We start from the raw sequence: 227719 nt of genomic DNA, 5'->3' as shown, positions 1-227719 counted from the left end.
TTGCCTCCTGAACAGCAATGCCTGCGGAATCGTCGTCGTGTAGATCCGGGCGATCCTGATTGAATGTTAGTCGAATCTGGCTGACTGCATGCATGGAAAGAAAGGTTCGTTTAGTTGGCGAATACAGTGATGGGGGCGCTTGTGGGCGATTTCAACCACGACCACCCGGCCACCTTGACTATCGGCAAAACGGTGTTACAACCAATAGAGCCCATCGTGGGTTAAAAAGGTCCGTGGAATCTATCCTTACTTCAAGATTAGCCTGCGGATGGACTGGATGATACTCCAGTGATGGAGTGCGTTGCAGAGGGAAATGGGTTATGTCGGTCGTCAAGATGAATGGCAAGGTGAAATGGTTCAACAATGCCAAGGGCTACGGTTTCATTATCGCGGCCGGCAGGGATGATGAAGACCTTTTCGCCCATTACTCGGCCATCAACATGGAAGGCTATAAAACCCTGAAGGCCGGACAGCCTGTGACGTTCGACGTCATCCAGGGACCCAAGGGCCTGCACGCGGTCAACATCAGGGTTGTCACCGTCGAAGAAACGCCCGCCCCTGTCCAGGTCAGGGTCACCGAGACCCATTGACCGGCCGCCGCACCGGACAAATGAAAATGCCCGACTCGATCACTCGAGCCGGGCATTCGCGCTGAGCGCCGATCCGCTTACATGTGCGAGATCAGGGCATCACCGAAGCCCGAAGACGACACCAGCTTGGCGCCCTCCATCAGACGTTCGAAGTCATAGGTCACGGTCTTGGCCGAAATCGCGCCGTTGGTGCCCTTGATGATCAGGTCGGCCGCTTCGGTCCAACCCATGTGACGCAGCATCATTTCCGCCGACAGGATCAGCGAGCCAGGGTTGACCTGGTCCTTGCCGGCATACTTGGGCGCGGTACCGTGGGTGGCTTCGAACATTGCCACGGTGTCGGACAGGTTGGCGCCTGGCGCAATACCGATACCACCCACTTCCGCCGCCAGGGCGTCGGACAGGTAGTCACCGTTCAGGTTCAGGGTGGCGATCACGTCATATTCGGCCGGACGCAACAGGATCTGCTGCAACATCGCATCGGCGATGGCGTCCTTGACGACGACATTCTTGCCGGTCTTCGGGTTCTTGAACTGCATCCACGGCCCGCCGTCGAGCAGGGTCGCGCCGAACTCCTCGGCCGCCACTTCGTAGGCCCATTCCTTGAAGGCACCTTCGGTGAACTTCATGATGTTGCCTTTATGCACGATGGTCAGCGAATCGCGGTCATTGTCGACAACATATTGCAAGGCCTTGCGAGCCAGGCGCTGGGTGCCTTGCTTGGAAACCGGCTTGATGCCGATGCCGCAGTCCTCGTCGAAACGGATCTTGGTCACACCCATTTCTTCTTTCAGGAACTTGATGACCTTGGTGGCTTCAGCCGAACCGGCCTTCCACTCAATGCCAGCGTAGATGTCCTCGGAGTTCTCGCGAAAGATGGTCATGTCCACGTCGCCAGGCTTCTTGACCGGGCTTGGCACGCCTTCGAACCAGCGCACCGGACGCAGGCACACGTACAGGTCGAGCTGCTGGCGCAGGGCCACGTTCAGCGAACGGATACCACCGCCCACCGGCGTGGTCAGCGGACCCTTGATGGAAACCACGTAATCCTTGACCGCGTCCAGGGTTTCCTGGGGCAGCCAGGTGTCCTGGTCGTAGACCTGAGTCGCTTTCTCACCGGCATAGACTTCCATCCAGGAAATCTTGCGCTTGCCGCCATAGGCCTTCTGAACCGCAGCGTCCACAACCTTGATCATGACCGGACTGATATCGACGCCAATGCCGTCGCCTTCGATGAAGGGGATGATCGGGTTGTCGGGAACATTAAGAGAATGGTCTGCATTGACGGTAATTTTGTCACCGACGGCTGGAACCTGAATCTTTTGATACCCCATGCTGAACTCCGTTGCTTGGATTGAACATCTGGCTGCGTTCGAGCGTACCCCACTTGAATCGGCGCGCAAACCCTACGTTAGGCTCATCCGGGGTAAAGCGTTGCAGTTCGCGGTGTACAACCCTGAAAACCAAGGGAAAAGCGCCAAACATGAGCATAGCCTGCTCCTTGGGTACTGCGACGTTTAGACCAATGGACGTGTACGGAAGTCTATGAACCATCGGCAGATTGCCAGCTACCTATGTATAATGCCGCCGCTGACCACAGGGTCACACTGGCTGAGCGCTCTATCACAGGTCTTTCCGCCAGTTTAAAAGCCGGACCGTTACCGCGGCCCAACCGCTTGACGCTCGACTGATGCACCCAACATCACCGCGAAGAAACCTCGACATTCGGTTCACGGATGACTTTGAACGAACGCGCTTACCCGGCGCCCCTCGAGTTTCTGCGCATGCTTTAGCAAAGAAGAGAGTTAATCCGAATATGCCCACCCGCTCGAAGATCATCTATACCTTCACCGACGAAGCGCCCGCCCTCGCCACCTACTCGCTGCTGCCGATCGTCGAAGCCTTTACCGCTTCGGCCGATATCGCCGTGGAAACCCGCGATATCTCCCTCGCAGGGCGCATCCTGGCCAGCTTCCCCGAGCAACTGGGTGACAAAGCCGTAGCCGACCACCTCGCCGAACTGGGCGACCTGGCCGTTACGCCCGAAGCCAACATCATCAAGCTGCCGAACATCAGCGCCTCGGTACCGCAACTGCAGGCCGCGATCAAGGAATTGCAGGCCCAGGGCTACGCACTGCCGGACTACCCGGAAACCGTGACCAGCGACGCCGAGAAAGACGCTCGCGCCCGCTACGACAAGATCAAGGGCAGCGCCGTGAACCCGGTCCTGCGCGAAGGCAACTCCGACCGTCGCGCGCCGCTGTCGGTCAAGAACTACGCCCGCAAGCACCCGCACAAGATGGGCGCCTGGGCAGCCGACTCCAAATCCCATGTAGCCCACATGAGCACCGGTGATTTCTACGGCAGCGAAAAAGCCGCCCTGATCGACGCCGCCGGCAGCGTGAAAATCGAGCTGATCGCCCAGGATGGCACTGCCACTGTCCTGAAGGAAAAAACCACCGTACAAGCCGGTGAGATCCTCGACTGCGCCGTGATGAGCAAAAACGCCCTGCGCGACTTCATCGCCGCTGAAATCGAAGACGCCAAGCAAAAAGGCGTCCTGCTGTCGGTTCACCTCAAGGCCACCATGATGAAGGTCTCCGACCCGATCATGTTCGGCCAGATCGTTGCCGAGTTCTATAAAGACGCCCTGGCCAAGCACGCACAGGTGCTGGAGCAGATCGGCTTCAACCTGAACAACGGCATCGGCGACCTGTACGCCCGCATCAAGGCCCTGCCGGCCGAGCAGCAGGCGCAGATCGAAGCCGACATCCAGGCGGTCTACGCAGCGCGCCCATCCCTGGCGATGGTCAACTCCGACAAAGGCATCACCAACCTGCACGTGCCGAGCGACGTCATCGTCGACGCCTCGATGCCGGCCATGATCCGTGACTCCGGCAAGATGTGGGGCACCGACGGCCAACTGCACGACACCAAGGCCGTGATCCCGGATCGCTGCTACGCCACCATCTACCAGGCGGTGATCGAAGACTGCAAGCAACACGGCGCCTTCGACCCAACCACCATGGGCAGCGTGCCGAACGTTGGCCTGATGGCCAAGAAAGCCGAAGAGTACGGCTCCCACGACAAGACCTTCCAGATCAAGGTCGACGGCGTGGTCCGTGTTTCGGACAGCAACGGTCGCACCCTGCTGGAGCAGAGCGTCGAAGCTGGCGACATCTTCCGCATGTGCCAGACCAAAGACGCGCCGATCCAGGACTGGGTCAAACTGGCCGTCAACCGCGCCCGCGCCAGCAGCACCCCGGCGATCTTCTGGCTGGACCCGATGCGCGCCCATGACGGCGTCGTGATCGAGAAAGTCCAGACCTACCTGAAGGACTACGACACTGCCGGCCTGGACATCCGCATCATGTCGCCGGTCGACGCGATGAAGTTCACCCTGGCCCGCACCCGCGAAGGCAAGGACACCATCTCGGTGACCGGCAACGTACTGCGCGACTACCTGACCGACCTGTTCCCGATCATGGAACTGGGCACCAGCGCCAAGATGCTGTCGATCGTGCCGCTGATGAACGGCGGTGGCCTGTTCGAAACCGGCGCTGGCGGCTCGGCCCCCAAGCACGTGCAGCAGTTGCTGGAAGAAAACTTCCTGCGCTGGGATTCCCTGGGCGAGTTCCTGGCCCTGGCTGCGTCCCTCGAGCACCTGGGCGTGACTTACAACAACCCTAAAGCACTGGTGCTGGCCAAGACCCTGGACCAGGCTACCGGTGAGTTCCTGGACCGCAACAAGTCGCCTTCGCGCAAGGTCGGCGGCATCGACAACCGCGGCAGCCACTTCTACCTGACCCTGTTCTGGGCCCAGGCACTGGCCGCTCAAGACGACGACGCAGCCCTCAAGGCTCAGTTCGCTTCCCTGGCCAAGACATTGACCGACAACGAAGAAAAAATCGTTGCCGAACTCAATGCCGTGCAAGGCAAGCCCGTGGACATCGGCGGTTACTACTTCGCCAATCCGGAGCTGACCAGCAAGGCCATGCGCCCGAGCAACACCTTCAACGCGGCGATTGCTGCGCTGGTGTAAGGTTGTAGGCAGTACCACAAACCCCGGCCTAGTGCCGGGGTTTGTGTTTCTGGCATTTAGAACCCACCCCTGTGGGAGCGAGCTTGCTCGCGATTGCAATTCATCATTCAATTCAAATATTGACTGACCCACCGCTATCGCGAGCAAGCTCGCTCCCACAATAAGATCGGGGTACGGTCGGAGAGATAGGCCGGCTGTTAGGCCGCCTCGCGAGCAAGCTTTGCTCCCACAGATCTGACAGGTGTATGACCAGGAGAACCAGGCCGGCTGTTAGGCCGCCTCGCGAGCAAGCTTTGCTCCCACAGATCTGACAGGTGTATGACCAGGAGAACCAGGCCGGCCGTTAGGCCGCCTCGCGAGCAAGCTTTGCTCCCACAGATCTGACAGGTGTATGACCAGGAGAACCAGGCCGGCCGTTAGGCCGCCTCGCTTTTGATCTTGATCTGGGGCGCCCCGTTAACCACGATGGCCGAACGCAGGCATTGTGGAGTGGGCATCCCGGCATGGATGCCGGGATAGCCGCGCTGGGCCATGGATGGCCCTTCGCGGCGGCCCACGGAGCAATGCCGGAGAGAGGGCATGCCGAGCCTAAGCGAGGCACCGAGTGGTGGGGCAAGAGCGTTTTGCTTACTTTTGCGCTTTTCAAAAGTAAGCCGCCGTCAGGGCGGAACCCTAAGCGGCCGTTACTACAAAAACGGATATGTACTCGATCCCCCCCAATCTGAGCAATAAAGGAACCTTATGAACTGGCAACCCCACATCACCGTCGCCACCATCGTCGAAAACAACGGCCGCTTCTTGATGGTGGAAGAATCCAAGGCCGGACGCGCAGTGCTCAACCAGCCCGCCGGCCACCTTGACCCGAACGAAACCCTGATCGAAGCCGCCGTGCGCGAAACCCTGGAAGAAACCGGCTGGGACGTCGAACCCACGGCCGTGGTGGGTATTTACCTGTACACCGCCCCCAGCAACGGTGTGACCTACCAGCGCGTCTGTTTCGCCGCCAAGGCCTTGAAACACCACCCCGAGTATCAACTGGACGACGGCATCCTCGGCGCCAAATGGCTGACCCGCGACGAACTGCTCGAACAGCGCGAGCACTGGCGCAGCGAGCTGATCATCCGCTGCATCGACGATTATCTGGCCGGCCATTGCCACAGTCTGACGCTGATCCGTCCTTCTCTTTAGCCTTGTGCGCCCGGGCCTGATAGAATCGCGTCCTTTTTCAAGACACTCATTGAACTCCTATGCGTGATCCAGCTCCTTCTGACACATCCAAGAAGCGCGTCATTGTCGGCATGTCCGGCGGCGTGGACTCTTCCGTTTCCGCCCTTCTGCTGATCGAGCAGGGTTATGAGGTGGAAGGCCTGTTCATGAAGAACTGGGAAGAAGACGACGGCACCGAATACTGCACCGCCATGGACGACCTGGCGGACGCCCAGGCCGTGTGCGACAAGATCGGCATCAAGCTGCACACCGCCAACTTCGCCGCCGAGTACTGGGACAACGTGTTCGAGCACTTCCTGGCCGAGTACAAGGCCGGCCGCACGCCGAACCCGGACATCCTCTGCAACCGCGAAATCAAGTTCAAGGCGTTCCTCGACTACGCCATGATGCTCGGTGCCGACCTGATCGCCACCGGCCACTACGTGCGCCGCCGCGACATCGACGGCCGCACCGAACTGCTCAAGGGCCTGGACCCGAACAAGGACCAGAGCTACTTCCTGCACGCCGTCGGCGGCGAGCAGATCGCCAAGACCCTGTTCCCGGTAGGCGAACTGGAAAAGCCCGAAGTGCGCGCGATCGCCGAAAAACACCAGCTCGCCACGGCCAAGAAAAAAGACTCCACCGGGATCTGCTTTATCGGTGAGCGCCGTTTCAGCGACTTCCTCAAGCAATACCTGCCGGCCCAGCCGGGCGAGATCAAGACGACCGAAGGCGAAGTCATCGGCCGTCACCATGGCCTGATGTACCATACCATCGGCCAGCGCCAGGGCCTGGGCATCGGCGGCCTGAAAGACGCCGGCGAAGAGCCGTGGTACGTGCTGGTCAAGGACCTGGAGCACAACGAGCTGATCGTCGGCCAGGGCAACGACCACCCATGGTTGTTTTCCCGCGCCCTGCTCGCCTCCGATATCTATTGGGTCAACCCGATCGACCTCGGCGAACCACGCCGCCTGACGGCCAAGGTTCGCTACCGCCAGAGCGACCAGCCCTGCACCCTGGAAAAAACCGCCACGGGCTACCGTGCCACCTTCGATGACCCGCAGCGGGCGGTCACCCCCGGCCAGTCCGTGGTGTTCTATGACGGCGAAATCTGCCTGGGCGGCGGTGTGATCGAAGTCGCAGAGCCCTGGAGCAGCAAGGCATGACCCCCATCCAGGAACAACTGACGGCATTGGGCGGCGTATTCCTCGCCGCCGTGCTGGTGGACAGGATCGCCAAGACCGGCCAGGCCACCGAAGCGGGCGTGGCCTGCATGCTCGGCAGCCTGCTGGTTCGCGACCCCAAGGACACCCTGGAAGTCTACGGCGGCGACGACTTGAACCTGCGCGAAGGCTATCGTGCGCTGATTGGCGCCCTGGAGCGCGATCCCAGCGCCCTGCAACGCGAACCGCTGCGCTATGCCCTGTCGATGCTGGGCCTTGAGCGTCAGCTGGCCAAGCGCGACGACCTGCTGGAAACCATCGGCAAACGCTTGCCGCAGATCCAGTCCCAGGTGGAGCACTTCGGCCCGTCCCACGAAAACGTCGTCGCGGCCTGCGGCGCGCTGTACCAGGACACCCTGAGCACCTTGCGCCAGCGCATCCAGGTGCATGGCGACATGCGCAACCTGCAGCAACCGAGCAATGCCTCGAAGATCCGCGCCCTGTTGCTGGCCGGTATTCGTTCGGCACGGCTGTGGCGGCAGTTGGGCGGCCATCGCTGGCAACTGGTGATCAGCCGGCGCAAATTGCTTAAAGAGCTTTACCCGTTGATGCGCAACGAATAAGTCGCCTCAACCCGTTTTTTTAGTTCGTTACGCGTAATACGCCGGTCAGTTGGCGACGGACCGGCGATTGTTTTCATGTATGATACGCGCCCCATTTCGTTGCCCGACTGTCCGAGAACACCCCATGCAGCTCTCTTCGCTCACTGCGGTTTCCCCTGTTGACGGCCGCTACGCCGGCAAAACCCAGGCCCTGCGCCCGATTTTCAGCGAGTACGGCCTGATCCGTGCCCGCGTCCTGGTTGAAGTGCGCTGGCTCCAGCGCCTGGCCGCCCACCCTGCCATCAGCGAAGTCCCGGCGTTTTCCGCCGAAGCCAACGCGGTGTTGAACGCCCTCGCAGAAAATTTTGTGCTGGAGCACGCCGAGCGCGTCAAAGAGATCGAGCGCACCACCAACCACGACGTCAAGGCCATCGAATACCTGCTCAAGGAGCAGGCGGCCAAGCTGCCGGAACTGGCCAATGTCAGCGAGTTCATCCACTTCGCCTGCACCAGCGAGGACATCAACAACCTGTCCCACGCCCTGATGCTGCGCGAAGGCCGTGATGAGGTGATGCTGCCACTGATGCGCCAGACCGCCCAGGCCATCCGCGAGCTGGCGATCCGCTTCGCCGACGTGCCGATGCTGTCGCGCACCCACGGTCAACCGGCTTCGCCGACCACCCTGGGCAAGGAACTGGCGAACGTGGTCTACCGCCTGGAGCGCCAGATCGCCCAGGTGGCCGCCGTGCCGCTGCTGGGCAAGATCAACGGCGCCGTGGGCAACTACAACGCCCACCTGTCGGCCTACCCGGACATCGACTGGGAAGCCAACGCCCGCGCCTTCATCGAAGACGAGCTGGGCCTGAGCTTCAACCCCTACACCACCCAGATCGAACCGCATGACTACATCGCCGAACTGTTCGATGCGATCGCGCGCTTCAACACCATCCTGATCGACTTCGACCGTGACATCTGGGGCTATATTTCCCTGGGTTACTTCAAGCAGCGCACCATCGCTGGCGAAATCGGTTCCTCGACCATGCCGCACAAGGTCAACCCGATCGACTTCGAAAACTCTGAAGGCAACCTGGGCATCGCCAACGCGCTGTTCCAGCACCTGGCGAGCAAACTGCCGATCTCCCGCTGGCAGCGCGACCTGACCGACTCCACCGTGCTGCGCAACCTGGGCGTGGGTTTTGCCCATAGCGTCATTGCCTACGAAGCCAGCCTCAAGGGCATCAGCAAGCTGGAACTGAACGAGCAGAAGATCGCCGCCGACCTGGACGCCTGCTGGGAAGTCCTGGCCGAACCGATCCAGACCGTGATGCGTCGCTACAACATCGAAAACCCGTATGAAAAGCTGAAAGAACTGACCCGTGGCAAGGGCATCAGCCCTCAAGCGTTGCAGACTTTCATCGATGGCCTGGACATGCCTGCCGACGCCAAGGCTGAGCTGAAAAAGCTCACGCCGGCCAGTTACATCGGCAACGCAGCAGCACAAGCCAAGCGCATCTGATCCACGGCTTTACCTTTGAGACGCCCGGCCGCGCCGGGCGTTTTTATTCGCGTCTGAAAAGTATATTTTTTCAATAGGTTACACATGAATCCTGATATTCCTCTGCAACTCCTGGGCGGCATCACGGCACGGGAGTTCCTGCGCGACTACTGGCAGAAAAAACCCCTGCTGATCCGTCAGGCGATTCCTGACTTCCAAAGCCCGATCGATGCCGACGAACTGGCCGGCCTGGCCCTGGAAGAAGAAGTCGAGTCGCGCCTGGTGATCGAGCATGGCGAGCGTCCCTGGGAATTGCGTCGCGGCCCGTTTGCCGAAGACGAATTCAGCAAGCTGCCAGAGCGCGAGTGGACCCTGCTGGTACAGGCGGTCGATCAGTTCGTACCGGAAGTCAGCGAGCTGCTGGAGAACTTCCGCTTCCTGCCGAGCTGGCGCATCGACGACGTGATGATCAGCTTCGCCGCACCCGGTGGCAGCGTGGGTCCGCATTTCGATAACTATGACGTGTTCCTGCTGCAGGGCCACGGCCAGCGCAACTGGAAAATCGGCCAGATGTGCGACTCCGAAAGCCCGCTGCTGCAGCACGCCGACCTGCGCATCCTCGCTGAATTCGAAGCCACCGATGAGTGGACCCTGGAACCGGGCGACATGCTCTACCTGCCGCCGCGCCTGGCGCACTGCGGCGTGGCCGTGGACGACTGCATGACCTACTCGGTGGGTTTCCGTGCGCCGAGCGCCGCTGAAGTCCTGACCCACTTCACCGACTTCCTCAGCCAGTTCCTGCCGGACGAAGAACGCTACACCGACGCCGACGCACGCCCTGTAGCCGATCCGCACCAGATCCAGCAGGACGCCCTCGACCGCCTCAAGGGCTTGCTGGCCGAGCACATGAGCGACGAGCGCCTGCTGCTGACCTGGTTTGGCCAGTTCATGACCGAGCCGCGCTACCCGGAACTGGTGGTGGGCCCGGAACTGGAAGAAGACGACCTGCTGGCCAGCCTGGAACAAGGTGCCGTGATCATTCGCAACCCGAGCGCGCGCCTGGCCTGGTCGGAAGTCGATGACGACCTGCTGCTGTTCGCCAGCGGCCAGAGCCGTTACCTGCCGGGCAAGCTGCGCGAGCTGCTGAAAATGATCTGCGCCGCCGACGCCCTGCACATCGAGAACCTCGGTCCGTGGCTGGCCGACGAAGACGGTCGCGGCCTGGTCTGCGAGCTGGTCAAGCAAGGCAGCCTGGGGTTCGCTGATGAATAAAATTCACGTTCGTGTCGCAGACTGGCAAAAGGATAACGCCGAGATCCGGCGCATTCGTGAGACCGTGTTCATTGCCGAGCAGTCCGTTCCACCTGAGCTGGAATGGGATGCCGACGACCAGAGCGCGGTGCATTTTCTGGCGTTTGAAGGCGACTTTCCCATCGGCACCGCCCGCCTGCTGACCGACGGCCATATCGGCCGCGTCTCGGTCCTCAAGGACTGGCGTGGCCTGAAGGTGGGCGATGCGCTGATGCACGCCGTGATCGCCGAAGCCGAGAAGCGTGGGCTCCAGCAGCAGATGCTCAGCGCCCAGGTGCACGCCACGCCGTTCTATGAGCGGCTGGGGTTTGCAGTGGTCAGCGAGGAGTTCCTGGAAGCCGGGATTCCGCATGTGGACATGGTGCGGCGCTCGGCCTGAAACCTGTGGCGAGGGAGCTTGCTCCCTCGCCACAAATGAATCATGCAACCTCGAAACGCCCCGCCATCTACCGATGCCGGGGCGTTTTGCCGTCTAACATTCAACTTGCGCCACCCGGGGCCGACAAACTGGCAATATCAGGCCTTTGTCTCATGGAGAAATGGACATGCTTCTACGCACCCTGCTGACCCTCTTGCTGCTTGGTAGCAGCCTGTCAGCCGTGGCCGATACGCAAATCGTGCCGCTGAACTACCGCACCAGCGCCGACCTGCTGCCGGTGGCACAGAACTTCATCGGCAAGGACGGCCAGGTCAGCGCCTACGGCAACCAACTGATCGTCAACGCCGAGCCCGGCAAGATCGAAGAACTCCGGCAGTTCCTGGCCCAATTGGACACTGCGCCCAAGCGCCTGCTGATTACGGTCGACACCAACGAAAACAACCTGCAGGGCGACCAGGGTTACTCGATCAACGGCGCCGCGCCCAGCCAGACCCGCATCATCAACCGCAGCACCGCCAGCCGTGACGGCGGCGTGCAGCAGGTGCAAGCCAGCGAAGGCCAGCCGGCGCTGATCCAGGTCGGCCAGAGCGTGCCCTTCACCAGCAGCCAGACCGACAACTACGGCCGCCTGCAAAGCCAGACCGAATACCGCAACGTCACCCAGGGTTTTTATGTCACGGCGAGCGTCACCGGCGAGACCGTTCATCTCAGCATCAGTACCAACCGTGACCGCATGAGCCAGGAACGTCCCGATGTAGTGAACGTTCAGAGTACCGACACAACCGTCAGCGGTCGCCTGGGCGAATGGATCACCCTGGCCGGCGTGAATCGCCAGACTCAAGCCGACAAGCAGGGCCTGACCCGCAGCTACTCTACCCAGGGCCGCGACGACATGATTTTGCGGGTCAAGGTCGATACCCTGAACTGAAGCACCAAAAACTGACTGATGAGTCGTATTAGACCAAAGATGTAGTGCCATAAAAAAAGCACTACAAAACGTTTGACGAGGCAAAAAACCGAAGGCATGATGGCCTCGCTCCCGCTAATCAGGGGCCCTGGCAAGGGCCTTCGGGTCGACGCTTGCAACTACCCTGCGAGCCGATTCGTGTCTGTACCGCCCACAAGGTGTGTTTGACGAGGTTGCGACTGGAACGAAGTTGTCCCGAGGGACGGAAGCGTAACTAGGTAACCCGGCATCACTCTGAGTTCGTATGGAGGCCCACGACGCCCGAATGCGCCCGCAGTTCGCCCCTACCTGCTCACTTTCCCCTCGAGCCCATCGTTCATCCCGTCGCCTCCCCGCCTGAACCGACTTGTACGCCAACCCCTGGTCGGCAGGAGCAGGAATTTTCCACCAAGACCTATGCGACGAGGTTTATCTCCATGGCACTGACACGCGAACAGCAAATTGCAGCCCTTGAAAAAGATTGGGCTGAAAACCCGCGCTGGAAAGGCGTGAAGCGCAATTATTCCGCTGCTGACGTCGTCCGTCTGCGTGGCTCGGTTCAACCTGAGCACACCCTTGCGAAAATGGGCGCCGACAAGCTCTGGAACCTGGTCACCCAGGGCGCCAAGCCAGCCTTCCGTCCCGAGAAAGATTTCGTCAACTGCATGGGCGCCCTGACCGGCGGCCAGGCTGTGCAGCAAGTCAAGGCCGGCATCCAGGCGATCTACCTGTCGGGCTGGCAAGTGGCCGCGGACAACAACTCCGCCGAGTCGATGTACCCCGACCAGTCGCTGTACCCGGTGGATTCGGTTCCAACGGTGGTCAAGCGCATCAACAACTCGTTCCGTCGCGCCGACCAGATCCAGTGGAAAGCCGGCAAGAACCCGGGCGACGAAGGCTACATCGACTACTTCGCGCCGATCGTGGCTGACGCTGAAGCCGGTTTCGGTGGCGTCCTGAACGCCTACGAGCTGATGAAAAGCATGATCGAAGCAGGCGCCGCCGGCGTTCACTTCGAAGACCAACTGGCTTCGGTGAAGAAATGCGGCCACATGGGCGGCAAGGTACTGGTTCCAACCCAGGAAGCTGTGCAGAAGCTGACCGCTGCCCGCCTGGCCGCCGACGTTGCCGGTGTACCAACCATCATCCTGGCCCGTACCGACGCCAACGCCGCTGACCTGCTGACCTCCGACTGCGACCCGTACGACCAACCGTTCGTAACCGGTACCCGCACCCAGGAAGGCTTCTACAAGGTGCGTGCCGGTCTCGACCAAGCCATCGCCCGTGGGCTGGCCTACGCACCGTACGCCGACCTGATCTGGTGCGAAACCGCCAAGCCGGACCTGGACGAGGCGCGTCGCTTCGCCGAAGCGATCAAGAAGGAATACCCAGACCAGATCCTGTCGTACAACTGCTCGCCCTCCTTCAACTGGAAGAAAAACCTGGACGACGCGACCATCGCCAAGTTCCAGCGCGAACTGTCCGCCATGGGCTACAAGCACCAGTTCATCACCCTGGCCGGCATTCACAACATGTGGCACAGCATGTTCAACCTGGCGCACGACTACGCCCGCAACGACATGACCGCCTACGTGAAGCTGCAAGAGCAAGAGTTCGCTGACGCCGCCAAGGGCTACACCTTCGTCGCTCACCAGCAGGAAGTGGGCACCGGCTACTTCGACGACATGACCACCGTGATCCAGGGCGGCACTTCGTCGGTGACCGCACTGACCGGTTCCACCGAAGAAGAACAGTTCCACTGATACACGCCGTAAACGGCCCTTGCGGACCGAGTAAAAGCTAACCGCAAAGCCGATGATCTGAAGCCCCGACTGGTTCGGGGCTTTTTTTTGCCGGTTTTTCCCGCTCCGTTTTTCACACCTTGAAGTGACTGACCAACTGCTGCAACTGGTTACCCAGGCGCGCCAGTTCGATGCTGGAGGCTGCGGTTTCTTCACTGGCTGAGGCGGTCTGCTCGGATACATCGCGCACGCTCAGGATACTACGGCTGATTTCCTCGGCCACCGAGCTCTGTTGCACCGCGGCGGCGGCAATCTGCTGGTTCATGGCCTGAATGCCGGAAACCGCCTGGGTGATGTTGCCCAGGGAGGTGCCGGCTTTGCCTGCCAATTCCACGCTGCTGTCGGTCAGTTCGCGGCTGTTTCGCATGATGCTCGATACCTGGCGCGTGCCGTTCTGCAAGCCCGCCACCAGGCTTTCAATCTCTTCGGTGGAATGCTGGGTACGCTGGGCCAATCCGCGCACTTCATCGGCGACCACGGCAAAACCGCGCCCGGCGTCACCCGCGCGAGCGGCCTCGATGGCGGCGTTAAGGGCCAGCAAGTTGGTCTGCTCAGCCACCGCCCTGATCACGTCCATGATCTTGCCGATGCGCCCGCTTTCCTGTTCCAGCTCGTTCATGGCTTCGACTGAACGCCCGACCTCGCCGGCCAGGCGCTCAATCTGAACGATGGCTTGCGCGACCACCTGGTCGCCAATACGAGCTTGTGCATCGGCCTCTGATGCAGCTGCGCGAGCTTGTTCGGCATTACGCGCGACTTCATGCACGGTGACCGACATTTCGTGCATGGCGGTAGCCACCTGATCGGTCTCGGTCTTCTGACTGTTGACCCCGGCACTGGTCTGCTCGGTGACAGCCGAGAGCTCTTCGGCGGCACTGGCGATTTGGGTAACGCCATCGCGGATGCCACCGATCAGGTCGCGCAAGGTGCTGCCCATGCGCTCAATACCCTGCTGCAAGACACCCAGCTCATCACGACGGGTCACGATCACGTGCTGCGTGAGATCACCTGCTGCAATGCGATCGACCACAGCCAATGTGTCCTGCAACGGCCGTGTAATCTGGCGGGTGATGATCAGGGCGGCAAAAATCCCCAACAACATCGCCAAGGCCGTACAACTCAGCTGCAGGATGCGCGCCTGGGCGCTGTCTTCGTCACGGGAGACCAGTTGGCTGGCATACATTTCGTCAGACAGACGAGTGATGGTTTCACCCAGATCGATAGTGTCCTGCACGGCCTTGCCAATGGCCTGATTGCTGGCAGTGAAATCCTGCACCGAACGGCGGTAAGCAATCAGCGCGGTTTCCAGCTGCTTGATGGTGTCGGCATAGGTCGGACCGAAAGCGCCGTTGAGGGTTTCGATGCCCTTGAGCGCATTTTCCAGCTGGCGGGCGGCGGCGAGCTCGGTGGCGCTGTTGGGGTTGCCGGTATAGCCACGCACTTCATAACGCACCAGTGCCAAGTCCTCTTTTGCCTTGAGGATGACCCTGTACAGCTCGAAACGGCGCTCATCCGAGGCAGGCATTGCTTCTACGTCATTGATGACTTTGGCAATCAGCGCGGCACCCTTGACCGCATTGACGCCCATCTCCTTGCGCATGGCCGCGTCATTGCGATAAGCCTCGCGCATCGTATTCAGTGCCACTTGATACTGCGTGCTGGCCTGCTCGATCAGCGCAAGTTTTTTCAGGTTTTCAGGTTTTCTCAACTCGTTTGCGAGGCTTTTCTGCTTGGCGACAAACTGGTCCAGCGACGCCTGGATCAATGCACCCTTTTGTTCATCTCCCCGGTCCAGCTGGTATTGCAAGCGTGCCCTGCGCAGGTGATCAAGACGGTTGCCGAGTTCGGTGATGCTGGTCATTCGATCAGTACGCTCGATCATTTTCCCCAGGCTGAACCAGCCGGTCGCGGCGAGGATAGCGGTCAGAAGCAGCACAACGGCAAAGCCCAAAGCCAGCTTGAGCATAACGCTCATATTCGCGATCCAAGAGTTCATGGCATTCCTTGTGGTCATCAGCCGCGAACGATGAAACCTGGCGCGGCTATCTAAGAAGGGACGTTAGCCTAATCAAGTATTGATATAGATGATTAGATGAATGAAGCACAAAGATAGCCATTTGACATCATTCATTCAAGGAAAGTCGAGGATGCATCGATTGGACGGGGGCTGGCGAGCAAAAATTGGCACGAGACCGGGCCTAAAGCACCACAGCGGTGTCGCTTAAACGTGCAAACCCCATGGCCACAGGTTCTGCATTGGCTCAACTGATCGACATTGATCTGACGAACCTGGTTTTTTCACCCGTTTTTTTTGAAGCAACCTACGCTGTAAGAGCAAGCCTGCATCTGTGGGAGTCAGGCTTGCCCGCGATGAACGATTACGCTGTCTGCCTCGGGACCGCGTTGCCGGCATCGCGAGCAAGCTTGGCTCCCACAGGAGCAGTCCCCGACACAGATCCAACCTTCACCGCCCCCTCCGTCACAAAACTTCAGCGCACGGGTAGAAAAATTGATCGAACGCAGTATTGGGCAGTCCGAAAAGGAGTAAAACGTTCGGCGCTGACAATTGCAGTAGCGGCGATGTAAGACAGTCTTTCAGGCACAACACAAAGTGCACCGTAGAAAGGCCGCTACAAATAATAATAATTATCATTTGGAAGTCATTATCATTGTTGCATTCCGCACAAAATATTATTGATGAATAACCGGCCAACGCCCACCAGGCCTGGGCCGCAGGGTCTTGGAGGCACGCTATGTCCTTATTCCAATAAATAATTTCGCTATAGGAATTTTACTTGCCCGGTGTTTAGCCATAAAATCACCGCGATTGATTGCTGCGACATATCGTCACTGCGTTATTTCATTCAAGCTCAGAGACCTTTGCTCTCTGTTAAGGATTTCCAGCATGTCCGAAGCGACAGGACTCATGGCCCACAATTGGGGCTTTGCCATTTTCCTTCTGGGCGTTGTTGGCCTGTGTGCTTTCATGCTCGGTGTGTCGAGCCTGCTTGGGTCAAAAGCCTGGGGCCGCAGCAAAAATGAACCGTTCGAGTCCGGCATGCTACCTACCGGTGGCGCCCGCTTGCGGCTCTCAGCCAAATTCTATCTGGTCGCGATGCTCTTCGTGATCTTCGATATCGAAGCCCTCTTTCTCTTTGCATGGTCTGTGTCCGTCCGCGAAAGCGGCTGGACCGGATTCGTCGAAGCTCTCGTTTTCATAGCAATTCTGTTGGCAGGTCTTGTCTACCTTTACCGAGTGGGGGCGCTTGATTGGGCTCCGGAAGCTCGGCGCAAGCGGCAAGCGAAGCTGAAACAATGAGGCTTTGGCAATGCAATACAATCTCACCAGGATCGACCCCGATGCTCCTAACGAGCAGTATCCGATTGGCGAACGGGAAACCGTTGCCGATCCGTTAGAAGATCAAGTCCACAAAAACATCTTCATGGGCAAGCTCGAAGACGTGCTGAACAGCACGGTCAACTGGGGTCGCAAGAACTCCCTGTGGCCGTACAACTTCGGCCTTTCGTGCTGCTACGTGGAAATGACCACCGCCTTCACGGCGCCCCACGACATCGCGCGCTTTGGCGCCGAGGTGATCCGGGCATCGCCACGCCAGGCGGATTTCATGGTTATCGCCGGTACCTGCTTCATCAAGATGGCGCCGATCATCCAGCGTCTCTACGAGCAAATGCTCGAACCTAAGTGGGTTATCTCCATGGGTTCGTGCGCCAACTCCGGTGGCATGTACGACATCTACTCCGTCGTTCAAGGGGTGGACAAGTTCCTGCCCGTGGACGTCTACGTGCCCGGCTGCCCGCCTCGCCCTGAAGCTTTCCTGCAAGGCCTGATGCTGTTGCAGGAGTCGATTGGCCAGGAGCGTCGCCCACTGTCCTGGGTCGTTGGCGATCAAGGCGTCTATCGCGCCGACATGCCATCGCAAAAGGAACAGCGCCGCGAACAGCGTATCGCAGTCACCAACCTGCGCAGCCCCGACGAAGTCTGATCCAGCTCTGCTCTGCATAAGAAACGAGAACCTGGCTTCATTCTTTACGTTGACCGAAAGCGATAAATAACCATGACTACAGGCAGTGCTCTGTACATCCCGCCTTACAAGGCAGACGACCAGGATGTGGTCGTCGAACTGAACAACCGTTTTGGCCCCGAGGCGTTCACCGCCCAGCCGACCCGCACCGGCATGCCGGTGCTTTGGGTTGCCCGCGCCAAACTCGTCGAAGTCCTGACCTTCCTGCGCAACCTGCCCAAGCCGTACGTCATGCTCTATGACCTGCACGGCGTGGACGAGCGCCTGCGCACCAAGCGTCAAGGGCTGCCCGACGGCGTCGATTTCACCGTGTTCTATCACCTGATGTCGATCGAGCGTAATAGTGACGTAATGATCAAGGTCGCCTTGTCCGAGAGCGACCTTAGCGTGCCGACCGTGACCGGCATCTGGCCGAACGCCAACTGGTACGAGCGTGAAGTGTGGGACATGTTCGGGATCGACTTCCCCGGCCACCCGCACCTGACCCGCATCATGATGCCGCCGACCTGGGAAGGTCACCCGCTGCGCAAGGACTTCCCGGCCCGTGCCACCGAGTTCGACCCGTTCAGCCTGTCCCTGGCCAAGCAACAGCTCGAGGAAGAAGCCGCGCGCTTCAAGCCTGAAGACTGGGGCATGAAGCGTTCGGGCGCCAACGAGGACTACATGTTCCTCAACCTCGGCCCGAACCACCCTTCGGCCCACGGTGCGTTCCGCATCATCCTGCAGCTGGACGGCGAAGAGATCGTCGACTGCGTGCCTGACATCGGCTACCACCACCGTGGCGCCGAGAAAATGGCCGAGCGCCAGTCCTGGCACAGCTTCATCCCGTACACCGACCGCATCGACTACCTCGGCGGCGTGATGAACAACCTGCCGTACGTGCTGTCGGTCGAGAAACTGGCCGGGATCAAGGTACCGGAGAAGGTCGACGTCATCCGCATCATGATGGCCGAGTTCTTCCGTATCACCAGCCACCTGCTGTTCCTGGGGACCTATATCCAGGACGTGGGGGCCATGACCCCGGTGTTCTTCACCTTCACCGACCGCCAGAAGGCCTACACGGTGATCGAAGCCATCACCGGTTTCCGCCTGCACCCGGCCTGGTACCGCATCGGTGGTGTTGCCCACGACCTGCCACGCGGCTGGGAAAAGCTGGTCAAGGACTTCGTCGAGTGGATGCCCAAGCGCCTGGACGAATACACCAAGGCTGCCCTGCAGAACAGCATCCTCAAGGGTCGTACCATCGGGGTCGCCGCCTACAACACCAAAGAGGCCCTGGAATGGGGCGTCACCGGTGCCGGCCTGCGTTCCACCGGTTGCGACTTCGACCTGCGCAAGGCGCGCCCCTACTCCGGCTACGAAAACTTCGAATTCGAAGTACCGCTGGCGGCCAATGGCGATGCCTACGACCGCTGCATGGTTCGCGTCGAGGAAATGCGCCAGAGCATCAAGATCATCGACCAATGCATGCGCAACATGCCGGAAGGCCCGTACAAGGCGGATCACCCGCTGACCACGCCGCCGCCAAAAGAGCGCACGCTGCAACACATCGAGACCCTGATCACGCACTTCCTGCAGGTTTCGTGGGGCCCGGTCATGCCGGCCAACGAGTCCTTCCAGATGATCGAAGCGACCAAGGGCATCAACAGTTATTACCTGACGAGCGACGGCGGCACCATGAGCTACCGCACCCGGATTCGCACCCCAAGCTACCCGCACCTGCAGCAGATCCCTTCAGTGATCAAAGGCAGCATGGTCGCGGACTTGATCGCGTACCTGGGTAGTATCGATTTCGTTATGGCCGACGTGGACCGCTAAGCATGAACAGCACGCTTATCCAGACAGACCGTTTCGCCCTGAGCGAAACCGAGCGCTCGGCCATCGAGCACGAGCTGCATCACTACGAAGACCCGCGCGCGGCGTCGATCGAAGCCCTGAAGATCGTCCAGAAGGAACGTGGCTGGGTGCCTGACGGCGCGCTCTACGCCATCGGCGAGATCCTCGGCATCCCGGCCAGCGACGTCGAAGGCGTGGCCACCTTCTATAGCCAGATTTTCCGCCAGCCAGTAGGCCGTCACATCATTCGTGTCTGCGACAGCATGGTCTGCTACATCGGTGGCCACGAATCGGTGGTCGGCGAGATCCAGAACAAGCTGGGCATCGGTCTGGGCCAGACCACCGCCGACGGTCGTTTCACCCTGCTGCCAGTGTGCTGCCTGGGTAACTGCGACAAGGCGCCAGCGCTGATGATCGACGACGACACCTTCGGTGACGTCCAGCCTGACGGCGTCGCCAAACTGCTGGAGGGCTACGTATGACCCTGACTTCCTTCGGGCCCGCCAACCGCATCCAGCGTTCGGCCGAAACCCATCCCCTGACCTGGCGCCTGCGTGACGACGGCGAAGCCGTATGGCTGGACGAGTACCAGGCCAAGAATGGCTACGCCGCTGCGCGCAAGGCGTTCAGCGACATGGCCCAGGACGACATCGTCCAGACCGTGAAAGACTCCGGCCTCAAGGGCCGTGGCGGCGCGGGCTTCCCCACGGGTGTGAAGTGGGGCCTGATGCCCAAGGACGAATCCATCAACATCCGCTACCTGCTGTGCAACGCGGACGAAATGGAGCCCAACACCTGGAAAGACCGCATGCTGATGGAGCAACTGCCCCATCTGCTGATCGAAGGCATGCTGATCAGCGCCCGCGCGCTGAAAACCTACCGTGGCTATATCTTCCTGCGTGGCGAATACACCACCGCCGCCAAGCACCTGAACCGTGCCGTGGAAGAAGCCAAGGCCGCCGGCCTCTTGGGCAAGAACATCCTGGGCTCGGGCTTTGATTTCGAGCTGTTCGTCCACACCGGTGCCGGACGCTACATCTGCGGTGAAGAAACCGCACTGATCAACTCCCTGGAAGGCCGTCGCGCCAACCCACGTTCCAAGCCGCCCTTCCCTGCCGCTGTAGGCGTGTGGGGCAAGCCGACCTGCGTGAACAACGTCGAGACCCTGTGCAACGTGCCGGCGATCATCGCCGACGGCGTGGACTGGTACAAATCCCTGGCCCGTGACGGCAGCGAAGACATGGGCACCAAGCTCATGGGCTTCTCCGGCAAGGTCAAGAACCCTGGCCTGTGGGAACTGCCATTCGGCGTCACCGGTCGTGAGCTGTTCGAAGACTACGCTGGCGGCATGCGCGACGGCTACAAGCTCAAGTGCTGGCAGCCTGGCGGCGCCGGTACCGGGTTCCTGTTGCCGGAACACCTGGACGCCCAAATGTACGCCGGCGGCATCGCCAAGGTCGGCACCCGCATGGGTACCGGCCTGGCCATGGCGGTGGACGACAGCGTGAACATGGTGTCGCTGCTGCGCAACATGGAAGAGTTCTTCTCCCGTGAGTCGTGCGGTTTCTGCACCCCTTGCCGCGATGGCCTGCCATGGAGCGTCAAGCTGCTGCGGGCCCTTGAAAACGGCGAAGGCCAGGCCGGCGACATCGAGACCCTGCTGGGTCTGGTGGGTTTCCTCGGCCCAGGCAAGACCTTCTGTGCTCACGCACCGGGTGCCGTGGAGCCGTTGGGCAGCGCGATCAAATACTTCCGTCCAGAGTTCGAAGCCGGCATCGCGCCCACCAGCGCCGTCGTCCCGCCTCTGGCAAAGCCGATCGTAGTCGGCGCGTAAACGCTTAAAAAGGCGAAGGGTCCGTGCCCTTCGTCTTCTCGTGTGATGACGCCGTAAACGGCTGTGTTGATTCACGCGAATAACAAGATTCCATTAGCCACGCCCGCTGACACCGGGCCAACGAAGAACTTTGAACCATGGCCACTATCCACGTAGACGGCAAAGAGCTCGAAGTCGATGGCGCAGACAACCTGTTACAGGCATGTCTGTCGCTGGGCCTCGACATTCCTTATTTCTGCTGGCACCCCGCCCTTGGCAGCGTTGGCGCTTGTCGCCAGTGCGCGGTCAAGCAGTACACCGACGAAAACGACAAGCGTGGTCGGATCGTCATGTCCTGCATGACCCCTGCCACCGACGGCAGCTGGATCTCCATCGACGACGAAGAAGCGAAAGTGTTTCGCGCCAGCGTCGTCGAATGGCTGATGACCAACCACCCTCACGACTGCCCGGTCTGTGAGGAAGGCGGCCATTGCCACCTGCAAGACATGACGGTGATGACCGGCCACAACGAGCGCCGTTATCGCTTCACCAAGCGTACCCACCAGAACCAGGACCTCGGCCCGTTCATCTCTCACGAGATGAACCGCTGCATCGCCTGCTACCGCTGCGTGCGTTTCTACAAGGACTACGCCGGCGGCACCGACCTGGGCGTGTTCGGCGCCCACGACAACGTGTACTTCGGTCGCGTTGAAGACGGCACCCTGGAAAGCGAATTCTCCGGCAACCTCACCGAGGTCTGCCCGACCGGTGTGTTCACCGACAAGACCCACTCCGAGCGCTACAACCGCAAGTGGGACATGCAGTTCTCGCCGAGCATCTGCCATGGCTGCTCCAGCGGTTGCAACATCTCCCCGGGCGAGCGCTACGGTGAACTGCGTCGCATCGAAAACCGCTTCAACGGTTCGGTGAACCAGTACTTCCTGTGTGACCGTGGTCGTTTCGGCTATGGCTACGTCAACCGCAAGGATCGTCCACGCCAGCCGCTGCTGGCAAACGGCGCCAAGCTGAGCCTGGACCAAGCGCTGGACAAGGCCGCCGAGCTGCTGCGCGGTCGCAACATCGTCGGCATCGGTTCGCCACGGGCCAGCCTGGAAAGCAACTACGCGCTGCGTGAACTGGTCGGCGCCGAGCACTTCTACAGTGGCATCGAAGCCGGTGAGCTGGAACGCATCCGCCTGGTGCTGCAAGTGCTCAAGGACAGCCCGCTGCCCGTGCCGAACATGCGCGACATCGAAGACCACGACGCGGTGTTCGTCCTCGGTGAAGACCTGACCCAGACCGCCGCCCGCATGGCCTTGGCCCTGCGCCAGTCGGTCAAGGGCAAGGCCGAAGACATGGCCGACGCCATGCGCGTCCAGCCTTGGCTCGACGCTGCCGTGAAGAACATCGGCCAGCACGCGCTGAACCCACTGTTCATCGCCAGCCTCGCTGAAACCAAGCTCGACGACGTGGCCGAAGAGTGCGTCCACGCCGCCCCTGACGACCTGGCCCGCATCGGTTTCGCCGTGGCCCACGCCCTGGACGCCAGCGCCCCGGCCGTCGACGGCCTGGACAGCGAAGCGGCCGCTCTGGCCCAACGCATCGCCGACGCCCTGCTGGCGGCCAAGCGCCCACTGATCATCGCCGGCACCTCGTTGGGTTCCAAGGCGCTGATCGAAGCCGCGGCCAACATCGCCAAGGCCTTGAAGCTGCGCGAGAAGAACGGTTCCATCAGCCTGATCGTGCCGGAAGCCAACAGCCTTGGCCTGGCCATGCTCGGTGGTGAATCGGTGGACGCCGCCCTGCAAGCGGTGATCGACGGCAGCGCCGACGCCATCGTGGTGCTGGAAAACGACCTGTACACCCGCACTGACAAGGCCAAGGTCGATGCCGCGCTGAACGCCGCGAAAGTGCTGATCGTCGCTGACCATCAGAAAACCGCCACCACCGACCGCGCCCACCTGGTGCTGCCGGCGGCGAGCTTCGCCGAAGGCGACGGTACGCTGGTCAGCCAGGAAGGTCGCGCCCAGCGCTTCTTCCAGGTCTTCGACCCGCAATACCTGGACGCCAGCATCCTGGTTCACGAAGGCTGGCGCTGGCTGCACGCCCTGCGCGCCACCCTGCTGGACCAGCCGATCGACTGGACACAACTGGACCACGTTACCGCCGCCGTCGCTTCGAGCAGCCCGCAACTGGCCGCCATCGTCGACGCCGCACCGTCCGCCTCGTTCCGCATCAAAGGCCTGAAGCTGGCGCGCGAACCGCTGCGCTACTCCGGCCGCACCGCCATGCGCGCCGACATCAGCGTTCACGAACCACGCACCTCCCAGGACAACGACACTGCGTTCTCGTTCTCCATGGAAGGCTACTCGGGCTCGACCGAACCGCGCTCCCAGGTGCCATTCGCCTGGTCGCCGGGCTGGAACTCGCCGCAAGCCTGGAACAAGTTCCAGGACGAAGTCGGTGGTCACCTGCGTGCAGGCGACCCGGGCACCCGCCTGATCGAAAGCCAGGGCGATCACCTGAGCTGGTTCGCCAGCGTGCCGCGCGCCTTCAATCCGGCACCGGGCACCTGGCAGGTCGTGCCGTTCCATCACCTGTTCGGCAGCGAAGAGAACTCTTCCAAGGCCGCACCGGTGCAGGAACGCATTCCGGCCGCCTACGTGTCGCTGGCCAAGTCCGAAGCCGACCGCCTGGGCGTCAACGACGGTGCCCTGCTGAGCCTGAACGTGGCCGGCCAGACCTTGCGTCTGCCGCTGCGCATCAATGAAGAACTGGGCGCCGGCCTGGTGGCCCTGCCGGCTGGCCTGGCAGGCATCCCGCCAGCTATTTTCGGCAAAACCGTCGACGGTCTGCAGGAGGCAGCGCAATGAGCTGGTTCACCCCTGAAGTGATCGCTGTGATCCTGACGGTCCTCAAGGCCATCGTGATCCTGCTGGCCGTGGTGGTCGCAGGCGCACTGTTGAGCTTCGTCGAACGTCGCCTGCTGGGCTGGTGGCAGGACCGCTACGGTCCGAACCGCGTCGGCCCATTCGGCATGTTCCAGATCGCCGCCGACATGATCAAGATGTTCTTCAAGGAAGACTGGACGCCGCCGTTTGCCGACAAGGTGATCTTCACCCTGGCACCGGTGGTCGCCATGAGCGCCTTGCTGATCGCCTTCGCGATCATCCCGATCACCCCGACCTGGGGTGTGGCGGACCTGAACATCGGCCTGCTGTTCTTCTTCGCCATGGCCGGCCTGTCGGTGTATGCGGTGCTGTTCGCCGGCTGGTCGAGCAACAACAAGTTCGCCCTGCTGGGCAGCCTGCGGGCCTCGGCCCAGACCGTGTCCTACGAAGTGTTCATGGGCCTGTCGCTCATGGGCATCGTGATCCAGGCCGGCTCGTTCAACATGCGCGACATCGTCGAGTACCAGGCCCAGAACCTGTGGTTCATCATTCCGCAGTTCTTCGGTTTCTGTACCTTCTTCATCGCTGGCGTGGCCGTGACTCACCGTCACCCCTTCGACCAGCCGGAAGCGGAGCAGGAACTGGCCGACGGTTACCACATTGAATATGCCGGCATGAAATGGGGCATGTTCTTCGTCGGTGAATACATCGGGATCATCCTGATCTCGGCGCTGCTGGTAACGCTGTTCTTCGGTGGCTGGCACGGTCCGTTCGACATCCTGCCGCAACTGTCCTTCGTCTGGTTCGCCCTGAAGACCGCGTTCTTCATCATGCTGTTCGTCCTGCTGCGCGCCTCGATCCCGCGCCCACGCTACGACCAGGTGATGGACTTCAGCTGGAAATTCTGCCTGCCGCTGACCCTGATCAACATGCTGGTGACCGCTGCGATCGTTTTGATGAACGCGCCTGCGGCCGCGGTTCAGTGAGGATTTGACCCATGTTCAAATATATTGGCGACATCGTTAAGGGTACCGGTACCCAACTGCGAAGCCTGGTCATGATCTTCGGCCATGGCTTTCGCAAGCGCGACACCCTGCAATACCCGGAAGAGCCGGTCTACCTGGCACCACGCTATCGTGGCCGCATCGTCCTGACCCGCGACCCCGACGGCGAAGAGCGCTGCGTGGCCTGCAACCTGTGCGCCGTGGCGTGCCCGGTGGGTTGCATCTCGCTGCAGAAAGCTGAAACCGAAGACGGTCGCTGGTACCCGGACTTCTTCCGTATCAACTTCTCGCGCTGCATTTTCTGTGGCCTCTGCGAGGAAGCCTGCCCGACCACCGCGATCCAGCTCACGCCGGATTTCGAAATGGCCGAGTTCAAACGTCAGGACCTGGTGTACGAGAAAGAAGATCTGCTGATTTCCGGTCCCGGTAAAAACCCTGATTACAACTTCTATCGTGTTGCAGGTATGGCCATTGCCGGTAAGCCAAAAGGCGCCGCGCAGAACGAAGCCGAACCGATCAACGTGAAGAGCTTGCTGCCTTAAGGAAGAAAGATGGAATTCGCTTTCTATTTCGCATCGGGTATCGCGGTGGTGTCCACGCTTCGTGTGGTCACCAACACCAACCCCGTGCACGCCCTGCTCTACCTGATCATTTCGCTGATCGCCGTGGCCATGACCTTCTTCGCCCTCGGTGCACCGTTCGCCGGTGCCCTGGAAGTGATCGCCTACGCCGGCGCCATCATGGTGCTGTTCGTGTTCGTGGTGATGATGCTCAACCTCGGCCCGGCCGCGGTCCAGCAGGAACGCTCCTGGCTCAAGCCCGGCATCTGGGCGGGACCGGTAATCCTGTCCGCCCTGCTGCTGGGTGAACTGCTGTATGTGCTGTTCGCTCACCAGAGCGGCCAGGCCATCGGCCACACCACCGTAGACGCCAAGGCCGTGGGCATCAGCCTGTTCGGTCCGTACCTGCTGGTGGTCGAACTCGCCTCGATGCTGCTGCTTGCCGCAGCCGTCACGGCGTTCCATTTGGGCCGTAACGAGGCGAAGGAGTAATCACATGCCTGCTATCCCTCTCGAGCATGGTCTGGCGGTTGCCGGCATCCTGTTCTGCCTCGGTCTGGTTGGCCTGATGGTCCGCCGCAACATTCTGTTCGTGCTGATGAGCCTGGAGGTCATGATGAATGCCTCCGCCCTGGCTTTCATCGTCGCGGGCGCTCGCTGGGCGCAGCCGGATGGACAGATCATGTTCATCCTGGTGATCAGCCTGGCAGCCGCCGAGGCCAGTATCGGCCTGGCGATCCTGTTGCAGCTGTATCGCCGCTTCCACACTCTCGATATCGACGCTGCCAGCGAGATGCGCGGATGAACCTAATCTTTCTGACTTTCGTATTCCCCCTCATTGGTTTCCTGCTGCTGTCGTTCTCCCGTGGACGCTGGTCGGAAAACCTTTCGGCGCTGGTTGGCGTGGGTTCCATCGGCCTGTCTGCCATCGTCACGGCCTACGTGATCTGGCAGTTCAACGTCGCCCCGCCCGAAGGCGGTGTGTATGTGCAGGTGCTGTGGCGCTGGATGGCGGTGGAAGGCTTCACGCCGAACTTCGCCCTCTACCTGGACGGCCTGTCCATCACCATGCTCGGCGTGGTGGTCGGCGTGGGTTTCCTGATCCACCTGTTCGCCTCCTGGTACATGCGCGGTGAAGCCGGTTACTCGCGCTTCTTCGCCTACACCAACCTGTTCATCGCCAGCATGCTGTTCCTGGTGCTCGGCGATAACCTGTTGTTCCTGTACTTCGGCTGGGAAGGCGTGGGCCTGTGCTCGTACCTGTTGATCGGTTTCTACTACAGCGACCGCAACAACGGGAATGCCGCACTCAAGGCGTTCATCGTCACCCGGATCGGCGACGTGTTCATGGCCATCGGCCTGTTCATCCTGTTCCAGCAACTGGGCACGCTGAATATCCAGGAACTGCTGGTCAAGGCGCCCGAGCACTTCAAGGTCGGTGACTTCTGGATCGTCCTGGCGACCCTGATGCTGCTGGGCGGCGCCGTTGGTAAATCCGCGCAACTGCCGCTGCAAACCTGGTTGGCGGACGCGATGGCCGGCCCTACCCCGGTCTCGGCACTGATCCACGCCGCGACCATGGTGACCGCTGGCGTCTACCTGATCGCCCGTACCCACGGCCTGTTCGCCCTGGCGCCGGACATCCTGCACCTGGTGGGCATCGTCGGCGGCGTGACCCTGGTACTGGCCGGTTTTGCCGCGCTGGTACAAACCGACATCAAGCGCATCCTCGCCTACTCGACCATGAGCCAGATCGGCTACATGTTCCTGGCCCTGGGCGTTGGTGCCTGGGAAGGCGCGATCTTCCACCTGATGACCCACGCCTTCTTCAAGGCGCTGCTGTTCCTTGCTTCCGGTGCGGTGATCGTTGCCTGCCACCACGAGCAGAACATCTTCAAGATGGGCGGCCTGTGGAAGAAACTGCCGTTGGCCTACGCCAGCTTCATCGTTGGCGGCGCGGCCCTGGCGGCCCTGCCACTGGTCACCGCCGGCTTCTACTCCAAGGACGAGATCCTCTGGGAAGCGTTCGCCAGCGGTAACCAGGCACTGCTCTATGCCGGCCTGGTGGGTGCGTTCATGACCTCCCTGTACACCTTCCGCCTGATCTTCATCGCGTTCCATGGTGAAGCCAAGACCCAAGCCCATGCCGGCCATGGCATTGCTCACTGGCTGCCACTGTCGGTGCTGATCGTGCTGTCGACCTTCGTCGGCGCCATGATCACCCCACCGCTGGCCGATGTGCTGCCGCAAAGCGTCGGCCATGCCGGCGGCGAAGCCAAGCACAGCCTGGAAATCGCCTCGGGCGCCATCGCCCTGGCAGGTATCCTGCTGGCCGCCCTGCTGTTCCTGGGCAAGCGTCGTTTCGTCACGGCGATCGCCAACAGCGGTATCGGGCGATTCCTTTCGGCCTGGTGGTTCGCCGCCTGGGGCTTCGACTGGATCTACGACAAACTGTTCGTCAAGCCATACCTTGCGATCAGCCACATTCTGCGCAAAGACCCGCTCGACCAGACCATTGGCCTGATCCCGCGCATGGCCAAGGGCGGCCACACTGCCCTGAGCCGTACCGAGACCGGTCAACTGCGTTGGTATGCGGCTTCCATGGCGGCTGGCGCCGTGCTGGTTATCGGCGCCATCGTGCTGGTAGCGGTCTGATATGAACCTTGCGAACTTGCGAAAGGAAACGAGCCCGTCATGATTCTGCCCTGGCTAATCCTGATCCCCTTCATCGGCGGCCTGCTGTGCTGGATCGCGGAGCGCTCCAGCTCCACGCTCCCGCGCTGGATTGCGCTGCTGACCATGTCCCTGGAACTCGCGCTCGGCCTCTGGCTGTGGGCGACCGGCGACTATTCATTTGCTCCGGCTCCTGGCGCCGATCCAACCTGGGCGCTTGAATTCAAGCATGCCTGGATCGCGCGCTTCGGCATCAGCGTGCACCTGGCCCTCGACGGCCTGTCGCTGCTGATGATCCTGCTGACCGGCCTGCTGGGTATCCTCTCGGTACTCTGCTCCTGGAAAGAGATCCAGCGTCACGTGGGTTTCTTCCACCTGAACCTGATGTGGATCCTGGGCGGCGTCATCGGCGTGTTCCTGGCGCTGGACCTGTTCATGTTCTTCTTCTTCTGGGAAATGATGCTGGTGCCGATGTACTTCCTCATCGCGCTCTGGGGTCACAGTTCTTCGGACGGCAAGAAAACCCGGATCTACGCGGCGACCAAGTTCTTCATCTTCACCCAGGCTTCCGGCCTGATCATGTTGGTGGCGATCCTTGGCCTGGTGCTGGTCAACTTCAACAACACCGGTGTGATTACCTTCAACTACGCCGACCTGTTGAAAGTGCAGATGTCCAAGACCACCGAGTACGTGCTGATGCTCGGCTTCTTCATCGCCTTCGCGGTGAAGCTGCCAGTGGTGCCGTTCCACTCCTGGCTGCCGGACGCCCACGCCCAGGCGCCGACCGCAGGTTCCGTGGACCTGGCGGGTATCTTGCTCAAGACGGCGGCCTACGGCCTGCTGCGCTTTGCCCTGCCGCTGTTCCCCAATGCGTCGGCCGAGTTCGCGCCGATCGCCATGACCCTGGGCCTGATCGGGATTTTCTACGGTGCGTTCCTGGCGTTCGCCCAGACCGACATCAAGCGCCTGATCGCGTTCTCCAGCGTTTCGCACATGGGCTTCGTGCTGATCGGGATCTACTCCGGCAGCCAGCTCGCCCTGCAAGGCGCGGTGATCCAGATGTTGGCTCACGGCCTGTCGGCGGCGGCGCTGTTTATCCTCAGCGGCCAGTTGTACGAGCGCCTGCACACCCGGGACATGCGTGAGATGGGCGGCATCTGGTCGCGCATCGCCTACCTGCCGGCCATCAGCCTGTTCTTCGCAGCCGCTTCTCTGGGCCTGCCAGGCACTGGCAACTTCGTCGGCGAGTTCCTGATCCTGATCGGCACGTTCGCCAGCGCTCCGTGGATCACCGCCATCGCCACCTCCGGCCTGGTGTTCGGTTCGGTCTACTCGCTGATCATGATCCACCGTGCCTACTTCGGCCCGACCAAGTCGGACGAAGTGCTGCGCGGCATGGACGGTCGCGAACTGATCATGGTGCTCGGCCTTGCGGTGCTGCTGGTTTACCTCGGCGTTTCCCCGCAACCGTTCCTCGACACCTCTGCCGCCACGATGCATGGCGTGCAGCAGTGGCTCGGCACCGCCTTCTCTCAACTCGCTTCGGCCCGGTAAGAGCGCTATGGAATTCACGATTCAACACTTTATCGCGCTTGCGCCGCTGTTGATCACCAGCGCCACGATCATCGTGGTGATGCTGGCGATCGCCTGGCGCCGCAATCACTCACAGACCTTCCTGCTGTCGGTGGCGGGGCTGAACCTGGCCCTGCTGTCGATCTTGCCGGCCCTGAAAGTCGCGCCCCTGGCGGTCACCCCGCTGATTCAGATCGACAGCTTCGCCTGCCTGTACATGGCGTTGATCCTGGTCGCCACCCTGGCCTGTGTCACCCTCGCCCACGCCTACCTCGGCGATGGCGGTTCGGGTTACCCGGGCAACCGCGAAGAGCTGTACCTGCTGATCCTGATGGCCGCCGCCGGTGGCCTGGTCCTGGTCAGCGCGCAGCACCTGGCCAGCCTGTTCATCGGCCTGGAACTGCTGTCGGTACCGGTCTATGGCCTGGTGGCCTACGCCTTCTTCAACAAGCGCTCCCTGGAAGCCGGCATCAAGTACATGGTGCTGTCGGCGGCCGGTTCCGCGTTCCTGTTGTTCGGCATGGCCCTGCTCTACGCCGAAGCCGGCACCCTGAGCTTCGTCGGCATCGGCCAGGCCCTGGCCGCCACCGGCCTGCCTAGCCCGATCGCGCAACTGGGCCTGGGCATGATGCTGATCGGCCTGGCGTTCAAGCTGTCGCTGGTACCGTTCCACCTCTGGACCCCGGACGTCTACGAAGGCGCCCCGGCGCCAGTGGCGGCGTTCCTGGCCACCGCTTCGAAAGTGGCGGTGTTCGCGGTCATGGTGCGTCTGTTCCAGATCTCGCCAGTGGCCAGCAGCGGTGTGCTGAGCAACGTACTGACCATCATCGCCATCGCGTCGATCCTGTTCGGTAACCTGCTGGCACTGACCCAGAGCAACCTCAAGCGTCTGCTGGGTTACTCGTCCATCGCCCACTTCGGCTACCTGCTGATCGCCCTGATCGCCAGCAAGGGCCTGGCCGTGGAAGCCATCGGCGTGTACCTGGTCACCTACGTGATCACCAGCCTCGGCGCCTTCGGTGTGATCACCCTGATGTCCTCGCCGTACAACGGCCGCGACGCCGACGCCCTGTACGAATACCGCGGCCTGTTCTGGCGCCGTCCGTACCTGACCGCCGTGCTGACCGTGATGATGCTGTCCCTGGCCGGCATCCCGCTGACCGCCGGCTTCATCGGCAAGTTCTACATCATCGCCACCGGCGTCGAGGCTCACCAATGGTGGCTGGTCGGCTCCCTGGTGCTGGGCAGTGCCATCGGCGTGTTCTACTACCTGCGCGTCATGGTCACCTTGTACCTGATGGAACCGAACCTGCGTCGCCACGACGCCGAGTTGCACTGGGAACAGAAGGCAGGCGGCGTGATGCTGCTGGCCATCGCCGTACTGGCGTTCTTCCTCGGTGTGTACCCGCAGCCGTTGCTGACCCTGGTTCAGCAGGCTGGCTTGACGGGCTGATCGTGTAGCGGTAGATCGTAGAAAACAGAAACGGCACCTTTGGGTGCCGTTTTTTTTTAGGCCAGTGCCATGGACGTTAGCCTTGGACACTATTTATTCAGTTACCCGATATAGCTCATGACTCAGGCCCGCCACGGTGCAAGCGCCCCTTCGAAAAGTGAAAAGGCTCCATGCAGGAAACGGTTGAAGCGAGCGGCATCACGCCGCAGCCCTGCCTGCTGACCACCAATCAGGCACAGATGGGCCACCTGACCAATCACTTCTGCTTGCCCTGGCATATGGACCAGGCGGCGGCACGTCCGTATCGCGAAATCCAGTCGTCTTGTGTCAACACGCTGCTGAAACTCGCCTACCAACGGATCGTGCAACGACCAGGCTCGGATGGAAACTTCCCGCCCAGGTTGTTTCTCAGCGGCAATACTCAAATAGCGTTTCAGGATTTCGCCCGCGCTACTGCCCTGCCCCGCATAAGCGAGCATGCGCTCCGTGTAGTCTTCTTCCCAAGCGGCCAGCAAGGTGCGGACAAAATCCTCGCGATTGCGAAAATGGTGATAGAACGATCCGCGGGTCACATTCAATCGGCGCGATAGACTCTCGGCCGAAACACCGGTATGCCCTATTTGGTCGAGGGCCTCAAAACCAGCCGCGATCCAATGGTTACGAGTCAGTTTTCTCAACGGTCATTTCGCTCCCTATTTAGCGCCATACAGACTGTGTATGGCGCGTAACCGATCGGTACGCTGCGAACACCAGCAGAGATGGCCGTTGCGTTTTGCACGCCAGCACTTTTCATGGAGCTCGCCTTGAAGAAAATCGTTCTGGTTGCTTTCGACCAATTCACTGATATCGACCTATTCCTGATGTGGGACATCTTAGGCCGCAACACTGAGGACTGGCACGTCCGAATATTGGGTTCCAGCGCTATCGTGCGGTCGGCGCACGGCCTGCCTGTTTCGGTGAACGGTCCGCTTTGCGAGGCCAACAGTGCCGACGCGGTATTGTTCGTCAGCGGCAAGGAAGGAATACCCGCTGCACTTGCCGCCCCGGATTTCCTGCCGTCGTTCGAACTTGACTCCAGACGCCAGCGAATCGGCTCCATATGCGCCGGAGCTTTCATTCTCGAACGGCTTGGGCTGCTCAACGGCCCAGCCACTACCCACCCGGATGCGCGATCGAGCTTGCAAGCTCTGGGACTTGAACCCATGGACCAGCCTCTTGTATGCCAGGGGAACGTTGCAACCGCTGGTGGATGCCTTTCGGCGCTCTATCTGGTGGGATGGTTGGTTGAATCCTGGTTCGATGCCGACAAGCGCCGTGCGACGTTGCTCCCTGTTCTGCCGGCTGGGCAGCAAGCGCTCTATGATGCCTTGATCGGGCTCAGTATCCGACAAGGAGAAGTTGGCGCCTTCCAACAAAAAACGCGACATGGCATGTCGTCGAATTGGTAGTTAGAACTCAGGAGAGATCCCCGATGCCCCGAGAATTTGAGCTCATTATGTCCGTGCCAGTCCCCTCAGGGTCCGGCATCACCCACCTTTACAAGTCGATGAACCTGGCGGACGCTTTTGCGATTCGGCTTCCTGCGGGCACATCCGGCAATCCAGATTTGCTGGCTCGATTCATCTTTTCCCACCAGCCATCCTGGATCGGATGGCTCCTGAAAGTCCGGGACACTGTCGTTGCCTGTTTTGGCCTCAAGACAGCCAGACATTTGGCAACCCTTGCTGATCGGGTAGGCGTCTTCAAGGTCTACAGCACGAATCAGACTGAAATCGTGTTGGGAGAAGACGACAAGCACCTCGACTTCCGGATATCGATCCTGTGTTCTGGAGAGGCAGAGCCAGAAGACAGTCGCCAGTTGGTTCTTTCAACCGTGGTCCAGTGCCACAACCGTCTAGGCCGGGCCTACATCTTCGTTATCGCCCCATTCCACCGCTTGGTTGTCAAGGCCAGCCTCCTGCGTGCAGCACGCGTCGGTTGGCCTCTGGCTACCTGCCCCTGAGGCTGGGAGCGCTGTATGGCCCACGCTACATCCACTTCCCAAGCAGGGCTATCCTCAACCCGCCAACCTGCGATCCCTGAAGGAGGAACAACGTTGAGTGTCGATATCGAGTGCGTCGTCGTAGGCGCTGGGGTCGTCGGGCTTGCCGTGGCGCGAGAGATGGCCCGAGCCGGGCATGAAGTGCTGCTGATCGAAGCCGCCGAAGCCATCGGCATGGGCATCAGCTCGCGCAATTCCGAAGTCATCCATGCGGGCATCTATTACCCACCGGGCAGTCTCAAGGCGCAGTTGTGCGTCGAAGGCCGACACCAGCTGTACACCTTTTGTGAAAGCCACGGCGTCGCCACCCGCCGGCTCGGCAAGTTGATCGTTGCCACGGATCAGGCGCAGGTGGCCGGACTCGAAACATTGCTTGAGCGTGGCTTGATGAACGGCGTGGACGACCTGCGCCTGCTCGACCAAGAACAGGCGCAGGCATTGGAACCGGCCCTGGCCTGTGTCGCCGCGCTGTATTCGCCTTCCACCGGTATCGTCGATTCCCACGCTCTGATGCTGGCCTTGCTGGGTGACGCCGAAGCGGCCGGGGCGAACATTGCTTTCCACACGCCTTTACTGGGTGCTCGCGTCATCACTGGGGGGTTCATGCTGGAATTGGGCGGCACGGCGCAAATGACCTTGTCCTGTCGCCTGCTGATCAACGCCGCCGGCCTCCAGGCACCTGCCCTCGCCCGCCGCATCGAAGGCCTGGAGATGCAATCGGTGCCCGAGGACTTTTTGTGCAAGGGCAACTACTTCAGCCTCGCCGGGCGAGCACCGTTCCGGCACTTGGTCTATCCCGCCCCGGAAGCCGCCGGCCTGGGCATCCACATGACGCTGGACCTGGCCGGCCAGGCGCGCTTCGGCCCGGACACAGAATGGGTCGAGTGCGAGGACTACCGAGTGGATCCGGCCCGGGCCGAAGCGTTTTACCCGGCGATCCGCAATTATTGGCCGGGCCTGCCGGACCAGAGCCTGCAACCGGCCTACAGCGGCATTCGCCCGAAGATCTGCGCGCCCGGCGAACCGGCCCGCGACTTTGTCATCAGCAGCGAGGCCGAACACCGGGTGCCAGGGTTGATCAACCTGCTCGGGATCGAATCGCCCGGGCTGACGTCCTGCCTGGCAATCGCCAGCCGGGTCCGACAACGGATCGAAAATGTCTAGCCACCAGCGCAAAGTGCAACGCGTTTTGCCCCCCGCTCATGCAGCTTGCACGACGCCGGAAATTCTTTGCGTTTCAACTTATTGTTTTTAAAGGGTTTTAAATCGATCTTCGGCTGGCACAGCTGATGCAATTCAGCTCTTACGCGGCGTAGGCGTCTCCAAGCCTGCCCGCTTCCGTGTATTGCCGAGGAGCTACCCATGAATGCCATCGATCTGTTGAAAGCCGACCACGAACGCGTCAAAGCCATCCTGACTCAACTGAGCGAGTCGACTGAACGCGCCGTGAAAAAACGTACCGACCTGTTGGCGAAACTGGAAATGGAAATTTCCATCCATACCCGCCTGGAAGAAGAAATTCTTTATCCGGCTTTCAAGCAGGCCGGTGGCAAGGACGAGGCCGAAATGTATTACGAGGCCAAGGAAGAACACCGTACCGTCGACTCCCTGGTGCTGCCAGACCTGAAAGCCACCGATCCAACCCAGCCGGAATTCGCCGGTCGGGTGAAAGTGGTCAAGGAACTGCTTGAGCACCACATCGAGGAAGAAGAAAAGGAAATGTTCCCGCACGCGAAAAAACTGCTGGGCAAGGCAAAACTCGATGCCTTGGGTGCAGACATGGAAACCATGAAAGCGCAGTACAAAAAAGAACTGAGCAGCGCCAACCTCGCCGCCTGATCAAAGCACCGTAGATGCTTCAGCCGTCATGTGACGGCTGAATGCGCTGCGGTGCTTTATTGCATTTGTTCACGCAAGAATTCCACCAACGCCTGAACCGGGCGTGCACTTTGCCGATGCTGGGGATACACCGCAGATAGCGCCAGCGGTTCGGTCTCGAAACCTTCCAGGACCTTGATCAGCCGCCCATCCTTCAAGGCGTCGCCGAGGATGAAAGCGGGCAGATAGGTGATGCCCATGCCGGCGATGGCCGCGTCCCTGAGCAAATCCCCGTTATTGGCGCGCATGCGTCCCGTGACCTCCAGGGTCAGCGGTTTGCCGGCCCCCACGAAACGCCACTGCACCTGACGACTGTGACCATAGGGCAGGCAGTCGTGATTGCGCAGGTCTTCAGGCCGCGCGGGTGTGCCTTTTTGCGCCAGGTAGGTCGGGCTGGCGCAGTACACCCGCTCGATAGTCGCGATGCGCCGGGCAATCAGCGTCGAATCCTCCAGCACGCCGATGCGCAGCGCCAGGTCATAGCCCTCTCCCAGCAGATCCACCGAGCGGTCGCTCAGGTCCACCTCGACGCTGACACCCGGATAGCGCTGCAGAAACAGCGGCAGCAGGCTGCCCAGGTGCGCCACGGCGAAGGACAGCGGTGCGCTGAGGCGAATGGTGCCGCGGGGTTCGCTGGTCTGGCCGCTGATGCCCTGCTCCACCTGTTCGACTTCATTGAGCAGGCGCAGCGCCGCTTCGTAATAGCGCTGGCCCAGGGGCGTGACGTCCAGCCGCCGGGTCGAGCGATTGAGCAGGCGTACGCCCAGGCGTTGTTCCAGTTCCATCAGCTTGCGGCTGACGAACTGCTTGGACAGCCCCAGTTTTTCCGCCGCAGCGGTGAAACTGCCCGACTCCATGACCTGGGCAAAGATGCGCATTTCTTCGAAGGGGTTCATTGTCATTCCTGGGGTGGACAGTCAGGGGGATTGGCTGGGCATTGTGGTCTTGGTGAGTCAGATTGCCTAGCTGTTGAATGTGCCACCGCTATCGCGAGCAAGCTTTGCTCCCACAGGTTTTCCCACAGATCCAATTGTGAGAGCAAAGCTTGCTCGCGATAGCGGTGGCACAACTTGCGAGGCGCTGATGCCAGACACAAAAACGCCCGCACAAGGCGGGCGTCGTTCAGCATGGACTGCTTACTTGGCCGTCAGCGCCGAGTAGCTGTTCATCAGGTTGCGGTAGTTCGGAATGCGCTGGGACAGCAGGTTGCCCAGGCCTTCGATGTCGTTGCGCCAGTCGCGGTGCAGCTCACAGGCCACCGAGAACCAGTTCATCATCTGCGCGCCGGCAGCGGTCATGCGTACCCAGGCGGCCTGTTGCACGGTTTCGTTGAACGTACCCGAGGCGTCGGTCACCACGAACACGTCAAAACCTTCAGCCAGCGCCGACAAAGTCGGGAACGCCACGCAGACATCGGTGACCACGCCAGCGATGATCAGTTGCTTGCGGCCGGTGGCCTTGATCGCCTTGACGAAATCTTCGTTGTCCCAGGCATTGATCTGGCCTGGACGCGGGATGTACGGCGCGTCCGGGAACATTTCCTTGAGCTCCGGCACGATCGGACCGTTAGGGCCTTTTTCGAAGCTGGTGGTCAGGATGGTCGGCAGTTCGAAGAACTTCGCCAGGTCGGCCAAGGCCAGCACGTTGTTCTTGAACTCGTTGGGCGAGAAGTCCTGGACCAGGGAAATCAGGCCGGTCTGGTGATCGACCAGCAGGACGACCGCGTCGTCTTTGTTCAGACGGTTGTAGGCGGGAACGTTGCTCATGGGATGACTCCTTTGGGATGGATGTATTGAAAAACAATGTGGGAGCGAGCCTGCTCGCGATGACGGTGTGTCAGCTTGCGGCGATGTCGGATGTGCCGACGCCTTCGCGAGCAGGCTCGCTCCCACAGGGGAGAATCGGTGTGTTAGTCAAAAAGCAAAGCAGGAACAGCCAAACGCGCCCCAGAAGCCTTGGAAATCGCTGACCGGGACGTTCGACAACCTCGCCCGTTCATGGCTGTGGGAATGCACCGTGCACGGACCGCTGCACTGGTGGACCTGGGCCTGCAACGGCGACGTCGGGCGCCAGTGCCCTGGGACCTTGACCACCGGCGACCAGTCCGGCAGCACCGGGACGCTGGCCGGCCCGAGTTTTTCGAAGTCGCCGGCGGCATACACCACCTTGCCGTCGACCACGGTCAGCACCGACTCGATCCACTTGATGGCTTCTTCCTCGACGCTGAAGAAGTCCGCGCTCAGGGCCGCCAGGTCTGCCAATTGGCCGACCTTGATCTGGCCTTTCTTGCCCTGCTCCGATGAGAACCAGGCGCTGCCGTGGGTGAACAGCTCCAACGCGGTCAGGCGCGGCAGGCCCTCTTCGTGCAACGAAAGGCCGCCGACCGTGCGCCCGCTGACCATCCAGTACAACGAGGTCCACGGGTTGTAGCTGGAGACGCGGGTGGCGTCGGTGCCAGCGCCCACCGGCACGCCTTCGGCGAGCATGCGCTTGATCGGCGGCGTGGCTTCGGCGGCCTTGGCGCCGTAGCGGTCGACGAAATATTCACCCTGGAAGGCCATGCGATCCTGGATCGCAATCCCGCCGCCCAACGCCCGTACGCGCTCGATGTTCTTCGGCGTGATGGTCTCGGCATGGTCGAAGAACCAGGGCAGGCCGTTGAACGGAATGTCGCGGTTCACCTTCTCGAACACATCGAGCATGCGGCTGATGGATTCGTCGTAGGTGGCATGCAGGCGGAATGGCCAGCGCTGCTCCACCAGGTGCCGGACCACCGGCTCCAGGTCCTGCTCCATGCCCGGCGGCAGGTCCGGGCGCGGCTCGAGGAAGTCCTCGAAATCCGCCGCCGAGAACACCAGCATTTCCCCGGCGCCGTTGTGCCGCAGGAAGTCATCGCCCTGGTGCAACTTGACGCTGCCGGTCCAGTTCTTGAAGTCGCTGAGTTCTTCCTTGGGCTTCTGGGTGAACAGGTTGTAGGCGATGCGCACCGTCAACTGCTGCTCGCGGGCCAACTGCTCGATCACCGCATAGTCGTCCGGGTAGTTCTGGAAGCCGCCGCCAGCATCGATGGCACTGGTCAGGCCCAGACGATTGAGTTCACGCATGAACTGGCGAGTGGAGTTGACCTGGTACTCCAACGGCAGCTTCGGCCCTTTCGCCAGCGTCGAATAAAGGATCATTGCGTTAGGCCGCGCCACCAGCATGCCGGTGGGCTCGCCCTTGCTGTCACGCACGATCTCGCCACCCGGCGGGTTCGGCGTGTCACGGGTGTAGCCGGCCACCCGCAGCGCGGCACGGTTGAGCAAGGCACGGTCATACAGGTGCAATACGAACACTGGCGTATCGGGAGCAGCCTGGTTGAGCTCTTCCAGGGTCGGCATGCGTTTTTCGGCGAACTGGAATTCGTTCCAGCCGCCCACCACACGCACCCATTGTGGCGTCGGCGTGCGGTCGGCCTGGTCCTTGAGCATGCGCAAGGCATCGGCCAGGGATGGCACGCCCTCCCAGCGCAGCTCCAGGTTGTAGTTCAGGCCGCCGCGGATCAGGTGCAAGTGCGAGTCGTTGAGCCCGGGAATGACGGTGCGGCCCTTGAGGTCGATGACCTGGGTGCCGCTGCCACGCAAGGCCATGGCCTCGGCGTCGGTGCCGACCGCGACAAAGCGCCCCTGGCTGATGGCAACCGCACTGGCGCGGGGCTTTTCACGGTCGACGGTATGGAACTGGCCATTGAACAGAATCAGATCGGCGTTCATCGGATTTCCTTCTGGATGAGTAGAGGCAAGGGACAGCCGCGGCCAGAAAGCCGCCGCAGCGCTGAGCAAGGACCCGGCGGCGAGCAATTGGCGGCGCAGCGGATCGGTTGGGTCGTCCTTATTGGCCATGGCCGGGCTCCAGGTGCACGTGGGCTTTCGAGGCCTCAAGCCACGGTGCGAACAGACGGGTCGCCAGCGGCATGCACACGTACACCACAGAGAGCACGATGGTCAGGGTGATCAGGAACGTGGCGACCACGTAGTTGGAAAGAAAACTGTTGAGTTGCAGCAACGGCCCCCAGATCAGCGGTACCAGCAAGGTATGCGGCAGGATCACCAGCAGCGTCACCACGGCCTGCTTCCAGCGCGGCGGCGGTGTAGCCGCATCGGCCAGCGGGGTGAACCAGAACTCCTTGTGCGACCCGACTTCGGTCTGGTCACCGTCGGCCAGCAACGGCATGGCCTCCTCCACCAGTTCGCGGCGCTCGGGCGAGTCCAGCCAGCGCTGCATGGCCTCGGTGGAGCAGAAACGCAGCACGCAGGTGAACAGCGCCAGCCCGCCCTGCTTGCCCCGCACCACATCCACCCCCAAATGACCCGGCCACTGGCCGGCCACGCGCACCGTGCGACGCAACCAGGCCTCGTAGGCAGCCTCCTGGCCAACCTTGATCCGGTGCTTGACCACCAAGGTCACGATTTCATCGAAGCCGGGCCTGGCCGGGCTCGCGGTGGATTCAACGGTTTGAGACTCAGACATGGCGAAGCACTCCAACAAAACGCGTATTGATTGCCAGGCGTCCGGGCCCGGCGATAAACACACTGGTAAATACGATCAACAGCAACCAGCCGAACTGGCCTTCTTCCAGGCTCCATTGCGGGTGCACCACCAGCAGCGCCACCGCCAGCAGAAACAGGATCGGCAGGCACGCCAGGCGCACCAGAACACCGGCCATGATCAGCAGCGGACACAGCACCTCGGCGAAAATCGCCAGGATCAGGGTCGGCGCCGCGCCAAGGTGAAACGGGTCTTCGATACGGGTCAGCTCGACGCTGTAGTGCAACAGCTTCGGCAGCCCATGGACCCACAGCAGAAACAATCCGCCGCTCAAGCGCAGGAACAACAAGCCCAGATCCTGCAGCGGGCGCTCATCAGTCATGTTCATCGGTGGGCTCCGTCCGCAGTGATCGAGGCCGCCGCTGGCAGCGGTTGGGACATGTGACTGGCAATGCGCGAACGCAGCCAGCGCTCGGCCGGGTCGTTGTCATGCACGCCGCTCCAGACCATCGACAGTTCAGCGGCATTGATCTCGAACGGCGGGTCCTCGGCGCGCAGTGCGCAGCCTTCCACCAGCGCGCAGGCCGCATAGTCGGGCACGGTGGCGATCAGCTCGGTGCCGGCCAGCAAGGCCCGCAGCCCACTGAACTGCGGCACCGCCAGCACCACTTTGCGGGTCCGGCCGATGCGGGCCAGGTCCAGGTCGATGTTGCCGCTCAGGTCGCCCGAGAACGAGACCATGGCGTGGGGCCGCGAACAGTATTCATCCAGGGTCAAGGGCCCCGGGCGCTTGTCGCCACGCAAGACCTTGCAAGGAATGTCCCGCAGTTTCTTGCGCTTGGCATTGGCCGGCAGATCGGTGGTGTAGCTGACGCCGACGCTGATTTCACCGCTGGCCAGCAGCGACGACATCAGCAGGAAGTTGGCTCGGCGCACCACCACGATGATCCCCGGCGCTTCTTCGCGCAGCTGGCTCAGCAGCGGTGGAAACAGGCCGAATTCGGCATCGTCGGACAGACCGATGCGAAACACGTCGCAACTGGTGGACGGATCGAACGCCTTGGCCCGGCTGACCGCGCCAGAGATAGTGTCCATGGCCGGTTGCAGCTCTTGCAGGATCGCCAGGGCCCGCGGCGTCGGCTCCATGCCGCGACCGTGGCGGATCAGCAACGGATCATCGAACAGATCCCGCAGCCGCCCCAGCGCCGCGCTCACCGCCGGCTGGCCCATGAACAGCTTTTCGGCGACACGGGTCAGGTTTTTCTCGAACATCAGCGCCTCGAAGATCACCAGCAGGTTCATGTCGAGACGGCGTAAATCATTGCGGTTCATGGGTGTTGTTCCTGTTGAATGCCAATCCTGTGGGAGCAAGCTCGCTCCCACAGGTGTGTGGCTTGATCAACCCTGGATGAACGCCAGCAGGTCCGCGTTCAGGCGGTCCTTGTGAGTGTCGGTCAGGCCGTGGGGCGCGCCGGGGTAGATCAGCAGCTGCGAGTTCTTGAGCAACTTGGCGGCGGCGATGCCAGCCGTTTCGATGGGGACCACCTGATCGTCATCGCCATGGACCACCAGGGTCGGCACGTCGATGTTGCGCAGGTCTTCGGAAAGATCGGTCTCCGAGAACGCCTTGATGCAGTCATAGGTATTCTTGTGGCCGGCGAGCATGCCCTGCATCCAGAACCAGTCGATCATGCCTTGGGAGACTTTGGCGCCCGGACGGTTGGCACCGAAAAACGCGCTGGCCACATCCTTGTATAGCTGAGAACGGTCGGCCAGGGAGGCCTGGCGGAAACCGTCGAACACTTCCACAGGCAGGCCGCCGGGGTTGGCCGGGGTCTTGAGCATCAGCGGCGTCACCGCCGAAATCAGGCCGAGCTTGGCGACACGGGCAGCACCATGGCGGCCGATGTAGCGCGCCACTTCGCCACCGCCAGTGGAGAAGCCGAGCAACACCGCGTCCTTCAAATCCAGCCGCTCGATCAGCTCGGCCAGGTCATCGGCGTAGGTGTCCATGTCGTTGCCGTCCCAGGGCTGGCTGGAGCGCCCGTGCCCACGGCGGTCATGGGCGATTACCCGGTAGCCGTTGGACGCCAGGAACATCATCTGCGCCTCCCAACTGTCCGAGTTCAACGGCCAGCCGTGGCTGAAGACCACCGGTTGACCGCTGCCCCAGTCCTTGTAGTAAATCTCGGTGCCGTCGCGGGTGATGAAGGTGCTCATGACGTGACTCCTTGAGGTGGGTGGATCGCTTTATGGTCCGGCCATGGGGGGCACCTGCGTGAGTTAAACGTTGTTAATTTTTTCGGAACCGGCGTGTTAAAAGCCCGCTCCCTCGCCACAGGGTCCGGCGGCTGGAAGGCAGGGAGTAGAGCCTGCGCCGTTGCGCTTGAAGCCAAACCTGAGGAATATGCTCGGGTAAAGCCCAGGCACCGGGACCAGAACATTGAGAGCAACATGAGCCAATACCTCAGCCTGCCCGTCGAACAGACGGTGCATTTCGGCCCTTACCGAGCCCATCCTCGCCAACGCCTGGTGCTCGAGGGTGGGCAACCGTTGCGCCTGGGACGGCGGGCCGTGGAAATTCTGCTGGTGTTGCTCGAGCACGCCGGCGAGGTGGTGAGCAAGCAGCAACTGATCGCCCGGGTCTGGCCCAGGAGCGTGGTGGAAGACACCAACCTGCGCGTGCACGTCGCGGCACTGCGCAAGGCCCTCGGGGATGGCCAGGCCGGGCAGCGCTACATCGTCACCGTGGTGCAGCGCGGCTACAGTTTTGTCGCGCCGCTGTCATTCGAGCCGTTCGACCAATGGGCGCACATCCCTCATCCGTCCTTGACGCGCAACCTGCCTCTGCAACGCACGCGCATGATCGGGCGCCAGGCCCTGGTGGAAAACCTGGTGGCCCAGCTACCGAGAAAACGCTTCATTACCCTGGTCGGTACCGGCGGCATCGGCAAGACCACCGTTGCCCTGCGGGTCGCTGAACGGCTGATCGGCCAGTACCGTGACGGCACGCATCTGCTGGACCTGGCATCGCTCAACGACGCGGCCATGATCGCCCCCAACCTGTGCGCCTTGCTCGACCTGCCACTGCAGGACGGTGATCCGCTGGACGCCATCGCCCGGCAGCTCAAGGAGCGGCATCTGCTGCTGGTGATCGACAACTGCGAGCACCTGATCGACGCCATCGCCCTGCTCAGCGAAACCCTGCTGCGCGGCGCACCCCACCTGCACATCCTGGCCACCAGCCGCGAAGGCCTGCGCGCCGAAGGCGAACACGTGCAGCGCCTGGACGCCCTGGCGTTCCCGCCCCGGGAAATGCCCATCGAGGGCTACCCCGCCCTGGAATACCCGGCGCTGCAACTGTTTGCCGAACGGGCGATGGCCAGCCGTGACGACTTCGAACTGAGCGACCGCGAGGTGCCGTTGGTGGTCGACATCTGCCAACGGCTGGACGGCATTCCCCTGGCCATCGAGCTGGCTGCCGCGCAAATCGGCCGTTTCACCCTGGAGGAGCTTCACCGGCAACTGCAAGACAGCGTCGCCCTGCTTCACAACGACACCGACGCCGCACCGCGCCAGCAAACACTGCGCGCCACGCTGGACTGGAGCTTCGCGTTGCTCACGGCCTGCGAACAGACCTGCCTGCGGCGGTTGGCGGTGTTCATGGGCAGTTTCAACCTGGCCTCGGCCGCCGCGGTGATCGTCGGCAAGCATGTCGCGCCCGAACAGGTGCTGGTGTCGGTCAGCCAGTTGGTCGCCAAATCGTTGCTCAATGTAGAGATCGGCGATGAAGAGGTGCGCTATCGCCTGCTGGACACCACCCGCCGCTATGCCTTGGAACAACTGGCCGAAGCCGGGGAGCTGGCGGTCAGCCAGGAGCGCCACGCCGAACGCTGCCTGGCGCTCATGGGACAAGCGGAAAACGATTGGGAAAACACCCCCACCCGACTGTGGATCGCCCGCTATGCCGACTATCGCGACGACATCCGCGCGGCGCTCGACCGAGGCTTGGGCCCGCAGGGTTCACACGCCGTAGCGATCCGCCTGACCGCCCGTACCCTGCCCCTCTGGCAGGAACTGTCGCTGCTCAAGGAACACGGCCTCTACGTCAACAAAGCACTGCAATTGTTGCGGGCCAGCCCCGCGCCATGCCCGCGCTTGACCCTGGCCCTGGAGCTGGCCCATGCCAGTTTCAACTACCACACCGAGGGCGGCACGCCGGCCACTGTTCGAGCCTTCGCCACGGCCCGGCAACTGGCCCGGCAATGCCAGGACCTGGCCAGCGAGCTGCGGGCCGTGTCCGGGCAAATGACCGTCGACCTCAGTTGCGGTGACTACCAACAGGCCTTGGCACACAGCCGGGATTTCGACCGGTTGGGCTTGCAGGGCGACCCGACCCTGTCCTTGAGCACCCAACGCCTGCGGGTGCTGGCGTTGCATTTCACCGGCGACCAGCGCGCGGCGCGGCGCGAAGCCGAACAGGTGATCCAGCGCCTGGCCCAGAGCGGTCACCTCAGCCGCTTCAGCCACGGCTTCGGCGTGCAATACGACCAGAGCGTGGCCGCGCTGACGGTTCTGGCGCGCATCCTCTGGCTGCAAGGTTTTGCCGAGAAAGCCCAGCGTACCGCCAACCTGGCGCTGCAGATCGCCGTGCAGATCAACCACGGTATTTCGATCTGCTACACCTTGGCGCTGGCCGGTTGCGTGATCGCCCACTACACCGGCGATCATTCGACTGCCCGGGAAAGACTCGACTTGTTGAAGCAGCAGGCCAAGAAACATTCGGTGATGCTGTTCCATGACTGGGCTTGCCATTACGACCACGCATTCGACGATCAGCCCCTGGCAACACGCCCGACAAACGGGTTGATCCAGGACATCGCCGTCACCCTGCGCAGCGACTTCGTCAGCCCGGCGCAAATCGAACGGGCCCGCAGCGGTGCCGCGGGCTGGTGTTCGGCAGAGATCCTGCGGGCCGGTGCCGAGACCTTGCTGGCACGCAATGAACCGTCCCAGGAAGAAGCCGCCGAGGCGCAACTGCTGGCCGCTCTGGCCGTGGCACGTCGTCACCAGGCCCTGGCCTGGGAACTGCGCAGCGCCACGTCCCTGGCCCGTTTGTGGCAGCGCCAAGGGCAGGCGCATGCCGCGCAGGCACTGCTCGGCCCCGTCTATCGACGCTTCACCGAAGGTTTCGAGACCCCCGACCTATTGGACGCCAGCGTGCTGCTCCAGGCGCTGACTTGACGGTTGGGGCCTTGAACGCCGGACTCCCCAGGCACCTTGCAGCACGTAACGCCGATGAAACACAGGCCACTGACCACTGCGCCGCAGTTTGTCCATGGCATAGGCGCGAGTGGTGTGGAGCAGATGGAAGCGCCCCCCTTCGGCAAGCGGTTCGACCATCAGCAGTGACACGCTCACCAGCCGCGACAGCAGCGAGGGTAATTGCCCGACACTCAGTTCAGCACAACTGATCACGGCCAGCGCCGCCTTGAGCGTAAACGGCCCCTCGAACACCGCCAGGCGCCGGAATGCGGTTTGTTCGTCAGCGCTCAAACGCTCGAAACTCGAGTCCAACACCGCCTCCAGGCTGCGGTGCCGGGCCACCGCCGTACGCCGCCCATGGCTCAAGAGTGATAAACCGTGATCCAGTTGTTCCAGGACGCCAGCCACTCCCAAGGCATCGACCTGGGCCGCCGCCAGTTCCAACGCCAGCGGCAATCCGTCCAGGCGCTGGCAGATCTGTGCAAGCGTCGGCCAGTCGCGGCCACCCGGCTTGAAACCCTCCTGCCGGGCACCAACCCGTTCCATCAGCAACTGCACCGCCGGGCATGCCTCGATCTGGTGCTCCGGTTCCAGGGGCGACGCCACGGCCAGGCCCGGCAGTGACACAATCCTTTCATCCGGCAAGTCCAAGGGTTCGCGACTGCTGAGCAGCAGCGACACCCCAGGCGCCGCAGCCACTGCCTGGACCAGCTCCCTACAAGCGTCGAGCAGATGCTCGCAACCGTCGAGCACCAGCAACATCCGACAGGGTTCGAGGCAGCGGGCCAAAGCACCCCGCTCCACGCCCAGCACGCCGGCCACTTGCGCCACCACTTGCGAAGGATCGCCGACGGCCGCCAGGTCAACGAACCAGGCACCGTCCTCAAAGTGTTCGAGCAGCAGCTCCGCCACCCGCAACACCACGGTGGTCTTGCCGACCCCGCCGGGGCCGGTCACGGTGGTCACGGATTGACGGGGCACTTGCGCCAGCAATCGTCCCAGGACTTTGTCGCGACCCACCACCGGGCTCAAGCGTGCGGGCAGATTGTGCCGCTCGGTTTGGGGGCTGAAAGGCGACTCAACGCGCTCTTGCGCCACCAGGGGCAGCGCAAGGCAATAGCCTTGTCGAGGATGATTGAGGATATAGCGAGCGCCGCCTCGCCCATCACCGAAGGCCCGCCGCAGCGCCGCGATGTGCACCCGCAGGTTGATGGCCTCCACGACGCTGTCTGGCCAGACGTGAGCGATGAGTGTTTGCTTGCTGACGTAGTGGCCGGCGTGCTCCACCAGCACCTGCAGGACGTCCAAGGCACGGCCGCCCAGCGCAAGGGGCTGACCGTCACGGGTCACCAGCCGCTGCTGCCGGTAGAAGGCGAACGGACCGAAGCCCACCGCCGGCTCGCTATCGGGTTTGACGTAACTGTTCATGGGCGATCCAGCGCCGGATAACCGGTGCGGGCGTCAGCGTGCGGATCACCGAACACGTCTGCCCAGGCTCCTGCGCATCCTTTCCAAAGGGTTCGCCGTTATCTTGGCAGGCGCAGGCCTCAGGACAATGCTGGCACAGGGAGCGCCACGGACATCACGGTGCCCTGGACGGACACCGATGGCTCAACTGAACTGCTGGCGATACTGCACCGGGGTCAGGCCGAGCTTTTCACCGAACAAAAAGCGCATGTGCCGCACGCTGCCGAAGCCACTGCGAAACGCCACGGTCTTGAGCGGCAGGTCGGTGGTTTCCAGCAATTGACGCGCCCGGTCGATGCGCGCGCCCTGCAGGAACTCCATGGGTGTCATCTTCACCTCACGGGCGAAGACCCGGGCGAAATGCCGCGCGCTCATGGCGGCCAACGCGGCCATGCGCTCGATGGTGAAGGGTTCATCCAGATGTTCCATCACATGATTCTGCACGCGGGTAATGGCCGATTCCTGCGTCGACACCGCCGCCACCGAGGGGCTGAATTGCGCCTGTCCACCCTGGCGTTTCATCACCACCAACAACACCTTGGCCACGTCCAACGCAACTTTGCGACCGTGGTCCTGAGCGACGATGGACAGGGCCAGGTCGATCCCGGCGGTGACGCCGCCGGAGGTGATCAGGCGCCGGTCCTGCAGGAAAATCTTGTCGGTTTCCACCAGCGCCTTGGGGAAACGTTGTATCAGGCGGTCGGTGTAATGCCAGTGGGTGGTGACGTGATAATCGTCGAGCAAGCCCGCCTCACCGAGCACAAAGGCCCCGGTGCAGATGGAGCCGTAGCGCGTAGCCCGTTGTGCCGCGGCCCGCAACCAGATGTGCAGCCCCGGATGCTGGTCGTTATAGGCCCCCGGCCCGCCCGGCACCAGCAACACGTCATAAGCCGCCCATGCCTGGTCGATATGGATATCGGCCTGGACCATCACGCCGTTGGACGCCCGCAATGCCCCGCGCTCGGTTCCCAGGGTCAGCAATTGATAACGCAGGTCCCCTGCGAGGTAGCGATTGGCGATGGAAAACACCTCCATAGGCCCGGCCATGTCGAGCAGCAAAAAATCCGGGAACAGCACCATTGCAACGGTTTTCATCGGGGATACGCCAAAAAATCCAGAACTTGTAGATGTCCCATGTGGGAGCGAGCCTGCTCGCGATAGCGGACAATCAGTCAACACAAGCGCAAGCTGGACCGACGCTATCGCGAGCAGGCTCGCTCCCACAGGTTTTATAGCTTCAAAGTCTCAGCATTATGTCGAAGCGAAGCATCTGCCGGTAGGGTTGTCTATTGTCCACCCAAAACGGACAGTCTTTCGTTTTTCACCTGCTTATTGAACATATGGATAACCATTAACCTTCTTCTGAACCCGGCGAACGGCCCAGCCGTCGCCCACAGACATCAGGAGAATTGATCATGCTGACCCTTCGCAAAGCTTCGGATCGCGGCATTGCCCGCCACGGCTGGCTGACCTCGTTCCACACCTTCTCGTTCGCCAACTACCGTGACCTCAACGAACAGGGCTTCTCCGACCTGCTAGTCATCAACGATGACCGGGTCGCCGCCGCCAAGGGTTTCGGCCAGCATCCCCACCGGGACATGGAGATCTTTTCCTATGTGCTCGAAGGGGCGCTGGAACACAAGGACACCCTGGGCACCGGCTCGGTCATTCGCCCAGGTGACGTGCAGTTGATGAGCGCCGGCAGCGGCGTGGCCCACAGCGAGTACAACCATAGCGCGGACGAGCTGGTGCACTTCCTGCAGATCTGGATCGTGCCCAACGTCAGCGGTGCCACACCACGCTACCAACAGGAGCATTTCAGCAGCGAGCAGAAACGCGGTCGCCTGCAATTGATCATCTCCCCCGACGGCGCCGACGGCTCGCTCCAAGTGCACCAGAATGCACGGGTCTACGCCGGGTTGTTCGATGGCCAGGAAAGCGCCACCTTGACCCTGGCCCCGGATCGCTATGCCTACATGCACGTGGCACGAGGCGCTGTCGAGCTCAACGGCATACCGTTACAGGAAGGTGATGGCGTGCGGGTGCGCGAGGAGCAGGTCCTGACCTTCAGTAACGGCCAGGATGCCGAAGTGCTGGTGTTCGATCTGCGGCCGCAGGAACTGCCACAGATGCCGTGAAGCAACCGTGCCCCCTTGTGGGAGTGAGCCAGCCCCCACAAGGGTTATCTTGCGCAATAAGCGAAGAAAGATTCGAAAGTCCTGAATCCATGATCAATGACGTATTTCAGGCGAAAAACATCTAAAAAAAATCAGCCAACCTGAATAATTCAGGCTTTGATATGGAGGGTGGCGTATTTGGAGAGATTCACTGGGCCGCCTCAAATGCGTTCCTCTGTTGCCACGAGCCAGGTCGATCTATAAAGTTCCCGAAACGATCTCGTTTCTGACCAATGGTCGTCGGATACTAACCAACGCAAATTGACTCAATGCACGCGCCAAGGCAAAATGATTTCACTTTGCCACTAATTCTCCTGACTTGCTTATTCACGGAAGAAAGCATGAAAATCGTTATATCCCTCGCGTTACTCTCTATTGCGTGCAGTGCGGCCGCGGACGTCCAGAACATCAAGTACCTCTACGATGATTCGGATGCGGTGTACTCCATCGTTTCGTTTGTCGACAGCGGTACCGCCATCCAGGCCACCGTTCAACGATCGGGCGCTTACTTCACCAACTATACAAAGCTTGAACTTGACTGCGCCAACCGCAATGTTCGGCACATGGGGATGTACAACAGTCTTTCAGGGGTGGAAAAAGCTCAGTTCGACCAGATGCAAGGACGAATCATCGACGGCTCGATAGCCGACGAAGTTGGAAAAGTGCTGTGCAAGGACACCACCTTGACCGCTTCGCAAGTCGCGCCACAAACTGAAGACCTGCCCACCGAAACACAAACAGACGATAACACCTGACTTATATTCGTCGCGCAGGAACTGTGTGGGAGTAAAGCTTGCCCCCATATAGTTCCCGCGCTAAAGCGCGGCAACGCCCTCTCCCCACCCTAACAACTCATCTCTGATTTGCCAGCGTCTTCATCGCACGGTTTGTTTGCGCTCCGATTTCGAGCGATAGCTACCAGGTGGCACACCAAAAAAATCCCGGAAACGACGCTGGAAGTGCGGGGAGCTGACGAAGCCCGTCGCGACGGCGATTTCGGTCACGGATCGATTGGTTTGCTGGATGAGCTGGCGGGCACGCGTCAAGCGCAGTTCCAGGTAATAGCGTGTGGGAGTCGCACCGAGAAAACTGCAGAACCGCCGCTCCAACTGCCGCTTGGAAATCTTGACGCACGCCGCCAGCTCATCGATGGTCAACGGCTCTTCTACGTTTTGCCACATCAGTTCCAGAGCCAGCTTGAGGCTTTCCGGCAGTGTCGGGTCGGTCTCGACGAAAACCGGCGGCAAGTCCGTCGCATCATCGCCAGACTCATCACAGCGAAGAATTTCCTCGATGGCGCCCACGAGCGCCGCCCCGCCCGTCTGGCGAATCAATTGGAGCATCATGCGCAGCGAACTGTTGGCGCCCGCGCAACTGACCCGCTCCCGATCAACCACATAGGCCCGGCTGGACACCTTCACGTGGGGAAACACCTCCGCCATCATGGCGCGGCTTTCCGGGTGGACAGCGCATTCGAAACCATCCAGCAGATTGGCATCGGCAACGAAGAAGGCACCGTTCCACAACCCGCCCAGGATCGCCCCGGACGCCGCATGGGCGCGCAGCTTGCGGCGCAGCAAGGGATGGCCTTGCAACTTCACGCGAAAGCCCCCGGCGACGATCAGCACGTCCTGGTTTTCCGGCATCTGCGCCAGTTCGATGTCGGTCGAGATGACAATGCCCAGGTCGCTCGTGACTTGCCCGCCTGAAACCCCCACCGTCAGCACCTCGTAGAGGGGCATGTCGCTCATCAGGTTGGCGGTCACCAGCGCATCCACCGCACCGGTGAAAGACATCATCGAGAAGTTGTCCATCAATACAAACGCGACGCGGATCGGCGCCTGGCTGGCGGGCGCCGCGCCGAGCGGTCGATAAGCCATGTTCTTGTTTTTGAGTACGCTCTCGAATGCGCTTGGCATAGGGCCTCGTTAATACATTAAAGACGATGAGGATTGCTGCACGAGGGTGCCTTGAACCCCAGGGCGAAGGCGCAGGGCAAACCACGTTATCTTCCAGACTAGTGACGCCGGCTGCAATCGCGCCTGCGCCGTCTACCGATCATCCCGCGCCAAAATGGCAAGCCTCAAGTGCCTACGACTTTGGTCGATACACTGGCAGTAGGCATGGGTGCTTTTCCCTTAAGAGACTCGCAACGCCAACCACTGCTGTTTCCGCCATCCAAACACTTAAAATATCCCGCGGGAGAAGTCATGAATATCAAACAGAAGCTGACATGGGCGTTCGCGGCCATCGCCTGCCTTCCGGTTATCCTGGTGGCGGTGCTGGTCGTGCTGAACCTGCGCGACGCCGCAAAAGCCAACTTTCTAGACAGCAGTGGCCGTGAAATCCGCCAGATCGACAACGGCATGAAGCAGTTCTTCGATGGCATCAGCCAGAACGTCGAACTCTTTGCCAGGGATCCGCGGGTCATCGCCGCCAAGGGCTTGAAAAACTATTCCAGCGCCGACGCCGCACAAGCCCCCTTCCCTGAGATCAATCAACAGCTTCTGGAGATCTTCGAAAGATTCGCCAAGAGCCATCCGACCACCGCCTATCTTTCCGTGGGCATGGATGACGGCGGTTACGCGAGCTGGCCGGACGATCCCAAAATGGCCAAGTACGATCCGCGCGTGCGTCCATGGTACAAGGCCGCCATGGCCGCACCGGGCACAACTGTGCGCACAGACGCCTATTACTGGGCGCCGGACGATGTGTCGCTGATCGGCACCGTACAAACTGTCGCTGACTCCAGCGGTAAATTGGTGGGTGTTGTTTGCCTGGACGTGTCGCTCAAACAGCTCACCGAACTGGTCAAGAACATCAAGCTGGGTGAAAGCGGCTACCTGATGCTGGTCGAAGCCAACGGCAACGTCCTGGTGGATGCTGCCGATGCCAAGCATAACTTCAAGCCGTTGGCCGACTTGGGCCCCAACTATGCCGAGCTGGCCAAAAGCAGCGATGGCGTGACCCAGATCGAGATCGACGGCGTGCCCTACATGGCCAACGTGGTCAGCTCCAAAGGGTTGGGCTGGCGCTTCATCGGCCTGATCAAGCGCGATGAAGTGATGGCCGAGGCTTCGAGCCTGACTTGGCTGATCGCCGCCATTGCTGCCGTACTGGCTGTGGTATTCGCTTTGGTAGGCGCCAGTTTCGCCAGCGTGATCGTGCGGCCGATTCGCGGTGTTGCCAACGGCCTGCAGGAAATCGCCGAAGGTGAAGGTGACCTCACCCGCAAACTCATCGTGCAAGGCAAGGACGAAACGGCCACCCTGGCGGGCTGGTTCAACCAGTTCCTGGGCATGATCGCGCAACTGATGCAGCGCATCGGCAGCGCCTCTTCCGACCTGCAAACCGCCGCAGCCGATACCAGCCACGTGGCCCAGAACATGAACGACGCTGCCGGGCGCCAGCGCCAGGCCGTGGAGCTGGTGAGCACCGCGTTCAACGAAATGGTTGCCACCGCCAACGAAGTGGCCCGCTCTTGCAGCCAGGCCGCCTCCAGTGCGGACGAAGGCTATCGCGATGTACACGATGGCCAGCATCACATCGGCGAAGCCACCGGCAGCGTGCTGAAACTGAGCGACGACCTGCAAAAGTCGACCCAGACCATGCAGGCGCTGGAACAGGACAGCAAGAACATCAACACCATCCTCGACACCATCCGCTCGATCGCTGAACAGACCAACCTGTTGGCCCTGAACGCCGCCATCGAAGCTGCACGGGCCGGCGATCAAGGTCGCGGGTTCGCCGTGGTGGCCGACGAAGTCCGGGCGCTGGCACGGCGTACCGCCGACTCCACCGGTGAGATCGACAGCCTGCTGGGCAACCTCGCACGGCGCACCCAGGAAGTGACCCAACAGATGCAAAGCAGCCTGCAGGTGTCGCAAACCAGCGTGGAGCGCATCCAACAGGCCCGCGACAGCTTCGACAAGATCCGCCACTCGGTGGACTCGATTCGCGACCAGAATACGCAGATCGCCACAGCGGCAGAGGAGCAGCACCAGGTGGCCGAAGACATCAACCGGCACATCGCGCAGATCCATGCCGATGCCCAGTTGGTCGAGGAATTCGCCCACTCGGCGCAGACCGGCTCGGGGCGTCTGACGGATATTTCCGGACAACTCAAGGGTTTGGTGGGGCGCTTCAAGTTCTAAGCGGTAGTGCCTGGGAGAGCCAGGGATGGCTCTCTGCTTATGACGACTGGACGGTAGGGAAAATCGCTGGCAAGGCGCTTGACCTACCCTTTCGCCTTGACTGCATACAGGCCACCGATCACCACCAGGCTAGCCCCTACCACTGTCCATAGGTCCGGCAATTCGCCGAACACGAACAGGCCGATGAACGTGGCGAATACCAGCAGCGTGTAATTGAAAGGCTGGAGCGTGGCCGCCGTCGCATACCTGAGCGCCTGGATGAGTAAAAGCTGGGCCACTACACCTGTGGTAGCAAGCACTCCCATCAAGACCCACTGCATCGGGCTCGGAACAACCCATCCGGGAAGGCCGGGTACGGTGACGGCCATTGCGCCGAAAAAACCCATGTAGAGCATGTTCGTAGCAAACGAATCGTCGCGGCTAATCCGCCGCGTCAACACATTGAACACAGCGAACCCCAGCGCGGACATCAAGGGAATCAGCGCTGCGAGTTCGAAGACACCGCCGCCGGGGCGAAGAATGACCAAGGTGCCCAGGAAACCTATCGCAGCGGCAATCCATCGACGCACGCCGACGAACTCCCCCAGCAATGCTCCCGCCAAGGCCAGCGTCATCAGCGGGAAAACCGCATACAAGGCATGCATCTCAGCCAAGCCAAGATAACGCAGGCCAAATCCAAACAAAGCGATTTCACCCACCCCAACCAGGGCACGAGTTATCTGGAGAAAGGGATGCTGGCTTCGACATGCGGTTCGCAAACTTCCCTGATAAACGCTATAGCCAACAGCAAACGCAAGGAATACCCAATAGCGCACCATGACGAGCTGGGCGACCGGGAGATCCCTTACCAGCACTTTGGTGACGCCATCCTGGCTGGCAAAGATCAGCATGGACAAAAGACACAAGGCGATGCCTAGCTGAGGCCGCGGCGCATCATAATCACGCACCATGCACACCGCCCTTGGCCGATGCCATCAGGGCGGTATCGTCACGCAGGCCTTTATTTGCGTGCTGTCGTGCGATGCTATGGCGCAACGTATCCCTCTCCAGCGTCTCGACCGCTACAAAGGCTTCAACGCCGGCCCCAGCTTCCACCTTTTCAATGAGATTCAAAATCGCCTTCTTCATGAACCAATGTGAGGTGCGATCCAACTTGGCCGCCGCCGATTTCAGCCTGGCACGCGTTTCCCCATCCAATTTGATACCCATTGTTGTTACCGACATAACTCAGCCTCTGAATGAAACAAGCCCCATAAAGCAAGCAGTGGAACGCACGTCGATCTCATTGCATGAATACAAGAAGGCGGATTGAAGACAACGCCCCCCGCACCAGGACTCCACCACCCAACATCCTCCCGATACCAGTCACCCGGCGAAAGAACGAGGTAGAACTCGGCAGGCGGGTGTTGGTGATAGGGGTAGCTGGTCTTGGGCATCATCAGCGCCAACCCCAAGGTCAAGGTGGAACATTCAAATAGCGCTCCAGGGCCGGCGATCATCCCGTGGCGATGGCGCTCCACAAAAGCGCTGTCCTGGTCGGCCCGGGCTTGGCGGTTTATCCAGGGAAGATGGGGCAAGAGCGTGCTCAGCGCAGCCAGTATCGATATCAGGTCATCATCGGTCCTGGGCGCAGCGTCAAGCGCCTCGGATAAGTGACGCTCCAAACACCGGGGCAGCACATTTGAAGTCTGCGCAGTCTTGCTGATATTCCATTGGGCCGTGCTCAGAGACGCGACATGTGCTGGCGCCTCATTGCAACCGCTGCCCGACAGGACGCTCTGGAGCGAACGCCTGAGCGACTTCCCACTACGGATAATGTCCTGGTCCCACGATGGATCTTCAGTGCTGTTCATCATCGTTTTCGATCCCATTTCCCGAGCAACTTATCGAACTGGCTTACAGACGGCTCAGCTGTTCCAACAGGTCAACGGGAACACTGATCCCATCATTCTGTGCGGTGCGCGTTAAGTGTTGCCGTTCCCATCCCGGCCTGTGGACGCCCATCTGCGTCAGGCGGGTCAGTTGGCTGGACAGTCGCTGTTCAAACCCGCTTGAAAAGAAGGCCGGCGCCAGGAGCAGGATCAACAGGCCACAGCCAGGCGTCTGGTTTCCCTGGTTAAACGCCGGCGCATCCAACGACCAGTTGGCACCCGTGAGCCCCGCCGCCAGGACCTCGACCATGAGCATCAGATTGGCCCCACGATTTCCGCCAAAAGGCAGCAGCGCACCGCTCAACGCCGCCAAGGCATTACGTGTGCCGTTGCCCTGTTGGTCCACCGCCCAACCGTCAGGGATGTCGCTGCCCGTCGAAGCGGCGTGGGCGATATTCACGAATGCCGCGGCACTGCACGCCTGGTCGAACATCAGCGGGATGCCGTCGGCTGAGGGCGCGGAAAATGAAAGCGGATTGGTCGAGTAGGTCTTGCCCTTGGCACCAGGAACGGCGACCAGGGCCGGCCCGTTTGCGACCGCCAATGCAATCAGCCCGGCCTGGGCAAACCGCAACGTGTAGTCACCCAGTTCACCGCTGGTGAAACTGTTGCACTGGCTCAGCGTTGCCATACCATTGGCGTGCGCGGCATGGCACAGCGAATCGAAACAGCGATCGACACCCAGTTGGGCAATTCCGCCTTGGGCATCGGACTTGAAGATAATCGCGCCAGCGCGGGAGATGCGTGGTTCGGCACGTGGATTGATTCGTCCGGAAGAAAAGCCCGGCAAGTAATCGGCGAGGTGGCGAAACCCCACGGCCTGGTTACCGCGCGCTTGCGCAGCCACGGTGGCGTGAGCCAATGAGAGGGCAACCGCGGGTGAGCAGCCCTTCGATTCACAGAGATGCTTCACCCAGTCGACCGCCTCATCCAGGGTAAAGCGACGATAGGCTGTGGTTTTCAAGGGTATCGCCTGAATGTTCGTTCGATGCATCCGATGCCCTTCACGCAGGACATCGGACTGCAACTCAACTATTGAATAGCAGCAGCCATCACTGGGACGGTGTGACGGAGGCGGTCTGACTGCCGAACATCGCCTCGAAGCGAGGCTTGTTGGCGGCGTAGTACTCTGCAACGACCTTGTCTGCCGAACTGTCACGGGCGGTGGACATCAACTTCTCAAGGTCAGCCTTGGGGATCTTGAAGTTGGCGAAGAACCGGGCGACATCAGGATGCTCGGCGCTGAAGCCTTTGCGGGCAACCGCATGGATTTGCTCAGCACCACCGAAAATCTGCTTCGGATCATCCAGGTAGCGCAGCGGCCACTTGGCGAACATCCAGTGGGGACTCCAGGCGTTGATCAACGACCATTTGTCACGCTTGATGTTGCGATCCAGCTCGCTCAGCATTCCAGACTCTGAAGAGGCGACCATCTTGTAACCATCGAGCTTATATTCCTTGATGGCCTTTTCCGTCAGCTTGTACTGACCATTGCCCACTTCCGACGTCAGGATCTTGCCGCCCAGTTTTTCCCGTACTTCAGGCTTGTTGAGGTCTTCGACACTGGCGATCTCGCTGGTCGGAATGGACGTTGGCACGGCCATGCCGATCCGACCTTCATACAGCACGCCGAGGTCTTCGAGCTTGTCCTGGTATTTGTCGTAGAACGCCTTGTGAGTGCTCGGCAGCCAGACCATCGGAATCAGGTCGATATTGCCGTTAGCCAGGGCCTGGAACTGAATGCCGATATCGGCGAGTACCAATTTGACCGGTTGCTTCAAGTGGTCACGCAATGCCGTATCTGCCAGCTTTACAGCGATTTCCGTATCCGACCAATTCACCCATCCAATACGGATAGGCGTGGGTTCCTCGGCGTGAGCCGTCAGGCTACCGGCGGCCATCGCCAGGCCTGCAAGCCAGCCGATACAAGTTTTACTGGATAACGTAATCATGGTGCATCTCCGCGTACTGTATTAATAGTTATTGGCAGGGCAGCAGAAGAATTAACTTCCCTCATAAAAGCAGAGTGCCATTACACCCTCAAGGGATTTTATGTTATGCATGGATAAGTTTTAGTTATACGAAAAGTCTTCATGTATTCAGGTCGTTCGGCCCTCCTCCGCCACTTGGCGGAGCTTATGAATGTAATCACTCACAATGCTTTTTCGAGCGCCGGCAAGGCCTCGAACAAATCCGCCACCAACATGTAATCCGCCACCTGGGCAATCGGCGCCTCGGCGTCCTGGTTGATCGCAACAATGACCTTCGAGCCACTCATGCCCGCCAAATGTTGAATGGCGCCGCTGATACCCGCAGCGATGTATAGCTCTGGCGCGACGATTTTCCCCGTCTGCCCGACCTGCAAATCATTGGGGGCAAAACCCGAATCCACCGCGGCACGCGAGGCCCCTACGGCACCACCGAGCTTGTCGGCCACACGCTCGATCAAGGCGAAATGTTCCTTGGATTGCATGCCGCGGCCACCGGAAACAACGACGCGGGCACTCGACAAATCGGGCCTTTCACTGGCCGTCAGTTGTTCGCTCACGAAACGCACGTTGCTTGCGCTTTGCCCGCCCTCCACCGCCACCACTTCGCAACGATGTTCATGGGACAAGGCCTGGGTGAACGCCGAGGCACGAACGGTCAGCAACTTGATCGGGTCAAGGGACTGCACCGTGGCGATGGCATTGCCGGCATAAATGGGACGCTGGAAGGTGTCCGCCGAAACGATGTGGGTGACGTCGGAGAGCATGCCGACATCCAGGCTGGCCGCGACCCGCGGCAACACATTGCGGCCCATGCTGCTGGCGTCGGCAACGACGTGCGTATACCCCTCGGCCACCAGTGAAGTGATCAGCGGTTGGGCATTTTCAGCCAGGGCGTTTTCGAACATCGCACCCTGTGCGAGCAGCACCCGGCCCAGGCCCTGGGTCAGTGCTGCCTGTTGCGCCACTGCCGACGCGTCCGTCCCGCCCATCACCAGCAAATCCGTCTCGGCACCCAGCGCCATGGCGGCGGTCACGGCACTCCACGTACCCGCCGTCAGCTCACCTGCACTGTGCTCGGCGATCACCAATGTGCGCATCAAATCACCCCCGCAACGTTTTTCAGTTTATCCACCAGCTCGGCCACCGAACCGACGTTGATGCCCGCTTTGCGCACCGCAGGCGGGACAACCCCTAACAATCGAGCGTGTTCCTTCACGCTCGCGCCCAAGGTGTCAGCAGCAATGATTTCAAGCGGTTTTTTCTTGGCTTTCATGATGTTCGGCAACGAGGCGTAGCGCGGTTGGTTCAGGCGCAAATCACAGGTCACCACGGCCGGCATGGCGAGGGCGAGCACCTGGCTGCCACCGTCGACCTCACGCTCGACCACCCATTGCCCGTCGACGTGATTGATTGCCGAGGCGTAAGTGGCCTGACCGCTGCCAATCAGCTGCGCGACCATTTGCCCGACCTGGTTGTTCTCCTGGTCGATCGCCTGTTTGCCGAACAGGATCAGTTGCGGCTTTTCCTGATCGATCACTTTGCTCAGGTACTTGGCGACGTTGAGCGGCTCGAGCAGCTCACTCGTCTCGACCAGCAGCGCCCGGTCCGCGCCGAGTGCCAATGCCGTGCGCAGTTGCTCCTGGGCGGCCGAAGTGCCCACCGAGACCACCACCACTTCGGATACCAGCCCCTTCTCCTTGAGGCGAATCGCCTCTTCCACCGCGATTTCGCAGAACGGATTCAAGGCCATCTTCACGCCATTGAGCTCGACGGCTGAACCGTCGGCTTTCACCCGGACTTTCACATTCGGATCGATGGCGCGTTTTACCGCAACGAGCACTTTCATAGTTCTTTGCATAGCCCCCTTGCACTCTGGATCGATGCGGGATGACCGACCGGATACGCCGGATCCCCCCTGTTTCGACTGGATGGTAATCCTGGTTTTTCCACCACGCAAGAAAAATGTACACCTGTGTCTCAATCGTTGACACACATGAACATTCGACATACCGTTATGTCAAACCAAGCCTGATGTTCTGTTCCCGGAGCGCAACACCATGTCCAGCGATCCTCTGCTGCAGCCCTATAAGATCAAACACCTGACCCTCAAAAACCGGATCATGACCACCTCCCATGAGCCCGCTTATCCTGTCGACGGCATGCCGAAGGATCTGTACCGCGCCTACCACGTTGAACGTGCCAAGGCTGGTGTGGCGCTGACCATGACGGCGGGCTCCGCCGCCGTTTCCCGGGACAGCCCGCCGGTGTTCAACAACGTGCTGGCGTACAAGGATGAAGTGGTCAAATGGATGAAGGACCTGACCGACGAATGCCACGAACACGGCGCGGCGGTGATGATCCAGCTGACCCACCTGGGACGGCGCACACGCTGGGACAAGGCCGACTGGCTCCCGGTCGTCTCGCCTTCCCATCGTCGCGAAGCGTCCCACCGGGCCTTCCCGAAAAAGATGGAAGAATGGGACATCGACCGGATCATCAAGGATTACGTGGACGCCGCCGAGCGCATGAAGGCCGCCGGTCTCGATGGGTTGGAATTGCAGGCCTACGGGCACCTCATGGATCAGTTCTGGTCGCCACTGACCAACGATCTCGACGGGCCCTACGGTGGTTCGCTGGAAAACCGGATGCGCTTCACTTTTGATGTGTTACGCGGCATTCGCCAGCGTTGTGGCGAGGATTTCCTGCTCGGGGTGCGCTACACCGGCGATGAAGACCTGCCCGGCGGCTTCGGTGCCAGCGATGGCCTGCAGATCTCCCACATGCTCAAGGACAGTGGGCTGGTGGACTTCCTCAACGTCGTTCGCGGACACATCGATACCGATGCCGGCCTCACCGACGTGATTCCGATCCAGGGCATGCGCAACTCGCCGCACCTGGATTTCGCCGGCGAGATTCGTTCGGCCACCGGCTTCCCGACGTTCCATGCTGCCAAGATCCCGGACGTCGCCACGGCGCGACACGCCATCGCCTCCGGCAAGGTGGACATGATCGGCATGACACGCGCGCACATGACCGACCCGCACATCGTGCGCAAGATCATCGAAAAGCGCGAAGAAGAAATCCGTCCCTGCGTCGGCGCCAACTATTGCCTGGACCGCATCTATCAGGGCGGGGCTGCGTATTGCATCCACAACGCCGCCACTGGCCGCGAAACCAGCATGCCCCACGAAATCCCCAAGGCGGCTGTCAAGCGCAAGGTGGTGGTGATCGGCACCGGCCCGGCGGGCCTGGAGGCGGCACGGGTGGCCGGCGAACGTGGCCACGACGTCACGGTGTTCGAAGTGGCGGATCAGCCCGGTGGGCAGATCCGCCTGACTGCCCAGAGCGAGCGTCGCCGCGAAATGATCAGCATCATCGACTGGCGCATGGCGCAATGCGAACGGCTGGGCGTGAAGTTCCATTTCAACACCTGGGCCGAAGCCGAGACCGTCATGGCCGAGGCGCCGGACGTGGTGATCGTCGCCACCGGCGGTTTGCCCCATACCGAGGTGCTCAAGCTCGGCAATGAACTGGTGGTGTCGACCTGGGACATCATTTCCGGCGACGTCAAGCCCGGCCAGAACGTGCTGATCTTCGACGACGCCGGCGACCATGCGGCGTTGCAGGCGGCCGAGGTCATCGCCAACAGCGGTGCAAAACTGGAGATCGTCACGCCGGACCGGTCGTTTGCGCCGGAGGTGATGGCGATGAACCTGGTGCCTTACATGCGCAGCCTGCAAGACCTGAACGTCACCTACACGGTCACCTATCGGGTCGACTCCGTGGAGAAGCGCGACGGTCAGTTGGTGGCCAACTTCGGCAGCGATTACGGCCAGGTGCACAAGCAGCGCGTGGTCGATCAGGTGGTGGTCAACCACGGCACCCTGCCCCTGGACGATTTGTACTTCGAACTGCGCTCGCATTCGAGTAATAACGGCGCGGTGGAACAACACGATCTGATCGCCGGCAAAACCCAGAATATCGTGACCAACCCGCAGGGCCGTTTCCAGTTGTTCCGGATCGGCGACGCGGTGTCGGCGCGCAATACCCACGCGGCCATCTACGATGCGCTGCGACTGGTCAAGGACATCTGAAGTCATGCCCCTGATCCTGGATCAGGGGCCATTTTTCCTATTCGACACGAGGCTCTTCCATGTCAGCACAGACCTTGAAATCAAGGGCTGCGGTCGCATTCGCGCCCAATGAACCGTTGCGGTTGGTCACCATCGATGTGGCGCCGCCCAAGGCCGGTGAAGTCCGGGTTCGCATCATCGCCACTGGCGTTTGCCATACCGACGCTTTCACCCTTTCGGGCAGCGATCCCGAAGGCATTTTCCCCACGGTGCTGGGGCATGAAGGTGGTGGTGTCGTCGAGTCCATCGGCGAAGGCGTGACGTCGCTGCAAGTCGGCGACCATGTGATCCCGCTCTACACCGCTGAATGTCGGCAGTGCAAATTCTGCCTATCCGGCAAGACCAACCTCTGCCAGGCCGTCAGGGCCACCCAGGGCAAAGGCTTGATGCCCGATGGCACCTCGCGTTTTTCCTATGAAGGCCAACCGCTGTTCCATTACATGGGCTGCTCGACTTTTTCCGAATACACGGTGCTGCCGGAAATTTCCCTGGCGAAGATTTCAAAAGACGCGCCGCTGGATCAGGTTTGCCTGCTCGGCTGCGGGGTGACCACGGGGATTGGCGCGGTACTCAACACGGCAAAAGTCGAAGCCGGTGCCAGCGTGGCGATCTTCGGGTTGGGCGGTATCGGCCTGGCCGCGATCATCGGTGCAAAGATGGCCAATGCCGGACGCATCCTGGCCATCGATATCAACCCAGCCAAGCGCGACGTTGCCCTGTCATTGGGCGCAACGGACTTCATCAACCCCAAGGACGATGACCGCCCCATCCAGGACGTCATCGTCGAACTCACCGACGGTGGCGTGGATTACTCCTTCGAATGCGTCGGCAATGTGCAACTGATGCGCGCGGCGCTGGAGTGCTGCCACAAGGGTTGGGGCGAGTCGATCATCATCGGTGTGGCCGGTGCCGGCCAGGAAATCAGCACCCGCCCGTTCCAGCTTGTCACCGGTCGCGTATGGCGCGGCAGCGCCTTCGGCGGCGTGAAGGGCCGCACCGAGCTTCCCAGTTATGTAGAGAAGGCCAGCCGCGGGGAAATCCCGCTGGAAACCTTCATCACCCACAACATGCCCCTGGACAAGATCAACGACGCCTTCGAGTTGATGCACAGCGGGCAAAGCATTCGCACCGTCATTCATTTCTGAGCGCCGGTCGATCGTCCAACTACCCATAGAAAGGAAACCAAGATGTCTGTTTTTACCCATGTCACCGTCGGCACCAACAACCTGGCAAAAGCACGTGCGTTTTATGATGCCACCTTGAAAGAGATCGGCCTCAAGCGTGTTGCCGATCTCAACGAGGCCGGTTCCATCTGGGGCGTCGATAAGCCTTCATTCTTTGTACTCAACCCGGCCAATGGCAGTCCGGCGACCATTGGTAACGGTGTTACGGTGAGCTTCGAGGCACCGAACCGTGCTGCGGTTCTGGCGTTCCATACGGCTGCATTGGCGAACGGTGGCGTATGTGAAGGCCTGCCAGGCCCGCGTGGCTGGGCGGACAATGCCTATGCGGCTTATGCTCGGGATCTGGATGGGAACAAGCTGGCGGTGTATTGCTTCAAGGCTGAATAGGATTTGAGGTTGGCTTGAGGAAAACGGCGCCTTTCGTTTTTTGGAGGAGTGCCGTTTTTTATCTGGGGGTGGGGTTGCTCGCGAAAGCGGTGTCACAGTCAATGAATATGTTGGATGTGCTGGCCTCTTCGCGAGCAAGCCCGCTCCCACAAAGGGTTTGTGTTGGGCATGTATGTTGTGTCCGCTGAAGATCGAATGTGGGAGCGAGCCTGCTCGCGATGCGGTGGTGGCCGTTACCCGACCCCGATCGTTTTATCAGGCTTGAAGCCCCGTGCGGGCCACCGCGGCACCTGCTTGCAGCGCCCTTCCAATCTGCTCTTCGAAATACCCCTGGGTCATCGCCTGCAAGGCGGCGGCCGTTACACCGCGGTAGGCCACCAAGGCGTCGATCATCTGCTGGGCATCACGGTTGGCCAGCAGCTGGCTGCTGTGGACCACGACGTTTTTCGCGGCAAGCTGCGCGATATCACCAGGTATACCGGCCAGCATCGCCTGATTGGCCAGCGCCGTCATCAACAAGGCCGGAAAGGCCGGGCCGGTGCCTGAGAGTGCAGAGAGGTAATCGATGAAGTCTTCTTCCTGGACTTCAGCAGCGGTGCCCACACACTCAAACAAGCGCTGCACCAGGATTTTCGTCGTCGCCTCTACCCCGCCCGAACAATACCAGGGCGTAAAGGACTGCTCGATTTCCACCGCCGCATTGGGCATCGCCCGTACGACTGCCGACGCCATGGTCTGTGTAGCAATTGCCTGTGCCGTGATGCCGGCCATCAAGGAGATCACGGTTTTGCCCGTCGCATTGATGTTCAAGCTGGCGAACTGCTCGGGGCGAACCGCGATGATCACGACGACGCTGCGATCCACCAGGTCCTGGTTGTTCGTGACCAGACTGGCACCTTGTTGGACCAACGGGTGGTTTCCCGAACGATTGGAGATGATCAGGTTTCCCGCCGGCACCAGTCCCTTTGCCAGGACGGCCTTGGCAATCGCGCCGCCCAACCAGCCGGTTCCGCCAATGATCCCCACGGTCTCATTGGTCATCGCCGTTGCCTTCGAAAGTGTCCGTCAACGGAACAAAGACCCCGGGCTCTTTTTCGGCATAGCCGAACTTCCCATAGAAACGATCCAGCTCACGCTGCTTGGGGACTTTGCCGGTGAAGATGCTCACGTAATGAGGGATGCGCTGGAAACGCACGGTGATCAGCTCACTCGTATTCATGGTGATATAGCCGATTTGAGTCAGATAAATCGTTCGGGCCCGGGTATCAGCTCCCTGGCTGTCATAACCAAAGCGCTTGAACATGTTCGCCAGGGCGTTCATTCGCTGCTCGTCTACCGCAGCGACCTCCTGGGCCACTTCAGCGGACTGCAGCGCCCAGCTGCGCACGGCAAACTCGAACTGCGAGTCGAACAATTGTGGGTTGAGCCAGCACTCGAACACATTCAGGATCGCCTCGGAGATGCTTTCGGCATAGCTTTCACATTGCCGGATCAAGCCCCCCGTATTGGTCTCTCGCCAACGCGACAGCAACGCCGCCAGCAGTTGCTCGCGATCCTCGAAGAACCAGTAGAAGCTGGTGCGTGACAAGCCCAGGCGCTTGGCCAGCGGCATGACTCGAACAGCATCGATGCCCGATTCCTTCAGGGCCTCGTAGGCCGCTTCCAGCCAGCCCTCCGGCGAGCCCCGCCAGCCTGCGTCCTGGGCCTTGCCGCGTGCCTTCCCTACCTGGGGCATCTTTGCTTACCTTCTTTAAAATAATGCGTAACGTGAATGTACTCGGATGACCGTCGAATGTACACCTGAGTACATTTGATTGACTTTTTCGCCCGAGAAGTGGTGAACAATTAATGATCAAAACTCATGAGACACTGACATAAAATGGTTTGTCAGCAAAAGGCACTTGGATAACTATCTTCCACAGGCAACGGACTCCAAACCAAAACAACAACGAGCCGCCATCATGAATCTTGCAGTGCACACCTCTGAAGGACACTCGACACCCGGCCAAAGAATGCCGGGGCGACTGGCTTTGATACACGCGTCTTCCGTTACTCATCCCCTGCCCAAACTTCGATAACTGCTCACGCGACGCCTCGCGCAGTCGTTTTGTGTTGCCTGGAACCTGGCACACGGAGCTGCGCCCGGGCGGTTGCTGGCGTGCTGTTTCTTTCCATCAGCCGGATTAGTGATATGTGGATTACACAAGAAAAGCTTCCACTGGGTGAACATATCGCCCGGTATGTCGAATGGTTGACACAACATGGTGCTGGAGTTTTCGACGCCATATCGCTGTCGCTGTCGGGCGTCATCTCCGCGTTTACCAGCGCACTCCTCTGGTTCAACCCCTTGGCGTTGATCGCTGTATTTGCGCTGCTTGCCTATTACATCCAACGCAAGGCCAGTCTCACCCTCTTTGTCACCCTCTCCTTCCTGCTGATATTCAATCTCGGTTACTGGCAGGAGACCATGGAGACCCTCGCCCAAGTGACCTTCGCCACACTTGTCTGCGTGGTCATCGGTGTACCGTTGGGCATCGTTGCAGCCCATCGACCATGGTTCTATGCAGCCTTGCGGCCGGTGCTCGACCTGATGCAGACCGTGCCCACCTTCGTGTACCTGATCCCGACCCTGACACTTTTCGGCCTGGGGGTAGTCCCAGGCCTGATTTCCACGGTGGTGTTCGCGATTGCCGCGCCTATCCGCCTGACCTACCTGGGCATCCGCGACGTACCGGACGAACTGATGGACGCTGGCAAAGCCTTCGGCTGCTCCCGTCGCCAGCTCCTGTCGCGCATTGAACTGCCCCATGCGATGCCGAGCATCGCGGCCGGCATCACCCAGTGCATCATGCTGTCGTTGTCGATGGTGGTGATCGCCGCACTGGTGGGCGCCGATGGCCTGGGCAAACCCGTGGTCAACGCACTTAATACCGCCGATATCTCGATGGGTTTTGAAGCCGGCCTGGCGATCGTGCTGCTGGCCATCATCCTCGACCGAATCTGCAAACAACGTGAAGCCGTGAAAAGAGGTGACGCATGAGCATCATCCGTTTTGAAGACGTTGACGTCATCTTCTCTGCCCGTCCGAAGCCCGCCCTGGATCTACTCGACAAAGGTTTTTCCCGCCCGGAGATTCTTCAGAAAACCGGTTTGATCGTTGGCGTGGAGAAAGCCAACCTGGAGATCAACAAAGGCGAGATCTGTGTGCTCATGGGCCTGTCCGGCTCCGGTAAATCCAGCCTGTTGCGCTGCATCAATGGTTTGAACACCGTCAGCCGCGGCAAGCTGTTCGTCGAACATGAAGGCCGGCAGATCGACATCGCCTCCTGTACCCCCGCCGAACTGAAGATGATGCGCACCCAGCGCATCGCCATGGTGTTCCAGAAGTTCGCCCTGATGCCCTGGTTGACCGTGCGCGAGAACATCAGCTTCGGCCTGGAAATGCAGGGCCGTCCTGAGAGAGAACTCCGCAAGCTGGTGGATGAGAAGCTGGAGCTGGTGGGCCTGACCCAATGGCGCAACAAGAAGCCCGACGAGTTGTCCGGTGGCATGCAGCAACGGGTCGGCCTGGCCCGCGCCCTGGCGATGGACGCCGACATCCTGCTGATGGACGAACCCTTCTCCGCCCTCGACCCGTTGATCCGCCAAGGCCTGCAAGATGAGTTGCTCGATCTGCAGCGCAAGCTGCACAAGACCATCGTATTCGTCAGCCATGACCTGGACGAAGCCCTGAAGCTGGGCACGCGCATCGCCATCATGAAAGACGGCAAAATCATCCAGTACAGCAAACCCGAGGAGATCGTGCTGAACCCGGCTGACGACTACGTGCGTAACTTCGTCGCCCACACCAACCCGTTGAATGTGCTGTGTGCGAAAAGTTTGATGACCCCGCTGGACCAGTGCATTTTCGTCCGCGACGAATATTGCCTGGATACAGCTCAAAACCTGTGGATGGTGGTGAACCCGCAGGGTCATTTGACCAGCCTTCGAAAAGGCGCTACGACAGCGCACGTCCAACCATGGAATCCGCCCCAGCCAATCGAGACCCTGGCTCGACAGCCCACTTGCGTACCGTCGACGACTACCATGCGCGACGCCCTGCAGATTCGCTATGAAACGGGCCATCCACTGATCGTGCAGAACGAGGCCGGTACTGTCCTGGGCATATTGGGCGACGGTGAACTGTATCGGGCACTGCTGGGACATAACCTGTCACAGCCCGCGCCTTCTGAACCCGCAAGAGAATCTTCGGTGGCTTGATTCACCAGGCAACGACGTCGGAACGCACCTATGCAACCCAGCGATATCGATAAAAAGGTCAAGGGCTATCGGCGGTTGATACCGTCGATGACGGCGTTGCTGGAATTCGAAGCCGTGGCGCGATTGGCCAGTTTCACCCTGGCCGCCCAAGAGCTGGGCGTGACCCAGGCGGCCGTCAGCAAACAAATCCGGTTGTTGGAAGATACCCTGGGGACCAAGCTGTTCCATCGGCTTCATCGGGCGATCAAGCTGACTCACGAAGGCTATATCCTGCATCTGGTCGTCGCTGAGTCCATTCATCGCATGGCCAGTGTCTTCGACAAAATTGCCGAGGGCATTGGTGAGCAGGAGATCACCATCGCCTGCACGGAGGCGTTCTCTCACTTGAGAATACTCCCCAGATTGATCGCTCTGCGCACCCTGCAACCGAAGTTGAAATTGCGCCTGATGACGCAGCAGGTCTCGCCAAGTTCTTATCGGGATGACGTCGACCTGGCCATCCGTTTCGGTAATGGAAAATGGGAGGATGGCAGCTCGGTCTTCCTGTTCGATGAAGAAGTGTTTCCCGTTTGCTCGCCGGCCTGGCTCGCCGCCAACCCGGCACCTTCATCCATTACCGATTTTCTGGACACGGCGCTGATTGACTCAGATTCCACCCTTGAAGGCTGGATGACCTGGAACCGTTGGTGCCGGGAACTGGGCGATATGCGCCCCAAGCTCAATTATTCATTTCGCTGCAGTTCCTACAACGATGCGATCCAGGCGGCCATTCAAGGCCACGGCATTGCACTGGGATGGAGTCGGCTGATCGCGCACCGTCTCAACAGTGGCGAACTGATCAGAATCACGCCCTACGTGGTCAAGCCAAAAGACGCTTATTACCTGGTGATTCCGAGCGGTCGAAAACTTGAGCCCATTACCCAGGCACTGGTCGATTGGTTGCGCGATGACAGTTATCTAACTCACTGATAATCAACAAGTTAAAGTCAACTTTCAGGCATAACGCAAAGTTATGCGAGCGTGAAAATAAAGCGCGTTGACGGTCTTATTCCACCTTTCCAAACTGTACTCGCCGCCTGATCAATTTGAATGTGAGCGAGACCTATAATGACAATCAATGCCGTGAAGACCCATCGTGAACTCCTGGCCGACCGCACGCCCGGCCATGGCATGCCAGGCGGTTTGTTTGGTCGCCAGGATATTTTTGAAACCGATGTCGAGGTCTTCTTCACCAAACATTGGATTCTGGTGGGCGTCACCAGCGATGTCCCCGAACCCGGTGATGTCTCGACCCTTGATATTGGCAAATCCTCCATCCTCCTGGTACGCGACGATGACGAGCACGTGCAAGCGTTTCGCAATGTCTGCCGTCACCGCGGGGCTCGCCTGAAACAGGCCGGCAAGTCGACGGTGGGCATGCTGGTCTGCCCCTACCACCAGTGGAGCTACGACCTGGATGGCAGCCTGAAACATGCGGCACACATGGGCAAGGACTTCGACCCTAAATGCAAAAGCCTGATCCCTGTGCACACCCGGGTCATCGGCACCCATGTCTTCGTCTGCCTCGGCGACGAACCACCAGAAGACATCCTGTACCTTGACCAGGTCATGACGCCGCGTTTCGCCCAATACGACATCGCCCACTCAAAGATCGCCTACGAATCGGAAATCATCGAGAACGGCAATTGGAAACTAGTGATCGAGAATAACCGCGAGTGTTATCACTGCGCCGCCACCCACCCGGAATTGACCGCTTCTTTCCTGCCCGAAGATTTCGGTTTCTGCACCGATGGGCTGGGCGAGGATTCACTTCAGGCACTGGCCGAATATCACCGCCGCAATGCCGACACCAAGGCCAACTGGGAGCGCGAAGGCTATATCTGCGATGCCGTCGAACACCTGGGTGAAGACGCCGTGACCCAATTCCGCTCGCAGCGACTGGCCATTGCCGGCAACGGCGAATCCCAGACCCTGGACACCCGCGTGGCGTGCACCCGGCTGTTTGGCGACCTCACCCGCCGCGACTTGGGCGACGTGCATCTTTGGACGCACAACTCCTGGACCCATGTCATGAGCGATCACGCCGTAGTCTCCTACATCATCCCGCTGGCACCCGATAAAACCCTGGTGCGCACCAAATGGCTGGTTCATGCCGATGCCGTCGAAGGCGTCGACTACCAGGTGGATAAGCTGACCGAAGTCTGGGCGGCGACCAACCTGCAAGACGCCAGCCTCGTCGGCATCACCCACAGCGGCACCCAGGATCCCGCCTACACGCCCGGGCCGTTCTCGGCCTTTACCGAAACCTATGTCGACCAGTTCTCGCGCTGGTACGCGGCGCGTCTGGCCGCCCACGGCGTGTGAGGAATGAACATGACGACTTACGAAAACCTGACGTGTCCTGGAAACACCAGCGCGGTCCAGCGCTTTACCGATCCGACCACCTGGGGCACGTTCGGCTCGCAATGGCACAGCGGGGAACAGAAAACCCTGCAATGCTGCGCTGTGCGCCAGGAAACCCATGACGTAAAAACCTTCATTTTTCGTTGTGCGGACTTCAGCGCACTGAGTTTCGAACCCGGTCAATTCATCACGATCTCACCGGTCATTGGCGGGCAGACCCTCTTCCGCTGCTACACCCTGTCGTCCTCCCCGACCCGGCCCTTTGCGTTTTCCATTACCGTCAAACGTGTGCCGGGGGGCGCGGTATCGAACTGGCTGCATGACCACCTCAAGCCCGGCGACAGCCTGAAGGCGTCCGGTCCGGCGGGCAGCTTTACACCGGTCGGCCATCCTGCGACCAAGTTGTTGTACCTGTCGGCCGGCTCGGGTGTAACGCCCCTGATGTCGATGACCCGGGCCGCCTGCGACATGGCCGGCAACCTCGACATTGTCTTCGTACACAGCGCGCGTACTCCTGCCGATATCATCTTCCACGCAGAATTGACGCGCATGCAGGCCGCCATGCCGGGACTGCGGGTCATCAGTGTGTGCGAAGGACTTGGCGACACCGCTCAATGGCAGCAACCGATAGGCCGGCTCGATTTGCCGTTGCTGAGCCAGCAAGTGCCGGACTACAAGGAACGGGAAATCTTTACCTGTGGTCCCCAGGGCTACATGGAAGCGGTCAAGTCGCTGCTCAGGGAAGCGGCGTTCGATTTCGCCCACTATCATCAGGAAAGCTTCGACATCAGCGCACTGAACGAGGAACCGTTGCTCGAGCAAGCCCCTTCCCTCGATCAGCAGGAGGTGTTCACGGTAACCTTGTCGCGCTCGGGGAAGACGTTCAGCATGCCGGGCAATCAGACCGTGCTGAGCGCCGCAAAAAAGGCCGGGGCAATCGTGCCCTCCTCCTGCAGCCAGGGCGTTTGCGGCACCTGCAAGACCGCCCTGCTACAGGGTACGGTCGAGATGAATCACAACGGCGGTATCCGGCAACGGGAAATCGACAAAGGCCTGCGTTTGCTGTGCTGCAGCAAGCCCACTTCTGACCTGGTCCTTGATCTTTAGCCTTGCATCGCGAATAAGGTAGTCACTGCACACTGGCTTCTGCACAATCTCCGTGCGCTTACCCTAATAAGACAGTGGCCCAGCCTGATGAAACTGCAACCCTTGCCGCCCCTCAACAGCCTGGTGGCATTCGAGGCCGCCGCCCGCCACTTGAGCTTCACCGTGGCGGCACGCGAACTGAACGTCACCCAAGGCGCAATCAGCCGCCAGGTGCGCTTGCTCGAAGACTACCTGGGCACGGCGCTGTTCACCCGCACGACCCGCGAAATCAACCTCACCGCCACCGGCAGCCAGTATTACGAAAGCGTGCGCGATACGCTGCAACAGATCGCCCAGGCCACGGCGGGAATACGCCATTGGCAAGGCGCGCAGCAGGTCACTGTCGTCACCAGTACGGCGATGGCCTCATTGTGGCTGCTGCCGCTCGTGTCGGAGTTCCAGCGCCAGAATGAAGAGATTGACCTGCGCATCATCGCGACGGATCAAGTCAGTGATTTTTCCCGGCTGGACTGTGACCTGGCGCTGTATTACTGCAGCACACCGCCGAAAAACATGAAAGTCACGCCGTTATTCAACGAAGAGATTTTCCCGGTATGCAGCCCTGCCTATCTGGCGCAGCATCCAGGGATCGAGACGCTGAAGCAGTTGGGCGGATGCACCTGGTTATGGCTGGAAGACCAGCACCGCGACTGGATTGGCTGGAAGGATTGGTTCCAACGCCTTGGTTACCAGGCGCCAGAACCTCGACGGCGCATCAATATCAACAGCTACTCCATGTTGATCCAGTCGGCGCTGGCTGGCCAGGGGATTGCCTTGGCCTGGTCGGGCCTGCTCAGCAATCACTTGCAAACCGGCAACCTGGTGCGGCCGACGCAAGCCATCCTGCGCACCGATGCGCAGTTCTGCCTGCTGGAACCTCAAGGCCGGGCCCCAAACAGACAAAGCGTCAACCTCTTCCGCCAGTGGCTGATGGCGCATCTGGCGGAGACAGTCGACGTTTGATGGGCCTGGCGACCTAGCCGATTTTCACATTCATGGTGATGCGCGCCGTGAAGACCTTCACCCCAGCCTCGTCGAAGATCTCGACCGGGACAATCTTGTCGCCCGAAGTCTGCCAGTCGATTTCGCTACCGTCGGCAATCGCATGGATGGAGGTCTTGGCCTTGGCCAAGTACTCGACGGTCATGCCTTTGGGAATCCAGCGCGCGCCGCTGGGGATGGACACCTCGGTCATCATCCCACCCGCCAGTTCTGCCGCGTTGCACAACGCGATCGCGTGAACGGACGCCAGGTGATTGGTGATTTCCTTGCGAAACGGCACCTTCACTTCACCGCGACCGGGGGTCAACACAGAAATTTCCGGGTTGATGGTGCCGAAATACGGTGCCATCTGGCAGGCCATATTGCTGAAAGCGGACGGGCCAACGCTTTGGTACATGCTGAGAGTCTGGCTCATGGGGGATCTCTGGTCAGGTGGATTGAAGTCACGGACAGAACATCATTCCTTTACAGAATATTGCTCTGTTACAGAACAATATTCTGTAAATGTCCGCCCTGTCAATCGCTCGTGCCTGGCCGTCGTTTCAATTACCATGGCCCCTTTTTGCCTGGGCCGAAAAATGGAACCTGTCGATCTCCTCGAGCGTTGCTACCCAGGGCGCCGTGCCGAGTCCAAGCGGCACATTCTCCGATGTGCCCTGGCGCTGTTTAACCAACAGGGCATAGAAGCAACCACCATCGACATCATCCGGGCCGAAAGCCAGATGAGCGTGGGAGCGATCTATCACCATTTCGATAACAAGGAAGGCTTGGTCGCGGCGTTGTACATGACCGCCCTGGATGACCAGGCACGGCTCAGGGACAGCTACCTCGGCGCTGTCACGTCAACCAGGGAATGGGTCCACGCCTTGGTGTTCAGCTACGTGGATTGGGTGGTCAGCCAACCCGATTGGGCGCGGTTCCAGTACCAGGCTCGCTTTGCGGTCGCACGCAGCAGCTTCAACGAGCGGCTCGCCGAGGCGAATGTCGCCAGGAACGCCGCGCTCAAGCAATGGTTCAGCGACCCTGCCCACCAGCAGGATTTGCAGGACCTGCCTTTTGAACTGATCCCGTCACTGATCATCGGTTCAGCGGAGAGCTATTGCCGCGCCTGGCTCTCGGCCCGAGTCAAACGCAGCCCTGAACTCTACCGGCAGCAACTGGCCGAGGCCGCCTGGCGCGCCGTTGGCGCTGGCGGCTGAGCAGTTCGCTCGCGTTTCTCCGGGTTCATGGCGCTCCCAGTCAACTCTGGCCGTTGCGCTCAAGCATCACCCAACACCGGGACTTAAAGTCGAAGTGCCAGGGGACATTCCCCCGCTCACAATTCCAAGAATAGAGCCACTTCAATGAGCCTGACCAAATCCCTGCCAGCGTGCCTGGCACTCAGCTTCGCGTCATTTGCCGCCCATGCAGCCGACGGCCCTCCTCCACCTTCCGTAAGCCAACCCAGCGGTATCAACCTGGGCGGCACCAGCTTCTACGACGGGTTTGCGGGGCCACCCGGGCTGACTCACCAGACCTACCTGAAGTTCAGCACCGCCAGCAGCATCAGGACCAACGGCGGCAAGAAAAACGGCGCCTTCGATGACCCGAAGATCAACGTCATCACGATGATCAATCAGCTGAGCTACTACTCCCCCGACACCTTCGCGGGAGGGGCGCACCTGGGGTGGAGCCTGCTGGTCCCCGTCGTCTCCCTGGACGGCGACTTCGGTGACAACGGTGCCAAGCTCAAGGACAACGCTACCGGCCTGGGCGATGTCACGGTCGGGCCACAGGTCCAGTTCGATCCGATCGTCGACGCCAGCGGCCGGCCGGTTTTCGTGCAGCGCATGGCCTTCGACACCATCCTGCCAACGGGCAAGTACGACAAAGACAAAGACCTGAACCCTGGCTCCAACCACTTCTCCCTGAACCCCTACTGGGCAGCGACCTGGATGCCGGCACCCCGTTGGGAAGTGAGCTGGAGACTGAACTATCTGTACAACTTCAAGAACGACGATCCGGCGAGCAGTTCGCAGCAGTTCTTTGAAGGGCAAGCGGTGCGCGACACCCAGTCAGGACAGTCGGCATGGGCCAACTTCACCGCCTCGTACGAAGTGTTTCCGAAGGTCTCGGTGGGCATCAACGGCTACTACTTCCGGCAGATCTCGGATGACAAGGTCAACGGCAACACCCTGACCGACTCCCGGGAAAAGGTGCTGGGCTTTGGCCCGGGTCTGTTCTGGAAAATCACCGAAGACAAAGCCTTCTGGCTCAACACCTATAAAGAAACCGGCGTCGAGAACCGCTCCCGAGCGGATTACCAGGTGCAGGTTCGCTACGTCCACAAGTTCTGATTGACGTGTAGGCCGGCTCACGCATGAGCGGGCTCTTTACCTGAGGTGATGCTTCATGAACGCACTCGACTCCATCGACAGCAAAAAATCACTGGGCGCCATCTGCCTGATGATGGTCATTTCCCTGGGGACTCTACAGATCCAGCCGATCCTGGGCGGTGCCTTGATCGACCAACTCGGCCTGCCGCTCAATGCAATCGGCGCTCTTTTCGCCGCTGAACTCATGGCGATGGCCATCGCTTGCGGGGTCTGCGCCCTGTTCATGGCGAACGTCGACCGCCGTCGCTTCGCCCTGGTGGCCTTGTTGATCCTGGCATTGGGTAACCTGGCCAGCACACAACTGCACAGCCAGGCCGGACTGGTCATTTCCAGGATGATCTGCGGCGCCAGCGGCGGCGCGGTCATGGCGGTTGTCTATGCCACCGCAGCGCTGCGCACGTCCAAGGACGCGACTTTCGCGATCATCAACATCGGCAACCTGCTGTGGGGCATGCTGCTGGTGACCTCCATGCCGCTGGTCCTTCAAGCATTTGGCGTGAATGGCGCGTTTTCCCTGTTGGCGATCACCAGCGTGCTCGCGGCGCTGGGTTGCTGGAGAGTGCCCAAGCGCTACCCGGACGCCCATCGCGCGGCCAATGGCTCGATCCAGCCATTTGGTCTCACTGCCGTGCTGTTGATCCTGCTGTTTGCCCTGCTGTTCTTCGGCCACTCCGCCCTGTGGGTGTACCAGGAACGCATCGGCAAGAGCATCGGCCTGGAGCCCCAGCAGATTGGCGGAATCCTCGGCGGCAGCATCCTTGCCGGTGCCCTAGGCGCCGGGCTGGCCGGGCTGATCGGACGGCGCCTGGGCCTGCTGTTTCCACAACTGTTGAGCTTCGGCACGGCATTGCTGGCGACTTTGATCATGGTCTATGGCACCAGCCCCGTTGCCTTTATCACCACGGCCTGCCTGATCCATATGGTCTGGTTTTTCAGCCTGCCCTACCTGCTTTCCATGGCGGCGGAACTGGACCCTTCCGGCCGACTGGCAGGCCTGGGTAACGCTGCGATTTTCATCGGCCAGGGACTCGGCCCGTTTGGCGCCGCACTGGTCGTGGGCGAGGGACACTTGCGCGCGGTCGGATGGCTGGCCGCCTCAGCCTATCTGCTAGCCTTGGTGATCTCGTGCCTGGTCGTTGCACGCTTTCGCCGCGGCGTGAAACCTTCCGGGCCGGCGATGTCCCCGCAATCGGCCTGAACATGAACGAACCCGCACATTGACGAGATTGCCCGATGAGTATTCCATTCCCTCAAACCCCTGAATTTTCCGGCGCTCTCTATACGCCCAGCCGCGTGGAAGCAGAGGTGTTCGATCTTGAGATCGAAGGCATCCTGCCCGCTTCGATCTGTGGGACTTTTTATCAGGTGGCGCCAGACCCGCAGTACCCTCCCATGCTGGGTAACGACATTTTCTTCAACGGCGACGGCATGGTTAGCCGCTTCAACTTTGCCAATGGCAAAGTCTCGATGCGACGCCGCTACGTGAAGACCGATCGCCTGCTGGCCCAGCGCCGTGAAGGGCGTTCGCTCAACGGCGTCTATCGAAACGTCTACACCAATGACCCCCTCGCGGCGAAAAACAACACCACCGCCAACACCACCGTCATCCCCCACAACGGCGTCCTGTTGGCGCTCAAGGAAGATGCTCTGCCTTGGGCGATGGATCTCGAAACCCTGGAGACCCTCGGCGAATGGAGCTTTGATGGGCAGATCAAAGCTGCGACGTTCACCGCCCACCCCAAACTCGATCCGGTGACAGGCAACCTGCTGGCCTGCAGTTATGAGGCCAAAGGCGACGGCACGCCCGACCTGGCCTATTTCGAAATCTCGCCGGACGGAAAGCTGCTGCACGAGATCTGGTTCCAGGCGCCTTATGCGGCCATGGTGCACGATTTCGCGGTGACCGAACGCTACGTCGTGTTCCCGTTGATTCCGTTGACGGTTGACGTCGATCGCATGAAAAACGGCGGGCCGCATTTCCAGTGGCAACCCGACCTGCCCCAGCTGTTCGCCATCGTGCCGCGCAACGGGCGTGGGCAAGATGTGCGTTGGTTCAAGGGGCCCAAGGACGGTTTCCAGGGGCATACGCTCAATGCGTTCGATGAGGACGACAAGGTGTATGTGGACATGCCGGTCACCGGCGGGAATATCTTCTACTTCTTCCCCCAGGCCGACGGCTACGTACCACCGCCTGAAACCCTGGCCGCCAGCCTGATGCGCTGGACCTTCGACCTGAATGGCGCGCAGGAGGACGTTCAACCGCAGCCACTGACGGAATATCCCTGCGAGTTCCCACGGTGTGATGATCGCTACATCGGTCGAAAGTACCAGCATGGTTTCCTGCTCGCCTTCGATCCTGAGCGCCCCTACAACCCGGCGAATGGGCCAATCCCCTTCCAGTTTTTCAACCTGCTGGCGCACCTGGACCTGCAGACAGGCCGCACCGACGCCTGGTTTCCCGGCGACAGCGGATGCTTCCAGGAACCCATCTTCATACCGCGCTCGGCGGATGCAGAGGAAGCCGATGGCTACGTCGTAGCCCTGCTCAACCTCATCGCAGAGGGACGCAGTGAGCTGGTTGTGCTGGACACCCGTGACATGGCCAGCGGGCCCATTGCCCGCATCAGGATTCCCTTCCGGATGCGCATGTCGCTGCATGGCTGCTGGGCACCAATCGATTGATTGGCATCGGGTCCTGATGCCCGTCAATTAAGCACAATCCCTGTGGGAGCGAGCTTGCTCGCGATGGCGGCGGTTCAGTTACATGAGTATTGAACTGGCTGGCCTCATCGCGAGCAAGCTCGCTCCCACAGGTTTAGAGCCCTTTTCGCACCTCCCCTTGCCCCCCAGGTCCGCCAAAGGGATAGTCGCGCCAAAAAATACATAAATTCCATATTTTAGGATTTTTGTACAAATCCTACTTTACAGGATTTTATAGCAAGACTAGATTAACCCTCATTGCACCCTTCCTCTCTCCAGGAGCCTCCATGAAACTCGCAAGTTTTATTGTCCAAGGCCGTAGCAGCTACGGTGTGGTCGAAGGTGATCAAATCATCGACCTGGAATCGCTCAAGCCAACCCTTGGCAGCGATCTCAAACAGGCCATCGGTCATAACCGCCTGAACGAACTGAGCACTGCGCGCCTGGCAAGCCTGCCGCGTATCCCCTTGGCTGACGTGACCTTCCTGCCGGTGATCCCGAACCCGGGCAAAGTGCTGTGCATCGGCATCAACTACGCCACTCACGTGCGCGAAACCGGTCGGGAAATGCCGACCTATCCGATGATCTTTACCCGCTTCGCCGACAGCCAGACCGCCCACCTGCAACCCATCGTTCGCCCGACCGCGTCCCACAAGCTTGATTTCGAGGGCGAGCTGGCGGTGGTGATCGGTAAAGCGGCCCGCCACGTCAAACCTGCCGACGCGCTGGACTACGTCGCCGGTTATGCCTGCTACAACGACGGCAGTGTCCGCGACTGGCAGAAGCACACCATTCAGTTCGTCCCAGGCAAGAACTTCCCGAACACCGGTGGTTTCGGCCCCTGGCTGGTGACCGGCGACGAGATCGGCGACCCGCAGGACCTGGAATTGACCACCCGGCTGAACGGCGAAGTGATGCAGCACACCCGCACCAGCGACATGATTTTCGATGTGCGCCAGCTGATCGAGTACTGCTCCACCTTCACCGAACTGGCCCCCGGTGACGTGATTGTCACCGGCACCACTGGCGGCGTCGGAGCGTTCCGCGAGCCGCCGGTGTGGATGAAACCGGGCGACGAAGTCGAGATCGAGATCGCTCGAATCGGCACCCTGCGCAACAGCATCGTGGACGAGCAATAAGCATGGAAAACCTACACACCCCTGACGCCCTGCCCGAGCAGGATGGCGACAGCAAAGGCTCGAGCCTGGAGCGCATGCTGCGGGTACTCGACCTGTTCACCGAACAGAGCCCGATCTGGGCGGTGGACGACATGGGCGGCGCCTTGGGTTTTACCCGTTCGACGATCTACCGCTACGTGCGCGAATTGGCCGAGGCCAACCTGTTGTTCCAGGTCGAAGCCGGGCGTTATGCCCTGGGCGCGCGGATCATTACCTGGGATCGCCAGCTGCGCCTGAGCGACCCCCTCGTACGCGCCGCACAATCGCTTGAGCCCAGCTTCCCGCAGTGGAGCGAACATCAGGTGTGGCTGATCTGCCGGCTGTTCAAGGACCAGGTCGTGTGCATTCACCAGCACGGAGACCTGTTCAGTGAGGTCAGCTACTCCCGTGGCTCGCCCAGGCCTTTGTTCCTGGGGGCGACGTCCAAGGCGATCCTCGCCAACATGACCTCGCGCCAACACAGCCAACTGTTTCTCGACCACCCCGATGAAGTGCGCGCCAGTCAACTTGGCCAGACCTGGGAGGCATTTCGTCGCTCGCTGCAGCAACTGCGTCGCCAAGGCTATGTGGCCAGCGCAGGTGAAGTCGACGCGGGCGTCTATGGCCTGGCCGCGCCGATCTTCGATGGCGATGGCAAGGTCGTCGGCAGCATCAGTTGCGTGCGCCCGGTGCGAGAACGCGACAGTGCCCAGGAGGAGACACAAGGGCAGCAGATCCTTGCCCTGGCGCAGGAACTGTCGCAACGCATGGGTGCGCTCGCCAACCGCGCCAAGCCACTGGGCTGAGCCATCCGGAAGGGAATAACAATGACAACCCTCAAACGCATCAATACCCAGGTCCTGGTCATCGGTGCCGGTCCTACCGGGCTGACCCTGGCCAACCTGCTCGGCCAAGCCGATGTGGACACGCTGATCATCGATCGCAAGCCGGGCACCGTGACCGAGCCGCGCGCGGTTTCAATCGATGACGAATCCTTGCGCACCATGCAGGCCATCGGGCTCGATGCCGCCGTGCTGCGTGATGTCGTGCCCGGCTACGGCGTGCATTACTTCACCCGGCCCGGCGGTCGCTGCTTCGGCAAGGTCGAGCCGACCGGCAAGCTGTATGGCTTCCCCAAGCGCAACGCCTTTCGCCAACCGCTGTTTGAAAACACCCTCAGGACAGGTCTCGAACGCTTTGCCAGCCTGACGGCTCGGTTCAGCCACGAGCTGGTGGAATTCACCCAGGACCCACACGGCGTGTGCGCGCTGGTGCGTGACGCTGATGGGCAACTGATGGAAGTCCACGCGGCTTACCTGGTGGCCTGCGACGGCGGCCGTAGCCCGGTGCGCAAGCAACTCGGGATCGAGATGGTCGGCTCGAGCTTCTCCTCGCGCTGGCTGGTGGTCGATACCGACCAGGACGACGACCCCTTCTGGCAGACCCGCGTGTATTGCGACGCCAGACGCCCGGTGGTGGAAGTACCCGGCCCTCACCGTACGCGCCGATTCGAGTTCCTGCTCAAGCCCGATGAAACGGACGAACAGGTGCTCGACGAAACCTGCCTGCAAGCATTGCTGCGCCCGTTCAAGGGAGACGCGCCGGTTTCCATCGTGCGCAAGACGGTCTACACCTTCCACGCCCGGGTCGCCGAGCGGTGGCAGGTGCAGCGGGTGTTTCTCGCCGGCGACGCCGCGCACCTGACCCCGCCCTATGCCGGGCAAGGCATGAACAGCGGCGTGCGCGATGCCCACAACCTGGGCTGGAAGCTGGTCGGCGTGCTGAAGGGAAAAATGGCGGAAAGCGCACTGCTGTCCTACGAAAGCGAGCGTCGTGATCATGCATGGGCCTTGATCAAGTTGGCCTTGAACCTCGGCGTGGTCATGGCACCGGCCACCGTCCTGCGCGCTCGCCTGATCAGTGGTGCATTCGCCTTGATCGGCCTGTTGCCGCCGTTGCGCGATTATTTCCTGCAAATGCGCTTCAAGCCCAAACCCCGCTTCACCCGGGGCCTGGTGCTGACCGAGGGGCAAGCAGGCACGTTGTCCTGCGGACAGATGTTCCCGCAACCGATACTCACCGACGCCCACGGCCAGGAACGCCTGCTCGATGACGCCATCGGCGCCGGCTTCGCCTTGATTCAATACGGCGACCCGACCCGCCAGCGTATCGATGAACTCAAGCATGGCCTCTGGAGCCACCTTGAAGCCAGACGCATCCTGATCCTGCCCGCGTCTGTCCAGGCGATGCCGTCGATCCCCGGCTGCACGGTGCTCCAGGACCGTGAAGACCAGCTCAAAACCCTGCTGGGCGATTCGCACCCGTTCCTGCTGCTGCGTCCGGATCGCTATATCGCCGCGATTTTCGACAAGGCTACCGAAACCCGGGCCGCCGAATCGTTGCAGTCGCTGTTCGGCATCGCCGTGGCCCACAGCAGCGCAATCGAGCCGAGCATCGCGCCCGTCTTTCATTAAACCTTCAAGCACAGAGGTGGTTATGCAAACACTCCAGACTTCCACACCTGCACGCCTGTGCTACCTGCACCTGGCGAGCAAGGACGCGCAACGGCAAATCGATTTCTATCGACGGATGCTGGACATGGACAGCCAGGCGCAAGCCGATGGCAGCTGGATGCTCAGCGGCCCGCAACGCGCCATGCTCGTGTCTCCCGCCGACCACAGCGGCCTGCTCGCGGCGGCGTTCGACCTGGGCAGTCTGCCTCGACTGCAATCACTGCGGGTTCGCCTGCTCGGCAACGGCTGCGTCATCGAAGAGGTCGACTCGCCGCTGCTCGAAACGGGGGCTTTCCTGATCCGTGATCCCCAGGGCCGGCAAACGATATTTGGCGTCGCTCACCCCGCTCTCCAGGCCTCCGGCCAAGGCATGCCCGGCCGCTTGCAACATGTGGTGTTCCAGACCACAGAGCTGGAAGCCATGATCGATTTCTACGTCAACACGGTGGGCTTCACTGTTTCGGACAATGTCGTGGATGAGCAGACCGGCCAACTGATGACGTGCTTCCTGCGCTCGGACGACGAGCACCACACCTTGGCATTTTTCCGCGGTTCGAAAAACGAGTGGGACCACCACTGTTACGAAACCAACGAATGGAATGACATCCGCGACTGGGGCGATCGTTTCGCCAAGGAGCGCATCACCATTTTCTTCGGGCCCGGCCGACATGGGCCGGGCAACAACCTGTTCTTCATGGTGGTCGATGCCGATCGCAACCGCCTGGAGTTCTCGGCTGAGCTCGAAGTCACCGATGCCAGCCGCCAGCCCGGTGTCTGGGCACAGGAGGAATACACACTCAATTCCTGGGGCCGCGCCTGGATCAGGAGCTGAGCAATTTTCCCCATCGGCGTTTGCACCCTTGATTTCTAAACGAGGCGACCACCTGCCTCCAAAGGTAAAAGACCATGACGACTCAACCGCTCGTGCCCTACGCCATCAACGGCGACCAATACATCAACGGCACCTGGCGTGCAGGGCGCTCCGCACGCCGCCTGGACGACCGCAACCCTTTCAACGACGAACAGCTGCTGGAGATGCCCCTGGCCTCGATTGCCGATCTCGACGACGCCTATCAGGCAGCGCAGCAGGCGCAGGCAGCGTGGGCACAGCTGCACCCCACCCAGCGCGGCGCACAACTTGAAAAGCTCGCCCAGGTCATCCAGAACCGCCGCGAAGAAATCATCGACTGGCTGATCCACGAGTCCGGCAGCACCCGGATCAAGGCGAGCATGGAATGGCAATTCACGCTGAACCTGGTGCGCGAATGCACGACGATGCCGATGCAGGTAGAAGGTCGGATCCTGACCAGCTACAAGCCCGGCGAACAGAGTTTTGTCTTCCGTGAGCCCTTGGGTGTGGTGGGCGTGATCAGCCCATGGAATTTCCCGCTGTACCTGAGCATGCGCTCGGTGGTGCCGGCACTCGCCCTGGGCAACACGATTGTGCTCAAGCCCGCCAGCGACACAGCGGTGACCGGCGGCCTGCTGATCGCCCACCTGTTCGAAGAAGCCGGCTTCCCCGAGGGTTCGCTCAACGTCGTGGTCGGCGCAGGCTCGGAAATCGGCGATGCCTTCGTCGAGCACCCGGTGCCGAGCCTGATTTCCTTCACCGGTTCGACGGATGTGGGGCGCAATGTCGGCCGTATTGCCACCGGAGGCAAACACATCAAGCGCGTGGCCCTGGAACTGGGCGGCAACGCGCCGCTGGTGGTGCTGGATGACGCCGATATCGAAATTGCGGCACACGCCGCGGTGGTCGGGCGTTTCCTGCACCAGGGCCAGATCTGCATGAGCGTCAACCGGGTGATCGTCGACCGCTCGCTGTATGCCGATTTCGCAGCGCTGGTGGTGGAGCGCGTGCGCAACCTCAAGATTGGTGATCCGACCAAGGCCGACACGGTGATCGGGCCAGTGGTCAATCAGAGCCAGCTCGATGGCCTGCTGCGTAAGCTCGACGGCGCCCGGAGTGCTGGCCTCAAGCAGCTTTGCGGCGGCCCGGCATCCGGGCTGGTGCTACCTGCCCATGTGTTCGGTGAAGTGGGAGCCGATCAGGAACTAGCCCGCGATGAGACGTTCGGCCCCCTGCTGCCGCTGCTGGTCGCAGAAAACGAAACCCATGCATTGGCGTTGGCGAACGCCAGCGAGTATGGCCTGTCCAGCGCCGTGTTCACCCGGGACATGGCCCGTGGCTTGAACTTCGCCCGTGGCATTGTGGCGGGCATGACCCATATCAACGACATCACCGTCGATGACCAGCCCAATGCCCCGTTCGGTGGTGAAAAGAATTCCGGCCTCGGTCGCTTCAACGGTCACTATGCCCTGGATGAGTTTACCCGTGCCCATTGGGTGACCTGGCAGCCCGGAGGCCATCACTACCCGTTCTGAGTCTTTGGCACCCTTGATCAGGCCCGGATCGGGCAAATCGACCCCTTTGCCCGATCCGTCAGAAAACAATAATAAATAGAGGCGAAAAATGAACCATTTAGCCTGCGTGTCCACCGATCAGGTTGTTCGCTCCGACCGCCTGATGAAATGGAAAGAGTTCATGAGCGATCACCTGGGGCGTACGCCGGACTATATAAAACGGCTGGAATCGACGTTCATCGACCCGTTGCATGAGAGCAACTTCCAGGGTCGGCTGGAGTACGGGGACCTGGGCCAGTTGCGTTTCTGTCGAATGACCGCCAGCGCCCATCGATATTCGCGCCACCTGAGCAAGGCGGTCGACGCCCTCGATACGCCGCGCATGTTGATCATGCAGGTGGCTGGTGTCAGTCATTTCGAGCAGGGCCAGCAAAGCAGCGTACTGGCCCCTGACGAAATGCTCCTGGTCGACTGCGGCAAACCTTTCAATGTGACCAGCACGCAAGGTTGCGAACACTTCATCCTGCTGTTCCAGGGTGCATCCGGGCAACTGGCGCAAACCGGCGACATGCACCTTAACGGTCGCAATGGACTGGGGCGGATGCTCATGCACCTGATCAGCGATGCCTACAATCAATATCCCTTGCTGAACAACCATTCGGCCGGGCTGATCGGTGACAGCATCACCGGGCTGCTGGATAACGCGCTGAAGAACAAACAGGAAGAAAAGCAACTCGAACACGACTTCCGCTTCTTCAAGCAGAACCGCCTCAAGGCGTACATCGAGCGCCACCTGGCCGACCGCGACCTGACCATCGAACGCATCGCCAACGCCGAACAGTGCTCGGTCCGCAGCCTGCACCGCGCCTTCCAGGATGAACTGGGGTGCAGTGTCAGCGAATACATCTGGCAGCGGCGCCTGTCACGTTGCGCCGAAGACCTGCGCAACCGGGAACATGCCCACCGCTCGCTCACCGAGATCGCCTACGCCTGGGGCTATGGCAGCAGTTCCCACTTCAGCCGGCATTTCAAATCGACGTTCGGCATGTCACCCAGACTGTTCCGCGACACCGCGAGTGACAGCCGGGAAAAATCGACAGCGGCTTGAGCCTGTTTCCAATTCCTATGGTTCACCATTGCCCTGTGGGAGCTGGATTCGGTGCTCACCACAAATCTTCTGTGGGAGCTGAGCTTGCTCCCACGGGGTGCTCCGGGGAGGCATGGGGCCGATGCTCACCACAGACCCCCTGTGGGAGCAAAGCTTGCTCGCGATGGCGGTGGGTCAGTCTGCCGTGATGTTGGATGTGCTGACGCTATCGCGAGCAAGCTTTGCTCCCACAGGGGCGGGTTCCTTAATTCCAGCCGCCGCCCATCACCTTGTACAACGTCACGCGGTTGCTCTGCTCGGTCAGGCGCAGGGTGATCAGGTCCTGTTGCGCGCTGTACAGGGAACGCTGGGCGTCGAGGGCTTCGAGATAGCTTTGCGAACCGCCACGGTATAACGCGTCGGAGAGTTCGAAGCTCTTGCGACTGGCGTCGGTCAACGCCTGTTGGGCCTCGATACGGCGATCCAGCGTGCTGCGCTCCGCCAGGGCATCGGCCACTTCCTTGAAGGCGCTCTGCAGTGTTTGCTGATAGGTCTGCACCTGAATCTCGCGCTCGGTCTTGGCCGAGTCCAGCGTCGCGCGGTTACTGCCGGCATCGAAGATCGGCAGGCTGATGCTCGGGGCAAATGTCCAGGCGCCACTGCCGGACTTGAACAGGCCGGACAGGGCCGAGCTTGAGGAGCCGGCATTGGCCGTCAGGCTGATGCTGGGAAAGAACGCCGCACGGGCGGCGCCGATGTCGATATTGGCCGACTTGAGCGTATGCTCGGCGGCCAGCACATCGGGGCGTCGTTGCAACAGGCTGGAAGGCAGCTCTGCCGGCACCTGCACCAGCGCCGCGGCCGATTCCAGGTACGCGCCCGGCAACAACTCTTCGGGAATGTCGCTGCCCACCAGCAAGCGCAGTGCGTTGCGATCCTGCAGGATCTGGCTTTCATACGCCGCCGCGTCGACCCGCGCCGACTCCACGGTGGTTTGCGCCTGGGCCACGGACAGACCGGAGGAGCCGCCCAAGGCGTGGCTGCGTTGGGTCAGTTCGTAGGTCGCCTGCTGGCTGCGCAAGGTTTCCTGGGCCAGGTGCAGGCGCTCGTTGTCGGCCGCCAGGGTCAGCCAGGCCGTGGCCACTTCGGCCACCAGGCTGATCTGCGTGCTGCGTCGGGTTTCGGTCAGGGCCAGATAGTCTTCCAGGGCTTCGTCCTGGAGGTTCTGCACCCGTCCAAACAGGTCCACTTCATAACTGCTCAAACCCAGTTGCGCACTGTAGTCATGGGTGGTGGCCGCCGAGCCCGTGTTGGACAACGAGCCGGGCGTGCGACTGTGAGTGCCACTGACACTGGCATCGATCGAAGGCAAGGACTCGGCGCGCTGGATACGGTATTGCGCCTGGGCCTTTTCAACGTTCAGGACCGCCAGGCGCAGGTCGCGGTTGTTGCTCAGCGCCAGGGACTGCAAGCGCGCCAGGCGGCTGTCGGTGAAGAAGCTTTGCCACTCGATGTCGGCGCTCACCTGGCCCTTGGGCGTGCTAGCGGCCGGCAGCCATTGCTCGGCGACTGGCGCCTCAGGGCGTTCATACTGCGGCGCCAGATTCATGCAGCCACCGAGCAGCGTGAGGATGGCCAGCAATGGCCAGCGGAACTTGATCATGCGTCACCTGACTGGGCGGATGGAACAGAGGTCGAAGCCGTGGAAACGCGACCGAAACGCCGGCGAATCTGCACGAAAAACAAAGGAACGAAGAAGATCCCCAACACCGTGGCGGACAACATGCCGCCCAGCACACCGGTACCAATGGCCTGACGTCCGGCGGAACCGGCACCGCTACTCAGGGCCAGGGGCAATACGCCGAACATGAAGGCCAGGGACGTCATGAGAATCGGCCGCAGGCGTTGGCGCACAGCGATCAATGTCGCCTCGCGCAAGCTGTTGCCCTGCTCTTGCAGGTGCTTGGCGAACTCGACGATCAGAATGGCGTTCTTGGCGGCCAATCCCACGGTGGTCAAAAGCCCGACCTGAAAGTACACGTCGTTGCTCAAGCCACTGACACGCGTGGCCAGCACCGCGCCCACCACCCCCAGCGGCACCACCAGCATCACCGAAAAAGGCACCGACCAACTCTCATAGAGCGCAGCGAGGCAGAGGAATACGAACAGCACCGAAATCCCGTACAGCAACGGTGCCTGCGAACCGGAAAGGCGCAACTGATAGGACTGCCCGGTCCACTCGTAGCCGATGCCCTCCGGCAATTGCTTGACCAGCGCTTCCACCGCATCCATGGCGTCCCCGGAACTGACGCCGGGCGCCGGATCGCCAACCACCTCCAGCGAGGCGTTGCCGTTGTAGCGCTCCAGCAACGGCGAGCCGTAGCTCCAGGAACTGCTGGCGAACGAGGAAAACGGCACCATTTCATCGTTGCTGTTGCGTACGAACCAGTGCTCCAGGTCAGCCGCCTGCATCCGCGCCGCAGCTTCACCCTGGACGTAGACCTTCTTCACCCGCCCCTGGTTGAGGAAGTCATTGACGTAAGTGCCGCCCAACGCCGTGGACAACGTGGTGTTGATGTCGCTGGTGCTCAGGCCCAAGGCCCCGGCCTTGCGATCATCGATGCTGACCTTGAGCTGCGGTGCGTCGTCCAGGCCATTGCTGCGTACCCCGAGCAAGCGAGGGTCCTGGTTGGCCAGCTCGATGAGTTTTTCCCGCGCCGCCACCAGCGCATCATGCCCCAGGCCGGCAAGGTCCTTGAGTTGCAGGTCGAAGCCGGACGTCTGTCCCAGGCCGCGCACGGCCGGCGGTTGCATGACGAACACATTGGCATCGCCGATGCTCGACAGCGCCATGGTCGCGCGCTGGGCGAAGGACGCCGCACCCTGCCCTGCGCCCGTGCGCTCGCTCCAGTCCTTGAGCCGGATAAAAGCACGGGCGCTGTTCTGGCTGTTGCCGTTCATGCCCAGGCCGGAAATGCTGATCAGCGCTTCGACTTCCGGCTGTTCGAGGAGGTAGCTTTCGAACTGCTTGACCACCGCTTGGGTGCGGCTGTCCGTGGCCCCGACTGGCAACTGCACCTGGGCCATGAGAATGCCCTGGTCTTCGTCAGGCAGGAACGAAGTCGGCAGGCTGAAATAACCGGCGGCCATCACCAGCAGCACCAGCCCATACACCAGCCAGCCGACGCGCCCGCGCTGCAAAATGCCCCCCACCTGGCGTTTATAGGCCTCGGCAGCCCGCTCGAACGTGCGGTTGAACCAACCGAAGAATCCGCGTTGAGCGCCATGGCCCTGACCATCGGACGGCTTGAGCAGGGTCGCGCACAATGCCGGCGTCAGCGTCATGGCGACGAGTACCGAGAGCACCATGGCCGAGACGATGGTGACCGAAAACTGCCGGTAGATAACGCCTGTGGAGCCGCCAAAAAACGCCATGGGAATGAACACCGCACTGAGCACCAGGGCGATGCCGACCAGGGCGCTGGTGATTTCATCCATCGACTGGCGCGTGGCGTCCAGGGCCGACAGCCCCTGCTCGCCCATTACCCGCTCGACGTTCTCCACCACCACAATCGCGTCGTCCACCAACAGGCCGATGGCCAGGACCATGGCGAACATGGTCAGGGTGTTGATCGAATAACCGAACAGCGCCAGCACGCCGAATGTACCCAGCAGCACCACCGGCACCGTGATCGCGGGGATCAACGTGGCCCGCAAGTTCTGCAGGAAAAGGAACATGATCAGCACCACCAGGACAATCGCCTCGCCCAGTGACTTGACCACTTCTTCGATGGACAGGCTGACAAAGGGCGTGGTGTCGTAGGCAATCACGTTCTTGAGTTGCATCTCCGTCGGATAGAACGGTTCCAGCTCCTTGAGCTTGGCCTTCACCGCCTCGCCGACGTTCAGGGCATTGGCCCCGGCGGCGAGCTGGACGCCCATGGCGGCAGCGGGTTTGCCGTTGAGGGCAGAACTGACGTCGTAGCTTTCACTACCCAATTCAACCCGCGCCACATCCCCAAGCAGCACCACCGCACCGTCGCTGGTAGACTTGACCACCACATTGCGAAACTCCTCGACGGTTTGCAGCTTGCTGCGGGCGCTGATGGTGGCGTTCAACTGCTGCCCCTTCACCGCCGGCATGGCGCCGAGTTGACCGGCAGAAACCTCGGTGTTCTGCGCCTCCAGGGCCGTGCTGACATCCGAAGGCATCAGCGCGTATTTTTCCAGCAGGGCCGGGTCCAGCCAGATGCGCATGGCATAGCCGGAGCCCAATGTCTGCACATCGCCGACACCGTCGATGCGGCTGATGGAATCGAGCAAGGTGCTGGAAATGTAATCCCCGATCTGCGTGCCGGTGACGCTCGGATTGTCGGAGGCCAAGGCGGCAATCATCAGGAAGTCCGAACCGCCCTTGGTCACGGTCAGCCCCTCGCTTTGCACCGACTGCGGCAGCCTCGACTCGGCCTGTTGCAGCTTGTTCTGCACTTGCATCTGGGCCACGTCCGGGTTGGTGCCGGCGGTGAAGGTCAGGCTGATGCTGGCGCTGCCATCCGAGCTGCTGGAGGCCGACATGTAGGTCAGGTTGTCCAGGCCCTTCATTTGCTGTTCGATGACCTGGGTCACCGAGTCTTCCACGGTCTTGGCCGAGGCGCCGGTGTAGGTCGCGGAAATGCGCACCGTCGGCGGCGCGATGTCCGGGTACTGTTCCAAGGGCAACTGGCTGATGGACAAGGCGCCAGCGAGCATGATGACGATGGCGATGACCCAGGCGAAAATCGGCCGGTCGATAAAGAAACGCGCCATGTTCAGCCCTCCTGCGCAATGGCAACAGGTGTCGCTTTCTGCGTACGGCTGCGGGTGCCGGCGTTCTGTGCCACGACGCTTTCACCGACCCGGACCTTTTGCCCGCCCTCGACAATCACCTGGTCTCCCGCGTTCAGCCCCGCCGTGACCCACCATTGGTTATCCACGGCGCGGTCGATGGTCAACATGCGCTGCTCGACCTTGCCATTGACCACCACCAGCACCGAAGTCGCACCGCTGGCACTGCGGGTCACCGCCTTCTGTGGAATCAGGATGGCCTTGTCATCCCGCGCCTGCTCCAGCACCGCTCTCACGTACATGCCCGGCAGCAACAGTCGGTCCGGGTTGGCGATTTGCGCCCGCAGGGTCACCGTGCCCGTGCCCTCATTGACGCTGACCCCACTGAACTTCAAGCGACCTTCATGGGCATAGGTGCTGCCGTCATCGAGCTTGAGGCTGATCCGCGCTTCACCTTCGCCATTGCTCTGCAGCACACCGCTGGCCAGGTCGCGCTTGAGCCGCAACAGTTCGGTGGTCGACTGAGTGACGTCTACATACATCGGGTCCAACTGCTGCACGGTGGTCAGTGCGCTGTCCTGGTTGGCCACCACCAGCGCGCCGGGCGTGACCGTCGAGGTTTCGATGCGCCCACTGACGGGGGAACTGATTCGGGTATACGCCAGGTTGATGCGTGCGGTGTCAACATCGGCCTGGGCCACTTGCACTTCCGCTTCGGCGGTCAGCAGGCTGGCCTGGGCATCCTCGTTGTCCTGCTGGCTGATGGCATCGATCTTTACCAACTGGGCGTCACGCTTGGCCGTGGCCTGGGCCGACTTCAAGGTGGCGCGTGCCTTGGCGAGGTTCGCCTGGGCCTCAGCCAATGCGGCCTTGTAAGAGGAAGCATCCAGTTGATACAGCGCCTGTCCGGCCTTGACCTCGGCCCCTTCGACAAACAACCGCTGCTGGACGATACCGCCAACCTGCGGGCGTATCTCGGCGATCATGAACGCCTGGGTGCGTCCGGCCAGCTCAGTGGTCAGCGCCTGGCTTTGCGGCTGCACGGTGATCACCGAGACCTTGGGCGGTTCGGGCGTGGGTGCCGATTCGCCGGAGCAACCGCCCAACATGAACAAAACGATCAAGCACACCAGGATGGCGGCGGTCACCAGGGATTTGGCGAATAATTTGGTCGACATAAATGCCTCTGCAGGACGGATGGTTCAAGCCAGGCGCCATACTGCGAGGCAAATGTGCAGGAAAATTGAAGATTGCCCGCCACCCTTGAATCTTCATCGCACCAGGGCCTAAATGGTCGGGCCATTCATCGAACTGCCCGAGCCCATGAAACTGAGTATCTCCACCAAGCTGTTTATTGCCGTCATGGCCAGCGTGCTGTTTGTCATCCTGAGCATGGGGGTGGCCAACGGCTGGAGCTTTGGCAACGGTTTTCTCGACTACCTCAACGAACAGGCACTGTTGCGCATGAAGCCGGTGCTACCCCGCCTGGCCAGTGCCTACGAACGCGAAGGCAACTGGGAGTTCCTGCGCAACCAGCCGGATCGCTGGTTCGAACTCCTGCGTCCGGAGCCGGGGGAAAACACCACCTACCCGGAACGGCCGCCCATGTCGATGTCCGACCTGACCGGGGCTGTGTTTCGCATCGCCCTCCTCGACCAACAAAAGCAATTGGTCATGGGCTATTCGGCGATTGCCGACGACGCGCTGATGCGCCCGATCGAGGTCGCCGGCAAAACCGTCGGCTGGCTGGCAGTGACGCCGTTCCAGAACGTGACCGAAGCTGGCGGTGAACGCTTTCGTCAGTATTTGGTGCGCACCAGCCTGGCCGTGGGCGTGCTCTCGTTGCTGTTGGCGATGCTGATTGCCTGGTGGATCGCCCGTACCCTGCTTGACCCGGTCAAGCGGGTGGCCGCCGCCACGCACCGCTTGGCCGCTGGGGAATACAGCAACCGCGTGTCGGTGGCCTCCAATGACGAAGTCGGTCAGTTGGCCCGAGACTTCAACCAACTGGCGTATACCCTGGAACGCAACGAAAAAATGCGCCGGGAATTCATGGCCGATGTGTCCCACGAACTGCGCACCCCGTTGTCGGTATTGCGCGGCGAGCTGGAAGCCATCGAAGACGGCGTGCGCACCCTCGACCCTTCCTCGATGAAATCGCTGCAAGGCGAAGTCAGCATGCTCAGCAAACTGGTGGATGATCTCTACGAACTGTCCCTGGCCGATGTCGGCGCGCTGACCTACCGCAAGAGCGAATGCGACCTCAACGACTTGCTGGACGGTTGCGTGGCGATGTTCCAGGAGCGCTGCAATGCCCGGCATCTGCGTTTGGAGCTGGAACTGCCGACAACACCGCTGCAGGTCGAAGCCGACCCCAAGCGTTTGCAACAACTGTTCAGCAATCTGTTGGAAAACGCGGTGCGCTATACCGATGAAGGCGGTGTGCTGCGCATTCGTGCCGCCAGCGAGGACGACGTCGTGCGCATCGACTTTCTCGACTCCGGCCCCGGGGTCGATGCGGATCAACTGCCGCGACTGTTCGAGCGCTTTTACCGCGGCGAAACCTCACGCAATCGCGCCAGTGGCGGCGCCGGCCTGGGACTGGCCATCTGTCACAGCATCGCCCTGGCCCATGGCGGCAGCCTCAGCGCCGATCACTCGCCGCTGGGCGGCCTTTGGCTGACCCTGCGCCTGCCACGGAATGCCTGAACATGACCCCTGACAGCCCAATCCTTATTGTCGAAGACGAACCCAAACTGGCTGCTTTGATGCGCGACTACCTGATTGCCGCCGGCTACGCGACCCAATGCCTGGACAATGGCCTTCAAGTGGTGCCGGCGGTACGGGCCAGCGAGCCACGGTTGATCCTGCTCGACCTCATGCTGCCGGGGCGCGACGGCCTGCAAGTCTGCCAGGAGCTGCGCAGCTTCAGTGCCGTGCCAATCATCATGATCACTGCCCGCGTGGAGGAAGTGGATCGCCTGCTCGGGTTGGACCTGGGGGCCGACGACTACATCTGCAAGCCCTTCAGCCCGCGTGAAGTGGTGGCCAGGGTCAAGGCGATCCTGCGGCGCAGCCCGCAACTACTCGTCACCGCGCCAGCCCGCCTGCTGATTGATGAAGACCGCTACCAGGCGTCACTCGATGGCGTCGCCCTGGACCTGACGCCCTTGGAACTGCGCCTGCTCAGCACGCTGGCCCAGTCCCCCGGGCGGGTGTTTTCCCGGGATCAGTTGCTCGACCGGATCTATTCCGATCATCGGGTGGTTACCGATCGTACGGTTGACAGCCATATCCGTAATCTGCGGCGCAAGCTTGAGCAGGCCTGCCCGGCGGAGAACCCTATCGAGTCGTTGTATGGGGTGGGTTATCGGTTTCAGCTTGCCGACGTTTGAAGCGTGGCTAAAACGGTGCGTCATGGTGAAAGGGAGGATGGGTACATATCCGTTTTTTCGGTAACGGCGGCTTAGGGTTCCGCCGAATAGATAATGGTTTGCGCACTACCCCCCGCAGCAGGCCGGCGAGTGAAATAGGTGTCGCCTTCGTCTGTCTGGATCTCGTAGTCGGCCTTGCTGGCGACCCGGCTCGCTGCATCGGTGTGCTTGATGATTTTCAGCACCCGCTGGAACTTCACGCCTTGCGTGCCGTTCTGGGCGGGGCCGGTGAGTACATTGACTTTCTGGAACCAACCTTCCTGCTTTTTGTTCGACACCAAGGTGCCGCTCAGTGCTTCAAAACGCTCAAGACGGGTAAATCCCCAGAGTGTCTGTTCCTCGACCACCTTGCCCGGGGTGGCGGAACCGGTGAAGACGAACAGGTTAAGGCTCGGATTGTCTTCGCAGAAGAAGTCATAAGGCACCAGACCGTCGACCATTCTCTTGCCGGGAACGAAACCCTTCTTATGAACCAGAAACATGAGCACCTCCACGCTGAAACACCAGCAAACGCTGAGTAAGTTTGAGCGCAAAGTCTACTGAGGCGGGGCGTACAGGGCCGTCAAGCCAATGTAATATCATGTAAAGATCACGCCCTACGAGGCAAGCTGATTTCCACGGTCAGCCCACCGGACGGCTCGTTGTGCGCCAGGATGGAGCCGCCGTGTATTTCCACGGCCCTTGAGGCAATGGCCAGGCCCAGGCCGAAGCCGGCACTGGCTTCGTTCAAGCCACGTTCGAACGGGTTGAAGATGCTCTGTAGCCGCGAATGTTCAACACCCGGGCCCTGATCGCGGATCTGCACCGTCAGGCCGTCTGCGGCGCCATTGACCTCGGCCACGACCATCACCGTGGTGTTTGGCCGGGTATGGCGCACCGCGTTTCGAATGACGTTCTCGAAACACCGATACAACAGCTCACCGCTGACCCGACTGACAAACGCCGGGCATGCCTGCAAGGTGACCTGGCAGCCTTTCATTTGTGCTTCGAATCGGGCGTCCTCGACGATCACCGACAGCAACTCGACGACATCGATTGGCTCGCGCTCGATACTCTCCGGTCGCCCCTGCAGGCGTGCCAGGGTCAACAGCGCTTCGATCAGCGTGTCCATGCGCACCGACTCACGGTCGATGCGTTCCACCATTTCCAGGCGAGCCGGATCTTGCTGCAGCAGCCCGATGGCCGCTTGCATGCGGGTCAGCGGTGAGCGCAGTTCGTGGGAGATGTCGTGCAACAAGTGTTGCTGGGCGTCTACCAACAGCTTCAACTGGTTGGCCATTCGATCGCAGTCTTCGGCCAGATCGACGATTTCATCACGTCGCGCGCCCATGATCGGCTTGACCCGGGTCTCGAAGCGCCCCTGGGCCACGTCACTCATGGCGCGCCGAAGATAGGCCAGCGGCCATGCCAGGTAGAACGCCATGTAGCCGCTGAACAGCGCACTCATGACCGTGCCAATGATCAACGGCGTCCAGTGGCTGGGCCCTCTGTCGCCTTTCTTGCCCAGGGGATGGGTTGACTTGAGCGACAGCACGATGCCGTCCTTGCCGATGATCGATCGCTCGTAGGCCGGTTGCCGCACCGGCGTGCCGGCCAACAGCTGACCGGCGCTGTCATAGACGCCAACGGCCTGGTCATCCGGGTGTTCCCACACCGCCAGCAGTTGCCGGCCCGACTCGATGCCAAACTGTCGCAATAGCTGCTCTTCCGTGGCAAGGATCGTTTCCAGATGAGGATCACCAGGCCTGGAACTGCCCATGACGAAGAGACCCAACCCCACCAGAAACGTCAAGCTGGTGGCGAGCCAGAACGCCAGGAACAGTTTCCAGAACAGTCGGCTAGGCTTCATCATTCGGCGATCAACAGGTAACCGAGGCCCCGCACGCTCTGGATCCAGGCCTTGGCATCGGGGCGCGGTCCCAGCTTGTGGCGAATGCTGCTGATGTGCACATCGATGCGCCGGTCATAGCGAGTCAAGGGGCAGCCCAGGGCATTGAGCGACAGGTTCTGTTTACTCACCACCTGCCCGGCACAGCGGGCCAGTTCCTCGAGCAAACTGAACTCGGTGCTGGTCACCCCCAGTTCGCGCCCCTGCCAGAGCGCCTGGCGCTTGCCGGGCCACAGGACCAGCGGCCCGGTCCTGATTACTTCACTGGTGGACTGATCCACTGGCTGCACCCGGCGCATGATCGCCCGCAAACGCGCCACCAGCTCCCCCGGCGAACTGGGCTTGGGCACATAGTCATCGGCGCCCAGCTCCAGGCCGGTGATCTTGTCGATGTTGTCGCCACGAGCCGTCAGCAACACCACCGGCACCTGGCTCCTGGCCCGAATGCGCCTGAGCACCTCGATACCCGACAATCGCGGCAGCATCACGTCCAGCACCACGATGCTGTAGCGACCGGACAGCGCTTGCACTTCGCCCTCCTCCCCCGTGTGCACGGCAGTCGCCTCAAAGCCTTCGCGCTCCAGGTATTGGCTGAGCATTCCCGTCAGTTCCTGGTCATCGTCGACTAGCAATACAGAGATCATGGGGCGCTCTTGAGTAGGTGTCGGCCCATTATCGCCCGTGCGCCGCGCACCGTCATCGCCGCAGGCCAACCTTTACCTAACTTGACATTGGGTTAACCGCACCAAACGCAGCGAACTTTTATGCTTGCTCGCCACCAGCCCGCTCGCTCCCGCGGTGACTCGTCTTGCGGTGAGATATCCGCGTCCACCTACACCACCTGTCGATGTGTCCTGGATAAGATCTTGATGAATTTTTCGCGCCTGCTCTGCTCGGCTGCACTGCTGCTCAATGTCACACTTGCCCACGCCCAAGGCTTCAAGATTTCCGATATTCGTATCAACGGCCTCCAGCGCGTTTCCGCAGGCAGTGTCTTCGGTGCCTTGCCATTGAACGTCGGTGATAACGCGGATGAGCGGCGCCTGGTGGAGTCCACGCGTGCGCTGTTCAAGACCGGTTTTTTCCAGGATATCCAACTGGGACACGACGGTGATGTGCTGGTCATTACCGTTGTCGAGCGTCCCTCTATCGCCAGTATCGAGATCGAAGGCAACAAGGCGATCTCCACTGAAGACCTGATGAAAGGCCTCAAGCAATCCGGCCTGGCCGAAGGCGAGATCTTCCAGCGCGCCACCCTCGAAGGTGTACGTAACGAGCTGCAACGCCAGTACGTTGCCCAGGGCCGCTACTCGGCCACCGTCGACACCGAAGTGGTGCCGCAGCCGCGCAACCGCGTCGGCCTGAAGGTCAACATCAACGAAGGCACCGTGGCAGCCATCCAGCACATCAACGTGGTGGGCAACACGGTTTTCCCTGATGAAGACCTGATCGACCTGTTCGAGCTCAAGACCACCAACTGGCTGTCGTTCTTCAAGAACGACGACAAGTACGCCCGTGAAAAACTCTCCGGTGACCTGGAGCGCCTGCGTTCCTACTACCTGGACCGCGGCTACATCAACATGGACATCGCCTCGACCCAGGTGTCCATCACCCCGGACAAGAAGCACGTCTACATCACCGTCAACGTCAACGAAGGCGAGAAGTACACCGTTCGTGACGTCAAGCTCAGCGGCGACCTGAAAGTGCCTGAAGACCAGGTCAAGTCGCTGCTGCTGGTGCAGAAGGGCCAGGTGTTCTCGCGCAAGCTGATGACCACCACGTCCGAGCTGATCACCCGTCGCCTGGGTAACGAGGGCTACACCTTCGCCAACGTCAACGGCGTGCCACAGCCGCATGATGAAGACCACACCGTCGACATCACCTTCGCCGTGGACCCGGGCAAGCGTGCCTACGTCAACCGCATCAACTTCCGTGGCAACACCAAGTCCGAAGACGAAGTGCTGCGCCGTGAAATGCGCCAGATGGAAGGTGGCTGGGCCTCGACCTACCTGATCGACCAGTCCAAGACCCGCCTGGAGCGCCTGGGCTTCTTCAAGGAAGTCAACGTCGAGACCCCGGCCGTACCGGGCGTCGATGACCAGGTCGATGTGAACTACAGCGTCGAAGAGCAGGCTTCCGGCTCGATCAGCGCCAGCGTCGGTTTCTCGCAAAGCGCCGGCCTGATCCTGGGCGGCTCGATCACCCAGAACAACTTTCTCGGCACCGGCAACTACGCCAGCCTGGGCCTGACCCGCTCGTCCTACCAAAGCAAGTACAACATCGGTTTTACCGACCCCTACTTCACGCCGGACGGCGTGAGCCTGGGTTACAACGCGTTCTATAACGCCACCGACTACAACGAATACTACGATGACGATAATTCGTACTATTCCATCAACAGCTACGGCGCCGGCACCTCCCTCGGCTACCCGATCAATGAAACCTCACGATTGAATTTCGGCGTGACGGTGCAACATGACAGCATCGAACCGGGGACCTACAGCGCCGATGAGATCTACGATTTCATCGAGCGTGAAGGCAAGGACTTCACCAACTTCAAGGCCAACCTCGGCTGGTCGGAATCGACCCTGAACAAGGGCGTGCTGGCCACCCGTGGGCATTCGCAAAGCCTGAACCTGATGGCGACGGTGCCCGGCAGCGACCTGAGCTTCTACAAGATCGACTACACCGGGCAGACGTTCCTGCCGGTCAGCGACGCGACCTCGCTGCGCTTGCACACCAAGCTCGGCTACGGCAACAGCTACGGTTCGACCGACGGCCTGCCGTTCTATGAAAACTACACCGCCGGTGGCGAAGGCTCGGTGCGTGGTTTTGAAAGCGGCACTCTCGGCCCGCGCAACACACCGGCCACCGGCACCTATGCCAGTGCCGGCCAAGCGTACTACTCCGACCGGGACACCGAGTCACTGGGCGGCAACATACTCATCACCGGCGGCGTGGAATACCTGTTCCCACTGCCCTTCATCAAAGACAACAAATCACTGCGCACCTCGGTGTTCTGGGACGTGGGCAGCGTCTATTCCGACAAGTGCTATCTGAGCACCACCCAGGGATGCGACGGGGTCGATCTCAGCCAGATGGCCAGCTCGGTGGGGGTCGGGGTGACCTGGTATAGCCCGCTGGGCCCATTGAGCGCCAACGTGGCCTTTCCGGTCCGAACGCCGGATAACGCTGATACGCAGGTGTTTCAGTTTTCCTTGGGACAAACGTTCTGAAAGCGCTGGCCGGAACTGGTCGTAGGGCACGGATCTGCTATCTTGGATACAGACCTGAGTAGTTGCGATCCCATACGTATCCAGGTTTGAGCAATGGAGTGATGAAGTTGGAAGCAGTGGAACTGCTCGTTATTGATGAATGGGGCACATCATCTCTACGTGGCGAGTGTGATGTGATCATCGTCAATTACAATGCCGGTGAACTTTTGTTGGCGTGTGTAAGGTCGGCGTTTGCCGCCGGCGCTTCCAGCGTGATCGTGGTGGACAACGATTCCCACGACGATAGCCTGATGCTGGTGGAGCGAACCCACGCTGTCGGCGACTCGCTTCAAATCGTACGCAATGCCGCCAACCTCGGCTTCGCCGTGGCGTGCAACCAAGGTGCCCGCCTGTCAGCGGCTCCCAATTTATTTTTCTTGAACCCGGACACCGTACTGGCCGCCGATGCCATAGACCGCTTGCTGCTGGCGCTGCATAGCGCACCGGAGATCGGCATGGTCGGAGGGTTCCTGTGCAACCCGGACGGCAGCGAGCAAGCCGGTGGGCGCCGGGTATTTCCAACGCCCAGACGCGCCTTCATGCGGGCTTTCGGACTTTCGCGGCTCTCAGCACTTTTCCCATCACTGTTGTCCGACTTTTTATTGCACAAGGAGCCGCTACCCGGCACCCCCATTGTCGTTGAGGCCATTTCCGGGGCTTGCATGCTGGTCAAGCGCGAAGCGATCGAGAGTGTCGGGTTATGGGACGAAGACTATTTCCTTCATTGCGAGGACCTGGACTGGTGCATGCGCTTCCATCAGGCCGGCTGGCGCGTGCTGTTCGTGCCAGATGCCCAGGTGATGCATGTATTCGGTGGCTGCAGTCGCCAGCGTCCCTATTTCGTCGAATGGCACAAACACCTGGGGATCCTGCGTTTCTATCGCAAGTTTTTCCGCCGCAAATACCCTGCCGCGCTATGGGTCAGCGTGGTGATCGGGGTCTGGTTTCGATTCAGCCTGATGGTCCTTCGTCACGCGGCTACCCGGTTTAAACATGCATGGAACCTACGATAAGAGACCCCAATTGCGGATAGGAATATTGGGCGGCTCCAGCCTCTTGGGCGAGCACGCCCTGCCATTGCTGGCACAAACCGGTCTCCCGACAAGCGCCTTCACTCGAAGCCTGCCCACGGTGTCCTGCCCCGGTGTGACGTGGCGAAATGCTGACGACTGGCACGGACTGACGCTGGACACCTTCCTGTCATTCGCCCCTGTCTGGGTGTTACCCGACTATCTGGAACGCCTGGCCAGCACCCACGTCAAACGCGTTGTCGTGCTGTCCTCCACAAGCCGTTTTGCCAAGCAAACATCGCCCGATGCTCGGGAACGGGACGTGGCGCAACGCTTGATACGCGCAGAAGAACAGCTCGAGCAGTGGGCGATCGAACGGCAAGTCGAATGGGTGATCCTGCGGCCGACCATGATCTATGGCTTTGGTCGCGACAAGAACATCTCGCAAATAGCACGTTTCATTCAACGCTTCGGATTTTTCCCGCTTATCGGGGGCGGAACCGGACTGCGCCAGCCGGTGCATGCTGGTGACGTGATCCAGGCGTGCCTGTCCGCCATGAGCACGCCTGGCCTGCCCAGTGGCGGCTATAACCTCTCAGGGGGGGAAGTCTTGCCGTATCACACGATGGTGAGGCGAATATTCCAGGCCATGGGGCGTCCGGAGCGAACGCTGCCCCTCCCTGCCCAGGTATTAAGCCGGGGCGTTTCGATCATGCGGTGTCTGCCGCGCTATCGACATCTTTCAAGTGCGCTGGTGGCGCGGATGAACGAGGACTTGGTGTTTGACCATTCGCCCGCCAGTGATTGGCTTGGTTTTGCTCCCAGGGCGTTTCATCTGATGGGTGAGGATTTGCCTGGTCGATAGGTGGGATGGTTTGGGTCTGGATTGCTTAGGGAAAAATGTGCTTCTCTGGGGCGGGGTGTATATCCGTTGCTGCGGTAACGGCGGCTTAGGGTTCCGCCCTTACGGCGGGTCACTTTTGGAAAAGCGCCAAAAGTAACCAAAAACGCTTTGCCCCACCACTCGGTGCCTCGCCTAGGCTCGGCATGCCTGAACGAAGGCATCGCTCCGTGGGCCGCCGCGAAGGGCCATCCATGGCCCAGCGCGGCTAACCCGGCATCCATGCTGGGTTGCCCACTGCGCAATACCTTCGTTCAGCCAGCGTGGTTAACGGGGCGCCCGAGATCAACGTCCACGCCGAGGCGGCCTAGTAGCCGACCTGGCTCTCCCGGTCGTACACCCATCAGAACTGTGGGAGCAAAGCTTGCTCGCGACGGCGGAGTCACCGTCGACGAGGATGTTGAAGGTCATGGCCTTGTCGCGATCTAGCCCTTGTCCCCTGTCTCCACGCCAGGCTCGTCGCGATGAACGTGGGCTTGCCAAGCGCCCCATTTGCTTTCGAAGTACGCCTGGTTTTTGTCCCAGAGGGCCTGGTACTCACCACTGGCGATCAGCTTCCTGAACGAAGCCTGCCCGTAATGATGGATAAACGCGTCTTCGGCGCAGACCGTCCGGTAGCCAGCCGCCTGCACGCGACGGCTGTAGTCGTCGTCCTCGAACATTCCGATACCGAATGCTTCATCCAGATACCCCACCTCTTCGAGAATGCCTCGGCGAAAGGCGACACAAAACATGGCGAGCATCGAGATATCGAACGACTGCCCCTTGTGGGCTTTGGTATAGCAGTCTGAAAAATCCTGCATCTGTTGAATGTCGGTGTAGGAAACTTCGATTTTCGCTTCGTTTCCTACCGCATTCGTGACCGGTCCGACCAAGCCGATACTAGGGTCTCTCAAATGCCGGACCAGCGGATCCAGCCAGCCGTCTGGCACTACCGTGTCGTTATTGAACAACAGCAGTATGTCACCGTCGGCTTCTCGCAAGCCCTGGTTATTGGCCGCAGCGAAGCCTCGGTTGTCCGGGTTGAGGATGACCTTCGCGGTCGGCACTTCCTGGCGCAGGCGCTCGAGATAATCGCCCGTACCATCCTCCGAGCCGTTGTCGACGACAATGAGCTGGTAATTGGGCCAGGTGGTATTGCGCAGAATGCTGTTTACACATTGAATCGTCAGATTGAGGTTGTTGTACGTCACGAGCACGATGGAGACTTTTTCATACAGCCCGACGATAGCCAGTTGCATGCTATCGAATCGATCTTTCCAATCATTGGCCCGGGCAAGTTCTACGCGTCGTTTGTACAGGGCCAGGTCGCGCTCGGCCAAGGCACCCTCGATCTGCTCGATGAACTCATCGACTCCGGTTGCGAAGTACAACAGGTCTTTGTAAATGCTCATCTCCGCCAAAGGCGTGGAAATCACCGGCTTGCCTGCACTGATGTACTCGTAGAACTTCACCGGATCGACCGCGTGCGTCACGTTGTAGAGCCTGAAAGGAATCAGGCAGGCATCGAAATGATCCAGGTAAAGCGGCATTTGCGAGTAAGGCTTCCTGCCCAACAACTGGACATTGGGCTTGTGCTCAAGACCCGCCAGATCGTCGACAAAAATATCCCCCACCAGAATGAAGTTCCACTCTGGCCGCCTGTCCGCCAACGCCGCCAGCAAGGGATAATCGAGCCATTGCGCCAGGGCACCGTAGTAACCAATGACAGGCCCGGCAAGCCCGCTCAGCACATCATTGGTAAAGCAGTGCTGCCGAAAAAAAGCGAAATCCACCGCGTTTCGCACCAGCACGCAGCGTGGGTTATGGGCGCACCACTTGTGGTAAAGCAACGCGGCGGAAACGGTCACCAGGTCGGCCTGGACAATCAGGGTCTTTTCCTCGCTCAACAGCTGTTCGCCGATGTTCGGGAAACCATCCCAGTCATCCATGCAGTCATAGAGAATGCGCCAGCCATGCATGGTTCGCAGGCTGAGTGCCACGGGGCTCCAGTAAGCAATATGCACCACCGAGAGGGCGGTTCTGATCTGCATATCGGCGACCAGTGCGGCCATGGCGAGCAGCAAAGCCTGATGATTCTCAGGCGTCACCACTTTTTCGTAATACGCCTCTTGCACATCACGCTGCAGCGCCACTTCAAAAATATTGGGCGCCACTGAGGTCAACCGATAGAGCTGTCCCTGTTCCGGCACGCTGGAAGGGACGATATAAAACACCCGGTAACCATTGCTCGCAAACTGGTTCATCAACTGCTGCGGTCGCTGGAAGCGTGCAGCCCACTCAATGTTGGCGAAGCAGAGAATATCCAGGCGCCCTTTCGTGGTGAAATCCGGGGCGACGTCAGGGTTCGGCAACGGCTGTGGTGCGGCCGGATAGACGATTGCAGCGGCCGTCTCGGGGAATTCCTGCGTGGCGCTAAAACCATAACGCATCAACCGGAAAAGCGAGCGCAGTGGTCGGGTGAAACGCCACGAACGGGTGTTTTGCAGGAAGTCGACTTTTGCCAAGGCAATATCGCGCTCATTGATGGCCGCATCTCTTTGAGCCAAGGCGGCGTCGCGGTCGATCAAGGTGCTGTCGAGCTTAAGCACGTGGGTATCCATGCAGTGGAGTGCTGTCGCCCGGCGGCCACATGGAACTGAGGGACCCCGGTCGGTAGAACGTCGCCGTCAGGCTGCGGCGGGAGGAATGGCAGCCGCTTACCACGGGCGTGACAGCATGCCAGGAGTTATCCGAACGCACCAGGATCGCCGAATTGCCCACCAGGGGCTCGATCTCGGCCGCCACGGCAGTGGGATCGTTGCGGTGCAGGATGTTCAGGCACCCGCCGTCGTTGCGGTCCCAGGACTCATTGAAATACAGGATATGGGTGACCAGTTTATCGGGCAGGTCCGGATGCGCCCCCAGGCTCGCGCCAGGACCGTAATGAAAAACGTTGACCTCCATCGGCACGCTGCGCAGATCAATCCCGGCCAGCTCCGACATGGCCTCTCGATAGCCGGCCGAGCCAAGATCCTGCGCCAGCCTCAACCACGCCTCGCTCAGTTCTTCGGGGAAAGCGATGGTATGGGTGCCCATGTCTACCAGGGCGCGGGCCTCATAGTCATAGTTTTTTTCACCACCATAACCACTCACCGTCTTGAAGTGATCATGAGGGAAGGTCGCCGCCAACGCAGCGGCATCCTCGGCCGAATACAGACTGTCAATTTCAGCCCATGAGAACGGGTGAGACTTTAGCGCCGCTGGCGTGAGACGAGAGAGATCTAGCATTGTCTGTTCTTGTTCGCTGTCAGGTTTCTGATACCACGGGCGATGGAACGCAGTGGTGCGGTCATTCGGAATGAATTGGAATTCTGCAACTCAAGCATCCTGGCGTCACTGAGGGCCAGTTGCTGACTGAGCTGGGCAATCCGTTGCTGCTGGGCAAGCGTCTCTACTGCCGGCTCCGGCGCCGGCTCGATGACCTCAGGCTCCGGCACGGCGGGGCTTACCGGACATTCAGCCGGCAATGGATCACGCCCCTCGGCCGCGGCTTCGAGCAGGTTGGGTAGATGCTGTAGAAAAGCGCCCAACACCGGCTGGGACGAGGTTTTGCCCTGGCGGATGATCGCCGCGACCCGGTCCCAGTGCTCGACCAACCGATCCGCCGCCGCACGCGCCGCAGGCGATGGCCGGGTCTTGCCCACGCGCGCGAGGAACCATTGTGGATCGACCGTCGCCGCGTCCGGCAACGCATGGAGTGAATCGAACTCCGCCAGCGCCGTGTACTTGCCCGTGGTCAGATCCGCCGAGCAGAACACCGGGACGCCAAACGCCAGAGCGGTGATTGCCAGGTGATAGCTATGGCCGATCACCGCTTGGGCCTGGCTGAGAATTTCCGCCATCAGCAACGGCTCTGGCCAGAACGACAAGGTGATGGCCTGGGGCAGGCGCGCCGCAATGACCGACGGATCGTCACCCAGGACAGGGCCAATCGGCACCACCAGGAACTGATAGCCCTGGAACGCCTCGGCGTGGTCTTCGAACAGTTTTACAAAAGATTCCACCACATGAATGGCGTGGATCACGATGTAGGGCCCGGTCAGCCCGGCCTGCTCGCGCAGGCGAACGAACTCGGCGCCAGGCTGCTGCTCATCGATCAGGCGGGGCAAGCCGAACGCGGTGTCGGGCAGCACTTCGATCTCGGCCTGCTGGGTGAGCGCGCCGAGGGCATCGCGCGACAGCGCATCACGGACTCGCACGTACTGGCTCTGCTCAAGAGCCATCGTCAACAACGGCCTGGCCCAGTCGGGAATACTGTTGCAATGCATCCCGGGGGCATTCCACATGACCGGAACCCCGTGCTGCTGCGCGATGAGTGCAGGGGTCAGCCAATAACCGGTAGGGTGATGGATATTGGCGGTTGTCGGACCATAGCCGTGGGCAACGACTTTATCGAAGCGGATCAGGAAGCCACCGCCGATCAAAACACCATCCAGGCTGGCCGCTACATGAGGCAACTGCGTCAACGACGTCACCGCATAGGGCCATTCAGATCGGGTTTTCCCGTGATAGGAAAACCGATGCAGGTTGACTGAACCCAAGCGCCGGGCCAGCTCCGCCTCGGCAATGATCGGAAACAGCAGGTCACCGTAGTTTTCTACATCAAAGGTTCCGAAAATAGCGACCTGCCACGTGCGCTCGTCCAGGTGTTGCGTCAAAACCTTCTCTCCTTGAGCCCCGCAGGCCTTGGCAAGCGCCTCGACTGGTCGAGGGTCGATCCTCTGCAAGCCCAGGTCAACCATGCCCAGGAAATTCTTGTGGTTCGGCAACATGTCGAACGCCAAGGGCGCCACCTGTTTCTCGATCAGTTGCGAGGTATCTTCCGTCGCGCCATGCAACAGCTTGAGCGTGACATGATAGCGCCCCTCGGCGAGGTTGGCCGGGAAGCGCACCGTGATCGCTGTGCGCCGCCAGCCATTCTCGGCCGGGCCTGGTTGCAGTGCGAAGTTGCCCCCGCCGATCACCAGCAGCCTGGCTTCCTGGATGGTGAAGCTGATGTTGGGTTGCGTGATCGACTCATGGAGCAACGCCTCGACGCGGATCTCGATGTCGTCGCCATACAGGTAACTGGAGGAGAGCTGCCGGGTGTTGGTGAAGCAGGCAGCGCTGATGTGCCCCTCTTCGGTCCCAAAGGCCATCCCCTCCTGCCCGCCCATGAATGACTTGCGCGTAACCGGTATGACCCCGCCACTGGCCCAGCGGCGTTGCTCGTCGCGCATGTCGAGCAAATGCAGCTCGGCCATTTCATCGGGCGAGCCGCTGGCAACGACCCGGCCTGCGCGCAGATAGATGACCCGGTGGCAAAAGCGCTTGACCATGCTCATGTCATGGGAGACGAACAGCAGCGTCGTGCCGTTGGCAGCCAGTTCTTCCAGCCGATTCAAGCATTTGAATTGAAACGAGGCATCGCCGACGGACAGGGCTTCATCGACGATCAGGATCTCGGGCTCGACACAGACCGAAACCGCGAAGGCCAACCGTACCAGCATCCCGCTGGAATAGATTTTGGTGGGCTGGTCGATAAAGTCGCCGATATTGGCAAAGGCGAGGATGTCATCGAAGCGGGTGTCGATTTCCGAGCGACTCAAGCCCAGCACCGCCGCATTCACATAGACGTTTTCCCGGCCAGTGAACTCCGGATTGAAACCGGACCCCAGCTCAAGCAACGCCGCAATCCGGCCATGCCCCTGGACACTGCCCCGGGTTGGCATCAACGTTCCGCAGATCAGTTGCAACAGGGTGGATTTGCCACTGCCATTACGGCCGATGATACCGACAGTCTCCCCCCTTGCGATAGTCAGGGAAACATCGTCCAGGGCCCAGAACTCGCGATAGAACCGCTTCCTGCCACGTACCAGCATCTGCAACAGACGGTCCTTGGGCGCATCGTAGATCTGATAACACTTGCTCAGGTTTTCGGCGCAGATGGCCACTTCAAACGACATCGGCAAAACCCTTCCATGAATCACGGCCATTATTGCGGCGTTACTGAATCAGTCCTTCGCTGGATGCTGCGGATGAGTTAAGCACAGATGGGATAAAAAACTGCGAATGAATCTACACTTGGCCTACCCTCCATGAGGATGCGACTCAAGAAGCATCCGCTATTGTCCTAAGGATCAAGCACCGATGCAGTCGTTCAGCACGTCCCCTGCCGCCATGGTCAAGAGTGTCCTGATCAATCGAATATTGATCTACGTGTTGATCCGCAGAGAAGTCATCGGTCGCTACAAAGGCTCGATGCTCGGTATTTTATGGTCGTTCTTCACACCGGTTTTCATGCTGGTGGTCTACACGTTCGTGTTCAGCGTTGTCTTCAAGGCCCGCTGGTCTGGCGGCGGAGAATCCAAGAGCGAATTCGCCCTGGTGCTGTTCGCTGGCCTGCTGGTGTTCAACCTGTTTTCCGAATGCGTGAACCGTGCGCCGGGCCTGGTGCTGGCCAATACCAACTACGTCAAGAAGATTGTGTTCCCACTGGAAACCCTGCCCCTGGTGTCCCTCGGCGCAGCGCTGTTTCACATGGGTGTCAGCGTCCTGGCCTGGCTGGTCTTCTATATCGTCCTGTTCGGTACCCCTCCGGTAACCGCTCTTCTGCTACCGGTGGTGCTGTTCCCATTGGTGTTGCTGACGCTGGGGATCTCCTGGTTTCTCGCCTCGATAAGCGTCTACCTGCGCGATATAGGCCAGTTCATCGGCATTATCATCACGGCGATGCTGTTCCTCTCACCGATTTTCTATCCACTTTCGATACTGCCCCAAAGCTACCAGGCCGCCCTGCAGGCAAACCCCCTGACGCTGCCGGTGGAAATGGTTCGCGATGTCATGTTCTGGGGCAAGGCGCCACAATGGGAGCACCTGGCCGCTTATTCGGCGATCTCCGTGCTGATTGCCTGCGCAGGGTTCGCCTGGTTCCAGAGGACACGCAAAGGCTTTGCCGACGTCATATGACGCTTGGTTGCGTGGCGCCCCATCCAGCAACCGCTATGATGATTCATGGCACGGCTGGAGCCTGGGCCTGTCTGATGATTGAAGCCAACATCGATCCTGCAAGACCGAGTTTGCGTTGCCGTATTGACCAAAGGACCAGAAAACCGCATGGACCAGATCAACCGTCTTGTTGATTGCATTGACAAATTGACTCGCTCAACACAATCCAGATCCATCGAAGCCTTGCAACTGGTCAAGGAAATCGAGAATCGAGATCGGCTTATCAAACAACTGAACCTTGATTCAAAAGCGCTTCGCACTCGCGTGTCCCTTCAAGAAGGTGAGACCGGGCGACTGCGCGAGCAACTGCGGGCGGCTGAAAAGCGCCTCAAAGAGGTCGAGACACTACTCCAGACAAAAGAAAGCGAAGCTGTCGCGCTGTCCGATTGGGCGGTGGATTTGCGCGCCCAACTGGCGGCAAAGCAGGCTGAGCTGTTCAAGCTTTCGGACTGGGGCAACGCCATCGAACGCGCTCCGCTGCGTTATTCGATACGCAAGCAGTTGTACAAGCTATCGCGCCGGGTCTACGCCTGGCTGCCACTCACCGCCCAGCAGAAAAGCAAGCTGGCGCACCGGATTCGAAGCTGGTTGAAGCGCCGCAAGGCAACGCCGGGCGAATCAGCGGCGCCAGCAAGCCTCACCCCGTTGCAACACCTGCCACCGCCCGTAAACCTTGAAGTACCGTCTTGCCCCGGGCAACCCATGATCCTGATGTTCGGCGTGATTGACTGGCACTTCCGCATCCAGCGCCCGCAAAACCTGGCCAAGGAGTTGGCCCGGGCGGGACAAACGACATTTTATATCTCGAACCATTTTATCGACGATGAGGCCCCCGGCTTCGAAGTGGAACCCTTGGAGGGCTCCAACCGGCTGTTCCAGATCCGGTTCAAGGTGCTCGGCGCACCGGCCATTTATCATGCCCCACCGTCAGCTGCCGCGATCCGCCAGTTGTGCCAAGGCCTGGCCATGCTCCTGCAATGGGCGAACGTCGATGTCGTGGATTGCATCGTCCAGCACGCCTACTGGTTCCCGCTGGCAAGGCGTGTCCCCAACTCCACGCTGGTCTATGACTGCATGGATCACCATGAAGGCTTTGGCAACGTTGCCCAGGAGTTGCTCGACCTTGAAATCGCCCTGATGCGCAGGGCGGATTTGCTGGTGGCGACATCCGACTGGATCGAACAACACGGCAAGCGGGAAAACCGCAACGTCGAGGTGATCCGCAACGCCTGCGAGTTCAGCTTCTTCAGCCAACGTCCCGACAAAATCTATCGGGACCCCGCCAACAGAAAAATCATTGGCTACTACGGCGTCATTGCCGAATGGTTCGACCTGGACCTGATCAAGCAAGTCGCCCAGGCATTCCCAAAGCACCTGATACTGTTGATCGGCAGCGATACCGTCCAGGCGAAAAAATACTTCAAGGCCTGCCCGAATGTGGTCCTGGAAGGCGAAGTCCCGTACGCCTCCCTGCCTTATTATCTCTATGCCATGGACGTTTGCCTGCTGCCGTTCAAGGTCATGCCTTTGACCCTCGCCACCAATCCGGTCAAGGTCTATGAATACCTGAGCGCGGGAAAACCGGTGGTCTCGGTGAAACTGCCGGAGTTGAGCCAGTTCGGCAAGCTGGTCTGGGCGGTTGAGGAGCCGACCGAGTTCATCTCGGCCATACGCGATGCGCTGGACGCAGTGCCAGAAGCCAGCGCCACGCCAAAGGCGCGCCAATCGTTCGCCCGGGGCCAGACCTGGCAGCATCGGGCCGCCAGCTTGCGCAAGGCCATCGCAACATTGCCCCAGCCCAAAGTCAGCGTCGTGGTGTTGACCTACAACAACCTCGAACTGACCAAGGCCTGCCTCGACAGCCTGTTGACTCAGAGCCAATACCCGAACCTTGAAATAATCGTTGTCGATAACCACTCCAGCGACCAGACCCCGGCCTACCTCACCGCCTGGGCCAAGGGGCATCCAGACCGGATCGTCATCCTCAACCCGGACAACAAGGGATTTGCCGCCGGTAACAACCTGGGCCTAGCGGCAGCCAGTGGCGACTATCTGGTGGTCCTGAACAACGACACGGTCGTCACCGCCGGTTGGATCAAAGGCTTGATCCGTCATCTGCAGGACAACAAGGAAATCGGCATCATCGGCCCGATCACCAACAACATCGGCAATGAGGCCAAAGTCAGCACCGGCTATGACCGGTTAGAAGACATGCCCGCCGAAGCCGCGCAAATGACCCGCGCGCGCATGGGTGAGTGGTTCGAGATCAACACCCTGGCCTTTTTCTGCGTGATGTTCCCGCGTTCGACCTACGAGCAGATCGGTGGCCTGTGCGAAGAGTATGGCCTGGGGTTCTTCGAGGATGACGATTACTGCCGTCGCGTGCAGCGGCGTGGCATGCGCGCGGCCTGTGCCGAGGACGTCTTCGTTCACCACCACCTGTCCGCCTCGTTCGACACCTTGGGTGCCAAGAAAAAACAGGCACTTTTCGAAAAGAACCGGGCGATCTACGAAAGCAAGTGGGGATCCTGGGTCCCGCACACCTACCGAGACGTATAAGCACCCTTTTGCATGGCACCGAGGTGCTGAACAGCCGAGACGATATTTTGCCCAGATTCAGCCTGAAATACGCAGTGGTGTTGTTGGTTTTACTGGCGAGTGCGGTGGTCGGCGTATACGGTTTTTCGACGCTTGAACTGGCGTCCATGAACAGCGGCACCCGAACGATATTGCTGTCACTGGCAGGCCTGGCCGCCCTCACCGTCTTCACTCGCAAGCCACCGATCATTCTTTGCCTGGGTCTGCTGGCGTGCCTGTCCATTGTCTGCGCACAGATTTGGCCGGTGATGGTCGTCGCGGTGTTCGCACTGTCTTCGACCGTGCTCGGCAGGTGGCTGCTCAGGCAGGACGCCTTGGACGACTGGAGCGTCCACCTGCTGGTGGGAGCCGGTACGTTCGGCACACTGACAGGCCTGGCGGCCTACTTGCCAATCAACTACCCCTGGCTGTATGGCGCGCTGCTGTTGTTGCCGCTTGTATTGGGTCACAGGCACGTCACGTCGATAGGCCGTGAACTGTTGCGGCAAATCCGGGCCAGCCGCTCAGCGCAAACACCCCTCCAGACGGGGTTCGACGTACTGATCTGCAGCTTCGCCTGCCTCTACGTGTTGGTCGCCTTCATGCCGGAGGTCGGGCATGACGCGTTGGCCATGCACCTCTTCGTCCCGTCACACCTGGCCCAACAGCATCAATGGAAGTTCGATGCAAACACCTATGTGTGGGCGGTCATGCCCATGCTGGCCGACTGGATCTACAGCATTGTCTATATGCTGGCCGGTGAAACCGCCTCGCGCCTGAGCAACAGCGCATTCACCTTGCTGCTGGCCTGGCAGATCCGCAACATGACCCTCTGGGCCGGTGGCTCTGCCACAAGCGCCCGCTGGGCCAGCCTGATCTTTCTGTCAACGCCCCTCGCCTTCGCTGAAAGCAGCAGCCTGCATATCGAATCGGCGTGGACCGCCTTCATGATGGCCGGGACGCTGGCGATCCTGAAGGTCTCAAGCTTCACGCCGGAGCCCAGGGAGCGCCTGTCGCAATTGCTCCTGGCGGGCCTCCTGCTGGGCTTCGCCATGGCGACCAAGGCCGTGACCTTGAGCGTCCTGCCGGTCCTGCTGGTGATCCTCTTGCTGCACTACAAGGCCTGGGCTGTCCCAGGAATCGTCAAGACACTCCTGCTGGGCAGTGCCGGCCTGATACTGGCCGGTGCTACCCCTTACGTCTCTGCCGGGTACTTGACCGGCAACCCCGTGTTCCCGTTTTTCAATGCCATTTTCCATTCGCCGCTCTGGCCGGACATCAACTTCGAACCACCGGCCATTTTCGGTACCGGGGTAACCTGGGACACCCTCTATCGAATGGTCTTCAAGTCGCCGCAGTTCATCGAGGGGCGGGTTGGCGCGGCGGGCTTTCAATGGCTGCTGCTGCCCACGGCGGCCGTCGCCGTGCTGTTGAGCGGCAACAAGAAAGCCCTGTGCATCCTCCTGGTCGGCGCCGGCGCAATGTTCATGACGTTCCACTCAACAGCCTACCTGCGTTATGTGTTCCCCTCCTTCGCGCTGTTCTCAGTGATCCTGGCCCTGCCCTTTTCCGACGCCAGGATCTTCCCGCGCAGCCTCGCCATCGTGGCCGGTGCCGTGTTGATCCTGACCAATACCCGTTTCATCCAGGCCGCGACTTACTATGGCGAAATCAAACCTTCTGCACTGTTGAGCACGGCAGGTCGGGATGCCTATCTATTGGAACGCCTGCCCATCCGAAAAATGGTCGACACCGTCAATGCCTTGAATACCGGGCATCAGCCCGTAGCGGTCTTTGCGTCGCCCTTGATGGCGGGTTTGCATGGCGATGCTCTTTACGCGTCGTGGTACAACCTGAAATGGAAAAGCGAGTTCGACGCGGCGGCCTCGCCATCAGAACTTGCCCAGCGCTTGCGCCGGCGCCAGGTGAGCTGGCTGGTGATCGACCTCAAGTCCCTTCCCCAGGCACCACTCGATCGGCTGCTCACGGTGTCCACGTCGTATGCCAGACTGGGTGACATGGAACTGCGCAAGCTCAATGACACGCACTACGAGCACCTGCTCAACCCAGAGCTGTCCAGCCTTGAGGGCTGGAGCCTGACGTCACCCTCGACCTACGACGCCGCGCGCAAGATCCTGACCGTCAGTGTCAAGACACCGGCAACCCAGCGTGTCGACGTGACGCCGGGGCTGACGTACATCAACAGCGTGTCGGCACGCTGCGCAACGACAGCCACGGCCGGAAGAATCCAGGCCAATTGGATGGACGAACAAGGCGACTTCATTACCACCAGCATCGAGACGTTTGACTGCACCACGCAATGGGAGACCCATGAGATGAACGTCGTAGCCCCTGCCAATGCCACATCCGTGATCATTTACGCATCCGGGCATACCGACACTCCCCTGGAGTTCAAGTCACTTTCATTCAGGCAATAGTTGGCGATATCGATGAACTCAAAAACAGCGCTTTTCACGGACGAGCAACGCGTCGCCGTCGTCATCCCCAGCTATCGGGTCACCGCTCATATAGGCGCCGTCATAGCGGCCATAGGGCCGGAGGTCTGGCGCATCTACGTGATCGACGATGCCTGCCCGGACGGTTCAGGCGGGCATGTCCTGGCCTCCTGTAACGACCCTCGGGTCAAGGTGCTGCCCCATGACGTCAACAAAGGCGTGGGCGGTGCGGTCATGACCGGTTATCGAGCCGCCCTCGACGACGGCGCGAGTATCATCGTCAAAGTCGACGGGGACGGTCAGATGGACCCGACCCTGATCCCGCTGTTCATCGAGCCGATCCTGGCGGGAGAAGCCGACTACACCAAGGGCAATCGGTTTTTCGATCTGGAAGAAGTCCAATCGATGCCGCGCATTCGCCTTTTCGGCAACGCCGTGTTGTCGCTGATGGCCAAACTGTCGACGGGTTACTGGGATCTGTTCGACCCCACCAACGGCTACACGGCGATTCACCGTGACGTCGCCAGGCTGTTACCCCTGGACAAGGTCAGCCAACGCTACTTTTTCGAGACCGACATTCTGTTCCGCCTGAACACCGTGCGCGCCGTCGTGGTGGATATTCCGATGGAAGCCCGATACGGCGACGAGGTCAGTCACCTCAAGATCTCGAAAATCGTCGGTGAATTCCTGTTCAAACACCTGCGCAATTTCACCAAGCGCGTGCTCTACAACTATTATCTGCGCGACATGTCCCTGGCTTCGATCGAGCTGCCGATCGGGATTCTCATGTTCTTGTTCGGCATCTTTTTCGGCAGTTATCACTGGTATGAATCGGCGCAGAATGGCATCGCGACGCCAGCCGGAACCGTGATGCTCAGCGCACTGCCCATGCTCATGGGGTTGCAACTGATCATGGCGTTCCTCGGTTATGACATCGCCTCCGTACCCAGCAGGCCACGGCAATCCAGGCGTGGTAGAGCCACCTCATTGCGGGAAGAAAACTCATTAAAGCGCTGAGAGAGATTTTATCGGACCCGTCGCTCAAGACATTGGATGTCGATGGCAGCGAACGCCTGGAACTTCACGGCAAAGTGCTTGAACGCAAGCGAATGCTTCGGGAAGTATTCGTGGAGTTCCACCACGCGTTTCATCGCCTGGCAGACCGCTATTTCAAGGTCGAAGGTCTTGAGGTGGAGTTGGGGGCAGGCATCGCGCCCATGCGCAATTCGTACCCTGAAGTATTGGCGACGGACATTGTCGCCACCGAGCAACTGGACATGGCGCTCAATGCCGAGGCAATGAGCCTGGACGATCATTCAGCCAGAGTATTTTACGGCCAGAACTGTTTTCACCACTTCCCTCATCCCGATCGTTTCTTCACGGAGCTGGAAAGAACCCTCAAGGTCGGCGGCGGCGCCATATTGATCGAACCCTTCCACGGCCCCTTTGCCGCTTTTCTCTATAAGCGCCTGTTCAAGTCCGAAGGCTTCGATATGCACTTCCCGTCTTGGGAAACCCCGTCGACCGGGCCCATGAACGGCGCCAACCAGGCCCTCAGCTACATCGTCTTCGTTCGCGACAGGCAGGCGTTCGAGCGCAAGCACCCGGGCCTGGAAATCGTCCACCAGGAAATCTGCGGCAATTATCTGCGCTACCTGATTTCCGGTGGCTTGAACTTTCGCCAGTTGCTGCCCGACGCGCTGATCCCTGTGCTCAAGGTCGTTGAAAAACTGCTGTATCCGTTGAGACGGGTATTGGCGCTGCACCACATCGTGGTCATCCGGAGGAAGTCTTGACCTTTATCCGGTACGGCGCCATCCAACTCGTGGCTTATGCGTTGGACATGGGAACCTTTTTGCTGTTGATGGCCTTGTTCAACGATCAACCCGTCCTGGCCAACATCGCCGGTAAAGGCGTCGCCGGTGTGTTCGCGTTCTTTTTGCATAGGCACTTCACGTTCCAGTCGACCGGGGGCAGCAGCAAGGTTCAAGCGGTGCGCTATTTCTCATTGCTTGCCATCAATATTCCGCTCGCTTCAGCGCTGTTCAGCGTGGGGCTGTATTTCGTCAACAGCCCTGCCCCGGTGAAATTCGTCTCCGACGTGGTCTGTGTGGCCCTGACCTACTGGATCAGCAAACTGTTCGTGTTCCATTCCGCTGCGCGCCCGCCTGTTTCCGCTGACCGCGGCGAAGGCGCATGACGATGAAGCTACTGATTACCGGCGCGACAGGCTACATCGGACAACGCTTGTCTGTCCTCGCGGCGGCAAGCGGACACGAGGTCGTGTGCGCCACGCGCCAGCCGTGTCCCGCCACCTATACTTGGCTCCCTTATGACCTGCGGGGCCCGGCGCCCGAGTTCCCGGCGGGCACCCAGGTGTTGATCCATTTGGCGGCCGACACATCGACAAGCGCTGACGCCGACGCGGACGACGAAATAAAGGCGGCCCATGCACTGATCCGTTGCGCCCAACAAGGCTCGGCCAGGTTCATCTTCATCTCCAGTCAAACCGCCGAGGCCACGGCCCCTGGCGTTTATGGCCGGACAAAATGGCGTATCGAACAGCACGTGCTGGCCGCCGGGGGCAGCGTGATCCGTCCCGGCCAAGTGTATGGTGGCCCCGAACGCGGGCTCTTTGGCCTGTTGTCAGGGCTGGTGCGCCGAAGCCCGTTTATTCCGATCCTGATGCCGGCGCCTGGCGTACAACCTATTCATGTCGACGACCTGGCAGCCTCGATACTGGCGGTCGTCGAGCGGGATGACCTTCACGCCGAAATCCTCAATCTGGGCGCCGTACAGCCGATTGCCTTTGGCCGCTTCCTGATGTCGATTGCCGCGCACCGGGTGCGTGCCGCTCGCCTGCCTGTCCCTCTGCCGGTGGCATTGCTCAGGCTATTGCGCCTGTCACTCGGACAATCCTTGAGCGCCAAACTGGGCCTTGAACGGATTTTTTCCCTCATCCACCTGCCGCCCATGGACAGCGAACGTTCCTTGCAGAAACTCGGCATCCGGTTGCGCCCCCTTGCCCACGGCATGCATCGCTCCGGCCATGGGCAACGTCGTGGGCTTCTGCAAGAAGCCACGGTGCTCTTGCACTACCTGCTCAAACGCCCGCCGCAAAAAAGCCTGGTCAGTCGCTACGCCAGGGCGTTGGAACGTGCGGGCAAAACCCGATCCATCATTCATTCACGCTTGCTGATGCGCTGGCCGATATTCCTGGCGCTCCTGGACAATCCCGGTGTCCTGCACAAGCCCGACGGCCAGGAACTGGCCTGGCGCCTGCAGATTGCACTCGGTATTGCCGAAGCCAGCCCTCAGGGGGCGCAGGTGTTTCTCGGCACCCAACAGCCGCGCAGCCTGATCGCCACGCTGGTTGCGCTGGGACTCACCTCGGTCAAAGCGCTGGCGTGGAAGATAGCGGCGCTGTTGGGCCGCCCCTTTGCCCGCCAGTTGTTGCTTGGAAGTGAAGCCCACCGTGAAGCCTGAATTTGATGTGATCATTGTCGGCAGCGGCCCGGCCGGGACTTCGGCGGCCTATCCGCTGGTCAAGGCGGGCCTGAACGTCCTGATGGTCGACGCCCAGGCCAATACAGGCTCAGCGCCGCCGCCGACGCGTCCATTTCTCAGCGCCAGGGCAAACGATGAGCATCAGTGGAAATGGATGATCGGCGAACACTTCCACGCCTTGAACCAACTGGACGCGGTATCGCCCAAGCTGAAGACGCCGACCCACGCCCATGTCTTCGAAGGGTTCAGCGCCCGCAATCGCATCGAGACCGACAACTTTATCGGCATCGGTTCACTGGCCACCGGAGGCCTGTCCAATGCCTGGGGTTGCGGCGTGGCAACGCTCGGGGCCAGCGACTTTGCCGGGCTGCCCATCGATTGTTCCGAGATGCAGGCATCCTATGAAACGGTATCTCGCCGGATCGGTATCAGTGGCCGGATCGACGACGACCTCTCAAGCTACTTCGGCCTCGATGAGTGGTCGCAACCGCCCCTGCCGTTGGACACACTGCACCAGCGTCTGCTCGATCAGTACACCCGGCGCCGCTCGGCGTTTCCCGAACTGGGGTTTCGCCTTGGCCGCTCCAGGGTCGCCGTATTGAGCCAGCCGCTGGACGAGCGCAAGGCTTGCGACCTGTCTGGAAACTGCTTGTGGGGCTGTCAGAACCAGGCCTTGTACAGCGCCTCGCAAGAGCTGCAAAAACTCAAGCAATACCCTGGGTTCCAGCACGTCCAGGACTTCCTCGTGGAGGATCTGCAGAAACTGGACGGTGCATGGGCGATCACCGACCATCGCTCCGCCCGGCGCTTCTGCGGTACGCGCCTGCTGCTGGCGGCGGGCACCCTGGCCACGACCCGGCTCGCCCTCAAGAGCTTGAACCATTCGGCCCCGATACCGCTGCTGTCATCACCGACGGCCGCCTTCCTGCTGTGGCTGCCAAAAATGCTCGGAACCCCAAGGGTGTCGACATTTGGCCTGGGCCAGCTATCGTTCGCCTTGACGCTGACGGCCAGTACCACGGCTTTCGGTTCGACGTTCAGTACCACAGGCTTGCCGATGACCGAGTTTGTCAGCCGGATCCCCATGAGCAAACGCTACAGCATCGAACTGCTGAAAAACCTGCTAAGCGCTTGCCTCGTCGGGAACATCTTCCTTCCCGGGCACCTGTCCAATAACACCGCGGTCCTGCGCCCCGACGGCTCGTTGCGCATCAACGGCCAAGCACATCCCGAGCTCCCCGGGCTCATGAAAACTGCCGAGGCAACGCTGCGCCGGATCTATTGGAAAATGGGCGCACTGTTGATGCCCATGAGCTTCACCGTCGGCAAGCCGGGGGCGGATATCCATTATGCGGGAACCCTGCCCATGCACTCGACGCCCAGGATCGGGCAGACCGATTGCATTGGCGAAGTCGCGGGCCTTGGCGGCGTGCATATTGTCGACGGCGCCTGCCTGCCCAGCCTTACCGAGAAATCCCACACGCTGACCCTCATGGCCAACGCGGACCGGATAGCACGCTCACTCGTAACAACGATAGGAAATCAAAAGGCATGACCCGCAAGGTACTCTGCATCGTCGGTACGCGTCCGGAGGCCATCAAAATGGCCCCCGTGATCAAGGCGCTCCAGGCCCAAGACAATATCGTTTGTCGGGTGCTCGCCACCGCCCAGCACCGAGACCTGCTGGATCAGGTGCTTGAGGGCTTCGCAATCACCGCCGACCTGGACCTGGACATCATGCGCCCCAACCAGTCATTGGCGGCGCTGACCTCACGCTTGCTGCTTGGACTCGACGGCGTACTGCAAGCCGAGAAACCGGATGTCGTGCTGGCTCAAGGCGACACGACCACGGTCATGAGTGCTGCACTGGCGTGTTTCTACCTGCGGATTCCCTTTGGCCATGTCGAAGCGGGCCTGCGTACCGGGGACCTCGGCAATCCGTTCCCCGAAGAAGCCAACCGGGTGATCGCCGGCAAGCTGACCCGCTGGCATTTCGCGCCCACCCAGCAGGCCGTGGACAACTTGCTGCGTGAGGGTGTCGCCACCAGCAATATCACCCTGACCGGCAATACCGTAATCGATGCCTTGCTGATGACGGCCGCACAAGACTCCACTTTGGCTATCCCACTGGATGCCAGCAAACGCCTGGTGCTGGTGAGCGCCCATCGCCGGGAAAACTTCGGCGAACCGTTCCAGAATATCTGCCAGGCACTCAAGCACCTGGCCGAACGGAATCCGGACATCCAGATCCTCTATCCCGTCCATCCCAACCCGAACGTCAAGGATGTCGCGCACCAACTGCTCGGGCGGACCCCGAACATCATCCTCTGCGCACCGCTGGATTACGCGCCGTTTATCGCGGCAATGAAGCGCTCGTACCTGATCATCAGTGACTCCGGGGGCGTGCAGGAAGAGGCCCCGGCCCTGGGCAAACCGGTGCTGGTCCTTCGAGAGGAAACCGAACGCCCGGAGGCGGTCGACCTCGGCGTGGTCAAGCTGGTCGGCACCAACCGGGACACCATCGTCGAAGCAGCACAGCGGCTGCTCGATGATCCGCAGGCTTATCAGGCCATGGCACGCGGGGTGTCCCCCTATGGCGATGGCAAGGCCGCCGCGCGCATCGTCGACGTTTTAAGGCAGCACTTGCAGCCATGCGCATGATCTACCTGTCCCCGTTGCCATGGGCCAGCTTCAGCCAGCGCCCCCATCACTTCGTCAACTGGTATCACAACCAGACCGGCGCGCCAGTACTCTGGATCGATCCGTACCCGACGCGTTTACCCACGCTGAACGATTTCAAGCGCAAGCCGCCTGTTGCCGACCAGCAAAGCGTCACCGTTCCGCCCTGGTTGCAGGTCTGCAAACCCCGGAGCTTACCCATCGAGCCTATTCCGGGCTCGGCCATGCTCCTCAAGCGACTGTGGTGCAACCTGTTCAAAGAGGCCGCGGCATTTTCCGCAGAAGGGCCGCCCCTGATCTGTGTCGGAAAACCTTCCGAATTGGCCCTGCAACTGCTCGCCCTCATCCCTGCAAGCCATGCCGTCTACGATGCCATGGATGATTTCCCGGCCTTTTATCAGGGCCTGTCACGCAGGTCCATGGAACGTCGCCAGGCACAGCTCATTCGACGGGTATCCAAAGTACTGGCGTCCTCCAACCCCCTTCGCGACAAACTCCTGGGCACAACCGACCAGGTGGAACTGGCCCTCAATGCCTGTGACATGCACGCACTGGCGCCGGTCGAAAGCCTGGACTTCGGTGCCAAGCAACAGGTACTCGGCTACGTTGGCACGCTGGGGCGTTGGTTCGATTGGGAGCTGGTCATCGCGCTGGCGCAGGCCAATCCTGGAAACCGCATACGGCTGATCGGCCCCCTCTTCACACCGCCGCCTTGCGTATTGCCCGCCAACATCGAGCTGCTCGCCGAATGCTCCCACGCCAGTGCAATCGCCGCCATGGCAACGTTTTCGGTGGGCTTGATCCCGTTCAAGCTCAACCGCCTGACCGCCTCGGTCGACCCGATCAAATACTACGAATACCGCGCCCTCGGCCTGCCCGTCATCTCCACTCGCTTCGGTGAAATGGCCCTGCGCGACCGGGAACCGGGCGTCTGGATCGTGGATCAAGGCACCGATCTGGGTAAAACCGCCATGGAAGCACTCGCCAGCCAAAGCGACCGCTCGACTGTTCAACAATTTCGTCAGGCGCACCTTTGGGCTCAGCGTTTTTCTGCGATCAATCTCAAAAACGGCAAATAACGGCCGATACCCAGGATAAGACCCCGCGACTGGGGCGCAGGACAGAACGGTAGGTCAGTCATGACAGAGATTTATTTGCTGATAGCGCACGGCACGGACCAGGGCGAAGCTTACGTTCTGGGCTGGTTCGACGACCGGAGCAAAGCCCGGGAAGTGGCCGAGCAGAAAGAATGGGAAGCGTACCGCGCCAGCCTGAAGGAGAAACATCCTTGGTCCAGCCACAAACCGCTGGCGCCGGACCAGACGGACTATCGCCGCTACTGGATCAAGACCATTTCCAAATTCGAGCATGTGCCAGTGCCCAGATCCTTTGCGGTTCATTGATCACCACGCATGAATATTCAACGAAACGAGCGATATCGGTAGCGGTCTAGACGATTAAGCCCATCCGATGAGAGCGTTTTTATGTTGAAATTCCTTGGCGGTACCGTAGGCATCATTTTCCTGATTGGCCTGATCGTGGTGATTGCGCTGTTCAAGTTCATTTTCTGAGTGTGGCAGCGGCGATCATTGCCTTGGCGTTCCACCTCCCTGGAGAGCAGTTCGCAATAACATGACAATCACAGGGACGGATAAGGCTGACTGGGAGCCGCTGCAACTTGAATGGCATCAAGGTTTCGCCTTCGTCGACGGTGTGCTGCTGGGCGACGGGCAAGTGCCTGATGTGTACATCATGCTCAACCCCGAAGGTGCATACCCCAGCGCGATAGCACAATCTGCCAGTGCTGGGCGTTATCCGCCCTCGCCCTTGCTGGCCGATCAGCCGGTTTGGCGACATCGACGCAACCATTGGGTCTTGCGCGACGCCCTGCGTGATTACTACCTGCTTCCAGCCTACCGGGAGCGCCACGGCTACCACGCGCTGCAGGCCCTGCCGTTTCGCTTCGACAACGGCCTGGAAAGCCTCGGCCACCAGTACTGGCGCGACGCAACCGGCGCCTATTGGTTTGGCGACTACGCGATCAGCCGAATCCCCGAGGCACGACCCGACAGCCTGGCCCTGTTGCCAGCGTCGCCAGCCTCGGTGACGTCAGCCTCTGCCCTGTTCAGCGACGGAGTGAATATCTTTCTGCAAGGGCTATTTATCGCCAGCGCCACGGCGCGGGTGCGCTATTGCAACCACCCTTCCTATCGAGTGATCGACGATCAGGTCTACAAGGGCTTCAAGCCCCTGCATCAGAAGGACGGCACGCCGCTGCCGATCGCAAACCCCGACGACTTCCAGATGCTCGCCCATCGCTGGGGCACCGATGGGCAATCGATCATCGTGCAAGCGCAGCAAGGGTCGAGCATTTCATATGAATACTTCTACCGCATCGACAATGCCGACCTGGCGACCTTCACCGTGCTTAACGAACGCTGCGCCAAAGACCGACACCGCGCCTATTACCTGACCGGCAAGAGCATTCGCTACGTTGGCGATTTCCACCTGCTCAAATGCTGGCAGCCAGTGTTTGATGAGTGCGGCAGCGTGGTCAGCGCCAGCGAACGCGAGCATGATTATTTTGCCGTGGACGACACATTCGTCTACGCCGCCGGAACCCGCTTGCGTGATGCCCATGGTCCGAGTTTTCGCCACTTGGGGTTCGACTATTACCGTGATCATCAGCACGTCTACAGACGCCAGAAACGCCTTGATGTCGACGTGGAAAGCTTCGTAGTGACCCAGCTCTATCGTAATGACCAGGATTACGCGCCCGTGCTGGTCGGTGACAAGCACGGCCCGCTGGGTTCTGGCGGCATCATCGATGCGGCCATGCAAGAGGCATGGGCTCCTTACTTCGAAGCCCATCCGCAGTTGAAGGACTATTGGTGGCACCGCCTACAGGCCCTGCCTGAAGAATCGCAAACACCTGCAGAAACCCTGCCCTTGCGTGCCATCGGCCAGGGTTTCGAGCTGGGCCGCCAGGTGTATTTCCGTGGACGCGTGATCAACGGGCTGGACGCGGCAAGTTTCAAACTGCTGGACACGCACCTGTGCGGCGATGCCCAGGGTTTGTATCTGATCCCGTTTCATAACGCCGAATCCGAGGTACCTGAACGATTTTCCCAGGAGCCCGCGGAGCATTTCCGCTCACTGGGTGCGCCCTACCTGACTGACGGTAAGACCGTGTTCTGTCACCGGATTTTTTACCACGTCCCGGAACCGATTCGTAAGGCGCAAGCGGTCACGTTCGAATCCTGCGGTCATGGTTGGGCCAAGGATCGGGATGCGGTGTATTACTACGGCGAGGCGAAAAAGCGGCTACATCCCTCGGACACCCGCATTCTCGGCACCTATGCCATCAGCCCTAGCCTGATTCTCTCGGAGGGCAAGCCGCTGGATGTGGCATTCGACCCTGATGAAGTCCGCGTGCCCCATCCCGACTTCCTGCAACTGGGCACGCGCAAGTTGTTCTGCCACCGACGCCCGCTGAGCGCCAAGCGGATCGACCTGACGACCCTCCAATTCCTGAATGACCGCTACGCCCGTGACCAACATCGAATCTATCACTACGACGGTTATGCAACCCTGACCGAAGTCGACGAAGCGCATTATCGGGAATCGCTCGGCCAGCCGGCGGCGAACGCCTAGAACTCCGTCACGACCGTCACCCCTGCCGTGTCAAACCGATCCATGTTCATGAGCGCATCAATTGATTGTTCGAGGCTGATGGTCTTGCCCACCAGTTTTTCAGGCGCCAGCTTGCCAGACGTGATCATCTCCATCATCGCGCCGTAACGGTGAGCCTGCATGCCATGGCTGCCACAGATCTCCAGCTCGTAGGCAATGACCTTGCTCATGGGGATTGCCGGCGTGCTCTGGTCCGCCAGCATCAAACCGACCTGGACGTGCCTGCCGCGCCGTCTCAGATTATTGATGGAGTTGAAGCAGGTCGTTGGATGGCCCAGGGCATCCAGCGAAACATGAGCGCCGCCCTTCGTAATCTCGAGTACCGCCTCGGTCACATCCGCCACGCGGCTTGCGTTGACCGTCGCAACGGCACCAAGCGACTGGGCAAGCTTGAGCTTGTCGTCGCAGATATCGATGGCGATGACGTTCGCCCCGATAGCGTTGGCGATCATTACCGCGGACAACCCCACACCGCCACAGCCATGAACCGCCACCCATTGGCCCGCCGAGACCTTGCCTTGATCGACAACCGCGCGGAACGAGGTGACGAACCGACAGCCCAGGCTCGCCGCCGTGGCGAAATCCATGTTTTCAGGCAGCGCGACCAGATTCAAATCCGCCTTGTGAATCCCCACGTACTCGGCGAAAGAACCCCAATGGGTGAAGCCCGGCTGAAACTGGCTGTGGCACACCTGCTGGTTGCCGCTATTGCATTCCGGGCACGCCCCACAGCCACCGACAAAAGGCACGGTGACGCGATCGCCCACCTTCCACCGAGTGACATCCCGACCCACCTCCGCCACGATCCCTGCCAATTCGTGACCGGGCACGTGGGGCAGCCGGATGTCAGGATCATGACCTTTCCAGCCATGCCAGTCGCTTCGACAGACGCCCGTGCCAAGGACCTGAACCACCACACCGTGACGCTCGGCGGTCGGGTCTTCGACAGTCATCAAACGCGGGGGTTGGGAAAAGGCTTCGTAAACTACGGCTTTCATGAGGATCCCTCTACTTTAGAAAAGCGCTATGCCTGAATCCGGGTTCGCGGACGGGCCTGGCCGCGAACCAACGCCAACAGTAACCACAAATCCCCGACGCGTAAAAATCCCTGTCTCTTAGAGGTTGCAGCTGTACTGGTATTCGAAGGGGAAGAATACGGTATCGACCACCAATGAAAACGGCGCGTCGATAAGCAAGAATGGGATCAGCTTCCCCTTGGACGTGCCCACCAGCCACCAGTCAAACCGCAGGCCGATATAGGGGCATCGGTGTTTGTCGTAATCCATCCGCATCGCGGTGGCCATGCAGCCGCTCAAGCTGGCGATCAGAATCAGCAGAATCACTTTTTGTAGCACGTAATGTCCTTATTACTTCTTTGCGAAGAGCTGGATAGACGCTTTCGCTAAAAGCGAGTCACCCTTCATATCAAGATGGCCTTAAACCCAGCGCAAAGAAGGATCCTTTGAGGTCAGCCGTCGACGTCCAAGCTTCCACCGAGTGACATCCCTCCCCACCTCCGCCACTATCCTTGCCAATTCGTGACCGGGCACATGGGGCAACTGAATGTCAGGATCATGACCTTTCCAGCCATGCCAGTCGCTTCGGCATGCGCCCATGCCAAGGACCTGAACAACCACGCCGGATGGCTTTCTGCCACTTATCTCAGCGTCCACGCTTTCAATCGGACGGTGTATTCACTACATTGAACGTAACTTTGCTCCTTCGACACGGACTGTCATGACTACCCTATCCCCGATCAGCCCTGCCATTCCCATCCAGATCCCGACTCGCTCTGCCGTCGCGGCATCGCCTGCAACAGTGATAGAGAGCGCTGATGTCTTGCCGGCTCGACCAGCGGCAATCGTCAGCCTGGGCAACCCCGTGGCCGATATCGAATCACAGACCTATTCCCGACTCGGGCAACTGCCCGGCCAGGAGACTGTTCGTGTTTGGGAAAAGGCAGGTCAGGACGCTGTCACTAACGTCATGGGAATCAACCCCAAATCGCTGTCGATCGCCAACCGCTTCCACGGCCTGGGTGCAGCCTTGGTAGAGCAGTTCGCCAAGAGCGGTTCGAGCATTTCCCAGTCAGTGCTCCATACCACCGCGGACAAGGCTCACAACGCCGCCGAGATAAAATCCGAACAGACGCTGCTGCACAATAAAGCCGATAACCTGATCAGCCTCAGCATCAAGACCGCCAGCGGCAAGACGGTCACCTTCAGCCTGACCAGCCAGGACGATGGACTTGGCGTTCAAGCCACGGTAGACGGTGGCCCGCTGAGCGAGGACGAACTCAAGGCGATTGGCGTTCTGGGCAGTGCCTTCCAGGCCGCTGTCGACGGGTTGACCGCCGTGCCTCCCAAGCTCGACCTGGGCAAGCTGACGCAGTTCGACTCCAGCGTATTGGCATCCATTGATCTGAACGCCAAGCTCAAGGGCGTGGACGGTGAGGACCTGATCCTTGCCTACCGCGCCGACAGCCAGAGCCGCACCACGCAAATGAGTGGTCCGGATGGCGAATTGAACCTGAGCGTGGATCTGAAGAACAGCGCAATCCTGGGCGATGCCAAGCAACAGGCCAACGCCCTGAACAGCTACCTCGCCCAGCTTGAGCGAGTACAGGAGCGTGGCAACGCCAAGGCTGCCCTGATGGAGATGTTCAAGGACGCCTTCAGCGCCATGAACAGCCACTATCCACAGGGCGCTACCCCGTCACAGCCACTGACCCGTAACGCGACGGACAAAGGCCTGCTGACTGGGCTCGCAGACTTCGAGGCGTCCATCAAACAAACCAACAACGCGTCCAACCCGATGCGCCTGTCTGAAGTCGATAGCTTTGCTTATACCCTGTCGCAAAAAACTGTCGTTGCAGGTTCCATAATGAGCAATCGCAGCGTCGATCAAGTCCAGCAATCGAGTCTAGCGGCCAGTTACCACAAGAGCCTGAAGGGCGGGAAAGCCCCCGTGCTAGGCACAACTACCGACTCGCAGAACTATCTCTACGTAGAAGTGAATGACAAGGCCAGCAGCTCGGCCAGCCTCGCCTACAAGGACGGCCGACTGACCAGGGCCTCTGTCACGCAAAACGCCAGCCAGGGCACACGGACACAGCAGTACGTCCTGGGCAAAATGGTTGAAGAGACAGTGGTGCCGAAGGAAGCTTCAACCAGCCGCAGTCACTTGGTATTGCTGGAATACGCCGCCAAGCAAAGCAAGAAGTCCCAGGATGCGCAGGAACAATCCATGTTGAAGGAAGCGCTTGCTACCCTGCACAACTCGGTGCTGCTGCAGGAAAACCCTTCGGCACTGGTGCGTTGAAAGCAAAGACAGTCGACTCGGCCTGCAGGATGAAAGTGGATACTGACGGTTTTCCTGGCGATGATTTGCTTTGCGCTGGGCCGCGCCGTGCAGTGGTCTAGCGAATCACGTAAAGTTTTTCAGCATGCAACTGATCTACGTCAAGCCCGTTCAGCGCACAACAAATACCTTGGAGCCTGGCTTTTAATGGTCATGTTCCAGGGTTTGCCATGGACCTTTTGCTTAAGCTAATCAATGGTGGAGCTGGCAGTCTGGCTTCCTACTTGGCAGCCCACGTCCTACTTTGTCTGTTGCCAGCGTTTTTCATTGCCGGGGCCATGGCAGCACTTATTCCCAAAGCCAGCATCACTCACTGGCTGGGTCGGCATGCACCTGTCTATGTTTCCTACCCTGCAGCGGCACTGGCCGGGTCACTGATTGCCGTCTGCTCATGCACCATTGTTCCTTTGTTCGCGGGCGTTTACCGCAAAGGCGCGGGTATCGGCCCGGCGATCACCTTTCTGTTTTTTGCCCCGGCAGGAAATATCATGGCCCTCGCCTATACCGGCAACATTCTGGGAGCAGAGTTTGCAATTGCCCGTTTGATTCTCTGCCTGATCTTCGGCATCGGTATTGGCTTGATAATGGCGACTCTATTCTGGAAAGACGACCTGACCCACGATGCACAGGCAGATGCCCTGTTCGCAGAGAAGGCCAGCATTTCCGGACCTGCCCTGGGCATTCTCCTATCTCTGGTGGCCCTGCTGATAGCGGGCACCTTGAGACTGTGGCCCCTGACCGCAGGCCTGATCAGTATCAAAGTCCCGCTTTTCTGGGCCCAGGCGTGGCAGGACACCCTGTTTGACTGGGTTCCATATGACGCCAGCAAAGGAGAAGAAGGCGTGAGCTTGCAAGGGTCTGTACTCATCGCCCTGCTCCTGATGATTGCCGCCACGGCCAAGCGTGGTCTGGATAACATCACCGAAGGTGCCAACAGCTGGACATGGGTTGCACTGGGCCTGACCGCCAGTACTTTGCTGATCGCCTCGATGCGCCTGACGCCAGAACCTGGCATGTTGGTTTTCATCTTCACGGGTCGACTATTCGGTGTCGCACTGGCCCTATTGTCTGTTTGGTACTTTGCCCGAAAACTGCCAGCCGAAGACTGGCAAGGCTGGCTGTGGGAAGCCTGGCGCTTCGTCAAGCAGATATTTATTGTGCTGGTGGTGGGTGTATTCATCGTCGGCATGGTTCGCCAGGTTATTCAACCCGAGTGGATTGAAAGTCTTGCAGGCAGCAACTCAGTGCTCGCCAATGCCATAGCAGTAGGGTTCGGCGTGTTCATGTACTTCCCCACCTTGGTAGAAGTGCCCGTCGCCCGCATGTTCCTCGATCTTGGTATGCATCCTGGCCCGCTCCTGGCCTATCTGATGGCAGATCCTGAACTTAGCTTGCAGAGCATGCTCATGGTGGTGGCTGTGATTGGTCGCAAGAAGACCGCCGCCTACGTTGGGTTAGTCGCGTCGTTCAGCATCGTGGCAGGCCTGCTCTACGGTGCCTGGGTCGATGGCACCGGCTGGCGCACCCTTGCTGCAGGGGTGGCGGTCGCGCTGGCCATAACCGCTGCAATCTGCCAGTTGATCCGTTCTCAGCGTCAACAAACAGCAAGCTGACATTCACATCAGGGAGCTTCCAATGCTGAACATCAAAATCCTCGGTTCAGGATGCGCCAACTGCAAGAAACTGGAGGCCGTAGCCCGTCAAGCTGCGCAGAATCTTAATATCCAGGCCGAATTCGAAAAGATCACTGACATGGGCAAGATGATGACTTATGACATCCTCTCCACGCCGGCTCTGGTGATCAACGAGAAGGTTGTCAGCAGCGGGAAATTTCCGACGGTTGCGGATATTCAGGGCTGGATTTCGACGGCGGGCGCTGCCAATTCCTCCACATGCACGTAGCCCGATAAGGTTCATGCCGTCCTGCCTGGCAGCTTCATATCGCCTCGGCATGCCTGGGTAAAGCGATGGAAATCAAGGCGGCCAGCAACACGAATGCGCTTGATATCCAAAGGCATGCGCCCAATCCAAACACCTGGTAAATCCAGCCAGAGAGCACGGTGCCGATCAAGCGCCCCATGGCGTTCGACATGTAATAAAACCCCACATCCAGCGACACGCCGTCTTCCTTGGCGTAGGACACGATCAGGTAGCTGTGCAGCGACGAATTCACGGCGAACAAAGCACCGAAAACCATCAGTCCACCCAACAGCACCATTTGTTGCGACAGCCCGGTGTCCAGACCGAGCGCAATGGCCGCGGGCAGACCCGCCAGTGCAAGTGCCCACAGAAACGCCGCACGACCATCCGGCACGTGACCTCGTTTCTTTCCAGTGATGTTGGGCGCGAACGACTGGACGATGCCGTAGCCAATCACCCAGGCCGCCAGGAAGCCGCCAACCTTCCAGAAGTCCCAGCCAAACACGCTGCTCAGGTACACCGGCAAGGCCACCACGAACCAGACATCGCGGGCGCCGAACAGGAACATCCGCGCCGCAGAAAGGATGTTGATCGCCCGGCTCTTGGACAGGATGTCACGAAACTTGGGCTTGGCTTTGGCCTTGCCCAGGTCCTTCTTCAACAGGATCAGGCTACTGATCCAAATCAACGCCAGACCCCCCGCCATGGTCAGCAACGCGCCTTTGAAACCGACCCATGCCAGCAAAGCTGCGCCAAGAAAGAAGCCGACACCCTTGAGTGCGTTCTTCGAACCGGTGAGGATCGCCACCCACTTGTAGAGCTTGCCCTGTTGCCCATCGGGAACCAGAAGTTTGATGGAGCTTTTGGCGCTCATCTTGTTCAGGTCTTTGGCAATTCCCGAAAGTGCCTGAGCAGCCATCACCCATGGGATGCTCAGCCAGGCTACCGGCACCGTCAGCATTAGCAGCGCCGCGACCTGGAGCCCCAGCCCGATGTTCATGGTTCGGTTCAGGCCAAGCCGAGCGCCAAGATAACCACCCACCAGGTTGGTAATCACACCAAAGAGTTCATAGAACAGAAACAACGCCGCGATTTGCAGCGGGCTGTAGCCCAAGGCGTGAAAGTGCAGCACCACCAACATGCGCAAAGCGCCGTCGGTGAGGGTGAAGGCCCAGTAGTTGCCCGTCACGAGCAGGTACTGCCGCACTTGCGGAGCGAGGGCGAACAACGCTTTCATAGCCGCTCCTCAGACTGCCAGACCGACCATTTTGGCCAGTTCGACTGTGCGATTGGCATAGCCCCACTCGTTGTCATACCAGGCGTAAAGTTTGACCTGGGTGCCGTTGATGACCATGGTCGACAGCGCATCGATGATCGATGAACGCGGGTCGGTACGGTAGTCGATGGATACCAGCGGGCGTTCCTCGAAACCGAGTATGTCTTTGAGCTCATTCTCGGCAGCGTCCTTGAGCAACTGATTGACCTCTTCGACGGTGGTGGCCCGTTCGACTTCAAAGACACAATCAGTCAGCGACGCATTGGCCAGCGGCACACGTACGGCGTGGCCATTCAGGCGCCCACGCAGCTCCGGGAAGATTTCGGCAATGGCGGTGGCCGAGCCGGTACTGGTTGGAATCAGGCTCATGCCGCAGGCCCGCGCACGACGCAGATCCTTGTGTGGCTGATCGAGAATGCTCTGGGTGTTGGTCAGGTCGTGAATGGTGGTGATCGAACCGTGACGAATACCCAGCTTTTCGTGGATGACTTTCACGACTGGGGCCAGGCAATTAGTAGTGCAAGAGGCAGCGGTGACGATACGGTGCTGCGCCGGGTCGAACAGGTGCTGGTTGACGCCCATGACGACGTTCAACGCGCCTTTTTCCTTCACCGGCGCGCACACCACCACACGCTTGACCCCCTGGTCCAGGTAAGCCTGCAGCACCGCGACGGTTTTCATCTTGCCGCTGGCTTCAATCACCAGATCGCAGCCCGACCAATCTGTGTCGGCAATCGCCTTGTTGGCCGTGACTTTGATCCGCTTATTGTCGATGACGACACTATCGCCTTCGGCGCGGGCTTCGTTGTTCCAACGGCCATGCACCGAATCGAAGTTGATCAAGTGTGCATGAGTCGCCGCGTCACCCGCTGGATCGTTGATCTGCACGAACTCGAACTCAGGCCAACTCCAGGCAGCCCGCAGAGCGAGGCGACCGATACGACCAAATCCATTGATGCCAACTTTGATAGTCATGTTGTTGTGCTCTGTTGTCAGTGGGCGTTCGACTGGTTGTCGAACTAGCCGATACAGGAGGGAGGGCTCCTGTTACTCATGATCATTGTTCCTGAGGCTACAGCGTGCCAATCAGCGTAATGAGGCGGTCTGCCTTTCACAGCACACGGCTGCACGCTCAGGGCGGTCACCCATTTCATCAAGGCGTTTGGCATCAGGGCTTAACCAGAACTTGTTGCTTTCCAGCGTAGTGGTCAGCACTTGATGAACCCAATCGGGGAGATTCGGGTGCAGTCGGTAATACACCCATTGGCCTTGCCGACGGTCCGAAAGCAGGCCGCAAGTGCGCAACTGCGCCAGGTGCCTGGAGATTTTTGGCTGACTCTCGTTCAACGCGCAGGTCAGCTCGCAAACACAAAGCTCTCCTTCACTAGTGATGAGCAGCATGGTGCGCACGCGGGTGTCATCTGCCAGACATTTGAAAACAGTGGTCGGTGTCAGATGGTCAGCCATATCGATTCTCAGCGGACAGAACACGGGCTTTGCTGGTCATTGTGAAGCCTCGATTAATATACGGTTTTTCGAATATATGGTTTTACGAATAATAGATAAACCCCTCCCTTCGGAAAAACTCGAAAGTTGCCCGCTAAACAGGCACATCGCGAACAAATCGCATCAAGCTGGGCATGATGTAGGCCGCATCCTGGCCGACACCTCTAAGTGTCGCTGAAGCAAAATTCCGTTGTTTCGGCAGACCGACGAAATACAGCCCAGGCAGATGCTTCGCCTGCCCGTTACGATGAGCCCAATATTCATTGCCTGCGCATTCCAACCCGCTCAAAAACTCCAGGTTCGGGCGAAATCCTGTAGCAAACACCAAACTATCCACCTCAGTGTGCTGCCCATCAGCCCAGATCACGCCGGTTGGTGTTATCGCCTCGAACATCGGCTTGCGCTCGAAAAGCTTTTGCTCAAGGGCTCGACGATAGATCCCGTCATCGAGCACCGGCGTACTTTGATCGCTCAACCAACGAGTCTTTTCCAACCCTGACCACTTCAGCCACGCATGAAAATCCAGGCCGAGTATCTTCTGCGGAAAAAACCGAATCGGCTCCCTGCTCGCCAGCACGACTTTGCCCACATGAGCCAGTTCATAAGCGATTTGAACAGCCGAGTTTGCAGCACCGACCACAACCACTCGCTGCCCACCAAAGCCATCGGCATTTCGATATTGCGCGCTGTGCAAACTGCGCCCGAGAAAACCCTGAAGCCCTTGAATATCTGGAATGAAAGGCTGATTGAATCCACCCGTGCAGACGATCAGCGCCTTGGAACAAAAATCTTCCCCATCGTCCGTTTGAAGCCGAAACAGCCCGTGCTCTCTGCGTACATGCTGTACGCGGGTGGACTGACGAACTGGCAAGTTGAATGCCTTTGCATAGTCCTCCAGATAGCGCACGACATCATCACGAAGTGGGTAATGATCAGGTTCCGCCGGGAAGCGCATGCCCGGCAATGACGAGTAAGCCGCTGGAGAAAAAAGCTTCAGGCTGTCGTAGTAATTGCGCCAATTCCCTCCCGCAGATCGCTCGGCATCCAGAATCAAGAACCTGAGGTTGTGCTGCTGCAAATACCAACCAGAGGCTAATCCTGCCTGGCCAGCGCCAATTACGATGACATCCATGACTTCATTTATTACATTCATATATGCACACTCATGCACACTAAAAGACAAAAAAATCAGGACGTACCTGGGCAACAGAACGGGGCCAGGCTTTTCATATGCTCAAGAATGGCTTCGAGGCGTGCCACCACCGCCGGACCGTCCACCTCGTAGAACATCTGCCTGCTGACCTTGGTGCCGCGGACAATACCTGCCTCTAACAGCACTTGCAGATGTCGGGAAACAACTGAACGCTCCTGGGGCAATCCTTGCGCAATCTCGCCGATATCGGCGCGCCCCAGTTGCATCACACGCTTGAGCACAGCGACACGCGAAGGCTCACAAAGTGCCTTGAAGAAAGCGCCATCGAGAGACTCGATGGCAGCGTCAATTGCGCGGGTTCGGTGAAGGATTCGATCAGTCATGCAACCGACTATATGTGCATGCTTATGCACGCGTCAACACTCTGCAATGAGACGGTCCCCAAGCATTGCACTTTCTGGAAGGCCTATAGCCTAGGGAGTGAGATGTCCGTACCCGGCCGCACGGGTGAAGTCGGCCAAATGCCAAATATCACCGTTCGCCCCCCAAGTGCCATCGACAACTTCCTGGATCTGTATTGAGGTCAGCAACTGGCGCTGATCCTCCGTTGCCAGGCTCGACTGTATTGCGCAATGCAATTCACGTACGTAGCGCTGGCGCATCGGTGCATCAAGAACGCCGGCAGGCACCTTGACGATGACAATGCATGGAACGGCCCTGGCATGAGGAGCAACGCCTCCACACAGCCATTCATCGGCCTGAATTTCCTCAATGAGCACCCAGCACAAAGCACGCTGCTGAGGGGTATCGCCCATGTGTTCATTAAGTATTGCCACGTCGCTCACGCTTCGAAGCAACTGTTGGCGCTGTGGCTGATTGAAAGCTCCCGTAGGCACCTTGATCAAGATGTTTGGCATGGCAAAACCTCACTGTTAATTGGAAGCGCCATTGGGCCAGTTATCTCTCCATTCCATAAGTGACCGATTCGCCTTCTTTCGGGCATAATCGGACAATGTACGATTTCACTGTTCTAGTCTTTCCCGAGTCGTTCGCCTCAAGCGTGGCGGCCACCCTGGACATCCTCGGCACCGCCGCGACACTTGCGCAGCGCCAAGGCCTCGCCGTGCCACGCTGGCGAGTTTGCGGGCCGCAGCCAGGGCTGATTACGCTAGGGCAAGGCATGCAACTGTTGGTCGACGAACTGACGACAGACGTCGAGGACAACTCCTGCTGGGTCATTCCGGGCCTTGGCATCAGCGACTTCGACGCGCTGCTGCAGCGTCTTGAAGAAGACTGGGTACTTCAGGCACTGCCAGCGCTGAGGGTACATGTGAATGAAGGCAAGGAGATTGCCGCCTCGTGCTCGGCTGTCTTTCTCCTGCATGCCGCAGGATTACTGGACGGTCGAAAGGTAACGACCTCCTGGTGGCTCGCCCCTTGGCTGTCGAGCATTGCGCCTGACTGCATTGTCGACCCCAACGTCATGGTGCTTTGCGATCCCCCCTTGACGACCGCTGGCGCAGCCTTCGCGCAAACTGACCTGATGCTGCACCTGCTGCGCAGGCGCCTGTCCCCGACGCTCGCCGACTATGTGGGCAAGGCTCTTCTACTCGACGGCCGACAGTTGCAATCCCCATTCATCAACCCAGCGATCATGGCCCGGGGTAATACACTGGTCGCCAACCTCACCGCCTATATAGAAGCCTGTCTGCCCCATCCTCCCAGCGTTCCGAGCCTTGCGGCGTACGTGGGCATGTCTGAGCGAACGCTGTCCCGGCACCTTCGAAAAGCAACCGGCCTTTCAACCCAATATTTGATCCAGCGTGTGCAGCTGAACAGGGCCCGCGTGCTACTGGAAACCAGCAGACACTCCGTTGAATCCATCGCCGAGCAGGTGGGATACCAGGATGCCACGGCCCTGCGGCGACTTATGCGCCGCCTGTTGAACGCATCCCCAAGACAACTGCGCCAGTAAGATCCAGTTTTAACTTTCAAAAGCGAAAATCGCAGACATGAAAAAACCCGACGCTGTAAAAGCCAACACACTGAGTGATGCGCATCGTCACCCAGCGTAGTGCGACAGCGATTCCCGAGGCTATAGCATCAGACCGCAATCCGGTGCCGTCTCTTACGACAATGGAACAACCGTGAGCCTGTTTGATTCGACCGTCGCAGTCATCTGCATTGCCTGCGGATAAGCCAGCAGACACTCAGCGATGGCAGGCTCCAGCTCGACCCGCACTCGCCTTGTCAGGGCCCGAGCACCAAAGCGTGGGTCATGCTTTCGGCATAGCCAGTCGCTTGCCGCAACGTCCAGGACCAGCGTACGTCGATGCTGACCGAGCCGTTGGTTGAGTTTGTTCAGTTCGATCTGCAACAACGCTTCCAGCCATTGGCTTTCGATGCGTTGGAAAACCAGGATGCGATCAATACGGTTTAGAAATTCCGGTTCGAACCAGGCGTGCAACGCTAGCTCCAACATAGCCTGCTCACCTTGTGGGACGATGCCGAGCCAGCGCCGCCAACCGCGTGAAAAACGTTCCCTGTAGGTGGTCGCTTGCCGGGCTCCAATGTTGCTGGTCATGAAGATCAGGCTATTGCGAAAATCCAGCGTTCGGCTACCGCCCGCCAAGGTCAGCTGGCCGTTCTCAAGAATGCCCAACAAGCTGCGCACCACTTCCTTGCTGGCCTTTTCCAGTTCATCGAACAGCACGATGCCTGGGCGACTGTAGGTGCCTTGAATCAATTCGCTATTGAACAGACTGACGCCCTCTTTACTCCCCACATAACCAGGTGGCGCTCCGGTGAGCGCCGCCGAGTAATGCTCCTGGGCCAAGGTGTGCATGTCGATGCGACAAAAAGCATCGGCGCGACCGTGTATGGCCAGTGCCAGCAGACGGACGATTTCGGTCTTGCCGACACCGGTCGGCCCCATGAACAGGCTCACCGTCAACGGCCTCTCACGTTCACCAATATCGACCTTAACCACGTTCAGCAACGCCTCGACCGCGCTCATGGCTTGTTCTTGGCCGACAATTCGACTGCGCAACAACGCCATGACTTGGGCGGGATTGAAGGCGAAGCGTGAGGTCAACAAATCTGCTGCTGGTGATGCGCTGGTCAGGCTGGGCTGTGGGTGGTTTGGGTCGATGCGATCGTTCACGAAAGGCATGGTTTAGCCTGCGTGTTTTTCTTTACCGTCGTGGGGAATCTCTCCCACCGGGCAATGAGCCACGCCGACGGTGCTACGGGTCAGTTTTTCGACGTTTTCCCGGGCTTTCTGCGCGTCCAGTACCCAGGTGCGGTAAAAGTCGAACGGGCAGTCAGCCACTCCCTTGTCGCCATCCCCGGAGTTGTAGACCCCGGTGTAACCGCGATGCAGCAGCTTGAACAAATGATTCTGTGATTGGTCGTTCGCTCGCGCATCGCGGATTTGCGAAACGGATAATTGTGCGTACTGAATGCCCATTTCCTCTTCACCGCATTCGCCCAGGGTGCGACCGTCGAAGCCAATGATCGCCGAGTGACCAAAGTAGGAATAAACCCCATCGAAGCCTGCCGCATTAGCCACTGCCACATAGCAATTATTGGCCCAGGCCATGCTTTTGGACATCATCACCTGCTGCTCTTTGGCCGGGTACATATAGCCCTGGCAACGGACGATCAACTCCGCTCCTTTCATTGCACAGTCGCGCCAGATCTCCGGGTAGTTGCCGTCATCACAAATGATCAAGCTGATTTGCAGGCCCTTGGGACCCTCGCAGACATAGGTCCGGTCACCCGGATACCAGCCTTCAATGGGGCACCAGGGAATGCACTTGCGGTACTTCTGGACGATTTCGCCCTGGTTATTGATCAACACCAACGTGTTGTACGGGGCTTTGTGGGGATGTTCCTCATGCCGCTCACCGGTCAGTGAAAACACCCCCCACGTGTCAGCCGCACGGCACGCGGCGGAAAAGATCGCCGTCTCTTCGCCTGGAATGCTGGCGGCAGTCGCCATCATCTCATCGTGGTCGTACATGATGCCCATGGTGCTGTATTCAGGAAACACCACCAGGTCCATGCCGGGGAGACCGCTTTTCATACCGGTGATGATGTCGGCAATCTTGCGGGCGTTTTCAATGACCTCGGCTTTTGTATGCAGCCGCGGCATTTTGTAATTGACGACCGCGACACCCACGGTGTCCGGGCTGCTGGAAATATCACCATGACGCATGAAATTTACCTCTGTTAATGGCTGATCATCCAAGGTCTGGAGCCGGTTTTACTCTTGAGCCCCTGTGGATTCTCTTTGGTCGGGGCCAGCGGTTTGCTCGGTGCGCAACAACTGCACCCACTGGGATGACGACGGTTCTGCTGGTACTCGCCAAGCGTCTGCGGCACGTGGGCACTTCGCTCGTTGGTCGCCATGGCCTGGCGTTGACTGCTCGACAACGTCGTCAGTGCCGGCGCAGACAACAGCAACCGCCCTCCTGGGCCCGCACAAGACGGGCACTGGCACGACTCGTGCCGTTGGGCCATGGGCCGCAACATTGTGAAAGAGCCACAGGTTTGGCATTCGTACTCATAAGTCGGCATGGCACTCTCCAGACATTGATCGAGCTCGGGCGTGTCTCACAGGTCCGGGGCAATCGGCAGATCGATACTGCCGTCGAGGTGTTTGATGGGGCCGTTGGCGTTGGGGTTGATGTCGAACTCGAAGATTTCGGTGGGTAACCAGAGGGTCGCGCAGGCGTTGGGGATGTCGACCACGCCGCTGATATGCCCTTGCACCGGCGCAGAGCCCAACAGTGCATAGCCTTGGGCGGGCGAATAACCAAACTTGGTCAAGTAGTTGATCGCATTCAGACAGGCCTGGCGATACGCGATATTGACGTCCAGGTAGTGCTGTTTTCCGGCTTCATCCACCGAGATACCTTCAAAGATCAGGTAGTTCTGGTAGGTCGGGATAATCGGGCTGGGTTTGAACACCGGGTTCTTGATCCCGTACTTGGCCATGCCGCCCTTGATCAGCTCGACTTTCATATGCACCCAGCCGGCCATCTCGATAGCACCGCAAAAGGTGATCTCGCCGTCGCCCTGACTGAAGTGCAGATCCCCCACCGACAACCCGGCGCCTTTGACGTACACCGGGAAGAAAATCTTCGAGCCCCGGGACAGGTCCTTGATATCGCAGTTACCGCCATGTTCGCGCGGTGGCACGGTGCGTGCGCCGGTGGCCGCAGCATCATCCCGGGCCTGGCCCTTGAGCTTGCCCATGTGCGCGGTGGCGGCCAGCGGCGCGTTGGCCAAGGGCGGCACGCGGGTCGGGTGGGTGTCGATCAGCTCCTGCTCGCGGCGGTTCCAGTCGCCGAGCATTACCGGGTCGGGCAGGCAACCGATCAATCCGGGGTGGATCAGGCCGGCAAAGTTGACCCCGGGAATGTGCCGCGAGCTGGTGAACATGCCTTTGAAATCCCAGATGGCTTTCTGTGCGCTGGGAAAGTGATCCGTGAGGAATCCGCCACCGTTCTGCCGCGAGAAGAAACCGTTGAAACCCCACATCGATTCGGCCTTGGCGCCGATGTCCAGCAGGTCGACCACCAGCAGATCCCCCGGCTCGGCGCCATGCACGCCCACCGGACCGGACAGGTAGTGCACGGTGGACAGGTCGACGTCACGCACATCCGAGGCGTCGTCGTTGTTCTTGATCGCGCCGGCGGTCCAGTCATAGGTCTCGAGAATAAAATCATCCCCCGGCTTGACCCAGCAGGCCATGGGAATGTCCGGATGCCAGCGGTTGTGGATCTGTTCGTTCTCGGTGGCGGGCTGGTTGAGGTCGACTTTGATCAAGGTATCGGTCATGGCGAAGCTCCTGAACATTAGGGATGTACCGCGTTGGAACCAGTCTCGAATGGCGGCACGAATCGGCCAATACGTTGGATGACGTACCCCTTTGAGCTGGCTTTCCAGCTGCTACAAAAGGGGGCCTATAAACCATCGCGCCGCCCGATCGCGCCTACACGGAGAGGTAGCGACTGATGGTGGCTTCGTCGACCTTGTCGCGGGTCTCCTCAATCACGAAGCGACCCTTCTCGATCACCAGGAAGCGGTCGGCGATTTCCAGGGTGAATGACAGCACCTGCTCGGAGACCACAATGGTCAGGTCGCGCAGGTGGCGGATCTCTTTCAAAGTGCGGGCGATGTCCTTGATAATCGACGGCTGGATGCCCTCAGTGGGTTCATCGAGCAACAACACCTTGGGATTGGTCGCCAGCGCCCGGGCAATGGCCAGTTGCTGCTGTTGCCCGCCTGAAAGGTTGCCACCCTTGCGCGAGCGCATGTCGTGGAGTACCGGAAACAACGCATAAAGGTCTTCGGGCACCTGGCCCCGGGCCGATGCCGGCAGGCCGGTCTGAATGTTTTCCAACACCGTCATGCTGGGGAAAATCATCCGTCCCTGAGGTACATAGGCGATGCCGTGCTCCACCCGCTCGTGGGTTTCCAGGTTCGAGACTTCCTGGCCATCGACGCAGACCTGCCCCCGCCACTGCGGAAGGATGCCCATCAAGCTCTTGAACAGCGTGGTCTTGCCCATACCGTTGCGTCCCATCACGGCGACGATTTCGCGTTTGGCCACGGCCAGGTCGAGGTCGTGGAGGATCTGGCTCTGGCCGTAACCACAGGACAGCTTGTCTACGTTGAACATGCCTGCTTCCTCAATGGCCTAAATAGACTTCGATGACTTTCGGGTTGTTCTGCACCGACTCCATGCTGCCCTCGGCCAGGACCTTGCCCTGATGCAGCACCGTGACCTTATGGGCGATGCTCTTGACGAATTCCATGTCGTGTTCGATCACCAGCACCGAGCGTCCCTGGCTGATGCGCTTGAGCAGTTCCGCAGTCTGTACGCGCTCGTTGACGCTCATCCCTGCGACCGGTTCATCGAGCATCAACAGGTCAGGGTTCTGCATCAGCAGCATGCCGATCTCCAGCCACTGCTTCTGGCCGTGGGACAGCAGGTCGGCCTGTTGCTGCAACAGCTCGCCGAGAAAGATCTCCCGCGCCACCTCTTCAACCCGGGCAATCACTGCGGCACTGCGTTTGAAAAACAACGCGCCAAACACCTTGCGCCCCGCCGGGTAGGACATCTCCAGGTTCTCGAACACCGTGAGGTTTTCGTAGATCGACGGGTTCTGGAATTTGCGCCCGACGCCGGCACGGACGATGTTGTACTCGCGCATCTTGGTCAGTTCCTTTCCATCGAACTGGATGCTGCCGCTGGTGGCGCGGGTCTTGCCACAGATCAGGTCGAGTACCGTGGTCTTGCCTGCGCCGTTGGGCCCGATCACCACCCGCACTTCATTGCGGTCGATGTACAGGTTGAGGTTGTCCACGGCCTTGAAACCGTCGAAGGACACCGTCAGCCCCTCGATAACCAGCACCGGCTTGTTCATTTGAAAACCCACGGCGGTCATGGCTGCGTCTCCAGCGAAGGACGTTCAGGAGCCGGGGTCGGCGGCGCAGTGCGCGACGTCTCCGGCAGGGGCGCGGCAACGGCGGCTTGCTGCGGGGTACGCCGTAATAAACGGCCAAGGGTCTGGCGGCCATGGCTGTCCCAGAGTCCGGCCAAGCCATTGGGAAAGTACATGACCACGGCAATGAACAGCCCGCCCATCAGGTACAGCCATAGCTCGGGGAAGGACTCGGAGAAATAGGTCTTGCCGTAGTTCACCAGCAAGGCCCCATACACCGCGCCGAGCAGCGACATGCGCCCGCCGACGGCGGCAAAGATCACCATCTCGATGGACGGCACGATGCCGACGAACGAAGGCGACATGAAGCCCACCTGCAAGGCGAACATGGCGCCGCCAATGGCCGAGAAGGCAGCGGCGATGCAGAACACGAAAATCTTGAAACTGGCCACGTCATAACCGGAGAAGCGCACCCGCTCCTCTTTGTCGCGCATCGCCATCAGCAGCCGCCCGAGCTTCGACGCGAGGACGAAACGGCCGATGAAAATGCAGCCGAACAGCAAAGCCGCGTTAATGAAGTACAAAAGCAACTTGGCGCTGTCGCTGCGCAGGTCCCAGCCGAGCAGCGTCTTGAGATCGGTGATGCCATTGACCCCGCCGGTCAGACCCTGCTGGCCGACGATCAGCACCGTGAGAATCAGCGCGATGGCCTGGCTGACGATGGAGAAATAAACATCCCCCACCCGCCGCTTGAACAGCGCCATGCCAATGATGAAGGCCAGCACTACCGGAACCAGGATCACCGCCAACAGGGTGAAGCTGAAGCTGTGGAACGGCACCCAGAGCCACGGCAGTTCGGTGATCTGGTTCCAATCCATGAAATCCGGAATGCCCGGCGTCGACTGGATTTTGGTGCTCTGCGGGTCGGAGGCTTCGAGCTTGAGGAACATCGCCATGCAGTAGCCGCCGACGCCGAAGAACACCCCCTGCCCGAGGCTGAGAATGCCGCCATAGCCCCAACACAACACCAGGCCGACAGCGACGAAGGCATAGGTCAGGTACTTGCCCACCATGTTCAGGCGAAAGGCATCCAGGGTCAGCGGGAAGACCACGAAAATCAGCAGCGCCAACAGGCCCACGCCCAACAGGTTCTGCTTGCCCGCCAGCATCTTGTCTAAAAGCTTCATTGGCTCGCCTCTACTTGCGCACTTTGATGGAGAACAACCCTTGAGGGCGCAACATCAGGATCAGGATGACCCCGGACAGGGTCAGTACCTTGGCCATCGAACCACTGAGGAAAAACTCCGAGATCGATTGGGTCTGGGCAATGACGAACGCCGACGCAATAGTGCCGAACAGGCTTTGTGCGCCGCCGAAGACCACCACCAGGAAGGTGTCGACTATGTACTGCGAGCCCGCGGTGGGCCCGGTTGAGCCAATGGTGGTAAAGGCCGCGCCGGCCACCCCCGCGACACCGCAACCGAGGGCAAAGGTCATGCGATCGACCTTGCGCGTATTGATGCCCACGGCACGGCTCATCAACCGGTTCTGTACCGTAGCCCGTACTTGCAGACCCCAGCGCGAGCGGTAGAGCAAGAGAAAAATGGCCCCGGTGAGCAGCAGGGTCAGGGCCATCATGAACAAACCGTTGCGCGGAATCTCGATGGACTCGGTGAAGTTGAACGAGCCCATCAGCCACTCCGGCGGCGTGGCGCTGACTTCACGGGCGCCGAACACCGAACGGAAGGTCTGTTGCATCACCAGGGACAGCCCCCACGTCGCCAGCAGCGTGTCCAGCGGACGTTTGTAGAGCCGACTGATCATCGCCCACTCCACCAGCCAGCCAATGGCCCCGGCCACCAGAAACGACAGGGCGATGGCGATGAAAAAGTAATAGGGTTGAAACCACGGGGTGAAATGGCTGGTCAGGCTCGAACAGACATAGGTGGTGTAGGCGCCGATCGTGAGGAACTCGCCGTGGGCCATGTTGATGACCCCCATCTGGCCGAAAATGATCGCCAGCCCCAATGCCATCAACAGCAGCACGCAGAACACGGACAAGCCGTTGAACCCCTGCATCGCCGCGATGGCACCAAATTCCGATAGCCATTCCATGATGATGGACTCCTGCTTGGAGGGAGGATGTGGAAACCGTTGGGGCCCCATCACCAGCCAGCCATCTCCTACACAACGCCCGTAGGAGCTGGCTTGCCAGGGATGACGCCAGCCCTTACTGGTAGCCTTTAGGGAAAGGATTCGGTTCGATCAGATCAGACTCGTACACCACTTTGAACTGGCCATCGGGCTGTACTTCACCGATGCGGGTCTTGCTCCACAGGTGATGGTTTTCATGCACTTTGACGTAGCCTTCAGGCGCGGTTTTCAGCTCGATGCCCGGCGAGGCTGCAACCACTTTGTCGACATCGAAACTGCCGGCTTTTTCCACCGCAGCCTTCCACAACCATGGGCCCAGATACGCGGCCTGGGTCACGTCACCGATCACCGAATCTTTGCCGTACTTGGCCTTGAAGGCGTCGACGAAGGCCTTGTTGTTGGGGTTGTCCAGGCTCTGGAAGTACTTCATCGAGGCATAGAAACCGGCCATGTTCTCGCCGCCGATGCCCAGCAATTCATCTTCGGTGACCGAGAGCGTGAGCAAGGTCTGCTTGGCCGAATTGACGCCCGCCGCATTGAGTTGTTTGTAGAAAGCCACGTTGGAGCCACCCACCACGGCGGCGAACACCACGTCGGGTTTCTTCAGCTTGACCTTGTTGATCAGCGAACCGAACTGGGTGTTGCCCAAGGGGTAGTAGTCTTCGCCGACCACGGTACCGTGCAGCACGTTTTCAATGTGCTTGCGGGCGATCTTCATCGAGGTGCGTGGCCAGATGTAATCCGACCCCACCAGGTAGAAGGTCTTGGCGCCCTTGGTCTTGGCGATCCAGTCGAGGCTGGCGAGGATCTGCTGGGTGGCTTCCTGGCCCGTGTAGATCACGTTCTTCGACTGCTCCAGCCCCTCGTAGAAAGTCGGGTAGTACAGCAGACCGTTTTCCTTCTCGAAGATCGGCAGCACAGCCTTGCGCGAGGCCGAGGTCCAGCAGCCGAACACCGTGGCCACCTTGTCGTTGACCAGGAGCTTCTTGGCCTTCTCGGCGAAGGTCGGCCAGTCGGAGGCGCCGTCTTCCTGGATCACCTTGATCTGCCGACCGAGGATGCCGCCTGAAGCGTTGATCTGCTCGATGGCCAAGCGTTCGGCCTGGATCGAACCGGTCTCGGAAATCGCCATGGTGCCGGTGGCCGAGTGCAACTGGCCGACCGTGACTTCAGTGGCGGTCACCGCCAGGCCGGTGCTGTTGGCCTCGTCCGCCCATACACCCTGGCTGAACACACTGGCAGCCAGTAACGACAGGGCCGCCGCCCCTAGCGCCAAGCGGCGCGGCAACAGGCCTTTAGTCCGGATCAATGGTGGTTGCATGCTGCTACTCCTCTGCGGTGACGCTGGTGGTACGCCCTATGGCGGCCAGCAACGGTGGTGGTATCAGCATGGAGGGGCGTCTCGACGACGGGTATACGCAGCCTGACGTAAGCGCATACGTCATTTGACGTAGGGAAAAATGCACCAAGGCGGCGCAGGCTATTGCTCCAGGTCCCGACCGACCGGCACTGCGCGGACGCGCGCGCAGGCACCAGCTGGCGCGGCAAGACGCCGTGGTGCAGGGCATGAAAATTGCTCGGCTATCCGCCACGGGCACACCCGCCAGGCACGGAGCGCCTTGACCCCAGGAGTCTTTCACCGTGCTTCCACCTGGCACCCAGCGCATCGCCAAGATCCGTCGCGACTACAACAGCTGGGTCGCCGACGAAACCATGGAAGACTACGCCCTGCGTTACACACCAAAGTCCTTTCGCAAGTGGTCGGAACTGCGCATCGCCAACACCGCCCTGGGTGCGGTGTCGTTCCTGGCCCTGGAGGCGATTGGCGGGGTGCTGGCCCTGAGCTACGGCTTCACCAACACCTTCTGGGCGATCCTCGCCGTGAGCCTGATCATCTTCCTCACCGGCCTGCCCGTCAGCTACTACGCAGCCCGCTACGGCGTCGATATGGATCTGTTGACCCGCGGTGCCGGCTTCGGCTACATCGGCTCGACCATCACCTCGCTGATCTACGCCAGCTTCACCTTTCTGTTCTTCGCCTTGGAAGCAGCGATCATGGCCCTGGCCTTGGAGCTGTACTTCCATATCCCATTGGCCTTTGCCTATGTGATCTGCTCTGTGCTGGTGATCCCCCTGGTGGCCTATGGGGTGACCCTGATCAGCCGCCTGCAACTCTGGACCCAACCGTTGTGGCTGGCGCTGCTGGTGCTGCCCTACCTGTTTGTACTGCTGAAAAACCCCGAGGCCTTCAGCGACTGGACCAGTTTTCAGGGCCGTGATACCGGCGGCGGCGATTTCAATCTGCTGGCGTTTTGCGCGGCCTGTACCGTGGCCCTGTCCCTGGTGACGCAGATCGGCGAACAGGTCGACTACCTGCGCTTCCTGCCGGAAAAAACCGCGGCCAACCGCAAGCGCTGGTGGGCCGCCCTACTCTGCGCCGGCCCCGGCTGGATCCTGCCCGGCGCCCTGAAAATGTTCGCTGGCGCCTTCCTGGCGTTTCTCGCCCTGCAACACGAGATCCCCATCGAGCGCGCTACGGAACCGACCCAGATGTACCTGGTGGCCTTCGGTTATGTGTTCGCCTCGCCGGAATGGGCCCTGGCGGCCATGGTGCTGTTCGTCTTCGTCTCGCAGATGAAGATCAACCTGACCAACGCCTACGCCGGCTCCCTGGCCTGGTCGAACTTTTTCGCCCGGGTCACCCACAGTCACCCCGGCCGCGTAGTTTGGCTGGTGTTCAATGTGGCGATTGCCCTGATGCTGATGGAACTGGGGGTATTCGACGTCATCGACCAGGTGCTCGGTCTCTACGCCAACATCGCCATCGCCTGGATCGGCTCGGTGGTCGCCGACCTGGTGATCAACAAACCCTTGGGGTTGTCACCGAAACACATCGAGTTCAAGCGCGCTCACCTCTACGACATCAACCCGGTGGGCGTCGGCTCCATGCTGATTGCCTCGCTGCTGTCGGTCCTCGCCCACTTCGGTCTATTTGGTGCGCTGGCCCAGGCCGCCCCGCCCTTCGTCGCCCTCGGCACCTCGCTGGTCATGACCCCGCTGCTGGCCTGGGCCACCCGCAGCCGCTATTACATCGCCCGCACCAGCGATCCGCTACTGCTGCAACCGGTGGCACCGAGCACGCAGATCACCTGCGGCCTGTGCAGCAACCCGTTCGAAACCGCCGACATGGCTTTCTGTCCGGCCTACAGCACGCCCATCTGCTCACTTTGCTGTTCGCTGGACGCGCGTTGCGGCGATCGCTGCAAACCCCACGGGCGTCTGTCGGCGCAGTTCGAAGCGCTGTTGCATTGGTTGCTGCCCAATGCAACGGTGCCACGCCTGCACACCCGGCTAGTGCATTACTTGGGCCTGCTGCTCGCACTGATCCTGATGCTCAGCGGCGCTCTGGCGCTGATCTATGGCCAGGCCTCCCAGGGGCTGCCCCACTCGCCGCAAGCCCAGGCGACGCTGTACCAGGCATTTTTCAAGGCCTTCCTGACGCTCTCGGTACTGGCGGCCATTCTCGCCTGGTGGGTGGTTCTGACGCGGGAAAGCCGCCACGTGGCCCAGGAAGAATCGGACCGCCAGACCCAGTTGCTGATGCAGGAAATCGAAGCCCACCGCTTGACCGACCAGGCCCTGCAAGATGCCAAGGAGGCTTCCGAGGCGGCCAACGCGGCCAAGAGTCGCTACGTCACCGGACTGTCCCACGAACTGCGTACGCCGCTGAACAGCATCCTCGGTTTTACCCAGATCCTGCAGCGCGACGCGGCCATGCCGGAGCAGCATCAGGATGCCCTGGCGACCATCCTGCGCAGCGGCTCGCACTTGCTGTCGCTGATCGACGGCCTGCTCGATGTGGCCAAGATCGAGGCCGGCAAACTGCGCCTGGAAGCGACGGAAATCCCCTTCCCGGAACTGATCCACGATCTGGAGCTGATGTTTACCCCACAAGCCCGGGACAAAGGGTTGCGCTTTCGCCTGGAGCTGATCGGCAAGATGCCGGCGGTGGTGCGAGGCGACGAAAAGCGCGTCCGGCAGATCCTCATCAACCTGTTGGGCAATGCGGTCAACTTCACCGACAGCGGCGAGGTCTGCCTGCGGGTCAGTTACATGCGCGAGACGGCAACCTTCGACATCATCGACACGGGTATCGGCATCGACCCCGAGCACATCGAGCGAATCTTCCAGCCTTTCGAACGCGGTGATCTGATGCGCCAGGACAAGGGCGTTGGCCTGGGCCTGACCATTACTCGCATGCTCACCTCGTTGATGGGCGGCGAGTTGCAGGTCAAGAGTCAGCAGGACAAGGGCACCTGTTTCCAGGTGCGCCTGTTTCTCTCGCAAGTACGGGTGCCGCAGGCGGTGATCCATGTCGAACACGACATCATCGGCTACCAGGGGCCGCGGCGTCTGGTGCTGGTAGTGGACGACCATGTGGACCATCGCAAGGTCCTCAGCGGCATGCTCACGCCCCTGGGCTTTGAAGTGGTCCAGGCCAGCAACGGCCAGGAAGCGATTCGCCAGGTCGCCCTGCTGGGGCCGGACCTGATCCTCATGGACCTGTCTATGCCGACGATGGATGGTTGGGAAACCAGCCGGCTGATCCGCCGCAATGCGTTGTCCACGGCACCGATCATCGTGATATCGGCCAATGCCTTTAACGACGAGCGCGAGCGCAGCCTGGCCAGTGCCTGCAACGACTACCTTGCCAAGCCGGTACACACCCCGGAGCTGCTCGAACGGATCCAGAAGCAGCTCGACCTGCACTGGCTGCGCCGCGAAAAACCAGCCCCTGCGACATTCCCCGAACCGGGGATATTGCCCTCACAGCCTGACCTCATCGCCCTCGGCGAACTCAGCGCCATCGGCTACGTACGCGGTCTGCACGAAAAACTCGACGCCATCCAGGCCGAGACGCCAGCCACCGCCCCTTTCATCAGTTCGCTACGCAAGCTGCTGAAAAACTTTCGCCTGGACGAAATCAACCGCGCCCTCAAGGAGGCAGAAGATGAATGCACTGACCACAGTCGCTGAACCCGGTGTCGTGCTGATTGTGGACGACACCCCGGACAACCTCGCCATGCTCTCCGACGCCCTCAACGATGCCGGCTACATGGTGCTGGTGGCCCTCGACGGGCTCAGCGCCCTGAACCGCATCGAACGTCGGCGTCCGGACCTGATCCTGCTGGATGCGATGATGCCGGGCCTGGACGGCTTCGAGACCTGCCGGCGGATCAAGGAGCACCCGGCCAACGCCGATATTCCGGTGCTGTTCATGACCGCGCTGACGGAAAGCAGGCATGTGGTCCAGGGCTTTGAAGTGGGTGGAAGCGACTACGTGACCAAGCCGATCCAGACCGACGAAGTGCTGGCCAGGGTCGCCGCGCACCTGCGCACCTCGCGCATCCTGCTGTCGGCCCGAGCGGCGTCACAGCCAGCCGCGCCGAGCCTGGACGACGAGCCGGCGCACAGGGTGCTGTCGGCACGCTTTCAGCTCACTGGTCGGGAAGTCGAGGTTCTGCGCTGGGTGGCCTGCGGCAAGACCAACCGCGACATTGGCACCATTCTCGATCTGAGCCCACGCACCGTGAACAAACATCTGGAACATGTGTATGTGAAGTTAGGTGTAGAGACGCGCACAGCAGCGACCTCCGTGGCGTTGTCGGCCATGACCGATTCTCGCAATAGTGCTTCAAGGTAAGCCGCGATAAACAGATGTATTGTTGGATGAGCACTAGGGCCGTTTCGTCCATGACAGAACCTGGTGGATGAAGCAGGAACGTTGGAAACGGCTTTGGATTTTCAGCCCAGCCACCCAGGCATTGGCGACGTGGCTGACATCACCCGGATTGAGCATGCACCGGATGTTAGGCACCGTACGAAAAGTAATGTCGTAAACACCGCACAGCACAAGCTAACGAGACCATCGCGGCATAACTTTTCGCGATCCAGAATATCCGAGGGAGTAAATGTGGGAGCATTTTTCAGATATAAAAAAGGGTCGCGAGATAAAATCTCGCAACCCTTTGAATTATATGGTCGGAACGGAGTGATTCGAACACTCGCCTTCTAGCACCCCATCCCCTACAGGCAGCTTTGCAGTGCGGCCAACCGTTTATTGGCGATCCAGTTGCCAACCACCACGTAATACTTCACCACGTATCCTGAGCTTTTTGGCTGGATATCAACAAAGTACTGGCAGCCCTCGGTGAATACGGCGTATCCGGTGTCGCGACCTGACTGCAGAGTCGCACCAGGTGTGCCGCCGAAGATCGACTGGTTCTGCCATTCGTACTGGACACATTTAGCCAGCGCTGTATCAGCTTTCTTTGAAGTCAGCACCCTGTGCGGTTTTTCCTGGCAAGCCTCGTTCATGGTTGGTGCCATGCACCCAGCCAGCAAAGCAACAGCTACCGCCGCCATCAAAATCCGCATGCCATCCTTCCGTGTTTATGGCGGAATTTAGCATCTCTAATTTCTAGCTCAAACCGACATCTGGCCGATCACCAGTTTTATTTATCAGTCCGGTCGAGTCTCATCCACCAATTTTTTCCCCCTGCCATAAAGATTCAGAGAGCGGTGCAGATAAGAGGTGCTCCATAATAAGGAAATTAAACATGCTCCCTCCTACCAGAAACACCCTTTCGCTGCTCACTATGCTGGTGGCTACCTCCACTACGGCCCAGCAGCAGGCCAACGAGCAGTTCCCGCACATCCCAGTAATGAGCCATCAAACAATGACCTACAACGGAAAGGTCATTTACGAAGCGGACGTAGATCAGAACGACCCAAATCCCAGGCCGTTTGCTCTCCAAGTGAGGGTCGATTCCTATTCTGGTAATTGCACCAGCATCGTGGGCCATGTTTCGGCTGCAGCATCAAATGATAAAGGCGCGAAAGGAAGTGCATCATCTGAATACATCGGTTGCGTAGTGACAGAACTCTCCCCTGACGGCCAGGCGACAGCCGATATCGTTTATGACTTCCAGAATCAGGAACGCAACATACACAAGTCCGGCCACGTTAAAGCGAATTTGCAGATAGGCAGAGAATACGAAACCGTAAACAACGGCTCGAGCGTCACTCTTCTTATGCGTACCTACTGAGTGCGTGAGCCGACCTGAGCAAAACCAGTATCCCTGGGATCGCTGTAAACGACTTTACAGCTGCCTCTGCCAATGGGTTTTGGGCAGCCAACCACGCATTTTTCAAACCTGGGCAGGCATCCAGCGTGGATGGAATGCCAGTAACGCCCCGCCTCGCTCCGCAGTAGCCTTTTGCCTTTCGCCATCATCAAGGAAGAGCTGCATGCGACCAAGGGCGGTTATCGACGATAACGTAGTGAGAATCAAATTTCTCAATGGAAACGGCACGCTTTCAGATTCTCCTGAAGAGTTGGAAAAAGTTCCGGTGATCGAGGTGCTCATGGAGCAAGCCGGACCAGATGGAAACATTATCCAGGCCGGCCGCACGATGGCTCTGGTAGACACTGGCGCAGACCACTTTGCAATGGATCGAAGCTTTGCGGAGAGATGCGGCTTCATTCCGGCTGGCACTACGTCTCCGTCAGGGGTAGGCGGATTTGTCGAAAATGCAAATTACTATGATCTCACCTGGCGAGTTACAACGAATGGAGGAGAGAAAATCTTTAGGTCAAGATTTGTGGCGGTGCCGCTCAAAGAGACCGGGCGTGAGTATCAAGCTATCTTCGGAATGACCTTCGTCCACAAGGGCAGACTTTTGATGGATTCGAAAACAAGCGAATACATCTTCGAGTTCAACTGAACCTACGAGCGACTGCGATCTCCATCACCGAATTTTATCAATTCGAATAGCCAATACACCTGATGAGTGCTCAATGATGACGCACGGGGCTTCGCACTTATAAGATCGAGTCCCTCTGCGCTCCAAGCATCAGCCACCCGATGGCCACTCGCACGAATGCCCAGAGGTCAGCGGTTTTGATGGCTCGGGTGATTGTTGCAATGAGCGATCCGCCGAAATGTGCCCAGGAGGAACCCGACTCCGGCAACGCTGCGAGGCTCGACCACTCCGAAGTAGGAGCTGACCAGGCCTGTCCGGTAAAGGGCGCAGACTGCACCCGAGAAATGAAGATGGCCCAGGCCTTTCGGTCTACCAGGCCGTCTCTTTGCCAGAAGCTGGCGGCAATCGCGCCAATCACTCCGGCCAGTGCCCAGTCAAACTTGTCGAGCAGGCGGTTTAGCAACTCCATGCGCTCGACTCCGATTATTCATATGCCTAGATATTAAAGTGCCAGTAAAAAGTAATTTTACGGTGTAGGATTCACCCTGAAATTACACTCAAGGAGCAATAAAATGAGTTTCGAAGAAGATGTAAAAACCATCAAGGATGCACTCGGTTCTGCACAGCAAATAAATACGCAAACGCTCCTGCATAGTGCGACTTCGCCAAGGGGAGCCAATGGAAATAACCTTTAACTAATCCAACCCAAAACCCTTGACATACGTACGAAAGTTTTCTATCGCCACTTCATTCCTTTCATAACCATAATCGCCATCTTGGAGCCTCTCTTGGGGAGTCTTATTCCCGAAATAGTCCTCAAACCAAGCGTAATATTTAATCCTAATAACGCCAGGATCAAACTTACTATCGAGGGTTTTCCACCACTTCAGGCAAGGTGGACATGGAGGAAGCTCGGTAAAACACTCTATCAGTTTTATTCCACGTACACGCAACTCAGTACCAACATGATCCGGGGAGTTCTGAGCGCCGTTAATCATTATTTGCGTTAAGCCCTGATTTAAAAATCTAGCAGTAATCATTCTCTCAAAGCCAACACGCTCCCCATGTAAACCCGGGGAGCCGGCAGGAGTGCTAGCACTCCTAAATACACCTCCAACCTGGAGGTCATTCATATCGAACATTCTAATTGAGGCAAAGCACTTGCCTAAGTTTTTATCTGCAGATCCATGGCGGTGCAACTTGGCATCAGCGGCCATAACATCATCGCCGTCTACATCAACAGGATCAAATTCGATAGCCATTCTGAAGTCCTCAATATCCCTGAGAAAAACTACGCCCGCCCTGAACCACGCTTCGTCAGTGTAGACGTTCGCTGGGGCAATCAAACACTGGAGGTCGCCATGAGCGATTCCGAGAAACCTCGTCGCGTGAAAGCCAAGATCACCCGCCTTGTGATTGAGATCGTAATCGTCGATCTCGACCGAAACGGGAATCTTGCTGAGTACGTGGAAAGCGTTGAGGAGATCGAGCACGTCGATGTAATAAACCTGCACAACATCCACAGCGTTATCAGCCACCACGACTGACCCGCTACCCTGGAGGCAACAATGAACGCAGCACTGAAGATTTGTCAGGCCATGCACGACGAGCAGTTGCCTGCGATGGTGAGCGAGAGCCCTCGGGAGGTTGCGCGGACTGAGTGGCTGTACAACGCGGTCGAGCAGCTTGTTCGGTTCGGCTCAATTGTTTCCTTTCAGCGCCGCTCCCGACAGCCGCAAGTGGTAACGCAGCAGCGATTCGCAGTCTTGCTGACTGCGAGGTTAATTCATCGGCGCTTGGCTGGCTGATTATCTCCGCGAGCAATGGCTACCTCGACAAGAACGCCGTAGCCAAACTCCTCGGTCCAAGCGACCACCCCCCTCGGCAAGCCCGGCGAAATCGCACAGGCCCTACTTGAGCCCTTGGCAGATAACGCCCTGATCGCCCAGGCAGAGGGCAAGGAACTGTGAGCCCATACGTTGAGATCGATAAAGCGCTGTTTGCGCTTGAAGACCCGGATAAGCCCGCCCTCGATGAGGTCCTAGCCGAGGGTTTGATCGTGCGCCACTTCACCTCGGGCACCATCAATGCTGAAGAATTTCATTGGTATAGCGCACACCTCCTGGATGTCAGCCGGCGGCGTAAGGAGGCTGCATGAGTACTGCACCGGTTAAATCACTGATCGACGAACAGCTCGAAGACATCAGCGCTCATAACCTCCGAGAAGCTTATGGGCTTGCCGAGCGAAGAGGATTCCTCGGAGCCCCAGTTGAGCAGTACGTTGAGCCGTTCTAAGGCGGTCACGTTTTGCAGGTGCTGCGGTATCGAAAGCAGGATCAGCGGTCGTGAACGGCTGTTTCCGAACTTTTAGCATCCCTAGCAGCCTTGCGATCTAGCACAGCTTTTTTAAGATCGGTCGCTGCTTTTAGCGCCACGTCCCTCGACAGCTCAAGAATCGTATTCGAGGCGCTCTGGTAGGAATAGTAAAAGCCTTTTCCCTGAGGCTCATAAATGTAGCTATCCCGTCCAGTTAAAGCCTTGTGTATGACAGGCATGCCCAAAGCCGTAGCAAGATTAATCATCGTTTCTTCAAGTGTGGATCGTTGATCAAGACGCGTGTTTTTTATGGTAGCTCCGTAGAAACCGCACTGTGGTATCGGAGCTTTTACGATCTTCGCCTTAGCCATTCCCTGACCTCTCTACGTTGGTAATCAAGGAAATATCTCACACCCACCCAAATCATGAACAGCGCCCCACAAGGATGGCGCGGGAGATATTCATGCTCGCAGCTATTGCAGATCGAATTCGCTCCAGATCCTACGAACTCCCACTGTCCGCGATTACGTCAGCCACTGGGGTCTGAAAGAGGCGGTGGCGAACTGGAAGAGCTGTCGGCAGATCCGCAGTCTGGCGATCACCAACGCGATCTTCGATTTCTCCTACCGCTGGACCATCTACATCGGCGCCATGTGTCGCGACGAGCGCGGCAACGAGTACATCAAGACGGTCGAGATCTCTCCGGAGGGCATCTACAAGGTCAAGCGCCTGACGGATGCCATCGAGCATTACTACCTGGGGCTGCGCAACACAGCGAATCCGAACCACCTGGTGGCGTCAGGCTGGATCGCTATCCCGGACGAGGTTTCTATGGATGAGGCTCTGGCCGCGAAACTGCTCTACGCCGCCGGAGCCTGACACCAGGTGAAGGTAGCAGCGTGAGACGTTTCCGCCCCCAACAACGCAAACGACAAACCTGGCTGGCACTGCCGGCCAGTGGAATCGAAGGAGCAGGCTATAGCGAAGACCGGGGCAGAACGATCAGCCAAAGCAGCAGCAAAGCGGATCGAGTACGACGAGAAGGAATTGCGACATCGCTGCCGGATCGGCACGCGGCAGATGCTTGAGGAGTTGACGGCCTGGAACGACATTGAGGAAATTAGCGAGGCGGTGCAGAATCTAATTCTCAACGCCCATGCGCTCGGCCACACCTTTTCCTATCAAGCAATTGAAAGTCCGCGTCACAAAGTACTGATAAGCGAAAACGTGGCGCGGATTCATCATGAGATCTTGGCCGAGCTCAAGCGACACCCTGGTGATGAGATAATTGAGCCAGTTGCGTCTTAAGTCAGAAATCTTATAAGCGCCGAACCCATCTGCGTGGATCTGCTCGATTTCATTCCGTGAGCGCTCATAGTCATCCCCAAATTATCTGTGTTGATCAGCCCTCGCTGATAGAGATCCTTCCATATCACTTTATAAATATCCTCCTTTCCCTGAAGCTCAGGCAGCGCAAACTCAATAACTTGATCAATGCCTCCCATACTCCATGAAGAAGGGAACTGTTTTCCTTCCTTAGAGACCCATGCCTCGGGATCGACAAACAGATGCAATAACCGAATATGCGTGACCGTGCAAACATCCACGAAATTCAGAAATAATTGGCGAAGGTCATCTGACGGGCAACTAGGGAGAGCAGAATTTTTAACTGCATTGCGTAATGCTTCTAGTTTTTCATTCTGGTGGTTACGAAGCGCCATATTGCACGTTTGAGCAACGGTACTGATAAATGCCTCGTTTTCTTTGAGGCCATCTTCCGTAACTAAGTCGTGCTCTAACAAGTCATTGAGAACCTCGGTTACTTCCAGCATCCACTCAGTCCGGCGCTTGGAGAGCGGCCCCTCAAACAGGGCATTGAATATCTCAGTGGCTGCTCCACCAACGATGGGTAGAGCGCCAGCGAGCCCCCTCATCACCCGTCCAACCTTTTCACCAGCCGGCTCTACAGCAGGATCGACAAGTTCGGGATTAATTTTTTTCATTCTGCCTCTCTGTTCCGGCCTCATGCCGATCACTCGTAATACCCCAACCCAAACCAAATTGCCACCACTGGCCACCGCAACGAGCTCCGTGTCCAGCGCGACAAGATCGCGGCCCAGGTGCGGGAGCTACCCGAGGCCGGAAAGACTGCAAGCCAGATCGCTGTTGACCTGAAGATGCACCTCAAGCGCGTTCAGCTGATCGGCCGCGAGAATGGGTTCCGGTTCGCTGAGCCTTCATGAGGCGGTTGAGTAGGCATTCCGAATAAGCCGTGCCAGCAACGAAGGCTGAACTTGAGCGGTAGGCTGAAGCGAATACATAGAAATACCCACTCGACAGTCTTCAGCAAGACAGTCTGATAGGGTAAATTCAGACATAGGGGACTTCAGAGTTATTGTCTCGCCGTTGATATTTATGTCCACAAAACCAAAGCGCATTTTAAGCTTCTCCACCAATATCACGTCTGGAGGCAGAACTTTTAGTTTCAGCACGATATTGCGAGGGGAGTTTCGAACTGTAATTTCACCGCCGCCAACTTCAACATCCCAAGAATCGGAGTGGGCTCTCCACTCGTTCTCAACGATCTCTAATGTCGGCTTTCCCTCTTCATCACAAAAAATACCGCTGAGCAAAAACGGCCCTCCGGGCTCCTTGGGGCTATCGATCGTTAATATTGGCCTGTCATATATGAGGACTGGTGAATGACAGCGGATTAATGTCATCCCTCCTATTTTAATAGATGGATGTGGCCCGCAGAAATCAAAGAAATCCTTAGAAAATCCTGCCTGCGTCGCAGCTGGGGACTTCATGGCCTGTAAGACTTTCTGTTTTGAATAAAAGCCTGTAGTAACTTTGGAGTGACAAGAAGGGCACAGGAGCGTTATGGCTGATGGATCATGAAACCGCGCTTCATGGTATTCGGGAGCTATATGCTCGTATTGAATAACTCCCATCCCGCAAATAACGCATCCGTAACCGGATTGCTGCCTCACCTGCCTCCGGACATCATTGGGGATGGTGCGAGACAATCCGTATTTATTGACCTTTGCCACCGGCGCTCTCCTTGACCCGACTCCATGCCGGTCACCCGTAATACCCCAACCCAAACCAAAATGCCACCACCGGTCACGGAGGGCGGCGCCTCGCCAACCCTGACAGCTGAAGGATTTAGGGGTTTCCGATGGAATTAGCTATGGAGTCGGCCAAGTTCGCAGCAACCTTGAATGCATGAGCAATATCGTGTCCTTGTAGTGTGGCCGGCGCCACATCGGCATCGGTTAACGTCTTTTCACCAACTGTCTCTCCATTCGGTTTGTAGATCCCTGCGAAAACGACAGTGGCAACTCTATTAACTTCTCCGATCGCCACCTCCCCAGCGAACCCGTTACCGTAACTCAGTGCAACAAACTGGGCGTTCGGGAAAGCACGCAAAAAATCCTGATAAACAACTGTTCTTTGAAACATTAGACGTCCTCTCTGTCCGGCTCATGTCGGGTCGAACACCAATACCCCACTTCAACGAATCACGCCAGCCGGCGAGGATCTTCTATGTCCGCACAACAAATCGACGAAAAGAAGCTTGAGCGCGCGATCCGCAAGATCAAGCACTGCCTGGCACTGGCACAAAGCGCCAATGAGAACGAAGCGGCCACCGCGCTCCGGCAGGCTCAGGCGCTAATGCGCGAATACCGGCTGACCGAGATGGATGTGAAATTGAGCGACGTCGGTGAAGTTGAGTCCAGATTCACCAGGACCGAACGCCTACCCACCTGGGAGCGAAACTTGAGCAGTGCAGTTTCCAGCGTGTTCGGCTGCACTGCACTGTACGGGCGGCAGTACTGCAAGGAAAAGGATCGGATCCTCGCCCGCGTCTCCTTCGTCGGCGTGACACCTGCCCAGCAGATCGCGCTGTATGCGTTCGAGACGCTGCTGACAAAGGTGAAATACGCCCGGAAGAAATACGTCGCAGCAGTGCGGGCGGGCGTACATCGCAGTTCGTACACAGCCGAAACAGCGTGCGATCACTTCGCCCTCGCATGGGTAAACGAGGTCTATGGGAAGCTCATTGCGCTTGTCCCAAAAGGCGAAGACGCCGCTCCGACAGCGAGCGAAGGCCGGGACATTATCGCCGTCGAAGCGCAGGACAAGGCGCTGATCAACGAGTACCTAGCAAACAAAGGCGTGGGCAAGGCCCGCAAAGCACGTGATGTCGATATCGACCTGAATGCGCAGATCGCGGGCATGTTGGCTGGTCGCTCAGTGGAACTGCACGCAGGTATCGGGCGCGGCGGTGACGACCTACTGGCACTTTCCGCAACTCCCTAACCCCTAATCAGCTGAAATCCAGCGTCTCAGAAAGCAACCCCGCCGACTCGGTGTAAGTCGCCAGATCAATGACCTGGCGAAGGAAAACAACCATCGCCAGTTTCTGAGCGTCGTCAGGCAGCCCTACCCATTTTAGCATCGCCCTCGCGTCTTCCTCTATTGCCGTGAGTGCATCTATGTCGCTTAGCAGTCTCATGTCGGCCTCCGGTCAGTGTGAGCTCTAACAAGTCATAGCCATCAATCACGAATCACGCCAACCGGCGAGGCCGGCGCGCACTTTGAGACAACCCATGAGCACCTTTAGGGGCGGTTCGCCAGCTCTAGCCACTGTTCGACGCGCGACAGTACGCTGAGCAGTTCATTGAGCATGCTCACAAACCTTGAGATGCCGCGATATGTAGATTAGGGCCAAGGCGTCAAGGACAAGCCGATCATCAACCCGAAGACGAAGGCGCTGAAAGTTGGGTTTTCGGAGTGGCAACCGAAGCAGGAGGAGCGGGCGGCTTATTTTCGTCGGTCAATCCTTTTGGGGTCTGAACAGCCAACGCAAACCCACCAATTACAGCAGCAAGAATAAACACCAGCGAAACTCTTTTCAGCCACAGAAAAGCAGGTTCTCCTCGTTTTACTCGTTTCCATTCCGACTTCAAGATCTTCTGACTGCAAGAAACAACCCCTTTGACAGCGTCGCTCATTTCTGTGGGAGATATAGCCGGGTTTTCAGTGAAAAGGGTATTCAAAAGTTCGAGCATCTCGCCGTGTTCATCTGGGTTTAGGCGCAATCGAATTCTGGTTATCAAAGAATAAATCTTTGTGAAGTCGTCATGACGCTCAATCACATAAGAGCTCGCATCCTCCTTTCGAATTGTCTTGGCGTTAACCACTGCGAGCATGGCTCTTGCAAGGCCCACAAAATCAGCTACGTCGGCTCTCAGCCCGTCGATCCAAGCTTGTCTGAACTCTGACGTTTTTTGATCTTTCGCCAGCACAGTTACGACGAATGAGACAAGTCCGGCAACAAGCGCGGCAGCAATTGGCCCAGGGATAGGCCAGATAGCATCGATGATATTCATTGAGAGCTCCTTTTTCGGGAGCATCGCACGGTCGACCAAAGTTTTCATTACCGACTTAGCAGCCCCTGCCCCTTTTGTCACTAAATACCCTCAAAAGCCCGGGCATGCCCCGGCATAGGACGCACATGCCCACTGCAATCGATTTGTTCGCGGGTCTCGGCGGATGGTCAACCGGTGCCCGCGATGCCGGCATCGAAGTAATCTGGGCGGCCAACCACTGGCCGGTCGCAGTCGAATGGCACAGCGCCAACCACCCAGAAGCGATACACGTTTGCCAGGACTTGCATCAGGCAGATTGGTCGAAGGTCCCGGCCCACGACATCATGCTGGCCTCGCCATGCTGTCAGGGCCACTCGAAGGCGCGCGGCAAGAAGTCAGGCAACACTCAACACGAGGCCTCCCGGTCGACAGCGTGGGCGGTGGTCTCAGCCGCCGAGTTCCACCGACCGGAGGTGGTGCTGGTCGAGAACGTCGAAGAGTTCACGGACTGGGCCTTGTACGCCGCCTGGTCGCAGGCCATGGCCGCGCTGGGTTACATGATCGCACCTCATGTCGTCGATTGCGCCGACCTCGGCGTGCCCCAGCACCGTGTCCGGCTGTTCCTGGTATGCAGCCGAAGCAGGTCGCCACTGATGCTTGAACTGCACAGGCGCCAGCACGTGCCCGCCGCCAGCTTCCTCGAGTTCGACGCTGGTCGCTAGTCGCTGGTCTCCGATTGAAAAACCTGGCCGTGCCCTGGCCACCCTCGACCGGGTGCGAAATGACCGAGAGCGCTTCGGCGATCATTTCATCATGCCCTACTATGGCAAAGGCTCAGGGCTCACCGGCCGCGACATCAATCGCCCGATCGGCACAATCACCACCCTCGACCGGTGGGCCCTGGTGCGCGGCGACGAGATGCGGATGCTGTCAGCCAACGAAGCACTGGCCGCCATGTCGTTCCCGCCTGACACCCTCCGCCCGGACAACCACCGGCTGACCATGCATATGGCCGGGAACGCGGTACCGCCGCTGGCAGGGCAGCGCGTTATTGAAGCTCTGATGAAAGCTGCATGACAAACATCTCAGCTTGGTAGCTTAAGATTGCGAATGAAGTCTTTCTGAATTTCTCTATCATGCGATCTCGCCCTACTCGAATAATCGGATTGACTTTTTTCTACGGCCGTCTTTCGCCTGAAGAAATCCTCCTCGGTCTCATCAGGCTTCTTTACCAAGTTTCCGGATCCCAACCCTTCATATACCGCCAAATCAAAAGAACTGCGAAGACTCGTTTTCTTGTGCTCAAGCTTTTTCTCTGCAACGTCTAGCCAAGCGTTCAACATCGGAATATTTAATGGATCACCAGAGGAGTCACGGCGCCTCTCCCTAATAGAATTAATTCCATCTTTCAATGAGCGATAAGGTCCACACCCCTTGCGGGCATCAGCCTTACGCTCTTCAGCGTTCTCAAATATTTCGGCCACTTCTGGATCATAGCAATCTCTCCCCAGGTCGGACATCATAGAGAACCACTCTAGCGCTTGATAAAACTTCAGCGTATTCTCAGAGTTTAACTGCCCCTTAACTTTTGCAGATTCCGCGAGCATCCTTTCTTGATTCCTGCGGAGCTTTTGCAACTCTGCCTCCTTACTCTCGAGTTCTGCATCCACTATAAATAAGCGCTTTCTGCTCAATTCTTCAGCTTCCGCAAGGACACTTTGTCGCAACTCAGTCTCTACCAAGAGCTTCTCTTTTTTAGCGATAGCGCTCTGCAGCTTATCAATCTCAGACTGGACTGAATTGAGCTTTATCTGAGACCTCGCCAACTCTTCTGAACTCAACTCTTTCTGATAAAGAGGAATTACAGTTAGCTTTATTGTTGCAATCGCTATGACCACTAAAAACAGCTGGGAAAGTGACGTAATACGACCCAACCATAAATCGAATCTATTCATTACTACGACCTTATAAGAACATGCCGTGATATTGGCATATCTACACGCGGCAGAAAATACTCTGCTCCCGATTGCCTCCCCCCTAACCACTGCCGCGATATGGCGGTCAAGGCGAAGCTATGTCTCAAATAAAGGAACGGCCGATCCTGTTCTCGGTGCCGATGGTGCGCGCCATCCTGGAGGACCGGAAGACGGTCACGCGGCGTCCAGTCAAGGACGACCAGACCCGCACCGCGGTAGCTCTGATATCGATGGCTGCCAATGGATCGCGGTAGGCCAGCATGACCGGCGATACGGATTCATTGTCTCTGGCTCGACTGAGGAAGAGTGCGCCGCCGAACTGGCGATCTATGGCCGCTGCCCCTACGGCAAGCCAGGCGACCGGCTGTGGGTGCGCGAGACCACCGAGGCGGACTACGACACAGCCAACGGTGCTGTCCTGTCACGCTACGCCGCCGACAGGGAGCCAGTCCTATACGCCCGTTGCGAAGATCCCGAGTACAACGGCTCTGTTGCCCACTGGGATTACCCGCGCGATTCCAGGCCGAGCATCCACATGCACCGCTGGGTCTGCCGCATCCTGCTTGAGGTCACCGCCATCCGCGTCGAGCGGTTGCAGGGTATCAGCGACGAGCAGGCCCAGGCCAAGGGCTGTTTCTTCACCGATTACGGTCGCAAGTGCGGGCACGGGGGTAAAGGCTGGACAGATGTCGGGGCGTGCCCGGCGCCGGAAGAGCATCACCCACAGCTAAATGGCTGGATGTGGGACAAGACCACCAGTCACGAACAGTGCCTTGGCGCGCCGCGCTGGGCGTTCGCCAACCTCTGGAACGCAGTCAATGGCCCTGATGCCTGGGACGCCAACCCCTGGGTCTGGGTCGTCGAGTTCAAGCGGGTGACGCCATGATCCTCCCCCTGCTCTACATGGCCTGGCTCATATACAGGGGGCCGAGGCCATGAACGCACGAGTCCTCGACCCGTGCAGCGCCAGCCGCATGATGTGGTTCGACAAAGGTGACCAGCGTGCCCTGTTCGGTGACATCCGGGATGAAGAACATGTGCTGTGTGATGGCCGGGTGCTGAAAGTAGAGCCCGACGTCATCATGGATTTCCGGAACCTGCCCTTCCCTGACGCCAGCTTCAACATGGTTGTCTTCGATCCGCCGCACCTGGTGCGTGCCGGGCGGGAGAGCTGGCTCCGACTGAAATACGGAATCCTCACTGACGACTGGCGCGACGACCTGCGAAAAGGCTTCGCCGAGTGCTTCCGTGTGTTGCGCCCCGGCCAGTTCTTGATTTTCAAATGGAACGAAACCCAGGTCCGAGTCGGCGAGATCCTGGTCCTGACCGATGAGAAACCACTGTTTGGCCACAAGTCCGGTAAGCGCGAAAAGACGCACTGGATCACCTTCATGAAACGCCACTAACCCAATCCACCTACAGCCTGCCGGTGAACTGCGGGCGAGGAATTCCTATGCCAGCAAAAAAGCTATTTGAAGTCCTGATCAGCGCCCTGCTCTACCTGCTGATCACCCTGCTCTGGTTTTTCTATGCGGTACCAGAAATGGTCGAGCGCGGATCTGATATTGCCCTGATCATCGCCGGCTTCGGCTCGCTGGTCTGACTCTCCGCGACCGGCTGCATCCTCATTTACATCATCCAGAAGGCGCGCCCCGCGTAAATCTTTCTGCCGCCAGGCGCGGCATGGAGCACACACATGGCAACTGCAGAGCTGCACGGCCAGAAGATCAACCCGTTCGAACAGGGTTACGCGGCCTTCCTCAAGGGAGTGAGCATCAAGCAAAACCCGTTCGAAACGGAAAACGACACGTCGCCACGGACGGCTGGAATAAAACGCAGCGCGAGGCTGGGAGAAAGGCATGAATGCAGAGACTGCTCTACTCCCACGCTTCATCCGGGCGAAGCAGGCACCGGCCTATCTCGGCATGTGCCGGGCGGTATTCGACGCCGAGGTTCGCCCTCACGTCCACGAACTTCCCATTGGGGAGCGTGGTGTTGGGTTCGATCGGCAGGAGCTGGACGACTGGGCCTCGGCATATGTTGAGGCCAAGTCCATTGATAAAAAACGCGCCCCGGAGCAACAATCGCCCCGCAGCGAGCGCCAGCAAGGAGATAAACCATGGCGCGAAAATCGATCACAGGCCTCTCCCAAAGGAAAGGTACCTGGCATATCGACAAGAAGATCAACGGCGAAAGACTTTACGAATCTACTGGCACAACTGACCGACAAGAAGCTGAGCGGTACCTGATCTTCAGGATGGAGCAGATCCGGCAACAGAAAGTTTATGGCGTCCGGGAGGTGAGGACGTGGCGGGATGCCGCGATGCGGTTCCTCGTTGAAATCAAGGATCAGGCCTCGTTCAAGCTTTCCGCGCATCACATCGCCCAGTTGGACCCGTTCATTGGTGACATACCGATGACCAGGCCCTGGCGCCTTTCATCAAGGACAGGTTGGCGACAAAGAAACTGCAAAACGGGAAGGTGAAAAAAGGAGTGAGCAACAGGACGGTGAATATCTCGATCGAGCGTGTGGTTCGGGTTTTATCTTTGTGTGCCAGGAAATGGCGAGACGATGAGCGCAGGCCGTGGCTGGATAGCGTGCCGATGCTCACGAAGCTGGAAGAGAAAAAATCGAGCAGGAAGCCCTACCCGATGTCATGGGCAGAGCAGTCGATTCTCTTTGCGGAGTTGCCGGCTCACCTGCAAACGATGGCGCTGTTCAAGGTGAACACCGGCACCAGGGAGCAGGAGGTCTGCAAGCTGAGGTGGGATTGGGAGATTTCGGTGCCGGAACTGGGCACCAGCGTGTTTCTGATCCCGGCCGACTTTGGCGGACGCCATGCACGCTCCGGCGTGAAGAACGGCGACGAGAGGCTGGTTGTGCTCAACAACGTGGCGAAGTCGATCATCGAGCAGCAGCGGGGCCTGAGCAAGGAATGGGTTTTCCCCTACAACGGCACCGCAATGCACCGGATGAACGACTCGGCCTGGAAGAAGGCGCGGGTGAGAGCGGCGAAACTCTGGCAGGAGGAAAACCTTCGCCCCGCTCACCCAGGGTATGCATCCATCAGGATCCATGACCTCAAGCACACGTTGGCCGTCGGCTCCGCGCAGCAGGCGTCACCGAGGAAGATCGCAAAGCTCTTTTGGGTCACAAGAACGGCAGCATCACCAGTCACTACTCGGGCGCCGAGCTCGGGCATTTGATTGAAGCTGCGAACATGGTATCAGCAACCGATTCGCGTGGACCGGTACTGACAATCTTGAAGAGGAAACAGGCGTGAAAAATCGAGGAGTCACGCAAAAGTCACGCACATGAAAAAGGCCAATGCTGTGAACACTGGCCTAAGTCATTGAAGAATATGGTCGGGACGGAGTGATTCGAACACTCGACCCCTAGCACCCCATGCTAGTGCGCTACCGGACTGCGCTACGCCCCGACTAGGCGTGAATCTTGTTCCGCGTCTCAGCGGAACGCTCAGGAATATATCGCAAGCTTTTGAAAACTGGAAGTATTTAAAAGCAGAAATTTATTTCTTGAGCACCACCAGAACATCTTCAAGCTCGGCGATCATCTGGCGGATCATCTGTTTGTACTGGGTTGTATCGTCTTTGGCCTCATCACCGGAGAGGCGCAGACGCGCTCCGCCGATGGTGAACCCCTGGTCATAGAGCAGCGCGCGGATCTGCCGGATCATCAGCACGTCTTGGCGCTGATAATACCGACGGTTTCCGCGGCGCTTGACCGGGTTGAGTTGAGGAAACTCCTGCTCCCAATAGCGCAGCACGTGCGGTTTTACCGCACACAGCTCGCTGACTTCACCAATGGTGAAGTAGCGTTTGCCCGGGATGACGGGTAGTTCGTCGTTATGACTTGGTTCCAGCATAAGCCTCAACTCGGGCCTTCAACTTCTGCCCTGGACGAAAGGTGACCACACGGCGAGCCGTGATCGGGATTTCTTCTCCCGTTTTCGGATTGCGGCCAGGCCGCTGGCGTTTGTCCCGCAGGTCGAAATTGCCGAAACCGGACAATTTGACCTGTTCGTTGTCTTCCAGAGCGTGCCTGATTTCTTCGAAAAACAGTTCGACCAATTCTTTGGCCTCCCGTTTATTCAGGCCCAGCTCCTCATACAGACGTTCCGCCATCTCAGCTTTCGTCAGAGCCCCCATACGTCACTTCCTTAACGTGGCGTTCAACCTGTTTTCGAGCGAGGTGAGGATATTCTGCGTTGCGGTATTCACCTCATCGTCATTAAGAGTGCGCGATGGATGCTGCCAGGTCAAGCCAACTGCAAGGCTTTTTCTATGCGGATCAATGCCTTTACCCTGATACACGTCAAATAGCCTGAGGTCCGTGAGCCATTCGCCTGCATTTTCACGGATTACGTCCAGCACAGCGCTGGAAGCAACGTCACGGTCGGCCAGCAACGCAAGGTCACGACGCACTTCAGGAAAGCGCGATAACTCCTGGAATTTCGGCATTTTCCCCAGCGCCACTTCGGCCAGGACCAGCTCGAAAACGAAGACCGGACGATCAAGGCCCAGGGTTTTCGACAATTCCGGGTGAATGGCACCGACATAGCCGACTTCACGCCCGTCTCGTTCGATGCGCGCGGTCTGCCCCGGGTGCAGCGCCGGGTGCTTGCCCGGGACGAAAGTGAACGCGTCGAGCGCACCGGCGAAGCCCAGCACCGCTTCGACGTCAGCCTTGACGTCGAAGAAGTCGACGACATCGCGACCTTGCGCCCAGCCTTCCGGCAAGCGGCTACCACAGACGACACCGGCCAGCATCGGCTCTTGCTTCAAGCCTTCCAGCTGACCGACAAAACGCAGGCCGCTTTCGAACAGCCGCACGCGATCCTGCTGGCGGTTCAGGTTGTGCTGGAGCGACTTGACCAGGCCTGGCCACAGGGACGAGCGCATGGCAGCCATGTCGTTGGAAATCGGATTGGCCAGCAGCAGTGGCTCGACACCTGGATTGAACAGCTCGAACTGACGAGGATCGATGAAGCTGTAGGTGATCGCTTCCTGATACCCACGGGCCACCAGCAGGCGGCGCAGTTCCGGCAGGTCGCTGCGGGCTTCAGCCTTGGCCTGTGGGGCCAGGCGGGCTTGCGGGTAGCGAACCGGCAGGCGGTTGTAGCCGTACAGGCGGGCCAGTTCTTCAATCAGGTCGACTTCCAGGCTGATATCGAAGCGATGGCTTGGCACTTCGACGCGCCACTGCCCTGCCCCATCGGCGCAGATGTTCAGGCCCAAGGCGCTGAGCAGGCGTTCGACTTCGGCCGGGTCCATTTCCATGCCCAGCATCTGGGTGATGCGCTGGGCACGCAGGGTGACCGGGGCAATCTTGGGCAGGTGCTGTTCGCTGACAGTCTCGATGATCGGGCCGGCTTCACCACCCGTGATGTCCAGCAGCAGGCCTGTGGCGCGCTCCATGGCTTCACGGGCCAGTTGCCAGTCCACGCCACGCTCGTAACGGTGCGAGGCGTCGGTGTGCAGGCCATAGGAGCGGGCCTTGCCAGCGACGGCGATCTGGTCGAAGAACGCACTTTCCAGGAATACATCGCGGGTCGTCGTGGAGACACCGCTGTGCTCGCCGCCCATTACGCCAGCAATTGCCAGGGCACGGGAGTGGTCGGCAATCACCAGGGTGTCGCTGCGCAGGGTCACTTCCTGGCCGTCGAGCAGTACCAGCTTCTCACCCTCTTCGGCCATGCGTACGCGAATACCACCGTTGATTTCGGCGAGATCGAACGCATGCAGCGGCTGACCCAGCTCCAGCATCACATAGTTGGTGATGTCGACAGCGGCGTCGATGCTGCGCACGTCGGCGCGACGCAGGCGCTCGACCATCCACAGCGGCGTCGGCTTGGACAGGTCGACATTACGGATCACACGGCCCAGGTAACGCGGGCACGCGGTCGGCGCCAGGACTTCAATCGAACGCACTTCGTCGTGCACGGCCGGAACGCTCGCAACCACAGGACGCGTCACGGGAGCGGCATACAACGCGCCGACTTCACGGGCCAGGCCGGCCAGGGACAGGCAATCGCCACGGTTCGGTGTCAGGTCGACCTCGATGCTTGCATCGTCCAGGCCCAGGTATTCACGGATGTCCTGGCCAACCGGCGCATCCGCCGGGAGTTCCATCAGGCCATCGTTGCCTTCGCCAATCTGCAGCTCGGCCTGGGAGCACAACATGCCGTTGGACTCGACGCCGCGCAGCTTGGCTTTCTTGATCTTGAAGTCGCCCGGCAGTTCGGCACCGATCATGGCGAACGGGATCTTCAGGCCCGGGCGCACGTTGGGCGCGCCACAGACGACCTGGAAGGTTTCCGCGCCATTGCTGACCTGGCAAACCCGCAGTTTGTCAGCGTCTGGGTGCTGCTCGGTGCCCAGCACCTCGCCCACTACCACACCGCTGAAATCACCGGCGGCCGGCGTGACGCTATCGACCTCAAGGCCGGCCATCGACAGGCGAGCAACCAGCTCGTCCCGACTTACCTGCGGGCTTACCCAGCCGCGCAGCCATTGTTCACTGAATTTCATCCTGCTCCCCTAATAGATTCGTTACGGACTGCGACCTAGGCCTTGTACGTAAAGTGCCTGCGCGACGATCATGCTGCGTTGAAAACAGGCTCGGAATGCTCATTTACAACCAGTAGACTCCGCTTCCTCGCCTGTTTTCGCCTTGCCTGATCGCCGCTCGGCGACTTTTCGTACAAGCCCTAGCGAAATTGCGCAAGGAATCGCAAGTCGTTGTCGAAGAACAGGCGCAAGTCATTCACACCGTAACGCAGCATGGCCAGGCGCTCGACGCCCATGCCGAAGGCAAAGCCCGAGAACTCTTCCGGATCGATCCCGGACATACGCAGCACGTTCGGGTGAACCATGCCGCAGCCCATGACTTCCAGCCAGCCAGTCTGTTTGCAGACGCGGCAGCCTTTACCGCTGCACATCACGCACTCCATGTCGACTTCAGCCGATGGCTCGGTGAACGGGAAGTACGAAGGGCGGAAACGCACGGCCAGTTCTTTTTCGAAGAACACCCGCAGGAACTCTTCGATCGTTCCTTTCAGGTCGGCGAAATTGATGTCGCGATCAACCAGCAGGCCTTCGACCTGGTGGAACATCGGCGAGTGGGTGATATCGGAGTCGCTGCGGTACACACGGCCTGGGCAGACGATGCGGATCGGCGGCTGTTGCGATTCCATGGTGCGGACCTGTACCGGCGAGGTATGGGTGCGCAACAGCATGTTCGCGTTGAAATAGAAGGTGTCATGCATCGACCGGGCCGGGTGATGGCCTGGGATGTTGAGCGCTTCGAAGTTGTGGTAGTCGTCTTCGACCTCAGGGCCTTCGGCAATGCCGTAGCCGATGTGGGTGAAGAACTGCTCGATGCGTTCCAGCGTCCGGGTCACCGGATGCAGGCCACCGGAAGTCTGGCCACGGCCAGGCAGGGTCACGTCGATGGACTCGGCGGCGAGCTTGGCAGCCAGATCCGCCTCCTCGAACAACGCCTTGCGCGCATTGAGGACCTCTGTGACACGCTCCTTGGCAACGTTGATCAGCGCACCGACCTGCGGACGCTCTTCGGCTGGCAGGTTCCCCAGGGTCTTCATCACCTGAGTCAACTCGCCCTTCTTGCCAAGGTAGTGAACCCGGATTTGCTCCAGGGCATTGATATCTTCAGCGCTTTGCACAGCCTCTAGTGCTTGAGCGACCAGCGCGTCCAGGTTTTCCATGTACAGACTCCAGATACGAAATAGGGGAAGAGCTTTAAGGCTCTTCCCCTATTTATGACGTTCGACACCTGGGCCCACAGATGTAGGCCCCGGTGACTGCCGGGGGTACTTAAGCCAAGGTGGCTTTAGCTTTCTCGACAATCGCAGCAAACGCCGCTTTTTCGTTCACTGCCAGATCAGCCAGAACCTTACGGTCGATCTCGATGGACGCTTTTTTCAGGCCAGCGATGAAACGGCTGTAGGACAGACCGTTAACACGAGCACCAGCATTGATACGAGCGATCCACAGAGCGCGGAACTGACGTTTTTTCTGACGACGGTCACGGTAGGCGTATTGGCCTGCCTTGATTACCGCTTGCTTGGCAACACGGAATACGCGGGAACGCGCGCCGTAGTAGCCTTTAGCAAGTTTCAGAATTTTTTTGTGACGCTTACGGGCAATGACGCCACGCTTTACACGAGCCATGAGTTACTTCCTCTATTCTTGATCCAAAAATTAACGAAGGCGCAGCATGCGCTCGACTTTTGCCACGTCAGACGGATGCAGCAAGCTGCTACCGCGCAGTTGACGCTTACGCTTGGTCGACATTTTGGTCAGGATGTGGCTCTTGAAAGCGTGCTTGTGCTTGATACCGTTAGCAGTTTTCAGAAACCGCTTAGCAGCACCACTTTTGGTCTTCATCTTTGGCATGTTCGGATACTCCGCATTCAGTTGATAAACATAATCGCAAGGCCTGCCGTGCCCTGGTGATTACTTCTTCTTTTTCGGGGCGATGACCATGATCAGCTGGCGTCCTTCCATCTTAGGATGCTGTTCGACCGAACCGTACTCGAGCAGGTCTTGTTCAACCCGCTTGAGGAGTTCCATCCCCAGCTCCTGGTGGGCCATCTCACGGCCGCGGAATCGCAAGGATACCTTGGCCCTGTCCCCGTCACTCAGGAAACGTACCAGGTTGCGCAGTTTTACCTGGTAATCCCCTTCCTCCGTCCCTGGACGAAACTTGATTTCTTTTACCTGAATCTGCTTCTGGTTTTTCTTCGCCGCGGCAATCTGCTTCTTCTTCTCGAAGATCGACTTGCCGTAGTCCATCACCCGGCAAACCGGTGGGACTGCGTCTGCGGAAATTTCTACCAGATCAAGCTTGGCTTCTTCAGCAATACGAAGCGCTTCATCAATCGAGACGATGCCAATCTGCTCGCCGTCAGCGCCAATTAACCGAACCTCGCGTGCCGAGATATTCTCGTTGATCGGGGCTTTCGGTGCAGCTCGTTTATCTTGTCTCATTTCACGCTTAATAATAATTACTCCAAATCTGGGCGACCACGCCGGGAAACCGCTTGCGCGAGAAACTCAGCGAATTCGGCGACGGGCATCGAGCCCAGGTCAGCACCTTCACGAGTACGCACAGCGACAGTCTGCATCTCGACCTCCCGATCTCCGATAACCAAGAGAAAGGGAACCTTGAGCAAAGTATGCTCGCGGATTTTAAAGCCGATCTTTTCATTTCTCAAGTCGGACTTGGCACGAAATCCGCTTTGATTGAGAGTTTTTTCGACTTCGGCGGCAAAATCTGCCTGTTTATCAGTGATATTCATGATCACTGCCTGGGTCGGCGCCAGCCACGCAGGGAACGCGCCCTCGTAGTGTTCGATCAGAATCCCGACGAAACGCTCGAACGAACCGAGGATCGCGCGGTGAAGCATGACCGGGTGCTTGCGGCTGTTGTCTTCGGACACATATTCAGCGCCCAGACGGATCGGCAGGTTGAAATCGAGCTGCAAGGTACCACACTGCCACACACGACCGAGGCAATCTTTCAGCGAGAATTCGATTTTCGGACCGTAGAAGGCCCCCTCGCCCGGCTGCAGGTCGTACGCAAGGCCCGCGCTATCAAGGGCGGCGGCCAGGGCCGCTTCGGCGCGATCCCACAGCTCGTCGGAGCCAACGCGTTTTTCCGGACGAGTGGACAGCTTCATCTCGACTTCGGTGAAGCCGAAGTCCCGATAGACGTCCATGGTCAGCTTGATGAAGGCGGCGGATTCGGCCTGCATCTGCTCTTCGGTGCAGAAGATGTGTGCATCGTCCTGGGTGAATGCACGCACGCGCATGATGCCGTGCAGCGCACCCGACGGCTCGTTGCGGTGGCAGGCACCGAACTCGGCCAGGCGCATCGGCAGCTCGCGGTAGCTCTTCAAGCCCTGGTTGAACACCTGCACGTGGCATGGGCAGTTCATCGGCTTGATGGCGTAGTCGCGGTTTTCCGACTGGGTGGTGAACATGTTGTCGGCGTAGTTGGCCCAGTGCCCGGATTTCTCCCACAGGCTGCGGTCCACCACTTGCGGCGTCTTGATTTCCAGATAGCCGTTCTCACGCTGGACCTGGCGCATGTACTGCTCGAGCACCTGATACAGGGTCCAGCCGTTCGGGTGCCAGAACACCATGCCCGGGGACTCTTCCTGGGTATGGAACAGGCCCAGGCGCTTGCCGATCTTGCGGTGATCGCGCTTCTCGGCTTCTTCGATGCGCTGGATGTAGGCCGCCAGTTGTTTCTTGTCCGCCCAGGCAGTGCCATAGACGCGCTGCAACTGCTCGTTCTTCGCATCGCCACGCCAGTAGGCGCCGGACAGCTTGGTCAGCTTGAAGGACTTCAGGAAACGCGTGTTCGGCACGTGCGGGCCACGGCACATGTCGACGTATTCTTCGTGGTAGTACAGGCCCATGGCCTGCTCGTCCGGCATGTCTTCCACCAGACGCAGCTTGTAGTCCTCGCCACGGGCCTTGAAGACTTCGATGACTTCGGCGCGCGGGGTGACTTTCTTGATGACGTCGTAATCTTTCTCGATCAGCTGCTGCATGCGCTGTTCGATGGCCGCCATGTCTTCCGGCGTGAAAGGACGCTCGAAGGCGATGTCGTAATAGAAGCCTTCGTCGATGACTGGCCCGATGACCATCTTCGCGCTTGGGTACAGCTGCTTGACCGCATGGCCGACCAGGTGCGCGCAAGAGTGGCGAATGATCTCCAGCCCCTCTTCATCCTTTGGCGTGATGATTTGCAGCGTGGCGTCGCTGTCGATGACGTCACTGGCGTCGACCAGCTTGCCGTTGACCTTGCCGGCCAGGGTGGCCTTGGCCAGGCCCGCACCGATGGATGCGGCGACCTCGGCTACGGAAACCGGGTGATCGAATGAACGTTGACTGCCGTCGGGAAGAGTAATAGTTGGCATGGCGCCTCCTCTCCTAGTGGTGACCCCTACCAAAGGTCACGTGGGTTGGGATGAGCCAGTACAAGATCCAGTCCAGGCCATTCAATGACGAACGCCTGCCTTACAGCGGCAGGAGCCTTGCGGCCAACCGGAAAACCGAACCAGAGTGACTGGGATTCAAATCAGGGTTATTTCGAACATTTGCCGCCGGGACGAGTTGTCATCCGCAGCCTGGAAATACCCGAGCCCGGCATGCTAGCACAGATGAACGGTCATCGCCGCGCTGGAATTGAAGCAGGCGTAAATCCAGGGTTTTTATGCCAGAGTGCTGAACTGAACCGAGCGCAACGCCTCAGATATCAAGACATCGACCCGAAAGGAGCATCTTCGCATGCGTCTCAATACATTGTTTGCAGTAGTCGCCCCCCTCGTCCTGCTGCTTCCACTGACCGCCCATGCCGACTGGCCCAAAGGCGAGCGCGAAAAATACATGGCCCAATGCACCGAGGCGGCAACGCCCCAGATCGGCCCGGCCGCTGCCAAGGCTCATTGCGCCTGTGGCGCCGATGCGATCAAGTCCTATCCAGCCGCGGACATCCAGGCCTTGATGGACAACAAGGCCACCCCACAGCTGCAGCAAAAGGCACTGGGGGAGATCGCAAAATGCAAGGCCGACAACAAGGCGAAAAAGTGAGAAAGCAGGGTTCCTGAACAGGCCCGGCAGGGTTGAAAAGCTCTGATTTCAGGCTTTTTTGAACGATTTATTCAGGTTTTACAGCTTTTTTTATCGTCTTTACTTTCGGCTGAAAGCCTTTAAAACCGGGCCTTTCAGCGGGTAAAGGCAGTAAAGTAAACACGACTGATTGGCAAACAGCGCGTCTGGGGGGGTCCCAAATCGAACATTTCGACTATGATACCCGGGTGTGCCCAGTTGGCCTGAGCAGCACAGTACACTGAAAATATATGTTTCTTGGAGATACACCATGTCTAATCGCCAAACCGGCACCGTTAAATGGTTCAACGATGAAAAAGGCTTCGGCTTCATCACTCCTCAAGGTGGCGGTGACGACCTGTTCGTACACTTCAAAGCTATCGAAAGCGACGGTTTCAAAAGCCTGAAAGAAGGCCAGACCGTTTCCTTCGTGGCTGAGAAAGGCCAAAAGGGTATGCAAGCTGCACAGGTTCGCCCAGAGTAATTTCTCGGCGCACTAAAAAAACCCCGTCCATGTGACGGGGTTTTTTGTGGGCGATTGAAAACCGCCTGTCAGCCGCAGTTCACCCGGTTGACTACCAGGTTGGCATCGGTATTGAGGTTCAGGCGATCGGAGCGGTACTCAAGCGTCACCATGTCGTTGGGCTTGAGGATCCGGGCAATCTGCGCGCCGGCACGGGTACGAGCCTGCTCCAGCAATTGTGGCGAGGCCTGCTTGCCAATGGCGAACTCGGCGCCCTTTGCTTCGCAGCGGCTGTGACCGGTCTCGGTCGCCACGGGTTCGGGGGTCGATTCCGAGGTGCTGCTGCAACCGCTCAAGACCACCGCAGCCAACAGAGTACTCAATGACGCGAGCTTCCAAGGCATGAAGCCTCCTTTTTCGATAAATAAACAGAGAGCGTGCGACAACCCAAACGGCGCTTGGTTTCAACACCACAGCCCTCGGTCTGGCTCATCCGGAAAACCAGCAGTTTGCCTGAGCCGCTACCGCTGTTCAGACATGAATCGTGACTGGATATGAACGCCGCTCAATAAACGTCGATGTAATCGAACGGAGGATTGGGCCAGTTATCCTTCAGCGCATTGTATATCTGCATGACCCAGACCTCGTCGCTGGCAGCGACCCGCCCGACGTATCCCGAGCCCTTCGCCCAGGTCTCGAGCCGAAACAGCAAACCATCGATGTCAGCGCCACCGACCACACCCGAGGACAAATAGGCGATACCGCCCTTGGTCACGCGCAGCTGGGTATGCTCGTCATCACTGGCCGAAGCCAGTAATTGGCGAACCGCCTCGAGGGTCAGGCCATCCGGAGCGTTCAAATCGATCTGCACGGCGGGGCTCCTTTAAAAACAAAAAAAAGAGTGTCGCACAGCCCTCCTCCAATGCCTAAGTCGCAGTGCCAAACCGGGGGCAAAAATGCTTAACTCCACTTACAGCCCTCCAACTCGCGAGCCCTACCATGAGCACCGTCAGCATCGAAGCCACCATCAATGCCAAATGGTCGGAGGGCCATAGCTCCTATAGCCCGAGCAGCCCCGAGGAACTGGCAATCATCGGCATAGAATTGCTGGTGAGGGAACTGGGGACGGAGGTCGCCCGCAACTTCATCCAGCAGGCATTCGAACGCTACCCGAGCGTGGTCGACGCCGTGGACTGATACTCACGCACCCGCAGGCCCAACCTGCGGGCGCATAGCCAGGCAGGTTACTTGAGGCGCGCCAGGCGCTCGGTCAGCAGGTCGAAGAAGCCCTGGGCATCACCGTTTTCCACCCAGAACGCGTTCTTCGGCGCTTTCAGGCCATCGTACCAGTCGACGATGGTCTGCCCGAACGTCGGGCCCTCGCGACTGTCCACGACGACATTGACCGAACGGCCAGTGAACAACTGCGGCTTGAGCAGATAGGCAATCACCGTCGCGTCATGCACCGGCCCGCCCGTCATCCCGTAGTGCTCCATGTCGCCCTTGACGTATTCGTTGAGGATATCGCCCACCAGCTTGCTGGCATTGTTGTTCAGCGCCGCGATCTGCTTCAGGCGCGCTTCGCTGGTGAGGATCTTGTGGGTCACGTCCAGCGGCAGGTACGTCAGCTTCACGCCGCTCTTGGCCACGACCTCGGCCGCCTGCGGGTCGGCGAACAGATTGAATTCAGCCACCGGCGTGATATTGCCGCCGTTGAAATGCGCACCGCCCATGATCACCACTTCCTTGATGCCCTGGACGATATCGGGCTCCTGCACCAGCGCCAGGGCCAGGTTGGTCTGCGGGCCAAGCATGGCAATGGTGATGCTGTGTGGCTTGGCCGCCTTGAGCGTGTCGATCAGGTAGTTGACGGCATTGCCTTCGGCCAACCCTTTCTTCGGCTCGTGCACGGTGACACCCGACAGGCCTTCCTTGCCATGGATGTTTTCCGCGTAGATCGGCGTGCGCATCAACGGTTTCGGCGCACCGGCATACACGGGCACGTCTTCGCGCCCCGCCCATTCCCGGGCCAGGCGAGCGTTGCGGGAGGTCTTGTCCAGGCGCACATTGCCGGCGACGGTGGTCAGCGCACGGATATGCAGCTCCTCGGGCGACGCCAGGGCGAACAACAGCGCCACCACGTCGTCAGCCCCTGGATCGGTGTCGATGATCAGGTCGATTTTTTCCGCCGCCTGGGCGCTCGTAGCAGTGATCAATGACAAAAGCAGCAGACTCCGGATCAGTTGATGCATTTTCTGAGCATAGCGGTGCATGGCGCACTCCTTGTGCAGGGTTGAAGAGGGTTAGAACGTCACTCCAGCGACCAGCACGATATTGCAGTACGGAGAGCACTCGCCTGTGCGAATGATCGCCCGCGCCTGTCGGCTGATGATCTTGAATTGTTCATGGCTGACCAGCTCCCGCTCGCCCAGCGCACCCTCCGCATGCAGCGCCTCCAGGGTCGTCAGGGCCGACGGTTGTTTATCGAGGATCTCCTCGGCCAGGACATGGCTTTGCACCTGCATTTCGCTAAGCACCACCTTCAAGGTACTGACAAAGTCAGGAATGCCATGGGTCAGGGCCAGGTCGATCAATTCGACCTGGGGCGGCACGGGCAGGCCGGCATCACCGATGACCACCTTGTCGCCATGGCCCAGGGAAGCGATCAGTCGTGACAGTGCCACATTCAACAACGGCGTCTTTTTCATGATTTGAAAGCCTGTACTTCCAGCAACGTGGGGATTGAAGGCTGCGCGCCCGCGCGGGTGACCGACAGCGCGGCGGCGGCCTGGCCGAAACGAATCGCGTCGACCTCGCTTTTGCCGCTGGCCAGGGCTGCCGCGAAGCCGCCGACAAAGGTGTCTCCGGCCGCCGTGGTGTCCACTGCCTTGACCCGTGGGGCCGGGAAGTGTTCGAAGCTGGCGCCGTTGGCAAACATCAACCCCTGGGCACCCAGGGTCACGATCACCTTGCCGGCGCCAGCGGCGATCAGATGCGCCGCGGCAGATTCGGCGGTTTCCAGGGAGTCCACCGCCAGTTCGCTCAAGACCGCTGCTTCGCTTTCATTGGGAATCAGGTAGTCGATGCAGGCGTACCAGTCGGCCGGCAACGTCCGCGAGGCTGGCGCCGGGTTGAGGATGACGATTTTGCCCAACTCACGAGCGCGCTTGAGGGCGTGGCCGACGGTGGCATCCGGCACTTCGAGCTGGCAGATGACAACATCGGCGCTTTGCAGCACTTCATCGACACTGTCCAGGACCTCGGCGGTGAGCGCACCGTTGGCACCGGCGACGATAACGATCGCATTCTGGCTGTTGTCGTCGACGACGATCAGCGCCACGCCGCTGGCCCCCTCCTCCACGCTGACCGCCTGGCAGTCGATGCCCTCGGCCAACAACCCGTTACGCAATTGTTCGCCGTAGGCATCATTGCCCACGCAACCGACCATCGATACCTGCGCCCCCAGGCGCGCGGCGGCCACCGCCTGGTTGGCCCCCTTGCCGCCCGGGATGGTGGAGAACGACTCGCCGATCAGTGTTTCACCACCACGCGGCAGACGCGGCGCCCGGGTTACCAGGTCCATGTTCAGGCTGCCTATTACCACTACTTTTGCTGGCATACATCACTACTCATCAATTCGGTTCAGCGGTATTGGGCGAATGTACCGGACAGCGGTGCAGTCGACTCTCGCAGGACAATACTCGGCGTCACGATCCGCTGCTCGGTGGCAAGGCCCGGCGTCGCAATACGTCGCAGCAGCACTTCGGCCGCCATCTCGCCAAGTTGCAGGATCGACTGCCCTACCGTGGTCAACGCCGGGTAGACATAACGGCTCATCTGGATGTCATCGAAACCGATGACCGACAGTTCGCTGGGCACGCGCACGTTACGTTCAGCGGCGGCGCGCAGCACACCGATGCCGATCATGTCGTTGGCCGCAAAAATCGCGCTCGGCGGCTGCTGTTCAAGCAGTTGCGCAGCGGCGCGGTAGCCGCCGGTACTGGTGAAATCGCTCTCGAGCATGCGCTCGACGGGCAGCTCGATCCCGGCCTCTTTCAACGCACGGCAGTAACCGGCCAAGCGCATTTGCGCCACGCTGGTGTTGGCCGGGCCACCGATGAAGGCGATATCGCGGTGACCCAGCTCCAGCAGGTGCCGGGTCGCCAGGTAAGCGCCGTATTCATGATCGATACGCACCAGGTCTGCGTCGACGCCCTCGAGCCCGCGGTCGACGATCACCATGGGCGTGCGCACGTTGGACAGCCCCTCGGCCAAGCCGACATCACCGCCGGCGGACGCAAAGATCAGGCCATCGATGCGCTTTTCCAGCAGCACCCGCAGGTAGCTGCGCTGCTTGTCCGGGTTGTCGTCGGAGTTGCACAGGATCACGCAATAGCCGTTGCGCTCACAGTAATCCTCGATCCCCCGGGCCAACTCGGCAAAGTAAGGGTTGAGGCTGTTAGGCACCAGCAGGCCGATGGTCGCCGTAGTCTTGGCCTTGAGCGACCGGGCCACGGCGCTGGGCACGTAGTCCAGGCGCTCGATGGCCGCCTCGACCTTGAGCCGCACTTCCTCGCTGACCGGTCGCGTCTTGTTCACCACGTGGGACACGGTGGTGTAGGAAATCCCGGCGAGCGCTGCTACATCCTTGATCGTCGCCATGGTTCAGCCCCGCCGACTGGCGCGCTGGCTGCGATAGGTATCGAGCACGACTGCCACCACGATCACCGCACCGGTAATGATGCGCTTGGTCGGCTCAGTAGCGCCGATTTGCGCCAGGCCCGCCGCCAGCACGGAGATGATCAGCACGCCAAAGAAGGTGCTGATGACCGAACCGCGCCCACCCATCAAGCTGGTGCCACCGATGACCACGGCAGCGATGACTTGCAGCTCAAGCCCTGAACCGGCGTTCGGATCCGCCGCTTCCAGGCGCGAAATCTGGAACAGCGCAGCCACACCGGCCAGCAAGCCCATCAGGCTGAACACCAGGATCTTGTAAGGCTTTGGATTGATACCGGCCAGGCGCACGGCTTCTTCATTGGTGCCGATGCCGATCAGGTAACGGCCGAACACCGTACGGGTCAGCACTGCCTGGGCAATGAAGATCACCAGCAAGGCGATGATGAACGAAGGTGAGATGCCAAAGGCGATGGGATTGGACAGCCAGGCGAACGAGTCGCCGATGTAGGCGGTCCGGGAGCCGGTCATCTGGTACGCCAGGCCTCGGGCCATTTCCAGCACGCCGAGGGAGACGATGAACGATGGGATCCGCCACGCCACGGTGATCGAACCGGTGACCGTACCCGCCAGCGCCGCCACGGCCATGCCGAGCAAGGCCGATGGCCAGACGCTCCAGCCCCAGCCGAGCACGGCCACGCTGACCGTCGATGCCGCGAGCGCCAGCACCGACCCCACCGACAGGTCGATGCCACCGATGATCAGGATGAACGTCATGCCGACCGCCAGCACCATGAGGTCCGGAATCTGGTTGGCCAAGGTACTGAAGGTGTCATAGGACAGGAAATGGCTGCTCAGGGCCGAGAACAGCGCGACCATGGCCAGCAGCGCGCCGGCCAGGCCCAGGTAGGTCCCGAGACCATAGAAGTTGCCACTCGATTTGCCGACGGCAGATGCGGTTTTCATGAAAAATCCCTAGGCGCTGCTTCATTGAGCAACGCATCACGTTTCTGGTAGCCGGCGAATGCGGCGGCAAGCAAGTCATCCTGGGTCCAGCTGTCGCGCTCGAAGGTGTCGATCAGGCGTCCGGCGGACAGCACGCCGATCCGGTCACAGATCAACATCAGCTCCCGCAGGTCGCTGGACACCACGACCAGCGCCTTGCCCTGGCGCGTCAGCTCGCCGAGCAGCGCATAAATGTCGAATTTGGCGCCGACGTCGATGCCACGGGTCGGCTCGTCGAACAACATGACCGCGCAATCGCGTTCGAGCCAACGCCCGATCACGACTTTCTGCTGGTTGCCACCCGACAGCTCGGACACCAACTGGGTCGGGCTGGAACTGCGGATGCGCATGGCATTGACCTGCCGCTGTGCCAAGGCCAGTTCAGCATCGCCATTGACCAGGCCGGCGCTGGAAATCTCCGGCATGTTGCCCAGGGCAATGTTGGCGGCGATGGATTGGGTCAGCAGCAGGCCTTCACCCTTGCGGTCTTCGGTGATCAACGCGATGCCATGGGCCACCGCATCGGACGGGGAGCGAATGCTCACGACCTGGGCCGGCGAACCCAGCGCCACCGTGCCGCTGTCGGCGGTATCGGCACCGAAGATCAGCCGCAACAGTTCGGTGCGCCCTGCCCCGATCAGGCCGGAGATACCGAAGATCTCGCCACTGCGCACTTCAAAGGACACGTCGCGGACCTTGTCGGAGCGTGTCAGGCCTTTAACCGTCAGCGCCGGCGCGCCGATCTGGCGTGGGCCCAGGTCGATATGCTCGCCCAGCTCCCGGCCGACCATCAGGGTCACCAGTTGCTCGCTGTTGTAGTTGGCCATCGGCTCGACGCAAACCAGGTTGCCATCGCGCAGTACGGCAATGCGCTGGGCGACCCGCGCCAGTTCTTCGAGGCGATGGGAAATGTAGATGATCGACACGCCGCGAGCCTGCAGACGAGTGATCTGCTCAAAGAGCATCTCGACTTCACGGGCCGTCAGCATCGCCGTCGGCTCATCGAGAATCAGCACATGGCAGTCGCCGATCAGGTTGCGGGCGATCTCGACCATCTGCTGGTGACCGATCCCCAGTTCGCCGACTAGCGTGTCGGGATCGATTGCATCCAGCCCCACCTGGGCCATGGCCTCGATGGCCGCCTTGCGCAATTGCTTGCGACTGATCCAGCCGCCGTGGTTGGGCAGGTTGTCGAGAAACAGGTTTTCGGCCACGGAAAGCGTCGGCAGCAGGTTGAGTTCCTGCATCACCATGCGCACGCCCAGCTCTTCAGCCTGGGTCCGACTGCCAGGACGATAATCCTGACCTTGAAACTGCATCTGCCCGGTCGTCGGCGTCACCAGCCCGCCGATGATCTTGGATAAGGTACTTTTGCCGGCGCCATTTTCGCCGGTCAGCGCCAGCACTTCACCGCGCATCAACGTCAGGTTGATATCGGTCAGTACAGGCTGGGCATAGGTCTTGCCGATACCGCTGACGCACAGGACAGCGTTCGGGTCGAGAACGGACATAACAAACTCTCCAATGCGCTCGCCCGGATGGGCGAGCACCGTTGTGTCGCCAGGATAACTACTTGGTCACCAGCTCGACCGGAGTTTCGATAACGCCGTTGATACCGCTGTCGACTTTTTCGCCCTTGAGGATCTTCAGCGCCGTCTCGATGCCGAACACGGCCTGCTTGGCGGCGAACTGGTCGGCCGTCGCCAGGACACGACCATCCTTGAGCATCGGCTTGATGGCATTGATGTTGTCGTAGCCGACTACCTGCACCTTGCCCGCCTTGCCCGCCGCGCGCACGGCCGATACAGCGCCGACCGCCATGCTGTCGTTACCGGCCAGCAGGGCCTTGATGTTCGGGTATTCGCTGAGCATCGACGCGGCAACCTGGTTGCCCTTGTTGATTTCCCAGTCACCCGATTGCAGGGAAACGACCTTGACCTGCGCCGCCTCCATCGCGTCCTTGAAGCCCGCGGTGCGTGCCTGGGCATTGGTGGTGGTGGACACGCCTTCGATGATGCCGACTTCGTCACCGGCCTTGAGCTGCTTGGCCAGGTACTCGCCCACCAGGCGCGCCCCTTTGCGGTTGTCCGGGCCTACGAACGGCACATTGATGTTCTTGCTTTTGACGACGGCCGGATCGAGCTGGTTATCGATGTTGATCACGGTGATGCCAGCGTCGACGGCTTTCTTGATCACCGGCACCATGGCCTTGGAATCCGCTGGCGCGATGATCAGCGCATCGACCTTGGACACGATCATCTGCTCGACGATGCGAATCTGGTTGGCAGTGTCGGTTTCATCCTTGATCCCGTTGGAGATCAGGTCGAAATCGGCGGAGTGTTCCTTCTGATAAGCCTTGGCGCCGTCTTCCATGGTCAGGAAGAACTCGTTGGCCAGGGATTTCATGACCAGGGCGACCTTGGGTTTTTCTGCGGTCTGGGCGAATGCCGAGGAGATAGGCAGCGCAGCGGATGCGGCCGCGAGCATGGCAACAGCGAGAAGGCGTCCAGCGAATGGCAACTTCATGGGTTCACTCCGATCTTATGATTATTGTGAGCAAATCAATGCACGGAACGCCGCGCAAACGTTTGCGTGAAGTGAACTATGGTAAGGCTTCGGGGATTTGTCAACGTTGCGGTTTCATCCGCAACGTCGCAGTTCAGGCCGTCGTATTGACCACCGTACCCGAACTGGCGCCCTTTGCCAGCTCCGTGACCAAACGGCCGGTGACCTCCAGCAACGCGCCACTGGTGTCGGCGATCTGTCCCTGGGCCGCCATGACCGCCGAGGTCTTGGCTTCCGCCGTTGGGTAGTCGCGCGCCTGTGCGGCGGCCAGTTGTTGCTGCTGCTCCCTGAGCTGTTGCTGAAGCTCTTGCATCCGCTTGAGCAAAATCTGGACGGCAATGCTCTGGGTGCTGCCGCTCTCTTGTGCCTGATCGGTCGCTTCCGCGCCCGCCCCCGTACGGACTTTGCCGGGCGTTTGCGTCTCGCCAAGGGCCTCATCGGCGGCCTCGGTACTCGCCTCGTTCAAGGCCTTCAGGGTGGCTGCGGACTGACCGCCGATGGTCACGGCCGCCGCGTTGGGAAAGCCGACTGTAAACGACATGACAAAACTCCATGGGTGGGATTCCTACGCAGGACATCGCCCGCCAAAGCAATTTCTTTAGCGCTCGCGCAAATCCACCACAGGCCGGAGCGGTTGATCCACCCATTTATGCCAGCCAATAAAAAATTCCTTTCGCCTACACCAAAACGAAAAAAGTGCTGTCAGACGATTTTCTTGAATTTTAAGCAGTTGCGTAATTGCCTACGGTTAAATACTGTATGCACGTACAGCTTAATAAGGATAATCCTGTGGCCCCGCCCTCCGCTGCAACTACCCCTTTAGATTCCTATACACGACTCGGCCTGCGGGTCTCGAAAATCATCAACGCCCCCACCGCGCAAAAAGCCAAGGCAGCCCTGATCTTCCGTCTTCCCGACGAGCCGGTGGATGAGTGGGAGCGCCTGCTGGAAGAAATCGACGAGAACGACAACGTGACCCTCGCCTATCGCGACGATGGTGGTGTGCAGGTTTTCTGGGTTGTGCCGAAGGAAGATTGAGTCTGATGAGTGTTCGCTGTTTAGCTTTTTTGCTTGTGTTTATCGCCATGGGCGCACAGGCCGGTGCTCCGCGCACCTTCAACGAAGCCAAGAAAGTCGCCTGGAAACTCTACGCGCCACAATCCACCGAGTTTTACTGTGGCTGCAAATACACCGGCAATCGCGTGAACCTGGCCGCCTGCGGTTATGTACCGCGCAAGAATGCCAGCCGTGCCGCCCGTATTGAATGGGAACATATTGTCCCGGCGTGGCAGATCGGCCATCAGCGTCAATGCTGGCAACAAGGTGGTCGCAAGAACTGCACCCGCTATGACCCGGTCTATCAACGGGCCGAGGCCGACCTGCACAACCTGGTACCGAGCATCGGGGAAGTGAACGGTGATCGCAGCAATTTCAGTTTCGGCTGGCTGCCGGTGCAGAAGGGTCAGTACGGCTCATGCCTGACCCAGGTGGACTTCAAGGCCAAGAAGGTCATGCCCCGCCCTTCTATCCGGGGCATGATCGCCCGGACCTATTTCTACATGAGCAAGCAATATGGCCTGCGCCTCTCGAATCAGGACCGGCGCTTGTATGAGGCCTGGGACAAGACCTACCCGGTCGAAAGCTGGGAGCGTCAGCGCAACCAGAGCGTGGCGTGCGTCATGGGCCGTGGCAACGAGTTCGTGGGGCCGGTGGACATGAAGGCCTGCGGCTGACCTCGCATTTATGAAACTGTGGGAGCGAGCTTGCTCGCGATAGGGGCATGTCAGTCAACATCAACATTGGCTGATCCACCGCTATCGCGAGCAAGCTCGCTCCCACAGGTTTTGTGGCTTGACTGGCTTATTTGTGCTGCCCGATTACTGGGCCGTCGGGTAATCCACCACCAACGTCTCGATGTTGCGTTTTTTCGCCCGGACCAGGGCAGCCGTCACCTGTTCCTGCTTGGCTTCGGCCTCAGCCTTGGAGCTGAAAGGACCGACCAGGACGCGCTCCTTGCCGTTTTCCCGCACCACGTTCGACATGAAGCTGTGTTCGATGAGCCAACCGGTCAGGTCGCTGACCGCCTGCGGCGTTTCGCCGCGAACCTCGACGGCCCACTGCGGCGCGGCAGCGGCGGCCGGTGCGGAGGTCGCTACGGGTTTGGGTTTCGGTGCTTCGACGTCACGCCCCTCACCGCATCCTGCCAGCACCAATACCGCAATAACCCAAGCCAATTTGCGCACAACGTTTCCCTCGGAAGACATGAGGGACGGATTTTAGCACCCGTGCCCCTCAAGATCGCCGCAAACAGTGCTCAAAACACGAGAATCCTGCCCGGCGTCTCTGTATAGTCGCACCCTGGGAATTAATGCTGCATCTGTACGTCAGAAAGAGGCACCCACATTGTGACACTTAGCACTAATCTATAAGCAGTACCGACATCTGCACTGTCTGAATCAGGTGCCCTATAAAGCAATCAAGGAGAACACCATGCTGATACTCACCCGCAAAGTCGGTGAAAGCATAAACATTGGTGACGACATCACGATCACCATTCTGGGCGTTAGCGGCCAACAGGTCCGGATCGGCATCAACGCCCCGAAAAACGTTGCGGTGCATCGCGAAGAGATTTACCAGCGTATTCAGGCGGGCCTCACTGCCCCCGACAAGCCGCAAACTCCCTGAGCCTTGCTGCAGTCCGTAGCCAGCCCGTTTGCATCGCCGCAATGGCTGGCTAAAGATTCTGGTCGACCGTGTCTTACCCTGCCCATCCCACTTCTTTTCGTCCAGCCCGTTGAACCGATACTAATGACATGGCGCTTAGCATGGCTGTCAGACGTTTCGTTTTAATGATGACGAAGCGGGCGTTCGCGGCCGGTCAACCCAAGCTCACGCCCCGCGCCATGCCCGTGGCGGCGATCATCATCAAGATCAGCAACAAAGCCTCGATGTGGCTGATCCGTGCAAACCGGCCGGCTTTCGAAGGATCGATCGCAGCCCCTTTGCCCAGCGCCATCCGCCATTTGATCAGGGCGATCATTGGCGCGATCTCAAGCAACAGGATCAGCAGGAGCAAGGTCATCTTCAGGTGAAACAGCGGTTGGTGCAGGTAATAATCCGTGCCTTTTTCGTACCCGCCAAACGCCCGCATCCCACCAGTCACCAACAACACCAGCGCCGACAGGCCCCACAGATTGTCAGCGACCAAGACACTCCGAACCGCATCCACACCGCTCGCCAGGCGTCGCAGCGCCGTGCCGCGCGTCAGCACCGCCCAGAACCCGAGGGCGAAGGCCAGCAGATGAATTGCCGCGAGAGACCAATGAGCCAACATGGAAGAACCCTGTCAGAGAGAACGTCGAATCGACCTGACAGTACTAGCTCATAAAACAATGAATGCCAGGCTGGTCACAAAAAAATGTGGGAGCGGGCTTGCTCGCGATGGCGGTGTATCAGTCGACAATAATGTTGTCTGACATTCCGCTATCGCGAGCAAGCTCGCTCCCACAGGGGTATTGCGAACGTTAAAAGATTTTAGTCCGCCAGACGCCAGGTCGTGCCGCCCTTCCCATCTTCCAGCGCCACGCCCATGGCAGTGAGCTGGTCGCGGATGCGGTCGGATTCGGCCCAATCCTTGTTGGCGCGCGCAGTCAGGCGCGCCTGGATCAACGCCTCGACTTCGGCGGCATCCACGCGGCCTTCGGCGCCAGCCTGCAGGAAGTCATCGGCTTCGAGCTGCAACACACCCAGTACGCTGGCCAGTTCTTTCAGGCGGGCCGCCAGACCGGCCGCGGCATTGAGATCGCTCTCACGCAGGCGGTTGATCTCACGCACCATCTCGAACAGCACCGCGCACGCTTCCGGCGTGCCGAAGTCGTCGTTCATCACTTCAGTGAAACGCGCCACGAACGCTTCGCCACCGGCGGCCGGCACGCTCGGCAGGCCCTTCAACGCGTGATAGAAACGCTCCAGGGCACCCTTGGCGTCCTTGAGGTTGTCTTCCGAGTAGTTGATGGCGCTGCGGTAGTGGCTCGACACCAGCAGGTAACGCACGACTTCCGGGTGGTACTTGTCGAGCACGTCGCGGATGGTGAAGAAGTTGTTCAAGGACTTGGACATCTTCTCGCCGTTGATCCGGATCATGCCGCAATGCATCCACGCGTTGGCGTAGGTCTTGCCGGTGGCCGCTTCGCTCTGGGCGATTTCGTTTTCGTGGTGCGGGAACTCCAGGTCGCTGCCGCCGCCATGAATGTCGAAGGTCTCGCCCAGGCAGCAGGTGGACATCACCGAGCATTCGATGTGCCAGCCCGGACGCCCGGCGCCCCATGGCGATTCCCAGCTCGGCTCACCCGGCTTGGCGCCCTTCCACAGCACGAAGTCCAGCGGGTCTTCTTTCGACTCGTCGACTTCGATACGCGCGCCGATACGCAGGTCTTCGATCTTCTTGCGCGACAGCTTGCCGTAGCCCATGAACTTGGCAACGCGGTAGTACACGTCGCCATTGCCCGGTGCGTAGGCGTAGCCCTTGTCGATCAAGGTCTGGATCATGCTCAGCATGCCAGGGATGTGGTCCGTGGCACGGGGCTCCAGGTCCGGCTTGAGGATATTGAGGCGCGCCTCATCCTCGTGCATGGCCTTGATCATGCGCTCGGTCAGCGCATCGTAAGGCTCGCCGTTTTCGCGGGCACGGTTGATGATCTTGTCTTCGATGTCGGTGATGTTGCGCACGTAGGTCAGGTCATAACCGCTGAACCGCAGCCAGCGGGTTACCAGGTCGAAGGCGACCATGCTGCGACCATGACCAATGTGGCAGTAGTCGTACACGGTCATGCCGCAGACGTACATGCGGACCTTGTTGCCATCCAGCGGCTTGAAGACTTCTTTGCTCTTGGTGAGCGTGTTGTAGATCGTAAGCACAGGGTTTCCCTTAAGACTTGATCACTGACCCCAGGAATCGCGCAAGGTCACGGTACGGTTGAATACCGGAGCACCGGGTTTCGAGTCCTTGATATCCGCGCAGAAGTAACCTTCGCGCTCGAACTGGAAACGGTCTTCCGGCTGTGCGTTGCCCAGCGAAGGCTCGGCACGACAACCAGTGAGTACTTGCAGGGAGTCAGGGTTGATGTTGTCCAGGAAGCTGGCGCTGTCTTCGGCCTTTTCCGGGTTCGGCGAACGGAACAGGCGATCGTAGAGGCGCACTTCGCACTCGACGCTGGCGGCGGCCGGCACCCAGTGGATCACGCCCTTGACCTTGCGACCTTCCGGGTTCTTGCCCAGTGTGTCGGGATCGTACGAGCAACGCAGTTCGACGATGTTGCCGTCGGCGTCCTTGATGGCCTCGTCGGCGCGGATCACGTAGCTGCCACGCAGGCGCACTTCGCCGGTAGGCTCCAGGCGCTTGTAGCCTTTAGGCGGCTCTTCCATGAAGTCGTCACGGTCGATGTAGATTTCCCGGGCAAACGGCAGGACGCGCACGCCCATGTCTTCTTTCGGGTGGCGCGGCAGTTCGAGGTTCTCGACCTGGCCTTCCGGGTAATTGGTGATGACCACTTTCAGCGGACGCAGCACGCACATGGCGCGCGGGGCGCTGTGGTCGAGGTCGTCACGGATGCTGAATTCCAGCATGCCGAAGTCCACCACGCCGTCGGAACGGTTGGTGCCGACCATTTCGCAGAAATTGCGGATCGACTTGGGGGTGTAGCCGCGACGACGGAAGCCCGACAGCGTCGACATGCGCGGGTCATCCCAGCCGTTGACGTGCTTCTCGTCCACCAGTTGCTTGAGCTTGCGCTTGCTGGTGATGGTGTAGTTCAGGTTCAGGCGGCTGAATTCGTACTGGCGCGGGGTGGCCGGCACCGGCAGGTGCTCGAGGAACCACTCGTACAACGGACGATGGCTTTCGAACTCCAGGGTGCAGATCGAATGCGTGATGCCTTCGATGGCGTCCGACTGGCCGTGGGTGAAGTCATAGTTGGGGTAAATGCACCATTTGTCGCCGGTCTGGTGGTGATGGGCGTGACGGATGCGGTACATGATCGGGTCGCGCAGGTTCATGTTCGGCGAAGCCATGTCGATCTTGGCACGCAGCACCCGAGCGCCGTCCGGGAACTCACCGGCGCGCATACGGGCGAACAGGTCCAGGTTCTCTTCCACGCTGCGGTCACGGAACGGGCTGTTCTTGCCCGGCTCGGTCAGGCTGCCACGGTATTCCTTGGCCTGCTCGGGGGTCAGGTCGCACACGTAGGCGTTGCCGGCCTTGATCAGTTCCACTGCCCAGTCATGCAACTGGTCGAAATATTGCGAGGCGTAGCGCACCTCACCGGACCATTGGAAGCCCAGCCATTTGACGTCGCTTTCGATCGCGTCGATGTATTCCTGGTCTTCCTTGGCCGGGTTGGTGTCGTCGAAACGCAGGTGCGTGACGCCGCCGAACTCCTGGGCCAGGCCGAAATTCACGCAGATCGACTTGGCATGGCCGATGTGCAGGTAGCCGTTGGGTTCTGGCGGGAAGCGAGTGACGATCTGTGTGTGCTTACCCGAGTCCAGGTCCGCCTGGATGATCGGGCGCAGGAAGTTGACCGGCACGGCCGGGCCGGTCTTGGAATTCGAGGTAGGGTCGACAGTGGGCTTGCTCATAGGATCCTTGAACAGACAAGTGCGCGGCCGGGTGCGGCCTGATAAATCAAAGCCCGTATCATAGCCGATGCTGTCAAGCACCTGACAGGCCAGGCCGGCAAACGATTGAATTTAATCGACGGCCAGATGAAAAACAGCCTCGAAATTCGTGCCCGGCACGCTAAACTGCCCAGCCTGGCCGATTACAGCCAGACCGGTTGCGGGCAGTGAAGCCCCGAAACCCACGAATTCCTTGAAAGAGTACCGATCATGAGCAAAGTCAAACTGACCACCAACCACGGCGACATCGTCCTGCAACTGAACGCCGAGAAGGCACCGCTGACCGTTGCCAACTTCGTCGAGTACGTCAAGGCCGGCCATTACGAAAACACCGTGTTCCACCGCGTCATCGGCAACTTCATGATCCAGGGCGGCGGTTTCGAGCCCGGCATGAAGGAAAAGAAAGACAAGCGCCCAAGCATCCAGAACGAAGCCGACAACGGCCTGCCGAACAAAAAGTACAGCGTTGCCATGGCCCGTACCATGGAGCCGCATTCGGCCTCCGCGCAGTTCTTCATCAACGTGGCGGACAACAGCTTCCTGAACCACAGCGGCAAGACCACCCAGGGCTGGGGCTATGCAGTGTTCGGTGAAGTGATCGAAGGCACCGACGTGGTCGACAAGATCAAAGGCGTTTCCACCACGTCCAAGGCCGGCCACCAGGACGTCCCGGCAGAAGACGTGATCATCGAGAAAGCCGAGATCATTGAGTGATATTGCTGATTTCAGACTTGCATCTGGAAGAGGAGCGCCCGGACATCACCCGGGCGTTTCTGGATTTACTCGCCACACGCGCCCGCTCGGCGCAAGCGTTGTACATTCTGGGCGACTTTTTCGAAGCCTGGATCGGCGACGATGCCATGACGCCGTTCCAGCGTTCCATCTGCCAGGCCCTGCGCGAATTGAGCGACAGCGGCACGGCCATCTTCCTGATGCACGGCAATCGCGACTTCATGCTGGGGCAGGCCTTTTGCAAAGCGGCCGGCTGCACCCTGCTCAAGGACCCGAGTGTCGTGCAGTTCAATGGCGAGCCGGTGCTGCTGATGCACGGCGACAGCCTCTGCACCCGCGACGAAGGCTACATGAAGCTGCGGCGCTGGCTGCGCAACCCGGTCACGCTGTTCGTCCTGCGGCACCTGCCGCTGGGCAGCCGCCAGAAGCTGGCGCGCAAACTGCGCAGCGAAAGCCGCACGCAGACACGCATGAAAGCCAATGACATCGTCGACGTCACGCCCGAAGAGATCCCACGGATCATGCAGCAATACGGCGTGAAGACCTTGATCCACGGCCACACCCATCGGCCCGCCATCCACAAGTTGCAACTGGGCGAACACGCCGCCCGGCGCATTGTGCTGGGGGATTGGGACAAGCAAGGCTGGGCGTTGCAGGTGGATGAACAGGGGTTTGCGTTGGCGCCGTTTGGGTTTGGTAATGCGCAGTTGGCGTTGCCAAGCACCTAAAGACCGCAGATCTCCTTTGTGGGCGCGAGCCTGTGGGAGCAAAGCTTGCTCGCGATGAACGATGACACGGTCTTGCAGTTGAACCATGTCGCCTGCATCGCGGGCAAGCCTTGCTCCCACAGGTACGCTCCCACAGGGTGTTGTGTGTGGATCAATGCCCCGCCGATGCAGGCCCAGCCTTCGCCGCGAACGGCGGCTTCGCCAGCCACACCAGCACGATCAACCCCATGAACGCCCAACCCAGCAGCGTGAAGTAATCCACGGTGGAGAGCATGTACGCCTGGCTGTTGAGGACCTGCTCGAGCCGGGCATAGGCCGGGGCACTCGCACCACCGAGTTGGTTGAGTGCTTCGCGGGTGGCCGGCTCGAAAGTGCTGATGCTTTCGCTCAGGTAGGCGTGATGCTGGTCGGCCCGGCGGATCCAGATCCAGGTGGTCAGGGACGCGGCAAAGCTGCCACCCAGGGTCCGCAGGAACGTCGCCAGCCCCGCGCCGTCGGCAATCTGGTGCGGCGGCAGGTCCGACATCAGGATGCTCAGGGTCGGCATGAAGAACAGCGCCACGCCGATGCCCATGAACAACTGCACCATCGCAATGTGCTGGAAATCCACCTCGTTGGTGAACCCGGCCCGCATGAAGCAGCTCAGGCCGATGGCCAGGAACGCCAGCCCGGCCAACACGCGCAGGTCGAACCGGTGGGCGTACTTGCCGACGAAAGGCGACATCAGCACCGGCAGGATACCGATGGGCGCCACCGCCAGCCCGGCCCAGGTCGCGGTGTAGCCCATCTGGGTCTGCAACCACTGCGGCAGGATCAGGTTGATGCCGAAGAACCCGGCGTAGCCCCCCACCAGCACAATGGTGCCGATGCGAAAGTTGCGATAGGCGAACAGGCGGAGATTGACCACCGGGTGACGGTCGGTCATTTCCCAGATCACGAACACCGCCAGGGCAATGATCGAAATCAGCGCACCGATGATGATGAAGTTCGACTCGAACCAGTCCAGGTCGTTGCCTTTGTCGAGAATCACCTGGAGCGCGCCAACGCCAATGATCAGCGTGATCAACCCCACGTAATCCATCGGTTGATGGCTGGTGACCACCGGCCGCGCCTTGAGCTGCTGTTGCACCACGAGCGCGGCGAAGACGCCGATGGGCACGTTGATGAAGAAGATCCACGGCCAGCTGTAGCTGTCGGTGATCCAGCCGCCGAGGATCGGCCCGGCAATCGGCGCCACCACCGTGACCATCGCCAGCAACGCCAGGGCCATGCCGCGCCTGGCCGGCGGGTACACGGCAATCAGCAAGGTCTGGGTCATCGGGTACAACGGCCCGGCCACCAGCCCTTGAAGTACACGAAAGCCGATCAGCTCCGGCATCGAGGTGGAAATACCACACAAGAACGACGCGAGCACGAACAGCATCGTCGCCCACAAAAACAGTTTCACCTCGCCAAACCGCCGGCTCAGCCAGCCGGTAAGCGGCAAGGCGATGGCGTTGCTCACCGCGAACGAGGTGATCACCCAAGTGCCCTGCTCCGAGCTGACACCCAGGTTGCCGGAAATAGTCGGCAAGGCAACGTTGGCGATGGTGGTGTCGAGCACTTGCATGAACGTCGCAAGCGACAGCCCGATGGTGCTGAGCAACAGGCTGGGCGGCGTGAAAGACGCGTTATTGCTCATTGCGAAATCCTATGAAGCGAAGGTGGCGAAATCCCTTAGGGCAAGACACAAACCCTGTGGGAGCCAGGCTGTTGGCTGTGTGGGAGCAAAGCCAACAGCCTTGCTCCCACAGGTTTCAGAGGTTGGCCTGCAATTGCGATCAGCGCTGCACGGTCTTGCTCGCCACCGCACTGTTGTCGTGGATCAGGCGGGCGATCATCGCGTCGGCATCGGTCAGCTGCTGGTCGTAGACCTGGGTGCTGAACGAGGCTTTCTGCGGTGGCTGCTGGGCCAGTACCGGGCCGCTCTGGTCGTGCAGGTCGACACTGACCAGGGTCGACAGGCCGACCCGCAGCGGATGCTTGGCCAGCTCCTGGGCATTGATGTGAATGCGCACCGGCACCCGCTGGACGATCTTGATCCAGTTACCGGTGGCGTTCTGCGCCGGCAGCAAGGCAAATGCGCTGCCGGTCCCGGCGCCGAGGCTGTCGATGGTGCCGCTGTACTTCACATCGCTGCCGTACAGGTCGGCTTCGATGTCCACTGGCTGGCCGATGCGCATGTCGCGCAGTTGGGTTTCCTTGAAGTTGGCGTCGATCCACAGCTGATCCAGCGGGATCACCGCCATCAACGCCGTACCCGGCTGCACCCGTTGGCCCAGTTGCACGGTGCGCTTGGCGACATAACCGGTGACGGGTGCGATCAAGGTACTGCGGGCGTTGGCCAGGAAGGCCTGGCGCAGTTGCGCGGCGGCGGACTGCACATCGGGATGGGACGACACCACGGTATCGTCCACCAAGGCGCTGGTGGTCTTGAGCTGTTGCCGGGCATTGGCCAAGGCGTTCTGCGCCGAGGTCAGGTCATCCCGGGCGTGAGACAGTTCCTCCTTGGAAATCGCCCCGCCGGCCGCCAGGTTCTTGCGTCGGCTGTAGTTTTCCTGGGCCTTCTGCACTTCGGCCTCTTGCGCATTGACCTGCGCCCGCATGCCATCGACGTTGCTGTACAAGCCACGCACCTGGCGCACGGTCCGGGCCAGGTTGGCCTGGGCACTTTGCAGCCCGACTTCGGCATCGTTCGGGTCGAACTGCACCAGCACCTGGCCTTCACGCACCAGGTCGCCGTCGTCGGCCCCGATGCTCACCACGGTGCCAGTGACCAGCGGTGTGATCTCCACCACGTTGCCGTTCACATAGGCATCGTCGGTGCTTTCGCTCCAGCGGCCATACAGTTCGTGCCAGGCCCAGACGCCCAGGCCCGAGAGAATGACCAGCAGCGCCAGTGTCAGCAGCATGACCTTGCGCTTGCGTGGGTTGCCGTCCTGCGCATGTTCGGATTGAGTCGTTTCGGCAGTCGCCATGACAAGTACCTCGAATCAGTTATTTGGCGTGGTAGCGGCCGGGGTGGCCGCCGCCAGGGTCTGGGCTTCGAAACCACCGCCCAGGGCCTGCATCAGTTGGATCGACAAATCGATCTGGTCGGCATTCAGGTTCGCCAGTTGGCGCTGGGCCTGGAGCAATTGCTGCTCGATGCTCAGCACGTCCAGGTAATTACCGATGCCCGAGCCGTAGCGCTGGACCACCGTGTCGTAGGAGCTCTGTGCAATATCAGTGGCATGTTGCTGGGCGCCGATCTGGCGAGCGATGTCACGCAATTGGTTGATGGTGTCGCTGACATCGCCAAGGGCCGTGACCAGGCTCTTGTTGTATTGCGCCACCGCCAGGTCGTAATCGGCGTCCCGGGCATCCAGGTCCGCCCGCAAGCGGCCGCCATCGAAGATCGGCAGCGACACCGTCGGCCCAACATTGAAGAAGCGGCTGGCCGAACCGAACATCGCATCGCCCAGCAACGACCGGGTTCCGGCGGCTGCGCTCAAGTTGAGATTGGGGTAGAAGTTGGTCTTGCCAGCCTCGATGTTCTTGCTCGCCGCCTCGACCCGCCAGCGTGCCGCGACCAGGTCCGGACGCCGCCCCAGCAACTCGGCCGGCAAGTTCGATGGCAAGGCGACCGCGCTGGCTTGCAGCACGTTGGGCCGGGGGATTTCATTGCCGCGGTCAGGCCCCTTGCCCAGCAACACCGCCAGGGCGATCTTGGCGCTTTGCAGGCGTTTCTCTGCGTCGATCAGGGTTGCATCGGCGCTGGCTTCCAGGCTTTCGGTCTGCTGGAACTGATATTCGCTGTCGATCCCGGCAGTGAGGCGGCGCTTGCCCAGGTCGAGCATCTGCCGGGTGCGCTTGAGGTCCTCTGAGGCCAGGTCATAAATGATGTGGGCCTGGCCCAGGTCGCTGTAGGCCCGGGCCACGTCGGCGGCCAGGGTCAGTTGCGCGGCCTGGCGATCGATCTCGGCGGCGCGGGCCTGGCCGAGGGCGGCTTCCCAGGTGGCACGCTGGCCGCCCCAGAGGTCGAAGTTGTAATTGAAGTCCACACCTAACGTGCGCAGGGTGCTGTACGCCCCGCCCTGCCCTTGCGGGTCCTGGTCACGGGACAGGCGCGAACGGCTGGCACCACCGCTGGCATCGAGGGTCGGCAGGCGCGCCGCGTTGGCGGCATAGGCGGCGGCACTGGCCTGATGGACCCGGGCGCTGGCGATCTGCATATCCGGGCTATCGCGCAGGGCTTCACGAATCAGGCCATCGAGTTGCGGGTCGCCGAGGCTCTTCCACCAATCGCTTTTCGGCCACGCGGCCTGTGACAGCGTGACACCATTCAGCGATTGCCCAGCCTTGAGGCTCTGGGCCTCCAGGCTGACGCCTTCGGTCTTCAGGCCGCTGTAGCTGGCACAGCCAGCCAGGCTCATGGCCAAGACCACCAGGCTTAATCGGGTACGCAAGGTTCTACGCTTCATTTTTCCCCCATTCGCGACACGGTGATGGGGTCACCGGCGGCGAGCAGAATTTTCTTGAGGATCTGTTCGAGGGTTTGCAGCTCCTCGGGGCTGATGGCGCCGGCCAACTGGTTCATGGCTTCGGCACCGATAAACGGCAGGCGATCGGCGAGGGCCTGGCCGGCTTCAGTCAGCACCAGGCGCACTTGCCGGCGGTCCTGGGCGGAGCGTTCACGGGCCAGGAAACCTTTCTGCTCCAGGCGATCGAGCATCCGCGTCATCGAGCCGCTGTCCAGGGACAGGTAACGACACAGCTCGGCCGGCGTCTCGATGCCGTACTGGGCCATGATGATCAACACCTTGAACTGCGCGGCGGTGATGCCGACAGGTTCCATGTGAGTGTCGATGATCCGATCCTTGAGCAGCGCGGTGCGGCCGAGCAGCATGCCGAGATGGCAATTGTGAAAGTTGTCTGGAGTGAAATGCTTCATCTGACCACCGTTTGCTGCCTAGGCAGTGAATGTATGTCGAGATATTACTGCTTAGGCAGCAAATGTCAATCGAATAGTTAGCTTGCTATTCACATGAAGTGTGTGGGAGCTGGTCCTGTGGGAGCAAGGCTTGCCCGCGATAGCATCACCTCGGTTCGACTGATAGACCGAGTTGCCTATATCGCGGGCAAGCCTTGCTCCCACACAAGCCCGCTCCCACAAAGGGGGGTTCGGGGAAGGTTAGAAATCGCGCTTGTAGAAGATGTCCAGCGAGCTGGCGACGCCGCTCGCGGCTTCGAGGTAGACCTTCTTGCTGAGCTTGTAGCGCAGGGCGATGGTGTTGGCCGGCTCGAACACGCCGACGCCGTAGCGCAGGCTGAGTTTTTCCGACAGGTTGCCGCTGGCGACCACGCTGGTGGCATTGCCGCTGCCCTGGGTGTCGAGCTGGAAATCCTCGATCCCCAGGTTATTGGCCAGGCTGGTGGTCACCCCCGAGCTGCCCATCAACCCCAGGCCCAGCGCCGCCTGGGCGAGCATGTTGTTGTCCTCGCCGGTGGTGCTCAGCGGCCGGCCCAGCACCAGGTAGGACAACGCCTGTTCCTGGCTCATGGCCGGTTCCGAGAAGATTTGCGTGGTCGGTTGTTCGGCGCTGCCGCTCAAGCGGATGCCGGCGATCACGTCGTCGGTCTGGCGGATCGCTTCGATGTCCAGGTAGGGCTGGTCGATGGGCCCGGCGAACAGCAGCCGCGCCCGCCGCACTGTCAGCCGTTGCCCGTAGGCCCGATAACGACCGTCGTTGAGCCAGAGCTCGCCGCGGGTGTCCATGTTGTCGCCGATGTGAACCTGGCCCTGCACGTTGGCGGTCAGGCCGAAACCCGAGAACGCGAGCTTGTCCTGGCCGACGATCACGTCGATGTCCATCGCCATGGCCAGCGGCGCCTTGCCCTCTTCGGTCTGGTGGCCGACGATCACCGTGTCATCCGAAACCTTGACGGTGGACGGCGGCAGTTCGCGGATGGTGATCTCGCCTTTGGGCACCAGGACCTTGCCGGCAATGGAAAGCCGCTCACCGTGCATGGTGATGTTCAGGTCGGGCGCCACGTCGAGCACCGCATAAGGCTCGACGGTGACTGGCAGTTGCGAACCCTTGAGGGCCAGGTTCATGGTCAGGACGTCGCCCCAGCCGATGTTGCCGTTCAGGCTGCCCTGCCCGCTCTTGCCACTTTTCCAATTGCCATTGAGCTGCACCGCTTCGCCGGTAATCGCTGCCCGCATCTGCAAGGCTTCAAGGCTGACCGGCAGTTCCGGGCCAGACACTTCACCGTCGCTGAGCACCAGGTTGCCGTTGACCTGGGGCGCAAGCAGACCACCAGACAAGGTTCCGCTGCCGTTCAGGTGACCGGTGAGGGTTTCCACCATCGGCACGAATGGCCGCGCCACGGACAGGTCCAGGCCGGTCAGGCGGAACGAGCCGCTGACGGGTTTGCTGGCCGGTATGGGGTTGATTTGTGCCTGGAGCATCAGTTCGCCGAGCCTGGCGCCGACGAAATTCAGGTCGGTGTCGATGCGCTTGGGGGTCAGGCGGCTGTTGAGCGTCAGGGTCTGGTAGGGGAAGTCCAGCCATTGCGCCTTATCGCCCTCCTTGTCCCGAATCCGTAAAGTACCGCCGCTGGCGTCCACCAGGATCCGGCCATTCGGACCGCTGGCCGGCAGGTCCAGTTGCAGGTCCGCGTTGAGCCGGCCCTGCCAGGCAAAATCCTTGGGCATCCACTGGGCCAGGCTTTCGATGGGGAATTGCTTGAGGTGATAGCGCAACTTCGGTTCCGGCATCAGCCGCTGGTCCTCACCGCACAGGCTGGCCTCGCCTGAACGCCAGCAATGCGCGCCGACGTTGAGCGTGCCATCGGCCAGGCGCTCCAGTTTAGCCGGGGCTTGCAGGCGCCAGGCTTGACCGCCGGCCTGCACGTCGCCGCTGGCCAGGCGCCCGCGCCAATTGCCTTGGTCGAGCGCGCCATCGAGTGCCAGGGTCGTGTCGAGCTGCGGCCCTTGCAAGTCGAGGTTGAGTGCTTGCCGTTTGATGTCGCCCTGTCCGCTGACCGTCAGCACGCCCAGTGACGTTTCGCCGGCGCGGATACCGCTGGCCTTGAGGTCGAGCTTGCCGCGCTGGGCGCTGTCGAGGATCGCATCCAGGTTCAGGCTTTGCAGGCGGTTGTCCTGGAAGGCCAGTTGCGTGCCTTGCAGGCCGAGCTTGCCTTGGGGGGCTTTGAGCGTGCCGGCCACGTCGACACGGCCGACGACTTGGCCGCGCAATTGCGGCCAGAGCTGAGCCAGGCGTGCGAGCTTGATGTCGATCTGGCCGGTCAGCTTCTCTTGCAGGCTGCCGCTGCCGTTGATGCGGTTATCCCCCAGGCGAATATCCAGCGCGCTGAGCTTCCACTGCTCGCCAGCGCCGCTGGCCTTGGCCTGGAACACCGCGGGCTGGCCACGCAGTTTGCCCTTGAGGTCCAGGTCCGCGTCGAGATCGAGGCGATCGTTCTTCATCATCCCTTTGCTGCGCAACGGCCCGGCCAGGGTCCCGGGCAGTTCGCCAAGCCAATACGCCGGGTTGATGGCCGACAGTTGCAGCGCCGTGTCCCAGGCAATGCCCTCGACAAATTGCAGGCTCAGGTGCCCTTCGGCCTTGCCCTGCCCCGCCGCGAGCTTGAGCTGCGGCAAATGGATTTGCGTCAGGTCGCCACTGAACGGGCTGCCCAGGCTGAAGGCCCCGGCGGGTCCGTCCAGCGCGGCCTGGAAGTTGCCCAGGTATTGGCCATCGGTGTAGGAGACTTCGCCGTCGAAGCTGCGCAGCGTCACCTGTGGCTCGTCGATCAGCGGATAGAGGCGATGCCAGGGGAAATCCAGCCAGGCGACTTTCGCCTCGGCGCGCAGGCCTTCGCGCCAGTCCAATTGGCCGCTGAGTTTCAGGCTTTGCTGATCGCCGGCATCCAGATCCAGGCCGGCGATCTGCGCGCCGTTGGCGTCCACCGTGCCTTGCAGCAACAACGCCACCGGCCCTTTTTCGGCGGGCAGCGTCGCCTTGCCGAGCAGTTGATAGCCGTTTTTCAGATCGCCTTCGCCGGTCAATTCCAGTTGATTGAGCAACAACGTGTCGGGCAAATCGGCACTGGCCTTGAAGCCGTCGGCGGTGATGCGCACCTTGGCGGGCAGGTTGTCCGCCAACGGTTGCAGCTCACCGCTCAACTGGCCTTGCAGGTAACCGCTGCTGTCGGCCTTGAGGTTGAGGGTCTTGAGCAGGTTGCCGTCGACTTTCAGGTCCAGGGCCCAGGGCGTTGCGCCCGGCGCCGGCAAGGTCAACCGGCCCTCGGCGTTCAACGGCCAGTCGCCGCCCGGCTTCAGCAGACCGGAGAGTTTCAGGCTCAGCTCATCGCGCTGCAACTGCACCGAATCGATCTGCATGCCCGCGGCGGTCCAGTGGGCAACCAATTGCAGGCCCTTGAACTGCTCGCTGCCGTTGAACGACAGGCTGCCGACCTGCACGTCGCCCAGTTCGATGGCGAGTGGCAAATCCAGGTCCGGCAAGCTGATCGCGCCGCTGCTCGGCTCATCGGCAGAGGCTGGCAATTGCAAGGCGACCTGGTCGGCCTTGAGCTGTTCGATGCACAAGGTCATGCGTGCCAGGCACAGCGGGGACCAGGCGAATATCAGCCGATCCACCTCCACCCGACTGGCGTCCTGCTGCCACAGCAGGTGATCGACGCTCCACTGCCCGCCCAGCCGGCCCTGGAAATTCTCCACGGTCAGCCCCGGCACCAGGCCGAGGGCCCAGCGGCTGCCGAACGTCGTGCCCAGCACAACGCTCAAGGCCAGCACGAGCGCCACCAGCACCCCGGCGAGCGCCAGCAGCGTTATCTTCAAACCACGCGTCACAGCTCAGGCCCCATGGAAAAGTGCAAGCGGATACCACCGTCGTCGTCCATCGCATGGGCCAGGTCGAGGCGGATCGGACCCACCGGCGAAACCCAGCGCACGCCGACGCCCACGCCGGTCTTGAGGCTCGGCAGTTCAAGGCTGTTGAACGAGTTGCCCTGGTCGATGAACGTCGCCACCCGCCATTTTTCCGCGATTGAATATTGATACTCGAGGCTGCCGGCGACCATGTAGCGACCACCGATACGGTCGCCCTCGGCGTTTTCCGGCGACAGGCTCTGGTAGTCGTAACCCCGCACGCTCTGGTCGCCACCAGCAAAAAAGCGCAGGGACGGCGGGATGGATTTGTAGCCATTGGTGGCGCTGCCGCCGATCTGCGCACGCGCCAGCAAACGATGCTTGTCGAACACCGTGGTCAGGCCCTTGACCATGGCGGTGCCGTATAAAAGGTTGTTGTCCGAGCCGAGCCCTTCCTTGGCGACCTTGGTGTCGAACTGCAAGCGGTAACCGTTGTGCGGATCGATGCGGTTGTCGCTGCGCAGGTAGGAATAGCTGAGGCCCGGCATCAGCAGTGTGCTCAGGCCCGCATCGTCGCCGAGGCGATATTCCTCGCGCTGCCACTTGAGCGACACCACCCGCTGCCAGCCGCTGGGCAACTTGCTGTGCCATTCCGGGCCCACGGTGAGCAGTTTGCTGAGGCTGTCGGTGCCGGCCAGTTCTTCATATTGATAACCGCCGGCGTAACGTATCTTGTCGGTCAGCGGCGGATCCAGCGGCACGTCGTACCACAGGCCGACGTTCTGCCGGGGCGCCGACACTTCCGCTTCCCAGCCATAACTGTGGCCCTGGGGGTTGACCCAGTGACGCGTCCAATTGGCTTTGACCCGTGGGCCGACATCGGTGGAAAAACCCAGGCCCAGGCCCATGGTGCGCGGCTTGCGCGTGTCGAGCTTGACCGCCACCGGGATCACGTTGTCAGTGGCCGCCGTCGGTGCGGCATCCACCCGGACGCCTTCGAAATAACCGCTCGATTGCAGGGCCTGGTTGAGCTCTGCAATGAGTTCGGAGTCGTACGCCGTGCCGGCCTTGAACGGCACCATGCGCTGCAGCAGATCTTCGTCGAACGGCGTATCACCCTCAAAACTCACCGGGCCCAAGGCATAGCGCGGGCCGCTGTCGTAAATCAGTTCGATGTCGGCAATGCCCGCCTGGGGGTCAACCAACAGCTTCTGCTGGGTGAAACGCCCGCTGAAAAAACCATAGCGCGAGGCCTGGTTCTGGATGATTCGCTTGGCGTCTTCGTAGCGCCCATGGTTGAGCACCGCGCCGGGCTTGAGGGCGGCGTTGCTGGGTACGCGAAAGGCTTTGAGCGATGCCGCCGGGCCATCAATGCGCACGGTGACGTTGCGCAAATGCACAGGCTCGCCGGGGTCGATGGTCAGCACCAGGCGTGGGTCCTTGCCGCCCTTGACCTCACTGTCGATCTGCGGCTGGTAGTAGCCCAACGCCTGGGCGGCCTTGCGCGCCTGCTCCTCGGCACCACGGCTGAAGCGCAGCAAGGCCTCCTCGTCACGATCACCCACGCCGCCGATGTAACCTTCTACGTTGGCCTTGAGTTCATCGTTGGACGGCTTGACCCGTACTTCCAATTCGCTGTTTGCCAGCGCTGCGCAACTGAGAGACAGCAGGAGCGCGCCACTGGTCATTCTTCCTGGGAGGTTCATGGCGCGGATGCTATCACGAGCGTAGGTGCTTGATAGAGCCGGACATTTCGCAAAAGTTCGCCAGACTATGCCGTTGCGCTTTGCAGGACCTGCGGGTTGGCGTGGAAGAACACATGCTCGCGGATCGGTCCTACCGCCACTTCACCGATTTCCTCGTAACCCTGGCGTTTATAAAACTCAAGGTAACGTGGGTTGCCGGTGTCCAGCACCACGCCCTGGGAATGCTCGTCCACCGCACACCAGTTATGAACCGCTTCGAGCAACTGTTCGCCGAAATGCTTGCCCTGGAACTGTGGATGCACCCCCAGCAGCGGCAATACATGGACCGCATCCGACGGCAGGCAGGCCAGCACCGCCGCGTGGTATTCCAGGTAGCGCCGGGTGCAACGAAAACCAGTGCTCAAGACCATGCGCAGGCGCCAGGCCCAGCTTTCGGTGATGCCCAGGCGCCGCTGCGGCGGGGCGATCAGGGCGATGCCAATCAGGCGGTCGTTGACCAGCAAGCCGATGGCCGGCAGGTCCTGGAGAAAATGCTGCTTGACCAGCTCACGCACCGTGGCCCGTACCCGCTGTTCATAACCGGGACGCTCGGATTCGAACAGGTAGCTGAAAGTCGGCTCGTGGCGATAGGCCTGGTACAGCAACGAACGGGCTTCACGGGAATAACCACTGTCGAGCATATGGATGTCGGCGATGGCGGTGACGGTTTCAGGCATGACGGTAGTTCTCCTGGGGCGAGGCTCGATGAGGCCCTGCTCTTATTGAGTACGAACCCGATTGGGTTGCGATCGTTCCTACACCCACAGGACATTAGCAGCGCATTTGTCCTACTGCCACGCTGGCCGTGTTCCGACATGTCAGCTAGCATCGCAGTTTTGCCAGGACAGCCGACCATGAAGATCGTCTCCTTCAACATCAACGGGCTGCGCGCCCGCCCCCATCAGTTGGCGGCGCTGATCGAGAAGCACCAGCCGGACGTGATCGGGCTGCAGGAAACCAAGGTCCACGACGAACAATTCCCCCTGGCCGAGGTGCAGGCCCTGGGCTACCACGTGCATTACCACGGGCAAAAGGGCCATTACGGCGTCGCCCTGCTCTCCCGCCAGGCGCCACTGAGCCTGTACAAGGGCTTCGAGGGCGACGACGAGGATGCCCAGCGGCGCTTCATCTGGGGCTCCTTCGCCGATGCCAACGGCGTGCCGGTGACCATCATGAACGGTTATTTCCCACAAGGTGAAAGCCGCGACCACCCGACCAAATTCCCGGCCAAGGAACGTTTCTACAGCGATTTGCAGCAACTGCTGGAAAGCCGCTTCAGCAACGACCAGCCGGTGGTGGTGATGGGCGACGTGAACATTTCCCCGGAAGACTGCGACATCGGCATCGGCCCGGACAACATGAAGCGCTGGCTGAAAACCGGCAAATGCAGCTTCCTGCCGGAAGAACGCGAATGGATGGCCCGCCTGAAGAACTGGGGCCTGGTGGACAGCTTCCGCCACCTGAACCCGGACGTCACCGACCGCTTCAGCTGGTTCGACTACCGCAGCCGCGGTTTCGAGGACGAGCCCAAGCGCGGCCTGCGCATCGACCTGATCCTCACCTCCCACGGCCTGCTGCCACGGGTCAAGGACGCCGGCGTGGACTACGAACTGCGGGGCATGGAAAAACCGTCGGACCATGCGCCGATCTGGTTGCAGTTGAGCTGATCAGCAAAACGGCTCGCCAAAGGCGAGCCTGTCTGTCAGAGAGCACCCAGCTGTTTGAACAGGCTCAAGTTGTCCTCGATGTGCCAGTTGGCGACAATTTTTCCTTGGTCCACCTGATAGATATCCGTCGCGATGAACTCCACGGGTTGGCCCTGGCCCCGGAGCTGGTCAAAGGTGCCGGTGAAATGGCCGCGAAAGCGCAGGTGCACCACGACCCGATCCCCCACCACCAACATCTGTTCCACGACACAACTGAGATCCGGCACTGCGCCACGGAAGGCTCGAGACGCCAGTAACGGTCCTTCCGGGCCTTGCTTGCGCCCGGCAGGTGGCGTCTTGTCGATGAAGCCAGGCGCCAGGGCTTCGCGGGCCAGCGCTTCGTCTCCGGTGTGCCAGAACGTGTCATAACGCCGGGCCGCGAGGATCATGGCGGACGCCTGCCGCGCCGACAGGCTCTGGTCGACAATCAGACTCTGGGGCGCCACGAGCGCATCGGTGGCGGCCGAGGCCCCCAGCGACAGGCCCAGGGCCAGGGAAAAACCGGCCAGGCGCAAGCCGCCAGGCAGGGCAAGGAATGAGAACGGCATGGTAGGTTCCTTCGGGTCGATCAAGGGCCGGGGCCCGGTTTTGTAAAAAGGCTTCAGAGCGTTTCGGCTTCACGCACCGACAGCGCACTGGCGAGGGTGTAGCGGGCAATATCGTCCTTGCGCATGAACGTCACGCCCGGGTGGCTTTTGGCGTAACGCAGGAACTCATCCCAGACCCGCACCATTTGCGGCGTGCCGCTGATACGGTCATGGGCGCTGATCGACATCATTCGCCGCCGTGTGCCGGCTTCTTCGTAGAGTTGGTCGAAATCGAGCTTTACCTGCTCCAGGAAGGCCTGGGGCGAATAATGCCGGCCTTCGATCAGCACGATGTCGTTATTGCGCAATGTGTAGGGGACCACTGCGAAGTCCTTGCCATTGACCGATTCGATGAAGGGCTCGTCGCGACTGACGTCATCGATGTGGTAGAGGTAGCCCAGCTCCTGCAGCAACGCCAGGGTATTGGGCCCCCGGCGCAACCAGTTGCAGTTGTAACCGGTGACCGGCTGCCCGGTGACCTCCTGCACCATCTGGGCGGCCTGGCGCAGGAACGTCCGTTCCTCCTCGCGACTCATCGCAAACTGCGAACTCCAACGCGGGCCATGGCCGGCCGCTTCGTGACCGCGCGCAACAATCTCCCGTGCCAGGGACGGCTGGCGCCGCGCCGCTTCGCCGATCATATGGGACGTGACCTTGACGTCATGGCGGTCCCACAAATCCAGCATGCGTGGGATACCTTCCCGATAGCCGTAGGCAAACCAGGTATTGGTCGCCGGATCGGAGGGGACACCGTCAGGGAAATCCACTGGGGGAAACGGGCTGTCGGTCCCCTTGGGCGGTTGCCCTCCGGCTTCGAATTGCATGGAAATCGAAATCACCAAGCGGGTGTCGCCCGGCCAGAAGCCACTCCTGGAAACGCCGACGGCTTTTGTCGAGATACCGGCCTGCGCCGAGCCCGTCGTCAAAAGGTCCCCCGCCGCCAGCAACGCAGCACCAGCGCTCGCCTGGGCCAGGAAGGTCCTGCGTTCGGGGTTGTGAGTAGCATCGGGTACCTCGGAAATGGCCATGGCGGACTCCTGGAAAAAACACTGAAGTGCAATCGTCTGAGGCACTAAGGTATGCCTTGCGTGTTTTCCTGATAATTGATCCACTGGCGAAAATACATTTCGGAATTACCGAATAATGTTCCTGAAGAACCTCGAGCTTTTTCTACTCATCGTTGAGAAAGGTGGACTCTCTGCTGCCGGCCGGGAGGTGGGGCTGTCCCCCGCTTCGGTCTCGGAACGGCTCGCCACCCTGGAAACCTACTACGGCGCCACCCTGCTCAATCGCACCACGCGTGCGATCAGCCTGACCGACGAAGGCAAGTTGCTGGTCGAAGGGGCCCGCCGGTTACTGGCCGAAGCCGGCGAGTTGCACAGCAGCATTCGCGCCGGCACCCAAACCCTCAGCGGGCCGATTCGCATGAGTGCCCCGCAAGATTTGGGACGCCAATACATCGACCCCATCCTGTCGCGATTTCTCGATGAGCATCCAGATGTCAGCCTGGATTTGGACCTGGGCGACGGCTACGTGGACCTGGTCAGCCAGGGGCTCGATTTTGCCATTCGCTATGGCGCCTTGGCCGACAGCTCACTGCGCGCCAGGCCCTTGGGGGAAAACCGTCGCGTGGTCTGTGCCGCGCCCACTTATCTGGCGCGTCATGGCACGCCAACGCACCCCACCGAACTGACCCGACACGAATGCCTGGTGATGCGCCTGGGCATCAATACGGCGCGGGAATGGACCTTCAGCCGACGCGGCGAGGTGCATCGCGTGTTGGTCCAGGGTCGGCGAATCGCCAATGACGGCGGCCTCGTACGCCAGTGGTGCCTGGAGGGACACGGCATCAGTCTCAAGTCGATCTGGGATGTGCGCGACGATCTCAAGAGCGGGCGGTTGGTGGAGTTACTCCCGGAGTTCACGGCCGGCAGCACGCTACTGCAGATCGTCTACCCGACTGCCCGCGTCCAACCCAAGCGCGTGAGGGCGTTGATCGAACATCTGGTGACCGAGCTGGCAGCAATGGAGTCCGGCGCTTAAGAACGCAATCGCCCTGTCATCGTTTAGTCATCTGCCTGACTTATTCTCCCGGCACTTCCCTGGGTTCTGAAGGTGTCGGCATGCGTCTGTGCGTGGTCTGGATAATGGCGTTGTGGCTGCCGTTGGCGATCTGCGCTGAACGCGAGCCTGTTCCCGGCTTGCCTCTTCCAGAATCCGGCCCGGCCCTGCGCCTTCAAGGCTCCAATACCATAGGGGCAACGCTCGGCCCGGCGCTGGTCAAAGGGCTGATGGAAAGCCAGGGGCTGCTCAAAGTGAGCGCCGAAATCACCGGCACGGACAATGAGCAGCGGATCGTCGGCCAGACCACTGACGGTCGGCGAGTGGAAATCGACATTGCCGCCCACGGCTCCAGCACCGGTTTCGCCGCCCTCAAGCAGGGCAACGCCGACCTGGCCGCCTCTTCACGACCGATCAAGGACAGTGAGCTGAAGGAACTGTCGTCCCTGGGCGACCTGAAAAGTCCCACCGCCGAGCAGGTCATCGCCATTGATGGCCTGGCGATTATTCTTCATCCGCAGAACCCATTGCGTCAGCTCGATACCGTGCAACTGGCGCGGATATTCAGTGGCGAGGCGAAAACCTGGGAAGCCGTGGGCGGTGCTGGCGGGCCGATTCATCTTTATGCCCGGGATGAACAGTCCGGCACCTACGACACCTTCAAGGAACTGGTCCTCAGCCGACAGGGAAAACGGCTGGATCCTACAGCACGGCGCTTCGAATCCAGCGAACAGTTGTCCGACGCTGTCAGCCAGGACCCGCAAGGCATCGGCTTCATCGGTTTGCCCTATGTGCGCCAGGCCAAGGCACTGGCGATTGTCGACGGTGATTCCCAACCCATGTTGCCGTTGAACAACCTGATCGCCACCGAGGACTACCCCTTGTCCCGGCGCCTGTTCTTTTATTTGCCACCCCAGGCGACCAACCCGTGGGCCGAGGCGCTGGTGGCGTTCACCCAAAGCGAGCAGGGCCAGACCATCGTCGCGGCCAATGGATTCATCGCCCAAACCGTCCAGGCCATGGCCGTCACGCCGAATGCATTGATGCCCGAGGGTTACCAGGCCCTGAGCCGCCACGCCCAACGCTTGACCGTGAACTTCCGCTTCGAAGAAGGTAGCGCCAGCCTGGACAACAAGGCCCACCAGGACCTGGGCCGCGTGCTCGACTATATAAAGCAGCATGGCAAAACCGACCGGCGTGTGACCCTGGTGGGGTTTGGCGACGCCAAGGACGACCCGGCGCGGGCCGACCTTCTGTCAAAACTGCGGGCCATGGCGGTGCGGCGCGAACTGGTCAAATACGGCGTGGCGCTGCGAGAGGTACGGGGGTTCGGCGCATTGATGCCGGTGGCGGCCAACAGCGAGGATGCAGGACGGGTCAGGAATCGACGGGTTGAGGTTTGGGTCTACTGAACCAGGTCAAACGGCGCAACACAAATCCCTGTGGGAGCAAAGCTTGCTCGCGATGCAGACACCTCGGTTCGCCAGGAGACCGCGTCATCTTCATCGCGGGCAAGCCTTGCTCCCACAGCGGGACGCTGCGACATTTCGCTAAATTCCCTCACTACAAAAGCCTGGATGTTTATCACATTAGCCTCGGGGTAGGACCGAGCCACATCGTCTTGCGCCGTTACCTACAACTACGCCAGAATCCGCCGGCTTGCGCGCCTTGAGGCCAGGGCTTTATCGTTTCCGGGTCGCTGACGAATCAGCAATCGGGTTTGGTAGCCCGGGTAAAACTAAGGCGCACGGCTCCGGCATATTTATTATGGCGGCTGTGCGCGGGGCGCCCTTGTGGCGCGCTGGGTTTGCCTTGGTACCCGGTCTACCAACCTGCGTATAGCCGCCACCGAACGATCGAAGCGGCGCAACACAAATCCCAGTGGGAGCAAAGCTTGCTCGCGATGCAGGCGCCTCGGTTCCCCAGGAGACCGCGTCATCTTCATCGCGGGTAAGCCTTGCTTCCACAGCGGGACGGTGCGATGTTTCGATCCTTTAAAAAATGGGCAGCGCTTTACCGCCCCGCCAACTCCATGATCATCCGCGACAACAGATAAATCCTTGGCACCACACTCTCGACTTCGGCGTATTCCTCCGGCGTATGGATGTTGCCGCCAACAATGCCAAAGCCATCCAGCGTCGGCGTACCAACCCCGGCCGACAGGCTGGCATCCGCCGCCCCACCGCTACCTTCTTCAGTGAGTTTGCGCCCCAGTTCGCCATAGATGCCTTGGGCCATGGCCATCAACCGGTCCGACTCCGCCGTCTGCGGCATCGGTGGCAAGCCACGCTTGAGGCTGGTGGTGACTTCGGTGTCGGCGATCAACTTGTCCTGCGACACCCGGGCCAGGTCTTTTTCGATGCGGTCGAACTCTTCCGGCACCGCTGCCCGCACATCCGCCTTGGCGCTCGCCTGGTCGGGAATCACGTTGGTCCGGTCGCCGGCCTTGATCACCGTGAAGTTGATGGTGGTTTTCTTTTCCGCGTCGCCGAGCTTGCCCAGTTGCAAGATCTGATGCGCGGCTTCCATCGCCGCATTGCGCCCCAACTCCGGCGCGACACCGGCGTGAGACGCCTTGCCCTTGACCTCCACCAGCGCCGTGGCACTGCCCTTGCGCCACACCACCAGACCATCGGCCGGGCGCCCCGGCTCGAGGTTGAGCGTCACGTCATGGGCCTTGGCGGTTTTCTTGATCAGGTCGGTGGCGGCGTCCGAACCGGTTTCTTCGCTGGCGTCGAGCAGGAAAGTAATCTGCGCGTAGTTCTTGAAGTCCAGGTTCTTGAGCACCTTCAAGGCGTAGATCCCGGCGACGATGCCGCCCTTGTCATCCATCACCCCCGGCCCGTAGGCCCGGCCGTTCTTGATATGGAAGGGACGCTCGGCGGCCGAACCTTCCTTGAACACCGTGTCCATGTGCGCCATCAGCAGGATTTTTGCCTTGCCGGTGCCCTTGAGGGTCGCCAGGATGTGCTGGGTGCCGTCCGAGTTAGGCACCTTTTCGATGGTGGCGCCCAACTTCTGCAATTCATCGATGGCAATGTCACCGACCTGGGTCAGCCCCGGCACATAGCCTGAGCCGGAGTCGATGTTCACCAAGCGTTCGAGCAGTTTCAGGGCCTCGCCCTTGTACTGTTCGGCGTCGCTCAGGACTTGTTGATGGGGCTGCGCGAAAGCAACGGGAGCAAAGGCGCCGAGGGCCAGGCTCAGGCCAAGACTGACGGCCAGACGGGAGCGAAGAGCGGTCATCATCATGATTTCATCCTTGTTCCGTATCGAAAGAGTGCCAGAGGCACCCTACCCGACAATGGGTCAAGGCTCTAGACCGCAGGTGGCCACCTCAGGGAGAAATGGCCGATACCTCCAACACCTGCCGATGCCGGTAACACGTGACCCGGTTGCGCCCGCCGGTCTTGGCCTCGTAAAGCGCCTGGTCGGCATCATTGAGCCAATGGGTCGCATCGCCATAAGCCGGGTTGAAGGCCGCCAGGCCAATACTCAGGCTCACCTTCAGCGCCGGGTTCTGTTCATAGCTGAGCGTCGCAAAGCGCTCGCGCAAGCCGTCCATGGCCTGCACGGCGTTGTGAAGCGTCAGGTCCGGCAGAATCACACAGAACTCGTCCCCGCCATAACGCCCGACCACATCGGCGGCGCGCAGGTTTTGCTTGAGCATCTTGCCAAGCTGGCGCAGCACAATGTCGCCGGCGACATGGCCATAGGTGTCATTGATGGCTTTGAAATGATCGATGTCGATCAGCGCAATCGCGCCGCGCCCTGCCCCGTCATTCGGGTGACGCTGGCAGCGCTGGAACTCCTCGTTGAGGCGATCTTTCCAGGCGCCATGGTTAAGCAAACCAGTCAGGCTGTCGGTGCGACTCAGGGCCAGCAACTCGCGTTTCTGCCGGCCCAGAATGTAGGCCTGGCGATAGCAGAACCAACCCAGCGCCATCGGATACAGGCACAGCAACGGCAAACAAGCATAGATCTGCGCCGGGCTGGTCATGGGCACGCTGGTCAGCGGGAAGATCAGCACGCCCACGACAACGCCGGCCACTTGGGCCAAGGCCCCAATGAGCAGGAAACGCAGGCCACCAATGGCGACATTGTTCATCGCCATCATCGCCAGCGTGACGGCTGCGGGCAGCGGGTTGAACTGCATTGCCGCGACCCAGAAGCCGCCAAGCGCCGCATCGATCAATAAGTTGATGTGTTCGGCTTGGTACGGCACCGAGCAACGCCGGGCCCACCCGTAGGACAAGTGTGGCCAGAGCAGGCCGTTGAACAGCATGAAACCCCAGACCCACGGCGCCGGCTCGAGGGGAAAGACGGCAGCACTCACCAACAGCAACCCCAGCGTCAGGCCCAGAATGCGCGATATATAAAGCCTCCTGGCCAGCGTCCGTCCCTTTTTTCCCGTTTTTTGCATAGGAACCTCTGCACCGCGGGCTTCCCAAGTCGTTGGGACGGGGGGTAGCTTGGAGTCTATCAGGGCGGCATCAAATAGCCACCACTGAATGAGGGGGTATTTATTCTCCTTCAAATGTCGGGCCCTGCCGCGGATCTTGGCTATACATGAGTCATCCGGCGGCTGTCATAGCAAGTAGCAAAGCAAATGCGCCATGTCATCGCGATGTGCTCGGGTTTCAGCTTCACTTAAGAATATCTGGCCCGTCGGCTCAGACTGGCCGATCACATTCTGTCCTGACCCATGGGGGGCAAAACATGCTGGTGTTGTGGGTAGTCCTTGCCGTGTTTATCGCCTGGAGCTGGTTGACATATCCAGGCATCGGCCATGTGCTGTACGACATGGGCATGGCGCTGGAGGCACGTCTCTACCGGTTGCACAAGATCACCGTCCCCATCAGCGAGATGACCGTATCGACCTGGCAAGGCGGGCCCTATGAAGCGTCCGGCAGCATCCTGATGCTGCATGGCTACAGCGCCGACAAGAATCTCTGGCTGCGCTTCGCCCGACATTTTGTCGGCGACTACCGGGTGGTGGTGCCCGACCTGGCCGGCCATGGCGAAACCGGCTTCAAGGCCGGCGGCGGCTATGACATCCCGACCCAGGCCCGGCGGGTCATCGAGTTGCTCGACGCCTGTGGCCTGGACAAGGTCCATGTGATTGGCAATTCCATGGGCGGTTACCTCGCCGCATGGCTGGCGGCCACCTCGCCCGAGCGCGTGCTGACCCTGGCGCTGATCGATCCGGCCGGCGTCACCGCGCCCCAGGCCAGCGACATGGAACGCCACCTGGCCGCCGGGCATAACCCGTTCCTCGTCGACTCGCGGGACGATTTCGCGCCGTTCTACGCAATGACCATGGCCTCCCCGCCCTGGGTGCCCAGCGTGGTGCTGGCGGCAATGGCCGAACGTTACGAACAGCGCCGCGAGGAACTGGCGGAGATCTTCGTCGATTTTCGCGCCAGCCCGCCGATGGAACCGCGCCTGGCCGACATCCGCGCCCCGTCGCTGCTACTCTGGGGGCGCAAGGACAGGTTGATCGACGTCAGCAGCGTGCCGGTGTGGAGCAAGGGCATCGCCGATTTGCGGGTGGAAATCTGGGACGGTATTGGCCACATGCCCATGGTCGAACGACCGGGAAAAACCGCGGCGCTGTACCGGGAATTTCTCAAGGGGCTGGGGCAGTGACGGCGATGCGAAAATAACAAAATGAATCCCTGTGGGAGCGAGCTTGCTCGCTCCCACAGGGATTCGAGCCGACTCAGAGGTATCGACTTCATGAACATCCTCTACGACGAACACCTCGACGGCCCCTTGCCCAAGGTGGACAAACAGGCGCTGCTTCAAGCCTTGCAGGCACAGGTTCCAGACCTGGACATCCTGCATCAGGAGGAAGATCTCAAGCCCTACGAATGCGATGGCCTGTCGGCCTACCGCACCACGCCCCTGCTGGTGGTACTGCCCAAGCGAGTCGAGCAGGTGCAAGCGCTGCTCAAGCTCTGCCATGGGCTGAATGTGCCGGTGGTCGCCAGGGGTGCCGGGACCGGCCTGTCCGGCGGCGCCCTGCCCCTGGCAAGCGGCGTGTTGCTGGTGATGGCGCGGTTCAACCAGATCCTGCACATCGACCCCGACGCCCGCACCGCACGTCTTCAGCCCGGTGTGCGCAACCTGGCGATCTCCCAGGCGGCGGCGCCGTTCGGGCTGTATTACGCGCCGGATCCCTCGTCGCAGATCGCCTGTTCCATCGGCGGCAACGTCGCGGAAAATGCCGGCGGCGTGCACTGCCTCAAGTACGGCCTGACGGTGCACAACCTGTTGAAGCTGGAAATCCTCACCATCGAAGGCGAGCGCCTGACCCTCGGCAGCGAAGCCCTGGACTCGCCGGGCCTGGACCTGCTGGCGCTGTTCACCGGTTCCGAAGGTTTGCTGGGGGTGATCACCGAAGTGACGGTCAAACTGTTGCCCCGGCCCCAGGTCGCCAAGGTGCTGCTGGCCAGTTTCGATTCGGTGGACAAGGCCGGGCGAGCGGTAGCCGACATCATCGCCGCCGGGATCATCCCCGGCGGCCTGGAAATGATGGACAACCTGGCGATCCGCGCCGCCGAGGACTTCATCCACGCGGGTTATCCGGTGGAGGCCGAAGCGATCCTGCTGTGCGAACTGGACGGGGTAGAGGCCGATGTCCATGACGATTGCGAACGGGTCCGCCAGGTGTTGGAGCAGGCCGGGGCCACCGAGGTGCGCCAGGCGCGGGACGAGGCCGAGCGGCTGCGCTTCTGGGCCGGGCGCAAGAACGCCTTCCCGGCGGTGGGTCGCCTGGCGCCGGATTATTACTGCATGGACGGCACCATCCCGCGACGTGCCCTGCCCGAGGTACTGCAGCGCATCGCCAGCCTCGGTGCCGAGCATGGCCTGCGCGTCGCCAACGTTTTTCACGCCGGTGACGGCAACATGCACCCGCTGATCCTGTTCGATGCCAACCAGCCCGGCGAACTGGAGCGCGCCGAAACCCTGGGCGGGAAAATCCTCGAACTGTGTGTCCAGGTAGGTGGCAGCATCACTGGCGAACACGGTGTCGGCCGGGAAAAAATCAATCAGATGTGTACGCAATTCAACAGCGACGAACTGAACCTGTTCCACGCGGTGAAAGCAGCTTTCGATCCCCAAGGCCTGCTCAACCCCGGCAAGAACATCCCCACCCTGCACCGCTGCGCCGAATTCGGGGCCATGCACATCCATGGCGGGCAACTGCCGTTTCCTGAACTGGAGCGTTTCTGATGAACCGCGAAGCCGACCAGGACGCCAGCCACCTGCTGCTCGAACAGGTCAATCGCGCCCGGGCCGACGCCACGCCGCTGCGCATCCAGGGGTCCAACAGCAAGGCTTTCCTGGGGCGCGAAGTGGCCGGCGAAGTGCTGGACACCCGCGTGCATCGTGGCATCGTCCACTACGACCCCACCGAACTGGTGATCACGGCCCGGGCCGGCACCCCGCTGCGGGAACTGCTTGCCGCCCTCGACGCCGCCGGGCAGCGGCTGCCCTGCGAACCGCCAGCATTTGGCGATGACGCCACGGTCGGCGGCATGGTCGCCGCCGGGCTGTCGGGGCCGCGTCGACCGTGGGCCGGTTCGGTGCGCGACTTCGTCCTGGGCACGCGGCTGATCAGTGGCCACGGCACGTTGCTGCGTTTCGGCGGCGAGGTGATGAAAAACGTCGCCGGCTACGACCTGTCGCGCCTGTTGGCCGGCAGTTTCGGTTGCCTGGGGGTGATCACCGAAGTTTCCTTGAAGGTCCTGCCCAAGCCCCGTCACAGCCTGAGTATCCGCCTGGAACTGGACAGCACCGAGGCCCTGGAAAAACTCGCCGAATGGGGCCGTCAGCCCCTGCCCATCAGCGCAGCCAGCCATGACGGCGACTGCCTGCACCTGCGCCTGGAGGGTGGCGAAGGCTCGGTCAGCGCCGCTCATCAGCGTTTCGGTGGCGAGGTGATCGACGATCAATACTGGACGGCACTCAATGAACATCAGTTGGCCTTCTTCGATGAAGGCTTGCCGCTGTGGCGCCTGTCGCTGCCCAACCATACCGGGCCGCTCACCCTGCCCGGCGCGCAGTTGATCGACTGGGCCGGCGCCCAACGCTGGTTGAAAACCGAGGCCGACACGGTGCAAACCCTGGCCCATGAAGTCGGTGGCCATGCCACCTGCTATCGTCAGGGTGCCAGCGACACACCGTTCCAGCCACTGGCCCCGGCGCTGCTGCGCTATCACCGGCAGCTCAAGGCCCAGCTCGATCCCCTGGGGCTTTTCAACCCTGGTCGGATGTATCTGGAGTTCTAGTGTCCTGTGTCGCAAATGCGTTCCTTTTTGACGAGTGGCTGTTGTCGTCAGGCAAGGCGCCGCGACGAGTCATAGCCCGCTATGGCGAGGAGCGGCAACGCAGCATGACGACAACAGACGCCGTCAAAAAGAAACAGCATTTGTGATACAGGACACTACCTATGCAGACTCGGTTCAGTGAGGAAAGCAAAAATCTACCCCGCGCCGAAGAAGCCGAACGGATCCTGCGCAGCTGCGTGCATTGCGGCTTCTGCAATGCCACCTGCCCCACTTACCAATTGCTCGGCGATGAACTGGACGGCCCGCGCGGACGCATCTACCTGATCAAGCAAGTGCTCGAAGGCCAGCCGGCGACGGCCAGCACCCAGCTGCACCTGGATCGCTGCCTATCCTGTCGCAACTGCGAGACCACCTGCCCGTCCGGCGTGGATTACCACAACCTGCTGGACATCGGCCGGGCGGTGGTCGACCAAGCCGTGCCGCGTCCCGCCGACCAACGCGCGCTGCGCCTGGGGCTGCGAAGCCTGGCCGCCAGCCCCGATCGGTTCAAGGCCCTGCTGCGTCTTGGAGCGATCTTCCGTCCGTTGCTGCCAGCGAACCTGAGCGCCAAGTTGCCCCGCCCTTCCCCTCCTCACGGCGAGCGCCCGCCTCTGCGGCATCGACGTACGGTGTTGATGCTCGAAGGTTGCGTGCAACCGGGCCTGTCGCCCAACACCAATACCTCGGCAGCACGAGTGCTGGATCGACTCGGCATCAGCGTGATCACCTGTGCGCAGGCCGGCTGCTGCGGCGCCCTGGATTATCACCTCGACGCCCAGGCCACTGGGCTGGATCGCGCCCGGCAGAACATCGACGCCTGGTGGCCACACCTGGAAAACGGCGCTGAAGCCATCGTCCAGACGGCCAGCGGCTGTGGCGCATTCATCAAGGACTACGGGCACCTGCTGGAGCATGACCCGGCCTACGCCGCCAAGGCCAGGCAGGTGAGTGAGCGGGCGCTGGACCTGGTGCAAGTGCTCGGCAAGGAACCGCTGGAACAGATCTGCGCGGCCAGGAACCAGCGCATTGCCGTGCATTGCCCCTGCACCTTGCAGCACGCGCAGAAACTCGCCGGCAGCATCGAGGCGCTGCTGACGCGGCTGGGTTTCAACCTCACCGAGGTGCCCGACGGCCATTTGTGTTGCGGCTCGGCCGGCACCTATTCGCTGACCCAGCCGGCCCTGGCGCGGCAACTGCGGGATAACCGCCTCAATGCGCTGGAAAGTGGCCAGCCGGAGTTGATCGTCACTGCCAACGTCGGCTGCCAGAACCACCTCGACGGCGCCGGTCGCACGCCCGTGCGGCACTGGATCGAGCTGGTGGATCAGTCCCTGGCAGAATGAAGTCCTGAAGATTCTTCGTTTGCCGGGGCCGGCGAAGGCTGCGATCTTTCGTCCATCTTTCCCACAGCCCTCGCCAGGAACTCTTACGATGAGCTTCGTCAGCCCCGACCTGATCCGCCAACGCTTCTCCAGGGCGATGTCCGACATGTACCGCGACGAGGTGCCGCTGTATGGCGCCCTGATGAAGCTGGTGGAGCACACCAACGCCCAGGTGCTGGCCGAAGACCCGGTCCTGGCCGCACACCTGCGCAGCACCGGCGAACTCGAGCGCCTGGACCTGGAACGCCACGGCGCGATCCGCGTCGGCACCGCCGCCGAGCTGGCGACCCTGGGGCGTCTGTTCGCGGTCATGGGCATGCAGCCGGTGGGCTACTACGACCTCACGCCTGCCGGGGTGCCGGTGCATTCCACCGCCTTTCGCGCCGTGCACGAAAGCGCGTTGCAGATCAGCCCGTTTCGGGTGTTCACCTCGCTGCTGCGCCTGGAACTGATCGAGAACGCCGAGCTTCGGGCCTTTGCCGAGTCGGTGTTGGACAAACGACAGATCTTCACCCCCAGGGCCCTTGAGCTCATTGACCTGGCCGAACGCCAAGGTGGCCTGACGGAAGCCCAGGCTGAGGACTTCGTCCTACAGGCCCTGGAAACCTTTCGCTGGCACCACAGCGCCACCGTTACCGCCGAACAGTACCGACAATTGAGCGCCCAGCATCGCCTGATCGCCGACGTGGTGGCGTTCAAGGGCCCGCACATCAATCATCTGACGCCGCGCACCCTGGACATCGACATCGTCCAGGCCCGGATGCCCGTGCACGGCATTACCCCCAAGGCCGTGATCGAAGGCCCACCCCGCCGCCAATGCCCGATCCTGCTGCGCCAGACCAGTTTCAAGGCACTCGACGAACCCGTCGCCTTCACCGACCAGCCACAGTCCCAAGGCAGCCACAGCGCCCGCTTCGGCGAAATCGAACAACGCGGTGCCGCCCTCACGCCCAAGGGCCGCGCGCTCTACGATCAATTGCTGAACGCCGCGCGCGACGCGCTGGGAGAGTTTCCCAACGAAGCCAACGCCGAACGCTACAACCGGCTGATGGCCGAACACTTTGTCGAATTCCCTGACAACCACGACGAACTGCGCCGACAGGCATTGGCGTACTTCCGCTATTTCGTCACCCCCAAGGGCCTTGCCGCCAAGGGCACACTTGAGCAAGCCGTCTCCCTGGAGCACTTGCTCGAGCAGCAATACCTGCGCGCCGAACCCTTGGTGTACGAGGACTTCCTGCCCGTCAGCGCCGCCGGCATTTTCCAGTCGAACCTCGGCGATGCCGCCCAGAGTCATTATGCCGGCCAGTCCAATCGCCAGGCCTTCGAAGAGGCGCTGGGACGAGCGACCATCGATGAGCTGAGGCTGTACGCCCAGACGCAACAGCGCTCCATCGATGAGTGCCGGTCTGCATTGCGCGTGTAGGAATAAGCTGAAGGGCAAAACGGCAAAAAACTGCCTGAGAGGCGTGCGCGCAGCGCGCCTTTCTCAGCCACCCGGCCCGGGTATCGCGGTGTCTGATCGGGCCGCGAGGAACTGCAATGGGCCGAGCAAACCTCTGAGCGATTTCTCGCTTGCCTGCAGGGAGGCGCTTCCCGATAGAAGATCAACCTATTGATATATATAGATTTTTAAAAAATGGCATAGCTCTTGATATCCGTGAGGCCACCTCGGGGCGACTCCCGTCCCAGGCCCTATCGTTATCCAGGAAGGAGAGCATCCATTGGCTACCCCCGCGTACATGTCCGTTAAAGGCACTAAACAAGGCCTGATCACTGCCGGTGCGTTTACCGCCGATTCAGTGGGCAACACCTATCAAGAGGGTCATGAAGATCAGGTCATGGTGCAGGCTTTCGAGCACCAAGTGACCATCCCTCGCGACCCTCAATCCGGTCAGCCAACCGGTCAGCGCATACACAAACCCCTGACCATCACCAAGGTATTCGACAAAGCCTCGCCACTGCTTCAGGTCGCCCTGACGAGCGGCGAACGCCTGGAGGAAGTCAAGATCCAGTGGTACCGCACTTCGGCCGCAGGCACCCAGGAGCACTACTACACCACCACATTGGAGGACGCGATCATCGTCGATATCAAGGACTACATGCTCAACTGCCAGAACCCGGAAAACTCACACTTCACCCATCTGGAGGACGTGCACTTCACGTATCGCAAAATCACCTGGACCCACGAAGTCAGCGGTACCTCGGGCTCCGATGACTGGCGCTCGCCGGCCGCTGGTTGAATCGGAGGCAGCCACTCACGCATCGGCCAATTCTGCAGGTCGATGTGCAGTTGAAAATAATCGATAGTTGTTGATTCAGGGTGGTGTTCGCCCAGTGCGATGGCCTCGGCAATCCATGCACTGGTAAAGAGCCTGACACTGGGCGAACGCGAATAATAATAATGGAACTTTCCGAATATGTCCGCGCGCCCGTTTAAATAATTATTCATTGTTACAACTATCTCCGCGATCTCTGCAGAAGCTGGCGAAGCCTGCGATCTTTTGATCTTTCGCTTGAGATTCAAGTGTTTGGGGAAAGATCGCAGCCTCGTTGCACTCGACAGCTCCTCCGCGGCTCCTACACAGCAAAGCGTGAGCCAGCTCCCTCGCCATGATTTTGTGTTTGGACGGCACCGCTACATAGCGCTGTACAGCAGCTATACAAAAACAAGAATAAGTACAAAAGTTATCTGCCGCGAACACATCCAAACAAAGTTAAACAGTCATTAAAAAACTTTTTTTAATGCCGGTCGACGTGACAAACCTCAGCCACGCCGACCGGTTTTCTGCGCATCGGTATCCCCTGCCTCAGGGTCACCGTGCTGTTGTTTACGCTTGGCCGGGTCATTGGGCCGCAAGGCATCGTTATCGCGTTCCACTTCACCGGGCAATGCCGGGGCGTCGGGGTTTTGCCGGGTTTGATCGGGGCGGTGCTGCATGGCGAACTCCTTGAATCTTTCAGGCCTGGGATCAGGCGTCGGGGTCGGCGACTTCTTCAGCGACGTTGGCATCCGGAGAGCGCTGGTGCAGTTGTTCGGCCTTGGTCTTCAAGACCTGCCACTGCGCCAGGTCGATGGCGCCCTGACCGAACAGGTCATTGGCCACCCGCATCAGTTCGGTGAAGTGAGCATCGGGGGACTGCTGCCAGTAGGCCTTGTCGTCGAACAATCGCTGCCAATCGGCCAGCGACGGAAGTTTGAGGTCATCGCTCATGACGGGCTCCTGCGAGACATTCATAAACTATGAGGGTCGGCGTTCGCGGGGAGTTCCGGCGATTCTCAGTAGCCGGTCATTTCCAGGTAACCGGTGCCGCCCTGGCTGCCACGCAGTCGCACCGGTCCTTCCCAATAGGGAATGCGCAGGTTCATCCAGGCATTGGGATTGAGCGCGTGGAGGGTGATGTCGAGTTGCTTGCTGGGGATCTTGATCGCCCAGCCGACCGGCATAGAGCGTCCGGCGACCTTGGCGGTTTCCTGAGGCACGAGGCTGATTTCCCCGGCGTGCAGGGTTTGCGCTTGGCCCTGGGCGTCGATCCAGGTGCCCGTGAGATACGGCTCGCCGTCCTTGTGGCGCATGCGGTAGAGCATCAGGTGCTCGCCGTTGTCCAGGTGCAGGGAAAACCAGTCCCAGCCGGTCTGGTTTGCGGTCAGGGGCTGGCTGCTCCATTCGCGGTCGAGCCAGGCCGGGCCGCTGACCGCGTAACGCTGGCCATCGATTTCCAATTCACCGCTGGCCTGGAAGAACGGCTGGCTGTAGTAGTACGACGCCTGCCCCTGTTCGGATTTCTGGCTGAAACCTTGATCGCCCTGCAACACCAGCGGCCGGCTCGACGTCAGCCGCAATGCATAGCTGAAGCGTGGGTCGCGCGCCTTCAATTGCATGTCCGCCAACGGCTCGTCCCCTGAAGCCTGGGTACCGAACTGCCAGTCGTCGATCCAGGCATTGAAGGGCACCGCCTGCACCCCGGCCTGCCCCACCCCGCCTCGTGCATAACGCTCGGCGGCATGGTGCACGGTGGCGGATGTGACCGCCGCGTGGCCGAGCCAGATCGTCTGGTTGCGCCAGCCGCCGGCCTGGGGTGCGGCACTCAAGGCACTGCGAAACAGCGTCCATTGCACGCCGAACTCATGCCCCTGGGCATCCTTGAGATTGGCGGTGACGTACCACCACTCGATGCGAAAACCTTCATGAAGGCCATGGTCGGCGGGGAAACTGAACACCCGCCCAGGCACAACCGGCGTGAACGCGACAGCCTGGTCGCCGAGGCCGGCAAAGCCCTTTTGCGCTGGCGCGGAGTCATCACAACCGCTGAGCAACGCCAGCAGCAACACGCCGACTCTAATCTTCATGGGCAAAAGTCCTCAGCAAATCCGCCGGCTGCGTGCGGTACAGCGCATACAGCGGCCAGGCCGATGCCAGTAGCGTGGCGAGCATCGCCAGGGCCAGCAACTGCATCAATTGCAACGGGAACACCCGCAACGGCAGGCGCCAACCGAAGGCCTGCACGTTGATCACCGTGTCCAGGCACCAGGCCAGGGCGATGCCCAGCGGCAACGCCAGGACCAAGGTCAGCAGCGCCAGCAGCCAGGTCTGGCCGAGGTTGAGCAGCATCAACTGCCGACGCGTCACCCCCAGCGCCCACAGCGGCGCCAACTGGCCGAGACGACTCTGGCTCTGAGTCAGCAAGCTGATGAACAACGCCACCCCGGCCACCGCCAGGGTCAGGCTGTTGAGGGCGGCGGTAGCGGCGAAGGTGCGTTCGAACACCTGGGTCGACCAGCCCTTGAGCCGGGCCTGGTCGACGATGCGGCTGTCATCCAGGCTGAACCGGCCTTGCAACGCTGTCAGTAGCGCCGGGATCGCGGACGGTTCGATGCGCAGGTTGAAACGGTTCGGCGTCAGGTTCGGCCAGTGCGCCAGCAAGTGGTCGGCGTTGACCAGCACATGGCCCTTGGGATTGCCGTAGTCGGCGTAAATGCCGACGATTCGCAGTGCCCATGGCCCCTGCGGCGTCGGCAGGGTCAACTGATCGCCGATACTCACCTTGAGGCGCCGGGCCAATTGTTCGCTGAGCATGAGGGTGTCGGCGGCAGCCAGTTGCTCCCACGGCTTGTCGCCGGCCGATTCCAGCAGCGGCCAATGCTGTCGATAGTGGGGATGATCGATGATGCCGTGGATATCCGTCGGCCAGCCCTGCAACGGGACCGAGACTTGCCAGAGGGGAACGACGGCAGTGATCGCCGGTTGCTGCTTGAGCCAGGCGTGCAGTTCCTCCGCCTGGGCCGGGGTCTGCGGGTTGATGTACAGCTCGGCAGTCAACCGTTGTTCGAGCCAGTTGCTGAAAGTCTGGCGGAAACCGGCGGTCATGCTGCCAGCGCCGATGTTCGCCGCCAGCGCCAGCAACAAGGCCATCAACGCCAGGCTCAGCGTCGGCAATTGCTGGCGGCAATCGGCAAGAAACCACTGCCCGAGCACCGAGCGGCTGCGGCGCAACAGCCGCTTCAGCGCACTGTTGAGCAACACCGGCAAGGCCAGCGCCGCACCCAGCAACAAGGCGGTCATCAGGACAAAACCGCTGGCCAGGCTATCGCCCCAGATCAACGCCGATGCGGCAATCAACGCCGCCACCGTAGCCACCCACCCCTGGCGTCGCAGCCATCGCGCATGGGCCTGGTGCCAGGCTTGGGGGTTGGCCAGCGCCAGCAAGGGCAGGCGCGCCGCCCGCAAAAGACTGTCAGCGCCGGCCAGCAACGCACCGAGCAGACTCAGGCCGACACCGCTGAACCACCACCATGGGCTGAGGTTCAAGTGTCCGGCCACTTCGGCGCCGTACAACCCCCGCAGGCTCGCCGCGACATCGGGCAACAACAGGCTCGCCAGCCAATAGCCGCTGAGCACCCCGGCGATCCCGCCCAGCAAGGCCAACGCGCCCAATTCGATGGTCAGGCTGGTGACCAGTACCCGCGCACTGACGCCACAGGCGCGCAGGGTTCGCAACAGGCTGCGGCGTTGCTCCAGGGCCAGGCCGATGGCCGCGTGAACGATGAACAGCCCCACCACGAAGGATAAAAAACCCAAGGCGTCGAGGTTCAGGTGAAAACTTTCGGTCAGGCGCGACAGGTTGTTTTCTTCATCGGCGTGCTTGAGTTGCAGGCGACCGTTGAACGCTTCCGGTAACGCGGCGCTGAACGTGGCAGGCAACAGAAGCCGTGACAGTTGCTCCGGCAATCCGAGTACCTGTTGGGCAAAACCGATGTCCATCAACAGCACGCCCGGCGCCATGTCCTCCTGGGCATGCAGCGGTGGCAGGGATTGCCCATCGACGCTCCGAGGGCGGTCCCCCTCGGTCAGCCCCAGGGCTTGCAAGGTTTGCGGGGCGATCCAGGTGCGGCCGGGGTCGGTAAAGAAGGCCACCACCTCGCTCATCTCTCGTGCCTGCCCCGCCAGCGCGGCACCGGGCGGCAGCGACACCGGGTCGATGCCCATCAGTTGCAGACGCTGATCCTCTTGGTCCTTGAGCAGCACCCGAGCCTGCAACACTGGCGACACCGGCCAGCCCTGGCGCCGCAACTCGACAAACCATTGCTGGGGGAAGGTGCCGCCACCGGGTGCACTGAGGCTGGCCTGGGGTTCGCCGCCGATCAGTTGGCTGGCCCGGGCGTAGCTGTCCCGGGCCTGACTGTTCAGCGCCTGCACGCCAGTGAGCAGGCTGGTGGCCAGCCACAGGCCAGTCAGCACGCTGAAGAATTGCACCGGGTGTTGGCGCCAATGGCTGAGCAGGGCCTTGAGGGTCTGGCGAAAAATCATCACCCCTGGGCCACCTGCGCCAACTGCCCGCCGTGCAACACCACGCGCTGGGCCAGGCGAGCCGCCACCCGTGGACTGTGGGTCACCATCAGCAGGCTTGTGGGGCTCCCCTCCAGCAGCTCAAGCAGCAGTTGCAGCACTTCGTCGCTGGTGGCTTCGTCGAGGCTGCCGGTGGGTTCATCGGCCAGCAACAAGGGCGGTCGCGAGGCCAACGCCCGCCCCAGCGCCACCCGCTGTTGCTGACCGCCGGACAGTTGCTCGGGATAACGCCGCAACAGCGCCGAAAGCCCGAGCCGCTGCACCAGATGGGCTTGCCAAGCTGCGTCATAACGACCACACAGACGCGCCTGGAACGCCAGGTTGTCCTCCACCGACAAGCTGCTGATGAGGTTGAACTGCTGGAACACCAGGCCGATTTCCGTGCGTCGCCAATTCGCCAACTGGCTTTCACTCATGCCATCTAGCCGATACTCGCCACTGCGAATGCTGCCGCGATCGACCTTGTCCAGCCCAGCGACCAGGTGCAGCAAGGTGCTCTTGCCACTGCCCGACTCCCCCATCAGCGCCAGACTGCTGCCGGGCATCAGGGTCAGGTTGATACCTTGCAGCACCGGCAATGGGCCTTGGGGCGTGGGGTAGCTTTTGAAGACATCGCGGACTTCAAGCATGAAAAGGCTCGATGAATGAACGTGGGGGTCAGGATAGCGGAGTTGAGTGATGGGCCCCACCCGGGATGAACCTGCCTGATACTCAGCAACCAGAACAGCTACGACGAGGTAGATGCCACAGAGGCTGGGTATTTGCTCGTCGGGTTGGGGTGTATATCCGTTGCTGCGGTAACGGCGACTTAGGGTTCCGCCCTGACGGCGGCTCACTTTTGAGAAGCCCGGAAGCCGGCCCAGTCAAAAGTAAGCAAAACGCTTTTGCCCCACCACTTGGTGCCTCGCTTAGGCTCGGCATGCCCTCACTCCGGCATTGCTCCGTGGGCCCGCCGCGAGGCGGCCTAACAGCCGACCTGGTTCTTGGTGGGACCGCGTTTCCCCTGTGGGAGCGAGCTTGCTCGCGAAGGCGGTGTCACAGTCGATGAAGATGTTGGATGTGCCGGCCTCTTCGCGGGCAAGCTCGCTCCCACAGGGGGGCCAGGTGCACATGGAGTTTGTGTCTGCTGAAGATCCAATGTGGGAGCGAGCCTGCTCGCGAAGGCGGTGTCACAGTCGATGAGGATGTTGGATATGCCGGCCTCATCGCGAGCAAGCTCGCTCCCACAGGGGGGGCTAGGTGCACATGGAGTTTGTGTCTGCTGAAGATCCAATGTGGGAGCGAGCTTGCTCGCGATAGCGGTGGTTCAGCCACATAGATGCTGGACATGCTCCCGTTTTTGCTTTGCTTTGGCTTTTGATCTTGGGCGCCCCGTTAAACCACGCTGGCCGAACGCAGGCATTGCGCAGTGGGCAACCCGGCATGGATGCCGGGTTAGCCGCGCTGGGCCCAGAGTGTGTAAAAACAGAAAAAACATCGTCGGCACGTAGTGCCGACAGGTGTTGGCCAACTGATTAAAACCTGAAGGGTTCCTGTAGCTCCAAGCGGCCCCTACGAACGCTAGCAAGGCTTCATAGCTTGATTAACGGGGCAAAACGGCAGGCTTTCAGGCCGCCAGCGCCTTCATCAGACCCTGCGCACCAAGGATTTTCATCACTCTTTTCCAATTGTAAGCGAGCACATTCAAGCTCATTTCAGTGCTGACCCCAGCCAGCCGCCGTGTCAGAAAATGCGTCGCTCCCATCCATTGCTTCAGCGTCCCGAAGGGGTGCTCGACCGTTCGCTTGCGGATGTTCATCATCTGCGGCTCATTGTTCAGCCGGGCCTGCATTTCCTCCAGTAACGCCTCATGTTCCCAGCGCCGAATTTTTCGCTCTCTGGCCGGTGTGCATTGCGCCTTTATCGAACAGGCTCGGCAGTTGGAGTGCCAGTAAACGTCCAGCTTCTTGCCCTTGTCGACGTAAGAGTTGCGCCAGATCAGCACTTGCTTGGCGGGGCAGACGTAGACATCTTTGTCTGCGTCGTAAACAAACTCGTCATTGCCGAAACGGCCATCAAATTTGGCCCGCGAGCTCAGTGTTTTCGGCACATAAGCTGTGATCCCTGCCTCGTGACAGGCCAGGATTTCTACGCTTTTGTAATACCCTCGGTCCGCCACCACCGACAACGATTCGATTTGCATCGCCTCACGGGCCTGCTGGGCCATCGAGCTAAGCTGATCACGGTCGTGACCGACATTGGTCACCTCGTGCGCAACGATCAAATGGTGTTTGGTATCGACTGCTGTCTGCACGTTGTAGCCCACGATGCCATGACCGCTCGTCATCATCATCGAGCGCGCGTCCGGGTCGGTTAGCGAGATCTGTTTGTCCGGCGATGCTTCAAGCTGTATTTCAATCGCTTGGAGTGCCTTCATCTGCTCCTTCAATTTGGCGATTTTCTCTTCCAGGCCGCCTTTGGGCCCTGAAGACTTGGGCTCTTCCCGATCAGCCTCATCCAGCGCCTTCAGATAACGGGCAATGCTTGACTCGATGTCTTCCATCCGGCGCTTCAGCTTGGCGCTGGTAAAATTGCGGTCGCGGTTGTTCACCGCCTTGAATTTACTGCCGTCGATGGCAACGAAATGCTCCGAGAAAAGCCCAAGTTGTTGACACAGCACGACGAACTGCCGACAGACTCCTCGAATGGCCTTTCCGTTGTCTTTGCGGAAGTTGGCGATGGTCTTGAAATCCGGCATCAGGCGACCGGTCAGCCACATCAGCTCGACGTTGCGCTGCGCCTCGCGCTCAAGGCGCCGGCTTGAATGGATACGGTTGAGATAGCCGTAGATGTAGATCTTCAGCATGACTGCAGGGTGGTAAGCCGGTCGGCCCGTTTTAGCGGGGACAGCGCTGTCAAAACCCAAGCTGATCAGGTCGAGCTCATCCACGAAGACATCGACAACGCGCACCGGATTGGTGTCGCTGACGTAGTCGTCCAAGCTCTCGGGGAGCAAGGTAGTTTGATCTCGGTGTTCACCTTGGATGAAGCGTTTCATGGGCAGCCCTTGCGATGAAGTCCTGGGGAATCATAGCAAGGGTTGGCTTCGGGGTTTTTACACACTCTGGGCCATGGATGGCCCTTCGCGGCGGCCCACGGAGCAATGCCGGAGTGAGGGCACACCGAGCCTAAGCGAGGTGCCGAGTGGTGGGGCAAGCCTTTTTTGCTTACTTTTTTTGGCGTCTGAAAAAAAGTGAGTCGCCGTAAGGGCGAAACCCTAAGTGGCCGTTACCGCGGCAATGGATATGTACTCAATCAACAAGAGCTCAGCGCCAGTCAATGCCCCACCGCCATCTCAACCTGGCCGGACTGCGGTGTCACGATGTCGCCCAAGTCGATGTGTTTCCAAGCCGGTTTCGCCCCCAACCGCGCATTGAAGCGATAGTTGAAAGTGAAATCATCATCGGTCGGTTGGCTCAGGGATTTCCCGTAGGCCGATTCAACCCCGGCCGGGTCGTACCCCATCAACTGCAACAGCGTCGGGAAGATGTTGTAGTGGCTGGAGCGGTCTTTGTTCTGTGCCCAGGCTCGGCGCCAATCCAGGGCATGCAACTGTGAGCCCTGGATCACCACCAACGGCACTAACCCCTCCTCCGCCACCGGGTCACCGCCGCAATGGGTGTTGAGCCCGGGGTTGCCGCGCTCGTGCAGGTCCTGGCCGTGGTCGGAGGTGTAGATCAACACGGCATGGCTCAAATCGCCCTGCTGGAAGATTCGCTTGAAGAACTCGCCGACGTTCCACAGCAGGGTGTTCTGGTAAGCGTTGCGGTACAGCAACCAGTCATCTTTCTGGCCGTTGAAGCCATCGCGGCTGCCCGTGTCCGCCACTTCCTGGAACTGCCCTCGCGGCAAGGCCGGACGGTAGGTCATGAAGTCGTCGGGGTATTTGTCGTGTACCGGGAAATGCGCCCCCACCTTGTTGATCACCACCAGTTCAGCCTGGTCGTCGCCCAGCAGTTCGATCAACTTCGCCGCAGCCGCCATGTCGCGGTCGCGCACGCTGGTATGGTCGAATTGGACGAATTCGTCGATGTCCTGTTTTTCCAGCTCGGTCATCAGGTTCTGCAGGTAGCCGCCAGTGCGCTGGGCGTCGATGTAGACGGTACGCAAACCAGCCTTTTTGGCATATTGCCAGATCGACGGCCGGGTGCTGTTGATGCGTATGTAGTCGGCGCGCGTACCGCCATAGCGCAGGGTGACATTGGTGTCGACGCTGCAATTGGCGATAGAGGCCGCATAGCCGAAATTGAAGATATCCACCCCCTCGGGCGGCGTCTTCAGGCCGGTGTGCACGCCGAATGGCGCGTTGATATCCAGGTAATTGCCGCCAACGCTTTCATCGATGATCAGCACGATATCCTGCTCGATCGAAGACGACCGTCGCACCAGGGTGACCGGCTCCCGAGGGCCAATGGTGTTGTGCAAGGACTCGTAGGCAAACAGATTCAAATAGGCCAACGGCGTGTACATCACCGGCAGGCCGCGCGCACCCTCGCCCGCCCGCAGGAACAACACGCCACTGAGCAACAACACGCCCAGCACCGGCGCCGCTATCGGCAGATAACCGGGCAATCGCACCGACCGCCGAGGCTTGAGCGCGATACCGAACAACAGCAGCAAGCCGCTGATCACCGCGCTGACAATCACCTCGCGGTACTGATAAGCCGCCTCCTGGATAAATCCCCCCGAGTACACCAGCGAAACGAACTGGCTATAGGTCAGGTAACTGTCCGTGACCCGGGTGTACACCTCGAAAAACACTGCTGAAACAAACATCGCCAAGGCAAACACATGCCTCACCAGGGTCTGGCGTATGTAGGCAGTCATCCACAGCGCCAGCACCAGTACCGCGAACATGGCGCCGAACAGCAACGTTGCGAACCCCAGGCCCAACGCGTTGAGACGGTCGAGGTAATAGTCGTATCCCTTGAGCAGGTACAGAACCAGCAGCAATTCCTTGAGGTAGCGGACCATGTTTTCCTCGACCAGATCACCGTGTCAAAAGCACTTCGTTCCTGCACGTTAGCAGCCGTTTTTCAAAGCGCAAGAAATGCTTCACCGCACCACGCGTCAAAAAAAAGTTACCCCAAAAATGACACGAAAACCCGTCACAAAATGTAAAAAACTATGGATTACTACCGTTTATCGCTTTGTCAAATTCCCGTTAAGCCCAATAAAACAGCCACTTTACTAAGACAGTCAAGGACTTGATATCAAAAGGCCCGATTTCACTTGAATTGCCAACACTGACAACTGTCATTTTGCTGACACGCTTTTCTGAAGCTGCGCTATACCCCTCTAAACAGTTTCATCCGAGTTACATCAACCGGTTTACGAGGCGCGCCAAAAATGGACGTGAGCGTATTTGGTACGGGGTATGTAGGGTTGATCCAGGCGGCCGCAATGGCCGACGTCGGACACCGCGTTCTGTGCATCGACATCGACCCGAAAAAAATCCAGCAACTGCAACAAGCCGTACCCACCATCAGCGAGCCGGGGTTGTCCAGCTTGCTCGAAGACAACATCAAGTCCGGACGCTTGTCGTTCAGTTCCCAGGCCAGCGACGCGGTCAACCATGGCGAACTGATTTTCATCGCCGTCGGCACCCCCGCCGATGAAGACGGCTCGGCAGACCTGAGCCATGTGCTGGCCGTCACCCAGCAAATCGCCGATTTCATGGACAGCGACCGCACCCTGGTCATCAAGTCCACAGTGCCGGTGGGCACGGCCGACAAGGTGGCCGAATGCGCCCGCCAGGCGTTGGCGCGGCGGGGCCTGAAGCAGTTGAACGTGCGGGTGGTGTCCAACCCCGAGTTTCTCAAGGAAGGCAGTGCGCTTGCCGATTGCATGCGCCCCGACCGGATCATCGTCGGCACCGCCGACCCGCTGGCCCGCGACCAGATGACGGAGCTCTACGCGCCCTTTTGCCGCAACCACGAAAAACTGATGTTCATGGACAACCGCAGCGCCGAACTGACCAAGTACGCCGCCAATGCCATGCTCGCCACCCGCATCAGCTTCATGAACGAACTGGCCAACCTCACCGAACGGCTGGGCGCCGACATCGAAGCAGTGCGCAAAGGCATCGGTTCGGACCCACGCATCGGTTACCACTTCATCTACCCCGGCTGCGGTTTTGGCGGCTCGTGCTTTCCCAAGGACCTGCGGGCCTTGCTCCACACCGCCGAACAAAGCGGCATGCCACTGCGCTTGTTGCGCAGCGTCACCGATGTCAACGACAGCCAGCGGCACATCCTCTTCGAGAAACTGGCGACGCAATTCCAGGATGGCCTGGCCGGCAAATCGATTGCCATCTGGGGCCTGGCATTCAAGCCCAACACCGACGACATGCGCGAAGCCCCCAGCCGCTACCTGATGGAAGCACTGTGGCGCGAAGGCGCCCGGGTCCACGCCTATGACCCGGAAGCCATGTCCGAATGCCGGCGCCTCTACGGCTATCGCAAGGACCTGAACCTGTGCGCCACCCGCGACGACACCCTGGAAGACGCCGACGCCCTGGTGATCTGCACCGAGTGGAAAAATTTTCGCGTGGTGGACTTCGACCTGCTGGCCAGCAAGCTGCGCGCCCGGGTGATCATCGATGGCCGCAACCTGTACAACCCCGAACACCTGGCCGCCGCCGGGCTGCTGTATCGCGGTATCGGGCTGCGGCACACCGTGCCGGGCACCCCGCTGCCCGGGTCACAAGCATGAACATCCTGGTCACCGGCGCGGCCGGTTTCATCGGCGCCCACGTCGTGCTGCGACTGCTGCGCGACGGCCATCGGGTGTGCGGGCTGGACAATTTCAACGACTACTACGACCCGCAGCTCAAGCACGACCGTGTGACCTGGGTAAACGACCAGGCTGGCGAGTTCCCCCTGGCGCGGATCGACCTGGTCGACGCGCCGGCCATCGATGAACTGTTCCAGACCCGGCGGCCGGACGTAGTGATTCACCTCGCCGCCCAGGCCGGCGTGCGCTACTCCCTGGAAAACCCGCAGGCCTATGTAGACAGCAACATCACCGGGTTCCTGAACATCCTGGAGAACTGCCGTCGCTATCCGGTCAAGCACCTGATCTACGCCTCCTCAAGCTCGGTATACGGCGCCAACCCGCGCACGCCTTATTCGGTGCAGGACAACGTCGACCATCCGCTGTCGCTGTACGCGGCCAGCAAAAAAGCCAACGAACTGATGGCCCACAGCTACAGCCACCTGTTCGGCATTCCCTGCACCGGCCTGCGGTTTTTCACGGTGTACGGCCCTTGGGGCCGCCCGGACATGTCGCCGATCCAGTTTGCCCGCGCCATCGTCGAAGACCGTGTGCTGCAACTGTTCAATCATGGCGAGCACCAACGCGATTTCACCTACATCGACGACATCGTCGAAAGCATCGCCCGCCTGATCGACCGTGCGCCCCAGGTCACCCCCCTGTTGGATCACGAACAACCGGACCCGGCCACCAGCCGTGCGCCCTGGCGGATCTACAACATCGGCGGGCAGCACCCGGTGGCGCTGCGCAGCTATGTCGCACTGCTGGAAAAACACCTGGGACAAACCGCCCGCATCGAACTGCTGCCCCTGCAAGCGGGGGATGTGCTCAACACCTGCGCCGATGCCAGCGACCTGGCACGAGCCACCGGTTTCAAGCCGCGTATCGAACTGGACGAAGGCCTGGGCCGCTTCATCCAGTGGTTCCTCGATTACTACGCACGGCCTGCCCACGCACCGCTCGCGACTGAACGCTTGCGGCCCAACCTCAGCGGAGGAATCCATGACCCGACATGAGCAAGTCATCGAGATCAACGCCCCCGGACGCGACAAGCGTGTCGATCCCGACCACCGCAGGCGCCTGGACGCGGCCATCCACCGTCAGGGCCGAGGTTGGTTGACCGGTCGCGACGGTGGTCGGCCCTGGACCGTCTCGCGCACCAACCGCGTAGTGGCCTGCCTCGGCGCCCTGGCGATCCTGCTGATGCTCTGCCCACTGCTGCTGGGCCTGGCGCTGCTGATCAAGTTTTCCAGCCCCGGTCCCGTGCTGTTCGTGCAGAAGCGCACCGGTTATCGCGGCCGAGTCTTCGGCATGTACAAGTTCCGCACCATGGTTGCCGACGCCGAGGCTCTCAAGGAGTCGCTGCGCCACCTCAACAAACACGGCGCCGATGCCATCGACTTCAAGATCGACAACGATCCGCGCATCACGCCCATCGGCCGGTTCCTGCGACGCAGCAGCCTCGACGAACTGCCGAACCTGATCAATGTAGTGACCGGCGACATGCGCCTGGTGGGCCCGCGGCCGACCTCGTTCAACGCCTATCGCTACAAGGACAACCATCTTGTGCGCCTGAGCATCTATCCCGGCATGACCGGCCTTTGGCAGATCTCCGGGCGCAGCAATATCGACTTCGACCAGCGTGTGGAATTGGACCTCAGCTATATCGCTGAACAAAGCCTGTGGCTGGATTTGAAGATCCTGATGATTACCCCCTTCAAAGTTTTCAGCGGCCACGGAGCGAGTTAAATGGACGGTTCAACCAATATCCTGACCATAGCAAGCCCGAGCGAGACCAACCTGACCTCGACCGTGCTCGACCCTTCCCTGCGGATCCTGCTTTTGACGGCCGCCAACACCGGCACCGGAACCAGCACCAGCGCGATGGCGCTGGCTGCTCAACTGGCGCAGATGAGCAACGGTCGCGTACTGCTGGTGGATGCCAGCCAGTCACCGCGCAACCTCAGCCAGCAACTGTCGTTGCACAAGGAGCGCGGTTTTACCGACCTGCTGTTCAACAGCCTCGCCCCGCCCCTGTTGCAGGACTGCGTGGTGCAGGCGTCCAGCCTGCCCTTCGACGTGTTGCCCCATGGGCGCCTGGGTCGCAATGCCGAACGCTTGAGCCCCGAGCGACTGCGCCCACTGTTCAGGCAACTGGCGGCGCAATACCGCTTTGTGGTGATCGACGCCGACGCAGTGTATTCGGCCAGCGACACGCTGGTGCTCAGCACCCAGGTCGACGGCGTGGTGCTGGTGGTGCGCGGTGAAGACACTCGCTGGGAAGTGGCCCAGGCCGCCCGCCAGCGCCTGTCCCAGGCCGGCGCGAAAGTGGTAGGCAGCGTGTTCAATCGCCGCAAGTACTACATGCCCAAGTGGCTCTACAACAACCTGTAAGCCTGCAAAAGGATGACGAGATGAACGCCAGAATGCTTGTCCTGCTGTTGCTGCCGCTTGCCGGTTGCTCCAGCAATACCGATACCCGCTCGATGCCGGTGCAGATCCTCACGGCCCCGCCGGCCAACGCCCAGGCCACCGACATGCCCAAGGTCGAACAGACCCTGCGGCCCCAGGACGTGCTGGATGTGATTTTCCACATCAGCACCACCGGCTCCCAAGCCTATCGCGTGCAGGCCGGTGACCAGGTTGCCCTGAACTTCACGGCCGCCAGCCAGCTCAACGGTACGCAACAGGTGATGCCCGACGGCACTATCGAACTGCCTGGGGCCAACACCTCGGTGAAAGTCGCCGGCCTGACCACCGACGAAGCCCGCCTGGCGGTGCAGCGTGCCTATGACCAGAAAATGCTGTTCCAGCCCAATCGCAACCAATTGACGGTGCTGGTGACCAGTCCGCTGTCCGGCGAGACCAACTTGCGCAACACCTTGACCCACCCGGGCACCGGCATGAGCCGGGAAATCACCGTGGGCAGGGATGGTTACGCCAGCTTCCCGGAAATCGGTTCCGTGCCGCTGCAAGGCATGACGGTCAACCAGTTGGAGACCTTCCTCAACGAGCGCTACGCCCAGTTGCCAGGCCACATGACCGTCGATGTGCTGCTCAAGTCCACCGCCGGCAACGAGATCTACGTCCTCGGGGAAGTGGCCCAGCCCGGTTCCTATCCGATCCGCCGGCCGATCTCGGTGCTTGAAGCCCTGACGCTGGCCCGCGGCACGAACGTCAAGGCCCGGCTCGACTCGGTGGTGATCATGCGACGCAACGGCAACCTGGTCGAAGCCCGCCACTATGACGTGGAAAAAGCCCTGAGCGGTGACGCCTCGCAGATCGCCTACCTGCAACCGGAAGACATGCTTTTCGTGCCCAAGACCAAGCTAGCCAGCGCCGGCGAACTGGCCAGACAACTGGCCGACGTAGTGCTGTTCCAGGGCGTGGGGTTCAGCTTCGGCTACCGCGTCGACAACAAAGGCAGCAACAGCAACTGACCCCAGGTGACCTGACATGAACCCCAAGGAAAACTATCTGCATGAGTTCTTCAGGATCTTCTTCGCCAACAAGCAGTGGGTGAAGCGTATCTTCCTGATTTTCGCCGTGATCGCCCTGGTGCTGCCGTTGATGCTCAAGCAGAGCTTCGATATCACCGCCCAGGTGATCGTCCAGTCGAAAAAACTCTCCCAGGGCGACGCCACCACGTCGCTGAACCAGGAAAACGCCACCTTCATCCCGCCGTCCCTGGCGGACATGGAAACCGAGAGCAATATCCTGCGCTCGCCGGCGTTGATCCGGCAGACCATCAGCACC

Annotated in this window: 210 protein-coding genes, 1 tRNA gene and 9 pseudogenes (2 of these 220 running past the window's edge); 115 read left to right on the top strand and 105 right to left on the bottom strand. The window is 60.2% G+C overall.

Going from position 1 to position 227719, the window contains the following annotated elements:
• Nucleotides 1–94: the 5' end (the start) of an ATP-dependent Clp protease adapter ClpS gene (gene clpS / locus AB4O09_RS12215; protein WP_003180089.1), read on the bottom strand. 269 nt of this gene lie to the left of the window's left edge; only the first 94 of its 363 coding nucleotides appear in the window; the start codon lies at nt 92–94; its stop codon lies off the left edge, out of view.
• Nucleotides 95–320: 226 nt separating this feature from the next.
• On the opposite strand from clpS, the gene AB4O09_RS12210 reads away from it, so the two are divergent.
• On the top strand, nt 321–590 hold the full coding sequence (locus AB4O09_RS12210) for a cold shock domain-containing protein (protein ID WP_003203343.1): 270 nt from the start codon (nt 321–323) through the stop codon (nt 588–590).
• Between the two features lie 77 nt (nt 591–667).
• On the opposite strand, the gene icd is transcribed toward AB4O09_RS12210, so the two are convergent.
• Nucleotides 668–1924, bottom strand: coding sequence for an NADP-dependent isocitrate dehydrogenase (gene icd / locus AB4O09_RS12205; protein WP_003203344.1), 1257 nt, complete (start codon nt 1922–1924; stop codon nt 668–670).
• A gap of 482 nt (nt 1925–2406) precedes the next feature.
• Here icd and AB4O09_RS12200 point away from each other — a divergent pair, with 482 nt between their 5' ends.
• On the top strand, nt 2407–4632 hold the full coding sequence (locus AB4O09_RS12200; RefSeq protein ID WP_003203346.1) for an NADP-dependent isocitrate dehydrogenase: 2226 nt from the start codon (nt 2407–2409) through the stop codon (nt 4630–4632).
• Nucleotides 4633–5048: 416 nt separating this feature from the next.
• On the opposite strand, the gene AB4O09_RS12195 is transcribed toward AB4O09_RS12200, so the two are convergent.
• A complete protein-coding gene (locus tag AB4O09_RS12195) occupies nt 5049–5189 on the bottom strand; it encodes a hypothetical protein (RefSeq protein WP_155767776.1) in 141 nt (46 codons plus the stop codon).
• Between the two features lie 184 nt (nt 5190–5373).
• Here AB4O09_RS12195 and AB4O09_RS12190 point away from each other — a divergent pair, with 184 nt between their 5' ends.
• From AB4O09_RS12190 to aceA, 8 genes are all read left to right on the top strand, one after another.
• The gene (locus AB4O09_RS12190; RefSeq protein WP_003203348.1) at nt 5374–5820 is read left to right on the top strand and encodes an NUDIX hydrolase; all 447 of its coding nucleotides are present in this window, start codon (nt 5374–5376) and stop codon (nt 5818–5820) included.
• A 59-nt stretch (nt 5821–5879) separates the two neighbouring features.
• Nucleotides 5880–7004, top strand: coding sequence for a tRNA 2-thiouridine(34) synthase MnmA (mnmA, locus tag AB4O09_RS12185; protein WP_003203350.1), 1125 nt, complete (start codon nt 5880–5882; stop codon nt 7002–7004).
• Nucleotides 7001–7624, top strand: coding sequence for a high frequency lysogenization protein HflD (gene hflD, locus AB4O09_RS12180; protein ID WP_003203353.1), 624 nt, complete (start codon nt 7001–7003; stop codon nt 7622–7624). Before mnmA ends, hflD begins: the two co-directional genes overlap by 4 nt.
• A gap of 124 nt (nt 7625–7748) precedes the next feature.
• Nucleotides 7749–9119 carry an adenylosuccinate lyase gene (purB, locus tag AB4O09_RS12175; protein ID WP_003203355.1) on the top strand — a complete coding sequence of 457 codons (1371 nt, stop codon included), beginning with the start codon at nt 7749–7751 and terminating at the stop codon, nt 9117–9119.
• Nucleotides 9120–9203: 84 nt separating this feature from the next.
• Complete coding sequence (locus AB4O09_RS12170) at nt 9204–10370, top strand: ribosomal protein uL16 3-hydroxylase (protein ID WP_003203358.1); 1167 nt, start codon at nt 9204–9206, stop codon at nt 10368–10370.
• The gene (locus tag AB4O09_RS12165) at nt 10363–10788 is read left to right on the top strand and encodes a GNAT family N-acetyltransferase (protein WP_003203360.1); all 426 of its coding nucleotides are present in this window, start codon (nt 10363–10365) and stop codon (nt 10786–10788) included. The genes AB4O09_RS12170 and AB4O09_RS12165 overlap by 8 nt, the downstream gene beginning before the upstream one ends.
• Nucleotides 10789–10954: 166 nt before the next feature.
• Nucleotides 10955–11716: a secretin N-terminal domain-containing protein gene (locus AB4O09_RS12160; RefSeq protein WP_003203361.1), complete on the top strand. Its 762-nt coding sequence runs from the start codon at nt 10955–10957 to the stop codon at nt 11714–11716.
• A 455-nt stretch (nt 11717–12171) separates the two neighbouring features.
• Nucleotides 12172–13497: an isocitrate lyase gene (gene aceA / locus AB4O09_RS12155; RefSeq protein ID WP_003203364.1), complete on the top strand. Its 1326-nt coding sequence runs from the start codon at nt 12172–12174 to the stop codon at nt 13495–13497.
• Nucleotides 13498–13609: 112 nt separating this feature from the next.
• Here aceA and AB4O09_RS12150 read toward each other — a convergent pair whose 3' ends face one another.
• Nucleotides 13610–14323 carry a methyl-accepting chemotaxis protein gene (locus AB4O09_RS12150; protein ID WP_411740645.1) on the bottom strand — a complete coding sequence of 238 codons (714 nt, stop codon included), beginning with the start codon at nt 14321–14323 and terminating at the stop codon, nt 13610–13612.
• A gap of 141 nt (nt 14324–14464) precedes the next feature.
• Nucleotides 14465–15502: pseudogene (locus tag AB4O09_RS12145) on the bottom strand (methyl-accepting chemotaxis protein); the annotation flags it as partial.
• 272 nt (nt 15503–15774) lie between these two features.
• Here AB4O09_RS12145 and AB4O09_RS12140 point away from each other — a divergent pair.
• The 14 genes from AB4O09_RS12140 to nuoN all read left to right on the top strand — a co-directional run bounded on the left by AB4O09_RS12140 (nt 15775) and on the right by nuoN (nt 31381).
• A complete protein-coding gene (locus AB4O09_RS12140; protein ID WP_155252620.1) occupies nt 15775–16122 on the top strand; it encodes a hypothetical protein in 348 nt (115 codons plus the stop codon).
• A 319-nt stretch (nt 16123–16441) separates the two neighbouring features.
• Nucleotides 16442–16855, top strand: a complete 414-nt coding sequence (locus AB4O09_RS12135) for an NADH-quinone oxidoreductase subunit A (protein WP_003203367.1) — start codon at nt 16442–16444, stop codon at nt 16853–16855.
• A 10-nt stretch (nt 16856–16865) separates the two neighbouring features.
• Nucleotides 16866–17540 carry a NuoB/complex I 20 kDa subunit family protein gene (locus AB4O09_RS12130; protein WP_013693708.1) on the top strand — a complete coding sequence of 225 codons (675 nt, stop codon included), beginning with the start codon at nt 16866–16868 and terminating at the stop codon, nt 17538–17540.
• A 72-nt stretch (nt 17541–17612) separates the two neighbouring features.
• On the top strand, nt 17613–19397 hold the full coding sequence (nuoC, locus tag AB4O09_RS12125; RefSeq protein ID WP_003203370.1) for an NADH-quinone oxidoreductase subunit C/D: 1785 nt from the start codon (nt 17613–17615) through the stop codon (nt 19395–19397).
• Nucleotides 19398–19399: 2 nt separating this feature from the next.
• Entirely contained in the window at nt 19400–19897 is a 498-nt protein-coding gene (gene nuoE / locus AB4O09_RS12120) for an NADH-quinone oxidoreductase subunit NuoE (RefSeq protein ID WP_003203372.1), read from the top strand.
• Nucleotides 19894–21249, top strand: a complete 1356-nt coding sequence (gene nuoF, locus AB4O09_RS12115; protein WP_003203373.1) for an NADH-quinone oxidoreductase subunit NuoF — start codon at nt 19894–19896, stop codon at nt 21247–21249. The genes nuoE and nuoF overlap by 4 nt, the downstream gene beginning before the upstream one ends.
• A 137-nt stretch (nt 21250–21386) precedes the next feature.
• Nucleotides 21387–24101 (top strand): NADH-quinone oxidoreductase subunit NuoG, encoded by a 2715-nt coding sequence (gene nuoG, locus AB4O09_RS12110; protein ID WP_003203377.1) that lies wholly within the window; start codon nt 21387–21389, stop codon nt 24099–24101.
• Nucleotides 24098–25105, top strand: coding sequence for an NADH-quinone oxidoreductase subunit NuoH (gene nuoH, locus AB4O09_RS12105; protein ID WP_003203379.1), 1008 nt, complete (start codon nt 24098–24100; stop codon nt 25103–25105). The genes nuoG and nuoH overlap by 4 nt, the downstream gene beginning before the upstream one ends.
• An 11-nt stretch (nt 25106–25116) precedes the next feature.
• Complete coding sequence (gene nuoI / locus AB4O09_RS12100; RefSeq protein ID WP_003180051.1) at nt 25117–25665, top strand: NADH-quinone oxidoreductase subunit NuoI; 549 nt, start codon at nt 25117–25119, stop codon at nt 25663–25665.
• Nucleotides 25666–25674: 9 nt separating this feature from the next.
• Nucleotides 25675–26175, top strand: a complete 501-nt coding sequence (gene nuoJ, locus AB4O09_RS12095) for an NADH-quinone oxidoreductase subunit J (protein WP_003203382.1) — start codon at nt 25675–25677, stop codon at nt 26173–26175.
• A 4-nt stretch (nt 26176–26179) separates the two neighbouring features.
• Nucleotides 26180–26488: an NADH-quinone oxidoreductase subunit NuoK gene (gene nuoK, locus AB4O09_RS12090; protein ID WP_003180046.1), complete on the top strand. Its 309-nt coding sequence runs from the start codon at nt 26180–26182 to the stop codon at nt 26486–26488.
• Nucleotides 26485–28338, top strand: a complete 1854-nt coding sequence (nuoL, locus tag AB4O09_RS12085) for an NADH-quinone oxidoreductase subunit L (protein ID WP_114731386.1) — start codon at nt 26485–26487, stop codon at nt 28336–28338. The genes nuoK and nuoL overlap by 4 nt, the downstream gene beginning before the upstream one ends.
• Nucleotides 28339–28377: 39 nt before the next feature.
• Nucleotides 28378–29910, top strand: a complete 1533-nt coding sequence (nuoM, locus tag AB4O09_RS12080) for an NADH-quinone oxidoreductase subunit M (protein ID WP_013693710.1) — start codon at nt 28378–28380, stop codon at nt 29908–29910.
• Nucleotides 29911–29917: 7 nt separating this feature from the next.
• A complete protein-coding gene (nuoN, locus tag AB4O09_RS12075; RefSeq protein ID WP_003203388.1) occupies nt 29918–31381 on the top strand; it encodes an NADH-quinone oxidoreductase subunit NuoN in 1464 nt (487 codons plus the stop codon).
• 122 nt (nt 31382–31503) lie between these two features.
• Here nuoN and AB4O09_RS12070 read toward each other — a convergent pair whose 3' ends face one another.
• On the bottom strand, nt 31504–32058 hold the full coding sequence (locus AB4O09_RS12070; RefSeq protein ID WP_003203390.1) for a TetR/AcrR family transcriptional regulator: 555 nt from the start codon (nt 32056–32058) through the stop codon (nt 31504–31506).
• A 126-nt stretch (nt 32059–32184) separates the two neighbouring features.
• Between AB4O09_RS12070 and AB4O09_RS12065 the strand changes: the two genes are divergently transcribed.
• The 4 genes from AB4O09_RS12065 (at nt 32185) to AB4O09_RS12050 (ending at nt 35261) form a co-directional block, all read left to right on the top strand.
• Nucleotides 32185–32829, top strand: a complete 645-nt coding sequence (locus AB4O09_RS12065) for a DJ-1/PfpI family protein (protein ID WP_460108263.1) — start codon at nt 32185–32187, stop codon at nt 32827–32829.
• Between the two features lie 23 nt (nt 32830–32852).
• Nucleotides 32853–33383, top strand: coding sequence for a DUF2867 domain-containing protein (locus AB4O09_RS12060; RefSeq protein ID WP_013693712.1), 531 nt, complete (start codon nt 32853–32855; stop codon nt 33381–33383).
• 93 nt (nt 33384–33476) lie between these two features.
• Complete coding sequence (locus tag AB4O09_RS12055; protein WP_028237144.1) at nt 33477–34586, top strand: NAD(P)/FAD-dependent oxidoreductase; 1110 nt, start codon at nt 33477–33479, stop codon at nt 34584–34586.
• A 198-nt stretch (nt 34587–34784) separates the two neighbouring features.
• A complete protein-coding gene (locus AB4O09_RS12050; RefSeq protein ID WP_003203396.1) occupies nt 34785–35261 on the top strand; it encodes a hemerythrin domain-containing protein in 477 nt (158 codons plus the stop codon).
• Nucleotides 35262–35317: 56 nt separating this feature from the next.
• Here the strand turns inward: AB4O09_RS12050 and AB4O09_RS12045 are convergent, their stop codons facing one another.
• From AB4O09_RS12045 to AB4O09_RS12015, 7 genes are all read right to left on the bottom strand, one after another.
• A complete protein-coding gene (locus AB4O09_RS12045; protein WP_013693714.1) occupies nt 35318–36196 on the bottom strand; it encodes a LysR family transcriptional regulator in 879 nt (292 codons plus the stop codon).
• 240 nt (nt 36197–36436) lie between these two features.
• Nucleotides 36437–37066: an isochorismate family cysteine hydrolase YcaC gene (gene ycaC / locus AB4O09_RS12040; protein WP_003203400.1), complete on the bottom strand. Its 630-nt coding sequence runs from the start codon at nt 37064–37066 to the stop codon at nt 36437–36439.
• 147 nt (nt 37067–37213) lie between these two features.
• A complete protein-coding gene (locus AB4O09_RS12035; RefSeq protein ID WP_003203401.1) occupies nt 37214–39052 on the bottom strand; it encodes an amidohydrolase in 1839 nt (612 codons plus the stop codon).
• Between the two features lie 118 nt (nt 39053–39170).
• A complete protein-coding gene (locus AB4O09_RS12030; RefSeq protein WP_013693717.1) occupies nt 39171–39809 on the bottom strand; it encodes an antibiotic biosynthesis monooxygenase in 639 nt (212 codons plus the stop codon).
• The gene (locus AB4O09_RS12025; protein ID WP_003203404.1) at nt 39802–40215 is read right to left on the bottom strand and encodes a DoxX family protein; all 414 of its coding nucleotides are present in this window, start codon (nt 40213–40215) and stop codon (nt 39802–39804) included. The genes AB4O09_RS12030 and AB4O09_RS12025 overlap by 8 nt, the downstream gene beginning before the upstream one ends.
• The gene (locus tag AB4O09_RS12020) at nt 40212–41159 is read right to left on the bottom strand and encodes a LysR family transcriptional regulator (protein WP_013693718.1); all 948 of its coding nucleotides are present in this window, start codon (nt 41157–41159) and stop codon (nt 40212–40214) included. The genes AB4O09_RS12025 and AB4O09_RS12020 overlap by 4 nt, the downstream gene beginning before the upstream one ends.
• Nucleotides 41160–41225: 66 nt before the next feature.
• On the bottom strand, nt 41226–42047 hold the full coding sequence (locus AB4O09_RS12015; RefSeq protein ID WP_003203408.1) for an alpha/beta fold hydrolase: 822 nt from the start codon (nt 42045–42047) through the stop codon (nt 41226–41228).
• 234 nt (nt 42048–42281) lie between these two features.
• Here AB4O09_RS12015 and AB4O09_RS12010 point away from each other — a divergent pair, with 234 nt between their 5' ends.
• Nucleotides 42282–45071, top strand: coding sequence for an ATP-binding protein (locus tag AB4O09_RS12010; RefSeq protein ID WP_460108261.1), 2790 nt, complete (start codon nt 42282–42284; stop codon nt 45069–45071).
• On the opposite strand, the gene AB4O09_RS12005 is transcribed toward AB4O09_RS12010, so the two are convergent.
• Nucleotides 45033–46520, bottom strand: a complete 1488-nt coding sequence (locus AB4O09_RS12005; RefSeq protein ID WP_043042509.1) for an ATP-binding protein — start codon at nt 46518–46520, stop codon at nt 45033–45035. The two genes, AB4O09_RS12010 and AB4O09_RS12005, sit on opposite strands and share 39 nt — an antisense overlap.
• A gap of 183 nt (nt 46521–46703) precedes the next feature.
• Nucleotides 46704–47654 (bottom strand): GlxA family transcriptional regulator, encoded by a 951-nt coding sequence (locus tag AB4O09_RS12000; protein WP_003203414.1) that lies wholly within the window; start codon nt 47652–47654, stop codon nt 46704–46706.
• Between the two features lie 320 nt (nt 47655–47974).
• Between AB4O09_RS12000 and AB4O09_RS11995 the strand changes: the two genes are divergently transcribed.
• Both AB4O09_RS11995 and AB4O09_RS11990 read left to right on the top strand, forming a co-directional pair.
• Nucleotides 47975–48697, top strand: a complete 723-nt coding sequence (locus tag AB4O09_RS11995; protein WP_460094978.1) for a pirin family protein — start codon at nt 47975–47977, stop codon at nt 48695–48697.
• Between the two features lie 380 nt (nt 48698–49077).
• Complete coding sequence (locus tag AB4O09_RS11990) at nt 49078–49491, top strand: hypothetical protein (RefSeq protein ID WP_027911976.1); 414 nt, start codon at nt 49078–49080, stop codon at nt 49489–49491.
• Nucleotides 49492–49611: 120 nt separating this feature from the next.
• On the opposite strand, the gene AB4O09_RS11985 is transcribed toward AB4O09_RS11990, so the two are convergent.
• A complete protein-coding gene (locus AB4O09_RS11985) occupies nt 49612–50655 on the bottom strand; it encodes a GlxA family transcriptional regulator (RefSeq protein ID WP_003203420.1) in 1044 nt (347 codons plus the stop codon).
• A 204-nt stretch (nt 50656–50859) separates the two neighbouring features.
• Here AB4O09_RS11985 and AB4O09_RS11980 point away from each other — a divergent pair.
• Together AB4O09_RS11980 and AB4O09_RS11975 are read left to right on the top strand one after the other, a co-directional pair.
• A pseudogene (locus tag AB4O09_RS11980) lies at nt 50860–52029 on the top strand (HAMP domain-containing protein); the annotation flags it as partial.
• A gap of 6 nt (nt 52030–52035) precedes the next feature.
• Complete coding sequence (locus AB4O09_RS11975) at nt 52036–52890, top strand: methyl-accepting chemotaxis protein (protein WP_375538864.1); 855 nt, start codon at nt 52036–52038, stop codon at nt 52888–52890.
• A gap of 83 nt (nt 52891–52973) precedes the next feature.
• Here the strand turns inward: AB4O09_RS11975 and AB4O09_RS11970 are convergent, their stop codons facing one another.
• The 7 genes from AB4O09_RS11970 to AB4O09_RS11940 form a co-directional block, all read right to left on the bottom strand.
• Entirely contained in the window at nt 52974–53840 is an 867-nt protein-coding gene (locus AB4O09_RS11970; protein ID WP_460094976.1) for a DMT family transporter, read from the bottom strand.
• Nucleotides 53830–54099, bottom strand: coding sequence for a transcriptional regulator (locus AB4O09_RS11965; protein WP_414880764.1), 270 nt, complete (start codon nt 54097–54099; stop codon nt 53830–53832). The genes AB4O09_RS11970 and AB4O09_RS11965 overlap by 11 nt, the downstream gene beginning before the upstream one ends.
• A gap of 5 nt (nt 54100–54104) precedes the next feature.
• Entirely contained in the window at nt 54105–54743 is a 639-nt protein-coding gene (locus AB4O09_RS11960) for a dimethylsulfonioproprionate lyase family protein (RefSeq protein ID WP_414880763.1), read from the bottom strand.
• Between the two features lie 43 nt (nt 54744–54786).
• The gene (locus tag AB4O09_RS11955) at nt 54787–55785 is read right to left on the bottom strand and encodes an Ldh family oxidoreductase (protein ID WP_373557691.1); all 999 of its coding nucleotides are present in this window, start codon (nt 55783–55785) and stop codon (nt 54787–54789) included.
• A gap of 88 nt (nt 55786–55873) precedes the next feature.
• Nucleotides 55874–56773 (bottom strand): glycine betaine ABC transporter substrate-binding protein, encoded by a 900-nt coding sequence (locus AB4O09_RS11950; RefSeq protein WP_013693738.1) that lies wholly within the window; start codon nt 56771–56773, stop codon nt 55874–55876.
• 200 nt (nt 56774–56973) lie between these two features.
• Nucleotides 56974–57909 (bottom strand): electron transfer flavoprotein subunit alpha/FixB family protein, encoded by a 936-nt coding sequence (locus AB4O09_RS11945; RefSeq protein WP_013693739.1) that lies wholly within the window; start codon nt 57907–57909, stop codon nt 56974–56976.
• Complete coding sequence (locus tag AB4O09_RS11940) at nt 57909–58658, bottom strand: electron transfer flavoprotein subunit beta/FixA family protein (protein WP_003203436.1); 750 nt, start codon at nt 58656–58658, stop codon at nt 57909–57911. Before AB4O09_RS11940 ends, AB4O09_RS11945 begins: the two co-directional genes overlap by 1 nt.
• 211 nt (nt 58659–58869) lie before the next feature.
• Between AB4O09_RS11940 and AB4O09_RS11935 the strand changes: the two genes are divergently transcribed.
• The 3 genes from AB4O09_RS11935 to AB4O09_RS11925 are packed head-to-tail and all read left to right on the top strand — an operon-like array spanning nt 58870 to nt 62516.
• On the top strand, nt 58870–60906 hold the full coding sequence (locus AB4O09_RS11935) for an oxidoreductase (RefSeq protein ID WP_460108258.1): 2037 nt from the start codon (nt 58870–58872) through the stop codon (nt 60904–60906).
• 59 nt (nt 60907–60965) lie between these two features.
• Nucleotides 60966–62090 carry an S-(hydroxymethyl)glutathione dehydrogenase/class III alcohol dehydrogenase gene (locus AB4O09_RS11930; protein WP_003203440.1) on the top strand — a complete coding sequence of 375 codons (1125 nt, stop codon included), beginning with the start codon at nt 60966–60968 and terminating at the stop codon, nt 62088–62090.
• Nucleotides 62091–62132: 42 nt separating this feature from the next.
• Complete coding sequence (locus AB4O09_RS11925; protein WP_003203443.1) at nt 62133–62516, top strand: VOC family protein; 384 nt, start codon at nt 62133–62135, stop codon at nt 62514–62516.
• Between the two features lie 255 nt (nt 62517–62771).
• Here the strand turns inward: AB4O09_RS11925 and AB4O09_RS11920 are convergent, their stop codons facing one another.
• Together AB4O09_RS11920 and AB4O09_RS11915 are read right to left on the bottom strand one after the other, a co-directional pair.
• Nucleotides 62772–63557 (bottom strand): pyrroline-5-carboxylate reductase family protein, encoded by a 786-nt coding sequence (locus AB4O09_RS11920; RefSeq protein ID WP_027911972.1) that lies wholly within the window; start codon nt 63555–63557, stop codon nt 62772–62774.
• Nucleotides 63547–64251, bottom strand: coding sequence for a TetR/AcrR family transcriptional regulator (locus tag AB4O09_RS11915; protein WP_003203446.1), 705 nt, complete (start codon nt 64249–64251; stop codon nt 63547–63549). The genes AB4O09_RS11920 and AB4O09_RS11915 overlap by 11 nt, the downstream gene beginning before the upstream one ends.
• Nucleotides 64252–64707: 456 nt before the next feature.
• Here AB4O09_RS11915 and choW point away from each other — a divergent pair, with 456 nt between their 5' ends.
• From choW to AB4O09_RS11885, 6 genes are all read left to right on the top strand, one after another.
• Nucleotides 64708–65556, top strand: a complete 849-nt coding sequence (gene choW, locus AB4O09_RS11910; RefSeq protein WP_003203447.1) for a choline ABC transporter permease subunit — start codon at nt 64708–64710, stop codon at nt 65554–65556.
• Entirely contained in the window at nt 65553–66776 is a 1224-nt protein-coding gene (choV, locus tag AB4O09_RS11905; RefSeq protein ID WP_003203453.1) for a choline ABC transporter ATP-binding protein, read from the top strand. Before choW ends, choV begins: the two co-directional genes overlap by 4 nt.
• Before the next feature lie 30 nt (nt 66777–66806).
• On the top strand, nt 66807–67745 hold the full coding sequence (locus tag AB4O09_RS11900) for a LysR substrate-binding domain-containing protein (protein WP_003203455.1): 939 nt from the start codon (nt 66807–66809) through the stop codon (nt 67743–67745).
• Between the two features lie 138 nt (nt 67746–67883).
• Nucleotides 67884–69140: an aromatic ring-hydroxylating oxygenase subunit alpha gene (locus AB4O09_RS11895; RefSeq protein WP_003203456.1), complete on the top strand. Its 1257-nt coding sequence runs from the start codon at nt 67884–67886 to the stop codon at nt 69138–69140.
• Between the two features lie 9 nt (nt 69141–69149).
• Nucleotides 69150–70286, top strand: a complete 1137-nt coding sequence (locus tag AB4O09_RS11890) for an FAD-binding oxidoreductase (RefSeq protein ID WP_003203458.1) — start codon at nt 69150–69152, stop codon at nt 70284–70286.
• Between the two features lie 87 nt (nt 70287–70373).
• Entirely contained in the window at nt 70374–71288 is a 915-nt protein-coding gene (locus AB4O09_RS11885) for a LysR substrate-binding domain-containing protein (RefSeq protein WP_013693743.1), read from the top strand.
• Nucleotides 71289–71301: 13 nt separating this feature from the next.
• Here the strand turns inward: AB4O09_RS11885 and AB4O09_RS11880 are convergent, their stop codons facing one another.
• Nucleotides 71302–71742, bottom strand: a complete 441-nt coding sequence (locus AB4O09_RS11880) for a hotdog fold domain-containing protein (RefSeq protein WP_003203463.1) — start codon at nt 71740–71742, stop codon at nt 71302–71304.
• A 163-nt stretch (nt 71743–71905) separates the two neighbouring features.
• Between AB4O09_RS11880 and AB4O09_RS11875 the strand changes: the two genes are divergently transcribed.
• The 10 genes from AB4O09_RS11875 (at nt 71906) to AB4O09_RS11830 (ending at nt 83544) form a co-directional block, all read left to right on the top strand.
• Nucleotides 71906–72526 carry a TetR/AcrR family transcriptional regulator gene (locus tag AB4O09_RS11875; protein WP_003203465.1) on the top strand — a complete coding sequence of 207 codons (621 nt, stop codon included), beginning with the start codon at nt 71906–71908 and terminating at the stop codon, nt 72524–72526.
• 144 nt (nt 72527–72670) lie between these two features.
• On the top strand, nt 72671–73663 hold the full coding sequence (locus AB4O09_RS11870) for a SphA family protein (protein ID WP_003203467.1): 993 nt from the start codon (nt 72671–72673) through the stop codon (nt 73661–73663).
• A 55-nt stretch (nt 73664–73718) separates the two neighbouring features.
• Complete coding sequence (locus tag AB4O09_RS11865; protein WP_426385521.1) at nt 73719–74900, top strand: MFS transporter; 1182 nt, start codon at nt 73719–73721, stop codon at nt 74898–74900.
• A 35-nt stretch (nt 74901–74935) separates the two neighbouring features.
• Entirely contained in the window at nt 74936–76384 is a 1449-nt protein-coding gene (locus AB4O09_RS11860) for a carotenoid oxygenase family protein (RefSeq protein ID WP_013693745.1), read from the top strand.
• Nucleotides 76385–76689: 305 nt separating this feature from the next.
• Nucleotides 76690–77541 carry a fumarylacetoacetate hydrolase family protein gene (locus tag AB4O09_RS11855; RefSeq protein WP_003203474.1) on the top strand — a complete coding sequence of 284 codons (852 nt, stop codon included), beginning with the start codon at nt 76690–76692 and terminating at the stop codon, nt 77539–77541.
• A gap of 2 nt (nt 77542–77543) precedes the next feature.
• Nucleotides 77544–78365, top strand: coding sequence for an IclR family transcriptional regulator (locus tag AB4O09_RS11850; RefSeq protein WP_003203477.1), 822 nt, complete (start codon nt 77544–77546; stop codon nt 78363–78365).
• 21 nt (nt 78366–78386) lie between these two features.
• A complete protein-coding gene (locus AB4O09_RS11845) occupies nt 78387–80033 on the top strand; it encodes a bifunctional 3-(3-hydroxy-phenyl)propionate/3-hydroxycinnamic acid hydroxylase (protein ID WP_003203480.1) in 1647 nt (548 codons plus the stop codon).
• A gap of 22 nt (nt 80034–80055) precedes the next feature.
• Nucleotides 80056–80904 (top strand): VOC family protein, encoded by an 849-nt coding sequence (locus AB4O09_RS11840; protein WP_460108254.1) that lies wholly within the window; start codon nt 80056–80058, stop codon nt 80902–80904.
• 74 nt (nt 80905–80978) lie between these two features.
• Nucleotides 80979–82457 (top strand): aldehyde dehydrogenase family protein, encoded by a 1479-nt coding sequence (locus tag AB4O09_RS11835; protein ID WP_027911970.1) that lies wholly within the window; start codon nt 80979–80981, stop codon nt 82455–82457.
• 88 nt (nt 82458–82545) lie between these two features.
• Nucleotides 82546–83544, top strand: a complete 999-nt coding sequence (locus AB4O09_RS11830) for a helix-turn-helix domain-containing protein (protein WP_003203486.1) — start codon at nt 82546–82548, stop codon at nt 83542–83544.
• 244 nt (nt 83545–83788) lie between these two features.
• On the opposite strand, the gene AB4O09_RS11825 is transcribed toward AB4O09_RS11830, so the two are convergent.
• Genes AB4O09_RS11825 through AB4O09_RS11815 form a run of 3 tightly spaced genes read right to left on the bottom strand, consistent with a single transcriptional unit; the run spans nt 83789 to nt 89525 of the window.
• The gene (locus tag AB4O09_RS11825; RefSeq protein WP_013693749.1) at nt 83789–85186 is read right to left on the bottom strand and encodes an efflux transporter outer membrane subunit; all 1398 of its coding nucleotides are present in this window, start codon (nt 85184–85186) and stop codon (nt 83789–83791) included.
• On the bottom strand, nt 85183–88329 hold the full coding sequence (locus AB4O09_RS11820; protein WP_013693750.1) for an efflux RND transporter permease subunit: 3147 nt from the start codon (nt 88327–88329) through the stop codon (nt 85183–85185). The genes AB4O09_RS11825 and AB4O09_RS11820 overlap by 4 nt, the downstream gene beginning before the upstream one ends.
• 2 nt (nt 88330–88331) lie before the next feature.
• Nucleotides 88332–89525: an efflux RND transporter periplasmic adaptor subunit gene (locus AB4O09_RS11815; RefSeq protein ID WP_003203491.1), complete on the bottom strand. Its 1194-nt coding sequence runs from the start codon at nt 89523–89525 to the stop codon at nt 88332–88334.
• 112 nt (nt 89526–89637) lie between these two features.
• Here AB4O09_RS11815 and baeS point away from each other — a divergent pair, with 112 nt between their 5' ends.
• Complete coding sequence (gene baeS / locus AB4O09_RS11810) at nt 89638–91056, top strand: sensor histidine kinase efflux regulator BaeS (RefSeq protein WP_003203492.1); 1419 nt, start codon at nt 89638–89640, stop codon at nt 91054–91056.
• 2 nt (nt 91057–91058) lie between these two features.
• The gene (locus AB4O09_RS11805) at nt 91059–91742 is read left to right on the top strand and encodes a response regulator (protein WP_003203494.1); all 684 of its coding nucleotides are present in this window, start codon (nt 91059–91061) and stop codon (nt 91740–91742) included.
• A 71-nt stretch (nt 91743–91813) separates the two neighbouring features.
• Here the strand turns inward: AB4O09_RS11805 and AB4O09_RS11800 are convergent, their stop codons facing one another.
• The 3 genes from AB4O09_RS11800 to AB4O09_RS11790 all read right to left on the bottom strand — a co-directional run bounded on the left by AB4O09_RS11800 (nt 91814) and on the right by AB4O09_RS11790 (nt 94313).
• Nucleotides 91814–92263 (bottom strand): hypothetical protein, encoded by a 450-nt coding sequence (locus AB4O09_RS11800; RefSeq protein WP_003203497.1) that lies wholly within the window; start codon nt 92261–92263, stop codon nt 91814–91816.
• Between the two features lie 107 nt (nt 92264–92370).
• Nucleotides 92371–93633, bottom strand: a complete 1263-nt coding sequence (locus tag AB4O09_RS11795; protein WP_003203499.1) for a HAMP domain-containing sensor histidine kinase — start codon at nt 93631–93633, stop codon at nt 92371–92373.
• Nucleotides 93630–94313: a response regulator gene (locus AB4O09_RS11790; protein WP_460108251.1), complete on the bottom strand. Its 684-nt coding sequence runs from the start codon at nt 94311–94313 to the stop codon at nt 93630–93632. The genes AB4O09_RS11795 and AB4O09_RS11790 overlap by 4 nt, the downstream gene beginning before the upstream one ends.
• 225 nt (nt 94314–94538) lie before the next feature.
• On the opposite strand from AB4O09_RS11790, the gene bamA reads away from it, so the two are divergent.
• The 3 genes from bamA to AB4O09_RS11775 all read left to right on the top strand — a co-directional run bounded on the left by bamA (nt 94539) and on the right by AB4O09_RS11775 (nt 98819).
• Nucleotides 94539–96905: an outer membrane protein assembly factor BamA gene (gene bamA / locus AB4O09_RS11785; RefSeq protein ID WP_039012472.1), complete on the top strand. Its 2367-nt coding sequence runs from the start codon at nt 94539–94541 to the stop codon at nt 96903–96905.
• A gap of 107 nt (nt 96906–97012) precedes the next feature.
• The gene (locus tag AB4O09_RS11780; protein ID WP_460108250.1) at nt 97013–97957 is read left to right on the top strand and encodes a glycosyltransferase family 2 protein; all 945 of its coding nucleotides are present in this window, start codon (nt 97013–97015) and stop codon (nt 97955–97957) included.
• A gap of 25 nt (nt 97958–97982) precedes the next feature.
• The gene (locus AB4O09_RS11775; RefSeq protein ID WP_198286655.1) at nt 97983–98819 is read left to right on the top strand and encodes an NAD-dependent epimerase/dehydratase family protein; all 837 of its coding nucleotides are present in this window, start codon (nt 97983–97985) and stop codon (nt 98817–98819) included.
• A gap of 461 nt (nt 98820–99280) precedes the next feature.
• Here the strand turns inward: AB4O09_RS11775 and AB4O09_RS11770 are convergent, their stop codons facing one another.
• From AB4O09_RS11770 to AB4O09_RS11755, 4 genes and pseudogenes are all read right to left on the bottom strand, one after another.
• A complete protein-coding gene (locus tag AB4O09_RS11770; RefSeq protein WP_460108248.1) occupies nt 99281–101446 on the bottom strand; it encodes a glycosyltransferase in 2166 nt (721 codons plus the stop codon).
• Nucleotides 101439–102125 carry a 2OG-Fe(II) oxygenase gene (locus tag AB4O09_RS11765; protein WP_003203512.1) on the bottom strand — a complete coding sequence of 229 codons (687 nt, stop codon included), beginning with the start codon at nt 102123–102125 and terminating at the stop codon, nt 101439–101441. The genes AB4O09_RS11770 and AB4O09_RS11765 overlap by 8 nt, the downstream gene beginning before the upstream one ends.
• Nucleotides 102119–103480, bottom strand: a pseudogene (locus tag AB4O09_RS11760) (polysaccharide pyruvyl transferase family protein); the annotation flags it as partial. The gene AB4O09_RS11765 and the pseudogene AB4O09_RS11760, both read right to left, overlap by 7 nt.
• A gap of 138 nt (nt 103481–103618) precedes the next feature.
• Nucleotides 103619–104842: pseudogene (locus tag AB4O09_RS11755) on the bottom strand (ABC transporter ATP-binding protein); the annotation flags it as partial.
• A 184-nt stretch (nt 104843–105026) separates the two neighbouring features.
• Here AB4O09_RS11755 and AB4O09_RS11750 point away from each other — a divergent pair.
• From AB4O09_RS11750 to AB4O09_RS11690, 13 genes are all read left to right on the top strand, one after another.
• The gene (locus AB4O09_RS11750; RefSeq protein WP_003203515.1) at nt 105027–105845 is read left to right on the top strand and encodes an ABC transporter permease; all 819 of its coding nucleotides are present in this window, start codon (nt 105027–105029) and stop codon (nt 105843–105845) included.
• A 303-nt stretch (nt 105846–106148) separates the two neighbouring features.
• Nucleotides 106149–108443, top strand: a complete 2295-nt coding sequence (locus tag AB4O09_RS11745) for a glycosyltransferase (RefSeq protein WP_223523091.1) — start codon at nt 106149–106151, stop codon at nt 108441–108443.
• Nucleotides 108444–108490: 47 nt separating this feature from the next.
• Nucleotides 108491–110899, top strand: a complete 2409-nt coding sequence (locus tag AB4O09_RS11740) for a phospholipid carrier-dependent glycosyltransferase (protein ID WP_460108245.1) — start codon at nt 108491–108493, stop codon at nt 110897–110899.
• Between the two features lie 12 nt (nt 110900–110911).
• Nucleotides 110912–111934, top strand: coding sequence for a glycosyltransferase family 2 protein (locus AB4O09_RS11735; protein WP_003203521.1), 1023 nt, complete (start codon nt 110912–110914; stop codon nt 111932–111934).
• 92 nt (nt 111935–112026) lie between these two features.
• Complete coding sequence (locus AB4O09_RS11730) at nt 112027–112713, top strand: class I SAM-dependent methyltransferase (protein WP_223523087.1); 687 nt, start codon at nt 112027–112029, stop codon at nt 112711–112713.
• Nucleotides 112710–113117: a GtrA family protein gene (locus AB4O09_RS11725; protein WP_027913024.1), complete on the top strand. Its 408-nt coding sequence runs from the start codon at nt 112710–112712 to the stop codon at nt 113115–113117. The genes AB4O09_RS11730 and AB4O09_RS11725 overlap by 4 nt, the downstream gene beginning before the upstream one ends.
• Nucleotides 113118–113119: 2 nt before the next feature.
• The gene (locus AB4O09_RS11720) at nt 113120–114403 is read left to right on the top strand and encodes an NAD-dependent epimerase/dehydratase family protein (protein ID WP_080766480.1); all 1284 of its coding nucleotides are present in this window, start codon (nt 113120–113122) and stop codon (nt 114401–114403) included.
• Nucleotides 114393–115979, top strand: coding sequence for an FAD-dependent oxidoreductase (locus AB4O09_RS11715; protein ID WP_027913022.1), 1587 nt, complete (start codon nt 114393–114395; stop codon nt 115977–115979). Before AB4O09_RS11720 ends, AB4O09_RS11715 begins: the two co-directional genes overlap by 11 nt.
• Nucleotides 115976–117085, top strand: coding sequence for a non-hydrolyzing UDP-N-acetylglucosamine 2-epimerase (gene wecB, locus AB4O09_RS11710; RefSeq protein WP_223528190.1), 1110 nt, complete (start codon nt 115976–115978; stop codon nt 117083–117085). The genes AB4O09_RS11715 and wecB overlap by 4 nt, the downstream gene beginning before the upstream one ends.
• Nucleotides 117076–118182 (top strand): glycosyltransferase family protein, encoded by a 1107-nt coding sequence (locus tag AB4O09_RS11705; RefSeq protein ID WP_013693761.1) that lies wholly within the window; start codon nt 117076–117078, stop codon nt 118180–118182. Before wecB ends, AB4O09_RS11705 begins: the two co-directional genes overlap by 10 nt.
• Nucleotides 118183–118242: 60 nt before the next feature.
• Nucleotides 118243–118506 carry a hypothetical protein gene (locus AB4O09_RS11700; RefSeq protein WP_003203536.1) on the top strand — a complete coding sequence of 88 codons (264 nt, stop codon included), beginning with the start codon at nt 118243–118245 and terminating at the stop codon, nt 118504–118506.
• Nucleotides 118507–118587: 81 nt separating this feature from the next.
• The gene (locus AB4O09_RS11695; protein WP_442087941.1) at nt 118588–118674 is read left to right on the top strand and encodes a small membrane protein YohP; all 87 of its coding nucleotides are present in this window, start codon (nt 118588–118590) and stop codon (nt 118672–118674) included.
• 61 nt (nt 118675–118735) lie between these two features.
• Nucleotides 118736–120757 carry a DKNYY domain-containing protein gene (locus AB4O09_RS11690; protein WP_460108243.1) on the top strand — a complete coding sequence of 674 codons (2022 nt, stop codon included), beginning with the start codon at nt 118736–118738 and terminating at the stop codon, nt 120755–120757.
• Here the strand turns inward: AB4O09_RS11690 and AB4O09_RS11685 are convergent.
• From AB4O09_RS11685 to AB4O09_RS11675, 3 genes and pseudogenes are all read right to left on the bottom strand, one after another.
• The gene (locus tag AB4O09_RS11685) at nt 120754–121794 is read right to left on the bottom strand and encodes a zinc-dependent alcohol dehydrogenase family protein (protein ID WP_003203546.1); all 1041 of its coding nucleotides are present in this window, start codon (nt 121792–121794) and stop codon (nt 120754–120756) included. The genes AB4O09_RS11690 and AB4O09_RS11685 overlap by 4 nt on opposite strands.
• Before the next feature lie 117 nt (nt 121795–121911).
• Nucleotides 121912–122151 carry a YceK/YidQ family lipoprotein gene (locus tag AB4O09_RS11680; protein WP_003203548.1) on the bottom strand — a complete coding sequence of 80 codons (240 nt, stop codon included), beginning with the start codon at nt 122149–122151 and terminating at the stop codon, nt 121912–121914.
• A 120-nt stretch (nt 122152–122271) separates the two neighbouring features.
• Nucleotides 122272–122436 (bottom strand): annotated as a pseudogene (locus AB4O09_RS11675) (alcohol dehydrogenase catalytic domain-containing protein); the annotation flags it as partial.
• A 241-nt stretch (nt 122437–122677) separates the two neighbouring features.
• On the opposite strand from AB4O09_RS11675, the gene AB4O09_RS11670 reads away from it, so the two are divergent.
• The 3 genes from AB4O09_RS11670 (at nt 122678) to AB4O09_RS11660 (ending at nt 126058) form a co-directional block, all read left to right on the top strand.
• Entirely contained in the window at nt 122678–124117 is a 1440-nt protein-coding gene (locus tag AB4O09_RS11670; RefSeq protein ID WP_033028203.1) for a hypothetical protein, read from the top strand.
• 209 nt (nt 124118–124326) lie between these two features.
• The gene (locus AB4O09_RS11665) at nt 124327–125769 is read left to right on the top strand and encodes a permease (RefSeq protein WP_027913018.1); all 1443 of its coding nucleotides are present in this window, start codon (nt 124327–124329) and stop codon (nt 125767–125769) included.
• Between the two features lie 22 nt (nt 125770–125791).
• Nucleotides 125792–126058, top strand: coding sequence for a thioredoxin family protein (locus AB4O09_RS11660; RefSeq protein ID WP_460108241.1), 267 nt, complete (start codon nt 125792–125794; stop codon nt 126056–126058).
• A 34-nt stretch (nt 126059–126092) separates the two neighbouring features.
• Here AB4O09_RS11660 and arsJ read toward each other — a convergent pair whose 3' ends face one another.
• The 6 genes from arsJ to AB4O09_RS11630 form a co-directional block, all read right to left on the bottom strand.
• The gene (gene arsJ / locus AB4O09_RS11655; protein ID WP_003203557.1) at nt 126093–127313 is read right to left on the bottom strand and encodes an organoarsenical effux MFS transporter ArsJ; all 1221 of its coding nucleotides are present in this window, start codon (nt 127311–127313) and stop codon (nt 126093–126095) included.
• A 9-nt stretch (nt 127314–127322) separates the two neighbouring features.
• Nucleotides 127323–128327: an ArsJ-associated glyceraldehyde-3-phosphate dehydrogenase gene (locus tag AB4O09_RS11650; RefSeq protein WP_003203559.1), complete on the bottom strand. Its 1005-nt coding sequence runs from the start codon at nt 128325–128327 to the stop codon at nt 127323–127325.
• Nucleotides 128328–128438: 111 nt separating this feature from the next.
• Complete coding sequence (locus tag AB4O09_RS11645; protein ID WP_003203561.1) at nt 128439–128819, bottom strand: metalloregulator ArsR/SmtB family transcription factor; 381 nt, start codon at nt 128817–128819, stop codon at nt 128439–128441.
• Nucleotides 128820–128952: 133 nt separating this feature from the next.
• Nucleotides 128953–130011: a flavin-containing monooxygenase gene (locus AB4O09_RS11640; RefSeq protein WP_460108238.1), complete on the bottom strand. Its 1059-nt coding sequence runs from the start codon at nt 130009–130011 to the stop codon at nt 128953–128955.
• A 35-nt stretch (nt 130012–130046) separates the two neighbouring features.
• Entirely contained in the window at nt 130047–130394 is a 348-nt protein-coding gene (locus tag AB4O09_RS11635) for an ArsR/SmtB family transcription factor (protein WP_028236802.1), read from the bottom strand.
• 90 nt (nt 130395–130484) lie between these two features.
• Nucleotides 130485–130928 carry a tautomerase family protein gene (locus tag AB4O09_RS11630; protein ID WP_013693770.1) on the bottom strand — a complete coding sequence of 148 codons (444 nt, stop codon included), beginning with the start codon at nt 130926–130928 and terminating at the stop codon, nt 130485–130487.
• Between the two features lie 95 nt (nt 130929–131023).
• Here AB4O09_RS11630 and AB4O09_RS11625 point away from each other — a divergent pair, with 95 nt between their 5' ends.
• Nucleotides 131024–131986 (top strand): GlxA family transcriptional regulator, encoded by a 963-nt coding sequence (locus AB4O09_RS11625; protein WP_223528196.1) that lies wholly within the window; start codon nt 131024–131026, stop codon nt 131984–131986.
• A 153-nt stretch (nt 131987–132139) separates the two neighbouring features.
• Here the strand turns inward: AB4O09_RS11625 and AB4O09_RS11620 are convergent, their stop codons facing one another.
• The 9 genes from AB4O09_RS11620 to urtA form a co-directional block, all read right to left on the bottom strand.
• The gene (locus tag AB4O09_RS11620; protein ID WP_460108237.1) at nt 132140–133183 is read right to left on the bottom strand and encodes an AAA family ATPase; all 1044 of its coding nucleotides are present in this window, start codon (nt 133181–133183) and stop codon (nt 132140–132142) included.
• Between the two features lie 3 nt (nt 133184–133186).
• Nucleotides 133187–134230 (bottom strand): aliphatic amidase, encoded by a 1044-nt coding sequence (locus tag AB4O09_RS11615; protein ID WP_003203574.1) that lies wholly within the window; start codon nt 134228–134230, stop codon nt 133187–133189.
• A 14-nt stretch (nt 134231–134244) separates the two neighbouring features.
• The gene (locus AB4O09_RS11610; RefSeq protein ID WP_003203576.1) at nt 134245–134592 is read right to left on the bottom strand and encodes an FmdB family zinc ribbon protein; all 348 of its coding nucleotides are present in this window, start codon (nt 134590–134592) and stop codon (nt 134245–134247) included.
• Between the two features lie 36 nt (nt 134593–134628).
• Complete coding sequence (fmdA, locus tag AB4O09_RS11605) at nt 134629–135858, bottom strand: formamidase (protein WP_003203578.1); 1230 nt, start codon at nt 135856–135858, stop codon at nt 134629–134631.
• Between the two features lie 154 nt (nt 135859–136012).
• Nucleotides 136013–136702: an urea ABC transporter ATP-binding subunit UrtE gene (gene urtE / locus AB4O09_RS11600; protein ID WP_003203579.1), complete on the bottom strand. Its 690-nt coding sequence runs from the start codon at nt 136700–136702 to the stop codon at nt 136013–136015.
• A 10-nt stretch (nt 136703–136712) separates the two neighbouring features.
• Nucleotides 136713–137471 carry an urea ABC transporter ATP-binding protein UrtD gene (gene urtD / locus AB4O09_RS11595; RefSeq protein WP_003203582.1) on the bottom strand — a complete coding sequence of 253 codons (759 nt, stop codon included), beginning with the start codon at nt 137469–137471 and terminating at the stop codon, nt 136713–136715.
• Entirely contained in the window at nt 137468–138655 is a 1188-nt protein-coding gene (urtC, locus tag AB4O09_RS11590; protein WP_003203584.1) for an urea ABC transporter permease subunit UrtC, read from the bottom strand. Before urtC ends, urtD begins: the two co-directional genes overlap by 4 nt.
• A gap of 10 nt (nt 138656–138665) precedes the next feature.
• Nucleotides 138666–139583 (bottom strand): urea ABC transporter permease subunit UrtB, encoded by a 918-nt coding sequence (gene urtB / locus AB4O09_RS11585; protein WP_003203586.1) that lies wholly within the window; start codon nt 139581–139583, stop codon nt 138666–138668.
• 115 nt (nt 139584–139698) lie between these two features.
• On the bottom strand, nt 139699–140943 hold the full coding sequence (urtA, locus tag AB4O09_RS11580; RefSeq protein ID WP_003203587.1) for an urea ABC transporter substrate-binding protein: 1245 nt from the start codon (nt 140941–140943) through the stop codon (nt 139699–139701).
• Nucleotides 140944–141263: 320 nt separating this feature from the next.
• Between urtA and AB4O09_RS11575 the strand changes: the two genes are divergently transcribed.
• On the top strand, nt 141264–144659 hold the full coding sequence (locus tag AB4O09_RS11575) for an ATP-binding protein (protein WP_003203588.1): 3396 nt from the start codon (nt 141264–141266) through the stop codon (nt 144657–144659).
• Nucleotides 144634–145326 (top strand): response regulator, encoded by a 693-nt coding sequence (locus AB4O09_RS11570; protein WP_013693775.1) that lies wholly within the window; start codon nt 144634–144636, stop codon nt 145324–145326. Before AB4O09_RS11575 ends, AB4O09_RS11570 begins: the two co-directional genes overlap by 26 nt.
• 383 nt (nt 145327–145709) lie before the next feature.
• Here the strand turns inward: AB4O09_RS11570 and AB4O09_RS11565 are convergent, their stop codons facing one another.
• Entirely contained in the window at nt 145710–146060 is a 351-nt protein-coding gene (locus AB4O09_RS11565; RefSeq protein WP_460108234.1) for a hypothetical protein, read from the bottom strand.
• 182 nt (nt 146061–146242) lie between these two features.
• Between AB4O09_RS11565 and AB4O09_RS11560 the strand changes: the two genes are divergently transcribed.
• Complete coding sequence (locus tag AB4O09_RS11560) at nt 146243–146731, top strand: hypothetical protein (RefSeq protein WP_460108231.1); 489 nt, start codon at nt 146243–146245, stop codon at nt 146729–146731.
• Between the two features lie 202 nt (nt 146732–146933).
• A complete protein-coding gene (locus AB4O09_RS11555) occupies nt 146934–147410 on the top strand; it encodes a retropepsin-like aspartic protease (RefSeq protein WP_460108229.1) in 477 nt (158 codons plus the stop codon).
• 97 nt (nt 147411–147507) lie between these two features.
• Here the strand turns inward: AB4O09_RS11555 and AB4O09_RS11550 are convergent.
• A pseudogene (locus AB4O09_RS11550) lies at nt 147508–147858 on the bottom strand (MFS transporter).
• Nucleotides 147859–147961: 103 nt separating this feature from the next.
• Between AB4O09_RS11550 and AB4O09_RS11545 the strand changes: the two are divergent.
• Entirely contained in the window at nt 147962–148084 is a 123-nt protein-coding gene (locus AB4O09_RS11545; RefSeq protein ID WP_460108226.1) for a hypothetical protein, read from the top strand.
• On the opposite strand, the gene AB4O09_RS11540 is transcribed toward AB4O09_RS11545, so the two are convergent.
• Nucleotides 148085–148651 carry an acetyltransferase gene (locus AB4O09_RS11540; RefSeq protein WP_460108224.1) on the bottom strand — a complete coding sequence of 189 codons (567 nt, stop codon included), beginning with the start codon at nt 148649–148651 and terminating at the stop codon, nt 148085–148087.
• A gap of 99 nt (nt 148652–148750) precedes the next feature.
• Here AB4O09_RS11540 and AB4O09_RS11535 point away from each other — a divergent pair, with 99 nt between their 5' ends.
• The 4 genes from AB4O09_RS11535 to AB4O09_RS11520 all read left to right on the top strand — a co-directional run bounded on the left by AB4O09_RS11535 (nt 148751) and on the right by AB4O09_RS11520 (nt 149684).
• Nucleotides 148751–148936, top strand: coding sequence for a hypothetical protein (locus tag AB4O09_RS11535; protein ID WP_082098020.1), 186 nt, complete (start codon nt 148751–148753; stop codon nt 148934–148936).
• 21 nt (nt 148937–148957) lie between these two features.
• Nucleotides 148958–149197: a hypothetical protein gene (locus AB4O09_RS11530; RefSeq protein WP_046064655.1), complete on the top strand. Its 240-nt coding sequence runs from the start codon at nt 148958–148960 to the stop codon at nt 149195–149197.
• A gap of 158 nt (nt 149198–149355) precedes the next feature.
• Nucleotides 149356–149547: a hypothetical protein gene (locus tag AB4O09_RS11525; protein ID WP_460108222.1), complete on the top strand. Its 192-nt coding sequence runs from the start codon at nt 149356–149358 to the stop codon at nt 149545–149547.
• Nucleotides 149544–149684, top strand: coding sequence for a hypothetical protein (locus tag AB4O09_RS11520; RefSeq protein ID WP_460108219.1), 141 nt, complete (start codon nt 149544–149546; stop codon nt 149682–149684). The genes AB4O09_RS11525 and AB4O09_RS11520 overlap by 4 nt, the downstream gene beginning before the upstream one ends.
• 41 nt (nt 149685–149725) lie before the next feature.
• Here the strand turns inward: AB4O09_RS11520 and AB4O09_RS11515 are convergent, their stop codons facing one another.
• Entirely contained in the window at nt 149726–150076 is a 351-nt protein-coding gene (locus AB4O09_RS11515) for a hypothetical protein (protein ID WP_460108217.1), read from the bottom strand.
• Nucleotides 150077–150260: 184 nt separating this feature from the next.
• Between AB4O09_RS11515 and AB4O09_RS11510 the strand changes: the two genes are divergently transcribed.
• A complete protein-coding gene (locus AB4O09_RS11510; RefSeq protein ID WP_460108215.1) occupies nt 150261–150584 on the top strand; it encodes a hypothetical protein in 324 nt (107 codons plus the stop codon).
• A 78-nt stretch (nt 150585–150662) separates the two neighbouring features.
• Nucleotides 150663–151013 (top strand): hypothetical protein, encoded by a 351-nt coding sequence (locus tag AB4O09_RS11505; RefSeq protein WP_460108212.1) that lies wholly within the window; start codon nt 150663–150665, stop codon nt 151011–151013.
• Here AB4O09_RS11505 and AB4O09_RS11500 read toward each other — a convergent pair.
• From AB4O09_RS11500 to AB4O09_RS11490, 3 genes are all read right to left on the bottom strand, one after another.
• Nucleotides 151010–151708, bottom strand: a complete 699-nt coding sequence (locus AB4O09_RS11500; RefSeq protein ID WP_046064616.1) for a hypothetical protein — start codon at nt 151706–151708, stop codon at nt 151010–151012. The two genes, AB4O09_RS11505 and AB4O09_RS11500, sit on opposite strands and share 4 nt — an antisense overlap.
• Nucleotides 151709–151942: 234 nt before the next feature.
• Complete coding sequence (locus AB4O09_RS11495) at nt 151943–152758, bottom strand: HNH endonuclease signature motif containing protein (protein ID WP_460108209.1); 816 nt, start codon at nt 152756–152758, stop codon at nt 151943–151945.
• Between the two features lie 115 nt (nt 152759–152873).
• The gene (locus AB4O09_RS11490; protein ID WP_460108208.1) at nt 152874–153170 is read right to left on the bottom strand and encodes a hypothetical protein; all 297 of its coding nucleotides are present in this window, start codon (nt 153168–153170) and stop codon (nt 152874–152876) included.
• A gap of 84 nt (nt 153171–153254) precedes the next feature.
• Here AB4O09_RS11490 and AB4O09_RS11485 point away from each other — a divergent pair, with 84 nt between their 5' ends.
• Nucleotides 153255–154031, top strand: coding sequence for a DUF2786 domain-containing protein (locus tag AB4O09_RS11485; protein ID WP_460108207.1), 777 nt, complete (start codon nt 153255–153257; stop codon nt 154029–154031).
• 7 nt (nt 154032–154038) lie between these two features.
• Here AB4O09_RS11485 and AB4O09_RS11480 read toward each other — a convergent pair whose 3' ends face one another.
• Together AB4O09_RS11480 and AB4O09_RS11475 are read right to left on the bottom strand one after the other, a co-directional pair.
• Entirely contained in the window at nt 154039–154227 is a 189-nt protein-coding gene (locus tag AB4O09_RS11480; protein ID WP_460108205.1) for a hypothetical protein, read from the bottom strand.
• A 238-nt stretch (nt 154228–154465) separates the two neighbouring features.
• Nucleotides 154466–155104, bottom strand: a complete 639-nt coding sequence (locus AB4O09_RS11475) for a hypothetical protein (protein ID WP_460108203.1) — start codon at nt 155102–155104, stop codon at nt 154466–154468.
• A 125-nt stretch (nt 155105–155229) separates the two neighbouring features.
• On the opposite strand from AB4O09_RS11475, the pseudogene AB4O09_RS11470 reads away from it, so the two are divergent.
• Nucleotides 155230–156160, top strand: a pseudogene (locus tag AB4O09_RS11470) (DNA cytosine methyltransferase).
• A gap of 8 nt (nt 156161–156168) precedes the next feature.
• On the opposite strand, the gene AB4O09_RS11465 reads toward AB4O09_RS11470, so the two are convergent.
• Nucleotides 156169–157038, bottom strand: a complete 870-nt coding sequence (locus AB4O09_RS11465) for a hypothetical protein (RefSeq protein ID WP_460108202.1) — start codon at nt 157036–157038, stop codon at nt 156169–156171.
• Between the two features lie 119 nt (nt 157039–157157).
• Here AB4O09_RS11465 and AB4O09_RS11460 point away from each other — a divergent pair.
• From AB4O09_RS11460 to AB4O09_RS11440, 5 genes and pseudogenes are all read left to right on the top strand, one after another.
• Nucleotides 157158–157945 (top strand): annotated as a pseudogene (locus AB4O09_RS11460) (hypothetical protein).
• 49 nt (nt 157946–157994) lie between these two features.
• Complete coding sequence (locus tag AB4O09_RS11455) at nt 157995–158465, top strand: class I SAM-dependent methyltransferase (protein ID WP_460108199.1); 471 nt, start codon at nt 157995–157997, stop codon at nt 158463–158465.
• A gap of 47 nt (nt 158466–158512) precedes the next feature.
• Nucleotides 158513–158662, top strand: coding sequence for a hypothetical protein (locus tag AB4O09_RS11450; protein ID WP_460108197.1), 150 nt, complete (start codon nt 158513–158515; stop codon nt 158660–158662).
• Nucleotides 158663–158918: 256 nt separating this feature from the next.
• Nucleotides 158919–159308 (top strand): hypothetical protein, encoded by a 390-nt coding sequence (locus tag AB4O09_RS11445; protein ID WP_460108195.1) that lies wholly within the window; start codon nt 158919–158921, stop codon nt 159306–159308.
• Nucleotides 159194–160343: pseudogene (locus AB4O09_RS11440) on the top strand (tyrosine-type recombinase/integrase). Before AB4O09_RS11445 ends, AB4O09_RS11440 begins: the two are co-directional and overlap by 115 nt.
• Nucleotides 160344–160422: 79 nt before the next feature.
• Here the strand turns inward: AB4O09_RS11440 and AB4O09_RS11435 are convergent.
• The 9 genes from AB4O09_RS11435 to thrS all read right to left on the bottom strand — a co-directional run bounded on the left by AB4O09_RS11435 (nt 160423) and on the right by thrS (nt 168032).
• Nucleotides 160423–160499 (bottom strand) — tRNA-Pro (locus tag AB4O09_RS11435).
• A 90-nt stretch (nt 160500–160589) separates the two neighbouring features.
• Nucleotides 160590–160946: a MerR family transcriptional regulator gene (locus AB4O09_RS11430; RefSeq protein WP_003179985.1), complete on the bottom strand. Its 357-nt coding sequence runs from the start codon at nt 160944–160946 to the stop codon at nt 160590–160592.
• A complete protein-coding gene (gene ihfA / locus AB4O09_RS11425; RefSeq protein ID WP_002553164.1) occupies nt 160927–161229 on the bottom strand; it encodes an integration host factor subunit alpha in 303 nt (100 codons plus the stop codon). Before ihfA ends, AB4O09_RS11430 begins: the two co-directional genes overlap by 20 nt.
• Before the next feature lie 3 nt (nt 161230–161232).
• Nucleotides 161233–163611 (bottom strand): phenylalanine--tRNA ligase subunit beta, encoded by a 2379-nt coding sequence (gene pheT / locus AB4O09_RS11420; protein ID WP_258635830.1) that lies wholly within the window; start codon nt 163609–163611, stop codon nt 161233–161235.
• Nucleotides 163612–163790: 179 nt separating this feature from the next.
• Entirely contained in the window at nt 163791–164807 is a 1017-nt protein-coding gene (pheS, locus tag AB4O09_RS11415; RefSeq protein WP_003203624.1) for a phenylalanine--tRNA ligase subunit alpha, read from the bottom strand.
• A gap of 109 nt (nt 164808–164916) precedes the next feature.
• Nucleotides 164917–165273 (bottom strand): 50S ribosomal protein L20, encoded by a 357-nt coding sequence (rplT, locus tag AB4O09_RS11410; RefSeq protein WP_002553161.1) that lies wholly within the window; start codon nt 165271–165273, stop codon nt 164917–164919.
• Between the two features lie 30 nt (nt 165274–165303).
• Complete coding sequence (gene rpmI / locus AB4O09_RS11405; protein ID WP_002553160.1) at nt 165304–165498, bottom strand: 50S ribosomal protein L35; 195 nt, start codon at nt 165496–165498, stop codon at nt 165304–165306.
• 60 nt (nt 165499–165558) lie between these two features.
• A complete protein-coding gene (gene infC / locus AB4O09_RS11400) occupies nt 165559–166110 on the bottom strand; it encodes a translation initiation factor IF-3 (RefSeq protein ID WP_169432615.1) in 552 nt (183 codons plus the stop codon).
• Nucleotides 166110–168032 (bottom strand): threonine--tRNA ligase, encoded by a 1923-nt coding sequence (gene thrS, locus AB4O09_RS11395; protein ID WP_003203626.1) that lies wholly within the window; start codon nt 168030–168032, stop codon nt 166110–166112. The genes infC and thrS overlap by 1 nt, the downstream gene beginning before the upstream one ends.
• Nucleotides 168033–168402: 370 nt before the next feature.
• Here thrS and AB4O09_RS11390 point away from each other — a divergent pair, with 370 nt between their 5' ends.
• Nucleotides 168403–168705, top strand: coding sequence for a hypothetical protein (locus tag AB4O09_RS11390; RefSeq protein ID WP_039012614.1), 303 nt, complete (start codon nt 168403–168405; stop codon nt 168703–168705).
• Between the two features lie 289 nt (nt 168706–168994).
• A complete protein-coding gene (locus tag AB4O09_RS11385; RefSeq protein WP_003179963.1) occupies nt 168995–169207 on the top strand; it encodes a cold-shock protein in 213 nt (70 codons plus the stop codon).
• Between the two features lie 68 nt (nt 169208–169275).
• Here the strand turns inward: AB4O09_RS11385 and AB4O09_RS11380 are convergent, their stop codons facing one another.
• Both AB4O09_RS11380 and AB4O09_RS11375 read right to left on the bottom strand, forming a co-directional pair.
• Nucleotides 169276–169590 carry an I78 family peptidase inhibitor gene (locus tag AB4O09_RS11380; RefSeq protein ID WP_003203630.1) on the bottom strand — a complete coding sequence of 105 codons (315 nt, stop codon included), beginning with the start codon at nt 169588–169590 and terminating at the stop codon, nt 169276–169278.
• Between the two features lie 161 nt (nt 169591–169751).
• Nucleotides 169752–170057, bottom strand: coding sequence for a hypothetical protein (locus tag AB4O09_RS11375; protein ID WP_003203632.1), 306 nt, complete (start codon nt 170055–170057; stop codon nt 169752–169754).
• A 128-nt stretch (nt 170058–170185) separates the two neighbouring features.
• Between AB4O09_RS11375 and AB4O09_RS11370 the strand changes: the two genes are divergently transcribed.
• Nucleotides 170186–170383, top strand: a complete 198-nt coding sequence (locus AB4O09_RS11370) for a hypothetical protein (RefSeq protein ID WP_003203634.1) — start codon at nt 170186–170188, stop codon at nt 170381–170383.
• Between the two features lie 47 nt (nt 170384–170430).
• Here the strand turns inward: AB4O09_RS11370 and AB4O09_RS11365 are convergent, their stop codons facing one another.
• From AB4O09_RS11365 to AB4O09_RS11330, 8 genes are all read right to left on the bottom strand, one after another.
• Nucleotides 170431–171459: a nucleoside hydrolase gene (locus AB4O09_RS11365; RefSeq protein WP_003203636.1), complete on the bottom strand. Its 1029-nt coding sequence runs from the start codon at nt 171457–171459 to the stop codon at nt 170431–170433.
• Nucleotides 171460–171489: 30 nt separating this feature from the next.
• On the bottom strand, nt 171490–171894 hold the full coding sequence (gene rbsD / locus AB4O09_RS11360; RefSeq protein ID WP_013693778.1) for a D-ribose pyranase: 405 nt from the start codon (nt 171892–171894) through the stop codon (nt 171490–171492).
• Entirely contained in the window at nt 171891–172805 is a 915-nt protein-coding gene (rbsK, locus tag AB4O09_RS11355) for a ribokinase (RefSeq protein WP_460108192.1), read from the bottom strand. The genes rbsD and rbsK overlap by 4 nt, the downstream gene beginning before the upstream one ends.
• A gap of 23 nt (nt 172806–172828) precedes the next feature.
• On the bottom strand, nt 172829–173848 hold the full coding sequence (locus AB4O09_RS11350; RefSeq protein ID WP_013693779.1) for a LacI family DNA-binding transcriptional regulator: 1020 nt from the start codon (nt 173846–173848) through the stop codon (nt 172829–172831).
• A gap of 3 nt (nt 173849–173851) precedes the next feature.
• The gene (locus tag AB4O09_RS11345) at nt 173852–174829 is read right to left on the bottom strand and encodes an ABC transporter permease (RefSeq protein WP_013693780.1); all 978 of its coding nucleotides are present in this window, start codon (nt 174827–174829) and stop codon (nt 173852–173854) included.
• Nucleotides 174826–176379: a sugar ABC transporter ATP-binding protein gene (locus AB4O09_RS11340; protein ID WP_003203647.1), complete on the bottom strand. Its 1554-nt coding sequence runs from the start codon at nt 176377–176379 to the stop codon at nt 174826–174828. Before AB4O09_RS11340 ends, AB4O09_RS11345 begins: the two co-directional genes overlap by 4 nt.
• Nucleotides 176380–176437: 58 nt before the next feature.
• Nucleotides 176438–177394, bottom strand: coding sequence for a sugar ABC transporter substrate-binding protein (locus AB4O09_RS11335; protein WP_013693782.1), 957 nt, complete (start codon nt 177392–177394; stop codon nt 176438–176440).
• A 133-nt stretch (nt 177395–177527) separates the two neighbouring features.
• Nucleotides 177528–177974: a hypothetical protein gene (locus AB4O09_RS11330; protein WP_013693783.1), complete on the bottom strand. Its 447-nt coding sequence runs from the start codon at nt 177972–177974 to the stop codon at nt 177528–177530.
• A 197-nt stretch (nt 177975–178171) separates the two neighbouring features.
• Here AB4O09_RS11330 and AB4O09_RS11325 point away from each other — a divergent pair, with 197 nt between their 5' ends.
• Both AB4O09_RS11325 and AB4O09_RS11320 read left to right on the top strand, forming a co-directional pair.
• The gene (locus tag AB4O09_RS11325) at nt 178172–178471 is read left to right on the top strand and encodes a DUF1654 domain-containing protein (protein ID WP_027913013.1); all 300 of its coding nucleotides are present in this window, start codon (nt 178172–178174) and stop codon (nt 178469–178471) included.
• A 5-nt stretch (nt 178472–178476) separates the two neighbouring features.
• Complete coding sequence (locus tag AB4O09_RS11320) at nt 178477–179166, top strand: endonuclease (RefSeq protein ID WP_013693784.1); 690 nt, start codon at nt 178477–178479, stop codon at nt 179164–179166.
• A gap of 144 nt (nt 179167–179310) precedes the next feature.
• On the opposite strand, the gene AB4O09_RS11315 is transcribed toward AB4O09_RS11320, so the two are convergent.
• On the bottom strand, nt 179311–179676 hold the full coding sequence (locus AB4O09_RS11315) for a hypothetical protein (RefSeq protein ID WP_003203657.1): 366 nt from the start codon (nt 179674–179676) through the stop codon (nt 179311–179313).
• Between the two features lie 247 nt (nt 179677–179923).
• Here AB4O09_RS11315 and csrA point away from each other — a divergent pair, with 247 nt between their 5' ends.
• A complete protein-coding gene (gene csrA, locus AB4O09_RS11310) occupies nt 179924–180118 on the top strand; it encodes a carbon storage regulator CsrA (RefSeq protein WP_003179932.1) in 195 nt (64 codons plus the stop codon).
• Nucleotides 180119–180311: 193 nt separating this feature from the next.
• On the opposite strand, the gene AB4O09_RS11305 is transcribed toward csrA, so the two are convergent.
• The 3 genes from AB4O09_RS11305 to AB4O09_RS11295 form a co-directional block, all read right to left on the bottom strand.
• A complete protein-coding gene (locus AB4O09_RS11305) occupies nt 180312–180767 on the bottom strand; it encodes a DUF2214 family protein (protein ID WP_003203659.1) in 456 nt (151 codons plus the stop codon).
• A gap of 200 nt (nt 180768–180967) precedes the next feature.
• Entirely contained in the window at nt 180968–182350 is a 1383-nt protein-coding gene (gene cysS, locus AB4O09_RS11300) for a cysteine--tRNA ligase (RefSeq protein WP_028236731.1), read from the bottom strand.
• Between the two features lie 21 nt (nt 182351–182371).
• Nucleotides 182372–184069 (bottom strand): glutamine--tRNA ligase/YqeY domain fusion protein, encoded by a 1698-nt coding sequence (locus AB4O09_RS11295; RefSeq protein WP_003203664.1) that lies wholly within the window; start codon nt 184067–184069, stop codon nt 182372–182374.
• Nucleotides 184070–184318: 249 nt separating this feature from the next.
• Between AB4O09_RS11295 and AB4O09_RS11290 the strand changes: the two genes are divergently transcribed.
• Both AB4O09_RS11290 and lpxH read left to right on the top strand, forming a co-directional pair.
• On the top strand, nt 184319–184822 hold the full coding sequence (locus AB4O09_RS11290) for a peptidylprolyl isomerase (protein WP_003203665.1): 504 nt from the start codon (nt 184319–184321) through the stop codon (nt 184820–184822).
• Nucleotides 184819–185568: a UDP-2,3-diacylglucosamine diphosphatase gene (gene lpxH / locus AB4O09_RS11285; RefSeq protein WP_003203667.1), complete on the top strand. Its 750-nt coding sequence runs from the start codon at nt 184819–184821 to the stop codon at nt 185566–185568. The genes AB4O09_RS11290 and lpxH overlap by 4 nt, the downstream gene beginning before the upstream one ends.
• Nucleotides 185569–185719: 151 nt before the next feature.
• Here the strand turns inward: lpxH and AB4O09_RS11280 are convergent, their stop codons facing one another.
• The 7 genes from AB4O09_RS11280 to AB4O09_RS11250 all read right to left on the bottom strand — a co-directional run bounded on the left by AB4O09_RS11280 (nt 185720) and on the right by AB4O09_RS11250 (nt 196907).
• On the bottom strand, nt 185720–187249 hold the full coding sequence (locus AB4O09_RS11280; RefSeq protein ID WP_003203669.1) for a DHA2 family efflux MFS transporter permease subunit: 1530 nt from the start codon (nt 187247–187249) through the stop codon (nt 185720–185722).
• A gap of 139 nt (nt 187250–187388) precedes the next feature.
• On the bottom strand, nt 187389–188585 hold the full coding sequence (locus AB4O09_RS11275; RefSeq protein WP_003203671.1) for an HlyD family secretion protein: 1197 nt from the start codon (nt 188583–188585) through the stop codon (nt 187389–187391).
• Nucleotides 188586–188600: 15 nt separating this feature from the next.
• Complete coding sequence (locus AB4O09_RS11270; RefSeq protein ID WP_027913009.1) at nt 188601–190070, bottom strand: efflux transporter outer membrane subunit; 1470 nt, start codon at nt 190068–190070, stop codon at nt 188601–188603.
• On the bottom strand, nt 190067–190540 hold the full coding sequence (locus AB4O09_RS11265) for a MarR family winged helix-turn-helix transcriptional regulator (protein WP_013693787.1): 474 nt from the start codon (nt 190538–190540) through the stop codon (nt 190067–190069). Before AB4O09_RS11265 ends, AB4O09_RS11270 begins: the two co-directional genes overlap by 4 nt.
• Before the next feature lie 240 nt (nt 190541–190780).
• Nucleotides 190781–194467, bottom strand: coding sequence for a translocation/assembly module TamB domain-containing protein (locus AB4O09_RS11260; protein ID WP_028236730.1), 3687 nt, complete (start codon nt 194465–194467; stop codon nt 190781–190783).
• Entirely contained in the window at nt 194464–196191 is a 1728-nt protein-coding gene (locus AB4O09_RS11255; RefSeq protein WP_003203680.1) for an autotransporter assembly complex protein TamA, read from the bottom strand. Before AB4O09_RS11255 ends, AB4O09_RS11260 begins: the two co-directional genes overlap by 4 nt.
• 65 nt (nt 196192–196256) lie before the next feature.
• Nucleotides 196257–196907, bottom strand: coding sequence for a GNAT family N-acetyltransferase (locus AB4O09_RS11250; RefSeq protein WP_027913007.1), 651 nt, complete (start codon nt 196905–196907; stop codon nt 196257–196259).
• Between the two features lie 177 nt (nt 196908–197084).
• Between AB4O09_RS11250 and xthA the strand changes: the two genes are divergently transcribed.
• Nucleotides 197085–197897, top strand: coding sequence for an exodeoxyribonuclease III (gene xthA, locus AB4O09_RS11245; protein WP_258635923.1), 813 nt, complete (start codon nt 197085–197087; stop codon nt 197895–197897).
• Between the two features lie 35 nt (nt 197898–197932).
• Here xthA and AB4O09_RS11240 read toward each other — a convergent pair whose 3' ends face one another.
• Complete coding sequence (locus tag AB4O09_RS11240) at nt 197933–198484, bottom strand: ester cyclase (RefSeq protein ID WP_013693791.1); 552 nt, start codon at nt 198482–198484, stop codon at nt 197933–197935.
• Nucleotides 198485–198537: 53 nt separating this feature from the next.
• Nucleotides 198538–199551 carry a polysaccharide deacetylase family protein gene (locus tag AB4O09_RS11235; RefSeq protein ID WP_039012630.1) on the bottom strand — a complete coding sequence of 338 codons (1014 nt, stop codon included), beginning with the start codon at nt 199549–199551 and terminating at the stop codon, nt 198538–198540.
• Nucleotides 199552–199666: 115 nt separating this feature from the next.
• Here AB4O09_RS11235 and AB4O09_RS11230 point away from each other — a divergent pair, with 115 nt between their 5' ends.
• Nucleotides 199667–200566, top strand: a complete 900-nt coding sequence (locus AB4O09_RS11230) for a LysR family transcriptional regulator (RefSeq protein WP_013693793.1) — start codon at nt 199667–199669, stop codon at nt 200564–200566.
• A gap of 104 nt (nt 200567–200670) precedes the next feature.
• Nucleotides 200671–201996: a substrate-binding domain-containing protein gene (locus tag AB4O09_RS11225; protein ID WP_085983275.1), complete on the top strand. Its 1326-nt coding sequence runs from the start codon at nt 200671–200673 to the stop codon at nt 201994–201996.
• A gap of 601 nt (nt 201997–202597) precedes the next feature.
• Here the strand turns inward: AB4O09_RS11225 and AB4O09_RS11220 are convergent.
• On the bottom strand, nt 202598–203836 hold the full coding sequence (locus tag AB4O09_RS11220) for a M20/M25/M40 family metallo-hydrolase (RefSeq protein ID WP_003203695.1): 1239 nt from the start codon (nt 203834–203836) through the stop codon (nt 202598–202600).
• A gap of 85 nt (nt 203837–203921) precedes the next feature.
• Nucleotides 203922–205007, bottom strand: coding sequence for a diguanylate cyclase (locus AB4O09_RS11215; protein ID WP_013693795.1), 1086 nt, complete (start codon nt 205005–205007; stop codon nt 203922–203924).
• Nucleotides 205008–205303: 296 nt separating this feature from the next.
• Here AB4O09_RS11215 and AB4O09_RS11210 point away from each other — a divergent pair, with 296 nt between their 5' ends.
• The 6 genes from AB4O09_RS11210 (at nt 205304) to AB4O09_RS11185 (ending at nt 212545) form a co-directional block, all read left to right on the top strand.
• On the top strand, nt 205304–206233 hold the full coding sequence (locus AB4O09_RS11210) for an alpha/beta fold hydrolase (RefSeq protein ID WP_003203699.1): 930 nt from the start codon (nt 205304–205306) through the stop codon (nt 206231–206233).
• Between the two features lie 90 nt (nt 206234–206323).
• Nucleotides 206324–207823 (top strand): glycolate oxidase subunit GlcD, encoded by a 1500-nt coding sequence (glcD, locus tag AB4O09_RS11205; protein WP_053163003.1) that lies wholly within the window; start codon nt 206324–206326, stop codon nt 207821–207823.
• Entirely contained in the window at nt 207823–208881 is a 1059-nt protein-coding gene (gene glcE, locus AB4O09_RS11200) for a glycolate oxidase subunit GlcE (protein ID WP_100264104.1), read from the top strand. The genes glcD and glcE overlap by 1 nt, the downstream gene beginning before the upstream one ends.
• A gap of 161 nt (nt 208882–209042) precedes the next feature.
• The gene (gene glcF, locus AB4O09_RS11195; RefSeq protein WP_003203704.1) at nt 209043–210263 is read left to right on the top strand and encodes a glycolate oxidase subunit GlcF; all 1221 of its coding nucleotides are present in this window, start codon (nt 209043–209045) and stop codon (nt 210261–210263) included.
• 88 nt (nt 210264–210351) lie between these two features.
• Nucleotides 210352–211728, top strand: a complete 1377-nt coding sequence (gene hglS, locus AB4O09_RS11190) for a 2-oxoadipate dioxygenase/decarboxylase HglS (RefSeq protein ID WP_003203706.1) — start codon at nt 210352–210354, stop codon at nt 211726–211728.
• Between the two features lie 298 nt (nt 211729–212026).
• Nucleotides 212027–212545: an Hcp family type VI secretion system effector gene (locus AB4O09_RS11185; protein ID WP_003203708.1), complete on the top strand. Its 519-nt coding sequence runs from the start codon at nt 212027–212029 to the stop codon at nt 212543–212545.
• Nucleotides 212546–213069: 524 nt separating this feature from the next.
• Here AB4O09_RS11185 and AB4O09_RS11180 read toward each other — a convergent pair.
• The 7 genes from AB4O09_RS11180 to AB4O09_RS11150 all read right to left on the bottom strand — a co-directional run bounded on the left by AB4O09_RS11180 (nt 213070) and on the right by AB4O09_RS11150 (nt 222163).
• Entirely contained in the window at nt 213070–213243 is a 174-nt protein-coding gene (locus tag AB4O09_RS11180; RefSeq protein ID WP_003203710.1) for a hypothetical protein, read from the bottom strand.
• Nucleotides 213244–213274: 31 nt separating this feature from the next.
• A complete protein-coding gene (locus AB4O09_RS11175; RefSeq protein WP_027912999.1) occupies nt 213275–213517 on the bottom strand; it encodes a hypothetical protein in 243 nt (80 codons plus the stop codon).
• A 65-nt stretch (nt 213518–213582) separates the two neighbouring features.
• Nucleotides 213583–214653, bottom strand: coding sequence for a lipocalin-like domain-containing protein (locus tag AB4O09_RS11170; protein WP_003203714.1), 1071 nt, complete (start codon nt 214651–214653; stop codon nt 213583–213585).
• A complete protein-coding gene (locus tag AB4O09_RS11165) occupies nt 214643–217111 on the bottom strand; it encodes an ABC transporter permease (RefSeq protein WP_123351035.1) in 2469 nt (822 codons plus the stop codon). Before AB4O09_RS11165 ends, AB4O09_RS11170 begins: the two co-directional genes overlap by 11 nt.
• Nucleotides 217111–217779, bottom strand: a complete 669-nt coding sequence (locus AB4O09_RS11160; RefSeq protein WP_003203718.1) for an ABC transporter ATP-binding protein — start codon at nt 217777–217779, stop codon at nt 217111–217113. The genes AB4O09_RS11165 and AB4O09_RS11160 overlap by 1 nt, the downstream gene beginning before the upstream one ends.
• Before the next feature lie 977 nt (nt 217780–218756).
• Nucleotides 218757–220187: an IS1182 family transposase gene (locus AB4O09_RS11155; RefSeq protein ID WP_212795278.1), complete on the bottom strand. Its 1431-nt coding sequence runs from the start codon at nt 220185–220187 to the stop codon at nt 218757–218759.
• A 278-nt stretch (nt 220188–220465) separates the two neighbouring features.
• The gene (locus AB4O09_RS11150; protein WP_043042794.1) at nt 220466–222163 is read right to left on the bottom strand and encodes a sulfatase-like hydrolase/transferase; all 1698 of its coding nucleotides are present in this window, start codon (nt 222161–222163) and stop codon (nt 220466–220468) included.
• 375 nt (nt 222164–222538) lie between these two features.
• Between AB4O09_RS11150 and AB4O09_RS11145 the strand changes: the two genes are divergently transcribed.
• The 6 genes in view from AB4O09_RS11145 to AB4O09_RS11120 are tightly spaced (at most 20 nt apart) and all read left to right on the top strand, a layout consistent with a single transcriptional unit that may run on beyond the window.
• Nucleotides 222539–223903 (top strand): UDP-glucose dehydrogenase family protein, encoded by a 1365-nt coding sequence (locus tag AB4O09_RS11145; protein ID WP_003203722.1) that lies wholly within the window; start codon nt 222539–222541, stop codon nt 223901–223903.
• Complete coding sequence (locus AB4O09_RS11140) at nt 223900–224979, top strand: NAD-dependent epimerase (RefSeq protein WP_003203724.1); 1080 nt, start codon at nt 223900–223902, stop codon at nt 224977–224979. The genes AB4O09_RS11145 and AB4O09_RS11140 overlap by 4 nt, the downstream gene beginning before the upstream one ends.
• Nucleotides 224966–225712 carry a sugar transferase gene (locus tag AB4O09_RS11135; RefSeq protein WP_003203726.1) on the top strand — a complete coding sequence of 249 codons (747 nt, stop codon included), beginning with the start codon at nt 224966–224968 and terminating at the stop codon, nt 225710–225712. Before AB4O09_RS11140 ends, AB4O09_RS11135 begins: the two co-directional genes overlap by 14 nt.
• Nucleotides 225713–226357: a CpsD/CapB family tyrosine-protein kinase gene (locus AB4O09_RS11130; protein ID WP_003203727.1), complete on the top strand. Its 645-nt coding sequence runs from the start codon at nt 225713–225715 to the stop codon at nt 226355–226357.
• Nucleotides 226358–226377: 20 nt separating this feature from the next.
• Nucleotides 226378–227403 (top strand): polysaccharide biosynthesis/export family protein, encoded by a 1026-nt coding sequence (locus AB4O09_RS11125; RefSeq protein ID WP_003203731.1) that lies wholly within the window; start codon nt 226378–226380, stop codon nt 227401–227403.
• Nucleotides 227404–227419: 16 nt separating this feature from the next.
• Nucleotides 227420–227719, top strand: the 5' portion of a protein-coding gene (locus AB4O09_RS11120) for a GumC family protein (RefSeq protein WP_003203733.1). Its footprint extends 1293 nt past the window's final position; only the first 300 of its 1593 coding nucleotides appear in the window; it begins with the start codon at nt 227420–227422; the stop codon falls past the right edge of the window.

It is taken from the genome of Pseudomonas sp. H1_F01 (assembly GCF_054681425.1).
The sequence above is the reverse complement of the archived record's forward strand: the minus strand, read 5'-3'. Positions and strand labels throughout refer to the sequence as shown.

What these genes read in the sequence shown, in the direction of transcription:
- AB4O09_RS12210 (WP_003203343.1), top strand. Translation starts at nt 321, where the DNA reads ATGTCGGTCGTCAAGATGAATGGCAAGGTGAAATGGTTCAACAATGCC.
- icd (WP_003203344.1), bottom strand. Translation starts at nt 1,924, where the DNA reads ATGGGGTATCAAAAGATTCAGGTTCCAGCCGTCGGTGACAAAATTACC.
- AB4O09_RS12200 (WP_003203346.1), top strand. Translation starts at nt 2,407, where the DNA reads ATGCCCACCCGCTCGAAGATCATCTATACCTTCACCGACGAAGCGCCC.
- AB4O09_RS12190 (WP_003203348.1), top strand. Translation starts at nt 5,374, where the DNA reads ATGAACTGGCAACCCCACATCACCGTCGCCACCATCGTCGAAAACAAC.
- mnmA (WP_003203350.1), top strand. Translation starts at nt 5,880, where the DNA reads ATGCGTGATCCAGCTCCTTCTGACACATCCAAGAAGCGCGTCATTGTC.
- hflD (WP_003203353.1), top strand. Translation starts at nt 7,001, where the DNA reads ATGACCCCCATCCAGGAACAACTGACGGCATTGGGCGGCGTATTCCTC.
- purB (WP_003203355.1), top strand. Translation starts at nt 7,749, where the DNA reads ATGCAGCTCTCTTCGCTCACTGCGGTTTCCCCTGTTGACGGCCGCTAC.
- AB4O09_RS12170 (WP_003203358.1), top strand. Translation starts at nt 9,204, where the DNA reads ATGAATCCTGATATTCCTCTGCAACTCCTGGGCGGCATCACGGCACGG.
- AB4O09_RS12165 (WP_003203360.1), top strand. Translation starts at nt 10,363, where the DNA reads ATGAATAAAATTCACGTTCGTGTCGCAGACTGGCAAAAGGATAACGCC.
- AB4O09_RS12160 (WP_003203361.1), top strand. Translation starts at nt 10,955, where the DNA reads ATGCTTCTACGCACCCTGCTGACCCTCTTGCTGCTTGGTAGCAGCCTG.
- aceA (WP_003203364.1), top strand. Translation starts at nt 12,172, where the DNA reads ATGGCACTGACACGCGAACAGCAAATTGCAGCCCTTGAAAAAGATTGG.
- AB4O09_RS12150 (WP_411740645.1), bottom strand. Translation starts at nt 14,323, where the DNA reads ATGCACGAAATGTCGGTCACCGTGCATGAAGTCGCGCGTAATGCCGAA.
- AB4O09_RS12140 (WP_155252620.1), top strand. Translation starts at nt 15,775, where the DNA reads ATGGCCACAGGTTCTGCATTGGCTCAACTGATCGACATTGATCTGACG.
- AB4O09_RS12135 (WP_003203367.1), top strand. Translation starts at nt 16,442, where the DNA reads ATGTCCGAAGCGACAGGACTCATGGCCCACAATTGGGGCTTTGCCATT.
- AB4O09_RS12130 (WP_013693708.1), top strand. Translation starts at nt 16,866, where the DNA reads ATGCAATACAATCTCACCAGGATCGACCCCGATGCTCCTAACGAGCAG.
- nuoC (WP_003203370.1), top strand. Translation starts at nt 17,613, where the DNA reads ATGACTACAGGCAGTGCTCTGTACATCCCGCCTTACAAGGCAGACGAC.
- nuoE (WP_003203372.1), top strand. Translation starts at nt 19,400, where the DNA reads ATGAACAGCACGCTTATCCAGACAGACCGTTTCGCCCTGAGCGAAACC.
- nuoF (WP_003203373.1), top strand. Translation starts at nt 19,894, where the DNA reads ATGACCCTGACTTCCTTCGGGCCCGCCAACCGCATCCAGCGTTCGGCC.
- nuoG (WP_003203377.1), top strand. Translation starts at nt 21,387, where the DNA reads ATGGCCACTATCCACGTAGACGGCAAAGAGCTCGAAGTCGATGGCGCA.
- nuoH (WP_003203379.1), top strand. Translation starts at nt 24,098, where the DNA reads ATGAGCTGGTTCACCCCTGAAGTGATCGCTGTGATCCTGACGGTCCTC.
- nuoI (WP_003180051.1), top strand. Translation starts at nt 25,117, where the DNA reads ATGTTCAAATATATTGGCGACATCGTTAAGGGTACCGGTACCCAACTG.
- nuoJ (WP_003203382.1), top strand. Translation starts at nt 25,675, where the DNA reads ATGGAATTCGCTTTCTATTTCGCATCGGGTATCGCGGTGGTGTCCACG.
- nuoK (WP_003180046.1), top strand. Translation starts at nt 26,180, where the DNA reads ATGCCTGCTATCCCTCTCGAGCATGGTCTGGCGGTTGCCGGCATCCTG.
- nuoL (WP_114731386.1), top strand. Translation starts at nt 26,485, where the DNA reads ATGAACCTAATCTTTCTGACTTTCGTATTCCCCCTCATTGGTTTCCTG.
- nuoM (WP_013693710.1), top strand. Translation starts at nt 28,378, where the DNA reads ATGATTCTGCCCTGGCTAATCCTGATCCCCTTCATCGGCGGCCTGCTG.
- nuoN (WP_003203388.1), top strand. Translation starts at nt 29,918, where the DNA reads ATGGAATTCACGATTCAACACTTTATCGCGCTTGCGCCGCTGTTGATC.
- AB4O09_RS12060 (WP_013693712.1), top strand. Translation starts at nt 32,853, where the DNA reads ATGCCCCGAGAATTTGAGCTCATTATGTCCGTGCCAGTCCCCTCAGGG.
- AB4O09_RS12050 (WP_003203396.1), top strand. Translation starts at nt 34,785, where the DNA reads ATGAATGCCATCGATCTGTTGAAAGCCGACCACGAACGCGTCAAAGCC.
- AB4O09_RS12045 (WP_013693714.1), bottom strand. Translation starts at nt 36,196, where the DNA reads ATGAACCCCTTCGAAGAAATGCGCATCTTTGCCCAGGTCATGGAGTCG.
- ycaC (WP_003203400.1), bottom strand. Translation starts at nt 37,066, where the DNA reads ATGAGCAACGTTCCCGCCTACAACCGTCTGAACAAAGACGACGCGGTC.
- AB4O09_RS12035 (WP_003203401.1), bottom strand. Translation starts at nt 39,052, where the DNA reads ATGAACGCCGATCTGATTCTGTTCAATGGCCAGTTCCATACCGTCGAC.
- AB4O09_RS12030 (WP_013693717.1), bottom strand. Translation starts at nt 39,809, where the DNA reads ATGTCTGAGTCTCAAACCGTTGAATCCACCGCGAGCCCGGCCAGGCCC.
- AB4O09_RS12025 (WP_003203404.1), bottom strand. Translation starts at nt 40,215, where the DNA reads ATGAACATGACTGATGAGCGCCCGCTGCAGGATCTGGGCTTGTTGTTC.
- AB4O09_RS12020 (WP_013693718.1), bottom strand. Translation starts at nt 41,159, where the DNA reads ATGAACCGCAATGATTTACGCCGTCTCGACATGAACCTGCTGGTGATC.
- AB4O09_RS12015 (WP_003203408.1), bottom strand. Translation starts at nt 42,047, where the DNA reads ATGAGCACCTTCATCACCCGCGACGGCACCGAGATTTACTACAAGGAC.
- AB4O09_RS12010 (WP_460108261.1), top strand. Translation starts at nt 42,282, where the DNA reads ATGAGCCAATACCTCAGCCTGCCCGTCGAACAGACGGTGCATTTCGGC.
- AB4O09_RS12005 (WP_043042509.1), bottom strand. Translation starts at nt 46,520, where the DNA reads ATGAACAGTTACGTCAAACCCGATAGCGAGCCGGCGGTGGGCTTCGGT.
- AB4O09_RS12000 (WP_003203414.1), bottom strand. Translation starts at nt 47,654, where the DNA reads ATGAAAACCGTTGCAATGGTGCTGTTCCCGGATTTTTTGCTGCTCGAC.
- AB4O09_RS11995 (WP_460094978.1), top strand. Translation starts at nt 47,975, where the DNA reads ATGCTGACCCTTCGCAAAGCTTCGGATCGCGGCATTGCCCGCCACGGC.
- AB4O09_RS11990 (WP_027911976.1), top strand. Translation starts at nt 49,078, where the DNA reads ATGAAAATCGTTATATCCCTCGCGTTACTCTCTATTGCGTGCAGTGCG.
- AB4O09_RS11985 (WP_003203420.1), bottom strand. Translation starts at nt 50,655, where the DNA reads ATGCCAAGCGCATTCGAGAGCGTACTCAAAAACAAGAACATGGCTTAT.
- AB4O09_RS11975 (WP_375538864.1), top strand. Translation starts at nt 52,036, where the DNA reads ATGATCGCGCAACTGATGCAGCGCATCGGCAGCGCCTCTTCCGACCTG.
- AB4O09_RS11970 (WP_460094976.1), bottom strand. Translation starts at nt 53,840, where the DNA reads ATGGTGCGTGATTATGATGCGCCGCGGCCTCAGCTAGGCATCGCCTTG.
- AB4O09_RS11965 (WP_414880764.1), bottom strand. Translation starts at nt 54,099, where the DNA reads ATGGGTATCAAATTGGATGGGGAAACGCGTGCCAGGCTGAAATCGGCG.
- AB4O09_RS11960 (WP_414880763.1), bottom strand. Translation starts at nt 54,743, where the DNA reads ATGAACAGCACTGAAGATCCATCGTGGGACCAGGACATTATCCGTAGT.
- AB4O09_RS11950 (WP_013693738.1), bottom strand. Translation starts at nt 56,773, where the DNA reads ATGATTACGTTATCCAGTAAAACTTGTATCGGCTGGCTTGCAGGCCTG.
- AB4O09_RS11945 (WP_013693739.1), bottom strand. Translation starts at nt 57,909, where the DNA reads ATGCGCACATTGGTGATCGCCGAGCACAGTGCAGGTGAGCTGACGGCG.
- AB4O09_RS11940 (WP_003203436.1), bottom strand. Translation starts at nt 58,658, where the DNA reads ATGAAAGTGCTCGTTGCGGTAAAACGCGCCATCGATCCGAATGTGAAA.
- AB4O09_RS11935 (WP_460108258.1), top strand. Translation starts at nt 58,870, where the DNA reads ATGTCCAGCGATCCTCTGCTGCAGCCCTATAAGATCAAACACCTGACC.
- AB4O09_RS11930 (WP_003203440.1), top strand. Translation starts at nt 60,966, where the DNA reads ATGTCAGCACAGACCTTGAAATCAAGGGCTGCGGTCGCATTCGCGCCC.
- AB4O09_RS11925 (WP_003203443.1), top strand. Translation starts at nt 62,133, where the DNA reads ATGTCTGTTTTTACCCATGTCACCGTCGGCACCAACAACCTGGCAAAA.
- AB4O09_RS11920 (WP_027911972.1), bottom strand. Translation starts at nt 63,557, where the DNA reads ATGACCAATGAGACCGTGGGGATCATTGGCGGAACCGGCTGGTTGGGC.
- AB4O09_RS11915 (WP_003203446.1), bottom strand. Translation starts at nt 64,251, where the DNA reads ATGCCCCAGGTAGGGAAGGCACGCGGCAAGGCCCAGGACGCAGGCTGG.
- choW (WP_003203447.1), top strand. Translation starts at nt 64,708, where the DNA reads ATGTGGATTACACAAGAAAAGCTTCCACTGGGTGAACATATCGCCCGG.
- choV (WP_003203453.1), top strand. Translation starts at nt 65,553, where the DNA reads ATGAGCATCATCCGTTTTGAAGACGTTGACGTCATCTTCTCTGCCCGT.
- AB4O09_RS11900 (WP_003203455.1), top strand. Translation starts at nt 66,807, where the DNA reads ATGCAACCCAGCGATATCGATAAAAAGGTCAAGGGCTATCGGCGGTTG.
- AB4O09_RS11895 (WP_003203456.1), top strand. Translation starts at nt 67,884, where the DNA reads ATGACAATCAATGCCGTGAAGACCCATCGTGAACTCCTGGCCGACCGC.
- AB4O09_RS11890 (WP_003203458.1), top strand. Translation starts at nt 69,150, where the DNA reads ATGACGACTTACGAAAACCTGACGTGTCCTGGAAACACCAGCGCGGTC.
- AB4O09_RS11885 (WP_013693743.1), top strand. Translation starts at nt 70,374, where the DNA reads ATGAAACTGCAACCCTTGCCGCCCCTCAACAGCCTGGTGGCATTCGAG.
- AB4O09_RS11880 (WP_003203463.1), bottom strand. Translation starts at nt 71,742, where the DNA reads ATGAGCCAGACTCTCAGCATGTACCAAAGCGTTGGCCCGTCCGCTTTC.
- AB4O09_RS11875 (WP_003203465.1), top strand. Translation starts at nt 71,906, where the DNA reads ATGGAACCTGTCGATCTCCTCGAGCGTTGCTACCCAGGGCGCCGTGCC.
- AB4O09_RS11870 (WP_003203467.1), top strand. Translation starts at nt 72,671, where the DNA reads ATGAGCCTGACCAAATCCCTGCCAGCGTGCCTGGCACTCAGCTTCGCG.
- AB4O09_RS11865 (WP_426385521.1), top strand. Translation starts at nt 73,719, where the DNA reads ATGAACGCACTCGACTCCATCGACAGCAAAAAATCACTGGGCGCCATC.
- AB4O09_RS11860 (WP_013693745.1), top strand. Translation starts at nt 74,936, where the DNA reads ATGAGTATTCCATTCCCTCAAACCCCTGAATTTTCCGGCGCTCTCTAT.
- AB4O09_RS11855 (WP_003203474.1), top strand. Translation starts at nt 76,690, where the DNA reads ATGAAACTCGCAAGTTTTATTGTCCAAGGCCGTAGCAGCTACGGTGTG.
- AB4O09_RS11850 (WP_003203477.1), top strand. Translation starts at nt 77,544, where the DNA reads ATGGAAAACCTACACACCCCTGACGCCCTGCCCGAGCAGGATGGCGAC.
- AB4O09_RS11845 (WP_003203480.1), top strand. Translation starts at nt 78,387, where the DNA reads ATGACAACCCTCAAACGCATCAATACCCAGGTCCTGGTCATCGGTGCC.
- AB4O09_RS11840 (WP_460108254.1), top strand. Translation starts at nt 80,056, where the DNA reads ATGCAAACACTCCAGACTTCCACACCTGCACGCCTGTGCTACCTGCAC.
- AB4O09_RS11835 (WP_027911970.1), top strand. Translation starts at nt 80,979, where the DNA reads ATGACGACTCAACCGCTCGTGCCCTACGCCATCAACGGCGACCAATAC.
- AB4O09_RS11830 (WP_003203486.1), top strand. Translation starts at nt 82,546, where the DNA reads ATGAACCATTTAGCCTGCGTGTCCACCGATCAGGTTGTTCGCTCCGAC.
- AB4O09_RS11825 (WP_013693749.1), bottom strand. Translation starts at nt 85,186, where the DNA reads ATGATCAAGTTCCGCTGGCCATTGCTGGCCATCCTCACGCTGCTCGGT.
- AB4O09_RS11820 (WP_013693750.1), bottom strand. Translation starts at nt 88,329, where the DNA reads ATGGCGCGTTTCTTTATCGACCGGCCGATTTTCGCCTGGGTCATCGCC.
- AB4O09_RS11815 (WP_003203491.1), bottom strand. Translation starts at nt 89,525, where the DNA reads ATGTCGACCAAATTATTCGCCAAATCCCTGGTGACCGCCGCCATCCTG.
- baeS (WP_003203492.1), top strand. Translation starts at nt 89,638, where the DNA reads ATGGTCGGGCCATTCATCGAACTGCCCGAGCCCATGAAACTGAGTATC.
- AB4O09_RS11805 (WP_003203494.1), top strand. Translation starts at nt 91,059, where the DNA reads ATGACCCCTGACAGCCCAATCCTTATTGTCGAAGACGAACCCAAACTG.
- AB4O09_RS11800 (WP_003203497.1), bottom strand. Translation starts at nt 92,263, where the DNA reads ATGTTTCTGGTTCATAAGAAGGGTTTCGTTCCCGGCAAGAGAATGGTC.
- AB4O09_RS11795 (WP_003203499.1), bottom strand. Translation starts at nt 93,633, where the DNA reads ATGATGAAGCCTAGCCGACTGTTCTGGAAACTGTTCCTGGCGTTCTGG.
- AB4O09_RS11790 (WP_460108251.1), bottom strand. Translation starts at nt 94,313, where the DNA reads ATGATCTCTGTATTGCTAGTCGACGATGACCAGGAACTGACGGGAATG.
- bamA (WP_039012472.1), top strand. Translation starts at nt 94,539, where the DNA reads ATGAATTTTTCGCGCCTGCTCTGCTCGGCTGCACTGCTGCTCAATGTC.
- AB4O09_RS11765 (WP_003203512.1), bottom strand. Translation starts at nt 102,125, where the DNA reads ATGCTAGATCTCTCTCGTCTCACGCCAGCGGCGCTAAAGTCTCACCCG.
- AB4O09_RS11750 (WP_003203515.1), top strand. Translation starts at nt 105,027, where the DNA reads ATGCAGTCGTTCAGCACGTCCCCTGCCGCCATGGTCAAGAGTGTCCTG.
- AB4O09_RS11735 (WP_003203521.1), top strand. Translation starts at nt 110,912, where the DNA reads ATGAACTCAAAAACAGCGCTTTTCACGGACGAGCAACGCGTCGCCGTC.
- AB4O09_RS11730 (WP_223523087.1), top strand. Translation starts at nt 112,027, where the DNA reads ATGCTTCGGGAAGTATTCGTGGAGTTCCACCACGCGTTTCATCGCCTG.
- AB4O09_RS11720 (WP_080766480.1), top strand. Translation starts at nt 113,120, where the DNA reads ATGAAGCTACTGATTACCGGCGCGACAGGCTACATCGGACAACGCTTG.
- wecB (WP_223528190.1), top strand. Translation starts at nt 115,976, where the DNA reads ATGACCCGCAAGGTACTCTGCATCGTCGGTACGCGTCCGGAGGCCATC.
- AB4O09_RS11705 (WP_013693761.1), top strand. Translation starts at nt 117,076, where the DNA reads ATGCGCATGATCTACCTGTCCCCGTTGCCATGGGCCAGCTTCAGCCAG.
- AB4O09_RS11700 (WP_003203536.1), top strand. Translation starts at nt 118,243, where the DNA reads ATGACAGAGATTTATTTGCTGATAGCGCACGGCACGGACCAGGGCGAA.
- AB4O09_RS11695 (WP_442087941.1), top strand. Translation starts at nt 118,588, where the DNA reads ATGTTGAAATTCCTTGGCGGTACCGTAGGCATCATTTTCCTGATTGGC.
- AB4O09_RS11690 (WP_460108243.1), top strand. Translation starts at nt 118,736, where the DNA reads ATGACAATCACAGGGACGGATAAGGCTGACTGGGAGCCGCTGCAACTT.
- AB4O09_RS11685 (WP_003203546.1), bottom strand. Translation starts at nt 121,794, where the DNA reads ATGAAAGCCGTAGTTTACGAAGCCTTTTCCCAACCCCCGCGTTTGATG.
- AB4O09_RS11665 (WP_027913018.1), top strand. Translation starts at nt 124,327, where the DNA reads ATGGACCTTTTGCTTAAGCTAATCAATGGTGGAGCTGGCAGTCTGGCT.
- AB4O09_RS11660 (WP_460108241.1), top strand. Translation starts at nt 125,792, where the DNA reads ATGCTGAACATCAAAATCCTCGGTTCAGGATGCGCCAACTGCAAGAAA.
- arsJ (WP_003203557.1), bottom strand. Translation starts at nt 127,313, where the DNA reads ATGAAAGCGTTGTTCGCCCTCGCTCCGCAAGTGCGGCAGTACCTGCTC.
- AB4O09_RS11650 (WP_003203559.1), bottom strand. Translation starts at nt 128,327, where the DNA reads ATGACTATCAAAGTTGGCATCAATGGATTTGGTCGTATCGGTCGCCTC.
- AB4O09_RS11645 (WP_003203561.1), bottom strand. Translation starts at nt 128,819, where the DNA reads ATGGCTGACCATCTGACACCGACCACTGTTTTCAAATGTCTGGCAGAT.
- AB4O09_RS11640 (WP_460108238.1), bottom strand. Translation starts at nt 130,011, where the DNA reads ATGAATGTAATAAATGAAGTCATGGATGTCATCGTAATTGGCGCTGGC.
- AB4O09_RS11635 (WP_028236802.1), bottom strand. Translation starts at nt 130,394, where the DNA reads ATGACTGATCGAATCCTTCACCGAACCCGCGCAATTGACGCTGCCATC.
- AB4O09_RS11630 (WP_013693770.1), bottom strand. Translation starts at nt 130,928, where the DNA reads ATGCCAAACATCTTGATCAAGGTGCCTACGGGAGCTTTCAATCAGCCA.
- AB4O09_RS11625 (WP_223528196.1), top strand. Translation starts at nt 131,024, where the DNA reads ATGTACGATTTCACTGTTCTAGTCTTTCCCGAGTCGTTCGCCTCAAGC.
- AB4O09_RS11620 (WP_460108237.1), bottom strand. Translation starts at nt 133,183, where the DNA reads ATGCCTTTCGTGAACGATCGCATCGACCCAAACCACCCACAGCCCAGC.
- AB4O09_RS11615 (WP_003203574.1), bottom strand. Translation starts at nt 134,230, where the DNA reads ATGCGTCATGGTGATATTTCCAGCAGCCCGGACACCGTGGGTGTCGCG.
- AB4O09_RS11610 (WP_003203576.1), bottom strand. Translation starts at nt 134,592, where the DNA reads ATGCCGACTTATGAGTACGAATGCCAAACCTGTGGCTCTTTCACAATG.
- fmdA (WP_003203578.1), bottom strand. Translation starts at nt 135,858, where the DNA reads ATGACCGATACCTTGATCAAAGTCGACCTCAACCAGCCCGCCACCGAG.
- urtE (WP_003203579.1), bottom strand. Translation starts at nt 136,702, where the DNA reads ATGTTCAACGTAGACAAGCTGTCCTGTGGTTACGGCCAGAGCCAGATC.
- urtD (WP_003203582.1), bottom strand. Translation starts at nt 137,471, where the DNA reads ATGACCGCCGTGGGTTTTCAAATGAACAAGCCGGTGCTGGTTATCGAG.
- urtC (WP_003203584.1), bottom strand. Translation starts at nt 138,655, where the DNA reads ATGAAGCTTTTAGACAAGATGCTGGCGGGCAAGCAGAACCTGTTGGGC.
- urtB (WP_003203586.1), bottom strand. Translation starts at nt 139,583, where the DNA reads ATGGAATGGCTATCGGAATTTGGTGCCATCGCGGCGATGCAGGGGTTC.
- urtA (WP_003203587.1), bottom strand. Translation starts at nt 140,943, where the DNA reads ATGCAACCACCATTGATCCGGACTAAAGGCCTGTTGCCGCGCCGCTTG.
- AB4O09_RS11570 (WP_013693775.1), top strand. Translation starts at nt 144,634, where the DNA reads ATGAATGCACTGACCACAGTCGCTGAACCCGGTGTCGTGCTGATTGTG.
- AB4O09_RS11565 (WP_460108234.1), bottom strand. Translation starts at nt 146,060, where the DNA reads ATGCGGATTTTGATGGCGGCGGTAGCTGTTGCTTTGCTGGCTGGGTGC.
- AB4O09_RS11560 (WP_460108231.1), top strand. Translation starts at nt 146,243, where the DNA reads ATGCTCCCTCCTACCAGAAACACCCTTTCGCTGCTCACTATGCTGGTG.
- AB4O09_RS11555 (WP_460108229.1), top strand. Translation starts at nt 146,934, where the DNA reads ATGCGACCAAGGGCGGTTATCGACGATAACGTAGTGAGAATCAAATTT.
- AB4O09_RS11545 (WP_460108226.1), top strand. Translation starts at nt 147,962, where the DNA reads ATGAGTTTCGAAGAAGATGTAAAAACCATCAAGGATGCACTCGGTTCT.
- AB4O09_RS11540 (WP_460108224.1), bottom strand. Translation starts at nt 148,651, where the DNA reads ATGGCTATCGAATTTGATCCTGTTGATGTAGACGGCGATGATGTTATG.
- AB4O09_RS11535 (WP_082098020.1), top strand. Translation starts at nt 148,751, where the DNA reads ATGAGCGATTCCGAGAAACCTCGTCGCGTGAAAGCCAAGATCACCCGC.
- AB4O09_RS11530 (WP_046064655.1), top strand. Translation starts at nt 148,958, where the DNA reads ATGAACGCAGCACTGAAGATTTGTCAGGCCATGCACGACGAGCAGTTG.
- AB4O09_RS11520 (WP_460108219.1), top strand. Translation starts at nt 149,544, where the DNA reads ATGAGTACTGCACCGGTTAAATCACTGATCGACGAACAGCTCGAAGAC.
- AB4O09_RS11515 (WP_460108217.1), bottom strand. Translation starts at nt 150,076, where the DNA reads ATGGCTAAGGCGAAGATCGTAAAAGCTCCGATACCACAGTGCGGTTTC.
- AB4O09_RS11500 (WP_046064616.1), bottom strand. Translation starts at nt 151,708, where the DNA reads ATGAAAAAAATTAATCCCGAACTTGTCGATCCTGCTGTAGAGCCGGCT.
- AB4O09_RS11490 (WP_460108208.1), bottom strand. Translation starts at nt 153,170, where the DNA reads ATGTTTCAAAGAACAGTTGTTTATCAGGATTTTTTGCGTGCTTTCCCG.
- AB4O09_RS11485 (WP_460108207.1), top strand. Translation starts at nt 153,255, where the DNA reads ATGTCCGCACAACAAATCGACGAAAAGAAGCTTGAGCGCGCGATCCGC.
- AB4O09_RS11480 (WP_460108205.1), bottom strand. Translation starts at nt 154,227, where the DNA reads ATGAGACTGCTAAGCGACATAGATGCACTCACGGCAATAGAGGAAGAC.
- AB4O09_RS11475 (WP_460108203.1), bottom strand. Translation starts at nt 155,104, where the DNA reads ATGAATATCATCGATGCTATCTGGCCTATCCCTGGGCCAATTGCTGCC.
- AB4O09_RS11465 (WP_460108202.1), bottom strand. Translation starts at nt 157,038, where the DNA reads ATGAATAGATTCGATTTATGGTTGGGTCGTATTACGTCACTTTCCCAG.
- AB4O09_RS11455 (WP_460108199.1), top strand. Translation starts at nt 157,995, where the DNA reads ATGAACGCACGAGTCCTCGACCCGTGCAGCGCCAGCCGCATGATGTGG.
- AB4O09_RS11450 (WP_460108197.1), top strand. Translation starts at nt 158,513, where the DNA reads ATGCCAGCAAAAAAGCTATTTGAAGTCCTGATCAGCGCCCTGCTCTAC.
- AB4O09_RS11445 (WP_460108195.1), top strand. Translation starts at nt 158,919, where the DNA reads ATGAATGCAGAGACTGCTCTACTCCCACGCTTCATCCGGGCGAAGCAG.
- AB4O09_RS11430 (WP_003179985.1), bottom strand. Translation starts at nt 160,946, where the DNA reads ATGCTGGAACCAAGTCATAACGACGAACTACCCGTCATCCCGGGCAAA.
- ihfA (WP_002553164.1), bottom strand. Translation starts at nt 161,229, where the DNA reads ATGGGGGCTCTGACGAAAGCTGAGATGGCGGAACGTCTGTATGAGGAG.
- pheT (WP_258635830.1), bottom strand. Translation starts at nt 163,611, where the DNA reads ATGAAATTCAGTGAACAATGGCTGCGCGGCTGGGTAAGCCCGCAGGTA.
- pheS (WP_003203624.1), bottom strand. Translation starts at nt 164,807, where the DNA reads ATGGAAAACCTGGACGCGCTGGTCGCTCAAGCACTAGAGGCTGTGCAA.
- rplT (WP_002553161.1), bottom strand. Translation starts at nt 165,273, where the DNA reads ATGGCTCGTGTAAAGCGTGGCGTCATTGCCCGTAAGCGTCACAAAAAA.
- rpmI (WP_002553160.1), bottom strand. Translation starts at nt 165,498, where the DNA reads ATGCCAAAGATGAAGACCAAAAGTGGTGCTGCTAAGCGGTTTCTGAAA.
- thrS (WP_003203626.1), bottom strand. Translation starts at nt 168,032, where the DNA reads ATGCCAACTATTACTCTTCCCGACGGCAGTCAACGTTCATTCGATCAC.
- AB4O09_RS11390 (WP_039012614.1), top strand. Translation starts at nt 168,403, where the DNA reads ATGCGTCTCAATACATTGTTTGCAGTAGTCGCCCCCCTCGTCCTGCTG.
- AB4O09_RS11385 (WP_003179963.1), top strand. Translation starts at nt 168,995, where the DNA reads ATGTCTAATCGCCAAACCGGCACCGTTAAATGGTTCAACGATGAAAAA.
- AB4O09_RS11380 (WP_003203630.1), bottom strand. Translation starts at nt 169,590, where the DNA reads ATGCCTTGGAAGCTCGCGTCATTGAGTACTCTGTTGGCTGCGGTGGTC.
- AB4O09_RS11370 (WP_003203634.1), top strand. Translation starts at nt 170,186, where the DNA reads ATGAGCACCGTCAGCATCGAAGCCACCATCAATGCCAAATGGTCGGAG.
- AB4O09_RS11365 (WP_003203636.1), bottom strand. Translation starts at nt 171,459, where the DNA reads ATGCACCGCTATGCTCAGAAAATGCATCAACTGATCCGGAGTCTGCTG.
- rbsD (WP_013693778.1), bottom strand. Translation starts at nt 171,894, where the DNA reads ATGAAAAAGACGCCGTTGTTGAATGTGGCACTGTCACGACTGATCGCT.
- rbsK (WP_460108192.1), bottom strand. Translation starts at nt 172,805, where the DNA reads ATGCCAGCAAAAGTAGTGGTAATAGGCAGCCTGAACATGGACCTGGTA.
- AB4O09_RS11350 (WP_013693779.1), bottom strand. Translation starts at nt 173,848, where the DNA reads ATGGCGACGATCAAGGATGTAGCAGCGCTCGCCGGGATTTCCTACACC.
- AB4O09_RS11345 (WP_013693780.1), bottom strand. Translation starts at nt 174,829, where the DNA reads ATGAAAACCGCATCTGCCGTCGGCAAATCGAGTGGCAACTTCTATGGT.
- AB4O09_RS11340 (WP_003203647.1), bottom strand. Translation starts at nt 176,379, where the DNA reads ATGTCCGTTCTCGACCCGAACGCTGTCCTGTGCGTCAGCGGTATCGGC.
- AB4O09_RS11335 (WP_013693782.1), bottom strand. Translation starts at nt 177,394, where the DNA reads ATGAAGTTGCCATTCGCTGGACGCCTTCTCGCTGTTGCCATGCTCGCG.
- AB4O09_RS11330 (WP_013693783.1), bottom strand. Translation starts at nt 177,974, where the DNA reads ATGTCGTTTACAGTCGGCTTTCCCAACGCGGCGGCCGTGACCATCGGC.
- AB4O09_RS11320 (WP_013693784.1), top strand. Translation starts at nt 178,477, where the DNA reads ATGAGTGTTCGCTGTTTAGCTTTTTTGCTTGTGTTTATCGCCATGGGC.
- csrA (WP_003179932.1), top strand. Translation starts at nt 179,924, where the DNA reads ATGCTGATACTCACCCGCAAAGTCGGTGAAAGCATAAACATTGGTGAC.
- AB4O09_RS11305 (WP_003203659.1), bottom strand. Translation starts at nt 180,767, where the DNA reads ATGTTGGCTCATTGGTCTCTCGCGGCAATTCATCTGCTGGCCTTCGCC.
- AB4O09_RS11295 (WP_003203664.1), bottom strand. Translation starts at nt 184,069, where the DNA reads ATGAGCAAGCCCACTGTCGACCCTACCTCGAATTCCAAGACCGGCCCG.
- AB4O09_RS11290 (WP_003203665.1), top strand. Translation starts at nt 184,319, where the DNA reads ATGAGCAAAGTCAAACTGACCACCAACCACGGCGACATCGTCCTGCAA.
- AB4O09_RS11280 (WP_003203669.1), bottom strand. Translation starts at nt 187,249, where the DNA reads ATGAGCAATAACGCGTCTTTCACGCCGCCCAGCCTGTTGCTCAGCACC.
- AB4O09_RS11275 (WP_003203671.1), bottom strand. Translation starts at nt 188,585, where the DNA reads ATGGCGACTGCCGAAACGACTCAATCCGAACATGCGCAGGACGGCAAC.
- AB4O09_RS11270 (WP_027913009.1), bottom strand. Translation starts at nt 190,070, where the DNA reads ATGAAGCGTAGAACCTTGCGTACCCGATTAAGCCTGGTGGTCTTGGCC.
- AB4O09_RS11265 (WP_013693787.1), bottom strand. Translation starts at nt 190,540, where the DNA reads ATGAAGCATTTCACTCCAGACAACTTTCACAATTGCCATCTCGGCATG.
- AB4O09_RS11255 (WP_003203680.1), bottom strand. Translation starts at nt 196,191, where the DNA reads ATGAACCTCCCAGGAAGAATGACCAGTGGCGCGCTCCTGCTGTCTCTC.
- AB4O09_RS11250 (WP_027913007.1), bottom strand. Translation starts at nt 196,907, where the DNA reads ATGCCTGAAACCGTCACCGCCATCGCCGACATCCATATGCTCGACAGT.
- xthA (WP_258635923.1), top strand. Translation starts at nt 197,085, where the DNA reads ATGAAGATCGTCTCCTTCAACATCAACGGGCTGCGCGCCCGCCCCCAT.
- AB4O09_RS11240 (WP_013693791.1), bottom strand. Translation starts at nt 198,484, where the DNA reads ATGCCGTTCTCATTCCTTGCCCTGCCTGGCGGCTTGCGCCTGGCCGGT.
- AB4O09_RS11235 (WP_039012630.1), bottom strand. Translation starts at nt 199,551, where the DNA reads ATGGCCATTTCCGAGGTACCCGATGCTACTCACAACCCCGAACGCAGG.
- AB4O09_RS11230 (WP_013693793.1), top strand. Translation starts at nt 199,667, where the DNA reads ATGTTCCTGAAGAACCTCGAGCTTTTTCTACTCATCGTTGAGAAAGGT.
- AB4O09_RS11225 (WP_085983275.1), top strand. Translation starts at nt 200,671, where the DNA reads ATGGCGTTGTGGCTGCCGTTGGCGATCTGCGCTGAACGCGAGCCTGTT.
- AB4O09_RS11220 (WP_003203695.1), bottom strand. Translation starts at nt 203,836, where the DNA reads ATGATGATGACCGCTCTTCGCTCCCGTCTGGCCGTCAGTCTTGGCCTG.
- AB4O09_RS11215 (WP_013693795.1), bottom strand. Translation starts at nt 205,007, where the DNA reads ATGCAAAAAACGGGAAAAAAGGGACGGACGCTGGCCAGGAGGCTTTAT.
- AB4O09_RS11210 (WP_003203699.1), top strand. Translation starts at nt 205,304, where the DNA reads ATGCTGGTGTTGTGGGTAGTCCTTGCCGTGTTTATCGCCTGGAGCTGG.
- glcD (WP_053163003.1), top strand. Translation starts at nt 206,324, where the DNA reads ATGAACATCCTCTACGACGAACACCTCGACGGCCCCTTGCCCAAGGTG.
- glcE (WP_100264104.1), top strand. Translation starts at nt 207,823, where the DNA reads ATGAACCGCGAAGCCGACCAGGACGCCAGCCACCTGCTGCTCGAACAG.
- glcF (WP_003203704.1), top strand. Translation starts at nt 209,043, where the DNA reads ATGCAGACTCGGTTCAGTGAGGAAAGCAAAAATCTACCCCGCGCCGAA.
- hglS (WP_003203706.1), top strand. Translation starts at nt 210,352, where the DNA reads ATGAGCTTCGTCAGCCCCGACCTGATCCGCCAACGCTTCTCCAGGGCG.
- AB4O09_RS11180 (WP_003203710.1), bottom strand. Translation starts at nt 213,243, where the DNA reads ATGCAGCACCGCCCCGATCAAACCCGGCAAAACCCCGACGCCCCGGCA.
- AB4O09_RS11175 (WP_027912999.1), bottom strand. Translation starts at nt 213,517, where the DNA reads ATGAGCGATGACCTCAAACTTCCGTCGCTGGCCGATTGGCAGCGATTG.
- AB4O09_RS11170 (WP_003203714.1), bottom strand. Translation starts at nt 214,653, where the DNA reads ATGAAGATTAGAGTCGGCGTGTTGCTGCTGGCGTTGCTCAGCGGTTGT.
- AB4O09_RS11165 (WP_123351035.1), bottom strand. Translation starts at nt 217,111, where the DNA reads ATGATTTTTCGCCAGACCCTCAAGGCCCTGCTCAGCCATTGGCGCCAA.
- AB4O09_RS11160 (WP_003203718.1), bottom strand. Translation starts at nt 217,779, where the DNA reads ATGCTTGAAGTCCGCGATGTCTTCAAAAGCTACCCCACGCCCCAAGGC.
- AB4O09_RS11155 (WP_212795278.1), bottom strand. Translation starts at nt 220,187, where the DNA reads ATGAAACGCTTCATCCAAGGTGAACACCGAGATCAAACTACCTTGCTC.
- AB4O09_RS11150 (WP_043042794.1), bottom strand. Translation starts at nt 222,163, where the DNA reads ATGGTCCGCTACCTCAAGGAATTGCTGCTGGTTCTGTACCTGCTCAAG.
- AB4O09_RS11145 (WP_003203722.1), top strand. Translation starts at nt 222,539, where the DNA reads ATGGACGTGAGCGTATTTGGTACGGGGTATGTAGGGTTGATCCAGGCG.
- AB4O09_RS11140 (WP_003203724.1), top strand. Translation starts at nt 223,900, where the DNA reads ATGAACATCCTGGTCACCGGCGCGGCCGGTTTCATCGGCGCCCACGTC.
- AB4O09_RS11135 (WP_003203726.1), top strand. Translation starts at nt 224,966, where the DNA reads ATGACCCGACATGAGCAAGTCATCGAGATCAACGCCCCCGGACGCGAC.
- AB4O09_RS11130 (WP_003203727.1), top strand. Translation starts at nt 225,713, where the DNA reads ATGGACGGTTCAACCAATATCCTGACCATAGCAAGCCCGAGCGAGACC.
- AB4O09_RS11125 (WP_003203731.1), top strand. Translation starts at nt 226,378, where the DNA reads ATGAACGCCAGAATGCTTGTCCTGCTGTTGCTGCCGCTTGCCGGTTGC.